Source organism: Gemmatimonadaceae bacterium (genome assembly GCA_036496605.1).
In the GTDB taxonomy this organism is placed as follows: domain Bacteria; phylum Gemmatimonadota; class Gemmatimonadetes; order Gemmatimonadales; family Gemmatimonadaceae; genus AG2.
In genome coordinates, this window is the sequence record DASXKV010000033.1 from 115,344 (window position 1) to 346,029 (window position 230,686).

General features: G+C 63.8%; 217 protein-coding genes and 2 tRNA genes (1 of these 219 running past the window's edge). 95 read left to right on the plus strand and 124 right to left on the minus strand.

All coding sequences use genetic code 11. From position 1 onward, the window contains the following. The first annotated feature begins 52 nt into the window (after positions 1-52). The 3 genes from VGH98_12540 (at position 53) to VGH98_12550 (ending at position 3,632) form a co-directional block, all read left to right on the plus strand. On the plus strand, positions 53-1,150 hold the full coding sequence (locus VGH98_12540) for a hypothetical protein (GenBank protein HEY2376797.1): 1,098 nt from the start codon (positions 53-55) through the stop codon (positions 1,148-1,150). Beyond that, positions 1,147-2,265: a glycosyltransferase family 4 protein gene (locus VGH98_12545; protein ID HEY2376798.1), complete on the plus strand. Its 1,119-nt coding sequence runs from the start codon at positions 1,147-1,149 to the stop codon at positions 2,263-2,265. The genes VGH98_12540 and VGH98_12545 overlap by 4 nt, the downstream gene beginning before the upstream one ends. Before the next feature lie 92 nt (positions 2,266-2,357). Further along, positions 2,358-3,632 (plus strand): hypothetical protein, encoded by a 1,275-nt coding sequence (locus VGH98_12550; GenBank protein ID HEY2376799.1) that lies wholly within the window; start codon positions 2,358-2,360, stop codon positions 3,630-3,632. A gap of 41 nt (positions 3,633-3,673) precedes the next feature. On the opposite strand, the gene VGH98_12555 is transcribed toward VGH98_12550, so the two are convergent. Both VGH98_12555 and VGH98_12560 read right to left on the minus strand, forming a co-directional pair. After that, positions 3,674-6,367 carry an ABC transporter permease gene (locus VGH98_12555; protein ID HEY2376800.1) on the minus strand — a complete coding sequence of 898 codons (2,694 nt, stop codon included), beginning with the start codon at positions 6,365-6,367 and terminating at the stop codon, positions 3,674-3,676. Positions 6,368-6,380: 13 nt separating this feature from the next. Further along, a complete protein-coding gene (locus VGH98_12560) occupies positions 6,381-6,722 on the minus strand; it encodes a PadR family transcriptional regulator (protein ID HEY2376801.1) in 342 nt (113 codons plus the stop codon). A gap of 129 nt (positions 6,723-6,851) precedes the next feature. On the opposite strand from VGH98_12560, the gene VGH98_12565 reads away from it, so the two are divergent. Both VGH98_12565 and VGH98_12570 read left to right on the plus strand, forming a co-directional pair. After that, the gene (locus VGH98_12565) at positions 6,852-9,545 is read left to right on the plus strand and encodes an ADOP family duplicated permease (protein ID HEY2376802.1); all 2,694 of its coding nucleotides are present in this window, start codon (positions 6,852-6,854) and stop codon (positions 9,543-9,545) included. A 108-nt stretch (positions 9,546-9,653) separates the two neighbouring features. Next, on the plus strand, positions 9,654-10,190 hold the full coding sequence (locus tag VGH98_12570) for a carbonic anhydrase (protein HEY2376803.1): 537 nt from the start codon (positions 9,654-9,656) through the stop codon (positions 10,188-10,190). Between the two features lie 9 nt (positions 10,191-10,199). Here VGH98_12570 and VGH98_12575 read toward each other — a convergent pair whose 3' ends face one another. The 3 genes from VGH98_12575 to VGH98_12585 all read right to left on the minus strand — a co-directional run bounded on the left by VGH98_12575 (position 10,200) and on the right by VGH98_12585 (position 13,935). Beyond that, positions 10,200-12,260: a hypothetical protein gene (locus VGH98_12575; protein HEY2376804.1), complete on the minus strand. Its 2,061-nt coding sequence runs from the start codon at positions 12,258-12,260 to the stop codon at positions 10,200-10,202. Between the two features lie 266 nt (positions 12,261-12,526). Then, the gene (locus tag VGH98_12580; protein ID HEY2376805.1) at positions 12,527-12,823 is read right to left on the minus strand and encodes a MoaD/ThiS family protein; all 297 of its coding nucleotides are present in this window, start codon (positions 12,821-12,823) and stop codon (positions 12,527-12,529) included. Next, positions 12,820-13,935, minus strand: coding sequence for an exo-alpha-sialidase (locus tag VGH98_12585; protein ID HEY2376806.1), 1,116 nt, complete (start codon positions 13,933-13,935; stop codon positions 12,820-12,822). Before VGH98_12585 ends, VGH98_12580 begins: the two co-directional genes overlap by 4 nt. A 187-nt stretch (positions 13,936-14,122) precedes the next feature. Between VGH98_12585 and VGH98_12590 the strand changes: the two genes are divergently transcribed. Genes VGH98_12590 through VGH98_12605 form a run of 4 tightly spaced genes read left to right on the plus strand, consistent with a single transcriptional unit; the run spans position 14,123 to position 18,443 of the window. Next, positions 14,123-14,833 carry a creatininase family protein gene (locus VGH98_12590; protein HEY2376807.1) on the plus strand — a complete coding sequence of 237 codons (711 nt, stop codon included), beginning with the start codon at positions 14,123-14,125 and terminating at the stop codon, positions 14,831-14,833. Continuing rightward, a complete protein-coding gene (locus tag VGH98_12595; GenBank protein HEY2376808.1) occupies positions 14,834-15,601 on the plus strand; it encodes an SDR family NAD(P)-dependent oxidoreductase in 768 nt (255 codons plus the stop codon). Next, positions 15,598-16,983, plus strand: a complete 1,386-nt coding sequence (locus VGH98_12600) for a dipeptidase (GenBank protein HEY2376809.1) — start codon at positions 15,598-15,600, stop codon at positions 16,981-16,983. Before VGH98_12595 ends, VGH98_12600 begins: the two co-directional genes overlap by 4 nt. Beyond that, positions 16,941-18,443, plus strand: coding sequence for an APC family permease (locus tag VGH98_12605; protein HEY2376810.1), 1,503 nt, complete (start codon positions 16,941-16,943; stop codon positions 18,441-18,443). Before VGH98_12600 ends, VGH98_12605 begins: the two co-directional genes overlap by 43 nt. Here the strand turns inward: VGH98_12605 and VGH98_12610 are convergent. From VGH98_12610 to VGH98_12650, 9 genes are all read right to left on the minus strand, one after another. Next, positions 18,433-19,791 carry an amidohydrolase family protein gene (locus VGH98_12610; protein HEY2376811.1) on the minus strand — a complete coding sequence of 453 codons (1,359 nt, stop codon included), beginning with the start codon at positions 19,789-19,791 and terminating at the stop codon, positions 18,433-18,435. The two genes, VGH98_12605 and VGH98_12610, sit on opposite strands and share 11 nt — an antisense overlap. A gap of 18 nt (positions 19,792-19,809) precedes the next feature. Next, the gene (locus VGH98_12615) at positions 19,810-22,287 is read right to left on the minus strand and encodes an alpha-L-rhamnosidase C-terminal domain-containing protein (GenBank protein ID HEY2376812.1); all 2,478 of its coding nucleotides are present in this window, start codon (positions 22,285-22,287) and stop codon (positions 19,810-19,812) included. Beyond that, entirely contained in the window at positions 22,274-24,625 is a 2,352-nt protein-coding gene (locus VGH98_12620) for a DPP IV N-terminal domain-containing protein (GenBank protein HEY2376813.1), read from the minus strand. Before VGH98_12620 ends, VGH98_12615 begins: the two co-directional genes overlap by 14 nt. 101 nt (positions 24,626-24,726) lie before the next feature. Then, the gene (locus VGH98_12625; GenBank protein ID HEY2376814.1) at positions 24,727-25,713 is read right to left on the minus strand and encodes a transketolase C-terminal domain-containing protein; all 987 of its coding nucleotides are present in this window, start codon (positions 25,711-25,713) and stop codon (positions 24,727-24,729) included. After that, positions 25,714-26,574 (minus strand): transketolase, encoded by an 861-nt coding sequence (locus VGH98_12630; GenBank protein HEY2376815.1) that lies wholly within the window; start codon positions 26,572-26,574, stop codon positions 25,714-25,716. 1,520 nt (positions 26,575-28,094) lie between these two features. Then, the gene (locus VGH98_12635; GenBank protein ID HEY2376816.1) at positions 28,095-29,393 is read right to left on the minus strand and encodes an MFS transporter; all 1,299 of its coding nucleotides are present in this window, start codon (positions 29,391-29,393) and stop codon (positions 28,095-28,097) included. Between the two features lie 84 nt (positions 29,394-29,477). After that, on the minus strand, positions 29,478-30,713 hold the full coding sequence (locus VGH98_12640) for a YARHG domain-containing protein (GenBank protein HEY2376817.1): 1,236 nt from the start codon (positions 30,711-30,713) through the stop codon (positions 29,478-29,480). A 46-nt stretch (positions 30,714-30,759) separates the two neighbouring features. Next, the gene (locus VGH98_12645; GenBank protein HEY2376818.1) at positions 30,760-31,464 is read right to left on the minus strand and encodes an N-acetylmuramoyl-L-alanine amidase; all 705 of its coding nucleotides are present in this window, start codon (positions 31,462-31,464) and stop codon (positions 30,760-30,762) included. 120 nt (positions 31,465-31,584) lie between these two features. Further along, positions 31,585-32,607, minus strand: coding sequence for a hypothetical protein (locus VGH98_12650; GenBank protein HEY2376819.1), 1,023 nt, complete (start codon positions 32,605-32,607; stop codon positions 31,585-31,587). A gap of 192 nt (positions 32,608-32,799) precedes the next feature. Between VGH98_12650 and VGH98_12655 the strand changes: the two genes are divergently transcribed. Continuing rightward, positions 32,800-34,707: an FAD/NAD(P)-binding protein gene (locus VGH98_12655; GenBank protein HEY2376820.1), complete on the plus strand. Its 1,908-nt coding sequence runs from the start codon at positions 32,800-32,802 to the stop codon at positions 34,705-34,707. Positions 34,708-35,110: 403 nt separating this feature from the next. Here VGH98_12655 and VGH98_12660 read toward each other — a convergent pair whose 3' ends face one another. The 3 genes from VGH98_12660 to VGH98_12670 form a co-directional block, all read right to left on the minus strand. After that, positions 35,111-36,301, minus strand: a complete 1,191-nt coding sequence (locus tag VGH98_12660; GenBank protein HEY2376821.1) for a type II secretion system F family protein — start codon at positions 36,299-36,301, stop codon at positions 35,111-35,113. A 118-nt stretch (positions 36,302-36,419) separates the two neighbouring features. Then, positions 36,420-37,583 (minus strand): type IV pilus twitching motility protein PilT, encoded by a 1,164-nt coding sequence (locus VGH98_12665; GenBank protein HEY2376822.1) that lies wholly within the window; start codon positions 37,581-37,583, stop codon positions 36,420-36,422. A gap of 83 nt (positions 37,584-37,666) precedes the next feature. Next, positions 37,667-39,478 (minus strand): ATPase, T2SS/T4P/T4SS family, encoded by a 1,812-nt coding sequence (locus VGH98_12670; GenBank protein ID HEY2376823.1) that lies wholly within the window; start codon positions 39,476-39,478, stop codon positions 37,667-37,669. Between the two features lie 281 nt (positions 39,479-39,759). Here VGH98_12670 and VGH98_12675 point away from each other — a divergent pair, with 281 nt between their 5' ends. Continuing rightward, positions 39,760-40,089 (plus strand): hypothetical protein, encoded by a 330-nt coding sequence (locus tag VGH98_12675; protein ID HEY2376824.1) that lies wholly within the window; start codon positions 39,760-39,762, stop codon positions 40,087-40,089. Positions 40,090-40,260: 171 nt separating this feature from the next. On the opposite strand, the gene VGH98_12680 is transcribed toward VGH98_12675, so the two are convergent. After that, a complete protein-coding gene (locus VGH98_12680; protein HEY2376825.1) occupies positions 40,261-41,238 on the minus strand; it encodes a M28 family peptidase in 978 nt (325 codons plus the stop codon). 235 nt (positions 41,239-41,473) lie between these two features. Here VGH98_12680 and VGH98_12685 point away from each other — a divergent pair, with 235 nt between their 5' ends. The 4 genes from VGH98_12685 (at position 41,474) to VGH98_12700 (ending at position 45,977) form a co-directional block, all read left to right on the plus strand. Further along, a complete protein-coding gene (locus VGH98_12685; protein ID HEY2376826.1) occupies positions 41,474-43,054 on the plus strand; it encodes an LptF/LptG family permease in 1,581 nt (526 codons plus the stop codon). Beyond that, on the plus strand, positions 43,051-44,139 hold the full coding sequence (locus tag VGH98_12690; GenBank protein HEY2376827.1) for an LptF/LptG family permease: 1,089 nt from the start codon (positions 43,051-43,053) through the stop codon (positions 44,137-44,139). Before VGH98_12685 ends, VGH98_12690 begins: the two co-directional genes overlap by 4 nt. A 99-nt stretch (positions 44,140-44,238) precedes the next feature. Then, a complete protein-coding gene (locus VGH98_12695; GenBank protein HEY2376828.1) occupies positions 44,239-45,096 on the plus strand; it encodes an ABC transporter permease in 858 nt (285 codons plus the stop codon). Further along, the gene (locus VGH98_12700; GenBank protein HEY2376829.1) at positions 45,093-45,977 is read left to right on the plus strand and encodes an MlaD family protein; all 885 of its coding nucleotides are present in this window, start codon (positions 45,093-45,095) and stop codon (positions 45,975-45,977) included. The genes VGH98_12695 and VGH98_12700 overlap by 4 nt, the downstream gene beginning before the upstream one ends. A 16-nt stretch (positions 45,978-45,993) precedes the next feature. Here VGH98_12700 and VGH98_12705 read toward each other — a convergent pair whose 3' ends face one another. Further along, entirely contained in the window at positions 45,994-47,310 is a 1,317-nt protein-coding gene (locus VGH98_12705) for an amidohydrolase family protein (GenBank protein HEY2376830.1), read from the minus strand. A gap of 31 nt (positions 47,311-47,341) precedes the next feature. Beyond that, positions 47,342-48,733 carry an amino acid permease gene (locus tag VGH98_12710; protein ID HEY2376831.1) on the minus strand — a complete coding sequence of 464 codons (1,392 nt, stop codon included), beginning with the start codon at positions 48,731-48,733 and terminating at the stop codon, positions 47,342-47,344. Between the two features lie 120 nt (positions 48,734-48,853). Between VGH98_12710 and VGH98_12715 the strand changes: the two genes are divergently transcribed. Genes VGH98_12715 through VGH98_12730 form a run of 4 tightly spaced genes read left to right on the plus strand, consistent with a single transcriptional unit; the run spans position 48,854 to position 51,186 of the window. Further along, complete coding sequence (locus tag VGH98_12715) at positions 48,854-49,048, plus strand: hypothetical protein (GenBank protein ID HEY2376832.1); 195 nt, start codon at positions 48,854-48,856, stop codon at positions 49,046-49,048. Between the two features lie 4 nt (positions 49,049-49,052). Beyond that, on the plus strand, positions 49,053-50,051 hold the full coding sequence (locus tag VGH98_12720) for a COX15/CtaA family protein (protein ID HEY2376833.1): 999 nt from the start codon (positions 49,053-49,055) through the stop codon (positions 50,049-50,051). Continuing rightward, positions 50,048-50,935, plus strand: coding sequence for a heme o synthase (locus VGH98_12725; GenBank protein ID HEY2376834.1), 888 nt, complete (start codon positions 50,048-50,050; stop codon positions 50,933-50,935). Before VGH98_12720 ends, VGH98_12725 begins: the two co-directional genes overlap by 4 nt. Then, complete coding sequence (locus VGH98_12730; protein HEY2376835.1) at positions 50,932-51,186, plus strand: hypothetical protein; 255 nt, start codon at positions 50,932-50,934, stop codon at positions 51,184-51,186. The genes VGH98_12725 and VGH98_12730 overlap by 4 nt, the downstream gene beginning before the upstream one ends. Before the next feature lie 15 nt (positions 51,187-51,201). Here VGH98_12730 and VGH98_12735 read toward each other — a convergent pair whose 3' ends face one another. Further along, a complete protein-coding gene (locus VGH98_12735; GenBank protein HEY2376836.1) occupies positions 51,202-51,975 on the minus strand; it encodes a carboxypeptidase regulatory-like domain-containing protein in 774 nt (257 codons plus the stop codon). A gap of 158 nt (positions 51,976-52,133) precedes the next feature. On the opposite strand from VGH98_12735, the gene VGH98_12740 reads away from it, so the two are divergent. Both VGH98_12740 and VGH98_12745 read left to right on the plus strand, forming a co-directional pair. Next, positions 52,134-52,541, plus strand: coding sequence for an AgmX/PglI C-terminal domain-containing protein (locus VGH98_12740; protein HEY2376837.1), 408 nt, complete (start codon positions 52,134-52,136; stop codon positions 52,539-52,541). Between the two features lie 69 nt (positions 52,542-52,610). Next, on the plus strand, positions 52,611-53,606 hold the full coding sequence (locus VGH98_12745; protein HEY2376838.1) for a hypothetical protein: 996 nt from the start codon (positions 52,611-52,613) through the stop codon (positions 53,604-53,606). A gap of 104 nt (positions 53,607-53,710) precedes the next feature. On the opposite strand, the gene VGH98_12750 is transcribed toward VGH98_12745, so the two are convergent. After that, entirely contained in the window at positions 53,711-54,889 is a 1,179-nt protein-coding gene (locus VGH98_12750) for a Xaa-Pro peptidase family protein (GenBank protein ID HEY2376839.1), read from the minus strand. Positions 54,890-54,915: 26 nt separating this feature from the next. Beyond that, positions 54,916-55,572, minus strand: coding sequence for a hypothetical protein (locus VGH98_12755; protein HEY2376840.1), 657 nt, complete (start codon positions 55,570-55,572; stop codon positions 54,916-54,918). A gap of 86 nt (positions 55,573-55,658) precedes the next feature. On the opposite strand from VGH98_12755, the gene VGH98_12760 reads away from it, so the two are divergent. The 8 genes from VGH98_12760 to VGH98_12795 all read left to right on the plus strand — a co-directional run bounded on the left by VGH98_12760 (position 55,659) and on the right by VGH98_12795 (position 62,229). Then, on the plus strand, positions 55,659-56,453 hold the full coding sequence (locus tag VGH98_12760) for a DUF92 domain-containing protein (protein ID HEY2376841.1): 795 nt from the start codon (positions 55,659-55,661) through the stop codon (positions 56,451-56,453). Between the two features lie 9 nt (positions 56,454-56,462). Next, positions 56,463-57,746: a geranylgeranyl reductase family protein gene (locus VGH98_12765; protein HEY2376842.1), complete on the plus strand. Its 1,284-nt coding sequence runs from the start codon at positions 56,463-56,465 to the stop codon at positions 57,744-57,746. Next, positions 57,743-58,216: a flavin reductase family protein gene (locus tag VGH98_12770; GenBank protein HEY2376843.1), complete on the plus strand. Its 474-nt coding sequence runs from the start codon at positions 57,743-57,745 to the stop codon at positions 58,214-58,216. The genes VGH98_12765 and VGH98_12770 overlap by 4 nt, the downstream gene beginning before the upstream one ends. Further along, positions 58,213-58,926, plus strand: a complete 714-nt coding sequence (locus VGH98_12775; GenBank protein HEY2376844.1) for a methyltransferase domain-containing protein — start codon at positions 58,213-58,215, stop codon at positions 58,924-58,926. Before VGH98_12770 ends, VGH98_12775 begins: the two co-directional genes overlap by 4 nt. A 5-nt stretch (positions 58,927-58,931) precedes the next feature. After that, positions 58,932-59,480, plus strand: coding sequence for an SRPBCC family protein (locus VGH98_12780; GenBank protein HEY2376845.1), 549 nt, complete (start codon positions 58,932-58,934; stop codon positions 59,478-59,480). A 34-nt stretch (positions 59,481-59,514) separates the two neighbouring features. Further along, the gene (gene fabF, locus VGH98_12785) at positions 59,515-60,765 is read left to right on the plus strand and encodes a beta-ketoacyl-ACP synthase II (GenBank protein ID HEY2376846.1); all 1,251 of its coding nucleotides are present in this window, start codon (positions 59,515-59,517) and stop codon (positions 60,763-60,765) included. A 99-nt stretch (positions 60,766-60,864) separates the two neighbouring features. Then, complete coding sequence (locus VGH98_12790) at positions 60,865-61,575, plus strand: aquaporin (protein ID HEY2376847.1); 711 nt, start codon at positions 60,865-60,867, stop codon at positions 61,573-61,575. Positions 61,576-61,593: 18 nt separating this feature from the next. After that, positions 61,594-62,229, plus strand: coding sequence for a DUF1707 domain-containing protein (locus tag VGH98_12795; protein ID HEY2376848.1), 636 nt, complete (start codon positions 61,594-61,596; stop codon positions 62,227-62,229). Positions 62,230-62,265: 36 nt separating this feature from the next. On the opposite strand, the gene VGH98_12800 is transcribed toward VGH98_12795, so the two are convergent. The 10 genes from VGH98_12800 to VGH98_12845 all read right to left on the minus strand — a co-directional run bounded on the left by VGH98_12800 (position 62,266) and on the right by VGH98_12845 (position 70,046). Continuing rightward, positions 62,266-62,808 (minus strand): inorganic diphosphatase, encoded by a 543-nt coding sequence (locus VGH98_12800; protein ID HEY2376849.1) that lies wholly within the window; start codon positions 62,806-62,808, stop codon positions 62,266-62,268. 6 nt (positions 62,809-62,814) lie between these two features. Then, positions 62,815-63,867, minus strand: a complete 1,053-nt coding sequence (locus VGH98_12805; protein HEY2376850.1) for an aldo/keto reductase — start codon at positions 63,865-63,867, stop codon at positions 62,815-62,817. Between the two features lie 11 nt (positions 63,868-63,878). After that, complete coding sequence (gene hemB, locus VGH98_12810; protein ID HEY2376851.1) at positions 63,879-64,874, minus strand: porphobilinogen synthase; 996 nt, start codon at positions 64,872-64,874, stop codon at positions 63,879-63,881. A 64-nt stretch (positions 64,875-64,938) separates the two neighbouring features. After that, positions 64,939-65,901 carry a hydroxymethylbilane synthase gene (gene hemC / locus VGH98_12815; protein ID HEY2376852.1) on the minus strand — a complete coding sequence of 321 codons (963 nt, stop codon included), beginning with the start codon at positions 65,899-65,901 and terminating at the stop codon, positions 64,939-64,941. Next, positions 65,898-66,206: a GNAT family N-acetyltransferase gene (locus VGH98_12820; protein ID HEY2376853.1), complete on the minus strand. Its 309-nt coding sequence runs from the start codon at positions 66,204-66,206 to the stop codon at positions 65,898-65,900. Before VGH98_12820 ends, hemC begins: the two co-directional genes overlap by 4 nt. Beyond that, entirely contained in the window at positions 66,203-67,750 is a 1,548-nt protein-coding gene (gene cobA, locus VGH98_12825) for a uroporphyrinogen-III C-methyltransferase (GenBank protein HEY2376854.1), read from the minus strand. Before cobA ends, VGH98_12820 begins: the two co-directional genes overlap by 4 nt. Continuing rightward, entirely contained in the window at positions 67,740-67,916 is a 177-nt protein-coding gene (locus VGH98_12830; protein ID HEY2376855.1) for a hypothetical protein, read from the minus strand. The genes cobA and VGH98_12830 overlap by 11 nt, the downstream gene beginning before the upstream one ends. Then, positions 67,916-68,602 (minus strand): cytochrome c biogenesis protein CcsA, encoded by a 687-nt coding sequence (gene ccsA / locus VGH98_12835; GenBank protein ID HEY2376856.1) that lies wholly within the window; start codon positions 68,600-68,602, stop codon positions 67,916-67,918. The genes VGH98_12830 and ccsA overlap by 1 nt, the downstream gene beginning before the upstream one ends. A gap of 50 nt (positions 68,603-68,652) precedes the next feature. Next, entirely contained in the window at positions 68,653-69,336 is a 684-nt protein-coding gene (locus VGH98_12840; GenBank protein ID HEY2376857.1) for a heme exporter protein CcmB, read from the minus strand. Further along, positions 69,333-70,046: an ABC transporter ATP-binding protein gene (locus VGH98_12845; GenBank protein ID HEY2376858.1), complete on the minus strand. Its 714-nt coding sequence runs from the start codon at positions 70,044-70,046 to the stop codon at positions 69,333-69,335. The genes VGH98_12840 and VGH98_12845 overlap by 4 nt, the downstream gene beginning before the upstream one ends. A 155-nt stretch (positions 70,047-70,201) precedes the next feature. Here VGH98_12845 and acs point away from each other — a divergent pair, with 155 nt between their 5' ends. After that, positions 70,202-72,163, plus strand: a complete 1,962-nt coding sequence (acs, locus tag VGH98_12850) for an acetate--CoA ligase (protein ID HEY2376859.1) — start codon at positions 70,202-70,204, stop codon at positions 72,161-72,163. Between the two features lie 55 nt (positions 72,164-72,218). Here the strand turns inward: acs and VGH98_12855 are convergent, their stop codons facing one another. Beyond that, positions 72,219-74,108, minus strand: coding sequence for a protein kinase (locus VGH98_12855; GenBank protein HEY2376860.1), 1,890 nt, complete (start codon positions 74,106-74,108; stop codon positions 72,219-72,221). Between the two features lie 72 nt (positions 74,109-74,180). On the opposite strand from VGH98_12855, the gene VGH98_12860 reads away from it, so the two are divergent. Further along, positions 74,181-74,558, plus strand: coding sequence for a hypothetical protein (locus VGH98_12860; GenBank protein HEY2376861.1), 378 nt, complete (start codon positions 74,181-74,183; stop codon positions 74,556-74,558). Here VGH98_12860 and VGH98_12865 read toward each other — a convergent pair. From VGH98_12865 to VGH98_12875, 3 genes are read right to left on the minus strand one after another with little or no spacing between them, the layout of a single operon-like run. After that, complete coding sequence (locus VGH98_12865) at positions 74,545-74,955, minus strand: vitamin K epoxide reductase family protein (GenBank protein ID HEY2376862.1); 411 nt, start codon at positions 74,953-74,955, stop codon at positions 74,545-74,547. The two genes, VGH98_12860 and VGH98_12865, sit on opposite strands and share 14 nt — an antisense overlap. Positions 74,956-74,972: 17 nt before the next feature. Then, positions 74,973-75,755 (minus strand): DsbA family protein, encoded by a 783-nt coding sequence (locus VGH98_12870; protein HEY2376863.1) that lies wholly within the window; start codon positions 75,753-75,755, stop codon positions 74,973-74,975. After that, positions 75,749-76,072: a hypothetical protein gene (locus tag VGH98_12875; GenBank protein HEY2376864.1), complete on the minus strand. Its 324-nt coding sequence runs from the start codon at positions 76,070-76,072 to the stop codon at positions 75,749-75,751. Before VGH98_12875 ends, VGH98_12870 begins: the two co-directional genes overlap by 7 nt. Before the next feature lie 319 nt (positions 76,073-76,391). Between VGH98_12875 and VGH98_12880 the strand changes: the two genes are divergently transcribed. Both VGH98_12880 and VGH98_12885 read left to right on the plus strand, forming a co-directional pair. Continuing rightward, complete coding sequence (locus VGH98_12880) at positions 76,392-77,204, plus strand: alpha/beta hydrolase (protein HEY2376865.1); 813 nt, start codon at positions 76,392-76,394, stop codon at positions 77,202-77,204. 169 nt (positions 77,205-77,373) lie between these two features. Further along, a complete protein-coding gene (locus VGH98_12885; GenBank protein ID HEY2376866.1) occupies positions 77,374-77,646 on the plus strand; it encodes a hypothetical protein in 273 nt (90 codons plus the stop codon). Between the two features lie 69 nt (positions 77,647-77,715). On the opposite strand, the gene VGH98_12890 is transcribed toward VGH98_12885, so the two are convergent. After that, complete coding sequence (locus tag VGH98_12890; protein ID HEY2376867.1) at positions 77,716-78,231, minus strand: hypothetical protein; 516 nt, start codon at positions 78,229-78,231, stop codon at positions 77,716-77,718. A 134-nt stretch (positions 78,232-78,365) separates the two neighbouring features. Here VGH98_12890 and VGH98_12895 point away from each other — a divergent pair, with 134 nt between their 5' ends. Both VGH98_12895 and VGH98_12900 read left to right on the plus strand, forming a co-directional pair. Continuing rightward, positions 78,366-78,707 carry an S-adenosylmethionine decarboxylase gene (locus VGH98_12895; protein ID HEY2376868.1) on the plus strand — a complete coding sequence of 114 codons (342 nt, stop codon included), beginning with the start codon at positions 78,366-78,368 and terminating at the stop codon, positions 78,705-78,707. A gap of 27 nt (positions 78,708-78,734) precedes the next feature. Then, entirely contained in the window at positions 78,735-80,264 is a 1,530-nt protein-coding gene (locus VGH98_12900; protein HEY2376869.1) for a hypothetical protein, read from the plus strand. 21 nt (positions 80,265-80,285) lie between these two features. On the opposite strand, the gene VGH98_12905 is transcribed toward VGH98_12900, so the two are convergent. The 11 genes from VGH98_12905 to VGH98_12955 form a co-directional block, all read right to left on the minus strand. Then, a complete protein-coding gene (locus VGH98_12905; protein ID HEY2376870.1) occupies positions 80,286-82,928 on the minus strand; it encodes a pitrilysin family protein in 2,643 nt (880 codons plus the stop codon). A 30-nt stretch (positions 82,929-82,958) separates the two neighbouring features. Beyond that, positions 82,959-83,720, minus strand: coding sequence for a hypothetical protein (locus VGH98_12910; protein ID HEY2376871.1), 762 nt, complete (start codon positions 83,718-83,720; stop codon positions 82,959-82,961). After that, positions 83,717-84,667, minus strand: coding sequence for an ABC transporter ATP-binding protein (locus VGH98_12915; GenBank protein HEY2376872.1), 951 nt, complete (start codon positions 84,665-84,667; stop codon positions 83,717-83,719). The genes VGH98_12910 and VGH98_12915 overlap by 4 nt, the downstream gene beginning before the upstream one ends. Continuing rightward, entirely contained in the window at positions 84,651-85,694 is a 1,044-nt protein-coding gene (locus VGH98_12920; protein ID HEY2376873.1) for a tetratricopeptide repeat protein, read from the minus strand. The genes VGH98_12915 and VGH98_12920 overlap by 17 nt, the downstream gene beginning before the upstream one ends. Then, positions 85,691-86,836, minus strand: a complete 1,146-nt coding sequence (locus VGH98_12925) for a tetratricopeptide repeat protein (GenBank protein ID HEY2376874.1) — start codon at positions 86,834-86,836, stop codon at positions 85,691-85,693. The genes VGH98_12920 and VGH98_12925 overlap by 4 nt, the downstream gene beginning before the upstream one ends. Positions 86,837-87,012: 176 nt before the next feature. Further along, positions 87,013-87,948 (minus strand): pseudouridine-5'-phosphate glycosidase, encoded by a 936-nt coding sequence (locus VGH98_12930; protein ID HEY2376875.1) that lies wholly within the window; start codon positions 87,946-87,948, stop codon positions 87,013-87,015. A gap of 28 nt (positions 87,949-87,976) precedes the next feature. Next, positions 87,977-88,618 carry a class D sortase gene (locus VGH98_12935; GenBank protein ID HEY2376876.1) on the minus strand — a complete coding sequence of 214 codons (642 nt, stop codon included), beginning with the start codon at positions 88,616-88,618 and terminating at the stop codon, positions 87,977-87,979. A gap of 7 nt (positions 88,619-88,625) precedes the next feature. After that, positions 88,626-89,075 carry a hypothetical protein gene (locus tag VGH98_12940; protein HEY2376877.1) on the minus strand — a complete coding sequence of 150 codons (450 nt, stop codon included), beginning with the start codon at positions 89,073-89,075 and terminating at the stop codon, positions 88,626-88,628. 56 nt (positions 89,076-89,131) lie between these two features. Continuing rightward, the gene (locus tag VGH98_12945) at positions 89,132-90,052 is read right to left on the minus strand and encodes a serine hydrolase (GenBank protein ID HEY2376878.1); all 921 of its coding nucleotides are present in this window, start codon (positions 90,050-90,052) and stop codon (positions 89,132-89,134) included. Positions 90,053-90,059: 7 nt separating this feature from the next. Further along, positions 90,060-91,244, minus strand: a complete 1,185-nt coding sequence (locus VGH98_12950) for an aminotransferase class V-fold PLP-dependent enzyme (GenBank protein HEY2376879.1) — start codon at positions 91,242-91,244, stop codon at positions 90,060-90,062. After that, positions 91,244-92,602 carry an APC family permease gene (locus tag VGH98_12955; GenBank protein ID HEY2376880.1) on the minus strand — a complete coding sequence of 453 codons (1,359 nt, stop codon included), beginning with the start codon at positions 92,600-92,602 and terminating at the stop codon, positions 91,244-91,246. The genes VGH98_12950 and VGH98_12955 overlap by 1 nt, the downstream gene beginning before the upstream one ends. A gap of 159 nt (positions 92,603-92,761) precedes the next feature. Here VGH98_12955 and VGH98_12960 point away from each other — a divergent pair, with 159 nt between their 5' ends. Together VGH98_12960 and VGH98_12965 are read left to right on the plus strand one after the other, a co-directional pair. Next, positions 92,762-93,130 (plus strand): hypothetical protein, encoded by a 369-nt coding sequence (locus tag VGH98_12960; protein ID HEY2376881.1) that lies wholly within the window; start codon positions 92,762-92,764, stop codon positions 93,128-93,130. A gap of 40 nt (positions 93,131-93,170) precedes the next feature. Then, complete coding sequence (locus tag VGH98_12965) at positions 93,171-94,295, plus strand: patatin-like phospholipase family protein (GenBank protein HEY2376882.1); 1,125 nt, start codon at positions 93,171-93,173, stop codon at positions 94,293-94,295. 207 nt (positions 94,296-94,502) lie between these two features. Here the strand turns inward: VGH98_12965 and VGH98_12970 are convergent, their stop codons facing one another. Then, the gene (locus VGH98_12970) at positions 94,503-95,546 is read right to left on the minus strand and encodes a M20/M25/M40 family metallo-hydrolase (protein HEY2376883.1); all 1,044 of its coding nucleotides are present in this window, start codon (positions 95,544-95,546) and stop codon (positions 94,503-94,505) included. A gap of 189 nt (positions 95,547-95,735) precedes the next feature. Here VGH98_12970 and acnA point away from each other — a divergent pair, with 189 nt between their 5' ends. Both acnA and VGH98_12980 read left to right on the plus strand, forming a co-directional pair. Continuing rightward, on the plus strand, positions 95,736-98,510 hold the full coding sequence (gene acnA, locus VGH98_12975; GenBank protein HEY2376884.1) for an aconitate hydratase AcnA: 2,775 nt from the start codon (positions 95,736-95,738) through the stop codon (positions 98,508-98,510). 56 nt (positions 98,511-98,566) lie between these two features. Continuing rightward, on the plus strand, positions 98,567-99,508 hold the full coding sequence (locus VGH98_12980; protein ID HEY2376885.1) for a hypothetical protein: 942 nt from the start codon (positions 98,567-98,569) through the stop codon (positions 99,506-99,508). A gap of 63 nt (positions 99,509-99,571) precedes the next feature. Here the strand turns inward: VGH98_12980 and VGH98_12985 are convergent, their stop codons facing one another. Together VGH98_12985 and VGH98_12990 are read right to left on the minus strand one after the other, a co-directional pair. Then, positions 99,572-99,991 carry a hypothetical protein gene (locus VGH98_12985; GenBank protein HEY2376886.1) on the minus strand — a complete coding sequence of 140 codons (420 nt, stop codon included), beginning with the start codon at positions 99,989-99,991 and terminating at the stop codon, positions 99,572-99,574. 163 nt (positions 99,992-100,154) lie between these two features. Next, positions 100,155-100,631, minus strand: a complete 477-nt coding sequence (locus VGH98_12990; protein ID HEY2376887.1) for a YMGG-like glycine zipper-containing protein — start codon at positions 100,629-100,631, stop codon at positions 100,155-100,157. 242 nt (positions 100,632-100,873) lie between these two features. Between VGH98_12990 and VGH98_12995 the strand changes: the two genes are divergently transcribed. The 8 genes from VGH98_12995 to VGH98_13030 all read left to right on the plus strand — a co-directional run bounded on the left by VGH98_12995 (position 100,874) and on the right by VGH98_13030 (position 108,864). Then, complete coding sequence (locus VGH98_12995) at positions 100,874-101,131, plus strand: hypothetical protein (protein ID HEY2376888.1); 258 nt, start codon at positions 100,874-100,876, stop codon at positions 101,129-101,131. 9 nt (positions 101,132-101,140) lie between these two features. Next, positions 101,141-101,479: a redoxin domain-containing protein gene (locus VGH98_13000; protein HEY2376889.1), complete on the plus strand. Its 339-nt coding sequence runs from the start codon at positions 101,141-101,143 to the stop codon at positions 101,477-101,479. Between the two features lie 81 nt (positions 101,480-101,560). Further along, a complete protein-coding gene (locus tag VGH98_13005; protein HEY2376890.1) occupies positions 101,561-102,928 on the plus strand; it encodes a DUF4147 domain-containing protein in 1,368 nt (455 codons plus the stop codon). Positions 102,929-102,975: 47 nt separating this feature from the next. Further along, entirely contained in the window at positions 102,976-103,914 is a 939-nt protein-coding gene (locus VGH98_13010; GenBank protein ID HEY2376891.1) for a carbon-nitrogen hydrolase, read from the plus strand. Positions 103,915-104,091: 177 nt separating this feature from the next. Beyond that, positions 104,092-105,120: an agmatine deiminase family protein gene (locus tag VGH98_13015; protein ID HEY2376892.1), complete on the plus strand. Its 1,029-nt coding sequence runs from the start codon at positions 104,092-104,094 to the stop codon at positions 105,118-105,120. A 32-nt stretch (positions 105,121-105,152) separates the two neighbouring features. Further along, entirely contained in the window at positions 105,153-105,893 is a 741-nt protein-coding gene (locus VGH98_13020) for a dienelactone hydrolase family protein (protein HEY2376893.1), read from the plus strand. Positions 105,894-106,027: 134 nt separating this feature from the next. Then, entirely contained in the window at positions 106,028-107,116 is a 1,089-nt protein-coding gene (locus VGH98_13025) for an ABC transporter substrate-binding protein (protein HEY2376894.1), read from the plus strand. Continuing rightward, positions 107,113-108,864 carry a methyl-accepting chemotaxis protein gene (locus VGH98_13030; GenBank protein HEY2376895.1) on the plus strand — a complete coding sequence of 584 codons (1,752 nt, stop codon included), beginning with the start codon at positions 107,113-107,115 and terminating at the stop codon, positions 108,862-108,864. The genes VGH98_13025 and VGH98_13030 overlap by 4 nt, the downstream gene beginning before the upstream one ends. A gap of 56 nt (positions 108,865-108,920) precedes the next feature. Here VGH98_13030 and VGH98_13035 read toward each other — a convergent pair whose 3' ends face one another. Continuing rightward, the gene (locus VGH98_13035; GenBank protein ID HEY2376896.1) at positions 108,921-110,618 is read right to left on the minus strand and encodes a M28 family peptidase; all 1,698 of its coding nucleotides are present in this window, start codon (positions 110,616-110,618) and stop codon (positions 108,921-108,923) included. A gap of 230 nt (positions 110,619-110,848) precedes the next feature. Between VGH98_13035 and VGH98_13040 the strand changes: the two genes are divergently transcribed. From VGH98_13040 to VGH98_13055, 4 genes are all read left to right on the plus strand, one after another. Further along, positions 110,849-111,970, plus strand: coding sequence for a PLP-dependent transferase (locus VGH98_13040; protein HEY2376897.1), 1,122 nt, complete (start codon positions 110,849-110,851; stop codon positions 111,968-111,970). Continuing rightward, positions 111,967-112,677, plus strand: coding sequence for a 7-cyano-7-deazaguanine synthase QueC (queC, locus tag VGH98_13045; protein ID HEY2376898.1), 711 nt, complete (start codon positions 111,967-111,969; stop codon positions 112,675-112,677). The genes VGH98_13040 and queC overlap by 4 nt, the downstream gene beginning before the upstream one ends. Further along, a complete protein-coding gene (gene queE / locus VGH98_13050) occupies positions 112,670-113,308 on the plus strand; it encodes a 7-carboxy-7-deazaguanine synthase (protein ID HEY2376899.1) in 639 nt (212 codons plus the stop codon). The genes queC and queE overlap by 8 nt, the downstream gene beginning before the upstream one ends. Positions 113,309-113,422: 114 nt before the next feature. Continuing rightward, positions 113,423-114,010, plus strand: a complete 588-nt coding sequence (locus VGH98_13055; protein ID HEY2376900.1) for a C40 family peptidase — start codon at positions 113,423-113,425, stop codon at positions 114,008-114,010. Here VGH98_13055 and VGH98_13060 read toward each other — a convergent pair. Together VGH98_13060 and VGH98_13065 are read right to left on the minus strand one after the other, a co-directional pair. Next, on the minus strand, positions 113,925-115,139 hold the full coding sequence (locus VGH98_13060) for a CapA family protein (GenBank protein HEY2376901.1): 1,215 nt from the start codon (positions 115,137-115,139) through the stop codon (positions 113,925-113,927). The genes VGH98_13055 and VGH98_13060 overlap by 86 nt on opposite strands. Positions 115,140-115,240: 101 nt before the next feature. Then, positions 115,241-115,792, minus strand: a complete 552-nt coding sequence (locus tag VGH98_13065) for a hypothetical protein (protein ID HEY2376902.1) — start codon at positions 115,790-115,792, stop codon at positions 115,241-115,243. A gap of 403 nt (positions 115,793-116,195) precedes the next feature. Between VGH98_13065 and VGH98_13070 the strand changes: the two genes are divergently transcribed. The 9 genes from VGH98_13070 to VGH98_13110 all read left to right on the plus strand — a co-directional run bounded on the left by VGH98_13070 (position 116,196) and on the right by VGH98_13110 (position 128,016). After that, positions 116,196-117,452, plus strand: coding sequence for an HlyD family efflux transporter periplasmic adaptor subunit (locus VGH98_13070; GenBank protein ID HEY2376903.1), 1,257 nt, complete (start codon positions 116,196-116,198; stop codon positions 117,450-117,452). 49 nt (positions 117,453-117,501) lie between these two features. After that, the gene (locus VGH98_13075) at positions 117,502-118,266 is read left to right on the plus strand and encodes an ABC transporter ATP-binding protein (GenBank protein HEY2376904.1); all 765 of its coding nucleotides are present in this window, start codon (positions 117,502-117,504) and stop codon (positions 118,264-118,266) included. 213 nt (positions 118,267-118,479) lie between these two features. Continuing rightward, positions 118,480-119,232, plus strand: a complete 753-nt coding sequence (locus VGH98_13080; protein ID HEY2376905.1) for an ABC transporter ATP-binding protein — start codon at positions 118,480-118,482, stop codon at positions 119,230-119,232. An 80-nt stretch (positions 119,233-119,312) separates the two neighbouring features. After that, complete coding sequence (locus VGH98_13085; protein HEY2376906.1) at positions 119,313-120,686, plus strand: sigma-54 dependent transcriptional regulator; 1,374 nt, start codon at positions 119,313-119,315, stop codon at positions 120,684-120,686. 205 nt (positions 120,687-120,891) lie between these two features. Next, positions 120,892-122,202 (plus strand): ATP-binding protein, encoded by a 1,311-nt coding sequence (locus tag VGH98_13090; GenBank protein ID HEY2376907.1) that lies wholly within the window; start codon positions 120,892-120,894, stop codon positions 122,200-122,202. 392 nt (positions 122,203-122,594) lie between these two features. Further along, positions 122,595-123,518 (plus strand): outer membrane beta-barrel protein, encoded by a 924-nt coding sequence (locus VGH98_13095; protein HEY2376908.1) that lies wholly within the window; start codon positions 122,595-122,597, stop codon positions 123,516-123,518. A 352-nt stretch (positions 123,519-123,870) separates the two neighbouring features. Further along, complete coding sequence (locus tag VGH98_13100) at positions 123,871-124,872, plus strand: outer membrane beta-barrel protein (GenBank protein HEY2376909.1); 1,002 nt, start codon at positions 123,871-123,873, stop codon at positions 124,870-124,872. A 72-nt stretch (positions 124,873-124,944) separates the two neighbouring features. Continuing rightward, the gene (locus VGH98_13105) at positions 124,945-125,811 is read left to right on the plus strand and encodes a L,D-transpeptidase (GenBank protein ID HEY2376910.1); all 867 of its coding nucleotides are present in this window, start codon (positions 124,945-124,947) and stop codon (positions 125,809-125,811) included. Between the two features lie 129 nt (positions 125,812-125,940). Continuing rightward, positions 125,941-128,016: a S9 family peptidase gene (locus VGH98_13110; GenBank protein HEY2376911.1), complete on the plus strand. Its 2,076-nt coding sequence runs from the start codon at positions 125,941-125,943 to the stop codon at positions 128,014-128,016. A gap of 82 nt (positions 128,017-128,098) precedes the next feature. Here VGH98_13110 and VGH98_13115 read toward each other — a convergent pair whose 3' ends face one another. Next, positions 128,099-128,626, minus strand: a complete 528-nt coding sequence (locus VGH98_13115; GenBank protein HEY2376912.1) for a CHRD domain-containing protein — start codon at positions 128,624-128,626, stop codon at positions 128,099-128,101. A 143-nt stretch (positions 128,627-128,769) separates the two neighbouring features. On the opposite strand from VGH98_13115, the gene VGH98_13120 reads away from it, so the two are divergent. Then, positions 128,770-130,509 (plus strand): carboxypeptidase regulatory-like domain-containing protein, encoded by a 1,740-nt coding sequence (locus tag VGH98_13120; GenBank protein ID HEY2376913.1) that lies wholly within the window; start codon positions 128,770-128,772, stop codon positions 130,507-130,509. Positions 130,510-130,527: 18 nt separating this feature from the next. Further along, positions 130,528-130,806 carry a hypothetical protein gene (locus VGH98_13125; protein ID HEY2376914.1) on the plus strand — a complete coding sequence of 93 codons (279 nt, stop codon included), beginning with the start codon at positions 130,528-130,530 and terminating at the stop codon, positions 130,804-130,806. 7 nt (positions 130,807-130,813) lie between these two features. On the opposite strand, the gene VGH98_13130 is transcribed toward VGH98_13125, so the two are convergent. The 3 genes from VGH98_13130 to VGH98_13140 are packed head-to-tail and all read right to left on the minus strand — an operon-like array spanning position 130,814 to position 134,542. Next, the gene (locus tag VGH98_13130) at positions 130,814-131,755 is read right to left on the minus strand and encodes a DUF4440 domain-containing protein (protein ID HEY2376915.1); all 942 of its coding nucleotides are present in this window, start codon (positions 131,753-131,755) and stop codon (positions 130,814-130,816) included. Between the two features lie 16 nt (positions 131,756-131,771). Next, positions 131,772-133,328 carry an amidase family protein gene (locus VGH98_13135; protein ID HEY2376916.1) on the minus strand — a complete coding sequence of 519 codons (1,557 nt, stop codon included), beginning with the start codon at positions 133,326-133,328 and terminating at the stop codon, positions 131,772-131,774. 11 nt (positions 133,329-133,339) lie between these two features. After that, positions 133,340-134,542, minus strand: a complete 1,203-nt coding sequence (locus VGH98_13140) for a serine hydrolase domain-containing protein (GenBank protein ID HEY2376917.1) — start codon at positions 134,540-134,542, stop codon at positions 133,340-133,342. 716 nt (positions 134,543-135,258) lie between these two features. Between VGH98_13140 and VGH98_13145 the strand changes: the two genes are divergently transcribed. The 6 genes from VGH98_13145 (at position 135,259) to VGH98_13170 (ending at position 141,748) form a co-directional block, all read left to right on the plus strand. Next, the gene (locus tag VGH98_13145; protein ID HEY2376918.1) at positions 135,259-135,840 is read left to right on the plus strand and encodes a sigma-70 family RNA polymerase sigma factor; all 582 of its coding nucleotides are present in this window, start codon (positions 135,259-135,261) and stop codon (positions 135,838-135,840) included. Next, on the plus strand, positions 135,837-136,736 hold the full coding sequence (locus tag VGH98_13150; protein HEY2376919.1) for an anti-sigma factor: 900 nt from the start codon (positions 135,837-135,839) through the stop codon (positions 136,734-136,736). Before VGH98_13145 ends, VGH98_13150 begins: the two co-directional genes overlap by 4 nt. Before the next feature lie 68 nt (positions 136,737-136,804). Further along, on the plus strand, positions 136,805-138,190 hold the full coding sequence (locus tag VGH98_13155; GenBank protein ID HEY2376920.1) for a hypothetical protein: 1,386 nt from the start codon (positions 136,805-136,807) through the stop codon (positions 138,188-138,190). Between the two features lie 3 nt (positions 138,191-138,193). Beyond that, positions 138,194-138,892: a hypothetical protein gene (locus VGH98_13160; GenBank protein ID HEY2376921.1), complete on the plus strand. Its 699-nt coding sequence runs from the start codon at positions 138,194-138,196 to the stop codon at positions 138,890-138,892. After that, positions 138,879-141,086 (plus strand): protein kinase, encoded by a 2,208-nt coding sequence (locus VGH98_13165; GenBank protein HEY2376922.1) that lies wholly within the window; start codon positions 138,879-138,881, stop codon positions 141,084-141,086. The genes VGH98_13160 and VGH98_13165 overlap by 14 nt, the downstream gene beginning before the upstream one ends. 89 nt (positions 141,087-141,175) lie before the next feature. Further along, complete coding sequence (locus VGH98_13170) at positions 141,176-141,748, plus strand: sigma-70 family RNA polymerase sigma factor (GenBank protein HEY2376923.1); 573 nt, start codon at positions 141,176-141,178, stop codon at positions 141,746-141,748. A 399-nt stretch (positions 141,749-142,147) separates the two neighbouring features. On the opposite strand, the gene VGH98_13175 is transcribed toward VGH98_13170, so the two are convergent. After that, positions 142,148-145,009, minus strand: a complete 2,862-nt coding sequence (locus VGH98_13175) for a glycosyl hydrolase (GenBank protein ID HEY2376924.1) — start codon at positions 145,007-145,009, stop codon at positions 142,148-142,150. Between the two features lie 323 nt (positions 145,010-145,332). Between VGH98_13175 and VGH98_13180 the strand changes: the two genes are divergently transcribed. Further along, a complete protein-coding gene (locus VGH98_13180) occupies positions 145,333-145,695 on the plus strand; it encodes a hypothetical protein (protein HEY2376925.1) in 363 nt (120 codons plus the stop codon). A 49-nt stretch (positions 145,696-145,744) separates the two neighbouring features. On the opposite strand, the gene VGH98_13185 is transcribed toward VGH98_13180, so the two are convergent. After that, positions 145,745-146,500, minus strand: coding sequence for a hypothetical protein (locus VGH98_13185; protein HEY2376926.1), 756 nt, complete (start codon positions 146,498-146,500; stop codon positions 145,745-145,747). Positions 146,501-146,692: 192 nt separating this feature from the next. Between VGH98_13185 and VGH98_13190 the strand changes: the two genes are divergently transcribed. Then, on the plus strand, positions 146,693-147,427 hold the full coding sequence (locus VGH98_13190; protein ID HEY2376927.1) for a family 16 glycoside hydrolase: 735 nt from the start codon (positions 146,693-146,695) through the stop codon (positions 147,425-147,427). Between the two features lie 5 nt (positions 147,428-147,432). On the opposite strand, the gene VGH98_13195 is transcribed toward VGH98_13190, so the two are convergent. The 6 genes from VGH98_13195 to VGH98_13220 form a co-directional block, all read right to left on the minus strand. After that, positions 147,433-148,125, minus strand: a complete 693-nt coding sequence (locus VGH98_13195; GenBank protein HEY2376928.1) for a hypothetical protein — start codon at positions 148,123-148,125, stop codon at positions 147,433-147,435. 85 nt (positions 148,126-148,210) lie between these two features. Further along, positions 148,211-148,615 carry a prepilin-type N-terminal cleavage/methylation domain-containing protein gene (locus tag VGH98_13200; GenBank protein HEY2376929.1) on the minus strand — a complete coding sequence of 135 codons (405 nt, stop codon included), beginning with the start codon at positions 148,613-148,615 and terminating at the stop codon, positions 148,211-148,213. Between the two features lie 276 nt (positions 148,616-148,891). Next, on the minus strand, positions 148,892-149,980 hold the full coding sequence (locus VGH98_13205) for a glycoside hydrolase family 130 protein (protein ID HEY2376930.1): 1,089 nt from the start codon (positions 149,978-149,980) through the stop codon (positions 148,892-148,894). A gap of 46 nt (positions 149,981-150,026) precedes the next feature. After that, positions 150,027-151,700 (minus strand): FtsX-like permease family protein, encoded by a 1,674-nt coding sequence (locus VGH98_13210; protein HEY2376931.1) that lies wholly within the window; start codon positions 151,698-151,700, stop codon positions 150,027-150,029. 12 nt (positions 151,701-151,712) lie between these two features. Continuing rightward, positions 151,713-152,741 carry an ABC transporter permease gene (locus tag VGH98_13215; protein ID HEY2376932.1) on the minus strand — a complete coding sequence of 343 codons (1,029 nt, stop codon included), beginning with the start codon at positions 152,739-152,741 and terminating at the stop codon, positions 151,713-151,715. Positions 152,742-152,752: 11 nt separating this feature from the next. After that, a complete protein-coding gene (locus VGH98_13220) occupies positions 152,753-153,085 on the minus strand; it encodes a PadR family transcriptional regulator (GenBank protein HEY2376933.1) in 333 nt (110 codons plus the stop codon). Positions 153,086-153,285: 200 nt separating this feature from the next. Here VGH98_13220 and VGH98_13225 point away from each other — a divergent pair, with 200 nt between their 5' ends. Beyond that, positions 153,286-153,879, plus strand: a complete 594-nt coding sequence (locus VGH98_13225) for an alpha/beta hydrolase (GenBank protein ID HEY2376934.1) — start codon at positions 153,286-153,288, stop codon at positions 153,877-153,879. A 409-nt stretch (positions 153,880-154,288) separates the two neighbouring features. On the opposite strand, the gene VGH98_13230 is transcribed toward VGH98_13225, so the two are convergent. Together VGH98_13230 and VGH98_13235 are read right to left on the minus strand one after the other, a co-directional pair. Beyond that, entirely contained in the window at positions 154,289-154,531 is a 243-nt protein-coding gene (locus VGH98_13230; protein HEY2376935.1) for a hypothetical protein, read from the minus strand. Between the two features lie 511 nt (positions 154,532-155,042). Continuing rightward, positions 155,043-155,342 carry a hypothetical protein gene (locus tag VGH98_13235; GenBank protein HEY2376936.1) on the minus strand — a complete coding sequence of 100 codons (300 nt, stop codon included), beginning with the start codon at positions 155,340-155,342 and terminating at the stop codon, positions 155,043-155,045. A gap of 35 nt (positions 155,343-155,377) precedes the next feature. On the opposite strand from VGH98_13235, the gene VGH98_13240 reads away from it, so the two are divergent. Next, complete coding sequence (locus VGH98_13240; protein ID HEY2376937.1) at positions 155,378-155,530, plus strand: hypothetical protein; 153 nt, start codon at positions 155,378-155,380, stop codon at positions 155,528-155,530. 316 nt (positions 155,531-155,846) lie between these two features. Here VGH98_13240 and VGH98_13245 read toward each other — a convergent pair whose 3' ends face one another. Both VGH98_13245 and VGH98_13250 read right to left on the minus strand, forming a co-directional pair. Continuing rightward, complete coding sequence (locus VGH98_13245; GenBank protein HEY2376938.1) at positions 155,847-156,353, minus strand: hypothetical protein; 507 nt, start codon at positions 156,351-156,353, stop codon at positions 155,847-155,849. A gap of 116 nt (positions 156,354-156,469) precedes the next feature. Then, positions 156,470-156,745 carry a hypothetical protein gene (locus VGH98_13250; protein HEY2376939.1) on the minus strand — a complete coding sequence of 92 codons (276 nt, stop codon included), beginning with the start codon at positions 156,743-156,745 and terminating at the stop codon, positions 156,470-156,472. 469 nt (positions 156,746-157,214) lie between these two features. On the opposite strand from VGH98_13250, the gene VGH98_13255 reads away from it, so the two are divergent. After that, positions 157,215-158,144: a tyrosine-type recombinase/integrase gene (locus VGH98_13255; protein HEY2376940.1), complete on the plus strand. Its 930-nt coding sequence runs from the start codon at positions 157,215-157,217 to the stop codon at positions 158,142-158,144. A 326-nt stretch (positions 158,145-158,470) separates the two neighbouring features. Here the strand turns inward: VGH98_13255 and VGH98_13260 are convergent, their stop codons facing one another. From VGH98_13260 to VGH98_13270, 3 genes are all read right to left on the minus strand, one after another. Next, entirely contained in the window at positions 158,471-159,148 is a 678-nt protein-coding gene (locus tag VGH98_13260; protein HEY2376941.1) for a carbonic anhydrase, read from the minus strand. 85 nt (positions 159,149-159,233) lie between these two features. Next, positions 159,234-161,609 (minus strand): arylsulfatase, encoded by a 2,376-nt coding sequence (locus VGH98_13265; GenBank protein ID HEY2376942.1) that lies wholly within the window; start codon positions 161,607-161,609, stop codon positions 159,234-159,236. Between the two features lie 310 nt (positions 161,610-161,919). Continuing rightward, positions 161,920-161,992: transfer RNA gene (locus VGH98_13270), tRNA-Gln, on the minus strand. Positions 161,993-162,369: 377 nt separating this feature from the next. Between VGH98_13270 and VGH98_13275 the strand changes: the two genes are divergently transcribed. After that, positions 162,370-163,737 carry a hypothetical protein gene (locus VGH98_13275; protein HEY2376943.1) on the plus strand — a complete coding sequence of 456 codons (1,368 nt, stop codon included), beginning with the start codon at positions 162,370-162,372 and terminating at the stop codon, positions 163,735-163,737. Positions 163,738-163,903: 166 nt separating this feature from the next. Here the strand turns inward: VGH98_13275 and VGH98_13280 are convergent. Next, positions 163,904-163,976, minus strand: a tRNA-Ala gene (locus tag VGH98_13280). 207 nt (positions 163,977-164,183) lie between these two features. Here VGH98_13280 and VGH98_13285 point away from each other — a divergent pair. Further along, the gene (locus tag VGH98_13285; GenBank protein HEY2376944.1) at positions 164,184-165,218 is read left to right on the plus strand and encodes a pyridoxal-phosphate dependent enzyme; all 1,035 of its coding nucleotides are present in this window, start codon (positions 164,184-164,186) and stop codon (positions 165,216-165,218) included. A gap of 83 nt (positions 165,219-165,301) precedes the next feature. Here the strand turns inward: VGH98_13285 and VGH98_13290 are convergent, their stop codons facing one another. Continuing rightward, a complete protein-coding gene (locus VGH98_13290; protein ID HEY2376945.1) occupies positions 165,302-165,862 on the minus strand; it encodes a KGG domain-containing protein in 561 nt (186 codons plus the stop codon). Between the two features lie 176 nt (positions 165,863-166,038). Then, positions 166,039-166,974: an SDR family oxidoreductase gene (locus VGH98_13295; protein HEY2376946.1), complete on the minus strand. Its 936-nt coding sequence runs from the start codon at positions 166,972-166,974 to the stop codon at positions 166,039-166,041. Between the two features lie 79 nt (positions 166,975-167,053). Between VGH98_13295 and rnz the strand changes: the two genes are divergently transcribed. Next, a complete protein-coding gene (gene rnz / locus VGH98_13300) occupies positions 167,054-168,013 on the plus strand; it encodes a ribonuclease Z (GenBank protein HEY2376947.1) in 960 nt (319 codons plus the stop codon). A 110-nt stretch (positions 168,014-168,123) separates the two neighbouring features. Here the strand turns inward: rnz and VGH98_13305 are convergent, their stop codons facing one another. The 4 genes from VGH98_13305 to VGH98_13320 form a co-directional block, all read right to left on the minus strand. Then, the gene (locus VGH98_13305; GenBank protein ID HEY2376948.1) at positions 168,124-168,414 is read right to left on the minus strand and encodes a hypothetical protein; all 291 of its coding nucleotides are present in this window, start codon (positions 168,412-168,414) and stop codon (positions 168,124-168,126) included. A 103-nt stretch (positions 168,415-168,517) separates the two neighbouring features. Then, positions 168,518-168,919, minus strand: a complete 402-nt coding sequence (locus tag VGH98_13310; protein ID HEY2376949.1) for a DUF2203 domain-containing protein — start codon at positions 168,917-168,919, stop codon at positions 168,518-168,520. Positions 168,920-168,976: 57 nt separating this feature from the next. Beyond that, positions 168,977-169,492 (minus strand): acyl-CoA thioesterase, encoded by a 516-nt coding sequence (locus tag VGH98_13315; protein ID HEY2376950.1) that lies wholly within the window; start codon positions 169,490-169,492, stop codon positions 168,977-168,979. Beyond that, positions 169,489-170,718: a hypothetical protein gene (locus VGH98_13320; GenBank protein ID HEY2376951.1), complete on the minus strand. Its 1,230-nt coding sequence runs from the start codon at positions 170,716-170,718 to the stop codon at positions 169,489-169,491. Before VGH98_13320 ends, VGH98_13315 begins: the two co-directional genes overlap by 4 nt. Positions 170,719-170,841: 123 nt before the next feature. Between VGH98_13320 and VGH98_13325 the strand changes: the two genes are divergently transcribed. Next, on the plus strand, positions 170,842-172,131 hold the full coding sequence (locus tag VGH98_13325; GenBank protein ID HEY2376952.1) for a putative glycoside hydrolase: 1,290 nt from the start codon (positions 170,842-170,844) through the stop codon (positions 172,129-172,131). Between the two features lie 14 nt (positions 172,132-172,145). Here VGH98_13325 and VGH98_13330 read toward each other — a convergent pair whose 3' ends face one another. Both VGH98_13330 and VGH98_13335 read right to left on the minus strand, forming a co-directional pair. Then, entirely contained in the window at positions 172,146-173,402 is a 1,257-nt protein-coding gene (locus tag VGH98_13330) for a cysteine desulfurase-like protein (protein HEY2376953.1), read from the minus strand. Beyond that, the gene (locus VGH98_13335) at positions 173,399-174,286 is read right to left on the minus strand and encodes an NAD(P)-dependent oxidoreductase (GenBank protein ID HEY2376954.1); all 888 of its coding nucleotides are present in this window, start codon (positions 174,284-174,286) and stop codon (positions 173,399-173,401) included. The genes VGH98_13330 and VGH98_13335 overlap by 4 nt, the downstream gene beginning before the upstream one ends. Positions 174,287-174,410: 124 nt before the next feature. On the opposite strand from VGH98_13335, the gene mgtE reads away from it, so the two are divergent. Further along, a complete protein-coding gene (gene mgtE / locus VGH98_13340; GenBank protein ID HEY2376955.1) occupies positions 174,411-175,889 on the plus strand; it encodes a magnesium transporter in 1,479 nt (492 codons plus the stop codon). A gap of 2 nt (positions 175,890-175,891) precedes the next feature. Here mgtE and galK read toward each other — a convergent pair whose 3' ends face one another. Then, positions 175,892-177,052, minus strand: a complete 1,161-nt coding sequence (gene galK / locus VGH98_13345) for a galactokinase (protein HEY2376956.1) — start codon at positions 177,050-177,052, stop codon at positions 175,892-175,894. 91 nt (positions 177,053-177,143) lie between these two features. On the opposite strand from galK, the gene VGH98_13350 reads away from it, so the two are divergent. Further along, entirely contained in the window at positions 177,144-177,353 is a 210-nt protein-coding gene (locus tag VGH98_13350) for a cation transporter (GenBank protein HEY2376957.1), read from the plus strand. Positions 177,354-177,366: 13 nt separating this feature from the next. Here VGH98_13350 and VGH98_13355 read toward each other — a convergent pair whose 3' ends face one another. The 5 genes from VGH98_13355 to VGH98_13375 form a co-directional block, all read right to left on the minus strand. Next, positions 177,367-179,280 carry an acyl-CoA dehydrogenase family protein gene (locus VGH98_13355; protein HEY2376958.1) on the minus strand — a complete coding sequence of 638 codons (1,914 nt, stop codon included), beginning with the start codon at positions 179,278-179,280 and terminating at the stop codon, positions 177,367-177,369. 200 nt (positions 179,281-179,480) lie between these two features. Beyond that, positions 179,481-180,188 carry an SURF1 family protein gene (locus tag VGH98_13360; protein HEY2376959.1) on the minus strand — a complete coding sequence of 236 codons (708 nt, stop codon included), beginning with the start codon at positions 180,186-180,188 and terminating at the stop codon, positions 179,481-179,483. A gap of 25 nt (positions 180,189-180,213) precedes the next feature. After that, on the minus strand, positions 180,214-181,743 hold the full coding sequence (locus tag VGH98_13365; protein ID HEY2376960.1) for a hypothetical protein: 1,530 nt from the start codon (positions 181,741-181,743) through the stop codon (positions 180,214-180,216). Next, on the minus strand, positions 181,710-182,894 hold the full coding sequence (locus VGH98_13370) for a hypothetical protein (protein ID HEY2376961.1): 1,185 nt from the start codon (positions 182,892-182,894) through the stop codon (positions 181,710-181,712). Before VGH98_13370 ends, VGH98_13365 begins: the two co-directional genes overlap by 34 nt. A 6-nt stretch (positions 182,895-182,900) precedes the next feature. Further along, positions 182,901-183,749 carry a DUF72 domain-containing protein gene (locus tag VGH98_13375; GenBank protein ID HEY2376962.1) on the minus strand — a complete coding sequence of 283 codons (849 nt, stop codon included), beginning with the start codon at positions 183,747-183,749 and terminating at the stop codon, positions 182,901-182,903. A gap of 88 nt (positions 183,750-183,837) precedes the next feature. On the opposite strand from VGH98_13375, the gene VGH98_13380 reads away from it, so the two are divergent. Beyond that, positions 183,838-184,458, plus strand: a complete 621-nt coding sequence (locus VGH98_13380) for a hypothetical protein (GenBank protein HEY2376963.1) — start codon at positions 183,838-183,840, stop codon at positions 184,456-184,458. 4 nt (positions 184,459-184,462) lie between these two features. On the opposite strand, the gene VGH98_13385 is transcribed toward VGH98_13380, so the two are convergent. The 8 genes from VGH98_13385 to VGH98_13420 form a co-directional block, all read right to left on the minus strand. Then, positions 184,463-185,965 (minus strand): hypothetical protein, encoded by a 1,503-nt coding sequence (locus VGH98_13385; protein ID HEY2376964.1) that lies wholly within the window; start codon positions 185,963-185,965, stop codon positions 184,463-184,465. Next, the gene (locus VGH98_13390) at positions 185,962-186,654 is read right to left on the minus strand and encodes an ABC transporter ATP-binding protein (protein HEY2376965.1); all 693 of its coding nucleotides are present in this window, start codon (positions 186,652-186,654) and stop codon (positions 185,962-185,964) included. Before VGH98_13390 ends, VGH98_13385 begins: the two co-directional genes overlap by 4 nt. Further along, entirely contained in the window at positions 186,651-187,838 is a 1,188-nt protein-coding gene (locus VGH98_13395; protein ID HEY2376966.1) for an FtsX-like permease family protein, read from the minus strand. Before VGH98_13395 ends, VGH98_13390 begins: the two co-directional genes overlap by 4 nt. A gap of 7 nt (positions 187,839-187,845) precedes the next feature. Next, positions 187,846-188,673, minus strand: coding sequence for an FtsX-like permease family protein (locus VGH98_13400; protein HEY2376967.1), 828 nt, complete (start codon positions 188,671-188,673; stop codon positions 187,846-187,848). A gap of 93 nt (positions 188,674-188,766) precedes the next feature. Next, a complete protein-coding gene (locus VGH98_13405) occupies positions 188,767-189,195 on the minus strand; it encodes a phage holin family protein (GenBank protein ID HEY2376968.1) in 429 nt (142 codons plus the stop codon). Between the two features lie 81 nt (positions 189,196-189,276). After that, positions 189,277-190,041, minus strand: a complete 765-nt coding sequence (locus VGH98_13410) for a metal-dependent transcriptional regulator (GenBank protein ID HEY2376969.1) — start codon at positions 190,039-190,041, stop codon at positions 189,277-189,279. Next, positions 190,038-190,541 carry a universal stress protein gene (locus VGH98_13415; GenBank protein ID HEY2376970.1) on the minus strand — a complete coding sequence of 168 codons (504 nt, stop codon included), beginning with the start codon at positions 190,539-190,541 and terminating at the stop codon, positions 190,038-190,040. The genes VGH98_13410 and VGH98_13415 overlap by 4 nt, the downstream gene beginning before the upstream one ends. 25 nt (positions 190,542-190,566) lie before the next feature. Then, a complete protein-coding gene (locus VGH98_13420; GenBank protein ID HEY2376971.1) occupies positions 190,567-191,937 on the minus strand; it encodes an Nramp family divalent metal transporter in 1,371 nt (456 codons plus the stop codon). 130 nt (positions 191,938-192,067) lie between these two features. Here VGH98_13420 and VGH98_13425 point away from each other — a divergent pair, with 130 nt between their 5' ends. After that, on the plus strand, positions 192,068-192,493 hold the full coding sequence (locus VGH98_13425; GenBank protein ID HEY2376972.1) for a VOC family protein: 426 nt from the start codon (positions 192,068-192,070) through the stop codon (positions 192,491-192,493). A gap of 80 nt (positions 192,494-192,573) precedes the next feature. Here VGH98_13425 and VGH98_13430 read toward each other — a convergent pair whose 3' ends face one another. From VGH98_13430 to VGH98_13440, 3 genes are read right to left on the minus strand one after another with little or no spacing between them, the layout of a single operon-like run. Then, positions 192,574-193,200: a CoA pyrophosphatase gene (locus tag VGH98_13430; protein HEY2376973.1), complete on the minus strand. Its 627-nt coding sequence runs from the start codon at positions 193,198-193,200 to the stop codon at positions 192,574-192,576. Between the two features lie 25 nt (positions 193,201-193,225). Continuing rightward, positions 193,226-193,591 (minus strand): rhodanese-like domain-containing protein, encoded by a 366-nt coding sequence (locus VGH98_13435; protein ID HEY2376974.1) that lies wholly within the window; start codon positions 193,589-193,591, stop codon positions 193,226-193,228. Between the two features lie 20 nt (positions 193,592-193,611). Beyond that, positions 193,612-194,604: an LD-carboxypeptidase gene (locus VGH98_13440; GenBank protein ID HEY2376975.1), complete on the minus strand. Its 993-nt coding sequence runs from the start codon at positions 194,602-194,604 to the stop codon at positions 193,612-193,614. A gap of 125 nt (positions 194,605-194,729) precedes the next feature. On the opposite strand from VGH98_13440, the gene VGH98_13445 reads away from it, so the two are divergent. The 5 genes from VGH98_13445 (at position 194,730) to VGH98_13465 (ending at position 203,279) form a co-directional block, all read left to right on the plus strand. After that, entirely contained in the window at positions 194,730-195,287 is a 558-nt protein-coding gene (locus tag VGH98_13445) for a hypothetical protein (protein ID HEY2376976.1), read from the plus strand. 99 nt (positions 195,288-195,386) lie between these two features. Beyond that, a complete protein-coding gene (locus tag VGH98_13450; protein ID HEY2376977.1) occupies positions 195,387-196,628 on the plus strand; it encodes a dicarboxylate/amino acid:cation symporter in 1,242 nt (413 codons plus the stop codon). Beyond that, the gene (locus tag VGH98_13455; GenBank protein ID HEY2376978.1) at positions 196,625-197,785 is read left to right on the plus strand and encodes a glycosyltransferase family 2 protein; all 1,161 of its coding nucleotides are present in this window, start codon (positions 196,625-196,627) and stop codon (positions 197,783-197,785) included. Before VGH98_13450 ends, VGH98_13455 begins: the two co-directional genes overlap by 4 nt. A 74-nt stretch (positions 197,786-197,859) precedes the next feature. Further along, on the plus strand, positions 197,860-201,060 hold the full coding sequence (locus VGH98_13460) for an N-6 DNA methylase (GenBank protein HEY2376979.1): 3,201 nt from the start codon (positions 197,860-197,862) through the stop codon (positions 201,058-201,060). Then, the gene (locus VGH98_13465) at positions 201,057-203,279 is read left to right on the plus strand and encodes a DEAD/DEAH box helicase (protein HEY2376980.1); all 2,223 of its coding nucleotides are present in this window, start codon (positions 201,057-201,059) and stop codon (positions 203,277-203,279) included. The genes VGH98_13460 and VGH98_13465 overlap by 4 nt, the downstream gene beginning before the upstream one ends. Positions 203,280-203,298: 19 nt before the next feature. On the opposite strand, the gene VGH98_13470 is transcribed toward VGH98_13465, so the two are convergent. The 3 genes from VGH98_13470 to VGH98_13480 all read right to left on the minus strand — a co-directional run bounded on the left by VGH98_13470 (position 203,299) and on the right by VGH98_13480 (position 208,321). Further along, complete coding sequence (locus VGH98_13470; GenBank protein ID HEY2376981.1) at positions 203,299-204,165, minus strand: hypothetical protein; 867 nt, start codon at positions 204,163-204,165, stop codon at positions 203,299-203,301. Further along, positions 204,162-206,165, minus strand: coding sequence for a protein kinase (locus VGH98_13475; GenBank protein HEY2376982.1), 2,004 nt, complete (start codon positions 206,163-206,165; stop codon positions 204,162-204,164). Before VGH98_13475 ends, VGH98_13470 begins: the two co-directional genes overlap by 4 nt. Before the next feature lie 221 nt (positions 206,166-206,386). Next, positions 206,387-208,321, minus strand: a complete 1,935-nt coding sequence (locus VGH98_13480; GenBank protein HEY2376983.1) for a HAMP domain-containing sensor histidine kinase — start codon at positions 208,319-208,321, stop codon at positions 206,387-206,389. 200 nt (positions 208,322-208,521) lie between these two features. Between VGH98_13480 and VGH98_13485 the strand changes: the two genes are divergently transcribed. After that, positions 208,522-208,968, plus strand: coding sequence for an MscL family protein (locus VGH98_13485; protein HEY2376984.1), 447 nt, complete (start codon positions 208,522-208,524; stop codon positions 208,966-208,968). Between the two features lie 31 nt (positions 208,969-208,999). Here the strand turns inward: VGH98_13485 and VGH98_13490 are convergent, their stop codons facing one another. Genes VGH98_13490 through VGH98_13505 form a run of 4 tightly spaced genes read right to left on the minus strand, consistent with a single transcriptional unit; the run spans position 209,000 to position 213,054 of the window. Continuing rightward, on the minus strand, positions 209,000-209,500 hold the full coding sequence (locus VGH98_13490; protein ID HEY2376985.1) for a hypothetical protein: 501 nt from the start codon (positions 209,498-209,500) through the stop codon (positions 209,000-209,002). Between the two features lie 36 nt (positions 209,501-209,536). Next, entirely contained in the window at positions 209,537-210,406 is an 870-nt protein-coding gene (locus VGH98_13495) for a succinate dehydrogenase/fumarate reductase iron-sulfur subunit (GenBank protein HEY2376986.1), read from the minus strand. Beyond that, positions 210,403-212,217, minus strand: coding sequence for a fumarate reductase/succinate dehydrogenase flavoprotein subunit (locus tag VGH98_13500; GenBank protein HEY2376987.1), 1,815 nt, complete (start codon positions 212,215-212,217; stop codon positions 210,403-210,405). The genes VGH98_13495 and VGH98_13500 overlap by 4 nt, the downstream gene beginning before the upstream one ends. A gap of 36 nt (positions 212,218-212,253) precedes the next feature. Continuing rightward, positions 212,254-213,054, minus strand: coding sequence for a hypothetical protein (locus tag VGH98_13505; protein HEY2376988.1), 801 nt, complete (start codon positions 213,052-213,054; stop codon positions 212,254-212,256). 198 nt (positions 213,055-213,252) lie between these two features. On the opposite strand from VGH98_13505, the gene VGH98_13510 reads away from it, so the two are divergent. After that, a complete protein-coding gene (locus VGH98_13510) occupies positions 213,253-213,633 on the plus strand; it encodes a hypothetical protein (GenBank protein ID HEY2376989.1) in 381 nt (126 codons plus the stop codon). 30 nt (positions 213,634-213,663) lie between these two features. On the opposite strand, the gene VGH98_13515 is transcribed toward VGH98_13510, so the two are convergent. The 6 genes from VGH98_13515 to VGH98_13540 form a co-directional block, all read right to left on the minus strand. Continuing rightward, the gene (locus VGH98_13515; GenBank protein ID HEY2376990.1) at positions 213,664-214,560 is read right to left on the minus strand and encodes an energy transducer TonB; all 897 of its coding nucleotides are present in this window, start codon (positions 214,558-214,560) and stop codon (positions 213,664-213,666) included. Beyond that, the gene (locus tag VGH98_13520) at positions 214,557-216,047 is read right to left on the minus strand and encodes an APC family permease (GenBank protein HEY2376991.1); all 1,491 of its coding nucleotides are present in this window, start codon (positions 216,045-216,047) and stop codon (positions 214,557-214,559) included. The genes VGH98_13515 and VGH98_13520 overlap by 4 nt, the downstream gene beginning before the upstream one ends. Beyond that, entirely contained in the window at positions 216,044-216,718 is a 675-nt protein-coding gene (locus tag VGH98_13525; protein ID HEY2376992.1) for a peptidylprolyl isomerase, read from the minus strand. Before VGH98_13525 ends, VGH98_13520 begins: the two co-directional genes overlap by 4 nt. Further along, the gene (locus VGH98_13530) at positions 216,715-217,299 is read right to left on the minus strand and encodes a hypothetical protein (protein ID HEY2376993.1); all 585 of its coding nucleotides are present in this window, start codon (positions 217,297-217,299) and stop codon (positions 216,715-216,717) included. Before VGH98_13530 ends, VGH98_13525 begins: the two co-directional genes overlap by 4 nt. Positions 217,300-218,062: 763 nt before the next feature. After that, entirely contained in the window at positions 218,063-218,443 is a 381-nt protein-coding gene (locus VGH98_13535; GenBank protein ID HEY2376994.1) for a hypothetical protein, read from the minus strand. Between the two features lie 96 nt (positions 218,444-218,539). Beyond that, positions 218,540-219,013: an NUDIX domain-containing protein gene (locus VGH98_13540; GenBank protein ID HEY2376995.1), complete on the minus strand. Its 474-nt coding sequence runs from the start codon at positions 219,011-219,013 to the stop codon at positions 218,540-218,542. Positions 219,014-219,136: 123 nt separating this feature from the next. On the opposite strand from VGH98_13540, the gene VGH98_13545 reads away from it, so the two are divergent. Continuing rightward, positions 219,137-220,483: an NAD(P)/FAD-dependent oxidoreductase gene (locus tag VGH98_13545; GenBank protein HEY2376996.1), complete on the plus strand. Its 1,347-nt coding sequence runs from the start codon at positions 219,137-219,139 to the stop codon at positions 220,481-220,483. A 21-nt stretch (positions 220,484-220,504) separates the two neighbouring features. Here the strand turns inward: VGH98_13545 and VGH98_13550 are convergent, their stop codons facing one another. Then, positions 220,505-220,906 (minus strand): hypothetical protein, encoded by a 402-nt coding sequence (locus VGH98_13550; protein HEY2376997.1) that lies wholly within the window; start codon positions 220,904-220,906, stop codon positions 220,505-220,507. Positions 220,907-221,086: 180 nt separating this feature from the next. Here VGH98_13550 and VGH98_13555 point away from each other — a divergent pair, with 180 nt between their 5' ends. After that, the gene (locus VGH98_13555) at positions 221,087-221,443 is read left to right on the plus strand and encodes a hypothetical protein (GenBank protein HEY2376998.1); all 357 of its coding nucleotides are present in this window, start codon (positions 221,087-221,089) and stop codon (positions 221,441-221,443) included. Between the two features lie 25 nt (positions 221,444-221,468). Here the strand turns inward: VGH98_13555 and VGH98_13560 are convergent, their stop codons facing one another. The 10 genes from VGH98_13560 to VGH98_13605 form a co-directional block, all read right to left on the minus strand. Further along, positions 221,469-221,672 carry a hypothetical protein gene (locus VGH98_13560; GenBank protein ID HEY2376999.1) on the minus strand — a complete coding sequence of 68 codons (204 nt, stop codon included), beginning with the start codon at positions 221,670-221,672 and terminating at the stop codon, positions 221,469-221,471. Positions 221,673-221,709: 37 nt separating this feature from the next. Further along, the gene (locus VGH98_13565; GenBank protein ID HEY2377000.1) at positions 221,710-222,312 is read right to left on the minus strand and encodes a barstar family protein; all 603 of its coding nucleotides are present in this window, start codon (positions 222,310-222,312) and stop codon (positions 221,710-221,712) included. Positions 222,313-222,365: 53 nt separating this feature from the next. Next, positions 222,366-223,160, minus strand: coding sequence for an FRG domain-containing protein (locus VGH98_13570; protein HEY2377001.1), 795 nt, complete (start codon positions 223,158-223,160; stop codon positions 222,366-222,368). After that, positions 223,145-223,351 (minus strand): DUF3565 domain-containing protein, encoded by a 207-nt coding sequence (locus VGH98_13575; protein ID HEY2377002.1) that lies wholly within the window; start codon positions 223,349-223,351, stop codon positions 223,145-223,147. Before VGH98_13575 ends, VGH98_13570 begins: the two co-directional genes overlap by 16 nt. Then, a complete protein-coding gene (locus VGH98_13580) occupies positions 223,348-223,806 on the minus strand; it encodes a GNAT family N-acetyltransferase (protein ID HEY2377003.1) in 459 nt (152 codons plus the stop codon). The genes VGH98_13575 and VGH98_13580 overlap by 4 nt, the downstream gene beginning before the upstream one ends. A 4-nt stretch (positions 223,807-223,810) precedes the next feature. Next, complete coding sequence (locus tag VGH98_13585; protein ID HEY2377004.1) at positions 223,811-224,110, minus strand: hypothetical protein; 300 nt, start codon at positions 224,108-224,110, stop codon at positions 223,811-223,813. Positions 224,111-224,136: 26 nt separating this feature from the next. Further along, positions 224,137-224,334: a hypothetical protein gene (locus VGH98_13590; GenBank protein HEY2377005.1), complete on the minus strand. Its 198-nt coding sequence runs from the start codon at positions 224,332-224,334 to the stop codon at positions 224,137-224,139. A 78-nt stretch (positions 224,335-224,412) separates the two neighbouring features. Beyond that, positions 224,413-224,766 (minus strand): hypothetical protein, encoded by a 354-nt coding sequence (locus VGH98_13595; protein HEY2377006.1) that lies wholly within the window; start codon positions 224,764-224,766, stop codon positions 224,413-224,415. A 252-nt stretch (positions 224,767-225,018) separates the two neighbouring features. Further along, positions 225,019-225,429: a hypothetical protein gene (locus tag VGH98_13600; protein ID HEY2377007.1), complete on the minus strand. Its 411-nt coding sequence runs from the start codon at positions 225,427-225,429 to the stop codon at positions 225,019-225,021. An 809-nt stretch (positions 225,430-226,238) separates the two neighbouring features. Beyond that, a complete protein-coding gene (locus tag VGH98_13605; GenBank protein ID HEY2377008.1) occupies positions 226,239-226,766 on the minus strand; it encodes a L,D-transpeptidase family protein in 528 nt (175 codons plus the stop codon). Between the two features lie 251 nt (positions 226,767-227,017). Between VGH98_13605 and VGH98_13610 the strand changes: the two genes are divergently transcribed. The 5 genes from VGH98_13610 to VGH98_13630 all read left to right on the plus strand — a co-directional run. After that, positions 227,018-227,656, plus strand: a complete 639-nt coding sequence (locus VGH98_13610) for an HAD-IA family hydrolase (protein ID HEY2377009.1) — start codon at positions 227,018-227,020, stop codon at positions 227,654-227,656. 91 nt (positions 227,657-227,747) lie between these two features. Further along, complete coding sequence (locus tag VGH98_13615; protein ID HEY2377010.1) at positions 227,748-228,341, plus strand: RNA polymerase sigma factor; 594 nt, start codon at positions 227,748-227,750, stop codon at positions 228,339-228,341. Continuing rightward, positions 228,338-229,159, plus strand: a complete 822-nt coding sequence (locus tag VGH98_13620; GenBank protein HEY2377011.1) for a hypothetical protein — start codon at positions 228,338-228,340, stop codon at positions 229,157-229,159. Before VGH98_13615 ends, VGH98_13620 begins: the two co-directional genes overlap by 4 nt. Before the next feature lie 9 nt (positions 229,160-229,168). Then, a complete protein-coding gene (locus VGH98_13625; protein ID HEY2377012.1) occupies positions 229,169-230,125 on the plus strand; it encodes a DUF4097 family beta strand repeat-containing protein in 957 nt (318 codons plus the stop codon). A 49-nt stretch (positions 230,126-230,174) separates the two neighbouring features. Continuing rightward, a protein-coding gene (locus VGH98_13630) for a DUF4097 family beta strand repeat-containing protein (protein HEY2377013.1) crosses the window boundary here: on the plus strand, positions 230,175-230,686 show its 5' portion. It continues 289 nt past the right edge of the window; the window shows 512 of its 801 coding nt (coding positions 1-512); its start codon is at positions 230,175-230,177; its stop codon lies off the right edge, out of view.

Genomic DNA, 230,686 nt, shown 5'->3' on the forward strand with positions numbered 1-230,686 from the left:
GCTCGTTTCATTGGGCGCCATTTGGGCTACGAGCTGCTCGGCCGATCGGGTCGTGCAGCCGTCCAGCGACGGCGACGTTTTCCTCGAGAGCGACAGCATGTTCATGTCCGCGCTCGGAAAGCCGCTACCGATCGAGTTCGAGACGTACGAAAGCTCGCAACAGGTCGTTCACCCGAGCGTCGTTGCTTTCCCGTCATCGTGGAATGGCCAGCATTTCTGGCTCGCGCTCACACCATATCCGAATAGCGACTCTCGCGTCGAGAATCCTTCGCTCTTCAGTAGCGAGAGTGGAGACTCCTGGACAGTACCGGCCGGCGTGACGAATCCGCTGGCGCGGACAGGTCGCGGCTACTTGTCGGACCCCGACCTGGCCTACGACCCCGCGACCAACGAGCTACGGCTCTACTACCGCGAGGTGGTGGAGGCACATCACGGAAGCAGGAGGCCACGACATAAAGCGGACGTTGTTTATGTCACGCGGAGCAGCGACGGCTCGCAATGGACCCCGCCGAAAGCGGTCATTTCCGACATCGGTCATTACGTGGTCTCTCCGGCGGTTGCGCGACGCGCCGACGGTGACTGGAAGATGTGGGCAGTAGATGCCGGGCGAACCGGGTGTAATTCACGGGAAACGCGAATTCTCCTCCGTCGCTCGACGGATGGAATCGGCTGGTCGCCGGCGAGCGCGGTTTCATTCGTGCAGCCGGGCTTCATCCCCTGGCACCTCGATGTGCAGTTCGTACCGCAGCTGAATGCCTACTGGGCACTGATCGCTGCATATCGCCGCGGTTCGGCGTGCACGGCAAGCAGTTTATTCCTGGCCACGAGCACTGACGGCATTCAGTGGACGACGTATCCGTCGGCGGTGCTCGAGCGCGGCGCGTTGCCCCAGTTTTCGGCGAACGTGTATCGGTCGACTTTCGCGTTCGAGCCCGATGGGAATAGCTTGACTCTATGGTTGACGGGAGCAACGACCGTGCAGCACGGTGATCGCCGGAACGCTCCGGTATTGCGGTGGAGTGCTGCCGTGTGGCACACACAACGCCTCGCGCTACTCGAGCACGTTCGCCTCGAGCGTCAAGCGCCTCTGGTGGCTGACTCCGAGCCTTCCTTCCTGCGCCGATTGGCGGTCGAGAACGCGCTGCCGTGAGTCGCGGCGCGCGCGATTCGCGCGTGCGGCGACTGCTGTTCGTTGGTACGAACCGCGGTCCCGGCGGGACGGAAAGCCATTTTGTTTCGCTCGCGACGGGCATGGCCAAGGCCGGCTATGAAGTCGCCGCGGCTGTTCGCCCTGATGACGTCATCGCGCGTGCGCTCGCTGCCGATGGCGCGGTCGCGCTGCACGAGGCGGCGTTCGACCACGCGGTCAGCAGGCGTGCGATACGACAGCTTGCCCGCATCTGCCGCATGGTGCGACCGGACTGGATCATCGGGAGCTTCGCAAACGAGTTCTGGTCCCTCTCGATCGTTGCTCGCTCGCAAGGGATACCGCTCGCGTTGTTTCTGCACATTCAGAAGATTTCTCGTCTCAGCGCGCCGCTCTTTCCGTGGCTCGCGAGCCGTTTCATCCTGCCCTCCGAGTACCTGCGCGATTGGGTCGTCGCTCGGCGCGGCATGCCGCGGTGGCGCACGCGCGTGCTCTACAATCCGATCGACGTCGAGCACTTTCGCCCAGATGCCGCACGACGCGACGCCGCGCGTCGTCGGCTCGGCTTCTCGCCTAACGAAGTGGTTGTCGGCTTCGCGGGACGCTTCGAGCGACAGAAAGGTGTATTCGTCCTCGCCGAAGCACTCGAACGCGTCATGGATCGGCTGCCGAACGTGCGGGCGCTCTGGGTTGGAGGAGGCGAGCTCGCTGCCGACGTCGAGTCGACGATCGCCGCATCACCACATGCGCACCGTCACGTGCGTGCGGACTGGAGCAATGATATCGTCGGCTGCTTCGCGGCGATGGACATTCTTGCCTTTCCGCCAATTCGACGCGAGTCGTTCGGCCGCGTGTCCGCAGAGGCACAGGCGTGTGGATTGCCGGTGGTTGCTAGCCGCGTCGGTGGGATACCCGAGACGCTCTGCGAAGGCCGGAGCGGCGTTCTCGTGCCGCCTGGGGACGTTCACGCGTGGAGCGAAGCGCTCTCCACATTGGCGAGCGACCCGGAACTCCGCACGCGCATGGGCGTAGCCGGACGAGAGCAAGCGTGCCAACGCTTTGCATCGGCACGAATTGCGACGGAGTTCGGTTGCATGCTGGAAGGGGTTGGGGCTTAGGCCCCTACTAGATGTGACGCACTCGCGACCGCGCTGGTCTTGTTCACCCGATGCGGAATCACTCATCTTGATTACCGTGCCGAATCGAGCTCATGACCGCGCTCGCCGCTAAGCGGCCGGTCTCCTCGGAGTACATCGACGGTGCCGTCGCGGCGCCGTTGCCTGGCCATCTCGGTAAACCACCGCGTCCGCGGCACCTGCTTCGGGCAGCAGCCGGCACCCTCTGGTTCGGGTTCACGGCGCTCTACCTCTGGTGCCCAGTTCATCGCTTCCCGCCAGCGCAGCCGTTTCACGGATCGCGCTGGTACAACCCGTACGCCACGGTTACGGCCGCAACGGCCTGGCGGAAGGTTAATCTGCACGCACACGCGCGTGCCTGGTCCGGCCTCACGAACGGACGCGGATCAGCCGATGGCGTTCTTCGTCGCTACCGCGAGATGGGTTACGACGCAGCGCCAGTCTCCGACTATCAGACGATTACTCGAGCGCGTGGCGCCGACCCGTCCTCGCTCACCGCGTACGAGCACGGCTTCAACGTCCGTAAGGTCCACCTGCTTGCTGTGGGCGCGCAACGTGTGGACTGGCTGGACTATCCATTGCTGCAGGGTCGCGATGAGATGCAACATCGAATCGACCGTCTGCGGTCGAGTGCCCAGCTCGTGATCATCGCACACCCGCGGCTCCGCCAGGCCGTGACCGACGCTGACCTGCGAGCTCTCACGGGCTACACTGCGATCGAGATCGGGAGCAGCTTTGGCCGCAGCGAAAGCGCCTGGAACGTGGCGCTCGACGCGGGTCGGCCTGTGTGGGCCGTGGCGAACGACGATACCCACGATGCGGAGGAGCCTAACGAGGCCGGTCGGTACTGGACGATGATCGCCGCACCATCGACTGACGCGCACACGCTCGTGGCGGCGCTGTCGTCGGGCCAGGCGTATGCGGTGTTCGGCCACGACGGCAGCGCCGATGCCAGGCTCACGTCACTTTCGATCGTCGGGGACACACTCACGGTGGCCTTTGCCGGCGAGGCCGCAAACGTCCAGCTCGTCGGCGCTGGCGGACATGTGCTCGCGGAGGTCACCCAGACTCACGGTGCGCGCTGGACGCTCCCATGTGATGCGGGCTGGGTGCGAGTCGTCGCACGTACCGCGACGACCAGGCTCTTCCTCGAGCCCGTGCTTCGAAGCGAGAGTGGCGCCATGCCACAGCCACGGGCAACCGTCGCGCCGACTGCCACACTCGTCCGGCGCGCGATGGCGTGGGTCGTTCTGCTGCTCGCCGTCGTGCCATGGATCGGGCGCGACATCCTTCGCTTTTCGCGCGCCGATACAATGCGGCCGCGACTGGCCCTGCGGACCGCCGCCTAACGGCCCAGCCGTTCGACGGCCGCGCGATTTGGGTTTAGCCTTTACTCTTCGCGCAGCGCCACGACCGGTTGCACGCGCGACGCCCGCAACGCAGGAAGGAATGCCGCGAGCGCAGCGCAACCGAGTAGCACACTCATCGCACTGACCAGCGAGACGACATCCGTCGGAGCAACGTTGTCGAGCAACGCGCGAAGGGACCTCGCGGCGAGCCACGACAACGGTAGGCCGAGCACGAGGCCCACGATGACAAGGCGTAATCCGTCGGTGAGCACCAGTCGGAGCACGTCCACGCGACTGGCGCCGAGGGCGGTACGAATGCCGATCTCGCTCGTGCGCCGGCTCACCGCGTAGTGCATCACGCCATAGAGTCCGACGCCGGCGAGCAACAGCGCGATCAGTCCAAAGGTGAGCGCGACGCGTGCGAGCAATTGCTCCTCTCGAATGGAGTCGCGCATCAACGCCGATAGTGGTGTCACGCGCCAGATGGGCAGATCGCGATCGATACTCGCAACGACTGCGCGGACGCTCGTTGTGAGCAACGATGGATCTCCACCCGTGCGTACAACAAAAACCAGAGACGGTTCCTCGCTGTCGCCGATTTCCTGAACGTACGGTACGTAGGCCCTGCGTCCGACGTCGCCGGCCAGCTCGCGATCGCGAATGCCGGCGACGACGCCAACGATCGTCGTCGGCACGCCGGCATCGAAGTAGATCACCTTGCCAACGGCGCTTTGGCGTCCGAAATAGAATCGCTCCGCGACGTCATTTACGACGGCGACGCTCGGTTGGTGCACTGCGTCGCTTTCCGCGATGTCGCGACCGCGCAACAGATGCCCACCGATCGCTCGCACGTACCCCGAGCCAACGAGATCGTAAGGCAGGATGCTATCCTCGGGCGAACGACTATCAAATCCGGGAACGGCGACCAACGCGGTCGCCCGGTGCCCGCTGAACAAACCGTTCTGGGAGTACGAGACGTCGCGCGCGCCGGGAAGACTTGCGAGACGCTCCCGCATCTGCCTGACGAGAGCAAGGAGCCGATCGCCGCGATAGCCGCGCTTCGCGACATCGATGTCGACGACGAGCAAATGATCGCGATCGACCCCGGGGTCCTTGGTCTGCAGCTCACGGAGGCTGCGGGTGAGCAACGCGGCGCCCACGAGCAGCACGAGCGAGAGCGTAACCTGCAGCGGGATCAGCGCTCGTCCGATCGGCACGCCGCTGCGACTCGTGGAGCGTGCCACGCGGACCGCCGAGCGACCGCGCATCCGCAACGCCGAAGCGATGTCGATCGATGATACCCGCAGCGCCGGCACCAATCCGAAGAGCAGCACGGCGACGATCGTTACGAGGAACGCAAAGATGAGCACGTTCACATCAATGCGCGGCGTCGCGATCGGTACGTCGTTCGTCGCCGCCATCGTCACCACGACGCGACTTCCTGCCCACGCGAGCGCGACACCCAGTCCGCAGCCGACGAGCGCCAGCACGCCGCTCTCGACGAGCAGCTGCCTAACGAGCAGCCAGCGTCCCGCGCCGAGCGCGAGGCGCAGCGTCATCTCTCGGCCGCGCGCAATGCCACGCGCCAGTGAAAGGTTCGCGACATTGGTGCAAACGATGAGGAGCAGGATGGCGACGCCGATGCTGAGGATCCGCAAGGGTGCAGCGTATGCCGAGCGGATGGCCGAGAAGCCCTTTCCTCCCGCGGTCACGATGACCGGCACTCGATCGTAGCGAGCCGGATCACCGGGCGGGTTGGCGTTCGCAGCGAGATTCCGCCGGATGAGCGTCGTGAACGCGGCGCGCGCCTGCGCCAGCGAGACACCCGGGGCGAGCCGGCCGATCAGAAGGAGCCACGATCGGCCCCGGTCGTCAATCGAAACGCTGTGCGGGTCAACCAACGGAGCCATCGTGATCGGCAGCCAGATCTCGGTGGGCCGCTCGAGAACGTCACCGCCGAAACCTCGCGCCGCGACGCCGATGATCGTTAGGCGGGCCGCACCGACGCGAATCACACGCCCGACAACGTTCGGATCGGCCCCGAACCGGTCGCGCCAATACGCATCACTCAGCACGGCGACTGGCGAGTCGCCAATCTGCCGGTCGTCACTCGCGGTGAGGACCCGCCCTCGCTCCGCGGACACGCCGAGCACGTCGAAATAATTTCCGGATACATAGCGTCCGGCGGGATGCTCGAAATCATCGATGGCGCCGATGCGCACGTCGAGACGGCGAGCAGTGCCCGTGGCGGCCAGGCCAGTGACGAGATGCTTGTCATCGCGCAGGTCGCGGTAGAGCGGAAACGAAAGCACGTCACCGCGGGGCGCGCCAATGGTGTACGCCTCGACCGCGGTCGACTTGCCGATCGCGATCAGCTCGTTCGGGGCGCGTACCGGGAGCGCGCGAAACAGCACGGCATCGGCGACGGTGAAGATTGCCGTGTTCGCCGCGATGCCGATCGACAGCGTCAGAACGGCGATGATGGTCACCGCTGGATCGCGGCGCAGCGTGCGGAGAGCATAGCGTAGGTCACGCGTGACGCCCATGAGCCACGCCCCGCGGCGCGTATCGCGAACTGCTTCGGCCACCTGTGCCATGCCTCCCATCTCGAGCAGCGCGTTACGCCGCGCCTCGTCCGGCGTCATCCCAGCGCGAATTCGTTCGTCGATGAGCAAGCCCACATGCGCCCGCAATTCCTCGGCGAGCTCCCCATCGGCGTTCCGTCGGCGTCTCATCGGCACAGCATCGTTAGGTCGATCCGAGCGCCATGTTGATCGCCATCGCAACGCGGGACCATTCGTCCGTCTCATCCTTGAACTGACGTCGTCCGGCCGCAGTCAAGCGATAGTATTTGGCGCGACGCTTCGCCGCGGACTCTCCCCACGACGAGGCCAGCCACCCGGCCTCCTCCATCCGATGGAGTGCCGGAAACAGCGAGCCAGGTTTGACACGAAAGGTGCCCTTGGTGAGCTGCTCGATGCGGCGCGAGACGCCGAGCCCGTGCAGCTCGCCGAGGACGAGCGATTTGAGGATGAGCAGGTCGAGCGTTCCCTGCAGGAGCTTCGTCTGCTCGGTCTTCGCTATCGACATTCTATACGAGAGAATGACATCCCTCATATCGAATGTCAATAGGTCTCCGACCAGTCTCCATTCCCGCTCTTGCGCCTCGGTCGGCGCAACCGTATCGTCTCTTGTAGAAGCGCAAAGGGAGAGACCGTCATGCTGAATGAGCTCTGGAGCGACCTTCGCTACCGCGTCCGCGCGATCCTGCGTCGCGGGGCCCTCGAGCACGACATGGATGACGAGTTGCGCTTTCACCTCGAGCGCGAAACCGAGAAGTACGTGCGCATGGGCCTCTCCCGCGACGATGCCGCGCGGCGCGCCCGCCTTGCATTTGGCGGCGTCGAACGCGCGAAGGAGGAGAGCCGCGACATACGTGGGACGATCCTGCTGGAGCACACGCTGCAGGATCTGCGGTACGCGATGCGCGGGCTCCGTGCGCGGCCAGCGTTCACACTCGGTATCGTTCTGACGCTCGGACTCGGCATCGGCGCGAACGCAACGATGTTCGGCATCATCGACCGGCTGCTGTTCCGTACGCCGCCGTATCTGCGTGACGCGCAGCAGACGCATCGTGTGTACTTGACGTGGAGATCCGATGGCAGCGATCGAACCGAGCGGCAGATGCAGTTCGCGCGCTATTTCGACTTCACGCGATGGACGCACACCTTCTCGTCTATCGCCGCCTTTGCGACATGGCGGCCACCCGTCGGTGATGGCGACGCAGCGCGCCAGCGGCCGGTCACGGCGGCGAGCGCGAGCTACTTCGATCTTTTCGATGCGAAGCCCGTGCTCGGCCGCTTCTTCACGGCGTTCGATGATAGCGTGCCGCGCGGCTCGCCGGTTGTCGTCCTCGGATATTCATTCTGGCAGTCGGAATTCGGCGGCCGCGCCGCTGTGCTCGGGACTCGCCTCCGCATTGGCCACACGTTGTGTACGATCATCGGCGTGGCGCCGGAGCGCTTCACCGGCGTATCCGACCAAGGTGTCCCGGCGGTGTACGTCCCGATCACGACTTTTGCCTGGGACCTGCGCGGCTCGGATTACTCGGGCCTGTACACCTGGAGCTGGCTCGAGATTGTCGTTAGGCGCAGGCCCGAGATGAGCGTGGCCGCGGCAAACGCCGATCTGACGTCGGCCCTTCGTCGCAGCTGGGTTGCTCAGGCGTCGGCGACGGGCGCACCCGCCGCGCTCGAGTCGTATCGTCCGCGGGCGGCGCTCGGACCGATTCAGCTGCAACGCGGGCCGCAGGCGGGCGCCGAGGGCAAGGTCATGGCCTGGGTGAGTGGCGTCGCGGTCATTGTCCTGCTCATCGCGTGCGCGAACGTCGCCAACCTGCTGCTGTCCCGGGCGCTTGCGCGCCGGCGCGAGATCGCGCTCCGGCTCGCGCTCGGCGTGAGTCGCGGACGATTGATTCGACAGCTGCTCACTGAGTCGCTTTTGCTCGCACTGTTCGGAGGGCTACTGGGACTGGCTGTCGCGCAGTGGGGTGGTGGCGTGCTGCGCGCGTCCTTTCTCTCCGGTGATTCGCCGGGTGGCGCGCTGACTGACCCGCGAACGCTCATCGTCGCGCTCGTCGGCAGCGCCGTGACGGCGCTGCTCACTGGCATTGCTCCGTCGTTGTATGCGCTACGTTCGGACGTTGCGCACGCGCTCGGCGCCGGGGGACGCGACGCCGGTGCGCACCGGTCGCGCGCGCGCACGATGCTCCTCGTGCTACAGGCGACACTGTCGGTCGTGCTGCTCGTCGGTGCGGGGCTGTTCGTTCGTAGCCTGCAGAAGGTGCGCGCGATGCGGCTTGGCTATGACGTCTCGCCAGTACTCGTCGTCGCGGTCAACAGACGTGGCGTAGTGCTGAGCGACACACAGCACATGAGGCTGGAAGATCGCTTAGTGGCCGAGGCGCGGGCAACGCCGGGCGTGCTCAGCGCGAGCCAGGTCGCGTCGGTCCCCTTCTGGGCGAACGAGGGGCGTCCTCTCTTCGTGCCCGGTGTCGACAGCGTCGGCGCGCGCGGAAGCTTCTATCTCCAGGCCGGCAATTCCGAGTACTTCAAGACGATCGGCACGCGACTTCTCCGCGGACGCAATTTCGATACGCGAGACGATGCCCGCTCGCCACGCGTTGCCATCGTCAGCGACGGCATGGCGCGCGCCCTCTGGCCAGGTGCCGACCCGTTAGGCGAGTGCATTCGTATTTCCGCCGACACCGCACCGTGTACGACGGTGGTCGGCGTCGTCGAGGAAATGCGCCTTCGCTCGCTCACGGCGGAGCGAGAACACACCTACTATCTGCCGATCGCGCAGTATGGCGAGGCGACGGGCATGCTCCTCGTCCGCGTCGCGGGCGACGCCGACGACTATGGCGATCGCGTGAGGCGCCGGCTGCAGCGACTGATGCCCGGCGCGGCGTATGTGTCGGTCATGCCGTTCCGAGACGCGGTGGACCCAACGATGCAGAGTTGGCGTTTCGGCGCGACGATGTTCGTCGCGTTCGGCGCGCTCGCGCTCACGCTCGCCGGCGTCGGGCTGTATGGCGTCATTGCATACGGCGTCGCCCAACGACGGCAGGAGATCGGCGTGCGGCTGGCGTTAGGCGCTTCGACGATCCATGTCGTGCGTCTCGTCGTCGGCGACGGCCTGCGCCTGGTGGTCGTCGGCGTCCTTTTCGGCAGCGCGGTTGCGCTCTTCGCGAGTCGCTGGGTGGCGGCGCTTCTCTTTCAGGAGTCGCCGTCGGATCCTGTGGTGTACACGATCGTTGCAACGGTGCTGCTCGTTGTCGCAGTGCTCGCGACGGCTGGGCCGGCGGCGGGTGCGGCACGAGTGGATCCGAACGTAGCATTGCGCGCGGACTGAGCTTTCGGCGCGGCGAGGCGATCTCGCTTGCCAATGAAATGATGGGACCGCCGCGATGTCAGCCGGACGCCGAGAGTGGCCGGACTCGTCGGGATTATGTTTGTCTCCATGCCCGAAATTCTGTCCGTCGAGAAGCCGGTCGACATTCTGCCGATTTATCGCGGGACTCCGGTTGGCCATCTGCTCGAGTACCACAACCTGGGGCGGCCCCTCAACGGGGGTACGCGACCCGAGCTGCTCATCGGCATGTGCATGGACAGCCGCAAAACGCTGCGCATACCTAACGATTTCGCGTTCGTCCTGCGCACTGCCGGGGCCAATATGCGCGACAACGAGTTTCGCATCTCGTACGCGATTGCCGTGGGCGGGGTACGCACGATCGCACTCATCGCGCACACGGACTGCGGCATGGCGCGCCTCCAGCAGCGCCGTGAGCAGTTTATCCAAGGCATGGTGGCCAGCGCCGGCTGGGACCGCGCTCGCGCGGAGCGGCACTTCGCCGAGAGTGCGCCGAAGTTCGGGATCCGCGACGAGGTGGAGTTCGTGCTGCAGGAAGCCGCGCGACTCTGCGCGATCTACCCCAAGATCCAGGTCGCACCGCTGCTGTACAAGGTCGATGACGATCTATTGTACCAAGTGCTATGACGGGTCACCTCAGCCGACGTCGAGATTCCGCACGTAGTCATCCAAGTCCTTACGCTGAACGTCTCGGCGGGCTCCGAGTTCCTCGCGATCGCGCTGGAGTTTCTCGATTTCAGACTCCTGATCGTTGAGCTTCGCCAAGAGACGCGCGTAATAGGGAGTATTCGGGGAGACGGTTTTCATGTCCTCCCGAATGCGCGCCTGTTCTTGGGTGATGACTGCGAGTCGCTGCGTGCGGTCCGCGATCTGGCGTTCGGTTTCCGTTAGTTCCTGGCGAAACTGCGCCGCTCTCGCGAGGGCGTCGCGTACGTCGCTCGGCAGCTCGCCGCTGCGCCAGGCCAGGAGCAGCGGGCCGAAATCGGCGCCAAGGAGAGACACGGTCGACGAGGCGATGAATTCCTCTTTGACCGTGAATGTTGCGACCTTGCCGGCGGGCGCGATGCCTTCGAATCGATAGAGACCGGGAAGCGTCTCGATCGGCTTCTGGGTCTCGACGAGGGTGAAGCCGGGCCGATGAGGGTGCTCGACGATGAGCGTTTTATCATGATCACTCGTGTTGCGCGCGCGATAGCTGCGCGTATGAAGCTGCTTGGTGTCGCTCTCGAGAACGCCCTTCACGATCTTGCGGGTGACGACGCGGTCGGTGTGATCGTCGCTGACGTCGACCGTGAGCTGAAGATCCACTCCGTAGCTCAGCAGGCGCTGTTGGCCGCTCGGCACATCGTCGATCCGCGCATCGCCTGAATAGGTATTGTGATCGAGCACCGTGATCGGACCCTGGAGGAGCAGCTTGCCAGTGCTGTTCGTCAGGCGTGCGCCCGTCAAGGCGTTCCTCGCCAGCACCGACTGTTTGAAGATCGATACGCGCTGGACGCAGACGCTATCGACGATGATTGGCAGCATCGCCGACTTTTGCCGGGCGAGCGTGACGTTGCCGACGGAGTACTCGAACAGTTCACCGAGGTCGGCCGACTGCGCGATCGCTTGCACGGATTCGTTGTCGGCATAGTCACTCGGAGGCATGCCCGTGACCACCACCTCGTCCAGCCGGAGCGTCGATGCGCCGCGAATCGTGATCGCCGGATTTGCCGCACGGGATCCAGGCGTCAACGCTTGAGCCGGCCGCAGCGCCACCGAGTCGACAAGCGTCGAGGCTCCATTCTCGTACAGCTGTGGATGCAGCCCTGCGAAGAGCTTTGGGACAACCGTTGGCCGCGTCGCATACAGCGGCTGGTATAGATCCATGATGAACGAGATCGGGCGTCCGCTCACGAGCGAGAGCGAGATGTCGTTCCAATCGCTCTCGGTCTGATTCTCGACGATCGCCCAGCCCTGCAGTTGCGAGTGGTTGTCGCCTAACAACAAACGATAGCTCGTCTTCCACTCCGGTGCTTCGACAACGTAGCCGATGCGTACCCGACGGTCGCCCGTGCCGCTGAAATCGACGGTCACCGGCTTCTTGTCCTGGTCACGCGCCTGCGCGAGCGCGGCGAGCGCCTTCGCCAGCTCTTCTTGCAGCTGGGGATCGTCGAGCGCCAGACCGGAAATCGTCGGCAGCTCGACGGCGCGGATCGTCCCATTGGCGACGAGGTCGAGCGTCGGCACGACGATTCGTTCGGTACCGACGGCTTTGTTGCGACTCTCGACGCCGAGCACGGTGCCGGAGATGTGTTCGGTTCCCTGCTGCACCGTCACGCGCGCGCCACGCAGCTGATTGAGCAGGTCCGCGAGGCTCGGATTACTCGTGATATCGACCTGAAAGCTCTTGAGCGTTCTCGAAATCGGGGCCTGCGACGGATAGGTCACCGCACCGACGTGTCCGCCGTCCCGATCCTGCAGCACGAGCGACTTGAGCACATCGTTGATCTGATCCGTTTTGAAGCGCAACTCGGTCATTGCGTCTCCGTGGACGGTTCCGTCGTGCTCGTAGTAGCCGACGCCCGAGGAGAACAACACCACGCCCTTGACCGGCACGCTCACGCGCGACGCGCCCGAGGCGGTCTGCGATCGCGCCGGAGCGATCGGGACGAGCAGTGTGACGGCAGCAGCGACGGCGGTTGAGAGTCTTGGCATGACATCCTCCAGCGTCAGAGGTGATGATCGGGCACGAGCGCGGCCGCACGTCAAACGTAGCCTAACGTGAAAAGGCACCCCGGGTTGTGGTTGCAGGTCGACTCCTCGCCGCGCTCTACTCGTTAGGTGAGCGTGACGACTCTTCTTTGCCAACTTCGACGACGGGGTCGCGCGTCATGTCAGACCACCAATTCCTCCGGGGCACGCGCCTCGGCACCTCGAATCGGAAGGTCGACCGGTGTTGCGCGTTTGCTCACAGCCAGCCGCTAGCCGCCCGCGATCGCGCCGATGATGAGCAGCGGCTCCTCCCCGCGTGCGACCTCGGCGGGAAGGAGCGCGTCGGGCGCTTCGTTCGAGAGATCGTCTTCGCAGGCGAAGAAGCGCACCAGCGGCCGACGACGCAGCGTCTCGTGATCGCGCAAGGTTCCGCGCAACATCGGATACCGGCGCTCGACGGCGTCCAGTACCGAGCGCTGAGTAACCGGCGCCTCGACGTCGACTGAAATCTCCGGACCGGTGTGCGCGAGGATCCGAAGCGGGGGTGGAAGAACAACGCGAATCACGAGAGCGTCTGCACCTCGACGGACAACACCGCGGGCAGGTCTCTCACGATTGCGTCCCAGCTGTCGCCGCCGTCGGCGGAGGCGTACACCTGCCCACCCGATGTTCCGAAATACACACCGCAAGGATCGAGCGAATCGACACTCATCGCATCGCGAAGCACGTTGACGTAGCAATCCTTCTGCGGCAGCCCCTTCGTGAGCGGCTCCCACTCGTTGCCGCCGGTGCGGCTCCGGAAGACGCGCAGCTTACCGTCGTGCACGTAATGCTCCGAATCGCTCTTGATCGGCACGACGTAGACCGTCTCCGGCTCGTTCGCGTTCACGTCGATCGCGAAGCCGAAATCGGTGGGTAGGTTGCCGCTGATCTCGGTCCACTGATCGCCGGCATTGTCGGTACGCATCACGTCCCAGTGCTTCTGCATGAAGATTGTATTCGGCCGTGACCGGTGCATGGCAAGGCGATGGACGCAGTGACCCACCTCGGCCGTCGGATCCGGCATGAACTGCGACTGTAGGCCACGGTTGATCGGCTTCCAGCTCGCGCCACCGTCTTCGGTGCGGAAGGCGCCGGCAGCGGAGATGGCGATGAACATGCGCCTCGGATTCGAGGGATCGATCAGAATCGTGTGCAGGCACAGGCCGCCCGCGCCCGGCTGCCATTTCGGCCCGGTGTCGTGCTTGCGGAGCCCCGACAGCTCTTCCCAATTCTGGCCGCCGTCGGTGCTGCGAAACATCGCGGCATCCTCGACGCCGGCGTAGACGGTGTCCGGATCACCTAACGATGGCTCCAGATGCCAGACCCGCTTGAATTCCCATGGGTGCGGGCTGCCGTCGTACCACGCGTGCGTGCCGGCGATGCCGTCATACGTGAATTTGTTGCCGACCGTCTGCCAGGTCTTGCCGCCGTCATCGGAGCGCGGCATCACCTGTCCGAACCAGCCATTGCTCTGCGACACGTAGATACGATTCGGATCCGCAGGCGAGCCTTTCATGTGATAGATCTCCCAGCCCGCGAAGTGCGGGCCCGAGACATCCCAGGTCTTCCGCTTCGCGTCCGCGGTGAGGATGAACGCTCCCTTCTTCGTGCCGGTCAGGACTCGTACGCCGCTCATCCGCATACCCCTTTGAAGTCGCCAGGGAAAGTGTATTCGATTGACGCCGCCTTGTCGATTCGCGGCGCGCTGCCGTGACGAAAAAAAACATGACTTCTTCCCGAGGGCATGAAGCCGAATCCGCGTCCGGTCGCACATCGGAGAGTCGCCGCGTAACTTCTCGGCCGACTCGTTCTGAGGAACCAGAGTGCGCATCGGCGACATGAACTGGATGCAGGTCGAGCAATACCTGAAGCGCGACGACCGCGCGATTCTGCCGCTCGGAAGTACCGAGCAGCATGGCTATCTGCGCCTCACAGTCGACTGCATTCTTCCAGAGCGGCTCGCCGGCGAGGTCGCGGAGCCCCTTGGCGTCCCGGTATTCCCCGTCGTCGCGTATGGCGTCACGCCGTATTTCCGGGAGTTTCCGGGAAGCGTCTCCGTGCGTGTGGAAACGCACCTCAGCCTGATACGGGACATCCTCGACAGCATGGCCCATAGCGGCTTCCGTCGCATCCTGATCGTGAATGGTCACGGCGGCAATAGCGCGGTGCAGCAATACGCGCAGGAGTGGTCGGCAGATCATGTCGGTTGCCGCGTCATTTTTCACAACTGGTGGAACGCGCCGCGAACCTGGGCGAAGGTGCAGGAGATCGATCCCGTGGCTTCGCACGCGTCGTGGATGGAGAACTTTCCATGGACGCGGCTGCCTGCCGTCGACCTCCCGAGCACGCAGAAGCGCATGGTCGATCTCGCTCGAGTGCGAACACTGGATCCGGTCGCGATGCGCAAGTACATCGGCGATGGCAACTATGGCGGTGTGTATCAGCGCTCCGACGAGGACATGATGTCGCTGTGGACAGTCGCGGTGGAGGAGACGCGTGCACTGCTGGTTTCCGGTTGGGATGCTGGCGCCTGAATGAAGATCGATTTCGCGAACAAGACTGTCATCGTCACCGGCGCGGCGCACGGCTTCGGGCGGGCCATCAGCTTGGCGTTTGCTCAACGAGGGGCGCGCGTCTGGGCGTGCGACGTGCTCGATAGCGAGCTCGCGGAAACGCATTCGCTGTGCGCGAAAACGGGCGGCACATGCACCGTGCGAACGGTCGACGTCACGAACAGGGAAACGGTCAACACGTTCGTGAGCGACGCCAGTGAGGCGAGCGGACGCGTCGACATCCTCGTGAACAACGCCGGAGGTGTGTTGGGTCAGGTTGGCCAGCCGCTCGAGGAGGTAACCCCCGAGCAATGGCAACGCATTTTCGACGTCAATGTCAGCGGCGCATTCTACTGCTCACAAGCGGTCGCGTCGGGAATGAAGGCGGCGCGCTCCGGGCGCATCGTCAACATCTCGAGCGGCGCCGGGCTTGGCGTAAGCCTAACGGGCATCCAGGCGTACGCATCGGCCAAGGCGGCGCAGATCGGTCTGACGCGACAGCTCGCCCACGAGCTTGGGCCGTGGGCGATCACGGTCAACAGCATCGCGCCGGGATTCGTGCGCTCGAATCCGGCGACGGAACGGCAATGGAAGGCCTATGGTGCCAAAGGACAGAGGGCGCTCGTGGAACGAATCGCACTGAAGCGACTGGGAACGACAGACGACATCGCCTTTGGCGTCCTTTTCTTCGCCTCCGAGTATGCGAGCTGGATCACGGGCCAGGTGCTGTCGATCGACGGTGGGAAATGACGGTTGTTGAGCAAGTTCTCTCCCGTCTCGCGGCGCGCAAGGACGAGATCCTCGCCGAGCTCATCGAATTCGCGACGATTCCGAGCGTGAGTACCGATCCGGCGCACGCGAGCGACGTCGCGGCGGCAGCGCGGTGGGTCGCGAAGGCGCTCGACGCCGCGGGACCGCTCTCCGTGCGGACAATGCCGACGGCGCGAAATCCAGTCATTTATGGCGAGTGGCTTGGCGCCCCAGGAAGGCTCACGGCGCTTGTCTACGGGCACTACGACGTGCAGCCCGCCGATCCCGTCGAGAAGTGGAAGAGCCCTCCCTTCACACCGACCGTGCGCGATGGACGTTTGTACTCACGCGGCGTCTCCGACGACAAGGGGCCGATGCTCATCCCGATCGAGGTCGCGAAAGCATTCTTCGCGGAGGCGGGCGCACTGCCGATCAATATCAAGTGCATGTTCGAAGGTGAGGAGGAGATCGGAAGTCCGAGCCTCGACAGCTTCATCGCCGAACATAAGAAGCTGCTTGCGGCGGACGTGGTCATCTCTGCCGACGGCGCAATGTGGCGCATCGACGAGCCGTCGTTGACCGTCTCCAGCCGAGGCCTCGCGGGACTGGAGATCACGCTCACGGCCGCAGCCAAGGACCTTCACTCGGGGCGCCATGGCGGCGGCGTCGCCAATCCGTTGCACGCAATGGCGCAGTTGATTGCGTCATTGCACGAGCCTAACGGCGCAGTGGCCGTCAGGGGATTCTACGATCGCGTCCGCGACCTGAGTGCTGGCGAGCGCGCAGCAATCGCCGCGCTGCCGTTCGACGATAAGGCTTACCTCGCGCGGGTCGGCGCACCGGCAGCATTTGGAGAATCTGGGTACTCGACGCTCGAGCGCCAGTGGACGCGCCCGACGCTCGAGGTGAACGGGATGTGGGGCGGTTATCAGGGTCCCGGCGAGAAGACAGTTATTCCGAGCGAGGCCCACGCCAAGATCACGTGCCGTCTCGTCGAGGACCAGGATCCCGAGGAGATCGTTGACCTCGTTAGGCATCATCTGGAGACGCACGTGCCGCCGGGAACACGTCTGTCGATCGCGGCCGGTGACCATGGGGCCCGGCCAGCGCAGATCGCCGCGGATCACTTCGCGCTGAAGGCCGCAGAAGTCGCGCTTCGCGACGTGTACGGTGTACGCCCGCTCGTCGTTCGCTCGGGCGGCACGGTGCCGATCTCCGAGCTCTTTCAGCGCCACATGGGGCTGGGGACAGTGTTCTTCTCGTTCTCCACCGCCGACGAAGACTACCACGCTCCCAACGAGTTCTTTCGCATTCACCGCCTGCACGAGGGTCTCGAGGCATGGGCACGCTACTGGACGATTCTCGGCGAAATCAGCCGCTGACTCCGGGCACGGCATCCACGGTGCTCCCGAACGAGCTCGCGGAGGCCGAGGCGCGCGTCGAGGCGCACAGCGCGTCATTGCGGAAGGAGCTTGGCGTCACCGACCTCGTGCTCACGCAGATCCTCTTCATCGTCGGTTTGTCATGGATCGGGGTCGCGGGAAAGCTCGGGCCATCTCATGTGATTTTCTGGCTGCTCGCTATCGTGCTGTTTTATCTGCCATCGGCGGCGGTCGTGATGTACCTCGCTCGGCTCATGCCGCTCGAGGGCGGGTTGTATCAGTGGGCGAAACTCGGCTTCAGTGAGACCGTTGGCTTCATGCTCGCGTGGAATCTGTGGCTCTACGTCATCATGCATACGTCGGAGATCGGACTCGAGTGTGCGACGTATCTCGCGTACGCGCTTGGCCCGAGTGCCGCGTGGATGACGACGAGCACCTGGTTCGTCGCGCTCGCGACGGCTGTGTTACTCTCGCTCATGGTGCTCGCCTCGACGATCGGTCTCGCGGTGGGCAAATGGGTGCATAACGCCGGCGGAATCGTGATGCTCGTGGTCTTCGGAGCGCTGCTCGTGCTTCCTTTTCTGAGCCTGCTCACAGGGCACCTCCACGAGTATCACCCGCTGCGCACGACGGTGCCCTCGGTTTCGCTCTACAATCTCAACATCCTCGGCAAGCTCGGCTTCGGCGCGTTAGGCGGTTTCGAGTACGTCGCCATTCTCGCCGGGGAGACGCGATCGCCGGCGCGCGCCGTCAGGCGATCGGTGGTCATCGCGGCGCCGATCGTGGCGCTCATGTTCATACTCGGCACGAGCACCGTCGTTGCCTTTATCCCCGGCGATCAAATCGACCTTGTGGGCCCTCTTCCCCAGGTCCTGCGCGTCGGCTTCGGACCGTTCGGGATCGCAAGTCAGCTCGTGACGATCGCGATCATCATGACGCTGGCGATGCGCGTGTCGCAGACCAATGTGAGCTTCACGGCGGTCGCGCGTCTTCCGATGGTCGCGGGGTGGGACCGACTGCTTCCGGCGTGGTTCAGCAGGCTGCACCCGAGATATCGCACACCAGTGAACTCGATCGTGCTCGTCGGCGCCTGCGCGCTCGGGATTGCGCTAGTGAGTCTGATCGGCGTCGGGCAAGCGGAATCGTTTCAGCTTCTGTTCAACGCGGCCGGAATGTTCTACGCGCTGACGTACGTGGTGATGTTTGCAATTCCGCTCTTCGGCCTCCGCGGCGTGACGCCACGTCCGCCTGTCTGGTTGAAGGTCGTCTCGGCGTCCGGGCTGGCGATGACGATCCTCTACGTCGCGCTGTCGATCTTCCCGATCATCAACGTGGTAAGCGTCGCGAGCTTCGCGCTCAAGATCTCGTCGGTGATCCTGGTCGCGAATCTCCTCGGCATCGGCATCCTGCTGTCAGCTCGACGCGGGGCGGCTCGCCGGGCGGTGGGATTCACGGAGTAACCGTAGCGTTCAGTCGATACAGGCGCACGGCATTGTCGCGCAGCACGTCCCGCGCGAACGTGATCGCCTGCGCTCGCGTGATCTCGCCGTCTCGCATCATGCCAGTTAGCGCGATGCCTAACGCGCGACGTGCGGTGTCGTTCGTCTGCCAGCCGATCTCCTCCCAGTCGAGCTCGGGGACGCCATTGGGCCAGAGGTCGGTGCCGAAGAGCAACTTCTCCGGATACCACTCCAGCCAATACCGGAGCGAGATCGCGAGATGCTGCGGCGTCTCCATCCACGTCTGCTGGGAGATGTCGGCATAGACGTTCGGCTTCATCACGAGGTATGCGATCGCCGGCGTGTACGCGACAGCGCCCGCGTGCAGGAGCACGAAGGTGGTCTTGCGCAGGGCGGCATCGTTGAGCGCCGACTCGAGAAGCACCGGATTCGCGCCCGAGAGATAGAAGTAGCTGCCGCAGCCCGCACCCGTGTGGATGTGCACCGGGAGCCCGAGCCGCCCAGCTTCGCTCGCGACGTAGCGAAAGAGATAGTCCTGCAAGTGACGATACTGCGCCGTGTCGGGTGCGCCGGTCCGTACATAACGAGCGTAGATCGCGGACGCGTCATCCTGCGTTGCCGCGCCAAAGTCGAGTGATCGGAGATACGCAGCTTCGAACTTGATGGCGATCGCGCCCTGACGCTTCTGCGCCTCGAGCGTCGGCGTCACGACGCGCGAGAGGTACTCGCTGAGCGTCGCCGGGAGGTCAGTGACGCCGAGCGCATTCATGTACCGGCCGCGCAGCATGTCCTCACGCGAGAAGAAGAACTTTCGATCGGGCGTCTGCGCGGCGAGAAGACCGTTTTCGAGCGGGAAGATGAGGGCGTCGTCGAACGGTACCCAGCGATGATGTGCGTCGTTCAATCCGCGCCCCATCGCGACGCGATTCGAGAGCTCGACGTCGATGCCAATGCGCCCGAGCACCCACGCCGGGTAGTCATCGCCATACGCAGCGCGAGCACGCGTCTTCGCGGCGATGACCGACTGTACATGCGCCGGTGCGCGGTCACCGTACGCGTATCCCCACAGGGCCTTCCAGGCGGCGAGGTACTGTGGGTTCTCGGGTCTCGTCGTTAGGCCGGCGGCGGTTGGCTCGAGGGGATCGCATGGCAGTGCGTCGAACTCGTCGTCCTTCTCGCCTGCCCCGACGAGTTTGGGCGGATGCGAGTGGTTGTCGATCGCGCGGATCTGCCGAATTGCGGCCATGAGCGACGGATCCGCCGCGGGCAACTGTGCGCGCAATGGCGTCGCCAGGGCAAGACAGCCGAGTGCAGAATATAGAGATAGTACTGCCGGGTGTTTGGTCATCGCTCGCCGATTATTCGATTAAGAGTCGATTAACGAGTGCGCCGGCTTCGGCAGCGTGAGCTCCTGCCGGCCCGCATGCAGCGGCACGCTGTGGCCAGGCCAGACGAACTCGCCGCGCAGTCCGGGCGGCAGCGTCACGACCGCGCGCACTCGGCCGCCCTCGATCCGCGTGAGGCGCACCTCGATGTCCCCTGCAGGATGAGGAATGCGCCCTTCTGCCCACTGCAGCGGCCCCAGCGAAGGCTCGATCCGCACCGTGCGAAAGCCCGCGCTCCCCGGCCGCACACCGAGGACCGTCGCGAGGAGCTCGTAGTTCGGATGCGCAGCCCAGGCGTGCGAGTCCGAGCGCGTGGGCTCCGGATTCTCCGGCGTCGAGGTGAGCCCGAGTTGTAACATGGCCTGCCAGGGCGCGAGCTGGCCGATCAAGCGGTCGCCGAGCCCTGCCTGCCGAAGCGCCTCGAAGAGATAGAACTTGAAGTAGTACGTCGCCTGCGTGAGCGTGGTATCGACGAGTACCTTCTCCATTGTAGAATGCTCACGCTCCCGCGTCATGGCACCGGCGAGTACCGCGAGGATGTTCGTCTGCTGGCTGTAGTCGGTGCGGCCCGGGGCATCGCGAAAGAGACCGCGAGACGCGTCCCAGGCACGCGCGCGTGTCGCGGCGACGGCCATATCGGCGCGCGTACGGTAGACGCTCGCCACTGCCGCCACGCCCAGATCTTGCTCGAGCTGCGCCGCACATCGCAACGCATAGGCGTAGAGGAGCGTGATCGTCGCCGAATGGCCGTCATAGGCACCCGGCGGCGCACCATCTCGCCATTCGCGCGCCCAGTCTACGTAGTTCCAGTACGGCATCGGACCGAGCATTCCAGTGCTGTCGATATGCGCGCCGTACCAGTCGAGGATACCGCGAATGCCGGCGAGGCGCTGCCTAACGAACTGAGGATCGTCGCGCAGCATGTGGTAATCGTTCACCAGCGCGACGTCGATCAGCGAGAAGGGCGGGATGATCTGCGGCAGCGCCGACGGATAGCGGCTCATCGTGAGTCCATCCGCGTTCCGCGACTCATCGAACGCTTCGATCGCCTGCCTGACGAGTCTGTCATCGCCGCTCATGTAGAGCGAGATCAGCGACTGCACCCGCGTGTCGCCAACGTACTGCAGCTGCTCGTAGTACGGCGTGTCCATATATGTCTCGAACGCACCGATGCGCGCGCCGTTCCAATCCATACGCCACACATCGCTCAGCCACGTCTGATCGCTGGCAAACTGGGCGCGCTCCCGGAGCGGGTAGCCGGTGAAGATCCCGTGGAAGTCGTGAATGGTGAGCGGCGCGTCCGTGGTCTCGACGTCGAGCTGGACGTAGCGGAACGAGCGCCAATAGAGGGGTTGAAAAACGCGCCGGTCACCGCCGTCAGGACGAAACACGTCGTGCACGCCCAGAATCGTTCGTCCTTCGACATCGTTGCGATTGCCTTTGGCGCCGTGCGCGTCGACAAGCGCCTCGGCGTACGTAACGGTCACCGTGGCGCCGCCGCCGCCACTGGTCTCGAGCACCGGATACGCGTTGGTCGTGTGCGACTGGTCGAGGAGGAGTGAAGCACGCGTGTGCGCCGGGACGACCACATCCGCGGTCCCGCGGAGAACCCCCGCATCGGCCGTTACACCAGTCGCGCGCCGGATCGTCGTTAGGCGTTGGAGCGTTTCCTCCATCGGCGGGATCGAGCGGGCCTCGAGCTGCCAACCGAATGTCTCGCCGGTGGTCGGGCCGATCGCTCCGCGCAGATGCGTCCGCCCGACAATCGCCGACGCCGCGGGAACGTCAAACGCCGCGAGCGGCGCCGCAGCGACGTGCGCCGGCAACGGAGCGACCGTGAGCCAGCGCGAATCGTCGAAATCGGGCTCTTCCCAGTGCCACGGATAGCGGTTGCCGTCAATCGATTCCCCCGGGCCGGCCGCGTAATAGCCATGCACGGTTGCGTTCGTGATCACGATCGGCGTGTAGGCAGAATCGACGAGCAGCGTCCAACCCGGACCGGTGTTGATGAGAGTCGCCTCGCGCTCGCCGTCACCTTGAACGAGAAACCCTGTCCGATAACTGTGCTGCGCGATTGGACGCGTCGCGCCCCAATTCCAGACGACCGCTGCGAGCACATTCCGGCCGGCGCGCAAGCGGGGCCCGACGTCTACCGTCTCGAAGCGCCAGTGCGCGACGTCGGAGCGCTGCGGCCCTGACGAGACGAGTGCGCCATTCAGATAAAGACGGTAGCGATTGTCAGCTGAGACATGGATGACGAAGCGTGTCGGAATCGAGGACATCGCGAAAGTCCGACGCGCGTGAAACACGGCAAACGAATCGCCTCGCACGTTCGGCGGTGCGATCCAGCTGGCAACGGGCGCGCCGTTGAAGAGGACGGGCGCTGATTGAGCGCGCGCCGCGCCGCCAGCAACGCCTGTGAGCAGCGCGACGACGGCACGTGCCTTACATACCGCCATTCGACGCCGCCGCGACGCGACTCACGTTGCGATCCGGCGGCTCGATGCCCAACAAGTGATGAACGAAGAAGTCGTTGCGCTTCTTGTCACCATACGGCCCACCGTTCGTGTGCCCTGCCCCCGGGATCACCAGCAGGTCGAACATCTTGTTGGCCTTGATGAGTGCGTTCACAACCTGAAAGGTGGACGAGGGATCCACGTTCATGTCCATCTCACCCACGACGAGCAGCAAGCTCCCCTGCAGTCGATAGGCATTGTCGACGTTGGATGACGCCGCGTAGTGCGGCCCGAGCTCGCCCATCCACTGCTCGTTCCACCAGATCTTGTCCATGCGGTTGTCGTGACAGCCTGCCGCCGATACCGCGACCTTGTAAAACTCGGGATGAAACAACAACGCTCCCATCGAGTTCTGACCACCAGCCGACGTGCCGTAAATGCCAACGCGCGTGATGTCGTAAAACGCGTGCCTCGCGGCGAACGCTCTATGCCACAGAATGCGATCGGGAAATCCCGCGTCGCCAAGATTCTTCCACGCAACGTCGTGAAACGCCTTCGAGCGATTCGACGTTCCCATGCCGTCGATCTGCACGACGATGAAGCCGAGCTCCGCCAGCGATTGCATGCCGAGCTGCGTGCTGAACGTTTTCGGCACGAACGAGCCTTGCGGACCCGCGTAGATGTTCTCGACGACTGGATACTTCTTCGTCGAGTCGAAATTGGTCGGGCGAATCACGACGCCCCAGATATCCGTCGTTCCGTCGCGTCCCTTGGCGACGAATACTTCCGGCGGCTTCCAGCCCGTCGCGAGCAGTGCGCTCGCATCGGCGCGCTCGAGATCGCTCAGCACCTTGCCATCTGTCGCCCGCCGCAGCTGGAGGACTGGTGGCAGATCGACGCGCGACGAGAGATCCGCGAAGTAGCGATGGTCCGACGAATAGGCGATGCTGTGGTTCGCGTCGCCGTCGGTGAGAGTCGTTAGGCCCGTGCCGTCGAAATTGATGCGATAGGCGTGCACGAAGTACGGGTCCTTACCCGGATACATCCCGCTCGCCGTGAACCAGATCTGGCGCGCCGTGGTATCCACCCAGTCGACGCCGCGCACGACCCACGGCCCCTTCGTGATCTGATTCTTCACCTTCCCCGTCTTGCCGTCGTACAGATAAAGGTGGTTCCACCCATCGCGCTCCGACATCCAGATGATCTCTCGGCCATCGGCGATGTCGTACCGATATTTCTTCGCCGAATACTCGAAGAACGTTGGCGTGTGCTCGTCGATGATCGCACGCGTCGCGCCAGTCGCCGCATCGATCTCGATGACGCGATAGACCTGATGACCGCGCTGATTGTACTCGAAGGTCACCGACCGGCTGTCGCCGCGCCACTCGAGCGCCGTCACGTTGTACGCGTTGGGGAACAGGGTCCGATCGACGACGATCTCGCGGCGAGCCTCCAGGTCGAAGATTGCCGGCGTGCCGACGTCGAGCACGTCGCCGGGCTTGTTGTACAGGAGGCTCGCCTGCTTCGGCTGCAGTTGATCCTCCGGCGACGACTGGATGTAGTGGACCTCGCGCCGATATCCCGGCTTCACTCGATAGGCGGCAATGCGCTTCGAGTCTGGCGACCACGCGATCGACTGCGCGTCAAAGGCGTCGCCCTCGGTCCCATCGACGCCGAGCATGACACCATTCTCGCGCGAGCCGTTAGGCCGTACAAAGACGTTATAGTTCCGGACGATTGCCTCCCACTTTCCGTCCGGCGATACTTTCGGCCGCTCGGGCGGAAGCCGTCGTTCGCCGAACAACCCACCGCCCTCGCCCCGCTGGCCGCCGCGAAACACGGGCTCCTCCCTCGGCACGGCGCGACACGCGTATGTCGTTAGGCTGCAGCGCCAGTGCGTACTGTCGGCGACGGTCTCGCCGGCGCGGGAACCGGCGACGAACTCGATCGCTCGCGCGCTGTCGGCGAAGGTGAATCGACTGAACGGCAGCGTGACGCCCGTTATCGCACGCGCTGGCGCGGCCGGTCGCGGCGTCATGCTGTCGCGCGCCGCACTGAAGCCCGTCGCCAGACGGTCGTGATCGAAGGCCGGTCGCTTCTGGAGCGTCGCGGCATCCACGAGCATGAATGCGTAGCCTCCGCTCACCGACTTGCGGTACACCAGTTGGTCCGTCATCGGAACCCAGGTCGGCGCGTCGGCGGCGTCGATCACCTTTCCCTCGACGCGTGCTCGAAATCCATCGGATCTGGCGTAGTCGGCGGGAGTGCCCTGCGCGTAGACGGCCGCGTGCGCTGTGCCAATCGCAACCGTCAAAACGCGGGTGAGTCTGACCCATGGCATGTGCGTAACCTCGACGAAAGGTCGAACGGCGTTACGCGATTATACAGCCTTAGGGAGCGACTGACGAGCCGGTCGAACGCGAGCAGCGCCCTGGCGCAACGTCAACGCCGCGAGACACTCCGGACGGCTCGGGCGATGGCATCCCGTCCCATGCCATAGTGCTCGATCAGCTCCTCCGGCGTTCCCGACTGACCGAACCGGTCATGCACGCCGACGAACTCGATCGGCACGGGATAATGTCCTGCGAGACATTCGGCTACGGCCGATCCCATGCCGCCGTAGATCTGGTGCTCTTCGATCGTCACGAGCTTGCCCGTTTTCCGTGCGAGAGTAACAACTGCGTCCACGTCGAGAGGTTTTATCGTCGAGAGATTGAGCACTTCCACATCGATCTTCTCATTCGCGAGGTCTCGAGCCGCCTGGAGCGCCTTGTGGAGGAGCGACCCGGTCGCGATGAGACCGACCTGCGGCGCGTCGGATCTCCAGATGGTGCGCGCCCTGCCGATCTCGAACGGTGTGTCGTCAGTCGTCATCACTGGCGTCTTGTCGCGCGCGAGACGCAGATAGACCGGTGTGCCGGTCGACACGGCCGCCACCGTCGCCTTCCGCGCCTCGATCGCATCGCACGGACAAATGACGATCATGCGCGGAAGCACCCGTGTGATCGCGATGTCTTCGATCGCCTGGTGCGTTCCGCCATCCGGACCGACGGACACTCCCGCATGCGAGCCGGCGATCTTCACCGGTCGGTTGTTGTAGCAGATTGTCGTCCGAACCTGCTCCCAATTCCGACCGGGGCTGAACATCGCGTAGGACGTGATGAAGGGGATCTTCCCCATTGCTGCCATGCCGCTCGCAACGGACGCCATGTTCTGCTCGGCCACACCAAGCTCGACGAAGCGATCGGGAAATTGCTTTTTGAAGGCGAGCGCTTGAGCGCTTTCCGTGAGATCGCCGCAGAGCACGACCACGCGCGGCTCACGCTCGCCCGCGCACACCAAGCCATCGCCGAATCCCTTGCGAATGGCCACCTGTTCGACGTCGGTGTCGAACAGCTTCTCGTTCAGATGCAGGTCTGGGTTGAGCATTTACTGATGCTCGCTGCGTATGCGGCCGCCGAGCGTGCGCAGCTCGGCGAGAGCCATTTTCGCCTCGTCGGCGTTAGGCGGCTTCCCATGCCAGTGAAAGTCGCGCTCGAACTCCTGCACGCCCTTGCCGGGGGTCGTGTGCGCGATGATCATCGTCGGCTTTTCGTAGATGCTCTTCGCTTCGTCGAAGGCCGACGCGATCTCGTCCATGTTGTGGCCGTCGATCTCCAACACGTGCCAGTTCCATGAGCGCCACTTGTCGCGCAGTGGCTCGAGCGGCATGACGTCCTCGGTGAAGCCGTCGATCTGAATGTTGTTGCGGTCGATGAGGGCGACGAGGTTGAACAGCTTGTGCTTGCCGGCAAGCATTGCCGCTTCCCACGTCTGCCCTTCCTCGAGCTCGCCATCCGACATCAGACAGACAATTCGTCGCGCACTCGACTGGCCGCCTAACGAATCTGCGATCGCCATGCCCACTGCCTGCGAGAGGCCTTCGCCGAGCGGGCCGGAGCTGGTCTCGAGGTACGGCAGAAATTCGCGATGCGGATGGCCCTGCAGGCGCGAGCCGAACTTACGCAGCGTCTTTAGCTCTTCCTTCGGGAAGTAGCCCGCATGGGCCATCGTCGTGTAGAGGACGGGACAGATGTGCCCATTCGACAGCACAAGTCGATCGCGATCCTCCCACGCGGGATTTATTGGATCGTGTCGGAGCGTGTGGAAGTACAGGACCGTGAAGACGTCCGCCATTCCGAGAGGCCCCGCGGTATGGCCGGAGCCGGCCGCGACGAGCATCTCGATAATCGACTTGCGGATCTCGTTCGCGGTCGTTTCGAGCTCGAGTTTCTTTTTCTCCGTAAGCATGCGCGCCGCCGAACCGCAGTCGCCGAAACGGCATCGCAATCCTCAGACCGGTGCGAGCGGTCGCAACGAATTCCGTGCGCTCTGCGTAGACGAGCGCGACCAATAGCTGGCACGACAGGAGTTTTAGAGTTCGGAGGTGCCAAGTTGCGACACGGCATGATGGGGGCGCGCGATGCACGTTTCTGCCAAGCGTTCATGGCGGGGCTCCGGAGCTCACCGTGGGGGCCGACCGCGCAGACGTGGCGGTGCGCGCGTGGAGTGTGCAACTTCTTAGTCTCGCCGTGGTGCGTGAAACGCAAGGCGTGGGTTCCAACCTGCAGCCCGAGCGCGCAAAGAGAAAGAACGTGCCTGCCCGCGCGCAGTGCGTGGGCGCGGAGATGCACTGCGTGGGAGGGCACGTGCGGCGCGTGGGGGTCCCACGCACGGCGTGTGGGCTCGTGCGCGCTGTGGATGTGGGGCTCGGCGACAGCGCGTGTGTCCCGGTGCGTCGTCTGTGTGCGTCGCCTGGCCGCACCGTGGTCGGCTTTAGTCATCGCGTGCGCGAGAGAGGGTTGATCGTCTGTCGCCACACGCGGGACGTGGCGATCGGGATGCGACTGGGTGTCGCTCCTAACGACAGGCGTGTGGCTTCTCCTGCAGCAGGTGCGTGAGCGGGCGCGAGGCGTGGTCGTGTGAGCGGGACGAGGTGACGCTGGGCTGGCTCTGCGTGCTGACTATAGAAGTCCGGCGTGGGGCAGCGCGCGCCTCGCGTGCGTGCTCGCGTCACCGGCGTGGCTGGCGAGCGAACAGCGCGTGGCGCCCGCTGCGCGGCCCGTGCACTTCTACGCGTGAGCGAAAGAACTCACCCTCGCGAGACCAAACTGCCAAACGCCAGAGCGGATGTCGCGCCCGCGATCGACTTACTCGGCGAAGAGAGTGGCGATGTGACGCGTCGATAGAAACATCAACTCGTCGCCGCGAGCGAAATCCCGCTCGGGTCGAGCGAAATGCCAATCCGCTCACCGAAAATACCACGAGCAACCGAATAAGTCCTGGTCGGAGATGAAGAAGTGCCGAATCCCTTATGACCACTCTCGCGCGGTGTGCTCAATGTCGCGAGCAGATCGCGAGAAGTTCGGATCAAGCGGCGAGAAGCCAGCGTTAGGTAGGATGGAAGAATAGTCCTGGACGAAAAATCTGCAGTGCGCCAAGGAGCAGTCGGGAGTGCGGGCGCAGCAATGTCCGATCGCCCCGAACTACCCCGTCCGACGGAAGAGTGATGGCGCGCGCGGGAAGACCATCCGCGTTTGCTGATTCGTGAAATTCTGCACCTGCGTACGAATTCGCGCTTCGACGTGGTCCGAGTATGTGGCGGCACCTTCGATCTATCCTCAGGCGTGCGCGAACTTGTCCTCACGCATGAGCGAGTGCCTGCGCGGCCGCGATATCAGTCGCGATATGGCGACGATCACGAGCGATCGGGTAGCGAAGCCTCAGGCACGCGTGTCGCGGCAAGAGAGCGGGTCAGCCATCCCGCGCAATCAGTCGTCACCCTCGACGGCAGTCGGCAATGCTACCGCGGTTGCTGACGGCGATATCCTGACATGTGCTTCACCGAAGCCGGGTGCGAGCTTCGCAAACAATGCGAACGCGCCGCCGAGGAAGATCGCCAGCAGCACAAACAGTGAACGCTTCGAGCCGGTCATGTCGAACACAACGCCGACGGTCGACGGCCCGACGATCCCTGCCGCGCTCTGCACGAGGAGGAAGGCGCCGGCGAGCGATCCCGCGCGCGCCACGGTACCCAGCTCCAGCGCCATCGGCGTGAGGTTGGCCACCGGGAACGACCAGGAGAGCCCGAAGAGGAAGAGCACGACGACGGCGAGCGTGAGCGTGGGCACGACGTGCAGGATCGCGCACGCGACCGCCATTCCCGCGATGCCGACGAGGGACATGCGACGTCTGCCGTAGCGCGCGCCGAGCCAACCGGCGGGGATCGAGCCGACGAGCGTCGACACCGCAACGGCGATGAAGCCAAGCGATACGTTGGCGACGCTCGTCTGAAAGCGCTCCGAGCCGTGCAACGTGAACCAGCTCGAGAAGGACTGAAACGCCATCTGAAAGAGCAAGCACGCGGCAAAGAATTGCGGTGCGCGTCCGCCGCCGGCCGTGAACGCGTCGCGCAGCGAGCGAAACGGCGCGACGACCGCTCGTGCAGCCTGTGGTCGCGCTTCCGCTTCATGCGATGGTTCGCGAAGAAACATGCTGCTCACGAGCCACACGATCGCCACGAGAACCCCGGCGAGCGCGAATGGCAGCTCCATGCTCCGCTCGGCCAGGTTCCGCGCCGAACCAAGCATCAGCATCGCGCCGATGCACATCGCGACGCCGAGAATGCCTTCCGTCTTCGATCGATGAATCGACGGCACGAGCTCCGCGAGTAAGGCCGAAAACGGGGCACGCCACACGGCGAGTGCGACGTCGAGAACGACCATCGCGAGAAGGAGCGCAGCCAAGCCGAATTGCTCCGCGAATGGAATCGCCGCCAGCGCAACGGCGGTGATTGGAAGCGCCGCGAGCACGAACGGAACGCGACGACCGAGTCGAGTGTGCGTCCCGTCCGAGAGCGCACCGATGAGCGGAACGAGGAACAGCGCGAGCACGTTGTCGATGCCCATCGCCGCGCCGATCGCCGTGCTACTCGTCAGGTGCCGCTGGAGGAGCGGCGGGACGTACGAGTCGTAGAGGGGCGACACGGCGCCGATGACGAGGCTTCCACCGGCGAGAAGTAGCGAGGAGACCCACGGCATGCGTGGCGTCTGAGCTGTCCGGACAGGCATCGCCTATCGTACCATGGGCATCTGCTCGCCGGAAGAACTTTTTTGAATCACCGAGTCCCGGCACGCGGGACCTGTTTGGCCTTATCAGCCCTCGGTGAACTTTCCGTGCTCGTATTGACTGATGAGCGTCGCGTTGGCCCGCTCGGTCTCGTTGAGCTGACTCTCGCGGAACGTATCGTTAGGCCTGTACCACGAGAAACTCGCGAAGTAGCGCTGCAGCTTCGGATCCTGAAAGCGCCGGCCGTGTCGGGCGTAGACCTCATTCCGCAGCCGGCGTGCGTCTTCGGGCAGAAGGCCGCGCACGTCCGAAACGTTCAGCAATCGCGTACCGAGTGACTGATGCAGTTCCTCCTCGCGCTTTGTGATCAGCGCGATGTTTGCGCGCTCAGTCGCCGAGAGCTCGGCGTCCGAGTAATCGCTTCGCGGCGCATACCATGGCTCCTGCTTGAAATACTGCGCGAGCCAGGCCGTCTGGAATGGTCGTCCGTGCCGCGCGTACACCTCGTTCCGCAACAGACGCAGATCCGCGACCGAGACGTTCGTTAGCATCGGCTCCGTGAGCGGTGTGGACCGGAACAGGTTCATCATTCCGGGCGATAGCGCGCGTTTGTTCTGCCGCGTCACCGCCAGCACAATCGTGTCGAGGTTCTGCCGCTCGATGGCCGAGAGCTGCTTGGCCCGGAAGTCTCGATTCGGATGATAGCAATAGCGGTCCTCGAAGTACTTCTGTAGGTCGTCTCCCTGGAGGGTGCGGCTGTCGTCGTCATCGCCCTCGAAGACGTAGCCGTGATTCGCAAGGACTTCCGCTTCGAGCACCTCCCAATCCTGCGGCGAATGATCGCCGAGCATGGTCGTCGTGATCACGCGGTCCTGGTAGAAGCGTATGTCTCCCGGCTCGATCTGCGTGTGCTTCGTTGCTTCCGCTTCGCGCACGATCTCGAGGTTCTCGCGCTCGCCAGCCGTTAGGCGCGCGTTGGTGAAGGTCGTATCCGCATGATACCACGAGCGCGTCGCCAACCAGGCCTCTAGCGTCGAGTCCTGAAAGACCCGTCCGTGCCGACCGAAGATGATTCCACGAATGCGCTGTGCCAAGACGAGCGGAAGCGACGCGAGCCCCGCCGGTGTGACACATGCGCCGAGTAGTCGAACTGCTCCCAGCCGTCGATCGACGTCGGTTGCGGCGCAGGCGTCATAATCGGTTGCGGAGTTACCTCCGGTTGCAGCGCAGGCGTCATCGCCGGTCGCGGCGCTGCTGCCGTCGTGGCGCCCGCTTGCGCCGATCGTGTCGTGTCGGTACCGGCCTTCCCGTCTTGGCTGCACCCGGCGACGATCGCGACGAACGCGATCAGGCCCGTTAGGCGCCGAATCATTGAACCCTCGGTGAATTTGCCGCCGGCACGTATCGCGCGATGCCGTTCGCGAGCGCCTGCGCCATGAGCGATTGACCTACCGCTTGCTTGATGAACGCTGCATCGTGCGCATTGCTCAACGTGACCATCTCGACGAGCACGACGGGAACGTCCGAGAACACCGAACCGGTCAGGGCTCCCTGCCTCCCGCCGATCAGCGTCCTGGAATCACCGCGCACGCCGCCGTCCTTGAGCCTGCCCGCCAGCACGCGTGCCATCGACACGTGCACCGACTCCGCCGCCGCCGCGCTCGCGCGGATCACGTCGGCACTCGGCCCAGTATGACCTTTCACGGTTGCCTGACGATCGGGATGATAAATCGCATAACCACTGTCTGGACTGTCATCGCAATGCAAACGAATGACGAGCGCCGCCTTGGCGGAGTTACCGACCTTCGCCCGCTCGACGTTGGTCACCATCGTCCGCTCGGCGGGCTTGGTCATGACGACGTTGTATCCCTGTGCCCTGAGCAGTGTCGCGAGGCGCTGCGCCACGAGCCAGGCAATGTGGACTTCGCTCGTCCCGTTCTGCATCGTCGCGCCGCTACTTACCTCGGACGGATGGCCCGGGTCAATGACGATGGTGGGACGAGCATCACCGCCAGCGAGAGTCGCGGCGGCGAGAGCGAGCGCGGTGATCGCGCGAATCGAGGCAGGAAGCATCTGCCGTACAACTTGCGCAATGAATCACAAACGCAAAAGTGGCGAGCGCTGAATTTCTCACCCCTCGCCACCCAACGCCTCATTCGAACTCACTCACTTCTGCTTGGACGATCCTCTTTCTTAGGGCCAGGCGAGACTGATCCAGAAGAAGTCTGCCACGACGACTCTGTCCAGCAATGCGTTCAGATCGGCGACCTCCTGCTGGCTCAGCGGCGTGCCGTCGGGCTTCAGGTACTGCGTCGCGTCATCGATTGTCCGCGGAAAGAGAACTCGCGCGTACAGACCGCCATCAAACTTGATCTCGGTCCCCGCGCCGGCGCTCTCGTCGGTGAACGTGTGCCCCTCGTATGAGAGCTCGAGCTTCCCGGTCTGCGACGCGGTTGCCTCGTCGTAGGTGAGCTGCTCGTATGCGCTCGTGTTCGGTGGGGAGGAAGCGAGCGTCGTGTTGTAGACGAGATGATGCAGTCCGATCCCGCCGCTCTCGAAGCCATCGAGATTGATCATGTCCTCGGTGAAGCCGTCAGTGGCGGATCCCTGGATTCCAAACGTGCTCACTCCGTTTGCTGCCGCGTGCGCGACGACGAAGTCTGCGATCGGCAGAAAGGGCGAGTCGCGAATGATGACGAGCTCCGTCGAGCCGATGGTGGCCTCGACGGGTGCGATGTCGACGTAGCCCAGGCGCGTGAGCGGCAGCGCCGGCCGGCCGTTCGGTCCATCCCATATGTAGAGCACGAAGCGGACTCCCGTTGCGGGAGCACCGGTCGCGGTCGCGTCGACCACGTACGAGCCGGCCGATAGATCGTAGACGAACGTCTTTCCCTTGCCAGCATCGGGGTTGTGCATCGCAGTGATCCGCGCGACCCCTGCGAGACTTCGCGTTAGGCGGAGATCGAATGCGCCTCGTTGTGGCGCTAGGGACACCGCTGTCGCTCCGCCCGATCGGAAGAACGACTCGTAGAAGGACAACGCTGCCTCGAAAGACGCGATGATCGGCTGGTCGATCACCGCGGCGATCGGATCGATCCTGGCGAGCGCGTGGCGCGCGTCGAAGGATGTAGTCGTCGATTGCGGAGCAGTACCGGCATCGTGGCAGCCAATGGCGATTGCGACGAGGGCAAAGGCGAGAGAGCGAGATGTGCGCATTGAGAGCGTTCCAGAAGGTTCGGTGATCGGCTTCTGCATCAGAGACAATCGATTACCGAACGCAGAATGCTGCCGAGAGAGGCCACGTCCCGAGCACACGGCACTCGAGATCGCGAAAAGAGCAATTGGCGGTCGCGAATTGCGCGAAGGCCTCGAATTCCTCACGTTGCTCCAATGAGGAAGAAGGCTTCGATGACAGACACTCCCGACGACGCGTCGAGCGGCGCCCAGGCCGACCGGCTCGGAATGAACGAGCCGATCTCGCGGCGTGACTTTCTCAATGGCACGCTGGTAGCGGGCGCAGGCCTGCTGCTGCACGGGCAAGCACCGCTCATAACCTCGCCACTCCCGTCCGATGACTGGACGGGCTACGGTGGCGTCGGCGACTACGCGCAGTCGAACGGCAACACTTACGACGTGATGACAACCGCGCACGCGATGCGCGACGGGCAGTTCGAGAATGCGCTCGCGCGCGCCATCGACACCGGCGAGACGTACGACCTCGTGTCGGTGGGCGGCGGGATGAGTGGACTCGCTGCGGCGGTGTTCTTCCAGAAGGAGAAGGGCGGCCGCTGTCTCGTGCTCGACAATCACCCCATCTTCGGCGGCGAGGCGAAGCGCAACGAGTTCATCGTCGACGGGCAGACCGTCGTCGCACACCAGGGGTCGGCGATCTTTCTCGTGCCGCAGAAGGGCGGCTACACCGATCGGTTCTACGAGTCGATCGGGATGGACCGGCGCGCGTTCGAGTACCAGAGCTGGCGCGGTCCGTCGCCGGAGTGGAAGGTGAGTCAGAGCCCGTACGAGGAGCCGAAAAACTATGGCTTCTACTTCGGGCCGCACTTCGCCCAGCGGCCCGGCGTCTGGATGATCGATCCGTGGGGACGCCGGCTCGAGGGCGCACCGTTAGGCGAGAACGAGAAGGCCGAGCTCCTGCGATGGCGCACCGCAGGCGGCAACAGTCCACGGCCAGAGAGCGAGGGCGGCGCTATTTCGCGGCAGCTCGATACGATCACGCTCGAAGATCACCTCATGGCGACGCACCAGATCAGCCGCGACACGGTGCGCAACTTTCTCTCGCCCGTGGAAGGCGGCGGCTATGGCCTCGGCCCCGATGTGCTGTCCGCCTATTGCAATTACGCCATCGAGACGCAGTTTCCCGGTGACGGGGACAACGCGTTAGGCGACCAGATGTTCCCCGACGGCAACAGCGGCTTCGCCCGGCTCATGGTGAAAACGCTCATCCCGGACGCCATCGGCGGGCCGCGCTCCGTCGAGGCCGTCTGGGCCAACCGCGTGAACTTCGCGGCCCTCGATCGCGCTGGACAAGCGACGCGCATTCGACTGAACGCCACGGTCATTCGCGTCGAGCACGAGGGTGATCCGGCGACTGCGCCGCACGCTCTCGTCACGTATGTGAAGGGTGGCCGCCTCTTCACCGTCAGGGCGCGCTCCGTCGTGATGGCCGGCGGGAGCTGGACCACGAAGCACGTCGTCCGAGACCTGCCCACGACGCATCGCGAGGCGTATGCCCAGTTCTATCGATCGCCGTGTCTGATGGCGAACATCGCCGTGCGGAATTGGCGCTTCCTCTACAACATGGGAATGTCCGGCTGCCGATGGTTCGAGGGCCTCGGCAACTATCTCTCGGTGCGCCGGATGGCGACGATCGGGCCGTACGACCAGAGCTTCGGCCCCGACTCGCCGACGGTGCTGACGATCAAAGTGCTTTTCGCGAAGCCAGGTCTGCCGGTCGCGGAGCAAGGGAGTCGCGGACGCACCGAACTACTAGCCACATCCTTCACGCAGTACGAGCGTGCCCTTCGCGAGCAGCTGGCCGACATGTTCGCGCAGGGCGGTTTCGATCCCCGCCGCGACGTCGCAGGGATCATCCTCAACCGCTGGGGACATGCCTATGTGAATCCGCAGCCTGGTTTCTTCTTTGGAACTGATGGAAATCCCGCGCCCCGCGACGTACTGCGGAATCAATTGCACGGTCGGATAGCGTTTGCGAATACTGATCTCGCGGGCGCAGCAGATCACCGCAACTCGATCCGCGAAGCAGATCGGGCGGTGAAGCAACTCCGCGTCATGGGCTGACGCATTCGAGGTTCTCCCCGTGGCGGGTGACGCCACGGAGCACTGGCGCAGTTTTCGCTCTCGCACGCGCTTTGATGCGGTACTCACTGCTCGCAAACCAGGATCTGGAACTTGCATGCAGTTCTCGCCCTTACATGAAGCACTTGGCGAACCCGTCGACTGGGTGCCCACGCTTGCGCGACGTCTCGGCGACGTCTCGCCAGGACCGCGGCCATGCCTGGCCAGGCACATTGGGCCGACCATCGGTCCCGGGAGTGTGCCACGGCCGCATCGGCCAAAGGCTCTCGACCTTCGATCGACTCCGACGGTGACGCTCATACATGCAACCCGCGTCTGAGCAGGAAAAGCGAGTGGCTAGTGGGATGTTCTCCACTAGCCACTCGACACTCGTCACGCAGCACTATTATCCGGCGGCGTTCACCATGTCGAAGATCGGCAGGTACATGCTGACGACCATGCCGCCGACGACGACGCCGAGGAAGACGATCATCATCGGTTCCATCATCGCCAACAATCCGCTCACCGCCGCGTCGACTTCCTCATCGTAGAAGTCCGCGATCTTGGTGAGCATTTCATCGAGTCCGCCCGTCTGCTCGCCGACGGCGATCATCGAGATCACCATCGGTGGGAAGACCGCGCTCTTCTTCAGCGGCGCCGAGATCGTTTCACCACCGGCGATCGACGCGCGCGATTCCATGATTGCGTCCTGAATCACCCGGTTGCCCGCCGTCTTCGCCGTGATCTCGAGGCCGTCGAGAATCGAGACACCCGAGGAGATCAACGTGCCTAACGTGCGAGTGAATCGCGACACTGCCGATTTTCTCAACACGTCGCCGAGCACCGGCGTCTTCAGCATCAGCCTGTCGATGACGAGCTTTCCACCAGACGTCGCGTAGTAATTCCTGAACATGTAGAAGAGACCGAAGCCCGCGGCGCCCACCGCCCACCAGTACCCTTTCAGGAAGCGCGACATGCCAATCACGATTCGCGTCGGCAACGGCAGCGCCATGTTCACGGATGCGAACATGTTCTCGAACACCGGAATCACGAACACGAGCAGCACGGTGATTGCGATGACGGCGACGCTCATGATCACGCCCGGGTAGATCATCGCGCCCTTCACCTTTCGAACGAGCGCGTCGTTCTTCTCCATGAAAACCGCGAGGCGCATCAGGATCGTATCGAGAATACCGCCCGCTTCACCGGCGGCGACCATGTTCACATACAGATCGCTGAACGCATTCGGATGCTTGCGCAGCGCGTCGGCGACCGTGTTGCCCGACTCGACGTCGAACACCACCGCCTTCGTTGTGTCCTTCAGCGCCTGGTTCTCGCTCTGATTCGCGAGAATATCGAGCGCCTGCACGAGCGGGAGACCGGCGTTGATCATCGTCGAGAACTGGCGGGTGAAGATCACGATCTCACGCATCGGGACCTTGCCGCCTTTCTTCTTCTTCGTCGCCTCGTCGATCTTGATGACGTTGAGCCGCTGCTTTCGCAGCTGCGCAACCGCCTCTTCGCGGCTCGGCGCGTCGATCGTCGCGTTTTTCAGCTCGCCGTTGATGGCGCGAGCGCTGTATGTGTAAACCGGCATTCTCGGATCTCCTCGTTATGGCGCTTGCGTGGTTGGTGGTTTGTGATTGGTGAGTTCGGACTTGCCGCGCGCGGCGCCGGCCTTCCTTCTTCACCAACCACTAATCACCAGCCATCAATCACCGCTTCAGTCCTAACGGCTTCCCACCACCCGCAGCGGCCTTCTTGGGCTGATCGTCGTCGAAGCCCTCGATTTGCATATTGCACATACGCGCCAGCTCGATCGGATCGTGCGACGCGCGGATCACTTCTTCCCACGCCACTTCGCGCGACATGTAGAGCTGATACAGCGCATCGTTCATCGTCTGCATGCCGTACTTCTTTCCCGACTGCATCATCGAGTAGATCTGGTGGATCTTGTCCTCACGGATCAGTGCGCGAATGGCGGGCGTGCAGACGAGGATCTCCGCCGCCATCGACCGCCCGCGACCTTTCGCCTTCGGCAAGAGCGTCTGCGTGATGATGCCCTCGAGACAGAACGCCAACTGCGCGCGCACCTGACCCTGCTGATAGGACGGGAAGACGTCGATGATACGGTTGATCGCTTCCGCCGCCGAGTTGGTGTGGAGCGTCGCGAACGCGAGGTGACCGGTTTCGGCGATCGTTAGGCCCGCCTGGATGGTCTCCAGGTCTCGCATTTCGCCGATGAGCACGACGTCGGGATCCTGACGCAGCGCGTACTTCAGGGAGGCCCCGAAGCTCTTCGTGTCGCTGCCGACTTCCCGTTGATTGACAATGCACTGCTGATGTCGATGGATGAACTCGATCGGGTCCTCGATCGTGATGATGTGCCCCTTCTCTTGCCGGTTGATGCGGTCGATCATCGCCGCGAGCGTGGTCGATTTTCCCGAGCCGGTGGGACCCGTAACGAGGATCAGTCCGCGCGGCTTGTCTGACATATCGGCCAGCACCTTCGACAGTCCAAGCTCCTCGAAGGTCCGGATCTGGAAAGGGATCTGTCGAATCACCATCGATACGCATCCACGTTGCTTGAAGACGTTGCCGCGGAAGCGCGCGAGGTTCTGAATGCCGAACGAGAAGTCGAGCTCGTCCTCCATCTCGAACTTCTTCTTCTGATTCTCCGTCAGCACCGAGTACGCGAGCTGCATGCAATCCTTCGGTTGCAGTACGATGTCGACGTTCGAATTCGTGATTTCGCCGTCGACGCGCACCTTCGGCCGCTCGCCTGCGGTGATGTGCAGGTCGGACGCGCCCCGCTCGATCATTTCTTCGAGCAGGACGCGGAGGTTGAGGCTGGAGGGTCCGGTGTTTGGAGCGGTCATTGATCTCTGTGGTTGGTGGTTGATGGTTGGTGGTTGGTGTTGCCGGTGTCGACCGATCACCAGTCACCAATTACCAGCCACCATCACGCGGCCGTTTCTCGGATCATCTGCTCTACGGTGGTAATTCCTTTAATCACCTTCATCCACGCGTCCATGCGGAGCGTGAGCATTCCCTCTTCGATCGCACCGTCGCGAATCTCGGCGGCGCCGGCGTTCATGATGATCATCCGGCGAATCTTCTGACTCATCGGCATCACCTCGTACACGCCCTGGCGTCCCTTCAGGCCCGTGCCGGCACACGTGTCGCACCCCGTGCCCTTGAAGAAGCCAAGCTCACCGACTGTCGTATCGAGCGAAGCGTACGCGAGAATGCCCTGCGCTTCCTTCGTCGCCTTCGCCTTCGCGCTGGCGATCGCTTCGTTGGTGAAGCGCAGATCTCTGAGCGTCGTCTCGCGCGTCACTTTCGCGCCGGCAAGCTCTTCGTCGGTCGGCTCATACTGCGTGCGGCAATTGTTGCAGATGCGGCGCAGGAGTCGTTGTGCGAGCACGAGGTTGAGCGCCGACGCGACGTTGAAGGGCTCGAGTCCCATGTCGAGCAAGCGCGTCACCGTCTCCGGCGCAGAGTTCGTGTGCAGCGTCGAGAGCACCAGGTGGCCCGTGAGCGCGGCCTTGATCGCGATGCCGCCTGTTTCGAGATCTCGAACCTCACCGACCATGATGATGTTCGGATCCTGACGCAAGAACGCTTTCAGCGCCGCGGCGAACGTCATGCCGACTTCGTTGCGCACCAGAACCTGATTGACGCCGAACATGTTGTACTCGACGGGGTCTTCCGCCGTCATGATGTTCACGTCGATCTGATTGATCTTCGCGAGCGCCGAGTAGAGCGTCGTCGTCTTACCGGAACCGGTTGGACCGGTGACGAGCACCATGCCGTACGGGTTCATGACCGCTTCCATGAGATCCTTCTCGGCGCGCGGCTCGATGCCGAACTTCTCGAGGTCGAGCGTCAGGTTGCCCTTGTCGAGAATTCGGAGCACGACCTTCTCGCCAAAGAGCGTCGGGAGCGTCGAGACGCGGTAGTCGATGACCTTCGTCCCGACCTTCAGCTTGATGCGTCCATCCTGCGGGACGCGCCGCTCGGCGATGTTCAGCTGCGCCATGATCTTGAAACGCGAGATCAGCGCCGCCTTGAGCTTCATCGGCGGCTTCATGACTTCACTCAATGCACCGTCGATGCGATACCTGACGCGGAGCTCGTGCTCGAAGCACTCGAAATGAATATCCGACGCGCCGCGTTTGACTGCGTCGGTGAGAATGGCGTTGATCAGTTTGACGACGGGTGCGTCGTCGATGTCCGCCGCCGTCGCCTCGTCGTCGTGCTCTTCGATGACCTCGATGTCGGCATCGTCCGCGATCTCGGCCATCAAGCTTTGCAGGCGCTGCTCGTCCTGCGAGCCGTAGATCTTCTCGATGACGTTGCGGAGCGTGAACTCGCCCGCGATCACGGGGAAGATGTCGTAGCGTGTGATGAACTTGAGATCCTCGAGCACGCCGAGGTTCGTCGGATCCGCCATCGCGATCGTGAGCGTGCGACCGTCGCGTTTGAGCGGAATGACGAGGTTCTTCACCGCGAGCTCGGTGGGAATCATCTTCGCGATCTTCGGATCGACTTCGAAGCGCGCGAGATCGATGGCGGGCATCTTGTACTGCCGCGCCAACATTTTGGTCAGCTCGTTTTCTTCGATGAAGCCGAGCTTGATGAGATTGTACCCGACCCGGGTGCCGTTTTGCCGCTGCTCTTCGAGCGCGCGCGCGAGTTGCTCACGCGTGATGAGCCCCTCGCGGACGAGGAGGTCGCCGATTCGCTCGATGGCGACGACTGGAGCGGCCATTGCGCGGGCGGGGGAAGAGGTCGAGAGAAAGCGGGACGTTGAAGAACTGAGGAATCGCGCCCGAACGCGGAAGCGTTAGGCACGCGAGCATCGCCGCGGGTCCTTCGGGACGCGCCGCCAGAACGTTGTGCGCGTCGGCGTTCGGTGTCCGAAGAGTCCGTCAGCGTAGCACTTGGAGGACGCGGAGTGCCCGAGAACGTCACCAGTGAATCGAGCCGCGCGGCGAGTGCTGGTCCGATCCCTTTGACGCGTCGGAAGTTCGCGAGCGAGCCAAAAAGACCGTGTTTTTCACGATCGACAATTATGCGACGGGCGAGCACCGGCCCGACGCCGGGGAGCGCATCGAGCTCCTCCGTCGACGCAAAGTCGACGTCGATCCTGCCCGTTCGCAACGCCACGCGGATTTTGCCGTTAGGCAGATGCCGTTCGACGCTGGTGTCGCTGCCGGGCAAAGTGTCCGGTGGGAGCCGATGGCGGCCGCGCGCCTTGGCGGAGTTTGTCTTGGCGTTGCCCTGCTTGACTCGCCGAGCCGAGTCGACGGCGACGAGCTGAGTCTCGAGGGCACGGGTGTCGTGCGGTGGCAGCTTCTCGATGCTCCCGACAGCGCGTAGCGCGCGCACCGACGCTCCGAGGAGCGCGACGCTGGCAAGGAAGAGAAGTACTTTCTTTTCGGCGGGCGTTGGCATGCCGCAACACTAGCCGCAGCGCCTTCGCTCGGCGTTATCGAAGTGTTTCGGGCGGTATCAATCGCGCGCGACGCACTGCGCGCCGGAGCCAGGAGCCTAACGAGTAACGAGCGCGACGGCGACATCACCGACGATCTGCAGGCTGCGCGCCGACACCTTGTCGAACGTATCTTGCATCGTGTGATGCAGATTGTTCGGACCGGGTTCGCAGTCGACGGTGCCGTCGGAGCAGTAATCGAAGTCTCCCACCTCGATCACGCGCAGCCCACGCTTGAGCAACGGTACGTGATCGTCGGTCACGCCGCCCCGATTGACGTCGAGAAAGTACTTCCCATATCCCAGATCAGCTGCCGTCGACCACACGCGCGTCACCACCTCGGGCGCGGCTTCGATGGAATTCGACTCCTGGTCGATCTGCAGACTCTTGTCGCCGATCATGTCGAACAGCAGTCCAAAGATTGGCCGATAATCGGCGGAGGGCAGGTGATTCGCGAAGTAGGTCGATCCGATGAGCACGTCGTAGTGTTGCGTGAGCGCGCTGTCCGGGTTGTAGCCAGTGAAGCTGCCATAGTCTTCGCCGTCGACGAACAGCAGGTCGACGCCGTAGATCGGTTTCGTCTTCTTGAGCGCGTCCGCGATTCCCATCAACAGCGCGACGCCTGAGGCGCCGTCATTTGCCCCCGGGATCGGCAACCCTCGGTTGCCGAGGGTCGGGTCTTCGTCCGCTGTCGGTCGAGTGTCCCAGTGCGTGATGTACAGGACGCGCTGCGTCGCCGAGGGATTGATGCGCGCGAGAATGTTGCGCAATGGCAGCGTATCACCCCTCGCGGTGACGTGCGACCAGCTCTGCACCACAACGGTGTCGGTGCGCTGCTTCATCTGGGAAATGATCCAGTCGCCGGCGCGGCGGTGTGCGGGACTCCCTGGAACGCGCGGCCCAAAGTCGAGCTGGGTCTTCACATACGCGAGCGACGCGTCGCCGCTGAACGCGGTCTGCGGCCGTTGAAAGCGGTCGCAGGCGCTCAGTGACAAGAACAAACAGGCGACGACAGGAAAGGGGAGCAATGATTGCACGGTGCGAGCGATTAGAGGACTGCTTGAATGCCAACGGGTTACCGATGGGCTTCAGACGCGGAGGCCGCGTGAGTGGCGGAACCCGCAGTATAGACGGTTCCCGCCACCACGCGGTCTCCGCCGTTCACATGGTCTCTTGCACAATGCTCGTGTGCCTGTGGAACTTAGAGGTACGTCCGGGCGTCCAACATTGTGGAAATACTGAAGTTCGCCGGGAACGCCTCCAGGAATCGTCGTGAAAATAATCAGTCGTTACGTACTCAAGGAGCACCTCGGCCCGTTTACCTTCGCGTTGACGGCGCTCACGTCGTTGATGTTGCTGCAATACATCGCGCGACAATTCGGGAACCTCGTCGGCAAGGGACTGCGCTGGCAGGTGATTGCCGAATTCTTCGTTCTTTCGATTCCCTTTACCGTTGCCATGACCCTCCCGATGGCCGTGCTCGTTGCCGTGCTGTACGCGTTCAGCCGGCTCGCCTCGGAGAACGAGATCACCGCGCTCAAGGCCGGCGGCGTCTCGATGCGGCAGCTGCTCATTCCATCGCTGTCCCTCGCCTTCGTGCTGGCGCTCGTCATGCTCGCCTTCAACGACCAGATCTTGCCAAGGGCGAATCATCGGCTCGCGGTCTTGCAGATGGACATACTCCGCACGAAGCCGACCTTCGCGCTTCGTGAGCAGGTACTAAACACGATCAAGGAAGGCCAGCTCTATCTTCGTGCGGGCCATCTCGACGAAGGTTCCTCGCGCATGCGCGACGTCACGATCTACGACGTCGCCAACCCTGTGAATCGGCGCACGATCACCGGCGACAGTGGCGTTATCGAGCTCGCGCCGAATCAGCGCGACCTCCACGTGACGCTCTACCACGGCCTCATGGAGACCGTTCCGACCGACAAGCCGGGTCAGCTCACTCGGCTCTACTACATGCGGCAGCTCATGCGCGTTGCCGGCGTCGCGTCGCAGTTCCAGGAGACCGGGGACGCCGACACCGTGTCGAAGGGCGACCGCGAGATGTCAGTCTGCGAGATGCAGGCAGCCCTCGCCAAGGCGGATACCGGACTCCAGCGCGCGCGCTTCGATTCCACCGAGGCGCAGTGGGAGCGAGACTCGATTCTCGCCGCGACGCCTCCCTCGAATATTACGAGCGCGAAGGCAGTGCCACGTCCGAAGCCGCCGGTAGGACCGCACCCGAAGGCCGTGAAGTATGGGACGCCCTTTGGCGTCGGCGGGGCGTACTGCGGTCTGCTCGCCGGCGTGGGGCGGCTGATCGGAGGTGGACCATCGCCGGCAGCCGCCGCGACTGCACGCCCCCTCCCTCCCTCGGCCGGAATTTCGCCCTCGGCTGGTGGCATGGGCGGGCTGCCGCCGGACCAGCGCCTCAATCTCTCGAAGATGAATGCGGATCAGTCGCGACTTCTGCGAAATCGTTATGACGTCGAGATTCAGAAGAAGTTCTCGCTCGCTGCCGCCTGTCTGATCTTCGTGCTCGTCGGCGCCCCCGTCGCGTTGCGCTTCCCGCGAGGCGGCGTCGGATTGGTGATCGGGGTCAGCCTGTTCATCTTTGCCGTGTACTACGTTGGCCTCATCGGCGGTGAGGCGCTGTCTGACCGAGGCATCATTTCGCCCTTCTGGGCCATGTGGGCAACGAATGTGATCATGACCGCTGTCGGACTCGTGATGACGCTGCGCATGGGCCGCGAGGCCACGACCGGCCGCGGCGGGGACTTCGGCGAAATGCTCGAAACGGCGCGCATGTGGTTCGCTCGCTTTGGTCGCCGCATCGGCCTGCCGCTCGAGCGGCGGAGGATCGCGTGAGACTCGTTAGGCCGCTGGATCGCTATGTCTTTCTCGAATTCTGGAAGATATTTGTGTCGACGGCACTCGGTTTTCCGCTGCTGGTGATCGTCATCGATCTCACCGACAATCTGAGCAAGTATCTCAGCCGGAACCTGCCGCGGCAGAACATCCTACTCAGCTACGTCTACTGGCTTCCCGACTCGATGTTCATGGTGATGCCGGCGGCCGTGCTCTTCGCGACCGTTTTCTCGATTGGTGGGTTCACGCGCCATTCGGAGATCACCGCGGCGAAGGCATCGGGGATCAGTTTCTACCGGCTCATCACGCCAATCTTGCTGGCCGCCGTCATCGCCTGTGGCCTGGATCTCGCCCTCGGCGAAGTGGTTCCGATCACCAATCAAAAGCGCGCCGACCTCCTCGAGGAGAAATCGGCCGCGGTGACGCAGACGAGCCGGTATAACTTCGCGTTCGCCGGCGAATACGGACGCGTTTACAAGATCGGATCGCTCAACACGAACAACGGCACCATGGATCAAGCGCAGATCGAGCGAAAGGGATCGGGCGCGGACTATCCGACCTACGTGCTCACGGCGCGCACCGCACGCTATGACGCGAAGCGTGGCTGGACGCTCGGCGTCGGCTACCTCGAGGTGGTCCCGGACACGACCCCCGCCAGCTTCGCTGTAAGCTTCGACAGCCTTCGTGATCGTCGCTTCACCGAGCACCCGGTCGAGATGATGGCGAAGCCACGCAGCCCGGAAGAGATGCGCTATGAGGAGCTCACTCGCTTCATTCGTGCACAGGAGCGTTCGGGGAGCGACGCCAATCTCATGCGTGTCGAGCGGGCGCTCAAGATCGCGATTCCCGCGACGTGCATCATCATTGCGCTCTTCGGCGCGCCCCTTGCCACGAGCACGCAGCGAGGTGGCACTGCGTACGGCATCGGCGTCAGCCTCGCCACGACCGTGATCTTCCTGATGATGATTCAGCTGACGAAGGCCATTGGCGGCAAAGGACTCATCCCGCCCGATCTTGCGGCGTGGGTTCCCGGAGTGCTGTTCGGGGTCATTGGGCTGGTGCTGATGGCACGCGTCCGAACGTAGGGCATGCTTTGGCGCGCTCACCCTCTACCGCGCTATGCTAGAATTCGGCGTGCTGACACGTCTCGCTAGGCAGAGCGAACCCACCGATATGCACCGCTAGTGGGTTCCACTTTTTATCCTCGGGGTACCGATCTACGGCCGACGGAAACGTTCCCGGTCGTGCAGCGCGCGGGAGTTCGCTTCTTCCGCCGCGTCACACGCAGCTTCGTCAACATTTTTCGACACGTCGGGCTTCGCGGCTTTTTCCTGCGCGACATCGTACGCGCGCTCGCGGAGCCGGGCACGTGGGTTGGCGAGTGGAGTCGCCAGATGCGCAATATCGGCGTCGATTCGGTACCGCTCGCATGCATCGTCGCGGCGTTCATCGGCGCCGTCATCGCCATTCAGATCCGGTATCAGCTCTTTCCCGGTGTTCAGCTGTCGCTCGTGGGGCTTGCCTCACGACTGATGATCATTCTCGAGTTGGGCCCTCTCCTCACGGGACTCGTGCTCACCGGCCGCGTCGGTGCGCGAATGACCGCCGAGATTGGCACGATGCGCGTCACCGAGCAGATCGACGCGCTGGAAACGCTGGCGTATGACCCGATCGCCTACCTCGTCGTCCCTCGTTTGTTGGCGGCGCTCGTTATGCTTCCAACGTTGGTCATTCTCGCCGATGCCGTGGGGCTGGGGAGTGCGTACGTCATCTCGATTTTCTTCACGAAAGTACCGCCCAGCGACTTCAAAGAAGGGCTTCGGCTGGGATATGGTGGCTTTCAGCTGTTTTATAGTTTGCTCAAGGCAATGCTGTTCGGCTGGGCAATCGCCTTCAACTGCTCGTACGAGGGCTACATCACGGAGACGGGCGCCGAGGGCGTCGGGCGGTCGACCGCGCGGGCCGTGGTCATCACGTCCGTCGTCATTCTGGTGCTCGACGCGATTACGGCAATTCTGCTCGGACCTTTCCTTCAAGCATGAGACGACGCGACGAAGTGGCCGTCGGTGTACTTATCACCATCGCCATCGCGATTCTCGCGGTCGGCGCCCTGTGGCTCGCGCGCGGCGGACTGTCGACCGGGTACCCCCTGTACACGCGATTTCAGTGGGGGCAGAGTTTGAAGCAGGGGCAGCCCGTGCTGCTCGCCGGCGTGAACGTGGGCTACGTGAGCGACGTGAAGCTCCGGCGCGACGGCTATCTCGACGTCACCTTCCGCGTCGACAACGATCAGATGGTGCCGAAGGGATCGGTGGCGACGGTGAAGCCGGTCGGCATCTTCGGCGACGTCGCCGTCGCCATCACGCCAACGTTTCCCGTGCCCCCGCAGAATTACGCGCCTGGTGACACCGTGCCGGCGGGCACACCCAGTCCCGATATCGCGCAGATCATGACGCGCATGGACTCGATCGGGATGAACGTCGAGCGGATGACGCGCGCGATGGATATAGAGCTCGTGCAGGCCGGCGGTGTGAAGGATCTGCGGCGCACGATCGCCGCCACGACGTCGCTCGCGTCGGAGCTTCAGTCGATCGCCGCCGAGCAGAATCGCAATCTCACGGCGACGCTCGCCGCGTATCGGCGGGCGGCGACGGCGATCGACTCGGCGCGCATCGACTCGACGCTACGCAGCTTCTCGTCAACGAGCCAGAACTTCGCGAAGCTCGCCAGCACGCTCGACAGTGCGTCGCGCCAGCTCAACTTCGCGCTCTCCAAGCTCAACACGGGCGAGGGATCGGCCGGGCGGCTCCTGACCGACACGTCGCTCTATCGCGACGTCCGCAACCTCGTCGGCAGCGTCGATTCCCTTATGAACGACTTCAAGAAGAATCCGCGGAAGTACATCAACTTGCGGATATTCTGACGCGCAGGATGACAGGCTAGTCTCGGATCGTCCCGATCCTGTTCAGATAGACTGTTCCCTGTTTCATCACGAACCGCACGCGCTCGAGCGCGTGAATGTCCGTCGCGGGATCGCCTTCCACCGCGATGATGTCGGCAAAAGCCTTGGGCTTCACGACACCGATTCGATTCTCGAGGCCGAGCAATCGTGAGGCATTCCATGTGGCTGCCTGCACGACGTTGAGATTCGGCATTCCGCCTTCCGCGTACGCAAAAAGATTGTGCTTCGCCGCTTCGCCCTGCGGCATTCCCATATCGAGATAATTGTCCGACCCGGCCGCGATCGTGACGCCGATCTTCATCGCGCGCCGCAGTCGGTCGCGCTGGCCCGCGAGGTAGGTCGGCACCTGCGCGGGTGTCACGGTGAACTTGCCTTGCGAGCGGCTCGCGTAACGAAGCATCGTCGCACTGTCGAGATCCGTCGGCACCATGAAGATTCCTTTCTGCTTCATGAGCGTGAGCGTCGAGTCCGCGACCTGATACGCGTGCTCGATGCCATCGACGCCCGCCGTCGCGGCGCGCCAGACCGCTTCGTCCGACGTTGCGTGCGCGGTGACCTTCACGTGCAGGCGATGCGCCTCGTCGACGATCGCGCGCATCTCGTCGACGGAGAGCGCGCCTCGGTTCGGCGTGTTGTTCGAGTAGATCTTGATCACGTCCGCGCCATACGTGACGTTCTCGCGAACGCCTAACGCGGCGTCCTGCGGACCGCGCACGACCCGGTATTCCTCCTCCGCGATCGTCCGGTAGCTGCTCTGGAGCCCTGGGAACTGCCCGCCTTCGGGACTCAACCCCGGACCGGCCGCAACCATTCGCGGCCCGTCGACGCTGCCATCGCGAATGGCATCGCGGAGCGCGATGTCACCGAAACGACCGGAGTTCCCGAGGTCGCGCACCGTGGTGATGCCGGCGGCGAGAAAGGTGCGTGCCCGCGCCGCGCCGTGGAGCGCGCGCAGCGGAGTGCCCTCCATGATGACGGCGCCTGCGCCTTGCATCGTGAGCTCACCTGCCGGACTCTCGAGATAGAGCAGATGCGTATGCGAATCGATGAGCCCTGGCAGCACCGAGTATCGTGACAGGTCGACGACCTTCGCTCCCGCCGGCGCTGCAATGTGCTCGGCCACCGAGTCGATCATGCCGCGCTTGACGAGAATGTCGCGCGCCGTCAGGAAGACCGCGTGCTCGCTGTCGTACACGCGGCCTGCGTGAATGAGCGTGACGCCGCTGTCGATTGGCGTTTGAGCCGTCGCGGACGACGCAATGAGGCCGAAAAGCAGAATCTGTATCGGACGCATACCCTTCGCTTCGTTCAGGATGACAGTATCGCTAATCAGCGGCTGATTCGGCGCGCGCTGCCGTAGCCGCCGGCCGTCGTCCAACGGTCAGATAGAAGACAGGAATGCCCAACAGCGTTACGCCCATCACTGCCAACGTCGCCCAGCGACTCGACGGATCGATGATGGCGTTCGCGAGCAGATAGATCGTCGCGAGCACGAACAGCGCCGGGACCACGGGATAACCCGGCGTGCGGAATGGCGGATCGTAATCCGCGCGCCGCCGCAGCACGTAGATCGAGGCGACGCCTAACGCGTAGAACGGAATGATCGCCGTCACGAATGTGTCGGCAAGTTGCTCGAACGTTCGCAGGAGCACGAAGCCGGCGCCCAACACCGCCGCGATCGCGATCGCGACGTAGGGCGTCTGAAAGCGCGGATGCACCGCGGCGACGCGCCGGAAAAACAGGCCATCGTCGGCCATCGCGAACCAGATTCGCGGCGACGTGAGGATCGACCCGTTGAGCGTGCCGAACGTCGACAACATCACCGTGCTCGACACGAAAACCACACCGGCCGCGCCAACCAATCGTTGCGCGACATCCGCCGCCACGAGCCGTGACGTGCGGATCTCGTCGACCGGCATGACTGCGAGATAGCCGATGTTGGCGAACAAATAAATCGCAATGATGGCGACTGCGCCGAGAATCAGCGCACGCGGCAAGTTGCGCCGCGGATCCTTGACCTCACCGCTGATGAAGCTCAGATCGGCCCAGCCGTCGTACGCCCACAGTACGGAGACGAGCGCCAAACCGAACGCTGAGATGGAGAAGCTTCCCGGCGGCGCGGCCGGCGTAAAGTGGCCCCCGGTTCGCGGGAAGCCTAACGCGAGCGCAACGAGCACGATCAACAGCAGGCCGGCGTACTTCGCGACCGTCGTGACGTTCTGTACCCACGAGCTGAAGCGCACGCCGAGGATGTTCACGACGGCCATCACGATGATCGCCAACGCCGCCGTGTAGTGAGCGTACGAATCGTACGGTGCCTTGGTCGGATCGTAGCCGAGGACGCGAATGAGGTACTCGGCGAACGTGATCGCGATCGCGCCGAGCGCCGCGGCGCGGATGATCACGAGCTCCGCCCAGCCGAAGAGGAAGGCAACGAGTCGTCCCCAGGCTTCGCGAATGAAGACGTATATCCCGCCGGTGTGTGGAAACGCGCCGGCGACCTCGGCGAGGGTGAGCGCCCCGCATAACGCGAGCGCGCCGCCGACGACCCAGACCGCCAGAAGAGGCGCCGGACCCGGAAGACGATTCGTGATGCTCGCCGGCGATCGAAAAATGCCGGAGCCGATCGTCGTGCCAATGACGACCGCGACGGCGCTCCAGAGGCCGAGACGCCGCGGCAGCACCGAAGGTGGGTCGACCGCGGAGGGTTCGCGCATGGGTCAGTATGCTAGGGCGCGCGCCGCCCTCGCGAAAGGACGCATTCCATAATTGACCAAAACCGGCACGTCCGTCAGCTTTCGATAGTTCTTTCCGCCGTTCTCTCTCATCAGTTGACCGTGCCCGTTCTTCTCGCACAGCTGCTCTTCTGGGCCGCTGTCTTCGTTTGCATCGTCGCCCACATCGCAATCGCGCGCTCCGTTCTTCGTACGTCGCCGCGACGATTCATCGAGCTCGCGTGGGCACTCATACCCGCCATCGGCCTTGCCGTCGTGTTGGTCGTGACGTGGCGCCGCATTCACCCCGGCGCATGATCCCATGAATACTCTTTCTGCTCTGCGAAAGTTTTCGTACGCGGCGCTCTTCGTTGCGTTCACGCATCTCGTATTCGGAGCCATCGTCCGCATTTCAGGTTCGGGAATGGGTTGCGGCGACCATTGGCCGCTCTGTTACGGCAGTCTGTTCCCGCCGATGAACCGTCCCGACCTCGTCGTCGAGTGGACCCACCGATTGCTCGCGTCCATTCTCGTCCTGACGGTTGTGTCGTTCGCGGTCGTTGCGTGGCGCGCGCGGCGCCAGCCATGCGTCGGCGGACCTGGTGGTGTTCTCCGCGCCGTGCTCCTCGCCGTCGTCGCGGTTTTCGCGGCAGCGATCCTCGGCGCGGTCACCGTCAAACTCGGGAATACACCATACGCGACGGTCGCGCACTGGCTGCTCGCGATGACGTTGTTCGCAACGCTCGGCGCGGCAGCGATTCGCGCCGGCGCACTGGGCGGCGCAACAGTCAGCCTCGAGAGAGTGTCCGGCCGCGTTTCGCGTGCTGCAAATGCCGCCGCCGTTCTCGCCTTTCTCACCGTCGCGCTCGGCGGCCTCACGGCGAAGTATCCCAGCGCGGCGATCGCCTGCCGGTCGTTCCCGTTATGCGGACGGGACGTCGATGCGCCCGCGAGCTCGGTCCATGTCCAGGTGACGCATCGCGTCCTCGCGCTATTGCTCCTGCTCCACCTCATCGGTGTCGTCGCCGGCCTCTCGAGACGAGGGGACGAGTCGAGAACGGTGGCTCGCGCGGCCAGCGTCGCTCTCGGTCTCGTGATCCTGCAGCTCGCGGTGGCAGCGTCGATGGTACTCATGACGTTGCCGCCCTTCCTTCGATCGCTCCATGAGGCCATCGGCGTGAGCGTCTGGCTCGCGACGTTCACATACGCTTATCTCGCGCACATCGCTCGCGACAGCACGGCCGTGCGCGCCGACGTCTTGGCGAGGAGGATCCCTTCGCGCGCCGCGGACTCGCAAGCCGCACGGAGCCTGATCTCATGACCCACGTGGCTGCGTCGACGTCGCGGGCCTTGGCCCGCGATCTCATCGCGCTCACCAAACCGCGGATCATCTCGCTGCTGTTAGTGACGACGATCGCACCGATGTTCGTCGCTGGGACGCCGAGCTGGACCCTCGTGCTGGTCGTATTCGTGGGCGGCTACCTGATGGCGGGCGGCGCGAACGCGGTCAACATGTATCTCGATCGCGACATCGACGAGCGTATGGCGCGCACGCGTCTTCGCCCGATCCCGAGCGGGCGTCTCGCCGCGCGCGAAGTGCTGTTCTTCGGCATTCTGCTGGCGACGACGGCCACCTACCTCCTCGCGCACCTCGCCAACGTGTTGACCGCGGCGCTCGCGCTCGCGGGATTCTATTTCTACGTTTTCGTGTACACGCGCTGGCTCAAACGCAGCACGCCGCAGAACATCGTCATCGGCGGTGCGGCTGGCGCATTCCCTCCGCTCGTCGGTTGGGCCGCGGTCACCGGACGGGTTGACCTGCTCGCTGTTTATCTTTTTCTCATCATCTTCTATTGGACGCCGCCGCACTTCTGGGCGCTTGCGCTCCTCAAGCAGCGCGACTACGATCGCGCTGGTGTGCCGATGGCACCGCTCGTGTGGGGTGAGCGCGAGACAATGCACCAGATGCTCGCATACACAGCCATCCTCATTCCTCTCACGTTCCTGCCGGCGGCCTTCGGCGCCCTCGGCCCGCTGTACCTGACCTCCGCCGTGCTCCTCGACGGCGCGCTGCTGCTCGGCGTCGTCCGTGTCGCGCGCGGCGGGCGGTGGATGCCGGCAGCCTGGTCATTATACAAGTTCTCATTGCTCTATCTCGCGCTGCTCTTTGGCGCGATGGTCGCCGATCGCGTGCTCTTGCGGTGAGCGATACGTTGGACCTGCTCGTCGGCGGTGGCGCCGGCGTACCGGAGAAGCTCTTTCTCATCGACCGCCCAACCGCCGACGGCCGGGTCCGACTCCAATCGTGGTCCAGCGACGACTGGAGTGCCGCGCCAACCTCATCAGAGTGCAACGCGACAGGACTTCTCGCCGAAATCGAAAGCGCCGTGCGCGAGGGACATTCTCTGAACCGCGAGATGAGCGTTGTTAGGCATTGGCTAGCCCCTGGCCCCTAGCCCCTCCCTGACGGCTCACTTCAGCTTCAGCTGCACATCCACTCTGCTCGTCCCGCCGGCAGACACCTCGACCTCGCGCTCGATCTGAGACTCGCCGCGCTCGTGCCACACGAGAAGCCGGTACTTGCCCGGCGGCACGGAGTCGATTCGGAACGTACCCGCGTCGTCGGTGACGGCGAAATAGGGACTCTCGAACACCGCGATGAATCCTCGGGTCCACGGGTGCTGCGCGCACACCGCGGTGATCAGACCAGCTTTCGCCGCCAGATGTTCGTTAGGCACGACTTGTCCGTCGTCCGTGAGCGGAACCACCGCGAGGGCATCGCCGCCGTTGCCGCCGCGCAGAAAGCGCGTCGTGTGCGCGAGCCGGTCTTCGTTGCGCACGTTTACCGTCGTTCCGGCGACCACTGCTTGTACACGCGGAATGAGGCGGCAGTCTTCGTTGACGATCTCCGTCCGTCGCTCGATCGGAAGTGACTTCCCTTCCGCGACGTCGGACAGCCAGACCACGACGTTTGCGACCGCCTTCCCGTGCAACACGATCGACGAGTCCGGATAAGCAGTCCCGCAAAGCTCCTGGTCTTTCGTCGGCGTAACGATGCTATCCGGTGGTGGATTCCCATCGATCTCGACTGTGCCTGCGATCGTACCGATGCTGCCGAGCGCAACCGCTTTGTACGCTACGCTTGGCAGATCGCTCGATGCCGCTGACGTCCGGCTTGCCGTGCGTGCCTGCGCCGTGTGGCTGGGATCGCCCGAGCAGGCGAGGGCCGCCACCAGCAGCAGCATGGGCACCCGAACGCCTTCGAGAGAACGTGCACGAGCTCGTCGGATCGTGCTGATGCGTTGTTGGTGCACGAGGAGTATCAATTGAGTGCAGGGCGTACTGCCGAGTTGGCAAGGCATGCGCCATGTGACCGTCGCGCGCGCCCATTCGTCACCTGTACATGCTGCAGACTCTGTTGCTGTCACTCGCTGTCGCGAGCCGAATGTCATTGGGCAATCCTCTGCGCACCGTCCCCGACAGCGTCCGTCCCGATGTAGACGTCCGACTGGTCGCACTCCGTCACGCCGGTGAGATCCAACGCTGTTACGAGACCGAAGGTCTGCGCGTGAACCCTGGCCTTGGCGGTTTGATCGAAGTCGAAGTTACTGTCGATCCCTCGGGACGCGTCGAAGAAGCGGCGGTTTCGTCGTCGAATCTGTCGGGCACCGGTCACCACGAAGTCGAGATGTGCATCACTACCTCGGTGCGAAATTGGCGCTTCGAGAAGGGACCCTTCGCAATCGAGACCATCGTCTACCCCTTCAATCTCGTTCGCGACCGTGGCGTGATCAGCAATACGCGCACATAACGCGACAACGGCACGTAGCTTTCGGGGTCGACGGGCAACTCTCGTCGACCCTTTGTGTATGTGCCATCCATGAGAACCAATCGCTGGCTGTTGATTGCCGCGGCGTTCGTCGCCGCGGTCGGCGCATGCGCCGCCCGATCGCTCGGTGCAGTCGCGCGTCTTCGTGTGTGGGCGTTCACCGTACCGTGGGATGCAAACAGTAGCGCAATCGCTCGGTCGCACGCGACGCAGCTCGGCGCGGTAATCTCTGGGTGGATCCAACTCGACAGTCTCACGGGACAACCGTTCGCCGAGTTCCGTGACACGCTTGCGCGAAATGCCCCCTCGGGCATGCGGCTGATGGCGATCGTGACGAACGCCGTCGGCGGCCGGTTTCATCCGGATGCCGTGCGGCGACTGGCGTCAGATCCGTCGGCGTTATCACAGGCCGCGAGCGACATCGCGCGTCGCGCGACGAACGCGCACTATCGCGGACTCGTGATCGATCTCGAGGGATTTCTGCCCGGCGATCGCGACGTTGCGTCGACCGTCGTGCGCGCCATCGCCGATTCGGCGCGGCGGCGCGGCGTGACGCCGATTGCCGTCGCCGTTCCGGCCGTCGATACGGCGGCGTTTCCAGGGCGGAGCTTCGTGCCGTCCGCCGACTATTTACTCGTTATGCTGTACGATCAGCACTGGACGACATCGGCGCCGGGTCCCCTTGCCGCGCCGGATTGGGTGCGCGGCGCGACCGCGCTGCGGGTGGCGGAAGTCGGTGCGCAGCATGTCGTCGCCGCGTTGCCGCTGTACGGCTACCGCTGGCCCGCGACCGGACACGCGGCCGCGGTCACGTTCGCCGACGCGCAGCGCGATGCCGCCACCGCCAATGTTCAGCTCCAGCGCGACGCCGCCACGGCAACGCTTCACGCGACGAGTCCAGGCGCGTGGGACATGTGGGTCAGCGACGCAGGCCTCATCACCGCGTTGATCCGCGAAGTGCAAGCGCAGGGAGTGGAGACGATCGCTCTCTGGCGACTGGGGCAGGAAGATCCCGCGGTGTGGAGTGTATTAGCGCCTGGTCCTTAGGCTCTGACATCGTGAAGGCCGGGTCCGCGGGAACTGCGAAGACCGCGTAGAGTGCGGAAACCGCCCCTTAGTCAGTTCACGCGGTCCGCCTCTCAGCGCACAGCTCAGACTTCGATTAACTCCGTCTGATACACCTTCGGCGTTACCACCGCCTCACCCGGCAGCAGAAAGACATTCACCTCACTGCGCATCCCGATCCTGCCCGGTACATAGACGCCGGGCTCGATCGAGAAGCCGACGCCCGGGATGAGTAAACGCTCTTCCCGTGTCTCGAGATTGTCGAGGTGCGGGCCGGAGCCATGCAGATCGCGGGCGTCGATCGAATGGCCCGTCCGGTGCGTGAAGTACGAGCCGTAGCCGCGCTCGGCGATCACGCTCCGAGCGGCGTCGTCGACGTCAGCGCCGCGCAACGTTGTCCCTCGGGTCGATGCGTCCCGCACGATGGCGATCGCCCGGTCGCGGGCATCGCGCACGGCCAACCATATGCGCTTCGCCTCCGCGCTCGGCTCACCGACCGACGCAATCCACGTCTGGTCGGCGTAGACACCACCCTCCTCGCGCGCCCAGAGGTCGATGAGCAAAATCTCACCGACGCGAATCGGCCGCGGATGTCCTGGCGACGGCTCGTAGTGCGGGTTCGCCGCGTTCTCGCCAACCGAGACATTCGGGCCATGATCGGTCGAGAGACCGTGCGCGCGAAATTGCTCGAGGATCCAGCGCATCAGCTCGTGCTCGGTGATCTCGTGCCCTGCATGCGCGCGTCGCCCCGCCAACGCGAGCGCCTCACGAGCGATGCCGGCAACCACCTCTGCCGCGCGTTGGTGTGACTCGACGTCGTGCTCGCTCCATACTGCGTAGAACCGTGAGACGAGCTCGCCCGATGACACGACGTCCGCGCCCGTCGAGCGGACCATCTCGAGCACGCCGGCTGGTATGCGGTCCAGATACGGCACGGCGTCGCCTGGCGAGTACTCCATCGCGACTCGCTTGTTGGCCACGTAGCGCGCGAGCAGTGCTTCGAGCGATTTCCAGGAGCTATAGGTCTCGCGTTGCCACTGAGACGGCCAGTGAGCCCATGGTCCCTGTTCGATCACGTGCATGAAGGCGATCGGTGTCCCCTTTACTGGGATCCACGCCAGCTGCCGTCGCGTCGCCATTCCTTGGATGCGCAGCAACTCCTTCGCGATTGGATTCACTCCACGAAAGTCGAAGAGCAACCAACCGTCGACGCCCTGCTCGGCGAGCGCCTTCTGAAAAGTCTCGAGTGAATCAGGTGTTAGCATTCGACACGCGATATCATCACTCGGGTTCAAAGTTGCTCGTCTTCCTCGGCGCCGGCCTGCGACCGATCGAACGCGCGCCAGTCAGCGCGCCACTCGCAGCCACCTTCGCCGCGTGCCTCGCATCGCACGTGTTCTACGACGCCGATGCTGCCGATGAGGAGACGGAGCAGCTCGCGGAGACTCGATTCGTAGAACGCGCAGCCGACACTTCCGGGAGCCGTTCCCAATGTGATCGATCGGGGAACGTCGAGAAGAAGCGAGCTGCCCACGCGCCGCAAGTTCCCGCTCAGATAGCGCGAAGAGATCCGCTTCGCCCGTCGAAGCGCGACCGGCCGAGCGACGAGGGTCGGCATCGCCCGCAAGAGCTGTCGCGAGAAGGTCGAAACCGTGAGATAGGCCTCCTTCGCGAGGATCCTTCCCGCGGCCCGGAACACCGCTTCCGCATCCGGACGACGCCCGATCAGCCGAGCTAGTGCGATAGCTTCATCCTGAGCCGTGCGCTGCCGGCGGCGAACCGCTTCGCTGTACCGGCGGATTTGCGAGTAGATCGTGTCGCTCAACCCGAGGCGCTTATTGCGAAGCTCGTCAACGTATTCGGCCTCCAGCCCGTCTGCAGGCGTATCGACGTTGCGGACGGCCTGGAGGAGACTGAGGGGGAGGAGCGCGTCAACAGTGGCGAGCATTGCGATGCTTCAAGAGCGCCTTGCGAAATTCGGAGGTGGGAGTGCCAAGCTAATGCGCCAACGGGGCCGCTGGTAGGGCGTCGGCCGTGAGCGTCCTCGCACGACTAGCTATCGCGACGCTGATCGCTCTCTCGATCGCGCTGCTCGCACGGCGCGCTCGGGCACTCAGCCCCGATGGTGCCGTCGCGGCAACAATCGTCGGCATGCTCGCATTGCTCGCCGGATGGAAATGGGCTGCGGTGCTCATTCTCTACTTCGGTACGTCGAGTGCGTTGTCTCGATTCGGCGCGGATCGAAAAAGCGTCCGAACCACGAGCGTCATCGAGAAAGGCGGGGAGCGCGACGCGATGCAGGTGCTCGCGAACGGCGCCGTGTTCGCGATTGCCGCCGCACTAGCCGTCCTCGTTCCCGAGCATGCGACGCATTGGGTCGCCGTCGGCATCGGCGCATTGGCAGCATCCGCGAGCGATACGTGGGCAACCGAGATCGGAACGCTCGTCGGTGGCTCTCCGCGCTCGATCCTGAGCTTTGCGCAAGTAGCAACTGGAATGTCTGGCGGCGTTACTGTCGCTGGCAGCATCGCCGCGCTCGCTGGTGCTGCGTTCGTCGCCCTCGCTGCGTCGGCGCTCGCATGGCCGACGCGTGTTGCCGTGGCTGCGTTCGTCGCCGGAGTTGTCGGTTCGACGCTCGATTCCCTGCTGGGCGCCACGCTTCAGCTGCGACGCCGATGTGATCGCTGCGACTGCGCGACCGAACGAGACATGCACGACTGTGGGACGACGACGCGATTTGTCGGCGGCGTTCGATGGCTCGACAATGACGTTGTGAATCTCGTCTGCAGCGCGGTGGGCGGGTTGATGGCGCTTGCAATCACCGGGTAGAGTTCGGACATGACCGCCGTGGGAGTGCGGAGGCAGGGGGGAATCCACCCTGACGTCGTGATCGTCGGAGGCGGACCCGCGGGCAGTTCGCTCGCCGTGTCCCTGGCTCGTCGCGGTGCGCACGTGCTCATACTGGACCGCGCGCGCTTTCCGCGGCCGAAGCCATGTGCGGAGTATCTGAGTCCACAGGCGTCGCGCGTATTGCATTCAATGAGCGTGCTCGAGGACGTCGAACAGTCCGGCGCCGCGCAACTGGCCGGCATGGTGGTTCGCGCGCCGAACGGAACGCGCGTCGTCGGGGAGTTCGCGGGGTGCACGGTCAAGGGATTTCGCGATCGCGGTCTCTCCGTGCGACGCGAAGTCCTCGACGCGATTTTACTGCGCGCCGCGCAACGTGCCGGCGCCGAAATACGCGAGTCGACTCATGTCGTGGATGTGATTCGCGGCGCCGATGCCCGTGTGAGAGGCGTGCGGACCGCCGACGGAACCGACGTCGTCGCCGATGTCGTCGTCGGTGCGGACGGGCTGCGATCGGTCGTCGCTCGCCGGCTCGGTCTCGCGCGCTCGGCACGCTGGCCGCGGCGCTACGCGCTCGTCACGCACTATAGCGGGGTTGGCGAGATCGGCGAATGCGGCGAAATGCACGTCGAACCGGGTGGCTTCGTCGGCATTGCCGACGTCGGTGGCGGCCTAACGACTGTCGCACTGGTCGTTCCGAGTCGCCGCGCCAAGGAATTTGCGGGGGGACGTGAGGCATTTCTCGAGCGCTGGCTTGCCGAGCGACCCCAACTCTCGGCGCGATTTTCGGGGGCGACGCGCGTGTCGCCCGTGGTTGCCACCGGTCCGTTTGCTTCCCGCGCCAGGCGCGCCTGGTCACCAGGTGTGGCGCTGGTCGGAGACGCTGCCGACTTCTTCGATCCATTCACAGGCGAGGGCATCTACGCGGCGCTGCGAGGCGGCGAGATGCTCGCGCCATTCGTGGTCGACGCGTTAGGTGTCAGCTCTGCTCGTCACGCGGACGCGCAGTTGGCAGCATACGATCGCCTGCGGCGCCGCGAGTTCGGGGGCAAATGGATCGTCGAATGGATCATTGGCGCCGTCGTCGCGTCGCCGCGTTTGATGAACCGCGCTGCCCGCGTGCTCGCGGCGCGAAAGGACATGGCCGACCTCCTCGTTGGAGTCACTGGTGATTTCGTCCCCGCGAGCGCGGTCTTGAACCTCCGGTATATACTCTCACTCTTCGTCTTGCCGCTCTCACGCTCCGCGCGCAACGCTCCACGCTCCACGCGATGATCGACTCTGACGGATTCCGCGCCGCACTCGGCCGCTTTTCCTGTGGAATAACGATCGTCACCGCGTGCGATTCGAAGGGTCGCGACCACGGCATGACGGTGAGCGCGTTCTGCTCGGTGAGTCTCGACCCATCACTCGTGCTCGTCTGCATCGGCCACGACGCGTCGATGCACGGCCTCATGATGCGCGTCGAGCACATCGCGATCAGCGTGCTCTCGTCCGCGCAGGAAGCGCTGTCGCGCCGCTTCGCGGATCCAGAGACGGACCGATTCGATGGCGTTGGATACACGCGCGGCGAGAACGGTGTTGCGCTCCTCGACGACGCGCTCGTGCATCTCGAGTGCAAGGTGATCGCGCGTCACGAAGCAGGCGATCACACGATCGTCGTTTGTTCGGTCGATCGCGCGGAAGCATTCGATGCACGCCCTCTGCTCTATTATCGCGGCGGGTACGCACAGCTCGAGCGATGAGACTCACGACGCTCGAGATACTCGATGATCCCGCGATCGACCCCGCGCTTCGCCAGCGGTCGCATCGGGACGTCGAACGCTCCAACGTGCTCCTTGGCGGGCGCCGCGCCGTTATGCTCGCGTTGCGTCCTTTGTTCGACGAGATGGCTCGGGCTCGTGGATCCACTCGTCAGACGCCAGGCGCGACCATGTTGGACATCGGAACCGGACTGGCCGACCTTCCATGGCGTGCGCGCGAGATCGCTCGGCGTCGTGGCGTCGCGCTCAGCACCATTGCCCTGGACGGAGCTTTCAGCCTGATTGCCGCCGCACGCCATCGCGTGAACGCGACCGTCTGTGGGGACGCGCTCACACTCCCGTTCGCCGATCGGAGCGTCGATATCGTGCTCTGCTCACAGCTCCTGCACCATTTCGATGAGTCGCGCGGCGTGCAGCTCATCGCCGAATTGGACCGCGTGGCGCGCCGTCGCGTGGTCGTCAGCGACCTTCGGCGAAGCTGGCTCGCTGCCGCGGGCTTTACTGTCGCCGCCATCGCGTTGGGCTTTCATCCAATCACGCGGCACGATGGACGGCTTTCAGTATTGCGCGGCTTTACGGAAGGAGAACTGGGCGGTATGGTCGTGGCCGCAACCGGGATTCAGCCGGCCATTCGCCGGCGGCTCGGCTACCGGCTTACGGCGAGTTGGACGCCGTTGGCCATTCCAGCCTGACGAGGATGACAGATTCAACCAGCACGAGGGGCGAGCCGTTTGTTCTCCGCTCGCCGGCAAAGAACGCCAGGATGCACACGGTCGACGAGCGATTCGTCCGTTCGCGACTCGCGACGATCTTCCAGCTGGCGCTCGAGGTCGAGCGGTGGCCGGATCTGCTGCCGCACTACCGCTATGTCCGCTTCCGCGAACGAACGCGCGACGACGGAGGAGTCGTGGAGATGGCGGCGAATCGACCCTTCGGTCCCTTGAACTGGCCCACAAGGTGGGTGTCACAGATGTCAGTGCACCGCCGAGGAACCAAGGGAAGCGAGGAGCCGCGCATTCGATTCCGGCATATCGACGGGATCACTGCCGGAATGGACGTCGAGTGGAGCTTTCATCCCGATAAGGGCGGTACGCGCGTGCGCATCGTGCATGCGTGGAACGGGCCTCCGTGGCCCGTGGTTGGTGGTATGGCGGCGGCGAACGTCATCGGACCCGTGTTCGTGCACGGGATTGCGAGTCGCACACTGGAAGGGTTGGCGAAGGTTGCGGAACAGGAGCCGATCTAGCGGCTCGTTAGCCTCTCTTACTTTCGAGGTATTTGTGTCTTCTGCAGCAACGCGTCGCGTCGCGGTCACGGGGATCGGTATCGTCAGCCCGATCGGCATCGCGCGTGAAGGACTGTGGCAGGGTCTCTTGCAAGGGCGGTCGGCGGTGCGAACGGTCACGCGGTTCGATCCCGCAATGTTCCGCAGCCGCAACGCCGCGGAGATCAACGATTTTCACCCGACGGATTTTCTGGACCAGAAGCGATCGAAGCGGCTCGAGCGCTTTGGCCATTTCGCGGTGGCGTCAGCCCGTCTCGCGCTCGACGACAGCGGCATCGATCTCGCCCGCGAAGATCGCGAACGCATCGGTTCGATGATGGGGAGTGCGCTTGGCGGCGTCACCTACGCCGAGTCGCAGATGCACGTCTTCATGGAGAAGGGGCTCAAGGCACTCGATCCTGCGCTCGCGCTGATGGTGTTTGGCGGCGCGGCAAGCTGCAACATCGCCATCGAGTTCGGTCTGCAGGGACCGAACAGCACGAATGCGATGAGCTGCGCGTCGGGTACGATCGCGATTGGCGACGGATTCCGTGAAATTCGCGACGGGTACGCGGACGTGATGCTGTGCGGCGCCTCGGAGGCGCCATTGGCGCCGCTGACCTTCGGCGCCTTCGCGATCATTCGCGCGATGTCGACGCGCAACGACGAGCCGCATCGCGCTTCACGGCCCTTCGATCGCGATCGCGACGGTTTCGTGATGGGTGAAGGCGGCGCCGTGCTCGTGCTCGAGGAGTACGAGCGCGCCCAGGCGCGTGGCGCGCACGTCTACGCCGAAGTCGTTGGTTATGGAAATTCTAATGACGCGCACCATATGACCGCGCCGCGTCCGGACGGGTCCCAGGCCGCGCGCTCGATGCGACGCGCGCTCGACGACGGTCATGTCGTCCCGACGGATGTGGCGTACGTGAACGCCCACGGCAGCTCGACGCCCCTGAACGATTCGACGGAGACACTCGCGCTGAAGCAGGTGTTCGGCGACCATGCGCGCCAGCTGCAGGTGAGCAGCACCAAGGGCTACTACGGTCACGCGCTCGGCGCCTCCGGCGCTTTCGAAGCAGCGATCTGCGCGCTCGCGCTCGAGCGGCGCTGGTTGCCGCCGACGGTCAACCTCGATTGCCCCGACCAGAATTGCGATCTCGACTACATACCCAAAGCCGGTCGGCACCAGGAAGTTGAGTACGCGCTCAGCAACTCCTTCGGCTTCGGCGGAATCAACGCAGCGCTGGTGTTTCGACGCGCGGACTAGTGTCATCCTGAGCCAGCCGAAGGATGACAAGAGCGCCTTTGTCGTCCAGATTAACTGCGTCTGCCGTTTTGAGCGGTTTACCCGGCCTTGGAGCCCCGCATGCGTGACTCGTACCGCCATTTCGTCGCGGAGTTTGTCGGCACATTCGCACTCGTATTCATCGGCGGCGGCGCGATCATGGCCGCGGACCTCACTCACAATCCCGCTGGCATTACCCAGATCGCACTCGCGCACGGCCTTATCCTCGCGCTGATGGTCACGGCGACGATGCGCGTCTCCGGACATCTCAACCCCGCAGTCACGCTCGGTTTCGTCGTCACCAAGCGGATCGAGCCGGTCATGGCCTTCGTCTACCTCATCGCGCAGATCCTCGCCGGCGTCCTTGCCGCGTACGCGCTCCGTGGACTGTTCCCCGCTGCGGTCGCCACGAGCACGCGCCTTGGCGGTCAATCGGTCGCAATCGACGTGTCGACGCTCCAGGCAATCGTGCTCGAGTTCATCGCCACGTTCTTCCTCGTCTTCGTCGTCTTCGGGACGGCTGTCGATCCGAAGGCGCCGAAAGTCGGCGGCTTCGCGATCGGGCTCACCGTGGCGGCGGACATTCTCGCCATCGGCCCACTCACCGGCGGGTCGATGAATCCGGCGCGCTCGTTCGGCCCCGCGGTCGCAAGCGGTATCTTCGAGGGGCAGGCCGTCTATTGGATAGGGCCCATTCTCGGCGGCATCGCCGCCGCGCTGGTGTACGAAGCGCTCTTCATTCCGCACGGTACCGAACCGGTCGATCATGGCCCGGTCCGGCCCGTTGCCTAACGCTTCACTGCGCTGGAGATGTCGCCGCCACCGCCGGAGCAGCACCCGATCGTCTCGCTCAGCGACGAGCGTGACCGTGTCATTCAACAGCTCTCGGAGCACTTCGCGAACGATCGACTCTCGCTCGACGAGATGGAGTCGCGCATGGAGCTCGCCTACAAGGCCGCGACGATTGCCGACCTGCAGCGCCTAACGGCCGACCTGCCGAACAACGCGTCCACGTCGGTTCCGGCGCCGCTCGCGGCGGAAGAGTCGACGGCGATCGCTCCCGATCGCGAGCGCGTGTTCTCGGTGATGAGCGAGACCCGTCGGGCCGGTCCCTGGATCGTCCCGCAGCGGCTCGATCTGTTGGCGATGATGTCGGATACCACCATCGATCTCACCCAGGCCACGCTGCCGACGGGGATCATCGACATCCACGTGCGCTCGATCATGGCCGCGGTGAAGATCGTGGTGCCACCCGGCATTCAGGTCGTAAGCCGGGTCGGCTCGCTGATGAGTAGCGTCCATGGTGGGGGAGAGCCTAGCGAGGGAAGCGAGGCGTGGAAAGCCGGAACGGTTGTCCGGCTCACTGGCTGGGCGCTGATGGCCGAAGTGCAGACGAAGGTCCGGCGTCGCGAGCGCCGCACCGGCGATACGACGACGGACGAATAGAGGCAGTCGCCCTACCCTTTGTCGCCCTCGGCCGCGTCAGGGGCCGAACGCCATGTACGACTCGTCGTAGCGCTTGATGCCGTCGATGATCGCATCCATCGCTTTCAGGCTCTTCTCCCATCCCACGATCTGCACGCGCTTCCCCTCGAGATCCTTGTAGCGCTGAAAGAAATGCTCCACCTCCTTCAGCACATGCTGCGGCGCGTCGGCGATATCGAACCACTCCTGATGATACGGGTCGTGGAGCGGCACGGCGAGGATCTTGTCGTCCGGTTCACCACGATCCAGCATCCGCAGCACGCCTAACGGGCGCACATCGATCAGGCAACCCGGAAACGTCTCCTCGGTGACGAGTACGACCACGTCACACGGATCCCCGTCTTCGGCCAACGTCCGCGGTATAAAGCCGTAGTCGCCTGGATAGTGCATCGAGGAATACAGCACCCGGTCCAACTTCATGAGACCGGTCTCTTTGTCGAGCTCGTACTTGTTGCGGCTGCCGGAGGGAATCTCGACGACAGCCGTGACCTCCTCGGGCGGACGACGCCCCGGAGAGAGGTCTTTCCAGAGATGAAGCATGAGGCGCTAGGCGGTATGCCCCGCGCTCACCGCACTGCGCTCCATCGTGCCCTTGTAGACCATCGGCTCTTCGACGACGCCGAAGTTGTCGGCCGCGAGCTGCGCCACGTGCTCCATCTCGTCGATCGTTAGGTCCGGTTGGTCGCTTGCCGAGGCAAACTCGTCGAGCTGCGCGTCGTCATAGATGTTCGGCAGCGTCGTGACGACGAGCGGCTCGGCGAGGAGCCACCTGAGCGCGGCCTGTCCAAGCGTCATCCGCGCCGTGAGGAAGTCGAGCGTCCGGACCTTCTTGATTCCATTGATCAGCCAGGAGCGCGGCCGGTGACGACGATGATCGTTAGGCGGGAAGACCGTGTCCTCGGTGTATTTTCCTTCCAGCATGCCCGATGCATGCGTCACTCGAATATTGAAGCAGCAGGTCGGTGCGTTCTCGCGCGCCGCGGCGAGCATTGCGCTTCCTGGATGTTGTTCCAACACATTCCAGATCATCTGAATCGTGTCGATGTCCCGCTCGCGCTCCATGAGCTCGACGGCTTCGTACAGCCAGCCGATCGCAGGACCGAACGCCGCGCCCCACGCACGAAGCTTCCCCTCCTTCTTGAGCGCGCGCAACGTGTCCCACAGCTCGGGCTGGCGCACCTGCTCCATCTTGACGTTATGAATTTGCAAAACGTCGATGTAGTCGGTGTCGAGCCGCTCGAGGCACTGATCGACGGCAAACCGGATGTACGTGGGATCCGTGCGCATTGGCAGCTCGCTCTGCCCGCGTCGCGCAAGCTGCGCCGCTTCGTCGTAGATGTCGTAACCGACCTTGGTGCCGATCACCACGTCGCCGCGCCGTCGCTTGAATGCCGTCGCGAGCTGTCGCTCGGCCCGGCCGTTGCCGTACGTATCCGCGGCGTCGAAGAAGGTCACGCCGTGCTCGTCGTGCGCCCGTCGCAACATCTCCACCGCCTCGTCGTCGGTGCGCTCGCCCCACCAGCCGGTGGACAGCGTCCACGTGCCGAAGCCGACTTCGGATACGATGACGCCGGCGCCTGGAAATTTTCTGTATCTCATCGCTCTCAAAGCTAGCCGACCGCGCCGCCCGATGTCGCCAGGGCTCGGGCCACCTCGGTGGCGAAGTAGCTGATGACGATATCTGCGCCCGCACGACGAATGCCGATGAGCGACTCCATCATGACGCGCTCGCCATCGATCCAGCCGCGCTCGGCCGCTGCCTTGATCATCGCAAACTCGCCGCTCACCTGATAAGCGACAACCGGATAACCCGTCTCCTGCTTCACGCGCTGAATGACGTCGAGGTATGGACCGGCGGGCTTGACCATGATCATGTCCGCTCCCTCCTCGACGTCCAACCACACTTCCCGCATCGCCTCGTCGATGTTCGCCGAGTCCATCTGGTAGCCGCGCCGATCGCCACTCTGCGGTGTCGATTCGGCGGCTTCGCGAAACGGGCCGTAGCAGCCGCTGGCGAACTTGGCCGCGTAGCTCAGGATCGGCGTGTTCGCGAAGCCGGCGCCGTCGAGTGCCTGACGAATCGCCCGCACTCGGCCATCCATCATATCACTCGGCGCAACGATGTCCGCTCCCGCGCGCGCGTGCGAGAGGGCCTCTTTCGATAGCAGCTCGAGTGTGGCGTCGTTGTCCACCTCGCCGTCCTTGAGCACGCCGCAGTGTCCGTGATCGGTGTATTCACACATGCAGACGTCGGTGATCACGACGAGCCGCGGCGTCTCACGCTTGAGCGCACGCACCGCCTCCTGCACCGGGCCGCGATCGTCCCAGGCCGAGGAGCCGATTGCATCTTTGACGTCCGGTAAGCCGAACAGCAGGACACCGCCTATGCCTAACCGCTCCGCCTCGCGCGCGTCACGCAACATTTCGTCGACGGATGTCTGACACACGCCAGGCATCGAACCAACAGCCTGCCTGATGCCCCGCCCTGATCGAACAAAGAGTGGAAGGACGAGCTGTGCCGGCGCGAGCTCCGTCTCGCGCACCATCCGGCGAAGCGCATCGGTCCGACGCAGTCGCCGCGGCCGATACGAGGGGAAACTGGGCATGCTGCCAAAGATACCGCGCGGCAGCGCGCACAGCGACGCAGCCTGTCGCTCACGAGCCAGTCGGCTATTCCGGCTGCGGTGACGGAACCTGCTCGGCGCGCCTCAAGCCCTCGAGAATCTCCGTCGCGCCACGGCCGCGGAGCTCGTTGGCGAGACGAATGCCACTCAGCTCCGGATTCTCAGCGTCGATCGCGTAATTGCCGCGCACGATTTGCCGTCCATGCACGTCGGCGATGAGCCCATACAGTGTCAGTATGCCGTCGTGCTCCTGCGCCAGCGCACCGATCGGGACCTGACATCCGCCTTCGAGCGCGTCGAGAAACGCCCGCTCGGCTCGGACCTGCAGCCACGTTTCCGCATCATGCACCTCGGCAAGTAGCGCCCGCATGGAGGCATCATCTTCGCGGATCTCGACGGCAATCGCACCCTGGCCGGCCGCGGGCAGCCAGTCCGGCGCGTCGAGATAAGAGGCTATGTGCTGCGAGACGCCGAGTCGGTGCACACCGGCCGCGGCGAGGATAGCCGCGTGGACCTGACCGTCGTCGACTTTGCGAATGCGCGTCGGCACGTTGCCGCGCAGCGTGACAACGTCGACATCAGAACGGAGCGCCATGAGCTGCGCGCGCCGGCGAAGGCTCGACGTTCCGACGCGGGATCCCCGCGGCAGCTCCGCAATCGACGTCGCGCCGGTGACACTGTTGACGATCAAGACGTCGCGCGGATCTTCCCGCGGCAGCACCGCGCCAATCGTTAGGCCATCGGGCAGTTCCGTCGGCAGGTCCTTCAGGGAATGCACGCAGCAATCGACGACGCCTTTCGCGAGGTCGACCTCGAGCTCTTTCGTGAACAACCCCTTCCCCCCGATCGCGCTCAACGGCTCTTCGAGCTTCTTGTCGCCTGTCGTCTTGTACGTTTTCAACTCCGCGGCGACGCCCGAGCGCGCGAGCGCGGATTGCACCTGCCGCGCCTGGCGCAGCGCGAGCTCGGACGATCTCGTAGCGATGAGAAGACTCTTTGTCTCGCTCACCGTCCTCCCGTGAGAAGTGGCTCGTACTCCGGATGGCGTTTGATGTAGCTCGCAATGAACGGACAGCGCGCGACCACGCGCCAGCCTTCGCCACGCGCCCGCTCGAGTACCGCGCGCGCGAGCACATTTGCCAGACCCCGGCCTTGCAGTTCCTTCGGCACCTCGGTGTGGACCAAGATGATGGTGTCGCCATGCTTGATGTAGGAGACGAACGCGACATAGCCATTGATATGGGCCTCGAATTGGCTCGCCTCCGGATTGTCGACGACCGCAATCTGCTCCTGGCTGCCCGTGGTTTCGCTCATGCGAACGTTTCGCTCCTTCGCGAAGCTCCGTGCGCGACAATGGCATCGACGAGAGATGGAATCGTCGACGGCGATGCTTCCAAGCATACCTCCAGTCCCGCTTCGCGTGCCGCCGCGGATGTCGCCGGGCCTATCGACGCCACCCCGAGTGGACCTCCATACGCACCAACGGCATCGATGTACGCCCGTACGGCAGACGCCGAGGTGAACGCCACCAACGAGCGTTCGTCGCCGGCCAACGCGAACTGTCGCATCGCTTCCTGACTCGCCAGATCGGGCACCGATCGGTAGATCGGGACGACGTCGACGCGGGCGCCGATATCCGTCAAGCCGTTAGGCAGCACGTCGCGCGCCCCCTCCGCCGCAACGTAGAGTATCCGCGCGTCGCGAACGTCGTCGCGCTTCGACATCACCTCGAGCACACCCTCCGCGACAAAACGCTCCGGGGCGACGTCCACCGAGATGCCATGCGTAAGCAATGCGTCACTCGTCGCGGGTCCAACGGCAGCGACTCGTAAGCCCCCGAGCACGCGCGTGTCGAGCTTGCAATCATACAGAATTCTCCAGAACAATTCGACGCCATTCTGACTCGTGAACACGATCCAGTCATATGCATCGAGATGTGAGAGCGCCGCGCGCAGGTGGCCCGGATCGAGCGGTTCGATCCGTGTCGCTGGTACTTCCACCACCTCCGCTCCCGCGCCGGCGAGCAGTTCGCCGAGTCTCGATGACGGCACTTGCGCGCGCGTGACGAGGATTCGCCACCCGAAGAGAGGTCGTCGCTCGAACCACGCAATCTCCTCCCGTAGCCGAACGACCTCGCCAATGACGAAGATCACGGGCGCCTCGAGCTCCGCTGCCGTCGCGCGGTCCGCGAGCGTCGCCAGCGTCCCGACGACCGTGCGCTGCTCGGGGTGTGTCCCCCATTGAATCGCCGCCGCGGGCGTGTCAGCGGCGAGTCCCGCGCCGCGCAGCGAAGCGACGATTCGCGGCAACGCTCCCACGCCCATGTAGAGCACGATCGTCCCTCCTGCTCGCGCGAGCGCATCCCAATCGACCGTTGGCGCGCCTTTCGTCGAATCCTCGTGACCGGTCACGAACGTGACCGATGTCGCCAGCCCGCGATGCGTGACAGGAATGCCGGCGCAGGCAGGCGCTGCAATGCCCGCCGTGACTCCAGGCACGACTTCGAAGGGTATCCCTGCGCGCGCGAGCGTCTGCGCTTCCTCACTGCCGCGGCCGAAGACGAACGAATCCCCACCCTTGAGACGAACCACCCTCTTCCCCTCGCGTGCGAGCCTAACGAGCAAGGCGTTGATCTCCTCCTGCCTCGCCGAATCGACGCTCCCTCCTCGCTTCCCGACATCGTAGCGCTCCGCCGCGATCCCGGCGAGCAGTGCCGGATTGGCGAGCGCGTCGTACACGACGGCATCGCAACTCGCGAGAAGCTCGCGTCCACGAACGGTGAAGAGTCCCGGATCTCCCGGTCCGGCGCCCACGAGATAGACGATCCCTCGATCGACGCCGGCTTCCTTAGATGCCACGAGTCGCTCGCGCCTCCCCGTCGCGGGCCGCGCGGAGCTGCGCCCGGACCCGTCTCGCCCGCCACCACAGCGCGAGCGCGTACGCACCGTAGGCAACGACCACCCACGTGTAGGCGATGCGATAATACGCCGCCGTATCGGGCGGCCCGCCAGATTGGAGGATCATCAGTCGCCTGCCTCGCTTTCGAGAGCCCGCAGTGCGTCCCGGTCGACGCCGTAACGATATCGCGCTCCGATCAGCGAGACGCACAGGAGCGTGCACGCACCCCACATCACGAGAAAGGTGATGAGCATCTCGGTCGGCATCGACGGCTTGTCGGGCTTCAGCAGAATCGGCTTCGGGTGCAGCGTATTGAAGAGGTAGACGCTGAGGTGAATGAACGGAATCAACAACGCGGCCAGTATGCCAAGCACCGCCGAATAACGCGCCCGCATCGCCACATCGTCCACGGCGCCACGCATGACGAGATACCCCGCCGTGAGGAACCAGAGAAAGAGCGTCAGCGTTAGGCGCGCGTCCCACGTCCACCACGTGCCCCAGATGGGCTTTGCCCACAGTGGGCCGGTCGTGAGAACGATCGTGAGGAAAACGAGGCCGACCTCACCCGCGCTTTCCGCCAATCGATCGGCGCGCTCGTCGTGCAGCCACAGATAAACGATCGACATCAGGGCAACGACGCTCAGGGCGAGATAGGCGCTGATCGCCGCCGACACGTGAACGTAGTAGATCTTCTGCGCCGCGCCCTGCAGCGCCTCGATCGGCGTGAAGAAGATGGCGCGGATGTATGCGGCCACCATGCATACGACCGCGGCGGCGAACGGCCAACCGAACAGCGGTCGCCGTGCAGTCATCGCGCTCGCGTGGGAGGAAGCACGAGTTTCGCTGGCCAATGGTATCGAGCTCATTCTTCGAGAGTGAACGGAAATGCGAGCGTGCAAGCGAATAGGAACACGAGATCGAACGCGATGAGAAGCTTCAAGAACGGCCACGCTTCCGCCATTGGCCGTCCCGCGAGCAACGTCGACGTCGCCTGCGCCGCTCCGTACACCACCGGCACGAAGAAAGGCAGACTGAGCATCGGGAGCAGGAGCTCGGCGAGCCGCGTGTTCGCCGCCATCGCGCTGAATAGCGTGCCCACCGCGACCAGTCCAACCGCGGCCAGCAGCGCGACCGCGAACAGCACCACCGGCGTTCGTCCAATTGGAAGATTGTACAACAGCACGACGGCCGGAATGGTTACGAGCAGAATCCCGGCGACGAATACCAGGTTCGCGAGTGCCTTGCCGAGGAAGATTGCCTCGCGGTCGATCGGCGAGAGAAGCAATCCGTCCATCGCGCGATCGGCCTGCTCCACACCGAACGATCGTTGAAGACTCAGCAAGCCGGAGAAGGTGAAGATCACCCACAGGACCCCCGGCGCGAGATCGATGGCAGCCACCGCCGTAGCATCCCAGGCGAAATAGAAAATCGCGACGCCGAGAATCGCGAACACCAGCACGGCGAGAAACGCCGTACGCGTGCGGAACTCGATCCTGAGATCCTTGCTCGCCACGAGCCACGCGGACGCGAGCAGCGCCGGCCTCACGCGGCACCCCCGACCAATTCGCGATACTCGTCGGCGTAGCTCGCGCTATCCAGCTCCTCGCTTCGCTCGAGGCGCAGGAGTCGTCCGCCGTGCATCACGGCGGCATGCGTCGCGAGCGCCAAGCCTTCGCCGATATTGTGCGTCACCAGCACCATCGTCGCGCCATCGCCATCCGTGCGGAGGCGCTCGAGCGTCTCGGTGAGCGCAGCCGCGCCCAACGCGTCCAACCCCGTGTACGGCTCGTCGAGAAGGAGGACACGCGGCCGGTGCACGAGCGCGCGCGCGATCGAGACGCGCTGCTGCAGCCCGCGACTCAGCGCCCGCACGCGCGTTTCGGCACGTTCCAGGACGCGCATCTCGCGCAGCGCGCGCTCCGTCGCGATACCTACGTCTGGCACGCCGTACAGCCGTGCAGCCAGCTCGATGTTCTCGCGCACCGTGAGCGCGCCGTAGAGCATGCTCTGATGCGAGATGAACCCGACCAAACCGCGCGCGCCGGCGTCGCCCCGCAAAAGCTCCCCGTTGATGCGCGCCACGCCCGTCGTTGGCTTGAGCAGCCCGGCGAGGAGACGCAGCAATGTCGTCTTCCCCGCCCCGTTCGGACCAAAAAGCGCGAGACACTCTGCCGAATGCAGCTCGAGCGTTACGTCGGCCACCGCCCGCCGCCCTCCAAAGGCACGAGACAGCCGATCGGCTTGGAGTACGCTCATGACGCTCGCCACCGTGGCAAAAGTGTCCCCAAAGTCATGAGCGAAAGATACCGATCGGTTGCCGGCACCGCCCTTGCGGCCTGCACTTGTGGCCCCGCAGGGATCATCGCAGTATGCGCTAGCCTCTATGCCCCAGCCCCTAGCCCCTCTGTGTTGTGACTGATATCGACGTCCTGCTCCAGGAGAACCGAAAGTTCGCGCCTAGCGAGGAATTCCGACGCGGCGCGCAGCTCTCCGACCCGTCCATTTACGAGAAGGCAGCGCACGACCCCGAAGCGTATTGGGCAAAAGCGGCAGAGTCGCTCACCTGGTTCCAGCGGTGGAACAAGGTCCTCGAGTGGAATCCGCCGCGTGCCAAGTGGTTCCTCGGCGGGAAGATCAACGTTTCGTACAATTGCATCGATCGCCACATCGATACGCCGCGTCGGAACAAGGCGGCGCTGGTGTGGGAGGGCGAACCCGGCGATCGGCGGACACTGACCTACTGGGACCTCTACGTAGAGGTCCAGAAGTTCGCGAACGTGCTCAAGAAGCTCGGCGTGCGCCGCGGCGATCGCGTGGCCATCTACATGCCGCTCGTGCCCGAGGCGGCAATTGCGATGCTCGCCTGCACGCGCATCGGCGCGATTCACTCCGTCGTCTTCGGCGGATTCTCGCCGGAGTCGCTGCGCGACCGGATCAATGACGCCAAAGCGAAAGTGTTGATCACCGCCGATGGCGGCTACCGTCGCGGACAGATCGTCCCGCTCAAGCGAAATGCCGACAAAGCGGTCGAGGAGTGCCTATCGATCGAGCACGTTGTCGTCGTTCAGCGTCGCCCGGGCGCTTTGGGCGACGAAGCGTTCGCGACGATGCGCGAGGGACGCGATCACTGGTGGCATCGCCTCATGGCCGACGCGGAGGCCAGGTGCGAGCCGGCAAAAATGGACGCGGAGGACGTGTTATACATCCTCTATACTTCCGGCACGACGGGAAAGCCGAAGGGCATCGTCCACACCACCGGCGGCTACCTCGTCGGCTGCGCGACCACGATGCGTATCGTCTTCGATCTCAAGGACGACGACGTCTTCTGGTGCACGGCCGATATCGGTTGGGTCACGGGACACTCCTACGTGGTGTACGGCCCGCTCGCGAACGGTGCGACCTGCGTGATGTACGAGGGCGCTCCGGACTGGCCGGAGAAGGATCGTTTCTGGGACATCTGCGAGCGCCACGGCGTGACCATTCTCTACACCGCGCCGACTGCTATCCGTGCGTTCATGAAGTGGGGCGATCAGTGGCCGGCCAAGCACGATCTCACGCGACTGCGCCTCCTCGGTTCGGTCGGTGAGCCGATCAATCCTGAGGCGTGGATGTGGTACCAGGAACACATCGGCGCCGGGCGGTGCCCGATTGTCGACACATGGTGGCAGACGGAAACCGGAGCGATCGCGATCTCTCCGCTCCCGGGAATCACCGAAACCAAGCCGGGCAGCGCCACGACTCCCTTGCCCGGATTCTCCGCCGAGCTGCTGGATTCGAACGCCAACGTGATTCCCGTTGGTGGAGGACTCCTTGCACTCACGCGACCCTGGCCATCGATGTTGCGCACGATTTGGGGAGACGACGAGCGTTACGTGCAGACGTACTTCTCCAAGTGGGCCGGTCGTCCGGATCTCTACTTCCCCGGCGACGGCGCCAAGCGCGACGACGATGGCTACTACTGGATCCTCGGCAGAGTTGACGATGTGCTAAACGTCGCCGGCCATCGCATCGGGACAATGGAAGTCGAGTCAGCGCTCGTCGAGCATCGCGCGGTCGCCGAAGCCGCCGTCGTGGGACGTTCGCACGAGCTCAAGGGCCAGGCGCTCGCCGCATTCGTGACACTCCGCGAGGGATTCAAGCAGAGCCACGAGCTGCGTGAAGAGCTGCGCAACTTCGTGGCCGAGAAGATCGGCGCGATCGCGCGGCCCGACGACATCCTCTTCAGCGCCGATCTGCCGAAGACGCGCTCGGGAAAAATTATGCGCCGGCTGCTACGCGATATCGCCGAAGGACGCACGTTAGGCGATACGACCACGTTGGCGGATCCGAACATCGTGGCGTCGCTGAAGGAACAGTACGAGGAACGCGAATAGGTAAACGCCGAGACAGTATGACCGGCTGGAGCAGGCGTTCACCTGTTGCCGCGGTTCAAAGCTTCTCTAACTCCGCCGACGCCTCCAGCACCGCGCTGATCTCGCGCGACAATGCGCGCGCCTCCTGCGTCGCCATCGAGACGTCCGAGAGCGCCGACTGCAGTCCCGATGAACGGAGCTTGATCAGGTCGAGACGAAGATTGCCGAGCGTGAGCGCCGCGTTGTCGAGCTGACGGGCCAGAGTCACGCGTCGCTGCACCAGCTCGTCCAGCGTGAGACGTTGCCGCCGCAGCAGCGCGAGTTGCCGATCGCCCTCCGGCGATCTCCGCTCCCGCTCGGCGACAGCGATCCGAGACTCGATCTCTTCCGTGAGATTCGGATCGATACTCTGATCGAGACGGTGCACCGTCTGTGCGAGTTGCGACACGCGCTCGACGAGTGCTTTTATCGTCGGCTCCAGCTCCTTGAGTTGCGCGCGTTCCTCCTTTGGCAACCTTGCGGCGATCTCGAGAATCGCGGCGCGATCCTCTACGGCGCGCCGAACGGCTGTGCCATATGGGCTGTCGAGGACCTCGCGTGGCGCGACCTTCTCCAACCGGTGCTGCTGCGCCGTACGCGGCTGGGTCGGGAACGCGTGTCGGGCTCGCGGCATCAGCAGAACGCGACGCAACCGGAGGCCACTCTGGCGCAGCGACTTGCCTCGTCTCCACAGCTTCACGCTCATGTAGATCGGCACGAGCGGTGCAAGAACGAGCGGCGGCACTTCACTGACGCCGGCGATGAACCCGGCGATGCCAAGTCCCGCCGCGCCGAGAGTGAGCAGCGCGTATCCCCGCATTGCCTTGATTCGGTCCATCAGATTGACGCGACCGTGCCAGAGTCGAAGGTCGGAACGTTGCTCCGGAGTGAAGGACGTCAGATGATCCGGCTCGAGCTTGATTCCGTTAGGCAGCTTGGCGCTCGGCGGATTCGGCCGCGGCTCGGCGATGTCGGTGCCGCGCCGTGGTACGTTCGATTGGACCGGTTCCACGCGCCCTCCATCGGGACGTGGCGACGTGTAGCGCACGTGCTCGCGATGCTCAGCACGCCACGACGGCCCACCGACTCGATCTGACAGCAGCGCGTCCCGCATCGCCGCGGCCGTCGGCCACCGGTCTTCCGGCGACTTCGCGAGCGCGCGCTCGATCGCCTCGCGAAGAGCGCGCGGGGCGTCGGGGCGGAGCTCCAGAACGGGAGGTGGCGGCGCGGACACATGCTTGAGTAACAGCGCCATCGAATTCGCGGCGCTGAACGGTAGGCGCCCCGTCAGCATTTGATAACCGAGAACGCCGAGCGAGTAGACGTCGCTCCGTCCATCGATCTCCCGGTCGCCCACCGCCTGCTCCGGTGACATGTAGCCGGGCGTTCCAACCGCGATTCCCGTTACCGTTAGGCGGGTGCTCGCCTCGATCGCGCGCGCGATGCCGAAGTCGGTGACCATCGCACGGCCGCTAGCCTCGTCGAGAAGGATGTTGTCGGGCTTGACGTCCCGATGAATGACGCCGCGCAGATGAGCATATGCCAATGCGTCGGCGATCTCGGCGACCAGTCGCCGCACCTCATCGAGCGGCTGGCGGGGCTCGCGTGTGAGCAACATCGCGAGGTTGCCGCCAGTCACGATCGCCATGACGATGTACGCCAACCCCTCCCGTTCGCCGACGTCGTAGATCGGCACGATGTGCGCGTGTGAGAGCTGGGCCGAGGTCTGCGCCTCCCGCGTGAAGCGCGTCCGAATGGCCGGGTCGTGCGCCAGCTCTGGCGGGAGGACTTTGATCGCAACTGGCCGATTGAGACGCCGGTCGAGCGCGCGATAGACGACCGACATCCCGCCGCGGCCGATCTCGCCGTCTATCTCATATTGCAGCCCGACGGCGACACCGACCTGCTCGTGGAGAGGTTGGCTCATGCGGTATGATAGCACCGGCGGCTCGGTGGCATAGACACTGCCTTACCTCATTGAGTAGCTTCCTCGTAACCTATGGCCGGCTTTCTCAGGCGACTCTTTCCGGAAACGATCTTCGCCCGCAAGCTCGAGCCCGCCGCCGAACGGCGGCTTCGGCTCGCCCAAGCGCGCGCCGAAGAGTCTATCATCCGCGCACACGTAGACAACGCGCTGATGTTCGTAGATACGCTCGCCGAAGATCTCTCGTTCGATAGGGCGATCGACACCTACATCCGCGAGATGTCGATACCCGAACCGCTCGCCAGCACGGTTGCGACGCGCACGCTCGTTGTGCTTGGCCAGGATCTGGTGCCGTATCGGCGTCGTGCCCAGGAGTCCGACGAGTCCGAGCGTCCCAAGCTCCGGCTTGGCGAAGCCTCGGAGGCCCGCGAGCGGACGATCAAGCGGGCGTAGATCGTTGGTCCCACACCGCGAGCGCGAACAGCACGATCGTCGTCGCCGCCGAGCCAAGACACCATCGGCATAACGCGTGGATGACGAACAGCTCCAAGTACGTCAGCCAGATCGAGAACAGTAGCCCAAGGCCTGTCACATATACCAAGGTCTTCGTTAGGCGCGCCGACTTGGCGAATCGCTCCTGCACGCCCGCAAAGGACAGCACGAGGACGACGAGGTAGTAGCCGACGCCCCAGGCGGCGACCGGAAGGCCGAGAAAGTCACCCCACTTGCTCAGCTGGACGTACTCGCACGATCCGCTGCCACAGGCAAGCGTGCCGATGTAGCCCAGTTTGTAGAGCGTGAGATACAGCGAGAGGAAGACGCCGATCAGGGCGATCAGCGCCATGGCCATGCGCCGGCTCATCGAACCTAACGCTTGGTTGGGGCTTTCTTCCCGCCTGGCTGCCTCGAACTGTCGGTCGGAACTGCCATTGGCGAGCCCGACTTCGCGAGCGCCGCGTCGACGAGCGACTTGAACTCGTCGTACGTGAGCGCGCCCTCCTGAATCTTGCCGCCGATGATGAAGCTGGGCGTCGCGTTGATGTGCTGCTGGATCGCCAACTCTTCGTGCGCCTGAACCTTCGCCTGCGTCGTCTTGGTGTCGACGCACTGATCGAATTGCTGCTGGTTCAAGCCGATCTGCTTCGCGAGGCCCTTGAAGACGTCGTTAGGGCTGCTCGTCGTTTCCCCGTTCCATTGATCCTGCGCCTGGAAGAGCGCGTCGTGCATCTCCCAGAACTTCCCCTGCTCGTCGGCGCACGCAGCCGCCCGCGAAGCCGGCCAGGTGTTCCGGTGCATCGAGAGCGGAAAGTCGATGAAGCGGAATCGGACGATTCCCTTGTCGACGAGACGGGTGCGCACGTCGGGCTCCGTGAGGCTCGCGAAGCGAGCGCACTGTGGACACTCGAAGTCGCCGAACTCGATCACCTCGATCGGAGCCGCCGTGGACCCTATGACGTAACCGTTCGACTGGACCTTCGGCAGCGTGCTGTCAAATGGACTCGCGTCACGAGCCTCGGGCCGCTTTGACATCCACGTCAGCGCGCCGATGCCGGCGACGGCCACTATAGCGAGCGCCAGATAGAAGACGCGCGTCGAGTTCTTTGTCTGTTGTGGCTGGCGCTTGCCCTTGCCAGGCGTCTGCTTCACCACTCCGGATCCTCTTCCTCGTCCGGCGTCCATTCGGTCCTGTCCCATTTCGCTTTTTCGGTGTCGTTGTCCTGGGCGTCGCGCACGATCCGCCGGCTTTCGGCGATGTCCGGAGTATCGTATGTCGCTCTGACTTCGTAATGAAAGAGCTCGCTCTTCACGTCACCAATCAGACGCATCAGCTCTCCCGCCTCACCGAGCAGCCGACCCTGCGCATCCAGTTCCAGAATCCTCGAGGCGAGGGCACGCAAAAGCGCCTCGAGATTGCGCGCCCGGCCTTCGTCGTAGGTCTGTTCCGGCTGGTTCGACTCGTCCGCCATGCAGCTGGCCGTCTCGTCAGTGAGGGAGGGAAGCTATGGTCTGACCAACTTCGGTCAAGCTTGTGATTGGTGATTAGTTGTGGGTTGCTCGTGACAACCAACGACTAACTACCGCCACCAACTACCAGCCGCAGCTTGCCTTGGCACGCTTCGAGAATAGCATTGCAGCGCGGCTGGCTGGACGCCCGTCTAATGGACGATTCACCGCCGCCAAAAAGAACGCATCTGCCGCGCCGACGCGTGCACGTAATACCCTCTTTCACCGAGGAGGCTCCCCATCGACGCCGATCTGCTGCGCATTCCTGTGGGACCCGGTTCCATGCATGTGGAGCGCTACGGACATGGCGGCGCCGCCGTTCTTCTCGTTCACGGATTCGGCACCTGCAGCTTTCTCTGGCGGAACGTTGCGCCTGAGTTTGCGCTCGCCAATCGTACTGCCTTCGCCGTCGATTTGTTTGGCTACGGCGAATCCGACCGACCATTCGATGCCGACTTCGGCATTGCGGCGCAGTCGGAGTATCTCGATCGCGCGCTCACGGCCTTGCGCGTCGCGCGTGCGACCGTCGTCGGCGTCGACCTCGGCGCCGCCGTTGCGCTTCGGCTCGCCGCCACGAGACCGGAGCGCGTCGAACGCATGGTACTCGTGAACCCGATCGCGTACGACAATGTTCCGGCCGAGGATGTCAAGGAACTCCAGAAAAACACCGGTCGTTATGTGTTTCGCATTTCGCGCGGCATTCTCGGCGCCGCGCCGCTGATGCGTGATCTGCTCACGCAGAGCGTGGCCGATCCCGCGCATATGCCCGACAAGCTCGTCGCTCGGTATCTCGCGCCGTATGTCGGAAGCGAGGGACTCAGTCATCTGCAGATTCTCGCGCGCTCGATCGATGCGGAGGATCTCGATGAGATCGAGCTCTCGCAGATCGATCAGCCAACGCTCATCGTGTGGGGAGAACAGGATCGCTTTCTTCCTCCGCACGGACGTGACATGCCGGCGCCCGAGCGACTCGCGGAGGAAATTCCCGGCTGCCGATTGGTACGGCTGCCAACGATCGGTCGATTAGTCCCCGAAGAGTCGCCCGAAACGCTCGTCAATCTCGTGCTGGAGTTCGATGGTGCGAGCGTCGCATGAGACGGCCTGTCGTGATGGCAAAGCGTCGCCTGAACTTTCGTTCGGAATGACTCCTGCACGCTCTCGATTGTGAAGACTCAGCCAACGATTTCAGGTGCGAGCGCGTCTGTAGAAGGAGAGGCTGCGCCTCGTTAGATTTGTCACGGCATTTCACCCTTTAGACGCGTACATGGCCAAACAGAAGAACCGAAGCAGGAGCCCAGCGGCGGCCCCGTCGCCTTTCGAGGAGGCACGGGACGAGCTGTTTCAACACATTATGCGGTGCGGCGTCGTCGAATCCGCTCCCGAGCATCAAGGCGACTGGTTCAGCGAAACGATGCAGTACATGACTGAGCGCTTCCCCGAGCTCAGCGCCGAACAGCTCGGCGAGCTGCGAAAACTTGGCGAACGCTTCGCACAACCGCCCAAAAAGCACGATGCCGCCGACGTCTCCGCGGCTTGAGTCGTAGATCGACGCCTCCATCGCACGGATGGGGGCGTCACTCGTTAGAGCATAGTAAAACTGCTTCGACTACCGTTGCCCTCGCCGATACGGCCGGAGCACGATGCCCACGCGCGCACCTCCGCCGAGGCCGAGCTGCAATGCGGGCGTGACGCCGCTGACATGCGGCGCTTCGAGGTCGATGACGACGACGAGGTATTCACGCGTCGTTGATCCCTGCGCGAACATCGCGCTCATGCCGCCACCAATGGATAAACCCCACGTCGCGTCGTTGAACGGATCCAGCAGAAAGCGCGCGAGCGCATCGACACGAGCGCTGTTGTGATTGACGCTATCGCTTCGCGTCACCCCGCCCGCTCCGTCGATCTCCAGCCTGACGTAGAAGCCGAGCGGGATGTTCGCGCCGACTCCGCCCTGTAGCGTGCCGGAATTCACCGAGCTGACATCGATAGCATCGACGCGCAGCTCGAACGGCGGAAATGAAGGACGCGAAGCCTGTTGCGCGCCAGCGCGCGAAGGCAGCGCGAGCGCGAGGAGCGAAATGAGAAGCCAGTGAAGCTCGACGCGCGAGCGCAGTCCGTGCATGACGCAGGAAAGCTAGATGTCGCCCGGTGCGCTTTCCAGCGCGCAGCTTGCCACCATTCAGCGCGCGGCCTAGCTTGGCTTTGAACGCATCCTGTCGACCGCACGGCGCAACCCGACGGCCGGTGCCCTGACGCTTGTCTCGCGACTACCAGCACATCGTCGCCGATTTTGTCGGCGTGCCGTCGAATCAATTGGCCGATCGCGCAATGATCGGCGGCCTGGTCGTCGCCGCTGCGAGCGCGGCCGGAATGAACGCCGCTGGCCTGCCGGCGATGCGCGAAAGGAAGGCCGGCGGGCTCACCGCGGCGCTCTTGCACGACGATTGCCACATCACGGTGCATGCGGTCCCTGAGCGGGAGTTGCTGTTGGTGGACGTCCTTGCGCCCCGCACGATCGATGCATCGCGAGCGATCGACGTGTTCGCGCGCCGACTGACCGCGCGCACCGTCCATCGCGATGCGCGTGATCGCGCTTAGCGACAGCGACATGTTGAGCGTTTGCTCATGAGCGTTTGGCTCCCGCCGGCGCACCTCGCGCTCTGTCTCGTCATTATCGTCTGGGACATCGTCCTGGCGGGCCGCATTGCGCGCGTGCCGCAGGCGCCGCGCGCATTTGCGGCGCTCACCGGTCTCGCCGGGCTGCTCGTTCTGCCGGCGCTCATCGTCGCGCTCGCGACCACGACGGCGGTCACGGGTCGAGCGATCTTCTACGTCGATTGGATCTGGCCGGCGTTGCTCGCGGTGTTCGCCGCGCAGGCCGTGTATGCGTTGGCGCGTCGCGTCGTGAACCCCGCGTGGGGTATTCCGATCGCGATCTACGACGTCATCATCGCCGCCGCCGGCATCGTTCGCTACCTGGCGTCGCGCGGCGTCGAACCGTCGTATCCGTTCCTGCTGCTGCTCGCCTCGCACACCGCGGCCCTCTCGCTCGCGACGACATCGGCGGCGATCTCCAATCCGCTATACCTCAATGTGCCGATGATCGCTCCGGCGTTCCCGGCGCTGCGACCGGTGACGGCGAGCTTCCGCGCGCTACTCTCCGCCGTCGCGTTGGGTTGGTCGATTGGCATCGCTTTCCAGTTGCCGGTCGCGATCAAAGCCGTGCGCAGCTACCGCGCGCACGCGACCGATCGTCTCACCGAGCGACCCGAAGGCGATTTCTCCATCGGTGTGAAGCTCTTTCCGGACATCGGCAGTCCGCCGCCCCCACCAGCGGTCGAGAGCGACCTGGCGCTCGCGGATACGCTGACGGCCGACGTCGTCGCCGTCACGGTCGTTCCCGACGTCACGAATCAGGTCCTCGACTCACTGGCGCACGCGCTCGATCAGCTGCAACGCGACAGCACGCTGCTCATCGTCACCCTTGGCTACCGCGGCAAGCTGCTCCCGGAGTTGCGGCACGTACCGCTCGATCCGCGCACGAGGATCGCCGCGATCCGCCGGATCGTTAGGCGGTTGCGGCCGGATATTCTGCTCCCCGCCGAGGACCCCTATGGCGTTGGCGAACGGCTCCTCGGCCGCCTGCAGCTTCCGGTGTGGGAGGATTACCTCACCACCGCCGCCGCGGCGGCGAAATCCGTCGATCGGCGTATTCGCATCGGACTCTCCGCGTCCGCGTTCGATTCGCGCGACAGCGCGCTGTACGCGTGGGCCGCAGGTCCCGCGTCCCCGATCGACATTCTCGGATTCTCGCTCTTTCCCGACCGGCGCGGTGCCGAAGCAATCGATGCGTACACACGCACCGCCGATCGATGGATGGCGGTCGTCCCTCCATCGAAACCACACTGGATATTTGCTGCCGGCGGCTATCCGCTCGCGCACGGCGAAGCGAGTCAGACGCAAGCCATCTGGGACGCGCTCGCGTGGGCGACCGCGCACCCGGCGATCAAGGGCCTGGTGGTCTACGAGGCGGGCGACTACGGTCAGGCGCGCGGTCTTCGCTCGCCAAGCGGCCGCTTGCGCGAGGCGACGTTGTACGTGATGGGAGCCATGCGAGCCTTACGAGAGGCGACGGTGACGACGCCGACGCCCTGAGCACGACGTCCAGAAAGGGATTCAAACGGCCCGAGCGATGCCCCGAATGATCCCTTCGACGCGCCGATCCGGATCGAAGTTCTCTTGCGCGAGCTGCTGCATTCGCCTCGCCGTCACCGCCCTGACGTTCTTTTCGTAACTTTCGAGATCACTCAACTCGCCGAACAGCCACGCATCGACGACGTCGCCGAGCACCGAGCTCCCACTCTGCTGCTGGATCGCGTGCACGCCGATCGCGTACGTTTGCGCACGTACGAGCTCCTCGGGTGAAACCGGCTCGTCACGCAACCGCTGGAACTGCGCGAGCAGGCCGTCGCGCGCAGCGATTTCTTTCTCCGGCGATGTCGCGATGTATGCCCCGAACGTCCCTGCCGCGCGACGCGACGAGTTGAATGCGGTGACGGTGTAGCATAACGACTGCTTGTCACGCAACTCGTCGAAGAAGCGGCCTCCCAACCCACTCGCGACGCTCGCGATCATCGCCGCGGCAAATCGGTCGGGATCGCTGCGCGACGGCCCAGGGAACAGTACACCCATCGCGGTTTGCGCCTTGTCGCGCCGTTCCGCCGACGTCGTCACGCCGCTCGGCCATTCAGGAGTAACGAGACGTGGGGTGTGTCCCCGCCCCAATTCGGAGAATTCGCGCGCCGCGAGCTCTGCGAGCGCTTCGGGATCACCGTCGCCGACGATGACGACGACTGGCGACGCGCTCGGCCCAAGCACGTGCTCGCGATGCCATACGAGCGTATGCGTCCGCTCGATGGCGCGCAGCGATTCTTCCGTCCCCGTTGCCGGCACGCCGTACGAGTGACCGTGAAACGCGGCCTGAGTCGCGAGACGCATTGGATAGCGGAACATGTCGTCGCGCGCGGCGATCACATCGGCGATCGCCACGGTGCGCTCGGTGTCCAGTACGTCGTTGTCGAACGTCGGATGTTGCGCCACGTCGGCGAGCAGTGAGATCGCCGCGGCCGCGTACGATGTCGGCACCGAGATCGTCCAGCCAAAGCTGTCGGACCCCACCGAGCCACTGACACTGCCACCCAGTACTTCCGCTTCCTCGGCGATCTGGAGCGCGGTGCGGCTCACCGTTCCTTTCTGCGCCGTGCGTACCATCAGTGTCGTTAGGCCACCGCTGGCGTCCGTCTCCTCGCTCGCCCCGCCAAGAGAGAACACGCCCGCGTGCACGAGCGGCGCGGCTGCCTTGACTCGAACGAGGATGGGCAGGCCGGACCGTGATTCGTACACGTGCACGCCGGCCTCGACGCGTTGCAAACGAACCCCGGCGACGTGAGGCGCCGGCTCGCCTGGCTGATACGGCGTGCTCGCCGGCAGCCCCTCCGGATGGCCGGTGTCGACCAGCGTGAGCATCGCGCCAGCATTCTCGGCGACGATGGCGCTCCCGTTAGGCCGGTACACGATCACGCCCGCTTGTTCGGGCGACAGATACCGCGCAGCGACGTCCGCGACCTGCTCGCTCGTCGTCGTCAACAGCCGCTCGACATACCAATCGCCGAGCCGCCAATCACCCAGCGCTTCCCACTCCGCGAGATAGTTCGCCTGACCCTCCATGTCCTCCAGTCGGCGAACCCAGCGCGACTCGTACAACCGCTTGGCACGGGTGAGCTCGTACTCCCCGACTGCTTCTTCGCGCGCGCGTCGCAGCTGGTCCCAGATTGCGCGCGCCGCTTCGACCGTCGTCGCTGGCGGCGTTTCGGCATGTATGACGAAAACGCCGAGATCTGTCGGCGTGTAGTCGTACGCACTCACGGCCGACGCGAGCTTGCGCTCGCGGACGGCGCGATACAGCCGCGACGCGCGACCGGCGCCGAGAACCATCGCGAGGAGGTCGAGCGCTGGCGTGTCGATATGTAACGTGCCGGGAGTACGCCAGCCCATCGCGATCTGCGTCTGGCCGATGTCTCCCGTCATCTCGCGGTAGCGAAAGCCGCCGATGCCTTCCTCGTTAGGCCCCGGCGTACGCTGCGGCGAGCCGCCCGGAAGGACACCGTAGAGCCGCTCCACCTCTCGCATCGCGTCGTCCGGATCGATCGCCCCGACGATCGACAACACCGTGTTGGCCGGGTGATAGAAGTTTCGATAGAACCGGAGCAACGCATCGCGTGTCAACGCGCGTAACCCTGGCTCACGGCCGATGCGCCACCGTCGAATGCGATGCTTGTCGTGGAGCAACTCGTATAACGTCTCCGTTGCCACGGCCGGCGGACTGTCAGCCTTTCGCTTCGCCTCCTGAATGATCACCTCGAGCTCGCGCGCCAACTCGTCCGTGTCGATGAGTGAATTGGCATATGCGTCCGCCTGGACTTCGAGTCCCTGCCGGAATCCCGTCGCCGGAAGAACCGTGTAGTAGCTCGTGTGATCGTAAATCGTCGCCGCGTTCAGGTACCCGCCAACGGCCTTCGTCTGCTTGGCAACCTCGCCGACACCTCGCGTTGGCGTGCCCTTGAAGTACATGTGCTCGAGCACGTGGGCGATGCCGACGACGTCATCCGTCTCGTCGAAATAACCCGCGCTCACGAATGTCACGATCGCGACGACGGGCGCGGAAAAATCGGGCTTGATCAAAACCTTCAGGCCATTCGGCAGCACCGTTCGGTGCACGCTCGCAGGCTCGATGGCAAACAGCGTCGCAGCGGTGGTCATGTGAACAAGCTAATCGCCCGAGCCATCACATCACTGCGTCGCCAGCGAACGCGTGCGGAGTATCCAGAGTCCGATGAGAAAGCATGTCGCTCCGTAGGCCGTCAGCCAGACTTGTGTCGTCCAGGGGAAGCTCGACGTCGTTCCCGCCACGTACGCATACAACTCCGAGGTTCGGTGCATCGGAGGAAGCAGATGGACCAGCCAGCCCCTGATGCCTGGATCCTCACCCCACATGCCCCAGCCGAGCGACGACACGATCCCGACAGTCACGAGCGACAACCAGTCGAAGCGCCAGATGGTCGACAGCATGAAGCCGATGCCGCCGAAAGCGACGTACATCGCCGCAATGACCGGAATGAAGCTGAGCGGTACTATCGGGCGCACGAGAAGCGCGAACGCGAACAGCAGGAGGAGGCTCACCGTCAGCAGCCCGCTCCCGTTCGCGATGAAAGCGTTCGTGTAGAAGCGCGGCGCGCTCACCGGCTTCGCGAAGTAGAACCGGAAGTAGCCGGTCTTCCGGTCGGTGGCGACGATACCGTTCGTCGCGAAGAGCGTCCCGAGCAGAATGAACGAAGCCATCGAGTCGCTGAAGAAACCCTGCACCACCGTCATTGGCAGCGTCGATACCGTGTACACGCGGCTATTCGTGAGGGAGCCGTTGAGAATCGGCATCAACGTAAGGTACGCATACATGATGAGCACGGCGGTCGTGGCTGGCGCCTGATGCAGCATGTAGTCGTGATACTGCCACCAGAAGTACCGTCCGAGTCGAGCATCGCGTGGCTTTGTCATGCGCCCTCGACCGCTTGCCGAAACTCGCGCTCGAGCGACGAGTACACTGGCGCGACAGACGCGATGAGTACTCCACGTTGGAGCAGAGCATGCAACGACTGATTGAGCGACGCGAGCGTCATCGGTGGAAGCTCCAACTCGTCCACGGCAACATCGCGCGCGTTCGGCAACAACTCCCGCGCCGTGGCCGTGCCCTGTGCGATGACGATGCGATACGGAATCGCTCCCGCATCAGCGCCGGTCGCACGCGTTTGCACCACGCGCTGCACACGCCCGTGATCGATGATCGCCACTCGATCCGCGATCCGCTGCAGCTCGTCGAGATTGTGCGACGCGATGAAGATCGCGCGCTCGGCGCTTCGCAAATCGGCGACGATCTCGCGAAAGCGTTGCGTCCACACCGGATCCAGACCGTGCGTCGGCTCGTCGAGTATCACCAGCTGCTCGTCGTGCAACAGCGCCTGCGCCAACCCGACTCGCTGAAGATTTCCCTTCGAGAGCTGGCGTATCTGCTTGCCCCAGTGTTCGGCCAGCCCAAGCCGATCCACCAGCTCCACGATGCGTCCCCGCACCTGCGCCGGCTCGATGCCGGCGAGCAGCGCATACCGCGAGAGAGCTTCCTCGAGCCGCCATCGTGGCGGAATCGTTACGATCTCGGACAGATAACCGACGCCATGTCGCTCGACGAACTCTCGCGGACGATGACCGCCGATCGCGATCACCCCGCTCGTGGGCTTCAAGTACCCGAGGAGGAGCGCGATGAGCGTACTCTTACCAGCTCCGTTGGGCCCGGCGAGTCCGAAGACCTCGCCGGCCTGAATCTCGAGGCTGACGTCGACAACGGCCTCGACACGTCGGCGAAATCCGCGGTAGGTCTTGCCGACGCGCTCGAAACGGACGAACGGAGAACCGGCCAGTGGGCTTCGCTCGTTAAGGGTGCGGCGCACCCGTCGGTGGTATCGTCATGCCCGGTGCCGGCTGCCCCGTCATCGGAGGAACCTGGGCCGTCGCGCATCGGCTCCAGTCTCCCTGGCCGGCTCGATTGAGCCAGACCTGCGCCTCGGTGGACCGGCCGAGCCGCATCATTGTGCAGCCGAGATAACCCATCGCCATGTGATCGCTGGTGTCGGCTGTTACCGCTCGCGTCAGAAAACGACGCGCGAGATCGTAGTTTCCAGCGCTCAGCAAATACAGACCGAGCTCACGCAGCGCCACCGCGTTCTGCGGACCTAACGAGACTGCCGTCTGGGCTTCTTGTCCGGCAATAGTCATGTTGCCGACTTCCCGGGCCATCCGCGACAGATAGACGTGGGGAAGCGGATCGTTCGGGTTGTCGCGTGCCGCCTTCGTGAACTCACCAACAGCCTGCTCGCGTTGACCACGCCGATAGGCATCGATACCAGACTGCAGTGCGTCGTTTTTCTTTCCGAACCAGCCTTGTGAGTACGCGCCAAAACCCAAACCGACGAGCAGCAATACGACGACGCCGGCGAGCACCGCCTTGATCCATGGCTCGAGGCCGTCGCGCGGCGGCGGAACGCGCTCGGGTGCGCCGAGCGGGGAGCTGCGCATTCCCTCGGTGTTGAGTGTGATCGGCGCCGGTGCCACCGCGCCCGCCTGATCCGCCATCAATCCCGATTCAAACTTGAGAAACGCATCGCGGGCGGCGTCGAGATCGGCGGGCGTCGGCTCGTAATCGGTCGCGTGCGCGCGCTCGCTCGCGGCGTGAAATTCCGCCAGCGCGTTCGCTTGCTCGAATGAGAGCAGCTGACGCTGTCGTGCCTCGCGAAGGAGCGGCTGGCCACTCAACGTGGTGCCCCCTACGAGCGAACGGAGCGCGGTTTCCACCGCGCTCCAGCTCTCCATCAAGTCCGCCGCAAGCTCTTCGAAGTGGCGCGACTGGTCCAACCGAGCGATCGCCGGTCGAGCGCGATCGAGGGCGGCCAGCGCGCTTCGTCGCGCGACGTCGGTCACCGGACGATTCGGAGGAGACCTGCGTCCGCGCTGCCCTTGATGAAGCTCTCCGCGTCGTGCGTCGGAATCTGGACGCCCGTCTCCCGGAAGCCGCGTCGCGCCGCGCGACGCATGAAGTCATCCATCGTGTGCGTTGGATCGCCTAACGTGTCACGCATACGCATCACGATCTCTTCCCACGATCCGGCGAACTTGCTGCCGTCTCGAGCAACGATCTGGTGCGCCGCATCGGCTTCCTCCTTCTGCTCCGCCAAGCCGCTGAGCAGCGTGCCGAAAAGCTCGAGCTGCCCGCGAGCGATCTGTGCCTCGCGTGAGCTCTCGTCGGCGCTATGCCGTGGATCGAGCTCCAGCAACAGCTCGTCGACGTCGTCGAGATCGGCCGCCAACTCCGACAGACGCTCGTCCCACGGCTTCAACTCCGGATCCTGTTCCGAGACCTTGTAAAGCGTTCGCTTCAACTCGATCAGCCGCCAGATCCCGAGTTCGTCCCAGTGATCATCCGGAGTGGTCTGCTCGAGATGATACAAGGCCGCCTCATACTCCCCGCGATCATACAGGATGTTCGCGAGATAGATGCGCGCTTCGGAATGCTCGTTGTCCAGCTGCAGCGAGCGACGCAGCGATGCGAGCGCACCGTCGTCGTCGCCCAGGCGATGCTGCGTGTAGCCGACGCACGACACAGCCTCTGCCGAATCGGGCGACTGCTGTACTGCCGTCTCGAAAAACTCCTTCGCTGACTCGAAAAAATCGGAACGCTCGCGGACGGAACCCTCGCGGAATAGCGCTCGACCGATTTGCAGCATCAGGTCGATGTCGTCGCCATAGCCCAGCTCCATCGTCCGATAGAAGCAGCGCAGGGCCGCTTCGTCCTGGCCCAGCTTCAGCAGCGATTCGCCAAGCCCGGCCAATCCATCCTCGTGCTCGGGCTCGAGCACCAGCGCGTCTTCGAAGCTACGACGCGCCCAGGCGAACTCTTCACGCGCCAGCTGGGCATACCCCACCCCGATGTGCAGCTCCACGGCGTTCGGATAGAGCGCGAGTCCCTCTCGGAGCACACGCAGCGCTTCCTCGTACTGACCTTCATTGTAAAGCTGATGGGCGCGCTCGTCGTACTCTTCCGAACTCAGGAACGGGGTGGGCATCGTGAGCAAGCCTCCAGCTCTGAGGATGTTCCTTGCCTATAGTACCCGGCGTTTCCGTCAAGTTCAATGGTGTTGCTTGGGCGCGAATTCACCGCAACAAAACGCACGCACGATGCTGCATTAGTGATCGCGCATCGCCCATCAACTGCACCGAATTCCGTCACTGTCACATCTTATTACGCCGCAAGCGAACGCGCGATATCCGCTGCAAGCGCCGCGTTGTTCTCCAACAGCGCAAGGTTGACGTCGAGCGACCTTCCATTAGTCAAACGACTGACTGCCTCCAGGAGAAACGGCGTGAGCGTAGGTCCTTCGATGCCCTTGCGTTCTGCATCCAGCAACGCTTGCGCAATCGCGCGCTCGACGTCCGAGCCTGGCATAGCCTGCTCCGCCGGGGGAGCCTGCACGACCAACACACTTTCGCCGTTGCCAAGCGACCAGTGGCTGCGCGCTATGGCCGCAATCTCATCGGCCGTGTCGCAGCGCACATTCAGCTGAATCCCGGTCTGCGCGGAAAAAAAGCCCGGGAGCTCGCTCGTCCGATATCCAATCACCGGGATGCCGAGCGTCTCGAGTCGCTCCCACGTTGCCGCGAGATCCAGAATCGACTTCGCCCCGGCACACACGACGACGAGACGCGACCGCGCAAGCTCGAGAAGATCGGCTGATTCATCTCGCACCTGCGCGTTGCGCTCGAGCTCTCCGCGAGTTCGTCGATGAACTCCACCGATGCCACCGGTTGCGAAGACGTGAATGTTCGCGAGCCGAGCGAGCACAAGCGTTCCCGCTACCGTCGTGGCGCCGTCGGCGCGCAGCGCCATCGCTGCACCAAGGTCGCGACTACTCACCTTTCGTACGCCGTCGCGACAGAGAAAGCGTTTCAGGTCTTCGCCCTCCAGACCGATCGTCGGACGACCGCGTGAGATCGCGGTGATCGCTGGGACGACGCCACGTTCCTCCACCGCTCCGAACATGCGCCGAGCTGCGTTGGCGTTTGCCGGTATGGGAAGACCTTGCGCGAAGACCGAGCTCTCCAGCGCTACAACAGGCTCCTGGTGATCGAGTGCGTGTCGAACCGGCGGCGAGAAATCGAGCGTAATGTCAGTGCGCACGCCGATAAGCTAAGACGTCGCCAAAGCGTCAACTCGATCCTGCCAGGCTCGAGCGTTGGGATGCGCCGGCAGGCCTCGCGCTGAGAATCAATCGGTCCGGCGCGTCGCCGAAGTAGCGGACGGGCCAACAGGTTGTGAGCGTGAGCAGCCGCTGCTTCGACCCGAACAGCGCCGGCGTGGCGCGGCCGACGATTCGTCGCTCGACAATGACCCAGGAATCGGTCGAGTGACCCGTTTCCGTGCGGATGGTGTCGCCAAGCTGTAGTTCGTCCAGCCGTCGGAAATGCCGGTCACGATGCGCCGAAATCACCGAATTGCCGGTCATTCCCGGAAGCGCGCTTCCGGGTAGATGACCTGGGCCGGCATTGAGCTCGTCGTCGCCGACTCCCTCGATGACTATCTCGTCGAGGTGAATGCGCGGAATGTGCAGGCGGGCGACGGGCGCTCCGATCGCCACATGATCGATGCCCAACATCCGATCGCCGGCTCGCGCTCGCGCCTGCGATACAAGTGCCTGCGCCTGCTGCTCGTTCCATTGCCGGCGCATCGAGTCTGCGCGAAGGGCACCGGAGGTGTACTTCGCGCCAGCGTACACAAGCATTGCGACGCCGAGGACGCACAACGTCGCACCGAGCGTCCGTCTCGTCAGCTCGAAGCGGGACTCCATCATGTGACCGCTACGTGCCCCGCGGGCGCAACCGAAGCACCAGGACCCCGACGGCGACGAGCCCTACTCCGACGACGAGCAGCGTCGGCAGCGACGTCGCCGTATTCGGCGCAATCGCGCCGCTCGAGAACGTCGTCGTCGAGCGCGCTCGTGCTGGCGCAGGTCGCGGCGGCAACGTTGTCGTGTCGACGCTCGCAAGCGCCGTGTCAGCAATGGACACCGCTGGCGTGCTCGTGCCGGCCGCCGAGTCCACCCACGTCTTCATCTCCGTTAGGCTCATTCGGCTCGCGCTGTCGGCGCGCGCTTTCGCCACGGTCGCTGGCGACTTCGGCCTGGCCGTGTCGGCAGCGGCCCTGCGCGGCGGAGCGACGTACGTCGTGAACTGCGCCGGAAGCAGTGCCGGCACCAGCAGTGCCGCGCCGGAGAGCGCGATTGCAGTCGTTGCTGAGCGTAGCCTCACGGGAATCCTCCGAATCATCGACTCCATTGGTGGCATAGGTCGTGCCCGGCTGTTGTTCAACGAGAATCGTCGGCGTGCTCCGGCTTGCGCGGCCACGTTCTCAGTATCGCCTCTCCGATCTTGCCGAGCGCGAGCTGTGCCTCGTTGTCCACGACCCATCGCGTATCCGCATTTTGTTTCGTGAGCGCGCACGCGACGACTCGGCTCTGCAGCCGAAAGAGTGCGCACTCGGTCCGCACCGAATCGGTTGCGCCCGTCTTATGAGGCACCGCCAATCCGGACACCGTTCGCTGCATGCTCTCCATATCCTCATTGTTCGCGAGAATATCGAGCATCGCCGAGTCTGCCTTTGGACTCACTGCCTTGCCGTTCGCCAGCATCTCGAACAAGCGCGCCATTTCGTTCGGTGTCGTGACGCCGAGTCCGTATTTCGCGGAGCTGTCCATGGCCACACTCGCTATCCGGAGGAACACTTTCGAGTGGACCTTCGTGTGTGGGAGTCCGAGAGCTTCCATTTTCTGCCACACGCGGCGAATGACGATCTTGTCGAGCAGGAGATTGGTCGCCGTGTTGTCGCTCAGAATGCTCATCAACACCGCTGCGTCGTGCACGCTCAGCGTCATTCCCGGATGCATGAACTGCAACACGCCCGATCCTGGCACCTGATCGATTTTGAGCAGTGTGAGCTGATCGTCGAGCGAGATCTGCCCCTTCTCCGACAGGTCGTACAGAGTGACGAGGATCGGGACCTTGATCAGACTCGCCGTCGAGAAGGTCTCGTCGCCCCGAAGCGTTAGGCGTTCGCCGGTATCCAGGTTGTCGATCGAGTAGCCGAGCACGCCGTGAAAGTGCCGGCTGAGCGAATCGAGCGTTCGGTGCAGCGCGATCGTATCCGCGCGCTGCGCTTCGACGGGTGAGGGAGCGAATACCGCTGATGCAGCGATGGCGACGGCGGTTAGGCGCGCGAGGAAAGACATTGGTGGATCAGGTTGAAGGTTGATGCTCACGCCAGTCGCCCGACTCGAGAATGTCGGCGATCATCGCCACCACGCGCTCGAGCTCCGCGTCGCTCGTGTAGAAGTGGGGCGCGACACGGATGCCGGCGTTCGGTCGATAATCGACCAACACATCGTTTGCGAGCAGAGTCTCCGACACTTCGTGTCCGTGCGGCACATCCAACGCCACCGTGCCGCCGCGCCGCTCCGGATCGCGCGGCGCGGTGACGCGAAAGCCATGCGCATCAGCGAGCTCGATCAGGCGCGCCGTCTGGCGCATGCTCTTCGCGCGAATCCGATCGATGCCAGCGCGACGGATGATGCGCGGCCCTTCGATCGCGGCAAAGAGCGCCGGAACCACCGGCGTACCGCCGAGCCACCGAAACGCGTCGTCGGCGTATTCCATCGTTTTCTCGAAAGCGAACGGCCGCGCGTGTGCCTGCCAGCCGGTGAGCGCCGGCGATAGGCGGTCCGAGACGTGTGGTGCGACGTAGAGAAAACAGCCGCCAGGGCCACCGCACAGCCATTTCAGCACGCCGCCGGTCAGGAAGTCGACTCCGAGTCGCCGCACGTCTACCGGCATGACCCCCACCGAATGGAAGGCATCCAGGGACACGAGCGCGCCGACCTCGTGCGCGCGCCGGCAGATCGCCTCCGCAGCCATGACGAACGCCGAGCGAAAGAGCACGTGTGAGATCGCGACGAGCCGCGTGCGCTCGTCGATCGCCCCGAGGAGCCGCTCCGTATCGATGGAAATGCCATCCTCGCTGGGCACAACGTTGATTCTCGCACCGAGGCGCTTGGCGAGCGACTCGTACACGTAACGGACCGAAGGAAAGTCGAGCTCGGTCATCACGATCGTATTGCGAGGCGCTGAATACTCGAGCGACGACAGTACCGTCGCCTGGCCCATCGTGACGTTAGGCACCATCACGACTTCGCCGGGGCCCGCGCCGATCAGTGGCGCGATCTCGTCGCCGACGTCGACCGGCTTCCGCCACCATCCGTGCTCCCCGGCCCACGCGCGCACGCCTAGCTCAGCCCACTCGTCCACGTATTCGGCGAGCCGGTCGGGAACAGCCCGCGGCATCGCGCCTAATGAGTTCGACACGAGATACGTGGTGCGCTCGAGGATTGGAAACTCCCCTCGAAACGAGAGCAGCGGATCGCCCATCAATCCCCGACCGACTCGGCGATCGCTGGGCCGCGGCGCGACCGCGCGACGCCGAACACGACAACCGCCGCGGCCACGACAACGAGCACCGCGAGCCATTCGCCCCGCTGGAGCGTCGCCAGTAGGGCCACGAGGATTGCCAGGGCCAGCCAAGGTACGAGTCCGGCCGCCGGGATGCTGAAGGGAACGCCACCTGCGCGCACGTCACGTCGACGCAACGCCACCGTCGCCAAACAACAGGTCGCGTACACGAGCAGCACCGCTCCATTCGCCACGATCGCGAGCTTCTCGAAGCTTCCGGAGGCCGCGAGCAGCGCGACCAGCACCGCTTGAATCGCGATCGCTCGGTACGGCGTACGGAAGCGAGGATGTACGGCAGCAACGCTGCGGGGCAGGAATCCGTCGCGCGCGAAAGCGAAGAGCATTCGCGGCACGGCGAGGGTCATCCCGCTGACATAACCGAACATGCTCACGGTCGATCCAACGAGGATCAGCGTGCGTCCCCATGGACCGAAAACGGCGCCCCCCGCGTCCGCGACTGGCGTCGTCGACGTCGCGAGGCTCGCGCCGAGAACACCCTGGGCCACGATCTGCACGGCCACGTATAGCACGGCGATCGATGCGATCGCGAGAAGCACTGCGCGCGGCACCGTGCGCGCGGGATCCTTCACCTCTCCGCTCGGGACCAGCGCCGTCTCGACGCCCAGGAAAGCAAAGATGAGCAGGACGGAGCTTCGACCGATCGCGCCAACCGAGGGCGCTTCACGCCAGATCAGGTGTGTGCGCTGCAGGGCGAATGCACCAACGACAACTAGAACGGCCAGCGGCAGCAGTTTGGCAATCGTCATCGCGGAGTTGAACCGGCTTGCGCCGCGAACGCCCCGAATGTTCAACGCCGTCAGCCCGCCGAGGATGATCAACATCACAATCACGCGAGCGACTGTCGAAGTGATTGGTGGTGCGAACGCCGCGAGGAGCGCTACGAGCGAATCGGCGAAGAAGCTCGTAACAGCAGCGAGTGCCGCCGTGACTCCAGCCCACAGCAACGCGCCACTCAGGAATCCGACGAATGGCCCGAACGCCACCTCGACGTACGCATACGGTCCACCGGTCAGGGCAACACGACTTCCCGCCTCGGCGAAACAGAGCACGATGAGGCCCATGGCGATCGCGCAAACGACGTATGCGATCGGTGCGGCGGCGCCAAGCGATGCCGCGACCCCTGATGGCAGACGAAAAATGCCGCCGCCAACCGTTACGTTGACGATGGCCGCGGTCAGTCCCCAAACGCCGACGGCGCGAATCAGTGCGCCATCTGGCGCAAGCTCGCGCTCGTCTCGTGTCTCATGGTCGCGCATCGCCCTCAACACTAGATCGCGCTACGAGCGTGCGCCACCGGCTCGATAATCGCGAATCGCCGTTGACGCCAGCGGCGGGATAGGCGTCATCTTTCTGGGCAGATTCGCGGAATGGCGCGGATCTTTCGCCGTTTCACGAGACCTCGAAAGGAGAAAGCGATGAACGTACGATCTCGTGCTGCCCTGCTATCACTATCCGTATTCGCCCTCGTCCTGCGTGCTCCCGCGAGCCAAGCGCAGTCGCTCACCGATACTTCATTCTTCAACCGGCCTGTCTCTTCCGCGCCGGTCGCGCAGAACGTCGGTCCCACGCGCGCAGCGCTGAGCGTCGCGGTCCAGCAGAGTATTCCGCCCTTGACCTCACCGTCGGCCGCGAGTGGTGCTGGTCTGACCCAATCGCAAGCACTCATGATTGTTGGCGGCGCGGCCATTCTCGTCGGCGCGATCGTCGGCGACACAGCTGGTGACGTCTTCATGGTCGGTGGTGCCGTCGTTGGGCTGTACGGCTTGTATAGGTATCTGCAATGACTGTCCGCCCAAAAGGAAAGATGGAGCCCAAGAACGCACGATGGTAAAACAGACCGGCGGCAATAGCGGCAAGCGCGTGGCGCTCGTGTTGGGTGGCGGCGGAATGAAGGGTTTTGCGCACATCGGTGTGCTCCGCGCTCTCCAGGAAAAAGGAATCAAACCGACCGTATACGCGGGCACGAGCATCGGCGCGCTCATCGCCGCTGCTGCCGTCGGACGCATGCCCGTCGAGGAGATGGCGCGCCGCGCGGAGAGCCTCCGCCGCCGCGATCTCTTCCGCATCAATCATTTTGGAATGCTCCTCGAGCGAATGCGGTCTCCATCGATCTATCTCGAGGAGCCCCTCCGTGATCTCTGTCGCAGCATCGTCCCCGCGCTGAAGTTCAGCGATCTCGGTGCGCAATTGCTCGTCAATACCGTCGACATCACGCGCGGCACACAGCTCGTGTGGGGCTTGCCCGGGTTGCGTGACGTATGGGTGCAGGATGCGGTGTATTCGTCGTGTGCGCTGCCTGGTTTCTTTCCGCCGGGCGAAGTGGGTGGCCGCCTCTGCGTCGATGGCGGCGTGATCGACAATCTGCCGGTCGGTGCGGCCTCGGTCGACGCGGACGCCGTGATCGCGGTCGACGTCGGGAGCTCCGATCTCTCACCGACGAATGACATCGTGACACAAGGGTTCGCGTCGATCTACATGCGTGCCGCGACGACGATGATGCACGCGCTGCAGCAGTATCCGCTGGTTCGCTGGGACAGGCCGCCCATGCTTCTCATTCGTCCGAAGCTCGGCCAGGATTGGCTCTCGTTCGGCAACGCGGCGGCGAGCATGGACGAAGGGTATCGTAAGGCATCGCTGGCCCTGCAGGACTTCGACGCGGTCCTCGAACAGCCGGGCGGCGTTTATCCCCGCCGACGCGTCGCGATCGAGGTCGACAAGGATAAGTGCATCGGGTGCGGCCTCTGCGTGGCTCTCGCGCCCGCGGTCATGGGAATGGACGGGAGCGGCAAGGCGTTCGCGCGATCGCGCACCGCGGATTGGTCGACGGCCGACGGCGATTTCGTTCATCACTGCCCGACATGCGCGATCGAAGTGCGAAAGATCGAGCGCCTAACGCCGTCGTCGTCGAACCCGGCGCAGCGTGGTCCGACAGAGGCCGACGCGGCATAAACTCGACCGTCATCCCGAGCGCAGCGAGGGATCTGCTTTATCGGCCCCTCGAAGACCAACGCTTTGCGACTTTTTTCAAAGCTCGTGGACGCTCTTCTGTTTTGTCCGGCGGTGTCCGTGCTGTTGTCCGGCCCTGTCCGTTTTCCCCCTGTAGATCCTTGTTAGGCACTTGATTTCAAGAGCGAGAAAAAAGCCGATCCTCGTCGCTCACGAGGACAACGCTGCGACGACGAGCCGCTCGTAGGCCGTCACCGCCGCTCGCAGTTCCTCGATTCGCACATGCTCATCGTCGCGATGTGCGACGTGAATCGATCCCGGCCCGAACAGATGCGGCCGTCCCCACTCGCCGAGCTCGGGAATGTCCGTCGCGAACGCGGCAACCGACGTCGCGAAACCGGGAACGACACCGAGCCTGACCGGTGGCACCGTCGGTCCGCGCTCGATTTCGGCGCGACCCGCGGCCCATCGCTCGATCGACTGCCACACCTCGTCAGGCGACGTGACGAGGCGAATCATCAACCGGGCCTCCGCCTCGGGCGCCATCACGTTGTCGGCAATGCCGCCAGCGAGATGACCGATGTTGACTGTCGTCTCGCCGAGTAACTCGTCGCGCGGAAATTCGACAGTATCGAGCGCTGCGAGCAGGTGGACCAGCTCGCGGGTCGCCGACCGGCCCAGATGCGGATACGCGGAGTGCGCGGCCTGCCCGGCAACGCGAATGAACACGCGCATCGCGCCTTTGGTCCCCACCGCGAGCGTGCTCTCGGTGGGCTCTCCGTTGATGAGTACTCGCGAATCGACCGGGGCCGCCCCACGACGGGCCCGAGCAAATTCGTTCGCGGCATGTGCGCCGTCGTGCGTCGTCTCCTCGCCGACGACGAAGAGGAGCCCCACAGGCACGCCGCGCTCGCGGAGTCGTTCCGCGGCGCAGACCATCGCGGCCGCGATGCCCTTCGCGTCGCACGACCCGCGACCATGTAACGTTTCGCCAACGAGGCGCGGCGGAATGAACGGCGGGACGGTGTCGAGGTGCGTGGAGAGCGTAACACGCGGAAAGTCATCTCCCGGGGCGGGTGCGGCGAATACATCGTCGCGCCCGGCTGACACCGGTATGCGCCGCACCGACCATTCACGCCCGGCCAAGAAGCCGTGCATCCAATCGATCACCGCACTCTCACGACCGCTGGTAGAGTCGATCTCCATGATGCGTGCGGCAAGATCGACCGGATCGATGACGTCGAGATCTGACACGGGTCTCGGGGAGCGAGATGGGAGAACGATCGCGCGCAAGCTAGCGATGTGGATCGGTGGCCAACAGCGCGCACCGCACTGCGTCCCGTCGCGCTAGATTGCGTTTCAGCCTGTCGTCGACCGTGCGCCGGCGACAGTGGCTCCGTCCGAAACCTCGAAGCGGTCCTCGCGGCCGTAGCGAGAGAGCAAATGCCTTCCAATTCCTTTGGCAGTCGCGCAACGCTCGACGTCGATGGTCAACGATTCACCATTTTTCGTCTGGACGTCCTACGCCAACTCCGCGGAAACACCGCTGACCGGCTCCCTTTCAGCCTCAAAATCCTTCTCGAGAACCTGCTACGAAACGAGGACGACGCGTTCGTAAAGCGAACCGATGTCGAAGCATTGGCGACGTGGAATGTTCAAGGCAGGGTCCAGAAAGAGATCGCGTTTCGTACGAGCCGCGTCCTGTTGCAAGACTTCACTGGCGTGCCCGCCGTCGTCGACCTCGCCGCGATGCGCGATGCGATCGTCAAGCTCGGCGGCGACGCACAACGCATCAATCCGCTCCAGCCGGTCGACCTCGTCATCGATCACTCGGTGCAAGTCGACGAATACGGTACGGACGCCGCGTATCTCATCAATACCGGCCTCGAGGTCGATCGCAATAAGGAGCGATACGTCTTCCTTCGATGGGGCCAGGAAGCATTCCGCAACTTCCGCGTCGTGCCTCCGGGCACCGGCATCTGTCATCAGGTGAATCTCGAGTATCTCGCGAAGACGGTGTTCACGTCGAAGGAAGACGGCGAGACGATCGCATATCCCGATTCGCTGGTCGGCACGGATTCGCACACGACCATGGTGAACGGTCTCGGCGTGCTCGGTTGGGGTGTTGGCGGCATCGAAGCCGAAGCCGCCATGCTCGGCCAGCCTGTGTCGATGCTCATTCCCGAAGTGGTCGGCTTCAAGTTGCACGGCCGACTGCCCGCGGGCGCGACGGCAACCGACCTCGTGCTCACGGCAACCCAGATGCTTCGGCAGAAGAAGGTCGTCGGCAAGTTTGTCGAGTTTTATGGAACGGGCCTGACGGGCCTGCCGCTCGCGGATCGCGCGACCATCGCCAACATGGCGCCCGAGTATGGCGCGACCATGGGCTTCTTCCCTGTCGATGAGGAAACGCTCAAGTACCTGCGCCTGACTGGTCGACCGGAGGCACACGTTCGGCTCGTCGAGGCCTATACGAAGGAGCAGGGCCTCTTCCGCACCGACGCGACGCCGGACCCCGTGTTCAGTGACACGCTGGAGCTCGATCTCGGTACGGTGGAACCGAGTCTCGCTGGCCCCAAGCGTCCGCAGGACCGAGTACCGCTGCGGGCCGCGAAGCAGATGTACCGCGACGCGTTGGAGACAGACCTCGCCAAGATTGGCTCGCCGGCCGGCGGCAGCGATGCGAGGCGCGCGTCACAGGAGGGCGGATCAGCTGCGGTGGCGGGCACCGCGGTCCTCGACGAGCCAGCCGCGGAACAGGCCGGCGTCAAGGTAGAGTATAAGGGAGAGACCTTCACGCTGCGCCACGGTGCTGTCGTCATCGCCGCGATCACCAGCTGCACGAACACGTCGAACCCCGCCGTCATGCTTGCCGCGGGCATGCTCGCGCGCAATGCGGTGAAGCGTGGCCTAACGGTGAAGCCGTGGGTCAAGACGTCGACGGCGCCAGGCTCACGTGTCGTATCCGAGTACTACAAGGCATCTGGCCTCCAGCAATACCTCGACAAGCTCGGCTTCCAGATCGTCGGCTATGGCTGCACGACGTGTATCGGTAACTCCGGCCCATTGCCGGACCCGATCGCGAAAGCGATCGAAGATAACAAGCTCGTCACCTGCGCCGTGCTGTCGGGCAATCGCAACTTCGAGGGCCGCGTGAATCCGTTGACGCGCTTCAACTATCTCGCGTCACCACCGCTCGTCGTTGCCTACGCGCTGGCCGGGCGCATGGACATCGATCTCACGAAGGAGCCGTTAGGCGTTGGTCGCGATGGACCCGTGTTCCTCCGCGACATCTGGCCAGCGCCTCCCGAGGTACAGGACGAGATCAATCGCAGCGTCAAGAGCGATTTTTTCAAAACGCAGTACGCCGACGTATTTCGCGGTGATGAGCTCTGGCAAAAGCTCGAGGTGCCGCACGGTGAGACGTTCGCGTGGGACGGCAATTCCACCTATGTGAAGAATCCGCCGTACTTCAGCGGCATGGGCATGGAAGCGCCGGGCGTTCGCTCGATCACCGGAGCACGCGCGCTCGCATTGTTAGGCGACTCGATCACCACCGATCACATCTCGCCCGCGGGCAACATTCCCGGCGCGAGTCCCGCAGGGAAGTGGCTCGTCGCACATGGCGTGCAGCGAAAGGATTTCAATTCCTATGGCGCCCGCCGCGGGAATCACGAGGTGATGATGCGTGGCACCTTCGCCAACATCCGCCTGCGGAACGAGATGGTGCCTGGTACGGAGGGTGGCTACACGGCGCTGACACCCGGCGGCGAGCCGACGTTCATCTACGACGCGGCGATGGAGTATCAGAAACATGGAACGCCGCTCGTCGTGGTGGCCGGCAAGGAATACGGCACCGGCTCGTCACGTGATTGGGCGGCGAAAGGCACGATCCTCCTCGGGGTCCGCGCCGTGATCGCCGAATCGTTCGAGCGAATCCACCGGTCCAACCTCGTTGGTATGGGTGTGCTTCCACTGGAGTTCACGAACGGCGAAACTCGCCAATCGCTGAACCTCTCCGGCTTCGAGACGTACGACATCGTCGGCCTCGACGCGTCGCTGCGGCCTCGCGCCGCGCTCGTCGTTCGCGCGAAGGATTCGAATGGTACGAAGGAATTCAAGGTTCTCGCGAGAATCGATACGCCGGAAGAAATGCAGTATTACCGCCACGGCGGCATTCTCCCATATGTCTTGCGCCAGCTCGTTGGGCGCCGATGATGCATTTTGTGCCGCACAATTCCCGTCGCACTTCGCAACCCGCCGCGCGGCGCCCCATGACGTACCGTGCGGGCGGGTACGCACTCCGGTTCGCGGCTGCCGCGCTCTGCCTAACGGCCACGCTCTCCGGGTGCTTCCTGCGCAAATACGTGTATCGCCCAACGCTCGTCGCGAACGCGATTGGCGACTCCACGACCACCTTCTCCGACACGCGCGTCCACGTCTACCGTGGCGATGAGTACGAGATCTATGGGCCAACGGCGCTCTCGGTGAGTGTGGCCGAGCAACAGATGAATCGCGCCTATCGAGAGTTCAGCAAGCACTTCGGTGTCGAGGGACCGCCGATGGTGCTCGTCGTTGCCGATAGTGCGTTCGCGATCTCTCCCGGCGATGCCGGACTGTTCGCCAAACGACGAATTCACACGTTCGTCTACGTCCGTCCGCATAGCCTGCGAGACATCGAGGGCGTCGCGCCTGACACGCCAGAAGACGAGATCTGGCCCGTGTCCTCGCGCGTCGCGCGTGAGTTGCTCACCGCCTATATCTCGGCGCGGCGACATCTTCCGCCCGCCATCGAGACCACCACGCACGCGGGCGACTATCACACGGATCCGCTACCCATCTGGTTCGTGGACGCCGTTGTCGCGCTGCTCAGCGACCCGGGCGCTCCCGATCGCATCATGGACTACCTGAAGGATCACCTCGGCGACGCGCCGCCGGTGGCCACGCTCCTCGACATGCGACCGCCTAACGCGGGTGTCGTCGATACCATCGCTGCGTCGCGCGAGCAACGCACGATCATCGGCGCCGAGGGCGTGGGCCTGACACTCTTTCTGGTCGAGCGTGAGGGACCGCGCGTCGTTGGCCGGCTCGCCGATGCGTTCCTCGCCGGCCGGACGACGCGAGACGTCATCAACGATGCGCGGCACGTGCCGCAGAACGACAAGGAATTCGAGCGCGTCTGGCGCAACTGGGTGCGCGACGAATACGGCCGATGAGAGGGCAGAGAGTGGACGGCAGAGGGTAGACCCTCTACTCTCTACCCTCTACCCTCCGCCCTCTCAGCCCGCGGCGCGCTTCAGCGACGTCCGCGCTTTCTCTCGCTCGCCCCAACTCGGGGCGAGCTCCTTTGCCGCCGGCACGCAACGAGACTGCGGGCTCGCCGCGTTTGGAACTCCCATCGGAAGCCAGCCCATGATGCAACGCGTGATTGCCGCGATTTCGTCAGGCGCGAGCAGAGCGGCATTGCCGCTGGACCCTCCGCCTAACGCGCCGAGCGTCGTGCCGGGTCGAGGCGTCATCGATCCGCCGAGCATCGACAGGAGCGATTCACGGGCAACCTTCCGGAACTGGTCGCTGCGGACCTGTCCCGTGTTCTGCTTGACGTCCCCGCGATAGAAGGCGTGAACCGCGCCCTCGATATTTTTCACGAGTTGGTCGAGAATCTCGTCCAGTTGCTGCGCGACCTGCGAGGGGATCATTTCGACTCGCTCTCCGGTGTAGCGGCACGAAGGCGTGACCGCTAACCAGTTGACGGGGCAAGCCGCACACACGTCACCCTACAGACAAGAGCCCCGCCGCGGACTGCGGCGAGGCTCAACCCGTCTAGCGCTTTATACCTAGCGCTCGGGACGCGCGAATTCGCTAAGGATTCTTGACGTCCACGGTGTGGCCGATGATGCCCCCGAGGATGCCCCCAGCCGCCGCCCCGATGATAGCGCCCTTGAGCTTGTCGCGGCTCGTGCCGGCACCGAGGACGGCACCTGCGGCCGCGCCAATCACGGCGTCACGCTTGGTGTTGCGAACCGGCTCCGCCGGCTGCCGCGAGTACGTGCCCGAGGATCCCGACGAGCGCGACACGCCGGTCGATGACCGCCGAGTCGCCGCCGGATATGGCGACCGGGCAACCGTCTGAACCTGCTGCGGATAGCCATATGGCGCATTCGCCGTCGGATACCCATTGGGATTCGCGGCGTACGGATTCATCCCCTGCTCCGTTGGCGACATGAACTGCTGCGGCTGATACGCCTGGACCTGGGACGCCAGATTGAGGTCGTTTTTCAGCGCATCGTCTGCCGCGCTCCCCTTGCTGCCCCCGCACGCGACAAGGCTGATAGCCATCGCCGATGCCGACAGGAGCAGCCACATCCTCGCGTGGTTGAACATTTCTCCCCCCCTTGGTTCGCCGTCCGAGATTCAGAGGGCAGGGCTTATTCCGGGAGTTAAGCAGCCGACGGATGGGTTAATCATTGGTGGTGTCCCGCTGGAGGACGCCCTCGTGTCCTCGATGCGGGATATGGCAGACTACATTGTCAGGCGGCGCGGCTCGCGCGATTTTCACCCCTTCTCGACCGGAGCGTTCAATGAACCAACGGGCAGTATCCCATGTGAGCGCCGTTGTTCTCGGCCTTACGCTGACCCTAACGGCAACCTCGCGGGCCGCTGCACAACAGCCGGCTGCACCGGCGACACCAACGCCGGAAGTCGGTACGATGGCGCCCGACTTTGCCATCACCGGCGCCACCCGCTTCGGTCTGCTGCGTGACTCCATTCGGCTCGCGGACTTTCGCGGACAGACCGTCGTGCTCGCGTTCTTCTTTAAGGCGCGGACCAAAGGCTGAACGATCCAGATGGAGGCGTACCGTGATCAGTACGCCACGCTCTTCAACAACGGCAAGAAAGTCGTCGTTCTGGGTGTGAGTGTCGATCCCGACACTACGCTCGCGAACTGGGCTCGCGAATCGAGCTTCCCCGTGCTGTTTGGCAGTGATCCGGGTCAGAAAGTTGGAAAGCTATATGGCTCGACCCGCGGCGACCTCGATACGCGGAATCTCTTCGTCATCGGACCTGACGGGCGCATCGTTTTCAAGCAAGTTCCCGTGAATGTTCTCTCGCAGCAGGAGTACGCGGATCTTGCCAAGGCAGTGGCTCGCTCGGTCGGCACGACGGTGACTGGAGCCACGAAGTAAGCCAGTTCATTAGCGGTTACGCGACGAACCGCCGGTGCGTCTGCCACCGGCGGTTTTGCATTGCCGCACACTCTCTGTCACGTGGCTATTCCTCGTAACCTGCTGATCCAACTCTACGACGCGGCCGTCGCGGGCGCGGCGACCGGCCCCGTGACGACGCGCGGCGTCGAGGCGCTCGGCATCGCACGCGAACGGCCGGTGTGGATCTTCTCGTTTGGCAAGGCGGCGCACGCGATGGCGGCCGCAGCCGTCGCATCGCTCCAGCGCGCACTCAACCAGATCGTCGGCGGCTTGATCGTGGCGCCTAACGAAGCGCCCGCTCCGTATGGCACGCTCGTTGTCATGCCTGGCGATCATCCTGCGCCTGGAGCTCGATCCTTTGCCGCCGCCCAGCGAATCGGCGAGGTCGCGTCGCGCATGAAAAGCGAGGACGTCGCACTCGTTCTCGTGAGTGGTGGCGCGTCGAGCCTCATCGCCGGACCCCTTCGCGGCATGACCGAAGGCGAGGTCACCGACCTCTTCGAGGTGCTGCTGGCTTCTGGCCTGGACATCGGCGCGGTCAACGCCGTCCGACGTCGCTTCACGCGATGGGGCGGCGGCCGCCTCGCGCTCGCTATCTCCCCCGCGGCCGCGCACTGCCTCGCCGTATCCGACGTCCCCGGTGACGATCTCGCGACCATCGGCTCGGGGCCGAGCGTGCCCGATCCCTCGACGGCCGATGACGTCATCGAGATTCTCGAGGACGCCAAGCTACTCGACCGCATTCCGAAGTCGTTCCGCCGTTATGTGAACGACGTCTCGCGCGGCGCGGAGCCGGAGACACCGAAGGCCGGTCACCCGGCCTTCGCGCATGGAACCGCACGTGTCATCGCGAACAATCGTGGCGCTCTGGATGCAGCCGCCGAGCGGGCGCGGTCGTTAGGCGCTGCCGCTGTCTACGTCGTCGACGCGCCGCTGGTCGGCGAAGCCGCGCCCGCCGGCGAGGCGATTGCGCGGTGGCTCCTCGAGCTTCGCGCCAAGGGCGCGCCGCCGGCAGGAACGCACGCTCCGCGAGTCGCAATCTGGGGTGGAGAGACGACCGTCACCTTACGCGCAGCATCTGCACGTCGTGGCGCGACCCCCACTTCTGTCCCGCCGGGCGGACGCTGTCAGGAGCTCGCACTCGCGGTCGCCCGCACTTTACATGAGGCCGGCGAGCGTGCGCGTGGAATCGCGCTGCTTGCTGCCGGCACCGACGGACGCGATGGGACGACGGATGCCGCCGGGGCATTCGTCGACGCGACGACGTGGACCGCGATTCAGAATGCCGGTCTCGATGCGACGACGGCGCTTGCGCAGCACGCGTCGAATGGTGTGCTCGCTGCGATCAACGCACTCTATTCTCCCGGTGCGACCGGCACGAACGTCATGGACGTGGTGATCGGCATAATCGACAGCCCCGATCAGTAGTTAGCCCCTACCCCTTGATTCCCGGCTCGGACAGCTTTCACAACGTTATGAGAATCGAGCCATTTACCGTCGGCATCATCCAGGATGCCGCTACGGACGATCGTCAGGCAACGATCGACGCCACGATCCCACGCATTCGTGAGGCAGCTGCGCGCGGCGCGCAGGTCGTTTGTCTCAAGGAGTTGTTCAACGCGCCGTACTTCTGCAAATCGCAGCGCTGCGAGCGCTTCGACATCGCCGAGCCGATTCCGGGTCCGACGACGGAGGTGATGCAGAAGGTTGCTCGCGAGCTGGCGATCGTTCTCGTCGTGCCACTCTTCGAGCGACAGGCGCGCGGCGTCTATCGCAACTCGGCCGCGATCATCGACGCCGACGGATCGCTCCTTGGTGTGTATCGCAAGATGCACATCCCGGACGATCCGCTCTTCAACGAGAAATACTATTTCACGCCCGGTGACGCGGCCGACGACGACCACATCGACCGCATCGCCGACGTCGCAAAGCAGGCGAGTGGCTTTCGCGTCTGGCGCACTCGTTATGCGGATATCGGCGTGCTGATCTGCTGGGATCAGTGGTATCCCGAGGCGGCTCGCATAACGAGTCTCCTCGGTGCCGAAGTGCTGCTGTACCCCACGGCGATTGGCTGGCATCCGGCGGAGAAGGCAGAGTTCGGGCAGGCGGAAGTCGAGGCCTGGCGAACCATCCAGCGCTCGCACGCGATCGCCAACGGCGTTTTCGTCGCGTCGCCGAATCGCGTGGGCTTCGAGGCGGAGCCCGGGACGAATGGCCTCGAATTCTTCGGCCATTCCTTCATCTGCGACCCGTTCGGCCGGGTCCTTGCCCAAGCGGATATCGAACCGGCCGTCCTCGTCGCCAAGTGCGATCCGCGCCTCATCGAGGACACGCGGCGCAACTGGCCTTTCCTCCGCGACCGGCGGATCGATGCGTACGCACCGATCCTGAGCCGATACCTCGGCTCGGCATAGAGCGTTGCGCGCGGAGCGTGGGGCGTGACGACTGAAGACTCAACCGGCGGGGGAGTGATCGGGCCAACAAGCGACGTAGAAGCGCGCACCACGAGCGCCCGTCGCATCGAGCCCGAGCCACGCGCTGCGTCCAGAGCGACACGCTCGGCCCGCAACGGTCTACGCTCCGCGCTACGAATGCCCGCCGAGTGGGAACCGCACGAGGCGACCTGGATCGCGTGGCCACATCACGAGCCGGACTGGCCGGGTAAACTTGCGCCCATTCCGTGGGTGTATGCCGAGATCGTTCGCGTTCTCCACACCTTCGAGCGCGTCGAGATCCTCTGCCACGACGAGGACGGACGCGCGACGGCGGAATCGCACCTCCGCGCGCACGGCGTAGAGGGAAACTATCGCTTGCACGTCGTGCCTAACGACCGAGTGTGGCTCCGCGACTCGGCGCCGACGGCTGTGCTCGATGACCGCGGTACGGTCACACTCGTGAACTGGCTCTTCAATGCCTGGGCCAAGTACGACAACTTCGCTCGCGACGCTCGCGTTGGTGAGGCGGTTGCGGCGATCAGCGGCCTGCCGCGCATCGAACCCGTGCGTGAGGACACGGGCGCCCGCATCGTGCTCGAGGGCGGCGCGATCGATGCAGACGGTGAGGGCACTTTGCTCGTGACCGAGGAGTGCCTGCTCTCGACGGTACAGCAGCGCAATCCCGGACTCACGCGCGAAGGGTACGAGGCCGCCTTCAGCGAGTATCTGGGCATTCGGCAAACGATCTGGCTTGGCGAGGGGTGCGTGGGTGACGACACGCACGGGCACGTCGATGACGTGGCGCGCTTTGTCGCGCCCGGCATCATCGTGCTCGCGTACGAGGAAGATCCGAGCGACGAGGAGAATCATCGTCGCTCGGTGGACAACATGGAGCGACTGGAGCTCGCGGGCGCCACCGACGGGGTTTTCAAAGTCGTGAAACTCCCGTTCCCGCGCGCGGTGACGATGCGGGACGAGCGATTACCGGCGAGTTACGCGAACTTCTATATCGCGAATGGCGCCGTGCTCGTCCCCACGTTCAACGATCCGAGTGATCGGGTTGCGCTCAACGCCCTCGCCACGCTTTTTCCCAACCGCCAGGTCGTTGGCATTCACGCTGTGGATCTCGTTTGGGGATTCGGCACGCTGCACTGCCTCACGCAGCAGCAGCCGCGCGGCCGCTGACCGTTTCTTTCCCCCAAATTCGGAGCAGCGCGATGCCAGGCACGATGATGGAATTCAAGGCCAATGGACGCACCGCGAGCGGCTATCTCGCTCGGCCAACTTCGGCGCGGGGCCACGGCGTACTGGTCATGCAGGAGTACTGGGGACTGGTCGACCACATCAAAGACGTCACTGACCGCTTCGCCGCCGAGGGCTTCTTCGCGCTTGCGCCCGATCTGTACCACGGTGAGAAGACGAAGAGCCCCGACGATGCGGGAAAGCTGATGATGGCACTGAACATCGCCGAGACGGCGAAGGACCTTCGCGGCGCCGCCGACGCGCTCATCGCGACCGAGGGCGTTTCGCCAAAGCAGCTCGGCGTGGTCGGCTTCTGCATGGGCGGGCAGCTCGCGTTGTACGCTGCCTGCGAATATCCCGAGCGCATCGCCGCCGCGGTCGACTTCTACGGCGTCCATCCAAAGGTCACGTTGAGGCTCGAGCGGCTCGATGCCCCCGTGCTCGCGCATTTCGCGCTGCACGACAGCCACACGCCGGAGGACAAAGCGCGCGAGCTCGTTAGGCAGATCGAGCAGGCGGGAAAGCACGTCGAGTCGTATTACTACGAGGCCCAGCACGCGTTCTTCAACGACACGCGGCCGACGGTCTACAGCCGCACCGACGCGACTCAAGCGTGGAAGCGCACGATCGAGTTCCTGAATCGAAGCCTCGGTTTCGACAAGGAACTGCCCGCAGGAGCGAAGGCCGGGAGCACAACGGAGCGCCGCAGCGGCTGACGAACAATGCCCTTTCGGTAGTCGCGTCTTTCGGCAGTCGCCCTTCCAGCAGTAACGCAGTCAAGCAGTTGCGCCGCTCGCATGAATTCGTCTTTCAACGCGGCGACGCAGCTGCTTCTCCCTCCTGCCGATTGATGCATAAGCGACTGCTCATCGCCGGCTCGGTCGCCGCGTTCGTCCTCGCCTGTCGAATCACCACCAACGCGCCGATCGTTCTCGGCGCGGCAGGTCCGTGGACCGAGGAATACGGCGCGATGAATCGACGCGGCATCGAGCTCGCCGTCGACGAGCTCAACGCCCGCTCCGCCGCGCCACATGTACAGGTCATCTTCCGCGACGACGGTGGCGACGGCATGCGTGGCGCCGCGATCGCGCAGGAGTTCGTCAATCGCCGCGACATCGTCGCGGTAATCGGTCACGTGAATTCGGGCGCGATGGTTGCCGCCGCTCGCGTCTACGACGGGCAACTGGCTGCCGTCGCGACAACGGCCTCGACACCCGCACTCACCGGCATCTCGCCCTGGACCTTTCGCGTCATCTCGAGTGATTCGATGAATGGTCTCGAGATCGCGCGATTCGTGCTGCGACGAGGTCGTCGTCGTGCCGCGATTCTCTACGAGAACAATGCGTACGGCCGCGGACTCACCGACGCGTTCGTGCGCGGCTTCAAGGGTGAGATCGTCAGCGCGGACCCGATCGCCGAAGGCAGTGCACAGGACTTCGAGCCCTTCGTTACATACTTCAAGCGACAAGTACCCGATGTCGTGTTCGTTGCCGGCACCGGAGCAAGCGGACTCGCTTTCCTTCGCGAAGCGCGTCGTCAGGCACTTCGCGCGGACCTGGTCGGGGGCGACGGATGGAGCGTGCTCGCGTCGGACACGACGCTCGCCGACGGCGTCTACGTTGGAGCGCCATTCACCGCCGAAGACAATCGAGTAGAGGCGCGCCGCTTTGTCGAGAGGTTTCGCCGGCGCTACGGAATCACGCCAGACGGCAACGCCGCTCTCGCTTACGACGCGACGATGCTTCTCACCGACGTCGCAGCACGAGCGGGATCGAATCGAAGTCGTGTCCGTGATTATCTTGCCGAGCTCGGTGCTCGCGGCGGATTTCGCGGCGTTACTGGAACGATCGCGTTCTCCGCAGACGGCGACCCGGTAGGAAAAACGATCGTGATGACTCGGATTCGGAACGGTTCGCTGACGGTCGAGGAAGGACAGTGAACTTTGCACCGTTTTCTCGCGCCGTTCGTTTCACCGTCATCGAACGCGCCGCGGCAAGCACGCAAACGATCCGCGGTCGTCTCTGGATCGGCTCATTCGTGGTCGTCGCATTACTGGTCGTTGCCGGCGCCGTCGGCTGGCGGACGTTGAGCACGATGTCGCGGGAGATCACGGCGACACTCCGCGATGTGCAAACGGACTCGCGCCTCGCCTCGCAGATCTCGAGCGACGCCGCGAAAACTCTCCAAGCCGGCACTCGGTATATCGACACGCGGGATCCGGATGCAGAGATGACGTTCCGCCAGCACGGTTGGAATGCGCACGACATTCAGCGCGCCATCAACGCGCGCCCCGATCGTACGGCCGACGAGGTCGCGATCGTCGCACTCATCGACGCGAAGTTGTCGGCGATGGAGATCCGTTATGCACGCGCTCATCGTCTCGTCGACATCGGACGCATCGAGGAAGCGCGGCGCGTCGCCAACGGCGCGCAGAACGACATCGACGAGCTCCTCGCCGACATCGACAAGTTGGGCCTCGTCAAGGCGCAGCGCGTCACGAATGCCGCGGTGCGGCTTTCCGATGATACTCGACAGCGGGCCGCAACCCTCCTCGGGCTCATCGTCGGCGCCGTGATCATCGCCGTTGGCGTCGTCGTCGTCACGGTGTCGTCGATCGGCCAACCGCTCGCGATGCTCGTCCACCAGGCGCAGCGCCTGAGCGAAGGAGACTTGACGATTCGCAGCCGCGGCGACCTGCCCGGTGAATTCGAGATCCTCGCGCACGCGATGAATCAGACTGGCGATTCACTCGCTCGCATCGTCACGGTCGCCGCGCAGACGGCGCAGAACGTTGCCACGTCCGCGCACGATCTCGCCTCCGTCTCCGAGCAGATTTCGCTGTCGGCGGGACAGATGGCGAGTGCGATGACCGACGTTTCCCATGGCGCCGAGACGCAAGTGCAGCAGCTCCGCGCGATCGACGAATCCCTCTCGGAGATTCGTGATTCCGCCGACGGCGTCCGATTCCGTTCGAGCGAGGTGAACGACCTCGCACGGGAAATCGAGAGCTCGGCTTCCGAGAAGCGGCAAGAGGTGCAGCGGTCGGTCGGCATGCTCCGCGACGTCAAGCAGAGTGTCGAGCACGCGGCCGCGGAGGTCGTGGCGCTGAACTCCACCGCCGCCGAGATCCATCGCTTCGTGTCGATGGTGGCGAAGATTGCCGATCAGACGAATCTGCTCGCCCTCAACGCCGCGATCGAAGCGGCGCGCGCCGGGCCGCACGGACGTGGTTTCGCTGTCGTCGCTGACGAAGTCCGCAAGCTCGCCGCGCAGGCGCAGCGCGCCACCGACGACATCCTCGAGGTTACGCAAATTGTCACCGAGCGCGTGAGCGCTGGCGCACGAGCGATGCAGGTCGGCGCCGCGCGTGTCGTCGAGATCGAGCATCTCTCCACCACGATCGAGGAAGCGCTGCGAAGCATAACGAGCGCCGCCGAGCGAACGCGCGTCGCTGCCGAGGGCGTCTCGGAGGCGGCCGACACCAACCTGCGTGCCGTGCACGAAGCCGCGCGCAGCATCGAGAGCGTCGCCCGCACGGCCGAGAGCCACGCCACCGCCGCCGAGCAGGTCAACGCGTCGACCCAGGAGCAGAGCGCCGCCTGCGAGCAAATGAGCTCAGCGAGCAACGTCCTGCTCGAGGGGTCGACGCAGTTGAAGAAGGTGGTGGGAGTGCTGAAGGTGGCCTAACGAGAGGGGCTATGGAAGAGGGGCTCGGGGCCCCTCTTCCATAGCCCTGGCCCCTTCTATTGCTGGCACCGTCCATTCGGGTCCGGCTTCGGCTTATCCACCAGCGGCCGATGATCGAGATCCCCAACCGTCACCGCAATGTCGTGCACGAGCTGTCCCACACGCGCCATGTGCGGATAGTCGATGTACTGCGGCTCGTCCGTCACCTGGTGATAGTCGCCGTGAAGGCCGGTCGTGAAGAAGACCACCGGGATGCCTAACCGTGCGTAGTTATAATGGTCGCTGCGGCAGTAGATGTTCTCCGTATCGCCGTTCGCATCGTACTGATAATCGAACGCGAAAGGCATCTTTTCCGTCTTGTTCACCTGCTCGACGATGTCTCCGAGCTCCGTCGAGAGCCGGCGCGATCCGACGAGCTGCAGATACTGCTCGCTGCCACCGGGAATGTCGCGCGCCGAGCCGCGTCCAACCATGTCCATGTTCAGCTGCGCGACGATCGAGTCCTTCGGCACCGGAAGGTGATCGGTGACCCAGCGCGAGCCGAGCAGACCCTTCTCTTCTCCAGTATGCCACACGAAGAGCAATGACCGCTTCGGCTTCTGCGGTGCCTTCGCGAAGGCCTCGGCGATCTCGAGTAACGTCACCGACCCCGAACCGTCGTCGTCGGCGCCATTCCGGATCGAGTCGAGCCTAACGGGATCGACTTTGCGCAAGCTGTCGAAGTTGACGTGGATCGCGTTTAACTCTCCCTGCTGCTCGACCGACGGCTGTTGTCCGCGCCGCACAAGACCGTTGATCGCGAACTGCGCCTGTCTGAAAACGTGCAGTGAATCGTGATCCACGGGACCGGTCGGTGACACGCCGATGTGATCGTTGTGCGCGCCGAGCGCGACATACTCGTTCTTGAGCTTCCCGTCGGATCCGGGAATGATCGCGACGACATTGCGAGCCGGAGCCGGCTCTTCATCGAATACGAGGTGAAGGGTCGCGCTCTTGCCCGCCTGACCCTTCGACGCCGACGTTGGGTCCACACCGAGTAACGTTTGCCCTGCGGCCGGAGTGAGCGTGAGCGTCACAAAACCCGGAGGGCTGTTGGAGGGTGGCGTCTTGAGTGTCACCTGTCCATCTCGCGGATGCTCGGCGAGATGGATGGTCTGCGGCGTGATCTCTTCGATGGTTCCAACGACGACAGCTCCGCCGCCACGTCCGCCCCGTCCGCCGAATCCACCGCGGCCGGCGCCGCGCTCAGCCGGGAATTGCAGGAGCAGCTTTCCACGAACCTCTTCCGGCGACAGTGGAGCACTGCCATCGCCGGGCCGCCCGCCGAAAACGACATCTACGGCGCCGAACGATGGCAGAGCGCCGTTGGGCACACTGGCAATAAAGTCGGTTCCGCCGTGCAACGTCGTGCCGCCGACGGTGATCGTCGACTTCTCGTTGAACGCCCGACGAATCATCGGCACGTTCTGGAAGAAGGTGCCGTTGTCGCCTGCTGGCTTGAGACCGAGCCGCGCGAGCTCGTTCGCGATGTACGCAGTCGACATCAAATGTCCGCGCGTACCCGTCTCGCGACCCATCATCGAGTCGTCGGCAAAGATGTAGAGACGGGTCATGAGATCCTTTGCTGAGATCTCCGCCGAGGTGGGCTGGGGAGTGTGTTTCAGCGGCAGTGTTGCTTCTTGCGCCGCGAGCATCGAGGGCACGGCCGCGACGACTGCCACGGCGCGAATAAACGATGAAATCTGACGTATCATTGGGGGCACGACTGATGGGGGAACGGTCTAGCTTGCTGAGGGAATGGCCATCCGATCCTGCGTCGATGACAACAGGACCACGCTAGGTCAACGTTCGTCCCTTCCAAAGCGCTGACGACATGAGGGGCTGGGGTCGAGGGCATAGAGGGTAGGCTTTACGCCTTGAAGCTCTAGCCCCTAGTCTCTAGCCCCTAGCCCCTCTTTCACCTGAGCCTCTAAGCTGCCTCACCATGCGCATCGAAACGCTCGCCGTTCACGCTGGACATTCGCCCGATCCCGCGACCGCGGCCGTGACGCCGCCGATTCACCTGTCGACGACCTTCGAGCGTGAAGCCGACGGACAGTATCGCGGTGGACTGGTGTACTCGCGTTACGCAAACCCGAATCGTACAGCGCTCGAGGAATGTCTGGCGCGTCTCGAAGGCGGCGCGGGCGCGGCGTGCTTCGCGTCGGGCTCGGCGGCAACAGCCGCGATTCTACAATCGCTCGAGTCCGGCGCCCACGTCATCGCGCCCGATGACGCGTATTTCGGCACGACGAAGCTGATGCGCGACATCTTCGGGCCGTGGAAGCTCGAGATGAGCCTCGTCGACATGACCGACCCGCGCTGCGTGCAGGACGCGCTTCGTTCGACGACGCGGCTCATCTGGGTCGAGACGCCATCTAACCCTCTGCTGCGCGTCGTCGACATCGCTCGCATCGCCGAGATCGCACATTCTCAATCGGCGCTCTGTGTCGTCGACAACACGTGGGCCTCACCGGTCCTGCAACAGCCGCTCGCGCTGGGTGCCGACGTCGCGATGCATGCGACGACCAAGTACCTCGGCGGACACAGCGACGTACTCGGGGGAGCGCTCGTGTGGCGTGCAGACGGCGCGCCCGCGCAACGGTTGCGCGCAATCCAGACGACGGTCGGCGCGGTGCCCTCGCCGTTCGAGTGCTGGCTCACCATGCGCGGCATTCGCACGCTCCCCTGGCGCATGCGAGCGCATTCGTCGAATGCCGAGAAGCTCGCGCACTACCTAACGAGTCACGACCGCATCGAGACCGTGCACTATCCGGGGTTGCGGACGCATCCGGCGTACGACGTCGCGTCGCGGCAAATGCGTGGCGGCTTTGGCGGCATGCTGTCGCTCCAGGTGCGTGGTGGACGCGATGAGACAATGTCCGTTACCGGCCGCCTCAGGATCATCACTCGCGCGACGAGCCTTGGTGGAACGGAGAGCCTCATCGAGCATCGCGCCTCGGTGGAAGGCCCCGGAACGCGCGCGCCGGAGAATCTGCTCCGGCTCTCCGTTGGTCTCGAGAATGCGGACGATTTGATCGAGGATTTCGATCAGGCGCTTCGATGAGTGATGTCGCGGCTCGCGCATCGGGTGCGCCCGCCGTCGTACTACTGAGCGGAGGCCTCGATTCGACGACGCTCCTCGCGTTCGCGGTTGGGGAAGGATTCGTCGTACATGCGATGACGTTTCGCTATGGCCAGCGCCACGTCGTCGAGATCGACGCGGCGCGCCGCGTCGCGCGCGAATTCGGCGTGCGCCATCACATCTTCGTCGACATCGATTTGCGCACCTTTGGCGGTTCTGCCCTCACGAGCGACACTGCGGTGCCAAAAGACCGCCCGCTCGACGACGTACGCCATGGAATTCCCATCACGTACGTCCCGGCGCGGAATACGATCTTTTTGTCGTATGCGCTGGCGTGGTCGGAGGTTCTCGGCGCGTCTGACATATTCATTGGCGTGAACGCGGTGGACTATTCGGGCTATCCCGATTGTCGTCCGGAGTACGTTGCCGCGTATGAGCACATGGCGAATCTCGCAACGCGCGGCGCGGTCGAGGGAACGACGCCCGTTCGCATTCGCGCGCCCCTTATCGATCGCACGAAGCGGGAGATCATCGAGCTCGGCATGCGTCTCGGCGTAGACTATGGCATGACGACCAGCTGTTACGATCCATCGCCGACTGGCGAAGCATGCGGGCGCTGCGACGCATGTCAGCTGCGCCTCGCGGCATTTGCGGCCGTCGGCGCGAAGGACCCCGCGCGATATGCCTAACTACACCGTCAAGGAAATATTCTTCACGCTGCAGGGCGAGGGATTTCACACGGGTCGCGCCGCCGTGTTCTGTCGCTTCTCCGGTTGCAATCTGTGGACGGGTCGCGAGCAGGATCGCGCAACGGCGACGTGCTCCTTTTGCGATACTGACTTCGTCGGTGTGTCGATCGATGGCGGACGATTTGCCAGCGCAGACGACTTGGCCGATGCGATCGAGCGATGTTGGCCCGCGGAGTGCAACCGGGATCACCGCTTTGTCGTCTGCACAGGAGGAGAGCCTCTGCTGCAGCTCGATGAACCATTAGTTTGTGCGCTGCACGATCGCGGCTTTCGGGTAGCGATCGAGACGAACGGCACGAGGCTTCCACCAGCGGGTGTCGACTGGATCTGTGTCAGTCCGAAAGCCAGTGCGGAATTGATACTATGCAACGGAAATGAGCTGAAGCTTGTCTATCCACAAGTAGGCGCTGAACCGGAAAGATTCGCGACACTGGAATTCCAGCACTTTTTTCTACAGCCTATGGACGGCCCGGCACTGGCCGATAATACAAGTGCAGCCGTTCGGTACTGTCAGCAACACCCGCGTTGGCGGCTCAGCCTTCAAACGCACAAGTTGCTTGGCATTCGTTGAGGAGTGAGGAGAGTCACAGCCCGATCTGCGATACGAACGCAGGTTGGGCCGCACGTTCCGCTGTCGCTGATCGCTCGTCTTCAGCGCGGTGCCATCAATCGTCTGAGGTGACGCATGAAGCTACTCACAGTGCGCCGCGACTCGATTCTACGCCCCTGGCGAAGGATCGTCTTGGTCGTCGCCGTGATGTGCGCCGCTTCCGCTGTTCCGGCGTCCTCGCAGGCACCGATTCCGGTGCTCCAGGGCATGTCCGCGTCGGCGATGTCCCTCCGCGATTCTGTCGTCGCGCTCGCGCGCGCGCAGGTCGGCACGCGATACCGTCACGGCGGAGACACGCCGCAACGCGGCTTCGACTGCAGTGGTCTGATTCAATACGTGATGGCGCGATTCTCGATGATCCTGCCTCGCACCGCGAAAGCGCAGGCCACGGCAGGCATGCCCGTCGAGCGCGACACGTCGCTTCTGCGCCCTGGTGATCTTCTCACGTTTGCGAGCACCGACAAGGCGAGCATCACCCACATCGGGATCTACGTCGGCGGCGGACGCTTCGTCCACGCGAGCAGCGTCGCCGGTCACGTAATTGAGAGTCCGCTAAACAGGGCTCCTGCGCCACGAATCAAGATCTGGCGCGGTGTGGAGCGTATTCCGCTGCTCGCCGAGTCCCCGGCGTCGGCGGGAGGCCTCGCGGCGCCGGAACGCTGACCGGTCGCGGCGGCGTACTCACCGAGTCGGCCACTGGCCGGCGGCGCAGTACGCCATCGACCCCAACAAGCACACCTGTCGTCGGAAAGTCGAGCGCGCTGAGCGAGTCGACGAGCACCGTCGCTCGCGCCAGCGTGTCGACGCGGAGCACACCGGGCGCGAGCTGCATCGTCGGCCGCAGCCACGCGGCTCGCACGTGACGCGCGGAATCGATGTCGGCGCACGCAACCGCGCCGCGGTTCATCGGCTCGACGAGCCGGAATGGCCCGTACGTCAGCAGGTTGCCTAACGAATACAGGACCAGTCGATCGTCCCGCCACTCCGCCGCCCGCAGCACGTGCGGCCCGTGCCCGATCACCATCGTCGCGCCACTCTCGAGCGCGGCATTCGCGAACGCGACCGGATTGCCCCGATCGATCGTGCCCAGAAACAACTCCGTCGAATCACGCGTGCGCTGCGCCGTTTGCCCTTCGGCGCCCAGATGCATCGTGACGATCACGGTGCCCCAGCGATCGACGGCGCGTCGGACGTACCGTCGCACCGCGTCCACGTCTCGGGCATCGGGACCGTCGGAGGAAGTGTAGAAACCGAGCACCGCGATCGTGTCGCCGCGTCGCGTAATCACCGGCGTCGCGAGCGTGTCGGCGCCGGTCACGACGACACCGGCGCGCGCGAGATGCGCGAGCGATACGAGAAAGCCGTCATCGCCCGCGTCGCGGGAATGATTGTTCGCCACGTTCCCCACGATGACCGCAGAATCGGCGAGACTCCGCAGCGCGAGCGCCGTAGCGATCGGCTGGCGAAAGGCGAAGCAGTTCTGAGCGCGCTTCGGACATTTGCGCGGTGCGGTACCGGCGCCGATTGCTCCTTCGACGTTGATCAACACGACGTCGGCATCCGCAAACAACGGCTTGACCGGCGCCACGAGCGCCTCGGGATCGCTACTCAGGCCGAAGTCCGCGCGGAGTTTGAGCGCAGCGGTTTTCGCCCAGGTCGTGTCGAGGTTGGTACCTAACGTGACATCGCCGCCCGCGCAGAAGCGCAGTGGCGTGCGCGTCGTATCGGTGCGGTGTGGAATCGAATCCGCGCGTGCGACCGAATCCTTTGCCTGGGCCGCAGCGGAAGACACCGCGACACCGACGCCGACGCTGCCGACAACGATCGACGCGAGAAAAGCACGGATCGTCAGGTGCCTACCACGCGGTCGCCACTCATCGCCGTCGAGCGCGCTCAGCGTCGCGGATACACCGGGACGAGTGTCCTGGGCGGGGCCGCCCTTGCCGGCGCCGCGCGCGCTGCACGGGGCGTTGGGATCGGGTACGACCTCACCGATGTCCGTGATGGATCGAAACACCCGTAACATCTCGGCGAATAGCCGGCCTCTGGATACACGGGCGTCGTGTAGACGACAGGCGGATAGACAGGTACGACGTACGCGGGCGCCGTGTAATAGATCGTCGTGTACGACACAGTCGGATAACCGTAGCTCAAGCATCCGTAGCCATACGCGTAGACGCAGCCGCTGGCAACTTCCTGGAGTCCGTTTCCGAGGTCGATGAGGATCCGGCCATCGGGGAGAATGATCCGCTCGTCATTCGCGAAAACCGTCGGCCCGTAGTCGACAACGCGCACGGGAGGAGGCGGGGGAGGCGCGATGGTCGCGATGCGCGGTCGCCCTTGCGGTGCCACAATCACACGGCCGCGCGTCGATTGCGCCTGTAACCAGGCGGCACCCAGCCCAACGAGCACGACCGACCCTAAAACAGTCCGGAGGAATGCCATCGGCGGAACCCTCCTGAATGCGCGCTTGGCGCACTCGCCATTAGACCCATCAGAACGCGCGACCGCGCGTCCTGAAACCCAGGCAATCAATTGTCCGAATAGCAATTCGCCGTCAAACGGACGACGGCGTCTACCAACAACCTATTGTCGGATTCGGTTGTCAAACAGAGGTCTTGTGCGGAAACGCGTCGCGACGCTGCGGCTGATGCGGGAAGGCCACTGTTCGATTGTGGGACAGGAAATCCCACAGACGGCCAGGGAGGAGCGCGGAGAAGCCTGATTGATTCATCAAAGGCGATGCTGCGCACGCAGTTAGGCATATATTGAAGTAGGCATGCTCCTTCCCTTACGGCGTGCTGGCTTTATGCCCACACTACTCGCATCTCAGCTCTAGAGGACTCCGTTGGATATCAAGCGCGAGCCACCGAAAAAGACCAAGAAGTACATCGCCGGCGGCGTTGCCATCCTCGGCGTGCTTGCCATCTCGGCCTTTATCAGTCGCCTCAGGCCCGCGGCCCCTCCCGTGGAGCGCGCGACCCTCTGGATCGACACGGTGAAGCGCGGCGAGATGGTTCGTTCCGTGAATGCCCCCGGGACGCTGCTCCCCGAGCACATCCGAATCATCGTCGCCATCACCAGCGGACGCGTCGAGACGCTTCCCGTTCGGCCGGGCGTTTCGGTAACGCCCGACGAGACGATCCTGACGCTGAGCAATCCCGACCTCGATTTGCAGACGCTCCAGTATCAGCAGCAGCTCACGCAGGCGTACACCGCGCTCGCTCAGCTCAAGACCAGTCTTACGCAAGGTCTCATGACGGAGGAGGGCGCCGTCGCCCAGCTCGTCACATTGTACCAGGACGCGGTTCGTCAGGTGGCGGTCGAGGATTCACTCGACAAGAAGGGTCTTGCCGGCAAGAACGAGGTCGCCTCTGCGCGCGACAAGGTGAACGAGCTCAAGCGCCGGCTAGATCTCGAGCGGCAACGCTACAGCGATATGGAGACCTCGCAGAAGCAGCAACTCGATCTCCAAACGCAGCAGATCGACGGCCTCAAGCAGATTCTTCAGGAGCAACGCAATCGCGTCGCGTCAATGCGAGTGACGGCCGGCGAATCCGGTCAGCTGCTCACGCTCGGCAACCCAGAGCTAGAGCTCGGCCAGTGGGTCAACTCGGGAATCGAGCTGGCTCGCGTCGCTCAGCCTGGTCGGCTCAAAGCCGTTCTGCGCGTTCCCGAGACGCAAGCAAAGGATGTCGCCATTGGCCAGCACGCCATTATCGACCTGCACAACAACGGCACCATCGAGGGTCACGTCATCCGTAGCGATCCGTCTTCGCAGGCGGGAACCGTCACGGTCGAGGTCGGCCTCGACGGCCCGCTGCCGCAGGGCGCTCGTTCGGACCTGAGCGTCGACGGCACCATCGAGATAGATCGCTTGAAGAACACTCTGTATGTCGGTCGACCCGCGTATGGCCAGGCCGAAAGCACAGTCGGCTTATTCAAGGTCGAGAAGGGCTCCGGCTACGCCGACCGCGTGAACGTGAAGCTTGGTCGCGCTTCGGTGAACACGATCGAAGTCGTCAACGGCCTCGCCGTGGGCGATAGCGTCATCATCTCGGATATGTCGACGTGGGACAACACGTCGCGCGTTAGGCTCAAGTAGTTCGAAGTCCCGTACGCCCCTCACTCCCGGACCCTAGCCCCTGGCTCACATGCCTGAATCCGCAGCCAAGACATCTCCCTCGCCTCTGTCCACCGGCGCGATGACCGGCGACGGCAACCAGCCGCTCATTCGCCTTGCTGGATTGAAGAAGATCTTCTTTACGGACGAGGTGGAGACGCACGCCCTTCAGGACATTCACCTCGAGGTGCAGCCGGGCGAGTACGTCGCCATCGCCGGACCTTCGGGATGTGGCAAGACGACGCTCCTCTCGATCCTCGGACTGCTCGACACGCCGACGGAAGGTGAATACACGCTCGCGAACGAGTCGGTCGCGCAGCTCACGCCGTCGCAGCGCGCTCGCATCCGCAATCGGCAGATCGGCTTCATCTTCCAGGCATTCAACCTGATCGGCGATCTCACGGTCTATGAGAACGTCGAGCTGCCGCTCACCTATCGCGGCATGTCGGCGAGCGAGCGCAAACAGCGCGTCCAGGACGCTCTCGAACGTGTGGGCATGAGCCACCGCATGAAGCACTATCCCGCGCAGCTCTCCGGCGGTCAGCAGCAGCGCGTCGCCGTGGCGCGCGCCGTGGCCGGCGATCCGCTGATCCTGCTCGCGGACGAGCCGACGGGAAACCTCGACTCGACGAACGGCGAGGCGGTCATGGAGCTCCTGCGTGAACTGCACCGTGGTGGCGCCACGATCTGCATGGTCACGCACGATCCGCGATATGCCGCGCACGCCGATCGCTCGGTGCATCTGTTCGACGGCCGGGTGGTCGAAGAGTCCCGCCCGGGGCAGGCGCACGCCTGATCGATGGTTGCCCGCGGGGCGGGTGTTTAGCAATCGCTAAACGCCCGCCCCGTTTGTTGTCCGCTGCTTTCCCCGATACTAGGTTTCTGGTGGTTGGCCGTTGGTAGTTGGTGAATAACGACGGCCGGCGCAATGCGCCGGCCAACCATCAACAACCAACAACGAACAACCAACCGCCAAATAAGGATTGCCTTCCGTTTACAGGAGCCCGCTATGGGTTTGTTCTCCTCGTCGACGCAATCGCGCCTCGCGGCCGCCGAGCCGGCGCCGATCACCGGACCGCTCATCGCCATGCGCGGCCTCGAGAAGGTCTTCGAGACGCCCGCCGGCCGCATGTTTGTCCTGCGCCGTATCACGCTCGACGTGCAGCCCGGTGAATTCATCTCGGTGATGGGTCCCTCGGGCGCCGGCAAGTCGACGCTCCTGTCCATCCTTGGTATGCTCGACAGCGCGTGGACCGGCGAGTTCTACTTCGTCGGCCACCCCGTGCACGCGATGCCGCACAAGCAGCGCGTCGCGCTGAATAAGGAGCACATCGGCTTCGTCTTCCAGCAATATCATCTCATCGACGACCTCACCGTCGCCGAGAATCTCGACATCCCGCTCTCGTACAGGAACGTCAAGAAATCAGAGCGCGAGGCGATTGTCGCCGACACACTCGACCGGTTCGGAATGGTCGGGAAAAAAGATCTGTATCCGCGTCAGCTGTCCGGCGGCCAGCAGCAGCTCGTTGGCGTCGCGCGCGCCGTCATCGCCAAGCCGAAGCTCATTCTGGCCGACGAGCCGACGGGGAATCTGCATTCGAGTCAAGGACGGGAGATCATGGAGCTTTTCAAGCTCCTCAACTCCCATGGCACCACGATCATCCAGGTGACGCACTCGGAAGAGAATGCGCGCGTCGGGAATCGCATCGTCGAGCTGAAAGACGGCTGGATCACTGGAACTGAAGGCGCCGTCGCGCGCTGATCCGTCTTTCAACTCGTAACGAGAGGGCGGACGGCGAGCACTGGCACGCAGACCCCTCGATCGCTCCAGCTTTCCGCCCCATGTCTCCGACAGAAATTCGATCCCGCCCTCACGTCCTCGTCGCCGACGATCAGACCGACGTCCTCGAGGCGTTGCGACTTCTGCTGAAAACCCACGGCTACGACATCGACACGGTGAGCTCTCCCGCGGCGGTGTTGTCTGCCCTCGAGAAGCGCGACTACGACGCGTTGCTGCTCGACATGAACTACACCCGCGACACGACGTCGGGTAAAGAAGGCCTGGACGTGCTGCACCAGCTGGTCGGCCTCGAGCCGGATCTGCCGATCATCGTGATGACAGCGTGGGGCAGCGTCGAGGGCGCCGTGGAAGCGATGCGGCATGGCGCGCGCGATTATATCGAGAAGCCGTGGGACAATGCGCGTCTCATGACGCTACTCGGCACCCAAGTGGAGTTGGGAAGGGCATTGCGCCGCGCGCGCCGCCTGGAGAACGAGAACCGGTTGCTGCGCCGCGACAACCTTCCTCGCCTCATCGCCGACTCGCCGAAGATGAAGCCAATCCTCCAGCTCATGGAGCGCGTCGGTCCATCCGATGCGAATGTGCTCATCACTGGCGAGCACGGCACGGGCAAGGAGCTCGTGGCGCAGTGGCTGCATGCGGCCTCGGCGCGAGCTCAGAAGACATTCATTCCGGTCAACCTGGGCGGCCTCTCCGAAGGCTTGTTCGAGAGCGAGCTTTTCGGGCACGTGAAAGGATCCTTCACCGACGCAAAAACGGATCGCGTCGGGCGATTCGAGCTCGCAGATGGCGGTACGATCTTTCTCGACGAGATCGGGAACGTGCCGCTTGCAATGCAAGCAAAGCTTCTCCGCGTTCTGCAGACTGGGGACGTCGAACGCGTCGGCTCGTCCAAGGCGCGTCACGTCGACGTTCGCGTCCTCTCGGCGACGAACGCGCGACTCAACGAAGAAGTTGCCGCCGGACGTTTTCGCGAGGATTTGCTCTTCCGGATCAACACCATCGAGCTGCACCTGCCGGCTTTGCGCGAGCGCCGTGAAGACATTCCGCCGCTTGCGATGCATTTCCTTCGCCGGCACGCGGCGCGCTATCGAAAGCAGCTCTCTGGCTTCGATCCGGGCGCGATGCAGATGATCCTCGAGCACGCGTGGCCCGGCAACATCCGGGAGCTCGACCATGCGGTCGAGCGCGCAGTATTGCTCGCGCAAACCGACCAGGTGCGCACGCATGATCTGGCGCTTCGTGGCGCGAGCGCGGCCGCACCGCGCCTCGAGGATCTCACGCTCGAGGAAGTAGAGCGTTTGCTAATCCAGAAAGCGCTCAGTCGCTACGACGGCAACGTCAGTCGGGCGGCGCAGGCACTGGGCTTGTCGCGCAGCGCGCTCTATCGGCGAATCGCAGCGTACGAGCTCTAAGGCAGAGGGTTGAGGGTTGAGAGTTGCGTGCTGTGGGCAGAGGGCAGAGAGTTGAGGGTAGAGAGCGAAACCCTCTGCCCTCAACTCTCTACTCTCGACCCTCTGCCTACAGCCCTCTACCTACGACCCACAACCCACAACCCTCTACCCTCTACCCTTAATGGTCGGACGGCGTGAGAAACCGTTAGCACCTCACGAGCGGCGCGTGCTTCAGTTGGCACTTCTCGCCGGGCTGCCAGGCATCGTCGTGTCCATCATCCTGCTCTGGCGAGACAACTATAGCGCCAAAGTGCAGTGGACACTCGGGCTGGTCGTCCTCGGCTCATGGCTCATCACCGCGTTCGTGCTGCGCGAGCGCGTCGTGCGACCCCTGCAAACGCTCTCCAACATGCTCGCCGCGTTGCGGGAGGGCGATTACTCTATTCGTGCTCGGGGCGCGGAGCGCGACGACGCCCTCGGCCTTGCGTACCTGGAAGCGAATCTGCTCGGCGAAACGCTGCGCACGCAGCGCCTCGGCGCGATGGAGGCAACCGCACTTCTCCGCACCGTCATGGCGGACATCGACGTCGCGGTCTTCGCGTTCGACGACGACGAGCGTCTCCGACTCGTGAACAACGCCGGCGAGCGTCTGCTCGGGCACGTCGCCGAGCGTTTGATCGGCAGGATCGCAGACCAATTGGGGCTTGCCGACTGTCTCGTCGGCGAATCGCCGCGCACGATGGACGTCACCTTTCCCGGCGGTGCCGGACGCTGGGAGGTGCGACGCGGGTCGTTTCGCCAAAATGGACGTCCGCACACGCTGCTCGTCCTTGCGGACGTCACCAAGGCGTTACGCGAGGAAGAACTGCAGGCGTGGCGTCGTCTCGTGCGTGTCTTGAGTCACGAGATCAACAACTCCTTGGCGCCGATCAAGTCCATCGCCGGCAGTCTGCAGACGCTGCTCGATCGACCGACGCGAAACGGCGAAGTCGATGACGACATTCGCCGCGGGCTGTCCGTCATCGGTGGGCGCTCGGAGGCGTTGATCCGCTTCATGTCCGCATATGCGCGGCTGGCTCGTCTTCCTGCTCCGCAGCGTGTACCGCTCGACATCGGCACCTGGGTGACGCGAGTTGCGGCGCTCGAGACGAGGCTTTCTGTGCGAATCGAGGGTGGGCCGCCGACAGTGATTCGCGCCGACGGCGATCAGCTCGATCAGCTTCTTATCAACCTTTTGCGCAATGCGGTTGACGCGTCGCTCGAAACGGGAGGCGATGTCTGTATCCGATGGACACGCCAAAACGGCACAATTTCGATCATGATTGAGGACGAGGGCCCCGGGCTGCCGAGCAGCGCGAACCTCTTCGTTCCGTTCTTCACGACGAAGCCGCAAGGATCAGGCATTGGACTCGTTTTGTCGCGACAAATTGCCGAAGCACATGGAGGCGCACTCCTGCTCGAGAATCGAAAGAGCGCGCCCGGGTGCATCGCGACCTTCCGGTTGTCGCTCGATGAGCCCTCGAGGAGCGTCGGCTGAAGACCGGCCCGGCCAAGGTGCGGAGTTCCTCAATTGGACCTAAGTCCAACGGGCAGCGGCACGTAGGATGCCCGTTCCCAACGTGCCGCGACGATGGTCGTCGCTCGGAGCCTGACCGGTATCAGACGGTCTACTCGCTTCGACTTGGGGGCGATCGCAGTACGCAGTAGGTCGCAGGGAGCTCCACGCGATGCCGCTGGACGCCGGAAGGTTGGTTCGCCTTCTCCCAGGTTACAGGAGCGACGTGCGCCTGCTGATTTCCTGTGCTCCGCCCGCCAGGTCGCCTGCGGGGGCTTGACGCGAAGGCGGCACAGTGGGAGGGGGAGACAATGCGAATTGGGTTTTCGAGTAGCTGTGCGATCGGCCTCGCGATCGCCCTGACCTTGGGAGGCGTGTCGACTGTGAAAGCGCAGCAGACGGACTCGACTCGCCAAACCACCAAGAAGACGAAGACGAAGAAGAAGACCACGTCGTCGCAGCGCATTCCGATCACGAAGGAATCGCCGGGAGAAGTGTCACCGACCCCGACGGTGAATCAGGATTCGATCGCGGCGGCGGAGCGTGCGCGGCAGGATTCGATAGCCGCGGCGGCCGAGCGTGCACGACAAGAGGAGATCGCTCGCGCCGAGCAGATGCGACGTGATTCGATCGCAGCGGCAGAGCGTCGGAAGCAGGATTCCATCGCCGCAGTAGAGAGAGCGCGTCAGGACTCGATCGCGCGCGCGGATTCGATTGCCGCTGCGGAGCGAGCTCGGATTTCGTGGATGCGAAAGCACGGAGGCTGGTACTTCGGCATCGCTGCCGGCGCGAGCATTCCGACCGGTAGCATGACGAATAGCGGCTTCAATAGCGGAGGCTACAGCACGGGTTGGGACATCATGGTTCCAATCGGATATGACTTCGACAAGTCGATACTTGGTTTCCGGCTCGATGGAACGTTCGATCAGCTGAACGGCAAGGACTTCAACACGAACTTCAGCGCGCCAAATATGGACGTGTGGTCGGCCAATCTCGATCTGCGGTTACGAGTGCCGCTCGGCCGAACGTTCAGCCGGTTCTATATGTTAGGCGGCGCAACGTACAGTGGAATGAATGGTTGGTTTACCGACTTCTCGGACCCGAACAATCCGACGAACAAGCAGAGCACGCAGGGTGATTGGGGCTGGAACGCCGGTGCGGGTTTCAACTTCAACTGGGGATACATGATCGGCTTGTTCCTCGAGTCTCGCTACGTGTGGGTGAATCAGAACAGTGTTAGCGGATTCCCGTACACGCACGCGGCCTGGGTGCCGATTGTGCTAGGCGTCACGTTCTAAGCGAGCGCGACATCACATTTCTGAGACAGCCCCACCCCGTGCTCACACGGGGCGGGGCTGCCAGTGCTTCATATGCGCGGCGGCACGCAGGATGCCACAGTCCGGCGGTGCCGCGACGATGGTCGTCGCTCGGAGCGCGACCGGCAATCGGCGGTCTACTCGCTTCGACTTGGGGCGGCCGCAGTATGCAGTAGGTCGCAAGGAGCTTCACCGCGACGATGCGGTGTGCCAGGAGGTGAGCCCCACCTCCTCTGAGTCGGATGAGGGTACCACCGATCGGTTCCGATGCTCTGCCCGCAAGGTCGCCCGCGGGGGCTTGAACTCGGAGGGCGGCATAGTGGGAGGAGAAAAAATGCGAATTGGGTTTTCGAGTAGCTGTGCGATCGGCCTCGCGATCGCCCTGACCTTGGGAGGCGTGTCGACTGTGAAGGCGCAGCAGACGGACTCGACTCGCCGAACCACCCGAACGTCGCGCCGACATACCACCTCAGCGCAACGCATTCCGATCAGTAAAGAGCGGAATACATCGCCGGGTGAAGTGGCGCAGCCCGCACCACCGCCGGTGAATCAGGATTCGATCGCGGCCGCTGAGCGAGCGCGACAGGATTCGATCGCCGCAGCCGAGCGAGCACGGCAGGATTCGGTTGCTCGCGTTGAGCAGATGCGTCGTGATTCAATCGCCGCTGTGGAGAAGCAGCGTCAGGATTCGATCGCGGCCGTCGAGAAAGCGCGTCAGGATTCGATCGCTCGCGCAGATTCGATCGCGCGTGCGGAAGCAGAACGAATCCGGTTGCGTCGTGGGGCAGGCGGCTTCTACCTCGGCGTCGCTGCCGGTGCGAGCGTTCCGAACGGCGACATAACGAGCGCGAGCACGAACACCGGTGGGTATTCGACCGGCTGGAACGTCACGGTTCCGATCGGTTATGACTTTACCGGAACACCGTTTGGTCTTCGCGTCGATGGATCAATGGATCGACTCGGCGGTAAGAATTACAACAGTGCGTTCAACGCGCCGGACCTAACGGCGTATTCCATCAACATGGATGGCCGGCTGCGTATTCCGCTCGGACGCACGTTTAGTCGCTTCTATGTGCTTGGCGGCGCGACGACGTCGAAGCTGACCGGCTACAACCAGGATTTCACAAATCCGAACGCGCCAACGAACCAGAAGACGTTCAGCAACGCGAGCTGGAAGTGGGGTTGGAACGCAGGCGCTGGCTTCAACTTCAACTTTGGCCACATGACCGGGCTGTTCCTCGAGTCGCGTTACTTGAGCGTCAGCCCAGACGCACAGAACGGTTTCCCGTATAGCTCAGCTCACTGGATTCCGGTCGTGCTGGGCATTCAGTTCTAAGGCTAAGGGGCAGGGTGTATGCATCGTGTCGCCCCGCGACGAAGCGGGGCGACACGATTATCTTTCACGGTCATGGCGACCACGAAACCGCAGCATGAATCAATGAAACGGCTGGCGTTGCTCGTCCTTGCTTTTCTGCCGTCCTGTGCGTCGGCCCAGCACTCTGGTCCGCTTCGCGGCGACGACGAAGCGCCGCGACGAACCGTAACCTTGGCCGCGCAGGATACGTCGCCGTCACGAGATTCGGAGCCGAGCGCGGCACCGGCGTCGGAGCGGCGATTCCGGAACCGCGCGGATAGTCTTTCGTGGGTCTCGGCGAGGAACATTGCCGATAAATCGTCGGGCTTCCGCCTTGTGGTCTCGCTGGAAGACAAGCGACTCTGGGCGATCGTCGGCGAGGACACCGTGCTCGACGCTCCGGTTGCGACGGCCAAGGGGACGACGCTGAAATATGGCAAGCGCGAGTGGACCTTCCGCACTCCTCGCGGCGTGCGCAGCGTCCTGAGCAAGGAAGCGGATCCGATCTGGATTCCACCTGACTGGCTCTACGCCGAAGTTGCGACCGAGTACAATCTCAAACTTCGAAAGATCGAGCGAGGCCAGCCGATCAAACTATCGGATGGTCGCTCGCTGGTCGTTCGCGACACACTCGTCGGCCTGATCGGCAAGGACGCGCACTTCTACGAGCTGCCAGTCGACGAGCACATCGTGTTCGACAGTACGCTTTTCGTTCCACCGACGGGAACCAAGAACCGTCGCGTCGAGGGCGAGCTCGGGAAGTACCGCCTCAATCTCGGCGAAGGGTATTTGCTGCACGGCACGCCTGACAAGGAATCGATCGGCTTCGCCGCAACGCATGGCTGCGTTCGCCTTCGCGACGAGGACATCGAGTGGCTGTACACGTACGTGCCGGTCGGGACGAAGGTGTACATCTTCTGAGGGACTAGGGTCTAGGAGCAGGGACTAGGGCGGCCGGTCAGCGGCCGCCTTTGTTTTGCCGCACATTCCCGCCTTGCGTCCGATGCGCCGGCGTTGTCAACTCAAGTGCCTCGCAACAGGAGTCAGACAATGCGCATCAGAGCCTTCTCGCCTCTGGTGTTCTCGGCACTGATCGTTCCTGCTTTCGTAAGTGCTCAAGCAGCAACGAAAGCCGCACAACAACAGGGAGGCGAGCGCGCGGCGCGCTCCCCCGCTCTTCTCCAGCTCGACCAGTATCTCGACTGGGAGGACGTACAAGATCCACAGCTCTCACCGGACGGAAAGCAGGTCGTCTACGGGCGCCGGTGGGTGGACAAGATCAACGACCAGTGGAAAACGTCCCTCTGGATGATGAATGCAGACGGGACGAGAAATCGCTTCCTCGTCGATGGATCCGATGCCAAGTGGTCGCCCGATGGAACGCGCATCGCGTACATCGCGCACGGCGAGCCTAACGGCTCACAGGTGTTCGTGCGATGGATGGACACCGAGGGTGCGGTCACGCAGCTGACTCATTTGACGGAGAATCCGTCGGGGCTCGAGTGGTCGCCGGATGGAAAGTGGCTCGCGTTCACCATGCTCGTTCCCGCGCGTGAAGACTGGCGCATCGCGATGCCGACTCCGCCCAAGGGTGCAAAGTGGGTCGAGGCGCCGCGCATTGTGCAGAAGCTCAACTATCGTCGCGATCGCCAAGGCTACGTCGAAGATGGCAGCACGCACATCTTCGTCCTGTCCGCGGATGGCGGCGGCACACCGCGTCAGGTCACGTCGGGCAACTTCAACGATGGACCCTTCCGCTGGATGCCTGACGGCAAGCGAATCGTGTTCAGCGGGCTGCGGACGCGAGACGCGGAGTACGCATGGCGGGAGAGCGAAGTCTACTCCGTCGATGTCGCCAATGGCGACGTGGCGCCGCTGACCCATCGCAAGGGGCCCGATAACCAGCCGACGCCGTCGCCCGATGGAAAGCTGATCGCGTACACGGGATTCGATTCGACGAGCGACACCTGGGTCGACTCGAAGCTCTACGTGATGAACGCCGACGGCAGCAATTCACGTGTGATTTCCGGGACGTTCGATCGCTCACCGCAGGGACTCATCTGGGCCAGGGACGGCAGCGGCCTGTATTTCAACGCGGAGAACGAGGGATCGCGCAACCTGTACTTCGCATCGCTCAAGGGCGATGTCCGGCCGGTCACGAAAGGCGAACAGGTGCTGACGGTCAGCGACATCGACGCGCGCGGATTCGTGGTTGGTGTCGCGTCGACGGCGTCGAAGCCTAACGACGTCATCGCCTTCGACGTCAAACAGCCGGCGTCGACGAGGCAGCTCACGGGCGTGAACGAGGACGTGCTCTTCGGCAAGAAGATCGGCGCGCAGGACGAGATCTGGGTCTCGACGCGCGATGGACTCAAGGTGCAGGGATGGGTGGTCAAGCCGCCAGACTTCGATCCGTCGAAGAAGTATCCGTTGATTCTCGAGATTCACGGCGGCCCGCACTCGATGTACAACGTCGCCTTCAATTTTGCGCGACAGCAGCAAGCGGCCGACGGCTACGTCGTGCTCTACACCAATCCGCGCGGCTCGACTGGTTACGGCAGCGCATTCGGCAACGCGATCAAGAACGCGTATCCGGGGAAGGACTTCGACGACTTGATGGCCGCCGTGGACACGGTCATCGGCCGTGGCTATGTCGATGCGAGCAACATGTTCGTCTATGGCTGCTCAGGTGGCGGCGTTCTGACCGCCTGGACGGTGGGCCACACGAATCGTTTCGCGGCAGCGGCGTCGATGTGTCCGGTAATCGACTGGGTCAGCTTTGTCGGCATCACCGACGGCGCCTCATGGTATTACAACTTCGCGAAACTTCCATGGGAGGATCCGTCGGAGCATCTTCGGAGAAGCCCGCTCATGTACGTCGGCAACGTGACGACGCCGACACTGCTCATGACCGGCGTGAACGATCTGCGCACGCCGATTTCGCAGACCGAGGAGTTCTACCGGGCGCTCAAACTGCGCAAGGTGCCGACGGCGATGATTCGCTTCAACGAAGAGTGGCACGGCACGAGCTCACGCCCGTCGAACTATCTCCGGACGCAACTGTACCTCGAGAGCTGGTTCGAGCGCTACTCGCGCAAGAATGGGGCGCGTGTGGCAGATCAGTAGGGAGGGCTTGGTGGTTGGTAGTTGGTGGTTGGTAGTTGCTGAAACGTACCAACCACCGACCACCAACCACCAACCACCAAAATTACTGCTTGACGATCTGTCCGCGAATTTCGCCGGCGCCGTACTGCGACGTGTGGACATTCACGTATGCTTGCCCAGCGTTGATCGCTTTGAGCAGGGAGTCGCCCGAGATTGTCAGCGAGGGCGGGGTGGCTGCCTGCGTGGCGAGGTTGATGCTTCCCGACGCGGTACCGGATGTCCCGCCAAGAGTGATCGTGCTTCCGGCGAAGGTTGCGAAGTTGAGGACGACGCTGGCAGTCGTCGTCGTCGGCGCCTGGGCATGAATGTGGCTCAGGGTCGAGTTCGTCGTTAGGCCGGAGAACGTCATGGTCCAGGTGAGCACGTTCGTCGTCGGATTCAGCACGCCGGTCCATGTTCCCGTCCCTGTCGAGACGACGCCGGCCGAGCTGCCATTCGCGAGGACTTCATTCGACGCGGCGAGGTTGGCGACGTAAGTGATGTTCGCGGGGCCCGTCGACTTGTCACTACCACACGCAACCGTCATTCCGACACAAAGTGCCGTCGCTAGTGTCCACGCGCGCTTCTGCATTGGGGCTCTCCCGTCTCTAGTGGGCATGGAGGAACAGTTAATGTCGAGCGGCAACAGCCCGTGTCGCTGCTCAGGTACCGCACGTATCCGGACTTCCGTCGAGCGGTTCCTGCGCTCATCATTGCTGGTCGAGGATCGAGACGATGAGAACGTCCTTCGCGCACGGCATCCGGACCGCTCTTGCGTTGGCGAGTGTGCTACTGCACGCGGTGCGAGTCGCAGAAGGCCAGACCGTCGGTGGTCGAGTCGTAGCCAAGACCGACGGCGCTCCCGTGCCGGGCGCCATCGTCGCGCTGCTGGATTCCGCCGGTCACGGCGTGATCACGAGACTGGCCGAGGACGCCGGCACGTTTTCGTTCGTCGTGCCAGCGCCGGGACGCTACGCGGTGCGTGTCGAACGCGTGGGGTTCCGCTCGACGACGTCGCCATGGTTCCTCGTCAGGCAAGGTGAGACCATCACCATCCCGATGGCGATCGCCAGTGAGAGCTTGACGTTGCGAGCAATCGTCGTGAATGCGGATCGGCGTTGCCTCGTGCGGCCTCGAGAAGGCGCGGCCACCGCCGAGCTCTGGAACGAGGCACGAAAAGCGCTCAGCGCAACGCAACTCACGCAGATCGCGCAAGCCGCGGCCAAAGCGCGTCGGGACCCGCATCGGTTCGTCGTGCGTTGGCGCAGCACCACGCGCGATCTCGATCCGACTTCGCTCGCCGTGCTGCATAACGAGCAATTCGAGAACGAAGGCGAGACGGTCAAGCCGTTCGCGAGCGCCGATCCGGAACAGCTCGCACGCGACGGGTACATGACGGGCGATATCGACACCGGGAGCACCTACTTCGCGCCGGACGCGGACATTCTGCTCTCCGACCAGTTTCTGGACTCGCACTGCTTTCGTCTTCAGTGGCCAGACAGCGGGCGACGAGACGACCTCATCGGCCTCGCGTTCGAGCCAGCGAACCTAACGACTCAACGCCGGCCCGGGCGGGTGGACGTCCGCGGCGTCCTCTGGCTCGATCGAGCGAGCGCCGAGCTCCGGTACATGCAGTATCAATATGTGAATCTTGCGGTCGAGGAGATGAGTCGTTACGCAGGCGGCCTTCTCGAATTTCGTCCTCTGCCCGACGGACGGTGGATCGTGTGGCGGTGGTACATTCGCATGCCCGCTCTCGTGCGTCGGCGCGGCATGCTGAACTCTCAGCTCACCGACTGGCACACGGAGGTCGCGAAGATCCGCGAGGACGGCGCGGAGGTGCTCTCGGTGATGCCCGCTGGCACTCGCCGCCCGGCGCGGGCGACGCTCCGCGGCACGGTTATCGATAGTCTCAGTGGTGCGGCGATGGCCGGTGTACGCGTCTTCCTCTCCGGAACGAGCTTCGCCGCCGTGACGCAGATGGACGGCAGCTACGTGATCGATTCGGTTCCGGCCGGCCGCTACACGGCAAGCATTGTCGCGTCACGGCTGGACACGCTGCTCCTCGAGCCGCCGGTGCGGGCGCTGACGGTAAGCGCCGGCGAGAACAAGCGAGTCGACCTCGCGCTGCCAAGCCTGCGGACACTGTCCTCCCGCGTCTGCAGGCAACCGATGCCGGATAGCCTTTCGATGATCCTGGGAGTCGTTCGCGATAGCACGACGGCGGCGTCGGACGTGCAGGTGCGAGCGGAATGGACGGAGTACTCCAAGGCTTCAACGGACCGGCTGCGCGCCCAACAGACCTGGAACGAGACGACCACCACCAAGGGCGGACGTTACTCGTTATGCGGATTGCCGGCGGGCAGGACGATCACCGTGCGCGCGGTCCGCGGCCGTGCTTCCGTGGCAAGCCCGCAGCGCCCGGTCGCGCCGGGCGAAGTTCGGCGCGTGGATCTGATGTTGCGCAACCCCTGACCACCAGCCGGCCTAACGATGCCCATCCCGAAGCGGTATTACGAGGAGTTGCAGTCGAAGCGGCAGGCGGAGCATCGCATCGCCAAACGCGACACGAGGCGCGACCTGCTGCGCAGTGGGATCATGTGCGTGGTCTGGTGCTTCTCGGGCCTCCTCGCCTTCGGGTTCGCTCTGCATACGACCGACCCGCTGATGGGTCAGGTCTTCAAGTGGACCGCGTACGTCGTCACGTACGGCGGAATTACCGTGACGCTCGCACGCGCGTACCTGCGCGGCGAACGACGCGGCGACTGGTAGCGGGCGGTCACCGATTCGGCGTGGGACTCTGATTCCCCCCATCAACGACGAATCGCCACTCGCCGCCCGGTTGCTTCTTCCAGATCGTTAGGTATTTCCCGAACCGCTGTACGACCGAGCCGTTCGCGCCGCGTCCCGTGAATACGTACTCGCCGACCGTCCAACCGAGGTCGCCCGACTCGACCGCGTCCGCGTAGACGGGACGCCAGTTGAGCGTTCCGCCCGCCCGCTGTTGTTCGTCGTACAGCGCCCGCACGGCGTCCGTGCCGATGACGATCTCGGAGCCCGAGAAGACGACGCCTTGCGGCGCAACGAACGACGCGAACGCGATGCCTGTCCCTTGCAAGTCGGCGGCGAGAGCGAACGCACTGTCGGCCTCGCGCACCTGACTAACCGCGTCGGCGCGTCGGCCGCGCGGCAGCGCGAGCAGCGGCGGAAACTCGGCTGGAGGAACCTGCACCGACGGGCCTGGTGTCGGTCCGCCGACGTCGGCGTAGGCGACAATGCGCCAAACCTGATCCGGTCCGCGGTGCCACACGGCGAGGTAACGATCCAAACGAACCGATGGTGCCCCTTCCGCGTTAGGCACCGCCGTCGTCGCAACGCCGAAGGTGTAGCCACCCTGCCCGTCGCGCGAACTGCCACCACCCAGTGGCCGCCACTGATACGTCGTCCGCTCCGGGGCTGCCTCGCTCAAGATCTGGATGGCCGCGGCACGTCCATAGAGGATCGGCGCTCCGCCGCGCAGGTAAACGACGTTGCTGTCGAGCCACGCTGACGCCGCAGTCGCGAGTCCGTCGTGCGTCGCCGCTTCACCGCGGGCCGCGTCGGCAGCAAGCAGCGAGTCTCGCGTTGCCGACCGCAATGGCGCCTGCGGCTCCTCCGCATGATGGAGCAGACAGGCGGTGAGCAACGGCAGCAGCAGGACGATGATTCGTCTCGTACGCATGAGCAGGACGAAAGTACTATCGAAGTGGTGGCGTGCTTGCTGGAGGCCGGCGGTGATGCGTCGCCTGCTCGTACGCATACGCGAGACGAATGAGTACCGGCTCGCTCCAGGCTCGCCCGAACAGCGTCATCCCTGCGGGAAGCGTACCGCGCGTGTAACCCATCGGGACGGTGATCGCTGGCCAACCGGTACTCGGCGAAAAAACCTGGCTGTTGTCGCCGGGTGGCGTGTTGAGATCCCCGATGAGCCGCGGCGGATTACTCCAGGTCGGATAGACCAGTGCGTCGAGCTTGAGCGCATCCATCGCGCGCATCACGAGAGTCCGCAGTCCCTCGCGAAATTCGTCACGATCTCTGCAACCGGGGTTCTTCTCGGGTGCGATGTCCACCGCCTGTGCGAGCTCGAGGCGCTTCTGAATCGAAGGATGGAACCGGTTCGATTTAATGATCTCGGCCAGCGACTTTAGCGGAGTGCGGTTCCCAGTGCTGGCGATCCAATGCTCGAGATCAAACTTGAATGGATTGCACTGGCCGCGATGCGCGGCGAAGAGTGAGTCGAGAGCGGGGAGTGGTACGGAGTCGACGACCGTCGCACCGGCGAGCCGCAAATCGGCGATCGCGCGCGCAAAGACATCGCGGACTTCGACGTCGAGCGTTGGCCGCTCGTACGCCTGGCGCAGCACACCGATCCGCGCGCCGCGAAGGCCATCGCGCACGAGCGATGCCGAATAGTTAGGCACGGGTCTCCCGCGGGAGGCCGCGGTGATCGAATCCGCGGGGTCATAGCCGGCGACGACCTGAAAAACCGCGACCGCATCGGACACCGTCCGTGCCATTGGACCTGCAATGTCCGCGGAGAGGTTCAGCGGCACGACGCCGGCGCGACTCGTTAGGCCCATCGTCGACCGGATGCCGACGAGCGCTTGATGGGCGGATGGCCCGCGAATCGAGTTCCCAGTGTCCGTGCCCAATCCGACTTCCCCGAGATTGGCGGCGACGGCGGCCGCGGTCCCGCCGCTCGAGCCAGCCGTCACGCGATCGAGCGCATACGGATTCTTCGTGTAGCCAGGAAGAATCGAGTTCACGGTCTCGTACGGGCTGAAGGCGAACTCCGCCATGTTCGATTTGGCGAGCACGATCGCGCCCGCCTCGCGCAGGCGCCGCACTTCGAAGGCGTCTTTATTCGATACGAACCCTTGCAGCGAGAGTGAGCCCGCGGTCGTCGGCAAGTCGACGGTCTCGAAGTTGTCTTTGACGATGACCGGAATGCAGTGCAACGGACCCGTTAGACCTTCGCGACGAAAGCGGGCATCGAGCGAATCGGCGACCTGAAGCGCCGCGGGATTGACGACCACGATCGCGTTGATCGCCGGGCCATTCTTATCATACGCATCGATTCGCCGAAGGTATTGTTCTACCAACGACTTACAGGTGAGGGTGCCGGCACGGAAGGCGGCGTGGACGTCGGCGATCGTCGTTTCTTCGACGCGAAACGGGCTCGCCGGCGCCGTCGCTTGTGCGATGAGCGGACGCGAAATCGCCAGCAGCAAGATCAACCGGACGATCGTAGGCATTGCGAGGTTGGTTAACGCAGAAGTGCGAGCGCCGCTTCGTACATCCGCGTGTACGCCGCGCGAGCCGGCGCGGCGTCATTCGTGGTATTGAACGCGGCGATCACGACGGCGTTGTTGGACGGATTGAAGAAGAGGAAGGAGCGAAAGCCCGCCTGACTACCCGTGTGCCCGATGATGGTCGACGAACCGCGATGGATGACGAAGAACGAGAGCGCCATCGAATCAGGCGCGGTCGGCGTCTCGCTCATCGGATGCAGCGGGTGCCACATGCCTGTCAACGTCGTATGCGGTATCACGACGTCGTATCGCTGCCGCGTCGAGTCGTCGTGCGCCGTGCCCGTGAGAAACGCCGCATAGATCGCGAGATCGGAGAGCGGCGCATTCCAACCACCATTCGGAATCGTGATGCCTGGGTCGAAATCGCGACCATTCGCCAGCTCGACGACCGTCCCGCTCGAATCTCGGCTGATGGTGTAGTTGTTCGATCGATCGGAGGCGAGGTAATACGGCGTCGCGCCGAAATAGCTGTGTGTGAGACCGAGCGGCGCAAAGATGTTCTTCTGTACGTAGCCCTCCCACGGATCGCCGCTCAACTGCTCGATGACGCGCGCGAGGTAGATGAACCCGGGATTCGAGTACGAGTAGCGAGTGCCAGGCCGGAAGTGGAGCTCCTGATACGGCATCATCGCGACAAGTTGATTCCAGGTCGTCGGCTCGAATGGCTCCCACGGCTTGCCGGTCGTGTATGGCCAGGTCGGATTCTGGAAACCCGCGGAGTGCGAGAGCAACATGCGCAGCGTGATACTGTCGATCATGCCGTATGGATCATGCACCTGGCGGAGCTCCGGGACATAACGAGTGATGGTCGCGTCGAGCGAGAGGCCTCGGCGCTCGTGCAACTGCATGATCGAAATGGCCGTCAGCGTCTTCGTGATCGAGCCCCAGTGAAAGATCGTGCGACCATCGACACGCTGGCGCGCGGCGCGATCTGCCCAGCCGTAATCGTGGCGGTCCAGCACGCGACCGTCACGCATGACCAGAACGCTCGCGCCGACGACACGATCGCTGTCGGCATAGGCATCGAACAGACGAAGGAAACCGCTCCAGTCGTCCGGAGCCGTGGAGGCTGGTGCACGCGACGTGGCGGCGGGCTGCGCGGCGACAATCGCCGGCAGTGCCGCGATGCTCAGGAGATGGAAGATTCTGGATTGCATGCGGGGATTGTCGGACTTCGGGGCCGTCCCGGCAAGAGGGTGGTGGCTGGTGGTTGGTGGTTGGTGGTTGGTGGTTGGTGGTTGGTGGTTGGTGGTTGGTACGTTTCACCAACTACCAACTACCAACTACCGACTACCAACTACCAGCAACCAACTACCAGCAACCAGCATCCACACAATTCTTCGTTAGGCATGTACGCCGTTAGGCAGTCGTCGCTCCACGCCCGTGCCAAACGTGATCCAGCTCACAACATCGGCAATTCGCCTCCGAGGGCCCCGTTGGAACCAGGTTTGCTCTCGTGTCCGGCATGGCTTACCGGGAGTTTGTTGATTCGAATGGGGTCTCATGGCGCGTCTGGAGCACGGTACCCTCGGCGGGATCGAGGCTCCATGGCGGATTCGATCAGGGGTGGCTGACCTTCGAGCGCACGAGCTCCGAGCCTGCCGGCTCCGGCAATCTCAAGCGACTTTGCCCCATTCCATCCGACTGGGACCACGCTTCGGACGAGCGCCTCGACCGCATGTGCCGGTCCGCCGAGGAGGTCACAAGGCCCGCGAGCAGTCGGGAACGGACAACCCGAGAGGAATCGCCCGATCGACCGTGACGGGAATACTTTCCCCCGTGAAGTGCTCTACCTACAATAGGTCCGCTTCCACTGGCTCGGTTCCAAATTCTCGCTTCGATCTCTGACCGGCACGAGCGCTTCGAAGCGCTCGTGCTTCCACATCTCGACCGCCTTCTCGCGTTCGCGGCACGACGAACGACCGTCCGCGCCGATGCCGAGGACGCGGTACAGGACGCGTGCGGCCGCGCTTGGCTGGGCCTCGATGATCTGCGCGATGCTACGAAGGTGCGGGCCTGGCTCTACCGGATTCTGCGCAGCGTTCTGAGTGAGAACGAGGAGCGGAACGCGCGGCGTCGCCAGCTCGTGTCGATCACGCGACTCGAGGAGGCACACGACGAGCTGGTCTCCACCGAGAGCGACGTGGTTTTCGAGGAGGTCGCAGCGCGATTGACGGGCGAGGAAGTCCGCGCCGCACTCGCTCAGCTCCCCGATGACTTTGCGACGGTCGTCGAGCTCCACGACATCGACGGTTTCAAGTACCACGAAATAGCCGAAATCGTCGGTGTTCCAATTGGAACGGTCATGAGCCGGATATCACGGGGACGCCGGCTGCTCGCGGGTGCAGTGCTGGCAGGCCGAACCACGGCGAGGGATTCCGGATTGTCATTGTCACAGGAGCGTCGTGGTAGTCGACGAGGCGGATCGGGAACGAATGGTGGAGGCATACGATGACTGACTGGACTCCGCTCGCGCCGGGTTCATCGGAGGACCCAGCTGAGCGCGCGGCACGCGAAAATCAACACCAGGTCTTGATCGACCTGCTCGGCGCGTACGCGGATGGCGAGCTGCCTCCCGAGACGACTTCGCAGATCGACGCGCATCTCGTCGGCTGTGTGCGTTGTCGCCGGGAGCTCGCCGTACATCGGGCAATGCGGCGGCGTTTGGGATTCGAGCCGCCCGTCGCCGCGCCCCCGGCGTTGCGCGAGCGCATTGTCGCCGCGATCGCGGCGACGCCGGTGCCGGCGCCGATCGAGCAGCCAGCTTCTCGACCACTCTCGCTTCTCCGGCCGATGGTGTTTTGGCCGATCATGGCCGTCGCTGTCGCCGCGGCCGTCGGCGCCGGCTATGTCGTTAGGCATGCGGCCGCACCGGTCTCGCTCGCGCCGATCACGACGTCGGTGAGCGCGATCCCGCTGCTGCAGGATGCGTTGACGGACTATCGGCGCGTCGTCGCCGGCGACCTGCCGGGGCGCGCTCGCGATCTCGATGCGGTGCGGAGCGCCGTTCCCTTCCCCATCCAGCCGTTGCATGCGCCAACCGTTAGGCTGCTCGCCGCGTGGACGACGGAGCTTGGACAGGATCCCGCGGTGGTGCTTGCATACCGATGGGACGATCGAATCGTGCTTCAATATGTGGTCTCCGAGCAACGTTTCTTCCAGCATCCGGCGCTGCGACAAGCAGTCGCTGGCGGTGGCTTGCTGTCGGCTCACGACGGCGCGCAGGGAATTGTTGCGTGGCCGACCTCGTCGGCGGGCACGTTGTTGATCGCAGACGTGCCACCGGAGCAGCTGCGTCCTCTCGGAACAGCGGCGCTACTGGCCGGAAAGGTGGCGCGCGGTGCACCTTAGAGACGGGATAGCGCGTCGCGCGATCCCGCTCTCTGAGCGCCTCCGCCCCCGCGCCGCGTCCCCATCTCGTGAGATCACGCACACCGCTACTCGTCGCGCTTTTCCTTGCTGTCGTCGCTCTTCCAGCCGCTGCGCAGACGCCTCCGACGGATTCCGCACGCCGCGCGCGCGACACGCTCTCATTGGATTCGCTGCTCGCGCGGCTCGAGCGCGCCGAAGCCGCCATCGCCATCTTGCGTCAACAGATTGCGGACGAATCTGAGAGCGCCGTACAAACTCGCTCACGATTCCACCTGGAATTGTCCGCTCAGATTCTGATGAATTCGTTCCTTACCGTGGGACGCGTCAACAACACCGACGATCCTCAGACGGTACTGGTGCCGCCGAGTGCGGGGCTGACGCCGCCGAGGAATTCCGCGCTCGGCGTCACGCTCCGTCAAACGCGACTCGGCGCGGCGACGTCGATCGACAACGTTGCCGGAGCAACTTTTGCTGGCGACATCGACATCGACTTTTTCGGCGGAGTCCAGAACGGATCGGGCGATCGGCGACTCTTTCCAGAACTGCGCATGCGCACGGCACGCGCGCATCTGTTCTGGCCGCGCACGGAGCTGATGTTCGGCTCGGACACGCCTCTCATCTCCGACCTCAACCCGCTGAGTCTCGCCGCGGTGGGAATTCCCGATTTCTCGGGTGCGGGCAACCTTTGGAACTGGCTCGGCCAGATGCGGATCACGCAGGACATCGGCTCGCTAGGCGGCGGACCGAATCCTCTTCGATTGGCGATCCAGGGCGCGGTGATGACGCCGTACGCGGCGCAACTCGCGCCAGGCGAGCCGGACATCGTCGACGCGGGTGAGCGCTCGAGCCGGCCGGCGTTCGAGGGGCGGCTTCGCATGCGGTGGGGTGCAAACGGCAGCTCGTTCGCGCCGACGATCTCGGGCGCCATGATCGGCTCGTACGGCGGAGAGGTCGGCCTCGGTATGCATCACTCGTGGATCGCGACGAGCCCCGGCGTCTTGAAGGAGAGCCATGCCATCTCGCTCGATGGCCACATGGTGCTGCTGCCACACGTGGAGATCCGCGGGGAAGCGTACGCGGGGCGGTTGCTCCGCGGGCTCGGCGGTGGTGGCATCGCTCAGAACTTCGGAAATCCGCCGATCGGCGCGCTGCCGAATTCACTCGGGCCGCCGATTCGCGACGTTGCGGGTTGGGCACAGCTCAACGTTCAGCCGCGCGAGCCGGTGATCACCGGGGTTGGCTGCGGCATCGACGCCGCGGATCCGCATGACAATCCAACCCGGCTTCAAAACACCGTGTGCGCTGGTCACGTCGAGTGGCGTCCCGTGCAACCGCTCGTATTCGGGTTCGAGTATCGGCAACTGTGGACGCGCTTCTCGGACGACATCTACGTGGCGCGACACTTCAATCTCATCTTTGGTTTCGAGCTTTAGCAGATGCATATCGGAGGGAAGGGTATTTTGTTCGGCGCGGCGCTGCTGTTTCTGCCGCGGTTGGGCGCTCACGCGCAGTCAACGGTGTCGGGCGTCGTAACTCTCGAGGAACGGAGCGGAGCGGAGCGCGCCGACGTTCGGAGCGCCGTGATCTATCTCGAACCCCGCGAGCGCGCGATTCCAGTGAACGACGTGCCCGCCATGCGGTCGCGAGTCGTTGCCATGCACGGGCGCGAGTTCATACCACACGTGTCGATCGTGCTCGCCGGCGGCAGCGTCGCGTTTCCCAATGAAGATCCGTTCTCCCACAACGTCTTCTCGAACGTCGACCTCGGGCCTTTCGATCTTGGCCTGTATCGTCGCGGCGCCACACGCAGCGCGACGTTCGCGCGCCCAGGCGTGTACCCGATCTATTGCAACATCCACTCGATGATGGTGAGCTTTGTCGTCGCCGTCCCGTCGCCGTGGGCAACGCAGCCGGATGAATCCGGACACTTCGTCTTGCGCGGCGTACCCGCGGGCCACTATGTCCTCCATGCATGGCACGAGCACGGGGCGCGCGAGATAACGCGAGAGATCGTCGTTCCCGCCTCGGGGATGGACGACCTGTCGCTCATGATCGACGCGCGCACTTATGTCGACGCGCCACACCTGAACAAATTTGGCCGACCGTACGCGCTCATCCGGGATGATCGGTACTGACTCGACGGATCGAATTTCCGCGCGTGATCTGTCCCCGACGCGCGGCATAGCGGGCCGCGTGTTCCTGAACACCGCGGCAATTATCTGTGCCGTTCTGATCGCCACGCTCATCGTCGCGTCGTACTCGGCGCGGCGCGCCACGCGCGAGGCGGAGCGTCGAAGTCTCGAACAGGCGGCAGACCTCACCGCACAACTGCTCTCGGGTCGCGGTCGCAGTCTGGCCGGCGGCGCACGGGTCTTCGTGCAGAGCCCACAATTTCGCTCGCTGGTCGCCGAGCGACAGCACGACGACATTCTCGATCAAGCATTCGAGGCCGCGGGACAACTTGGCGCGGATTGGGTGTTCATCACCGACGAGCAAGGCAATTTGCTCGCGAAGAGCGACGAGCCCGGCGTGCGCGGGGTATCGATGAGCGGAATTCCGCTCGTCGAGGGGGCGCTCGAGGGTAGAACGACGTTCGGATTCGGGATCTCTCGCGACACACTGCTCTTTCAAATCGTCGCCGTCCCGATCGTCGTGCCGCAAGCCGCGCCGGTGGGCGTGCTCGTCGCGACGAAGCTCGTCGATCGACAGATGGCGCTGGACGTCCGTGCGGCGACGGGTGCCGACATCGTGTTCTACGCGCTCGACACGCACGGCAAGCCACATGTCGCCGCAACGTCGCTCGACAGCAGTCGCTACGCGGTCGCGGCACTTCCCGAAGCGTTGCCTAACGAAAGAGGGACCGCCGCGGCGAGTGATGATTCGACGAGTCCGGGTCCGCGCGCGGCGCGCACGGCGATCATCGGTCGTGCACCGTACGCGTTGCAGGGCGCGGCGCTCACCACGGCGGGTGGCGAGGTTATCGGCGGCTTCATCGTCGGGCACCCGGAGAGTGCAACGTCGGCCCAACTCGCCGGAATTCGCCGTTCGCTCGTGATCGCCGGGCTGCTCGGCCTGGTGCTGGCGCTGGCCGCGGCGTGGAGCTCGGCTCGTCGTGTCACGCATCCGACGCGCGCGCTCGCCACTGCCGCCGCGTACGCGCTCGAGGGTGAGTACGACGAAGCAGCACGTCTCGCGGCCGAAACGAGTGCCGGTGCTTCATCGGCGGAAATTGCGGCGCTCGGCGCTGCACTCACCGCCTTTCTCCAGGAATTGAGAGAAAAGCGAGCGCTCGGCGCCCTGCTGGAGCGGACGGCGCCGGGCGAGGCAGTACCTAACGATGCGACGACCGACCTGATCGACGAGCGCGTCGGCCGTGTCCGCACGAGCGCCGGACGCACGCGAACGCCGCTCGCGACGCAGCTGAGCGCGAGATTGGGGACACTGACGCTGCCCTCCGGAGCTCTCGCGCCGGGGTTCGTCGTCGCGGAGCGCTATGAGATTCAGGATGTCGTTGGCGTGGGCGGGACAGGAATCGTCTATCGCGCAAAGGACCGCACGCTCGACGAAGTCCTCGCGCTCAAGATGTTGCGTCCGGAGCTCCTGGTCGACGATCCGCGCGCGCGCGAAGAGCTGAAGCGGGAGCTCCGCCTAACGCGGCGCGTGTCGCACCGGAACATCGTTCGCACGCATGACTTCGGCGTCAGCCGCGGCGTTCCATATCTGACGATGGAATTCGTCCAAGGAACGTCGCTCGCGGCGGTACTTGCACGCCGCGGGACTCTCCCGACGCCAATCGTTCTGGCTCTCGCGAAGCAGCTCATGCGTGCGCTTGACGCGGCGCACGAGCAGGGCGTGATGCACGGCGACGTCAAACCGGCCAACCTGCTGCTCGCAAATGATGGTTTGCTCAAGGTAACGGACTTCGGCGTCGCGTCGCTGATCCGTCGGCCGGCCTCCGCAGCGGTGGCCAAAGCGTCCGCTGACGACGTGGGACCACCGCGGCTCGCCGGGGCCGTCGTTGGGACGCCGGAATACATGGCGCCGGAACTCCTGCTTGGTGGCCAACCCGACGTGCGAACGGATGTCTACTCCGCCGGGATGGTACTGCACGAATGCCTTACTGGTGCGACGCCATTTCAAGGCGACACACCGCGAGGCTTTCTCGCACAGAAGCTCGACACTCCGCGCGAGACGCTCATTCCGATACGGGGCCCTGGCAAAGAGCCCCGGACTCTCGCTGCGGTGGTTGCGAGGATGACGGCCCCGGAAGCCGACGATCGACCGGCGTCGGCCGCCGCGGTGTCGGCGCTGCTAGCGCGCCTCGGCTGAGAATCGAAGAAAGCCACCGAGTGATGGAATAGTTCCGGCGCTCGTCCCGTCAGCGTTGGTCAGGGGAAGCTTCTCATACCGAGGCCACCGTGACCGACCTGAAGAATCCGGAAAAGATTGAACGCGATCGGGAGTTCGAGCGCGAAGCGTTGCCGTGGGTCGATGATGTGTACCGGTTCGCCCTTTCGTTGACACGCGACGCTGTCGACGCCGAGGACGTCGTCCAGGACACTTTCCTGCGCGCCTACAAGTCATGGCACACCTACGTGCCGGCCAGTGACTGTCGGCGCTGGCTTTTCACCATTTGCCGGAACGTGTTCCTGCGCTCCCTGGAGCGCCGGTCGCCGACGATCGATTTTGGGGAAAGTGAGGGCGAGGCGCTGGCGAATGGCGCGATGTTTCGGGAAGCAACGCGCGTCAACAACGACGATCTTTTCGCGCGGCTCGATCTCGGGCCGGCCATCGAGCGCGCGCTTGCGAAGCTCCCTGAGCCATTCCAATCGACGGTCATGCTCGTCGATGTCGAGGATCAGCCCTATGAGACGGCAGCGACGATCCTCGGTATTCCCGTTGGCACCGTCCGCTCACGGCTGTTCCGTGGTCGGAGGCTAATGCAGGAAATGCTCATGACGCACGCGCGCGACGCGGGGTACGCTACGTAACGCGATGCGTTGATGTCATCCTGAGCGAAGAGTGCCACATCGTAAAGGCCGGATCTCATTACTCACGCGTCGCTTCTGGAGCTCGGCTCGACCCAACGAGCCGTAGGAGGCCGCTGAAACCGCTGACAAGGCGCTGTGACCACTGACTCGCTCCTCAGCTGCAACGACTCCATGCGCCAAGTAGCAGATGATTTTGTTGTTTAATGCCACAGGAAGCTTCCAACGGTCAGCGATACCTCCCGACGCATTCACAAATTCAAAACATCACTGGGCGCGGAGCTGTCCCTGCACACGGAGCCCGTCAGCGGTTTCAGAGCCGTGTCAGCGGTTTCAGCGACCCTGCTGACCTCAACCGTTCCCGGAATTCTGTGATGAACGCTTATTTGGAGTCATTTGGGTTTAGACACGTGGATCGGGCTTCACCGCGAAGCTCTGGGTGTACGACTTTCCATTCACGTTGAGCCGCGCGGTGAACGTTCCCGTCAGCGGCGTTCCCTGATTGCCGCGCCCGCCACCGCGGCCGCTCGCGTTAGGCGGAGGCGGTGCGAGTGGATTCCAGACGACGCGGTGCATTCCCGCTCCGCTATTGAACGGTTCGGGCGTCGTACGCCACAGCGCCGAGACATTCGGAATGCCACCGCCACGGCCTCCTCGTCCGAACCCGCCGGCGCGGCCGCCCGGGGCCGGTCCCTCGGCAGACGTTGCGGCGGAGAAGGTGTACAGCACCTCACCGCTCGCGCCAAGAATGTCGAGCGTCACCGGCCCCGAAGGTGCCGTCTTGAGATAGTAATCGATGACAGCGCCGTTAGGCGGATTCGTCGCCTGCGGCTCATCTTTCTGGAGCGGCGTGCCGTTGTCGCCGCCCTGCTGGACATTGATCGCGTCCCCGGGCTTGAACAGATATGCATCCGTGGCGAGAATGGCCGGTGTCACCTGTCTCAATGAGCTGATATCATCGATGACCCAGAAGCCGCGCCCGTGCGTGGCGACGATCAGGTCATTGCCGTAGATCTCGAAGTCACGCACCGACGTCACGGGAAGATCGAGCTGTAGTGGCTCCCAGTTCTCGCCATCATCGAGCGACATGTAGGCGCCGCGCTCAGTACCCGCGAACAGCAACCCGCGACGTGCAGGATCCTCCTTCACAACGTGCACGTATACACCGGCCGGCAACCCACGCGTGATTCGCTGCCAGCTCTTGCCCGCATCGCGTGTGCGATAGATGTACGGCTCGAAATCCTGCAGCTGATGGCGGTCGACGCTCGCGTAGGCCGCGTTCACGTCGACGTGCGACGCCTCGATCGTCGTCACGCGGCTCCAGGGCGTCAGCACCGATGGCGTGACATTCTGCCAGCTTCCACCATCGTTTCTCGTTAGGTGAATGAAGCCGTCGTCGGTGCCGACCCACAATGTCGGCGCCTGAATCGGCGATGGCGCGATCGTGTAGATCACTCCACGCTTGCCGTTGCGATCGACCTGCGCCGCCGCGGCGGCGTCCAGATTCGTCGGCACACCGGGATCGGGACGCGTGAGATCGGGACTGATGCGCGCCCAGCTCTTTCCAGCATCGGTCGTCTTGAACAAATACTGATTGGCGTAGTAGAGCGCCTTCGGATCGGCGCGCGAGAATACGAGTGGCTGGGTCCAATCGGCGCGAGCCGTTTCGCCCTGAGGAACCATCGGCTCGGCGGTGCCGCGGACGGCGATGTTGTTCTCGAGATCCCAATGCTGGCCGGTGCCACCGAAGATGATTCCCGGGTGCAGCTGGTCGCCCGCGGTGTAGCCGCTTTCGCCGCCCGCGCCGATCGGCTCCCAGTCCCGCATCGAGAGCTCGGCGAACTTGCCACGCGAACGAACGGCGACCGCTCCCGAGTCTTGCTGCGCGCCGGTCACCCAGTACGGAAAGCGGTAATCGACGGACACGTGATAGATCTGCGCGGTCGGCTGGTTGAGCCACGAGCTCCACGTCACCTCGCGTGCATCATCGGTTCGTGCGTTATGCGTGACGATCGCGCCCTGATCGCTCGCGACGATCATGGTGTTTGGATCGTCCGGCGAGACCCACGGCTGATGGTAATCGTCGCCGCCCGGCGATCCGCGGAGCGCAACCCACGTGTGCCCTCCGTCCTTCGAGCGATTGACGGCAACGTTAGGCACATAGACGATGTCCGCGTTTTGCGGATCGACCGTGACCTTCTCGAAGTACCAACCACGGCCCCAGAGCGCTTGATCCGAGGAGAGTCGCGTCCACGTCTCACCGGCGTCGTCAGAGCGGAAGAAGCCGCCCTGCATCGGCGGTGGTGTGGCGCCACCACGGCCACCCGTTGGCGCCGGCGTGTTCGGCGCACCTGCCACCTGAGAGCCGATCTCCGGCACGAGACAATCCACGACAGCGTAGACGCGGCGCGGGTTGCTCGGCGCCACCGCGACCCCCGTGCGTCCGACGCCTTGAGCAGGGAGCCCCTTTGTCAGTTGCGTCCAGGTATTGCCGCCATCGGTCGACTTGAAGATGCCACCGCCTGGGCCATTCGTGGGCGCGTACGTGTACCACGGCGGCCGGCGCGTATTCCAGAGACTCGCATAGACGACGTTCGAATTCGCCGGATCGATGGCAACGTCGATCGCGCCGACATCTGCATTCTTGAACAACACCTTTTGCCACGTGCGTCCGCCGTCGCGCGAACGAAAGACGCCGCGCTCCGCGCTCGGCGCATAGAGATGTCCGATCGCCGCCACAAAGACGATCGCCGGATTACGTGGATCGACGGCGATCTTGCCGATGTGCTGCGTATCATCGAGCCCAATGTGCGCCCACGTCGCTCCGGCGTCGGTCGACTTGTACATCCCGTTCCCGAAACCGACCGAGTCGCGCAGCGTCGATTCGCCGCTCCCGACGTAGACGACGTCGGGCGAGGACGGCGCGGCGACGATCGCGCCGATTGAAGCAACCGACTGCGCATCGAAAACCGGCGTCCAGACGCGGCCGGCGTCAATCGTCTTCCAGACGCCGCCATTGACGGCACCGAAATAGAACTCGTTAGGTCTTCCGGGAACTCCGGTCACCGCGGCAACGCGTCCGCCTCTGAATGGCCCGAGCATGCGCCAGTGAAGTCCCGGATATAACGCTGCTACCTGCTGATTCTCGGCGATGAATCGCTCGAGCTCGTGGCGCGTGGCAGGTCCGAACAAGGCGAGCGCCGAGCCGAGTTGCCCTGCCCGCACGAGAAAGTCGCGACGGGAAACGCCGTCCGAAGGAAACATCGCGGCGGAAGCACGATCGTCGGTCAATTGACACTCCGGAGGGAGAAACGATCAATCGGATTGTCGGAGCAATAACCAGGGCCGATCGCGCATGTCAAGCGATCACCCGGCGGACCGTCTATCGCCTTTCGGCGGCGCGTCGTAGATTTTCGGGGAAGGCAGTGATGCCAGGCGCCCGATTCCCTCGCCACACGCTTGCCGGTTGCGCGCACGTTTCGAGGCATTCAATGGCGACCTTCGACGAGCTCTCCAAATCCATGGCAGCTGAGAGGAGTGAGATAGTCTCGCCGGACGAGCCCGTTTCTCATCAGCCGAGCTCGGACGTGCCCCCAAAAGGGGCAATTCTCTCCGCGCGCGACCGTGAGGAGCTTCGGCAACGCGTCGGGGAAGCGCGCGCGCGCACGAAGGAGCTCGTCGATCGGTATCTCGCCTCGTCGGCCCGGCTCACTGTCGCACTCGCGCGGTATCGAGAAAGCGCCTCCGTCCGCGAGGAAACGCGGGCGGCTCTCCGTGACACCGTCGCGCAGTACGCCCACTTACTGCGGGCGCTGGGTGAGCCGCCGGAGCGCACGCTCGTCCTGATCAAGACGGCCTTCGGGGAGGCAGCGCTGCACCAGAGTGACGAGAGCCGGGCCGCGCTCGACGAGGTCGTGAAGTGGATCGTCGACGCGTACTTCGCCGCGTGATCAAGAGCGTGGTGCCGTTGGCCTAACGGCACCACGCTCGAGCAACGGGTTACCGGCGCGGCCGATCGTAAACGACGTCGAAATCGTAGTGGCCGTAGCCGTCCTGCGGATCGCTGATCCGGATCACCGCAGTGTAGTCGTTGCCCGATGACGGCTGCTGCTCGACGACGATGTTGCCGCGTCCTTCCCGCTGAACGATGCGCAAAGTCACATCGCGCCCGGGCAGTCCGACGCCGGCGACGTCCGCGCGGACATTGCGAGCGGTCGCTCCGTCCACCGTTTGCAGCATCGCGCGATCACCGCGCCATCGCACCACGACGCTCTTGTCGACGTCACCGCTCCAGTGCAACAGCCCGACGTCGCGGACGTTGGGATCTCGCCGCCGATCATAGACCTCCCCACCCAGCTCGCCCGTCGTCGACGCGCCCGGCGTCCACAACGCGGTAAGACGATAGTGATCCGCACCACCGCTGTGATCGCGAATGCGCAGAATGGCGGTGTAGTCGTTATCCGCTCTCGGCTGCTGAACGACGTCGACATCACCGCGTCCCGCCGCCACCTGCACCGTCACGGTGCCATCGCGATGCGGGAGCTCGTTACGAACATGTAGATCTCCCGCGCCGTTGTCTTCCGATCCGACAAGACTCACGTGTGCGCCGCCGCCCTGGATACTGATGCGCGCGACGCTATCGACTCGACCCGACCAGTCGAGCAAGACGCGCTGTTGCGCGCGCGCCGGCATCGCGATCAACACGATGCAGGCTGCGGCCGACGCCGCATTTCGAATCGACTGTTTCACCGACATACTCACTCCTCCGACAAGTTGAAGGGCGCGGCGCGAATGCCGCGCGGGGTGCCCTCCTTCAAGCACTCGCCGTGCCGGAGAGGCCGATTCAGCCGTTATTCCGGTGACGGATTGCAGCGCTCGCTACCTGGTTCGCGTACACAATCCTCACAACGGCTTTGCACGACGCGCGGTAACGTTGCGCATTTCGGAGTGCCGGATCCTTCACCGGAGATTCCAACGATGCTCGTGCGCTTCGTCGCGGCGACTCTTCTTTTCTCGGCGATCGTTGGTCTCTCCACACCGAATCGACTCGCCCCCTCAACCACGATTCCGCTCGACTCGACGACGAAGTTGCTGTTGAAGAATGCGCGCGTCCTCTGGGTCGATTATCGCGGACGTCACTCGCTCAAGCTCGCGCCGCTCGTGGGGCACGAGCGCGACGTCGATCAGGAGATGGCTGCGGTACTCACGGAGACCGACTTCACGGATGGCGTGATCGAGGTCGACGTAGCCGGATCGCGACGCCAAGGATACTCCAAGGCCGAGGATGTAAGCGGCTTCAAAGGAATCGTCGGCATCTCGTTCCGCATCCACGGCGACAGCGCGGAACGGCTTTACATCAGGCCGGAGAACTCGCGTGTCGAGAATCAGCTATTTCGTAATCGCTCAACGCAGTACGAGTCCGATCCCGACTATTCCTGGCAGCGATTGCGAGAGGAGATGCCCGGCGTCTACGAGTCGTACGTGGATGTGGAATCCGGCGCCTGGACGACGATGCGCATCGAGGTGAGTGGCCACACTGCGCAACTGTACGTGAATGGTGCGAAGCAGCCGTGCCTCGTCGTGAATGATCTCAAGCTCGGTGAGAGTCGCGGCAAAATCGCTCTCTGGGCGCGCATCAGCACGGAGGCATACTTCTCGAATTTTCGGGTGAACGCAAAGTGACGGGCTTACTTTGGCGCGATACTCACCACGCCAAAATACGCGTCCGTCTCGACCTGCGCCCAGAGCGCCACCTGACCTCCGGCGTCGCCATGCTTCAAGTCGTTGACGACGAGACATGGCTGTTCGGCGCCATTCACGTAGAGTCTCGCCGTCGTACCTGACACGACGACTCGCATCGCCGTCCAGACTCCCGGCTCGAGATCCGCGTACGATTCGTAGACGCCGGGGCTCTCCTGCCGAAGACGATTCCAGGGGTAATCAGGGTGCGACACGTACTGTACGGAGTGATTTCGTCGCAGCTGATCGTTCGCTCGCCCGTTCGTCGGCCGCAGGTAGAAGACCTCTGACCACTCCCCGTGTGCGCCCGTGCGAAAAGCGATGCCGATGAAACCACGTGCATCTGCGGACGCGCCGGAGCGCGGTGCGCCAGCGACATCGACGCGAATCTCGCCATCCTTGAACTGCGTCCCGGAGATGATCGCGAGCATGTCCTCGTTCATCGTCTGCGCTGACGGCGTGAGCTTGATCGCGCGCCGGCGGCGATACTCGACGACGTTGGCGCGTCCGTTCAGAACTTGCGAAAAGTGTACGGAGTCCGGCCGCAATGTGACGCGGCCTTGCTGGGCGACTTGCGCCGGTGCTGCCCGCCATGCGACGGCAACGATGAGCAGTGCGAGGGATTGGCTGACGTATCGCATCGATTCAGTATACGCAGACCGCGAATGCAAACAAGAAGCCCCACGGCCGGAGAGTCCGTGAGGCTCTTGTCTCCAGGCTGCTCGCTTACGGCACGTAGCAGCTTGGTTCCCCGTCGCCAGCCGTGGTGATGATCGGGCTCGTGGTGTTGACGCCGATACCGCAGGTCGCAGCAGCGAGCTGGCTGTGCGTAACCGTCGCCGACCAGTAGCCCGGCCCGGGGGTCACGGCAGGGACGCCGACCCCAGACGAGTTCTTGAAGCCCTTACGAGTAACGAGCGTCGTCGCGGTCGTGTAGTAGGTCGAGTCGGAGAAGAACGCTTCCTCAGCCGTCACGAGGTTGCGCAGGTCCGACTTCATCGCCGTGACGTACGCCTTGTTCTTGGTGTTCGCGAACTTCGGAATCGCGATCGCGGCCAAGATGCCGATGATCACGACCACGATCAGAAGCTCGATCAGCGTGAAGCCCTTTCGGGCGCGCATGGTGGACATGGTGACAGTCCTGAAAAGGGGGAAAGGCCTGCGGCGACCGGCTTACGCACGCCCTCATTGGAACGACTCGCTGGCCGCGTTAGGGCAACGCAAAGCTTGTTACGGTCCCCATAAGCAATTCAGGTTTTGTATATAAAATGCGAAACTCTATGCGCGCGCATTGATTCTCGTGAGGCACACAGCCAGCCATTGTGTCCGCAGCTTTAGGGCTTCCTCAGCGGACGGTGATACTCCCGAGCATCCCGCCGTGAATCTCACGCCGAGGGGCACGAACGACTAACGAGCCTTGGCCTCCGCGACCGCCACCCGCGAATCCGCCGTCCCGTAGTACGCCAGCCAGCGGCCCCTGAACCGCACCAATCCCTCGACGAACGTGGTGCCCTCCTTGTACTGGCCCGACCGCTCGTAGGGCTCACTGGGCGACAGGAACGGCGCATCCGCCCGTGCAACGAGCCTAACGGGATTGCGCGAGTCGAATAGTGCCTGTCCCGCTGTGTATGTTCGCGCCGCTACAGTTGGATCCCCGTAGCGAGCGCTGTTGCCGGCGTTGTAGAAGACCACGATCCCGTGCTCGGTGAGTACTGCCGGCGCACCCGCCTCGACCAACCACGAGTCGAAGTACCCAGGCCGCGGCGAGAGAACCTTCAAGGGGCGCCCGTCATCGTCCTCGATCGGCGACCAGACGAGACAATCATCCGATGTCGCGATGAGTACCTCGGGAACGTTGAAGTACATCCAATACTTTCCGTTCACCTTTGTCGCGACACATCGTTCCCCGATGAACCGGCACAGTATTGCGCCGGATTTGGTCTGAGTCTCGTTGTACTTGCCGCCACTTGCCACGGCGAACGCGGGTCCCTGCTTTTGCCACCTAAGGAGATCGCGCGACGTGGCGACGGCGAGGCGGGGGACTTTACGGTTCCACTGCGTGTACGTGAGCACGTACAGTCCGTCATCGCGCTCGACGATGCGCGGGTCCTCCACTCCACCCGGCCATTCGTTCTCCCGCTGCGCGTCGCGATCAGGATAGAGAACCGGCGTCGCGCGTCGCGTGAAACGAAGGCCATCGGCACTCTCTGCCAGTCCGATGCGCGACGTGTGATGACCGATCGCCGAGTCACCCGTCGCATCCTCGGCGCGGTACAGCAGGTACACCTTCCCGTTGCGGACGATCGCTGCTGGATTGAACGTCGCGTACTGCTCCCACCTGACGAGGCTATCGTTCATCGGCGACCGGATCGTCGCCTCGGCGCTCGGAACAATGATCGGGTTGACGCCACTCGGTTTGATGAACGGGCCGAGCGCCCACGCCGGGTTCTGAGATAGCGCGTGCGGTGCGCGGCCGAGGCACGCTACGGCGATCATGAGCGTCAATCGAGAGCGCGGCCATAAACATCTGTCGCGCAGCGTGTTAGCCATCGCGTAAGGCGTTGACGGGATCGACCCGCGCCGCGCGCACGGCGGGCGCCAGACACGCGATGGCCGCAACAGCGAGTAGTGTCACCGTCACACCGAGGTATACCCACGGATCCCGCGCCGATTCGTTAAAGAGCAGAGGCGCGATCCATCGGCTGGCGATCAGAGCCAGAACCAGGCCGATGGCGGCGCCGACCACGGCGACGCGCATACCATCAGTCACTATGAGTCCAACGATTCGGCGTGCTCCCGCACCGATGGCCAACCGCACGCCGATTTCATGTGTGCGTTGTGCCGTGACGTACGAGACAACGCTGTACAGCCCAATGGCTGCGACCACCAGCGCGATCGCGCCGAATAAACCGAACATCGTGGCGCCGAGCCGCCAAGGACGTATTTGTGGATCGACGCGGTCCTGCATGACGCCGACGTCAATGACACTCGCGTCGGGGACGAGCTGGGCGATCGTCCGTCGCAGCGCGGACACGTACGATTGCACGTCACCACTCGGCCGCACCAGCAAGACGGTTCCTCCAAAGCCAGCTTCCTGGCCAAACGGAATGTAGTACTGCATCGCCGGATCTTCACGAATACCGTAACGCCTCGCGTCGCGCACGACACCGACAACGGTCGAGCACCGCGTCTCATCGTCCCCGACAATGATGCACTTCCCAAGCGGATCCTCCTCTGGCCAGAGCAGCTTCGCCATCATCTCGTTCACGATGGCCACGCGCTCTGTCGTCGCGCCTTCGTTGGGACCGAACACGCGGCCGCGTACAACCGGCGTGCCGACCGTTGCGAAATACTCGGACGTGACCGCGTTCACATATGGCCCGCCGCCGGGCGCGGAGGGAAGCGTATCGCGACCCGGCACCTTGAGTGTGACGCCGAACCCATACCCAAAGGGCGAGCCGATGGCCAGCGCCGCATGTTCGACACCCCGCGCCCTCGTTAGGTAATCGCGCAGGCTCATCCAGAGGACGGTCTCGCGTCTGCGCTCTGCCGCGGCGACCGGCGGCGACACATTCCGCAATCGCGGCCAGTCCACTTCACCCACGAGGACGCGATCGGGTTGCAGGCCAAGATCGAGCCGGCGCACGTTGGACAGGGACCGCATGAACAGGCCGGCGCCCGTGAGGAGGAGCACGGAGAACGCGGCTTGAGTGACCAACAGCGCGAAGCGAGTGCGTGACTGACGAGCCCCGCCGCTGCCACCCGTCCCGCGCAAAGCAACCACGATGTCCGCTCGGCGCGTTTGTAAAAGCGGGGCGAAACTCACCATGAAGCCCGTCGTCACCGTCAATAGCATCGCGACGAGGAGTACTCTCGTATCGACCGGCGCGGTATCCCACACGACGTTCGACAGAAATACCCGGCGCATTATTTCTGCGCCGCCATAGGCGAATCCGATTCCCGCCGCGCCGCCGACGATGGCGTATACCATTCCCTCGAGTATCAGCAGCCGTCCGAGCCGAGAGCGGCTGATGCCGAGTGCAAGACGCACTGCGATCTCACGCCGCCGGCGGAGCAGCCGCACGATGAGCAGATTGGCAACATTCGCATTGGCGATGATGAGAACGATGAGCGCCACGGCGGCAAGCCAGCGCGCGATCGGCGCCTCGGGTCGCTCTGTGCCGCTCGCGTTGTACGCGATCGGTCGCGCGCTCATGTCCGCCAGCTTTCACTCGTCATCTGTCCCGGCGTACGCAGCGCGGAATGTCGCGGTGAGATCGTCATTCACCCGGCCAGCGGCGAGTCCCGGCTTCACGCGCACAATGATGCTCAGCCATTGTGCACGCCATGTGGTCCACCAGTCGGGTGTGGGATGGTGCCCGCTGCTGATCGGAATCCACATGTGGACGGGCCGCAGCTCTACCCCAGTGAAGTCACGCGGCGCGACACCGATAATCGTGAATGGCTGCTCGTTGAGCACGAGAGTCCGACCGATGACGGAATCGGCGCCGGCGTATTGGCGATGCCAGTAGCCATAGTCCAACACCACGACGTGTGCGCCTTCGGGATATTGATCATCCGCCTCGGCGAAGAAGCGCCCACGTAGTGCATGCACTCCAAGCACGACGAAGAAATTGCCCGTTGCCGCGCCCAGCCTCACTGCCGCGGACTCCAAGCCCCGCCCGGTGCGCGCATCGGTGACGTTGTACGCCGCAACCTGCGAAACGGACCGACTGTACTTGCGCACCGCGGCGTACGCACTGTAGCCCAGTGTGCTCGTTGTGAATTCGCCCGACGATTTCGTGCGCACGTGCGCGTAGACGCGCCGAAGCGACGCCGGATTGGCAACGTCGTCGGGCGCGCGCAGCAGCAATCGATCGACAATGCCGAACATCGTCGACGTCGCGCCGATCGCGAGCGCCAGCGTCAGTACGACGACCGCCGCAAAGGCCGGCTGCGTCCGTACACCACGGCCCGCGTACAGAAGATCCTGGGCGACCGAGGTCCACCACTCGAGCCACCCTGCGCGCGCTGCCGTGACCTGATCGATTCGGCGGAGGCGCTCGCGAGTTCTCTGCGCATCGCCGAAGCGACGCGTAGCTTCACGTTCGGCGTCGGGGCGGGTCCATCCTTCGTTCATGAGTTCTCGCACACTCATTTCGAAGTGAAAGGCCAGTTCCTCTTCGATTGCGCGGTCCACGCCCGCGGCGCCGCGATCGATGTGGAGAAGCCTGCGGAAGTGTTTCTCGTTGGACATGACTCACGCGATTAGGAAGCCTGCAACACCTTGAAGACGGCACCCGCGTAGGCTGACCAGGTCGTGGTCTTGTCTCGGAGCTGCCGACGGCCCAGTGCGCTGAGACTGTAGAACTTTGCTTTCCGATTGGTCTCGCTCAGGCCCCATTCGGCACTGAGCCAACGGCGTTGCTCCATGCGGTGGAGCGCAGTGTATAGCGCGCCCTCTTCGATATTGAGCGTGCGGTCACTGCTCTCGCGGAGCCACTGCCCGATGGCATAACCGTGCCGCGGGCCGAAGGTGAGCGCCTTGAGGACAAGCAGATCGAGCGTCCCCTGCAAAAGGTCGAGATCGGCGGCACGCACGAGCCTTACCTGAAATGTTCAGGTATAGGATCGTCTTGATTGGCGCCTCTGTCAAGACAAGTGCGACGCGATGCTCGTACAGAGGTGAGCCGCCTCAATGCCTTCGAGCGCGTTCAGTAGAGCGGTTGGTCGCAATTCCCTGGCGTATGTCGTCGCGGCGACCGACCCTTTCACCTGGTCACCTCCATGAGATACTACAAATGCTCAACAGCATGCCGCGGCTGCTGCTTGTACTGACCCTCACCGCCGGCGCCGCCTCGGCGCAGACCACGACCACGCCGCCTGTGCCGAGCGCGGGTCGTCGAGTCGACATCGGCGGTGGGCAGCACCTCTACCTGAATTGCACCGGCAAGGGCTCACCGACGGTAATCCTCGAGGCAGGCGCCGGCGACTTCGCGGAGGTATGGTCGCTCGTCCAGCCCAGAGTCGCCGAGTTCACGCGCGTGTGCAGCTACGACCGCGGGGGCTACATGTGGAGCGACCCGGGCGCGCGCCCGCGCACGTACGCGCAACTCGCCCTCGAGCTCCGCACCACGCTCGATCGCGCCGGCGAGACGCCACCCTTCATTCTCGTTGGCCAGTCGTATGGTGGACTCGTCGTCCGCGGCTTCGCCAAGCGCTACGCGCGCGACGTCAAAGGGATGGTGCTCGTCGACGCCGTGCACGAGGACCAGCAGATCGTCTGGGGCGGCGAGGCCATCGTCTGCGCGACGCCGCGCGCGGCCGGCCCTCGCCCGCGCCGCGGATTGCGTTGGACACGCAGTGGGTTCGCCTGGCGCGCGACAGTAGCCTGATGAGTTTAGGAGATACTCTACCAGCACCCCTCGACCGTCTTTCGGCAGACGCACAGCGGCTGTGGCTGTGGGGCGCGAGTCAGCCAATTTATCGCATGGCGTGGGCGGCGGAGATGGACTGGTCGCCCGAGGAGCTGGCGCGTATGTACACGGAGCGCAAGGCACATCGTGCGTCGTTAGGCGACATGCCGCTCGTGGTCCTGCCGCGGACGGTGAGCGTTCCTGCCGACAGCCTCGAACGGGAGCGTCAGGCGCTGATGGCCGACCTCGCGGCGTTGTCGACGCGTGGGCGGCTCGAGTACGCGAGGGCGTCCGGGCACAACATACATATAGAAGAGCCGGAGCTCGTCGTGCGCGCGATCAAAGCCGTCGTGTCATCCGCTCAGGGCCGAACCGCGCCGTCTCGGCGTTACTCCTTCTTTTTCAACTCGCTCTCGTGCTCGGCGATGAAGGCGCGGATCTGGTCCGCCATGTCGAGCAGCTTGGTCCACTGCTCCTGATAGAGCGTGATCGGGAATCGCCCCAGGCCGTATACCGAGACGCCACCCTTTTCGCTCACTTTGAGCGATACGCCACGCTTCGCGCCCTGCTTGAGGGCTTCGTTTTCACGACGGAGTCGTTCCAGCTCGGCCTTCATATCTTCGTCAGACATTTTCCCCGGAATCGCATTAGATGTCCGAATTCTAGCGACACCGCTCGCGAAGCTGCTACCATTCTACTGCGAGTGTAGCACCGCCGCGCACAACAGCTTCTCCCGCCGCGACCGTTCATGCCGTGAAGAAGAAACGGAAGCCTGTGCCGCGCGAACTGAGACGCGTACAGCCGCCTCGAACGTTCGTTTCCCTCGATCATCAGGTCCGCCAATCGTATAGCGAAAGTGCCACGATCGAAGCGATCGCGTACCGCGAGAATTGAATCTTGTATAGAAGAGACTCTGCTTCGTCCCGAAGGAACTCAGCTTCGTCCCGACGGAACGAACGCTCGTACCGGACAAATTGATGGCTGTCCAGATGAAATGAAGCGCAGTGCCGGTCGAATTGATCGGTGTACAGGCGAGAATGCAGCTCGTCCCGCTCGAACGGATCGGTGTACCGAGAGAATCGTTCGTCGTGCCGGAGGAATGAACGGCCGTCCACCAGGAGCTGACCATCGTCCAGCACGGATCAACAGCCGTCCGGAAGAGATGATTCTCGGTCCCGACTGAAGTGACTGCGTCGCCGCAAGGATGCGAAGCTGTCCAGCACAAATGCGAAGCTGTCCAGCAGAGATGCGAGGCTGTCCAGCAGGGATGCGAGGCTGTACAGCACGAATGCGCGGCTGCACAGCAGGAATGCGCGGCTGTACAGCAGGAATGCGCGGCTGTACAGCAGGAATGCACACGCGTCTGGGTGCAATAGCGCGACGTCCCGCTCGAATCCACCGCCGTTCGGAGTCCTCTGCTCGCCGTACAGTGGACTTCGCACCCTGCACACGCGGGACTCATGCGATCACCGATGAGATGAACCGATGTCCAGCTCGATGTGATCGCATCACCGGCGACACTGCTCACTTCGCCGACGAGATCGACAACGCGCCGCCCTCCATGTCGATCATCACAGATCAGATTCTCACCCTCGCCGACCGAATAGCAACGATCACAGAAGCCATGTGACTCGCTGCCGTTCACATCTCACCCCTCAGCGAAGACTGCTCTTGCCTTACCGACCATTTTGATCACTCTGCCGCTCAGTGTCCGACTGCCTCCGGTGAGATGAACCAAGCCGCCGGCGACATCCTTACGTCGCCACATCGGATTTCCATCACCCTCGGCCACCGCGACGGACGCGCACGGTGGCCGGTGCATTGCCCGCGTCCATCAACCAGACCAGAGGACAGAATGAAGAACAAACAGAACGCAGTACTCGACGCGCTGCTAAGCCGTTGAGATTCACGACGCCAAAGACGCAGTGACTACTTTAAAGTTCTCATTATTCGCCTGACAGACAATCGCTGTATGTCATTCGCATGCTGCCGGACGTTCTCCTACCGGAGTCCTCAGGCATCGGATTCACTTCATCCTCGTGAGCGCTTGCGTACTTGTTGCGCACCCGTTGCGCGCACAGGCCACCGCCGACTCGACTGCTCCCGCCTTCCGCAATGGACAATGGGACGTCGAGTTCATCCCGAGCAGAAGCCTGGCCGAAGGTGGAGTGCTCCGCTTCAGTACACCGACGCGCGCGTGAGTGCTGGCTTCCGCTTTGCGCACGGGGGCATATCGCCAACTGCATGCCCGGTCCTTGCCGAGCCACCTTCCCTGCAATGACGGCACCCGCGCCGGCGTCGGCGTGCGCGCGCCAGGCGACGAGCGCGTCGGCGACAAAGCTGCTGCGAAACTGACGCTCGCCGACGCCCCAGCCATATCCGCCGCCCACGGCGACGTCGACGGTCAGCGGTGGCCGCTCGTCCTGTGCGAGGAGAGAGCTCGCGAGTAGCATATGGCGATGGTGGCGGCGGCACTGCAAACCAGTTGCTTCTTCATCTTGCAACCTCCGCTGAGCTCTATGGAGCAAACTCTGTCGAGGCTTCAGGGGTCTCGGGACGGCATCACACGTCAGCGGCCAGCGCCGCGGACGGCTGCTTCGAGCCGTCGCGCCCATTCGGTCCGCTTGGCGTGGCTCGAAGGCGGAATGCAGATTTGCTCCTCGAGCACCGCGAGGTACTCGACGAGTGTTTCGGGCGGCGGGTCGTGGATGATCATGTCGGCGATGCCTGCTCCCCACTCGGCGTACGCTTCCGGAGACGCACCGGCTTTGGTACCGTCCGCGTCCCAGTCCTGCGCCAGCACGGTCGCAGCAGCAGCGATCTGTCGTTTGGTCGGTCGTGACATCGGTGGTCGTTAGCGAGCGGTGAGAGCACGGCTGCGTCTCGCGCGCCGCCAGTCGAGCCTACAGAGTATAGCGTGAGCAAGACATCGAAAATCGCCGCGCTCTTGCTTTGCTGTTCAGCCCTCGGCGGCCCAAGCGCCGCGATGAGTGGCGCCGAACAAGGAAAGGAACGTGGCGGATCTCGCTCGGTCGTCGTGGCCAGCGACTCACGCTGTTTCAAATTACGAAGGACGGTTGTTTCTATCGGGAAGTGCATTATCCGGGTGGCCGGAAGGACCGGAAGTCCATTGGAACGACGGATCGGACGGAAGCGCACAGGATCGCGATGCAGTTGCTCGCGGCATTGATTACGGGAAATGCACCGGAACCGCGTCCGGTTGTCCGACTTGGCGATGTGATCGAAGCGTTCGTCAAGGAGTCACCGATGTTCTTGACAACCACGAGCACACGAAAGCGGATGCGGAAACCCGCATGGCCATTTTGCGGGCGGTGATTGGTGACCATCGCGAGGTGCGTACGCTGACGGAGAACGACGTGCGGCAGTACGAGGCACGGCGGACTGCAGGAGGGATCACGTACGGCGACGGCCAACGTACCGAATCGGTGCGCCAACGCTCCGTGCAGGCAGACATCAAGCTGCTGAAGCAAATGCTTTCACGGGCCTGCACGCGAACAACGGCACAGGGGACGCGGTGGCTCGAGCAGAACCCGCTGCAATACGTTCGCATTCGGGGCGAGCATGATGTCAAACGCCCCGTTGCTTCGTACGAGCGCTACGAGGCCACGCGACAGCAGATGGTGCTGTTCCAACGGAAGTACGAGTTGGAAATGCAGACCGCCAAAGGAGCGAAGGAGCGTCGGCGAGCAGAATCGCGTCACCTCTCGTGGGTGCGCGCGGAACTCGGCCTCTCTCTGTTGGCAGCGACGGGAAGACGCCGTGGGGCGATTATGGGGCTGCGATGGTCGGACTTTGATGCAGCGTCGGGATGCGTGACGTGGCGCGCCGAGCACGACAAGAAGGGAAAAACATGGGTTGTTCCCTATCCGACGACCTTCTTTGCGACGATTCGAGACTTCCAAAAGCGACTAGGCGCAGTAGGTGGCTTCGTCTTTCCGAGGCAGGGTGAGCCGAATGAGTCCGCACCACCGGAGCTTCTCTCGCAGTGGATTCGCAAGGCCGAGGTGGACGCCGAATTGACGAAGCTGCAAGGCGGCACCTGTCACCCGTATCGCCGGAAGTGGCGCTCGGAACGGCCTCACCACGCGCTCAAGGCGGTGATGCAAGCGGGTGGTTGGTCCGATGTGAATACGATGCTCCGGTGCTACGACCACCCGGAAGCGTCGGACGTGCTAGCAGTCACGGCGGAGCCACGAAAGCGAAAGGAAAGCACGTCGGGGTGAGAAACTGACATAGAAACTGACCAACGCGACGCATAACGAAAGAGCCCGGCAACGCCTAACGCGTTACCGGGCTCTCAGTTGCCCCTCCTGGGCTCGAACCAGGACTCTTCTGATCCAGAGTCGAGCCCAGCATAAACGCTAAACTTTGAAAAGTGCCGAGTTCTCAAGGAGATACGAGCGTCAACACCGTATTTCTAGACGGCGAGTACGGCATCTTTCCGCACCGAAAAGGCCGACTCGAGACCAACTTGATTGACCATGGCGGTGAGCCGTCGAAGAAACGCGGCCAGACTGGGGCCTGCCTAATGTCCACGCGCTTCGGCAGATCACGACACAGTTACAACGCCGCTGCCTAGGTCGTACACCCCGGCTGCTACTTTGAGCGTGCCTTTCCGCACCGCCTCCATGATGACGGTCGAGGAGCTCCGTAATAACTCGGCCTGCACCTGCGTGTTCGCTCGGATTGCCTGATCAATCTGTCCGCCGCTACGCTCCACAGCCTGGCGAAGATGCGGATACAAGGCGCTGATCTGCCCGGGCACAGTCTCGGTCTTCAGTGCCGCCTTCACGGCGCCGCAGTTGGTGTGGCCGAGCACCAGGACTGCGCGAATGCCGAGCACCGCGACGGCGTACTCGAGGCTGGCAATGATCTCTGGTGTCGCAATGTTCCCCGCCACTCGCGTCACGAAGAGGTGGCCGATCGACTGATCGAAGATCAGCTCTACCGGAACGCGCGAGTCCGCGCACGCCAACACGGCCGCAAAGGGTTCTTGCTTGTCGACGGTATGTTCCTTGAGGATCGTTAGGTCCTGCTCGATCGAGTTCAGCCGGTTCCCGGCAAACCGGCGATTTCCCGCGAGCATCTCCTCGATCGCGCCATCGGGTGTCCTGTAGGCGCGTGATGGTTCCTCATTAGATACGATCACCCAATGTGGCAATGGCCGGACCATGCCCACGATCGCACCGGCGACTGCTCGTTGCACAAATCGCCGTCGAGATGCCACGGCCTCTGATCGTCGATCATCGTTCATAGTCCAGCCCCCTGGTCTGCCGCCGAGCGGACTAGCGGCGCTCCTCGTCCGACGAACCTCATTGCCGAGCCATGGCGATCCGCAGACGATCGTTAGGCGATACGACGTGCTCGCCGTCGCCGATCTCGGCGTCGAGCTGGACCCAGGAAATCCCTCCATTGAACTTGCTGTCACCGTTCGAGTAGTCTTCGCTCACGGGCGAGGCGAGATCGATGCCGACGTCCGTCGTCTCATCCGCCGAGAAGATGTTCGGAACCGTGTTGTCGACTCGGGCGGCCCCATCGGGATGGCCGTCGACGAACAGTTGCACGTTGCCGCCCCTCCCCAATCCCCCGCCATCGTACGTGAACTCCATGCGCACTTTGTGCGTGCCGGGCGAGACCACCGACTCACTCTCGGCGTAGAAGTGCTTCAGCCCGAAGAGATTGTAGCAGTACTTCAGGTGCCCGTCCTTGAAGTAGAGACTCCATCCTCCGAACTCACCGCCCTGCGCCACCACGACGCCCGAAGCGCCGCCATTGTTCGGAACGTTCACCTCGGCGCTCACCGAATGCGACTTGTTCTTCATGTTCAGAACAGAGCTCTCCGAGAGGCGCCGCATCCCCGAAAAGAGAATCTGTGTCGTGCCCTTCACCAGCACGGGCCGACCGGCGAGATCGGAATTGGCTCGCTCCGCGCGGCGATCGTCCAGCGGTAACACGTTGTACTTGTCGGCCTCGAGCAAGAACAGCCGCTGCAGATCGCGGAGCTTCTCCGGGAACTTGTCGGCGACGTTCTCGGCCTGCGACCAGTCGGTGTTCGTGTCGTACAGCTCCCAGACGTCATCGTCGAGAGGCGGTAGTGCGGCCCCCATCTCCCACGGCGTCGAATGCCGGGTCACTGCGGTCCAGCCGTTGTGGTAGATACCGCGATTGCAGAACATCTCGAAGTATTGCGTCTTGTGCCGCTCTGTCGCGTTCGCGTCGTCGAACGAGTAGCACATGCTCACACCTTCGATCGGGTGTTGCTGTGCTCCATTGACGAATGCCGGCGCGGGCAGTCGCGCCGCTTCCAGCACGGTCGGCGCGACGTCGATCACATGGTGGAACTGGTTGCGGATCTCGCCACGTGCCTCGATCCCGTTGGTCCACTGCACGACGGTGCCATTGCGCGTACCGCCCCAGTGCGACGCCACCTGCTTCGTCCACTGATATGGTGTGTCCATCGCGTGGGCCCAGCCAACCGCGTAATGGTTGTACGCTTTGGGCGTGCCGAAATCATCGATGCGCGAAACCATGAACTCGGTGCTCTCCAGGGCATTCGCGCCGTTCAACACGACCAGCTCGTTGAAGCAGCCGTGTAAATCCCCTTCGGCGCTCGCGCCGTTGTCGCCCAGGATGTAGTAGACGAGCGTGTCGTCGAGGGCACCGAGCGCGGCGATTGCGTCGATCAGCCGGCCGACATGATGGTCGGTGTGCTCGAGAAATCCCGCGTAGATCTCCATCTGGCGAGCGAGCACCGGCTTGAGATCGTTAGGCATGTCGTCCCACGCCGGTATTTCCTTCGGTCGCGCCGTCAGCTCGGCGTTCGCGGGAATTACACCGAGTGTTTTTTGGCGCGCGAACATCTCCTTTCGCAGCGTGTCCCAACCCCGGTCGAAATTTCCCTTGTACTTGTCCGACCACTCCTTCGGGACGTGATGCGGCGCGTGCGTACCACCCGGTGCGAAATAGATGAAGAAAGGCTTATCTGGCATCAGCGCCTTTTGCTCGCGCACCCAGTCGATCGCCTTATCGGTCATGTCATCGGTGAGGTGGTAGCCTTCCTCTGGCGTTCGCGTCGGCACCACTGGGGTCGTGCCCTCGTAGAGCGACGGCAGGTACTGGTTCGTCTCCCCGCCGATGAAGCCATAGAAGTACTCGAAGCCCCCGCCACCGGTCGGCCATTGGTTGAACGGTCCCATCGGGCTCGTCTCCCACACGGGGATCTCATGACACTTCCCGAACTGCGCCGTCGAGTAGCCGTTCAAGCGCAGCGTCTCCGGCAACGGCGCGCAACTGCTTGGTCTCAATGAGTTGTAGCCCGGTGCCGACGTCGCGACCTCCGTTATCCCACCCATGCCGACCGTGTGGTGATTGCGTCCGGTGAGGAGCGCCGCGCGCGTCGGCGAGCACAGAGCGGTCGTGTGAAAACGACTGTATTTGAGTCCGCCTTGTGCCAGTCGTTCCGCCGTCGGCGTGTCGCATGGGCCTCCGAATGCACTCGAGGCTCCAAATCCGACGTCGTCGAGTAGAATGACGAGGACGTTAGGCGCTCCGGTTGGCGGCCGGAGGGGAGTGATCAGCGGGAACTTCGCGTCAGGATCTTTGGCGTCGTACGTTGTCGTTGTCGGTGCAGCGGTGTCGGGAATGGGCAGAACTTCTCGCTGCCGTGCGTCGTTGATCGAGCTGGACATGCGCGGTCCCCCAGCGGTGACGGCCGGTCTCACGTGCGGATCGAGTCTGCAGGATGCGCCTGCGAAGTCGACGGGCACTATTAGACCAAAGTCAGGACCGCGGGTCCGCGCGCGCGTCGCGTCGCGCGCTCTCTGTCGTGTCTAGAGATCGAGGGCCCAGCGATTGGTCACTCGATGCGAACAAGCCTGACGCGTTCCTGATTCGGCAACGGCCCTGAGTTGTCTACCACGAGCCGCAAACCAAACTCGAGACCAACTGCTGTAAATGAGAAAGAGCCCAACCTCACCTAACGTGAAGTCGGGCTCCGAGTTGCCCCTCCTGGGCTCGAACCAGGACTCTTCTGATCCAGAGTCAGACGTGTTGCCAGTTACACCAAGGGGCAAAGCTTTCGCAGAACTATTTGTAAAATAATGCGGTTAACTCCGTCGTGGCAATGCGATTTTGGCCGATCATGCGCTGCGCGAACGCCCTCTCCGGCAAGCCGCGGGCAAGGCAAGGCGGTTCCATCCGTCTACTCCTCGCTCGAGGATCGCCGTGCGCGTTAGGCTTTGTCGTCACCGCCGGCAATCGCCTCGAGTCGACAGACGCTAGACGAAGGGGAAACGCGGAATGGCCGACGCCTGGCGATTGCGCGGCCGAGGGCTTGCGCAACTCATGCAAAACAGCGCGATTTGAGCAGCCGTTCGACCTGCGCGCCTACCGCTCCCACGCCCACGATCAAGAGTGCATGATCTCCGCAAACGCTGGTACGGTCTGATCTTGCACACTCGCGTCCGCTGCCTCTTACATCCCGCGCTCGCTCGCTCGACCGCAGTCGCGTCCGTCGCTGCGCTCCTCGGCGCTGCAGGCTGCAAGCAAGCACTCCGCGGACTCGGACCCAGCGGTGCCGCACTCGAGAAAAACGCCGACCAGCTCTTCGGGGCAATGGCGATCCGCTACTCGCAGGTCTCGCGAGACGCCAGATACGAGTTCGCGCGTAATCGACTCAATCGAAATGCACTCGTTCCGTCGCGCGTGTTCGATGACAGCGCGATCTGGACGAGCGAACCGAGTCCGGTCCTCCGCGCATTGCTCGTACAAGGGATACCAGACAACGGGCGTTACGAATTCACGAGCAGTACGGCCGTCGCGCGTCCGTCCCGGCTCGGTGAATCGCGCCACGTCATCACGCTCGCGCGGCTCTCACCTAACGAGTTCGTCTGGGACACCAACGTCGATTTCGCGATTGGCAGCGTGAGCGCCGCCGAGATCGGCGCGCTCACCACTGCGTTGCTGGGCTCCGGTGAGCGCGGCTCCGACACGGAGCTGCGCGCCGACTATCGCGCGGCGACGCCCCGTGCCACGGCGGTGCTCGGCTCGCTCTTCTCGATCGACTCGATCCGCGCGACGCCGTTCAGCGACGGCACGAGCGACGTACGCCTGACGATCGGCATCCATACCGACGGTCTCAAAGCCCGCTATCCGGCGTTCGCCGACTACATCGCCAAGTATGTGAATCCCGCCAAGTACCGCTTCGCGGTCAACGATCGCGGCGGTGTGATCTGGTTCGAAGTCACCGGCGCCGATCGGCAGTTTAGCATCCACTATCGTGCGGCGGAGGGCCGGCTGGCGCCGCTGTACGGGCCGCCGCGCACCCGTCCCGATACGCTCGAGTTGCACATCGACTTCACGACGAAGCTCAAGTTGTTCACCGTCGGTCTCCGCGATCTCTCGACCGAATTCATCGTCACCGACACGCCGCACGAGCGCGCGTGGACATTCATCGCGCGGCGTGAGCCGCAATGGAAGCTTCCATTCATCACCGTGCACCTCATTCGAACGCCGCTCGAGCGGCCGTTCGAGGGCACCGGTGTCATCTTCCACCTCGGGGTGCGCGACAGCGCCAACGCGCAAACGCTGTTCGAGCGGCGCGCTCACGCAACCGTGCAGGAAAGCTCGATTTTGCGTTTCCTCAACTCGCTCGGCTCCGGCGCCATGAGCGATCTCGCCGATCGGACGGAGCGCGAGGAAGAACAGTTTCTGCGCGAGCTGTTCATGGCACTGCAGTCGGACGCGCGCGCACTCGCACCCTCGCTCGGCCCTGGAACGTCGCTCGCGCCGGAGACCGAAAAAGACGAACGCCGCTGACCCCGGGGGGTGGCGGCGTTCGATCGCGCTCGGCGCGAGTCACCTGACGTGGGGACTTGCCGCGCGCGCTGTCATTGGAACTCTCCGTCCTACCGAGCAGCGGCGGGCAACGATCCATCTCTGGCCATTTCTATGCCAGAATGTGTGCCAAAGTATTCGGTGCCGATGGAGCTGAGGGGAGTCGAACCCCTGACCTCTGCAGTGCGATTGCAGCGCTCTCCCAGCTGAGCTACAGCCCCGCTTCCGACCGGCGAAGAGACGTCTGTCTTTCCACCGCACACGGAAACGGCCCCGCGAGCGGGGCCGCCGTGATTGCGTGGCAATCTACGGATCGTTCCCCACTCTCGTCAAGCTGGACGCACCAGTACGACCAGCGTAACGGTGATTGGTGATTTGTGGTGGTGTCACCGCCACCAACCACCAGGAACCTGTACCTTCATACCCCGATGACCACGCCAAGCTCCGTCCGCGATCCCGCGACCGCCTTCTTTTCCTTTGCGGATCTCCGGCCAACTGAAGTGTTGGCCGCGAGCAGACGCATCCATGATCTCGTGAGACGAACGTCGCTCGTGCGAAGCGTCGCGCTCAGCGAGCTCGCGCAGGGAGACGTCTTTCTCAAACTCGAGAACGAGCAGATCACGGGTTCATTCAAGCTGCGCGGCGCGATGAACTCCATTGCGTCGCTGCCTGCTGACGTGCGGGCGCGGGGCATTGTCGCTTCCTCCGCCGGCAATCACGGGTTAGGAATCGCATACGCCGCGCGGTACTTCAACACGCCAGCGACGATCTTCGTGCCGCGTACAGCCGCGCAAGTAAAGCGCGACGGGATCGCGGCACTCGGGGCGACGCTCGATAGTTCACAGCCGCATTACGATGCCGCGATGGCGGCGGCGCTCGCATTTGCCGAGGAACGTGGTGCGACGTTCATCAATCCGTGCTTCGGCAACGCACTCATCGCCGGACAAGGCACGGTCGCGCTCGAGATTCTGAGCGACCTGCCGAACATGGCGTCGCTCGTCGTGAATGTCGGCGGTGGCGGGTTGCTCGGCGGATGTGCGAGTCTTCTTCGCGCCGTGGCGCCGGACGCGCGCATCGTTGGCGCGCAGAGCGAGAAAACCGCCGCGATGGCACGATCGATGGCGGCCGGACGCGTCGTGGAGATCGATGACGAGCCGACGATTGCGGAAGGACTCGCGGGTCAGATCGACGAAGCGGGACTCGAGATCGGGCAGAAGTCGCTCGACGAAATCGTCGTCGTGAGCGAGGCGCAGATCGGCCATACGATCGCGTGGCTCTGGCGCAACCATGCGGCGCGCGTCGAAGGCGCCGGCGCCGTTGCCACGGCCGCCGTGTTCCATCGCCTGGTGCACTCGCTGCCCACTCCCGCCGCGATCATCGTCAGCGGCGGGAACATCGATGCGGAGCGATTCGAGAAACTGGTAGAGGGTGGAGAGTGGCGGGCAGAGGGTGACAGCGTTTAGCAGTTTATAAACCCTCCGCTCTCTACCCTCTGCTCTCTACCCTCTGCTCTCTCCCCTCTGCTCTCGACTCTCTACCCAGTTCTCTAGTGATTGACGCTGCGATCCGCGGCGCCCGACGAGCCAATTCGCGACTCGCCACCAAGAGAACTGTTCGTGCCGCGCACGCCCTGGGTGTTCGCGCTCACGCCATTTGCCGGCCCAGCCCCAGCGCCGTGCAGTCCGACTTCACGATCGGTGAGCGTGCCGCGCGTATTCTGCGTCGAGCCGTCACCGCCGGTCGTCGAGCCCTGCGTGTTCGTCTGCGCAGACGGGTGCGCGCGCGAATGACCGCGGGCTTCACCGCCCCGACGCCCGATCATCGCCATGTGCTCGCGATTCTGACTCACCGCCTGTCCGCCCTTGCGTCCTGCATTGCGCGCTTCATCGGAATCGAATTCGTGTGCAGTTCCCTTTGCGTGCGCGGCTCTGCCGCCCTTGCTCGCGATCTCGCGCTGTTTCGATCGATCCATGGATGCGAAACCGCGATTGCTCCGTCGTCCGCCACCGATTTGCACGTCGTTGTCCGTGTCGCTCGACGCGTCGCGCAACCGATCGCGGTCGATCGCTTCGTCGTTACGATCGTCGTTGCCTATTCTGTTCGGCATCCCTGCTCCTCCCAAGAGTCTCTAACACGGTTTGCAACCTCTAGCGATTCCCAGCACAACGCGTGCTCGGAACATCGCCACTGGACTTGAGGCCCCCCCGGGCCACGGCTCATGCGTGAAATGCAAACAACGGACCCCCAGATGCGCAACGTGCCGCGCGTCACGATCATGATCCATCACGCTGCCGTCGTCTCGCCGCCGAGGAGCGTCAATATCTCTCCGGTGATGTAACTGGAGTCGGCATTCGAGGCGAAGAACACGTACGCCGGCGCAACCTCCTCGGGCTGACCCGGACGTTCCATCGGTGTTTCCTTGCCATGCTTTGCTGCTTCCGACGGCTTCTTGTCGGCCACGTTCAATGGCGTCCAAATCGGACCGGGTGAAATACAGTTCACGCGGATCTTCTTCTCGACGAGACTCTGCGCGAGCGACTTCGTGAAAGCGTGTATCGCTCCTTTAGTTGCCGAGTAGTCGAGTAATTCCTTACTACCCTGTAATCCAGTAATCGAACCCGTATTCACGATCGCACTGCCACGCTTCAGGTGAGGAAGCGCCGCGCGCGCCATGTAGAAATAGCCGAAGATGTTCGTGCGAAATGTGCGCTCGAACTGTTCATCGGTAATGTCTTCGATCGACTTCTGGTGCTGCTGGAACGCGGCATTGTTCACGAGGATGTCCAACTGGCCATACTCGTCGATGACACGCTTCACCGCGCGCTCACAGAATGCCGCCTCGCGAACGTCGCCCGGAATGAGCAGACATCGTGTTCCTTCACCGCTGACGGCGTCGCGTGTTTCCTCGGCATCACTCTGCTCTCGAGGAAGATAGACGATCGCGACGTCCGCGCCCTCTCGTGCATAGAGCACGGCGACGGCGCGGCCGATCCCCGAATCAGCTCCGGTAATCAGTGCGACGCGCCCGTCGAGCTTTCCGGAGCCGCTATAACCTGGCGCCTGGTATCGCGGTCGCGGCTTCAGCTCTGATTCGAGTCCTGGCTTTGGTTGATGTTGTGCCGGAAACGGAGGCTTCGGTTGGCGCGCCGCGCCTTCACGCCGAGATGTGGCACGCTTCGAACCGCGTCGTGCATCGCTTCTCGAATTCGTCTTCGCCATGCAACTCCTCTCCAAGGCTCGGCGCACTGCCGCAAGTCTGGGGCCGCGTGCTCCGACGTCATCCTTATATTCCGAGACCATGTCGCTCTCGCTTCGTTTTCTCGGGACAGCCGCGTCGCGCCCCACCGTGGAACGCAACGTCGCCGCGCTCGCGATCATGCGTGAGGGCGAGACGTTGTTGTTCGACTGCGGCGAGGGGACGCAGCGTCAGATGATGCGGTATCACGTGTCCTTCGCGGTCGCAGATGTCTTCTTTACTCACTTTCACGCCGATCATGTCATTGGGATCATCGGCCTATTGCGCACGATGTCCCTGCAAGGTCGGCTCGACACGCTGCGCCTGTGGGGACCGCGCGGCGGCGCACGCGTGTTGCGACGCGCGGAGCAATTCGGATTCGATCGACTCAGCTTTCCGGTGGAGATCCTCGAGGTCGAGCCGGAGCAGCCAATCCGCCGCACGGGCTACGACCTCATTCCGTTTTCCGTCGACCACGGCGGTTCGGCGTCGCTCGGCTATGCGCTAGTAGAGGAAATACGAAGGGGACGCTTCAACCCCGATCTCGCGCGCGAGCTTGGAATCCCCGAAGGTCCGCAGTGGGGACAGATTCATCGTGGACAAGCCGTGACGCTGCCCGACGGACGAATCATCGAGCCATCGGTGCTCGTCGGGCCGACGCGTCCGGGCAGACGAATCGTCGTAACGGGTGACACCCGTCCCTGCGCGGCGACGACGGAGATGTCACGCGACGCCGATCTGCTCGTGCACGAGGCGACATTCGGCGACGAAGAGGCCGCGCGCGCCATCGAGACCGGACACTCCACAGCGCGTGAGGCGGCAATGGTCGCTCGCGACGCTGACGTGCGGCGTCTCGTGCTCACGCACATTTCCGCGCGTTACTCGCACGACGCGTCGGACCTCGAGCGCGAAGCGCGACAGGTATTTCCAAATGTCCTCGTTGCGCGCGACGGGACGGAGATCGATGTGTCTTTCGCGGAAAGCGCAGAGGGCAGAGGGTTGAGGGTTGAGGGTAGAGGGTAGAGGGTTGAGGGTTGTGAGTAGATGCGCAACTCTCTGCCCTCTGCCCTCTGCCCTCTGCCCACAACCCTCTACTACCCTCTACCCAATACCCTCAACCCGCCAACGACCCGCTACCCGTCGGACGCCTGTCCTGGCAGCAACGAGTCCGGTCTCGAGATCGGCATCGATCGACGAAAGAGGCGCGCCAGATCGACATCGCTCAGCGACTCCATCACTTTCGTCGGGATCAGTCGTGCCGTCACGCTGCGCGCTTCCGGACCGTGGCTGATGAACCAGTTGTACCGATCGAGGCGCGCGCTCAGGCCGTTCGGGTGCCGGAAGATGACCATGGCGTTGCTCGACCCGGGTAGGTCGACGTCGACTTTCCAGATGATCCCGTCGGGCGATCTAAAGTTTCTCATTATTGCGTGGAGCGTTGTGCGTTGACCGTTGTGCGTCGAGCGCGGGCACGTTGAGCGTGTTCGAAAGTACGCTCAGCGCTCGACGCGGGCGCTCTCCACGCGATCATCCGACCAGGGACGGCGATAGCGGCTGACGTCCCGCGTAGCCGGCGTCGAGCTCGTGCCAGAACTGGACCTCTGGCTCCCCTAATCGCCAACACAGGAGAATCCGGCGACCGTTCATCTCACTGGGAAAATCGACGAGGCCGAGGCGGCGGTCCTTGAGCTGAATCCCGAGCTGCTCGAGCTCCTGTTGGAAGCCTTCGATCTCGCGCGCGAGAGTCTGCGCGTCACGCTCCAGCTCCTCAGCGCGCGAGCGCGACTCGCCAGCTCGCGCCGCGGATGCGACCAGATCCAGTTCCAGGATTCTCTCGCGCCACAGACGATGCTGTCGCACGACGTCCTCGACGATCTTGCGAACGAGAGGGAGGGTTCGATTCGCCGTTTCGACGGTGAAGAGCGACATGGCCGGAAGTTAGCGTCTGGGATGTGTACTCACGAGACTAACACCGGTGGATGCACGTCACGACGGGACGCGGCGCAATCGCTGCTGCTCTTCGCGCTCGCGTTCCTCGAGCCGTCGAGCGCGACGTTCCCTGGCGGCGTCGAAGCGCCGCTTCTCGTCCGGCGTCTCAGGGATGAGGCCGGGAACCGCGATCGGTCGCCCCGCGCGATCGACGGCGACGAACGTGAGATAGCAGGAATTGGTATGGCGACGCCGGCCGCTGAGCAGTTCCTCGGCCTCGACGCGGACGCCAATCTCCATCGACGTGCGACCGACGAAGTTGACGCTCGCCTTGAGGATGACGAGATCCCCGAGATGGATCGGTTCGCGGAAATCCACACGATCGATCGACGCCGTGACAACGCTGGCGCGAGAGTGGCGGAACGCTGAGATGGCCGCCGTCTTGTCCATCAGCGAGAGGATCACGCCGCCGAAGATGTGCCCCAGGTTGTTCGCGTCCTGTGGCATCATGAGCTCCGACGACTCGTGCTGACTTTCCTTTACCGTCTTCGCCGAACGGGGGTGCTCGTTCATGCGTGGCGTCGAGCGGGGTGTCTCGAAATGGGCCGGACTGAGGCGAAGCGAACGCGTGGGGACGATAGACGGTGCGTATCGAGCACGGTCCGGGTTGCCTCGTCGTATTGAGCCGCCTCCTCGAACGCCCGCGAGAGCGCCTTCCGAGTCGCGCTATCGAGTGCCGGCCGGTCGAGCCAGAAGACATGCAGCACTGGTGCGGCGACGGCCTTGACGGGCCACTCCCTCACATGATCGGTGAGCGAGATGCGCGCGGTCTCGGCAGTCGAATCGTAACGGGCGAGCACATCGTAGCCGGTGTCCCCGAAACGTGACCAGCGGTCGAGGTTGTCGCTGGCGGCGGCAAAATCATGGGAGACGTTTGGCCACCACTGTGGTTGGGGCGGGCGGAGCGCATCCAATGGAAATACCTCGTCCGGTGCACTCGGACCTCGCTGCGGTACGTCGAACTCGACCGCAAGCTGGCTGTCGGGAACCGTGAGAACGAAGCTTCGTTCGTCGAATGGAATGTGCGAGAGCGCGCGGACAGCACGTCGAGCCGGCTCACTGGCGTCGCCGCGAAGCGAATCGATCGCTGCGAGGAGCTCGTGCTTTCCGCTGTCTACGAGCGCGCTCGCGACCGCGGAAGAAAAGAGATTGGAGACGCGAGCCGACTGGCCGGATCGCAAATCGATGACGCCACGGCGCGTGGCGTGCCACGGTTCTCCTCCGCGACTCTGTACGTCAACGTGATACTCATATGAGAGATAGGGTCCATGCACGTCGATGACTTGGAGGTCGGCCATCGCCTGCGTGGGAGGATCCTCGTCGCCGTCTTCGTCGGGACCGAGCCGTCGCGCACCCGGATGCGCGCTCGCATACTCGCGCGCGATGCGCGGGACGATGGAATCCTGGAAGACGAGCGTTGAATCGCCCTTGAGCAGGTCTCGGCGATAGACACGGAATCCAACCAGGAGCGCGTCTGCGTACGAACGGTCGTCGTCGGCGAGATAGATCTCGAAAAATCGCCCGTCATATTGCGCCAGAGTGATTGGAACGCCGCGCGCGCGAACGCCGCTGCCTTTGGTCGCGATCCAGAACGTGGAGTCCTGGGTTGCAACCAGAAACTCGGCGTGCGGCGGTGGACCACCCGTAGTCGCCAGCGCGCCGGGCTCACGTCGGCCGCATGCGGCGAGGAGCACGACGAGCGCCCAGCCGAGTCGGCTACGAGGAGAGGAAAATGCCATGGATGCGGGAAATATAGACGGCCGTGGCGGTCGCCACGGAGCGGGGTACTAGAGTAACGACCGAGCAGCGAGATTCGTCATTCTTCGGGCGCTCTCTCTCGCGATCATTTTCCCCTGTGTGATATGCATCATCTTCGTCGACGTTCGTTCGCTGTGGCCACATTGTTCCTTGCCGCGTGTACCGCCGCTTCCGAGCACTCCGAGAAGCGCTCGGCCACGCCTACGCCATCGCTGCAAACGCCGTCCGTGGTGCCGGCCACTCGTGAGGCACGCCCGGCGAGCGCCGATACCATTGCCGTTTCGAACGGTGCCATCGCGACGACGCCGGCGCCGCAATCGATCGTCGCACTCCGCGATCCGAACGCCACGCCAGTCATTCGCGGCCTCTATGTCAATCGCTTCGCGGCGCAGAGCGCGCATCGCATGCACTGGCTCCTCAGCGTCGCCGACTCGACCGAGATCAACGGCCTCGTGATCGACATGAAGGACGAGTTCGGGCTGAACTTCCACTCGCAGAACCCCGAGTTTCGCAAGTACGAAGGCACGGGAAAGGGGATGGTGCGCGACGTTCGCGCGCTGCTCGACACCATTCATGCGCACAACGTGTTCGCGATCGCACGCATCGTGGTCTTCAAGGATCCAACGACGGCGCGGGCAAACTCTGCGTTGACGATCAGGCAGCCGAATGATTCGGTGTGGCGCGACAAGAAAGGATTTTCCTGGGTCGATCCGTACAATCACGCGTTGTGGGATTACAACATTGGTATCGCGGAAGAGCTGGTGCATCTCGGCTTCGACGAGATCCAGTTCGACTACATTCGCTTTCCGGAGCCGTACAAGAGTCTTCCGCAGCAAGTCTTTCCCGCGTCGAACGGGATGGCGAAGCCCGAGCTCCTCGCGGCGTTCCTGAAGGCGGCGCGCGAGCGCCTGAACAAGCTCGGCGTACGCTCGACGGCGGACGTCTTCGGCTTCGTCACGACCGTCCATGGACCGCTCGAAGTGGGACAGTGGTGGGAGAAGCTTGCCCCGGTCACGGATGTGCTACTGCCGATGTGTTATCCATCGCACTTCCCGCACGGGTCCTTCGGCATCGCGCGGCCTAACGCGGAGCCCTATCAGATACAGAAGATCTCCATCGAGGCGGCGCGACAGCGCGATCAGAAGTTGGGCATCGCCTCAGCCGAGCACGTTCGTCCGTGGATACAGGCATTCTCGCTCGGCAAACCGCCGTACGGCCCTGAAGAAGTCGAGGCACAGAAGAAAGCCATCTACGACGCTGGCTATGACGGATGGGTGCTCTGGCATCCGGGCTCGAAGTACGAGCCGTTCCTGCCCGCGCTGGAGAAGGGCGAGCTGGTGTCGCACAAGAAGGGCGGCACTCCGGCCGACACCACCACAACGAAGGGACGCTAACCTCGCGATCATCTTTAGAGTTCTCTCACGGCCTCCAGCAGCCGCTCGACCTCGTCCATCGACGTGTAGCACGAACATCCGACGCGGACAACGCCGTCGGCCGACTGGCCGAGTCGCTCGATGACCGTTGTGGCGTAGAAGTCGCCGTTCGAGACGAACAGGCCGCGGCGCGCCAGCGCGCGGGCGATGTCGTCGGTCGTGTGCCCGCGCATCGTGAAGGCGAGGGTCGGCGTGCGCGGTGTACCTGGCTTCGGACCATACAGCGTGACGCCATCGACTGCGGCGAGCCCGTTCCAGAGCCACTCGAGTAGTATTTCGCCGCGGCGATGAAGGGCATCGAACGTGACGCGCAGCGCGGAGCGAACGTCGCGCGATGACGGGCCGGCAAGCGACGCGAGGAAATCGACCGCTGCCGCCGCACCGACGATCCCTTCGTGGTTTTGCGTTCCCGTCTCGATGCGCTCGGGCGATGTGTTAGGCGCCGGATCGAGGCGCGGCACGTCCACTCGCTCGAGGAGATCGCGTTTGCCGTAGAGAATGCCGATGTGCGGCCCATAGAACTTGTAGGCCGAGCAGGCGAGGAAGTCGCAATCCATCTCGCGCACATCGATCAGCTCGTGCGGGGCAAGGTGTACCGCGTCGACATAGGCGAGCGCACCCGCCGCGTGTGCGACGTCGGCGGCAGCACGCACGTCGGTGATCGTGCCTAACGCATTGGATGCCGCGCCGATGGCGAGCAGCCGCGTTTTCCGTCCGATCTGACGCTCGAGATCGCGCCAGTCGAGCCGGCCGTCGCCGGCATTCATTCTCACCGTGCGGACCGTGACACCGCGCTCCTGTGCGAGAGCCTGCCACGGCGCCACGTTGCCGTGATGATCGAGCTCGGTGATGACAATCTCGTCATCGGCGCCCCACGCGCGCCCGAGGCCGCGCGCCAGGTGAAAGGTCAGCGTCGTCATGTTCAGCCCGAACGCGACCTCGTCCGCCGTGGCGTTGAAGAATTCCGCGAACCGTTCGCGCGCATTGAGCAACAGCGCGTCGGTCTCCTCGCTCGTCGGATACTGCCAGTGCGTGTTCGCGTTGTGGTGGTACAGGTAATCCGCCAACGCATCGACCACCGAGCGTGGCACCTGTGTGCCTCCCGGACCGTCCAAATAGGCCACCGGCTGGCCATTGTGAACGCGCGCGAGCGCCGGGAATCGAGAACGAATCTCGTCGACGGAGGCGACGGTTTCTTTCGCCCCGGAGCTGGCAACAACGGTCGATGTCATGCGATCTCCACTCCGGCCCATTGTTCGAGCATCTTCACCGCCTCGACGTGATCGGCGGCTTCGCCTAACGAATTATGCGCCGCCTCGAACAGCGCCGCGGTGAGCTGCAGCACCGGTGCCGGGACGCGCTGCGCCGCAGCGACGCCCGCGGCAATTCCGACATCCTTGTCGAGCAATGCGAGGCGGAATGTGCGCGGAAACGCGCGCGTGAGCACGCGCTCCGGAAACAGGTTCATCGACGCATTGGATCGCCCGCTCGAGGCGTTGATCACGTCCAGCGCGACGTTCGGCGACACACCCTCTTTCACGAGCATCGCGAGCCCCTCGGCCGTCGACCAGATGTGCACCGCGAGCAGTGCGTTGTTCACCGCTTTGAGCGCGTCGCCCGTTCCGACGGCGCCGCAATGGACAATCTTCTGACCGAAGGCCGCGAGCACCGGTCGAATGCGCTCCAACACCGTCTCGTCGCCGCCGACCATCACGGTGAGCGCGCCCTTCTCCGCACCGCTCACGCCACCGCTCACCGGCGCATCGACGAAATCGATCTCGCGCTCGCGCAATCGATCGGCGATCTGGCGGGACGTCGCCGGCTGCCCGGACGTGCAATCGACCAGTGTCGACCCGGCGCGCATTCCCGCGAGGAGACCCATGTCGCCATCGAGCAGCGCGGCGACGTCCGGAGAATTCGGAAGACAGGTGATGACGATGTCGGCACCTTTCGCGGCGTCTCTGGGCGACGTCGCGACACGCGATGGCGTCGCGGCAGCGAATTCGCGAGCGCGCGCCTCGGTGCGATTCCAGATCGTTAATGTGAACCCCGCTTCGGCAACTCGTCTCGCCATCGGCCGACCGATGGCACCGAGCCCGAGGAAAGCAACATTCATGACTGGGCAGAGGGTTGAGCGTAGAGGGCAGAGCGTAGAGCCCGAGCGACTGAGGAAGCTATATTGACGCGGCTCACGCGTCACGCTGTACGCTCGGCCGTCCGCGCTCTGCCCTCTGTGCGCTATGGCACCTACGCATCGCAACCCCGAGGACTTGCCCGTCGCGGCGCTCGTCGCGCCGGACATTCTTGCGCTGCTCGAGGACTCTCCGGCCGACATCGCCGCGGAGACGGAGGAGCTCCACCCCGCCGATCTCGCCGACGTCGTCGAGCTGTTGCCGGCGGAGCGCGTTCCACTGTTCCTCTCGGCGTTGCCACGTGAGCGCGCCGCGGACGTCCTCGAGTACCTGAACGAAGAGCTCCGCGCGGAGATTCTCGAGCAGATGAGCGCCCGGCAGGCCGCGGAGCTCGTCACCGAGATGACGCCGGACGATCGCGCCGACACGCTCGAGGAGTTGAGCGAGCTCTCGGAGGAGCACGCCGAAGAAGTCCTCTCGGAGATTCCGACCGAGGCGCGTAAAGAAACCGAGCAGCTACTCCGCTTCGATCCGGATACGGCCGGCGGCCTGATGACGACGGAGTTCGTCTCCGTGCCGGCGGCGACGACGGTGGAAGATGCGCTCGATCGTGTGCGCGCGCTCGCACGATCCGGTCGGCGCGAGGCGATGTACGCGATCTATGCGACAGATGCCGAGGGTCGCGTCGCAGGCGTGTTGTCGCTCCGCGAGCTCCTCGCGGCGCAGCCCGGCGCGAAGATCTCCGAAATTGCCTGGACCGAGGTGGTGGCCCTCGGTCCCAACTCCGATCGCGAGGAGGTGGCGCGCCTAACGTCGAACTACGACCTCGTCGCGATACCCGTGGTGAGCGAGTCGGGCCACCTCATGGGTGTGATTACAGTCGACGACGTCATCGACATCATTCAGGAGGAATCGACGGAGGACGTTCAGAAGCTCGGCGGTATGGAAGCGCTGGACGAGCCGTACATGCAGATCGGCTTCTGGCGGATGATTCGAAAGCGCGCGGGCTGGCTGTGCGCGCTGTTCATCGGGGAAATGTTCACCGCCACGGCGCTCGGCTATTTCCAGGGCACCATCGACCGGGCGACGGTGCTCGCTCTCTTTCTTCCGCTCATCATCAGCTCCGGCGGTAACTCAGGGTCGCAGGGCACTTCGCTGATGATTCGCTCGCTCGCGTTACAGGAGGTGGGGATCCGTGACTGGTGGCGCGTCGTCATTCGCGAGCTCCCTGCTGGTCTCACGCTCGGTGTGATTCTCGGCCTGATCGGCTACGTGCGCATCGAGCTCTGGCAGTATCTGCACGACCATTCGATGCACGTGTTCGGGCTGCCGCTCGGACAGAACTACAATCAGCATCCGGGCATCACGATCGAAGTGCATCTCGTTGCGCTCACCGTCGGGCTCGCGCTCGTCGGTGTCGTCACGTTCGGGACGATAGTGGGATCGATGCTGCCCTTTCTCTTTCGGCGTCTCGGGTTCGATCCGGCGAGCGCATCCGCACCCTTCGTGGCAACGGCGGTCGACGTCACCGGCCTCGTCATCTACTTCTCCGTCGCCCTCGTCGTTTTGCACGGCGTCATTCTGTAGCGTTAGGCGCTGAGATTCTCCACGGTCGCGCCGGCCGAAGCAGCGCAGACGTACACGGCAGGCCGGATACCGATTGCGGCCTCGTACTCCGTGGCCACGATCCGCGCGAACGAATCGGCTTCGGTGCGCTCGACGAGTGCGACGGCACAGCCCCCGAAACCGGCGCCGGTCATGCGCGCTCCGAGGCATCCTTTCTGGCGACGCCCGATCGCTACCATTGCGTCGAGCTCCGGGCGCGAGACCTCGAAGTCGTATCGCAGCGACACGTGGCTCTCGTCCATCAGCATTCCGAGCGCGCGCACGTCGCCCTGCTCGAGCAATGTCGCTGCCTGAAGAGTGCGGGCGTTCTCGGTGATGACGTGGCGCGCACGCTTCCGCGTTATCGGATCCAACTCGCTCTGGCGCTCCGTGAACTTCACGAAATCGACGTCTCGTAAGGCAGGGACGCCGAAGAGTCGCGCGGCTTGCTCGCACTGCGCGCGACGCTCGTTGTACGCCGAATCGGCCAGTCCGCGTCGAGTCGCCGTATCGAGCACGACAACGGCAACGTGAGGCGGCATGGTGACGAGCTGGGTTTCGAGCGTTCGGCAGTCGATGAGGAGGGCACGGCCCTCGGCGCCGGCGGCAGAAATCAGCTGATCCATGATCCCGCAGTTCACGCCGACCCATTCGTTCTCGGCGCGCTGCGCGAGACGCGCCATCGCGACCGGCTGCCACACAACGCCGCTCAGGGCCCCGAAAACGCGCGCGGTCGCCAGCTCGAGCGCCGCGCTGGAGGAGAGTCCGGCTCCGATCGGTACATCACCGCCGGCGACACCTTCCCATCCGCTCGTGGGACGTCCCGCGGAATCCAGTGCCCATCCGACGCCGCGGAGATACTCGACCCACGAGCGACCTTCGCGACGCGGATTTCCGTCGTCGAGTGAGAAGTCGGCCTCTTGATCGAAATCGAGCGAATGGACAATGACGCGCCGGTCGTCGCGCGACCGGACGGCGAGGCAGATCTCGCGATCGATCGCCATCGGCAGCACGAAACCATCGTTGTAATCCGTGTGGTCGCCGATGAGATTCACCCGCCCCGGTGCGCGCGCGACGAAGGACGGTCTGCCGCCGAAGCGTCGTTCGAACTCGGCGAGCACACGTGCGCGAAGCTCGTCGTTCACGGATCGAGACGGCGTCTCTTTGCCGGACTTGCCGCGCGTGCGATCTTCAAGTGGAAGGCTCGACACTCACTTTGACACCGACGATTCGCGAATGGAACCGCTCAAGTTGACCATTGAAGGAATGTCGTGCGAGCATTGTGTGCGCGCCGTGAAGGGTCGCCTAACGAAGACGCCTGGCGTGACGGTCGAAGAGGTAGCGATCGGCTCGGCGACGCTGCGCTACGATCCGTCCCGCACCAACGTCGACGAGATCGAAGAAGCAATCGCCGACGAAGGGTACACCGCCTTCGTCGCCGACTGAGAGGGACCGCCGGTCAGCGAGCGACCGCCGGCTCTCCCTTCTCCGCGTCATCGCCAACGGGTTCGCGCTCATCCTCGGCGTCGATCATTGCGATGATGCCCTGCTCGAGCCAGGCGTGTTCGCCACGGAGGACCTGTTGGGCGACACGGTAAATCGTCTGATCGTTGCTGCCGTAGAATCGGTCGAAGAGCGAGTCCACGCGGAGCCGCGCCTCGCGGCAGAAGAGATCAGCCAGGACGATCGCCTTGGTGTTCCCGTTCTTCGCCAGCATCTGAGCGCGAACGCAGGCCGCCGCAATGGCAAACAGCTCGGCGCCGATGTCGACGGCGCGGAAGAGCACCATCTGCTTCCGCTCGAGGCGCGGACCGAAGCGGACCATCGCGTGGAACAACGAGCGGCCCAACTTGCGGGTGCGGCGCTCGGCAAAACGCAGATGCTTCGCCAACGATCCGAACTCGCTGAAGCTCGTGGCGCGCGGCAACCAACGCGAAGGATACCACGTGGCGTAGAACGGCGCCGATTTCGCCGCCGCCTTGAATCGCTGGCCTAACGACGAATCGGGCGAGACGATCGGGAACGCCAACTTGAAGTGATGATCCACCGCCTCACGCGCGATGAACAGGCGCATGATCTCCGACGAGCCCTCGAAGATCAGATTGATGCGGAAATCACGCATCGCACGCTCGATGGGAATCGCCGGTTCGCCACGCGCACGCAGCGAGTCCGCCGTCTCGTAGCCACGGCCGCCGCGGATCTGGAGCGTGTCATCGACGATCCTCCAACCGTGCTCCGTGTTGTACATCTTCGCAATCGCCGCCTCGAGCCGAATGTCGTAACCACCGTGCTCGGCCAGGCCGACCGTCAGGCCCGAGATCGCCTCCATCGCGAAGGTGTTCGCCGCCATCATGCCGATTTTCTGCGCAACCGCCTCGTGCTTGCCGATCGGCGCGCCCCACTGCACGCGCTCGTTCGACCACCAGCGCGAAACGTTCAGCATCGCCTTCGAGCCACCAGCAGCGCTCGCGGGGAGCGTCAGGCGGCCAGTGTTCAGCGTTATCAGCGCCAGCTTGAGCCCTTTGCCTTCGCCCCAGAGGATGTTCTCGCGGGGTACTTTCACATTCGTGAATCGAATGAGGCCGTTCTCGAGGGCCTTGAGCCCCATGAATCGGCAGCGATGCACCACTTCGACACCGGGCCAGTTGGCCTCGACGATGAAGGCCGTGATCTGCTTGCGCGGTTTGCCGTCCTTCCCCGGCGCGTCCGGCGTTCGTGCCATGACGACGAAGAGATCGGCGCGCGTACCGTTCGTGCACCACAGCTTCTCGCCGTTGAGGATGAAGAACTTGCCGTCATCCGTCGGCTTCGCCGACGCGTGCATGTTCGCGGGATCACTGCCAGCATCGACTTCGGTGAGCGCGAAGGCCGAGATAGCGCCCTTCGCGAGCCGTGGAAAGAATCGACGTTTCTGTTCGTCGCTGCCGAAAAGCTTCAATGGCTGCGGCAGACCGATCGATTGGTGTGCCGACAGCAGCGCGGTGATCGATCCGTCTTTCGACGTGACCATCGCCATGGCTTTCACGTAACTCGTGTATGACAGGCCGAGACCGCCGTACTCGCGAGGAATCTTGATTCCGAATGCGCCCATCGCGCGTAGTTCTTCGATGTACTCCTCCGGGATCTCGCCGGTGCGATCGATCATGTCCGAATCGACACGATGTAGGAACGCGGAGAGTTTTTCGAAGAATGGGCGCGCGCGTGCTTCCTCTTCCGGGTCCTCCGCCGGATGCGGATGGATCAGATCGAGACGGAAGCGACCGAGGAAGAGCTCGCGAACGAAACTCGGACCAGACCACTCGCTTTCGCGCGCGGACTCAGCGACGTCGCGCGCTTCCTTTTCGGAGGCGAGTGCCGCGGACTTGTCAGCCATTGGGAGAGCTCACAGAAAAGTGACCGTAAAGCCAAGACCTTTCGCATTCTACACGTCATAAGACGCGCCGTTCAATCGGGCGTATCAGCCTGGTTGTTCGTGGTTCGTGGTTGGTTGCTGGTACCAAGACCCACCACCAAGCGGCAACAACCAACTACCAACCACCTGTCCGAAATGCATCCTCCAGGCCGTGCGTTTGCTCACAGCGTTCGTCCCCGAACGGCGACCGCCGCCCCGCCGATCAACGCGATCGCTGCGAACGCGAACCACTGCAGCGCGTAGCTGAGGTGCGGGCCTTCGTCCAGCGCCGGAGCCGGTAGCCGGGCGACGCGTTCGGCCACCGGCTTGGTCGTGTCCTGTGCGGTGGCGACCAGATAGAGCGGCGAGACGGGGTACGGAAGCAGGCTGTTCACAGTCACGAGATTCAGCTCGCGTGCCACGCGTGCGTCGCGCCGGAGCACTCCGTCCGGAGCGTTCGAGGCGCCGCGAGGAAGCAGCTCTGCGTAGCCGACATAGCGCGTCCCAGCTTCGCGCCAGCGAGTGAGGTCGACACTCGCGCCGTCGGGCGCATAGATCCAGCCGCGATTGACGAGAGTGACCGTATCGCTACCCGCCACGCGCAGCGGCGTGAAAAGGTAGACGCCGGGCGATCCCTCGTAGCTCCGAGCCGCCAGCACTATTTCGTGATCGAAGTCGGGCGTGCCGGAGACCATCGCGCGGCGAAGCACGCTCGCGCTGTCAGCGTGCAAGCTCGTGAGCGGGACCATCGGCTCGGCGAGGCGCGCACTCACTACGGAGTTCCGAGCCCTGCGTTGCGCCAGGCGGCTCAACTGCCAGAAGCCGAGCCGAATGCACGCCGCGCCCACCACGAGGGCGAGCAATAGAAAGAGCAACAATCGTCGAGGCATGCAGACGAAAGGTACTCGATCGACGTCAGACTACGACGTCGAACACGCCCGTGACAACGCGTCCATCGCGGCGCACCTGGACCCAGATGCGATAGGAGCCGCTGCGCGGGAAGATGTACGGGAACGAGAACTCGCCCGCCATCGGCATCGCGTTCTGCATCGTGTCGGCACCGAGCTTCAACCGCCCCCTCGTCGTCGTGTCGCCACGGTCACGTAGAGCGAAGACTCGTTGTGCCGTCAAAGAGACGGTGCCTGCTGGATGAAGGTGTACGAAAACGGATCCATCATCGCGCACGATGACCGCATGTGCGTTCATCCCGAGATAGGGCTCGAGTCTCGCCACCGTGCCACTCGGGTCGCGCACGCGGAAGCGCAGTGTCGTCTCGTCGCCCGCACGGATTTTGGCGGAGTCGGACCGCCATTCCATCGTCGACCCATCGGCCAGCGTGTCGACCGTCGCGATGCGATCGATTCGCTTGGCGCCGGACGCATTGATCCACGCGTCATCCGGATCGCCAGGTGTCGAGCTTGCGGCAAGCAACGAATCCTCGCGCGTGAGCTGAAGGTTGCCAGCGAGAGTGTTGGTCAACCCCGTCTCGAACGTTATGTCGCCGAAGAGCCGATACGTTCCCGGTGCAAGCGGCGGAAGTGGGCTGTAGAAGGCGCCAGTGTAGACCGGATGAAGGTGGGCGAAGCCGTTCAGTGTCGCGCTGTCGATCAGAAAGAGGTGCATCAGCTTTCCGTGATCCGGCACGAGCGGGTCGAGCTGTAGATCGCGACCATTACGATCGACGACCGCGAAACGCAGCACGGGCCGCCCCGCCTCGCGAGCGATGCTCGCGCGCGTCGCGAGCGGATGGTACATGCGCGTTTGATAGGTCGCGTCGACACTCTGCCACCATTTCGCGCCACCGAGGAGCGCCATCGCGAGCAGTGGCGCCGCCACGATCGTCATGAGACGTGCCCGACGTCGAGTCGGGGGATCGATCGTCGTGCCGGGCTCGACGACGCTCTCGCCGGCGCCGGCGTACACCAGCGTGATCAGCCCCGCGAGGAGCAGTCCGCCTAACGCGGCAAGCAGCAGACCGAGTCCGGTGCTCATCCCCAGCCGTCCGGTCGCGACGGAGACGACGGGCACCGCGACGGTGCCGCTACCTTCCGCTCCCTCGACAGTTACGTAAACGCTATACGCGCCGCGCGCCATGAGCCACAGCTGGCCGCTGTACAGCTTCGAGGCGCCGTGCACCGGCGTCGCCACGTCCGCGGAGGGTGCTCCCGCGACGCCGGCACGCCAGAAGACCGGGCGAATCAGGACGCGCCGCTCATCGCCGCGAAGCACCCGTACCGTGACGTCCGCGAGGCCCGGCACGACCGACGGCACGCGGACGATGACGCGCACGTCGTAGGTCCCTGCTTTTCCGTCGAAGACCACGTCTGGGCTGCCGACATGTGCGTCCGACAGTGAAGGAACAAGGGCGATGAACGTGAGTGCGAGCGTCAACGCGCGCAGGACGCGCGCGATCATCGCCGCACTTTCGTCATCCAGCTTCCCCACTTCAGGCCGACGTAGCTCGAGATCGTCGCCAGCAGGGCGGCGAACGCCAACTGTGGCGCAAGCGGTCGTGACCACGGCTCCCAATCCGCGAATGAGAAGGTCCGCGCAGCGAACTGGTTGGTCATGAAATACACGTAATTGGCGCCGTTGAAGAACCAGTTCCGTGAATGCGTGGTGATGAGAAAACTCGCAAATGGCCACTCGACCGCGAGGAAGAGCGCAACGAACGTCAGGGCGAGGAGCGGCGCGAGCCAAAGATCACGCACGCGGCCATGCAGTCGTTGCCGCACGACGTCCAATCCGAATGCCGGAACCACCATCAGCACCGGAAAATCCATCGTCACCATGTGCGTGATGCGCTGATAGATCGGTCCGAGCTTCGGCTCGGCGGGAAAGGCCTGCAGTGTCCACATCAGTGCGAGCGTCAATCCCATGTACACGGCGGACGCCTTCGTTGCCGGCCACCGCAGCGTGTTCGCGCGCGCCGTCGTCAGCAGCACGAGCGGGTAATACGTCGCCGCGACGCGATAGAACAACCCGGAGTGCATGAACTCCTTGTAACTGTACTCGGAGAGCATGACCCACACGTTCATGATCCAGAAGGCCGCGGCAATCGTGAACAACGTGGCGAATTGCTTCTGCTCCGTGCCGGTCGTTTGATTCTGGCGCGCCAGCGTCAGCAACAGCGCGCCCACGGTAATTGCGACGATACCAAGAGCGAGAATCATGTGTGGTGGGCTGATGATCTGTACGTCCAGCCCATACGCGTTATGCCACCAATTATCGAACGGTGCCGAGAGAACCATTGCCCCGCATCCCCAGACACACACCCACGCGCCTAACGGCGCGCGGAAGCCCCAGAAGCCGACGGACGCCTCGCGCTGCGCTCCCGTGCCGACGAAGGTATTTCGCAGCGCGACGTACCCCGACGACAGCCCGGCGATCAAGCCGCCCGCCTGAATCAGCAAGTGCGCCGGTGTCCAAAACGTGTCGCGGCCAATCGTCATGTGCCACGAAATGTCCCAGTACACGCCGATCATCACGCACGCGGCCGCGAATACGACGGCGCGCGCATGCCAGGCATCGGTCGCGACGATCGCGGATTCGCGAATCGACGCCGCTTCACGAATACTGTCGAGGGCGATCGTCACGGGTGCTTAGAACAGGGTCAACTGCTCACCGAGTCGCGCCGGATCGACCGGCGTTTGGCGCATGAGGAGCTGGAGCTGGCGCGCTGACTCCGGCGAGTGGCCGGCAAAGTGATTGTTCACGTATCCGAACACCGAACGTCCCTGCACCGCGAGAGGCCACAACACGCCCGACCACAGCTCGAGCTCGTGCGCACGATCTACCTGGATGCGAGAGTAATCGATGATCGCGCGATCGGGACCCATCCACCGTACGTAAACGAAATCCGCGGTCGGTTGCGCGGCAAGTTGCATCATCTGCTTACGCGGGATCCAGCGCGCATCGGTCAGCGCCAGCGCGACGCCGTGCTCGGCGAGCAGAGCCAAGACTCCGTCATGAATCCAGCCCCGCTGCCGGAACTCGATCGCGAAGCGCATGTCGCGAGGTAGCGTGGGAAGAAAATGCGCCAGCGCCGGAAGTTCCGTCGGCAAGAAGTCAGGACCGAGCTGGATCAGGATCGGACCGAGCTTGTCCTCGAGCTCACGGGCGCGCTCGTAAAACAGACTTGCGGAATCACCGACGTCTCTCAGCCGCCTTTCGTGAGTGATCTCCTGCGGCATTTTGAGCGCGAACACAAAACCAGGCGGCGTTCGGTCCGCCCAGCCACGTACGGTCTTTGCTGGCGGCACCGCATAAAACGTGGAATCGACTTCCACCGTGTCGAACGCGCGAGAATAGATCGCCAGGAAATCGGTGGGCCGCGTACCGACGGGATAAAAGGGACCAACCCAGGCGTCGTAATTCCATCCCTGCGTTCCGATGCGAACCCGGGCGGCGGCCTTTTCCGCGATCGCTCCCTTCCCTGTCCTATCGACCATGACGACACAATCGGCAGTCGCTTCCGAGGTGTGTCAAGCCGGTCCCGAATTTGCCCAAACGTCACTGAGCAGTATCGAGGAACACCGAATGAGCAACCACGAGGACACGGTGGCCGAGCGAGAGTCAACGGATGGGCGAATCGAGCGCGCGAAGGACGTCGCACTCGGTCCACACCACGGACAGGCGAGTCTCGGCGATGAGATCGGCGAGGCAACCGGAGGAATCGCGGGTGTATTGCTCGGCGCAGGTATTGGATCGTCGGCGGGTCCCGTTGGAACGTTGCTCGGCGGGATTGCCGGTGCGATCGGTGGTTGGTGGACGGGACGCGCCATCAGCGAAGCAGCGGAGAAGCTGAGCGCCGAAGATGACGAACAGTTCCGGGCGCATTACGAGTCGTCCGATTCGCGTCTCTCCGACCGCAGCTACGACGACGTGCGCGGTGCGTACTTTCTCGGACACATTGCGAGCAGCAATCCGAATTTTGTGGATCGCACCTTTTCAGAGGTCGAGCCGGAGCTGGCGCGTGGCTGGCGCGACTGCGCGGACCGGCCTTGCGAGTGGGAGCAAGTGCGGTCGTTTGTCGGTGAGGGGTACCGCCGCGGCGTCGAACGCCGTCAGCACACCGAGCGGCGCACGACGGAGCGCGCGGACGAGCTCGAGCGACGACTCGCCGAGCGCCGTGACGAAGATACGGGCGAGGTGCATTGAGCGCTCAACGGTACGTCTCGAAGAACCCGTATCCCTCGGCGCGTATGGGCCGGCCATCGATGCGGCCTTCGAGCCGGGCGACGCCCTTCATCTGCAGGAAGTACGGGCGCGCGATTCGTCGAGCATTCATATAATCGCCTCGTTCGATCAAGGGACGACGGGTGTCGGTGATCGTTGCGTCCTCGATTCTGAGCGTCACACGAAGCGTGTCGTCGCCACGGGCATCGAATAGCTCGGCGGTACGGGGCACTCGCACCGTTTCACGCGCGGTTGGAGATGAATCGTCGTAGGTGATCACGCGTGGCCGAAAGACGCGCAGAAAGCCGAGCGAGTCGACCACGTACACAAACAACGGCTCACTGGCGACGACGCTGTCCGGCGGCTCGACGCGGCCGTACAGGATCGCGAACGAACCTGCTCGCGCCGCGCCCCATTCCCAACTCACGCCGCGCCAGACACCCCAGTTGTGGTCGTGATACGCCTGCACGCCGCGCAACTGCTCGCAGCCTAACGGCGAGCCTCGCCTGGCGATGCAGATTGTCCCATCGGCGTCGGCGCGCAGCGCCGGGACGACGTATCCGGACACGACCTCTCCGCTCGAGAGCGCCGCACCGGGAAAATACGCGCCGGGGCTCGGCGTGACCGTTAGGCGTACGTCGACGCTGTCGGAGCCGTTCTCCTCGCGTGCGCGCGCGTGCACGACGTATCGTCCGTCTGGTAGCACATGCACCGATGACGTCCCCATCGTCAGGTCGGCGTGCATCGTCGAGAACCGCACGCCCGTCGCGGGGACCGCCGCGACGAACCGGCGCGACCGACCTCCCTGCTCGTGAAGCGTTACGAGTACCTGGCCGCCCCAGGGACCTTCGGGCACGCGGCCTCCAACAATGAGCGACACGTACGCCCATCGGCGATGATCGCTCGACAGCACGTTGAAATAGTGCCATTCGCCCCACGTCGAATCAGCGCGCGCGCTCGGCGGTGGCAGATGAAACCGATCGATGTCGTCGCGCAACTCCGGCAACGTTGGATCGCGCCAGCGTCGATCGAGGTCGTCGTCCGCCCAGGTGCCCTGGGCGACGTCCGGCCCGGCACCCACGGCCCGACTGAGCGAAGGAATCTCCCCATTGGCCTCGACTGCGATCTCCCGACCGTTAGGCAGACGCACATAGACGAGTTTGGAGTCGATCTCTGGCGCCGTGGCCGCGATCCACGGAGCAAGTCGCGGAGCGGCGAGCAATTGCCGATAGATGAATCGAGCGTGATCGATCGAGAAGAACATCCCGCCCAGGCCACCGGTCTTCAACACTTCGACGTCGATCCCTTCCGGCAATATCGTGATCTGTCCCCCGCCGACGAGCCGTTCCTGCCGCGCTTGCGAGAGCAAGGCTTCACCGATCGACAGGAGAACGATCATCACTCCGACGCCGAGGCTGTAGCCGAGCAAGAGAAAAACCGATCGCCAGGGGCGAAGTAAGAAGTTACGAAGCGCCAACAGCGTGATCATCGATGCCTCTCGTCGATGATCACGCCATCACGCATGTGAATGACGCGATGCGCCGCGTTTGCGAGATCCTCGTCGTGCGTCACGACGACAATCGTCGTTCCGTCGCGATTCAGCCGCTCGAAAAGTGCGATCACCTCGGCGCCAGTGTGCGCGTCGAGCTCTCCAGTCGGTTCGTCGGCGAGCACCAGCGCTGGCCGATTCGCCAAAGCCCGAGCAATGGCGACGCGTTGTTGCTCTCCTCCTGAGAGCTCCGTCGGACGATGGTCGACTCGCTCACCGAGACCGACGTACGCAAGCAGCTCGCGTGCGCGCGCGTGCCGCTCTGTCCTCCCGGCTCCGGCTTCAGCCATCGGAAACTCCACGTTTTCGATCGCGGTGAGAACTGGCATGAGGTAGAAGCGCTGGAACACGAATCCGATGTTGCGTAGCCGAAAGAGAGTCGCTTCGCGATCGGACAGACCGCTTACCAGCTGTCCACCAATGGACAACGTGCCTGACGATGGCTCGTCGATCGCGCCGAGCAGGTTGAGCAGCGTCGACTTGCCGCACCCGGACGGCCCAACGATTGCCACGTACTCTCCGGACCGAACATCCAGCGACACACCACGCACGGCGTGGACGACCCCGGCGGACATCGTGTAGTCGCGATGGAGCTCGCGCGCGGAAACGAGTACGCCGTCGTCGCTCACGCGACCGCCTCCTCTCGCAGCGTGCCTGCTATCGGCAGCGATGCGCCACGCCACGCTGGGTACACGCCCGCGAGAATGCCGCACCCAGCGAGCAATCCGAGCGCGATCCAGGCGTCGCGCGGCTGAAAGAGGAAAAAGTCGATCGCTTCGGGGAGGCCAGGAAAGGCGGAGAGGATCGAGTTGAGGTACCGGGCGGTGAGGAGACCAAGACCCAGTCCGACAACCGCCCCCACGATCATGATGACAGTGCCTTCGATGAGTATCTGCTCAACGATGCGAAAACGCCGCATGCCGATCGCTCGCATCACGGCAATCTCACCGAGCCGCTCGTTCACTGACACCGTGACGAGGGTCGTCACGAGCAGGAACCCCACCGCCAGACTTACCGTCCCGAGAATGAATGCCAGCTGCCTGAAATAGCTGAGGCGCTGCTCGACCTGCTCGATCGCCGTGGCCGTCGAGATCGCGCTCACGGTAGGGATCTCACGATCGATCGCTCGACGAGTCGCTTCGACGTCCGCGCCTTCTCGCAGTCGAACCATGATGAGGGAGGCACGGTCAGTGTTGGACGAACCCTCCATCGCTTGCAACGACGCGAGTGGCAATGCAATCGCCCGCTCACCCGCGGCGAGATAAATGAAATGGACGCGTCCGACGATCCGCAGCGCGCGCTGTCCGGTGAAGCTGCGGAGCTGCGGATCGAATCCCGCCGCAACGCGGATTGTGTCGCCAACGCGCGCACTGACTGCCGTGAGCAATGCATCGTTCGCGGCAACTTCGCTTTCCGCGACCGGTGCGCGCCCGCTCTGCACCTTGTAGTCACCCTGAACCGCCGCGAGGGTGCCCAATGCCGCCGCGCTCACCGATGTCGTGCCGCGCTCCACGTGCAGTTGCGCGCCGAGCACCGGACTCACAGCGACGACATCACGACGAGCGGAAAGCTGCGCGATAATCGACGCGGCACCGGGGATCGTCGCGTCCGTATCGAATGGCAACGTTCCGCGCGGCGCCAGACGAATCTGAAATCCCTGCGCGAGCAATAGTGAGCTGAAGGAAGCGCGCATCCCCGATGCGAGCATGACCATGTCGAGCAGCATGGCGGCGGAGATTGCGACACCGCTGACGGCGAGGAGTGTGCGCGCCCGATGCCGCAGGAGTGACGCACGCGCCAGTGCGAGGATCACTGCGATCTCAACGGCCGAAGAGGGAGAGAGGCGGCCGGCGAACGAGCCGTTGCGCTGCCAACCAACCGGCGCCGACGCCGAGCGCTAACGAGAGCGCCACGGCAATGGCGACAATCTCAGCGGTCACGAGCGAGAAGGTCAACGGCGTGCGGTAGACGCGGCGATAGTGCCAGTTCACATAGGCCGACACGATGCTGCCGATGCCGACACCAGCGATACTCCCGCATGTCGCAATGAGCGCGGATTCGAGCACGACGCTGCGTACGATCGTTCGCGCCGAGATGCCCATCAAGCGCAGAGCCGCGACGTCGCGTCGCCGCTCGTCCACTTTCAACAGCATGATGCAGAGAAGAAAGACGGCGCTCGCGACGATGGTGATCATGCCGATCGCGCGGTGAAACCGGCTCACGACCAGGAACGTGGTCGAGCTCTCGACGGCTATTTGCCGCGATGGATACGCGCGAAAGCCGAACGCCGCGGCGTCGATCGCTCGAAGAGCGCTGTCGACGCCCGCGCGCCCTCGTGTCGCGACCGCGAACCGCTCGACGCGCTCACCGTAGCCGACTAGCTGCTGCAGCTCGTCGAGATGCACCCGAATGCGATACGCACCGCGCGCCACTTCCGACGGATCGCTCGACCGCTTCATGAGCGCCGACACGATTACGGTGTCGCCCGCATGGCCCGGCGTGGCCGCGAGGACCAGTCTATCGCCGACGCGAATGCCCGCGTCGTGCGCGAGCCGTTCGTCGACGGCGACGGTCCGCGGTCTGTGCCGCGGCGGTAACGAGTCGATTGATTGTGTAGCGAGGAGCACGGAGAATAGTGGGATCAGCACGATCGACGGTCCGGTGGCCTAACGAGCAAAGTGAGGGGCGCTCGCGCGCCCCCCGGGTCGCCACTGAAAGATGATCGGCGGACAGCGTCGATTCTATCGCGCCGAGCCTGTCGCGTCGCGAGGACTGCGCGCCCAGGCCGCGCTGTCCTTGAGTGCGGCGCGCGTTTCCTCGAGCGAGTACGATGGCTGACGAATCACACCGAGACCCCGGCGAAGGAGCACAACGGAAGCCGCCAGCTCCAGAAGACCGGTGACGATTGCACCCACCCACATGTGACCCGCGGCGAGCCGCCCGATCAGTGTCACGAGAAAAATGGTGAGCGCCACGAGCATCACGATGCCGATCCCAAAGGCCACCGCTAGTTGCACCGCACCCCGGCCCGCGCGATGCACGCTCTCCGTCATCTCGAGCTTGGCAAGCCGAACCTCATCGGCGACGAGCCGCTTCGAGTCTTCACCCAGCTGACGCACCAGATGCGGAATCCCTGCGTCGGGGTCGATCGCAATTCGCTCGATAGCCACGCGCTGACTCCGTTAATGGATTCGGGGTGCAAGTCGGGCAAGCTTCGTTCCCTGAAGGCAGGAAGCGCCAACCCACTCGAGCTACGCCTCGCGCTTTCGACGAGTCTCGACGAAGATCTGCGCGGCCAGCGCCGGTCCGATCGCACGCTCTCGTTCCGCGCGCATCCCTCTCATCGCTGCGCGTGCTCGCTCGTTCCCCTTGCGGACGATGTGGAGCGTGATCGGACCCCCGAATGGCGCCCGTCCAACGACACGGACATCCGCACCCGGCGTGACGCCGAGCTCCGCGAGATAGCGCAGACGTTCCGGATCGCGATCTCCCACCTGACGCACTCTCACGACCTCGCCGACGGCGATATCCGCGAGCGCAACGAGGTCACGCGCCTCCAAGGTCCCCTCGCGCGTCGGAATCGGTGCACCGTGGGGGTCGGTCGTCGGCTCGCCAATCGCTGCAGCCATCCGATCGATGAGCTCGTCCGACGCGGCGTGCTCGAGCCGCTCCGCCTCGTCATGGACGCAATCCCACGGATAGCCGAGCGCCTTCGTGAGGTACGCTTCGATGACGCGATGCCGCCGAATGGTGCGGAGCGCGGCGCGCCGGCCAGCTTCCGTGAGTCGCACGCCGCGATATCGCTCGTAGCTGATCAGTCCTTGCTCGGCGAGCCGACGCAACATGCCAGTGACCGATGCCGGAGCAATCCCCAGCGCTTGCGCAATGTCGTTGGTGCCGGCGACGCCGCTGTGATCCAGAGATCCGGTCGAGTCGGCACCTTCGATCTCGAAGATCGCCTTTAGATAATCCTCAACAGGTGCCGTCAGCGCGTGAAGTGCCTTCACGGCGCTCATGAGCCAGCTCCGGGCGGCGTTGGGCGGCCGCCGCTTTCGTGCGTTGCCGACACCTCGGCCCTGGGTCCGGATAGCCGTCGCTCGCCGCGAACGAGCAAGACGGGTACGCGCGAGATATGTCGCACTTCGTTCGCGACACTTCCGTACAGCAAGTCCTGCAGGAAGCGATGGCCATGGGTCGACATGGCGATCAGATCGCACCCTTCGCGCAACGCCGCGTCGGCAATCTCGCCGCCCGGACTGCCGGCAGCGAGGACGCACTCTGCTTCGATACCCTCGGCCTCGAGCGACGCCGCCACCTCCTCGAGATACTCCCGGTCCTCGCGCATTTCTTCGGATTCGCGCAGGTGCAGCTGGCGCACGTTGCGAGCGGCCCACCCGTCGGCCACGTGAATGAGGACGAGCGACGCGCCGCAGTGGCGCGCGAGCCTGCGCACGTGAGTCAGAATCGACTCGTCGTACGGCGAGTGCTCCAGCGGAACGAGAATGCGCTTGTACATGGGATGCGCTCCTCCTCGTTAGGCGTTAGCCGCCGAACCCGCGGATCGTCAGCATGAGTAACCATGCATTCAGCGCGGCGATCACCACCGCGACCGTATACGCGAGGAACTTCAACCACCCTCGGTTCACGAACTCGCCCATCTTCGCTCGTTCCGATGTGAAGCGCACCAGCGGAAAGACCGCGAACGACAGTTGCAAGCTCAAAACAACCTGACTGAACACCAGCAGCTTCGCCGTCCCACTTTCGCCGTACAAGATAGCAGTCAGCACTGCCGGAACAATCGCGATCGCACGCGTAATGAGCCGCCGAACCCACGGCCGTAGTCGTATGTGCAGGAACCCTTCCATCACGATCTGACCAGCCAGCGTTCCCGTGAGCGTCGAATTGAGTCCCGAGGCAAGGAGTGCAAGCGCGAACACCGCGCTCGCGCCGGCGCCGAGGAGAGGGGTCAAGAGCTTGTAGGCGTCCTGAATCTCCGCCACGCCCGTATGTCCGCGTGTTTGAAATGCCGCCGCCGAGACGATGAGAATCGCCGCATTGATGAAGAGCGCGAACGACAACGCGATCGTCGAATCCACGAACGCGTAGCGTACCGCCTCACGACGGCCAGCGCTCGTCTCGGCGTAGCGGCGCGTCTGCACGATCGAAGAATGGAGGTAGAGATTGTGTGGCATCACCGTCGCGCCGAGAATGCCGATCGCGATGTAGAGCATGCTGCGATTGCGCACAATGTCGAGCCGCGGAATGAAGCCAGTGGCAACACCGGCCAGGTCTGGCTTCGCGCGAAGCATCTCGAACAGGAAGCAGAGACCGATCGTCGCAACCAACGCGACGACGAGTGCCTCGAGTAGACGGAATCCCTTGTTCTGCAGGAAGAGCACGAGCATCACGTCGAGCGCCGTAAGAACCACTCCCCAGGTCAACGGAAGCCCGAACAGGAGATTGAGCGCGATCGCCGCACCAATGACCTCGGCGAGATCGCAAGCTGCGATTGCGATCTCGCATAGCAACCAGAGCGCGATGTTGGTGCCACGGGAATAGTGATCTCGGCAGGCCTGCGCCAAGTCGCGTCCGGTGACGATTCCGAGCTTCGAGGCGAGCCCTTGTAGGAGGACCGCCATGAGGTTCGAGAGCAGAATCACGCTCAGCAGGGTGTATCCGAACGCGGAGCCGCCGGCGAGATCGGTCGCCCAATTGCCCGGATCCATATAACCGACCGCAACGAGGTAACCCGGGCCTGCGAATGCCAGAATCTTCCTCCACCATGCGCCGTCGCTTACCGGCACACTCCGGTAGACCTCGGCGAGACTCGGTGCAATACGAGCGCGGCGCCAGCCGTGCTCCGGCGTTGCCGCGCTCGGCTTGGTCTTGGGAAGTGGCTCGGGAAGTGACATGAGAAAAATTAGGCTTGCCTAATATTTTCTTGAGGCTCACACAATGCAAGGGCGGATCTTGCGCGATCGGCCTCAAGAGCGAAATAATTGATTAGCTCAGCTAAGTACTTTCACGCCGCTGGAGGGAGATATGCCCGCGATTTCGCCTGCGCCTGCGTCCGCCCCCGCTTCTGCCGAAACACCACTTTCGCTCTCGCGCATCGGTCAGATCGCGATCGTCGTGAAAGACGTGGAGCGCGCCACGGCGTTCTATCGGGACGCGCTCGGCATGCGATTCCTCTTCGCGTTCCCGGGATTGGCCTTCTTCGATTGCGACGGCGTGCGAATCATGCTCAGCCGACCGGAGAAGCCGGAGTTCGACCACCCGAGCTCGATTCTGTATTTCCGTGTCGCCGACATTCAGACGGCGTATCGAACGCTGCGCGACCGCAATGTCGCGTTCGAGGATGAGCCTCATGTCGTCGCGCGCATGCCCGATCACGACCTGTGGATGTGCTTCTTCCGCGATCAGGATCAGAACGTATTCGCGCTGATGGCGGAAGTCTCGAAAGCCTAACGGCAAGAGGGATAGGGCTAGAGAAGAGGGGCTGGCGTCGGAGGCCGACGCGCTAGCCCCTAGCCCCTAGCCCCTAGCCCCTAAGCTCCTCTATCCAGATACTCCAGAAACTGCCGCAGCACCCGCTCGGTGAGGCCCCAAACCGTATACGCTCCGTGGCGGAACACGGTCACCTCTCGCTCACTATGACCGCGGATGGCGATCATCGCGGTTCCCCACGCGGCACGTTCGCGGAGCGCGGCGAGGGGGACCCAGAACGACTCGGCAACCTCCGAGCTCTGTACAATCTCCAGCTCCGGCTTCACGACGGCGACGAAGGGCCTAACGATGATCGGCGGCAGCGTCGGCGAACGTGGACTGATGTCGTCGAGCGCGCCGAGCACGTGGCCATCGCGAGCAAGATCGACACCGGTCTCCTCCCACGTCTCTCGGACCGCCGTTTGCTCGAGATCATGATCTCCCGGCTCCATGCGGCCACCGGGACACGCCACGTGACCGCTCCAGGGGTCACCCTCCGCTTCGGCGCGCTTGATCATCAGAAGCTCGGGATCGGCGTCCGTTCCTTCACCCGGCCGGAGCACGAGCGCGATCGCCGCGAGTCGGCGTAAGCCGTCTTCCGCGTTGATCGGCACGCCGGGCCGTGCCGCGAGCGCCGCCCGCAGTCGGCGTACATCGGGCAGCTCCAGCACCGCGTCGATCGACGTCACGCCGTTACCGCTGATGAGAGACTACTCAACCCTCGACGTCGCCGCCGAGCGAGACCCAATCGCGGAAGCCGCCCGCCATTGACTCGACGTCGCGATACCCCATCTGCTGCAGCGTATCCGCGGCGAACGCCGAGCGATTGCCATTCGCGCAGTAAACAACCACTCGCTTCTCGCGCGGCACGAGCCCTTCGACTTTCGTCTCCATCGATCCGCGAGGTAGATGCACGGCGCCCGGTATCGTTCCGAGATTTACCTCGGGCTGTTCGCGGATGTCGAGAAACACCACGTCGGGATTCGCGGTGCGCAGTGCGATCGCGTCGCGCGCCGAAATCTCTGTGACGCGCGCGCGCGCCTCGTCGAGTAGTTGCTGGCCGCTCTTGTACGTTGGCATTCGTTCGGTGCGTGAAGAACTCACTGCAAGATACGCAGCGTCCGCTCGTTCGCGTCGAGCTCTGCCTCCGCACCAAGCGGAATGGTCCACTGATCCGCGACGTGTCCGACGGGAGCGCCCGAGATGCACGGCACCTTCAACTGCGTCGCGATCTCACCGAGCACATTGTCGAGGGTACGCGCACCGAGATTCTCTTCTGGCGAATCGGTCGGAATATCGGTGAACTGGCCGAATACCAGGCCACGACATCCAGCGAGATGTCCGCCAAGTCGCAGTTGCGTCAGCATTCTATCGATGCGATACACCGCCTCGTTCACGTCTTCGACGACGAGGATCGCATCGCGATAATCGGGAGCGTACGAGGTTCCCGACAGTGCGCAGAGAAGCGCGAGGTTGCCTCCGACCAGACGACCGCGCGTACGTCCCTCGTGCAACGTCGTCGCATTCGTCGCGACGCCGCACGAATCGTTGCCGGACAGCGCCTGCTCGAGCGAGGCGCGCGAGAATGTCGTGAGCGACGCACGCGCGGTTGGTCCGTGGAATGTGACGACCTCGCACCGCGTCGACATCGCCGAGTGGAGCGCGGTGACATCGGAGTAGCCAACGATCGGCTTCGGACGACGGCGCATCGCCGCATAATCGACGTGATCGAGAATGCGCATCGCGCCGTAGCCGCCGCGCACACACCACACGGCGTCGATCGCGTCGTCGGTGAGCGCCGTGTTGAGATCCGCGAGCCGATCCGCGTCCGCACCGGCGAGATAACCATCACGCGCCAGCACGTGCGCGCCGACAACCGGAACCCAGCCGAATGCGCGCGCATTATTCTGTGCGCGCTCGAGATCTGCTTCGCCACGCAATGGACCCGCGGGCGCGACGAGCGCGACACGCGCACCAGCGCAAGGTGCAGGTGGTCGGCGCATCAGTCGAGGCCGGTGCGCCGGCACGACGTCGGCGCGATCGATGTCAATGGTCGTGCTCGCGTCACGCGACGCAACGTAGGCCGTATCCACAACATGGTCAACTCGCGATCGACGAACTCAGATGGCATCGGTCCTGCGCAAGCACAGCCCCAGTCCGGCGCGCTCGATGTCGCTGTACCAGCGCCGGTCGTTCACACACTCGGAGGATGCACACGATGGCCGACCAAAAGGACAATCTCAACAAAGGTTCGAGTGGCTCGTCAGGCAGCTCGGGCAGCGACTCGCTGTCCGGCGGTGGCTCGTCCGGCAAGAGCGCAAGCTCGGGAAGCTCGGACTCGAGCTCCGGGAACTCCTGGCAGCAGTCGGGCAGCAGCTCGCAGAGCCGCACCGATCGTGGCAATCAGGGTGATGAGGGCATTGGCAGCTCGGCGACGCGTGGACGCCAATCGGACGGCGACATGACCGATCCGGATCTCGACGACGAGCAGTCGAGTAATCGCAGTGGAAGCGGCTCGTCAGGCAGCTCGGGCTCCTTCGGCGGTGGCTCGTCGAACTATGGATCGAGCGGCTCGTCCAAGTCGGGCGGCACGGGTGGTTCGAGTGGCTCGTCGGGCGGAATGAGCGGCTCCAGCGGGAGTTCGTCCGGCCAGAGCGGACGCTCGGGCGGCTCGAGTGGCTCGAGTGGTTCGAGTGGTTCGAGTGGTTCGAGTGGTTCGAGTGGATCGAGCGGATCGAGCGGATCGAGCGGATCGAGCGGTAGTTCCAATCGCTGATTCACGTCACCGTGCAGCAGCGAAGAGGGCATCCTGTCTGGGATGCCCTCTTCACGTTTTTCGGCTTGCTCAGCGGTGCGACCCACGTAGCTTTGGCGCGTGCCGCGTCCTTCGCTCAGCACGCGCGTTCTTATCGCGCTCATTGCCGGACTCGCGTCCGGCCTTCTCTTGAGTCGCGCCAATGCCGCGACGATCGAGCGCATCGTCGGCTACATCGAGCCATTCGGCACGTTGTTCGTCAACGCGATCCGAATGACGGTGATCCCACTCGTCGTCTCGCTCGTGGTCGTGGGGATCGCTGGTGCTGATGCAACGCGTGTCGCGCGGGTCGGTGGCCGCGCTCTCCTCGTCGCTCTCGCATTTCTTTGCTTGTCCGGATTGGTCGGCGCCCTCATCGCGCCCCCGGTGTTTGCACGCCTTGCGATCGATTCAAACTCGATCACGGCACTTCGGGCTCACGCCGCCCCGCTGGCGGCACCCATCGACACCTCGCGCCACGTACCAGACGCGCTGCAATGGCTCGTCGATCTCGTGCCCGCCAACCCCGTACGTGCCGCGGCGGACGGCGCCATGTTGCCGCTGGTTGTCTTCGCCGTCGCATTCGGCCTCGCGCTGCTCACGGTTGCGGCGGAGCACCGTGATCCGGTTGTTCGATTCTTCAGGGGCGTCGCCGATGCCATGCTGCGGCTCGTGCGCTGGATCCTTGCCCTGGCGCCGTTAGGCGTTTTTGCGCTCACGCTTCCACTCGTCGCGCGTCTCGGCCTTGCTGCAGTTGGTGCACTAGCCTCGTACGTACTGCTCATCGTCGCGGGCACGAGCCTCCTGGTGCTCCTGGTCGTATATCCCGCGGCCGTGATCCTTGGACGCGTGACCGTTCAGGGTTTCGCGCGCGCGGTGTTTCCCGCCCAGGCCGTTGCCTTTGCCTCGCGCACCTCGCTCGCCGCGCTGCCCGCGCTCATCGAGGGCGCCGAGCGTCGGCTTGGAATGACGGCCGAATCGAGCGGCTTCCTCTTCCCGCTCGCGTCGGCGCTCTTCCGCATCGGCGCTCCGATCGGGCTTACGGTCGGCACCGTTTTCGTCGCCCATCTGTATGGACGGGACCTAACGAGTGCGCAAGTCGCCACCGCGGCACTCACCGCGGTACTGACGAGCTTCAGCATTCCCGGCATTCCAGGCGGTTCCATTATCGCGATGGTGCCAATCCTGTCGAGCGTCGGACTTCCCGCGGACGGCATTGGCGTGCTGCTCGGGGTCGACACGATTCCCGACGCGTTCCGGACGACCGCGAACGTCACTGGGCAAATGGCCGCCGCCGTGATCGCCGAGCGCCCGCACGCGTGACGTCGCTCGTCGTGGCGCTCGTCGCGGCGGCGCCGTGGGTCGTTGTGCCGCCGCTCGCGATGCTGCGTGTCGCGCGATCGCGATCCCTCTCCGATGTCGACGACGTCCCGCCATCGAGCGCGGCACTCGTCTCGGTGATCGTCCCGGCGCGGAACGAGGCGCGGAACATCGAGCGCTGTGTGCGCTCCATTCTATCGACGCGCTATGGGCCAATGGAGCTCATCGTCGTCAACGATCATTCGACCGACGACACGGCCGACATCGCCATTCGCGCAGCCAGCGGCGACGGTCGCTTCCGGCTCCTCAGTAGCCCAGACCTGCCTAACGGTTGGTTTGGCAAGCAGTGGGCGTGTGCGACAGGAGCCAGCGCCGCATCGGGCAGGATGCTCCTCTTTACGGACGCCGATACGGCCCACGCGCCGGATTTGCTGCCGCGGGCGGTCAATCTGCTTCTTCACGATCAGGACGAACTGCTCTCCGTCGTGGGCCGCCAGGAGATGCACACGTTCTGGGAGCGGCTTCTGCAACCCCAGGTTTTCTGGATTCTGATTACTCGTTATGGCGGCACGGAGAGCGTGAGCAACGCGAGGCACGCGGAAGATGTCATTGCCAATGGTCAATTCCTTCTCGTCCGACGCGATGCGTACGATGCGGTGGGCGGACACGAAGCCGTGCGCGACAAGGTCGCCGAAGACCTCGCCCTGGCGCAGCGTTTCCATCGGCACGGCCGGCGCGTTCGGCTCGTGCGCGGCGACGATCAGCTGTCGACGCACATGTATGGCTCGCTTCCGGAGCTCATCGCCGGATGGGGCAAGAATGTTTTCGCCGGCGGGATCGATGCGATGCCCGGCGGCGCTGCGGGACGACTGCTTTTCCCGTTCGTACTCCCAATCGCTCCGTTGGTGGCGCTCGTTCCGGTAGTTGTCTTCGCCTTCGCACTTGCCGGAATGATCCCTTTCGCGTGGAGTGTGTGGGCCGCAATCTGCACCGCCGCCAATTTGCTCTGGTGGGCGCTCATCTATCGTGGCTTCCATCAGCGTCTCTGGTACGCGCTCCTCGCTCCCCTCGGCGCAACGATCGTGCTTTTCATTGTGGTTCGCGCGATCGCGCGGGGACGCCGCGTCGGATGGAAGGGACGCGAGTACGTGGCGCGGTGACCGCCGCGTGACTTTGGCGCGACCGGCAACGGCGCGGTAACGGCTCACGCCGCGCGCGACGGCATCGTGCCGCCGTGCGCACCCTTCGCGCCGCCGCGCAACTCCTCGCGGGGGCCTCCACTGTCGATACACTCATCCCGATTGCGTCCGCGGCTGGCTGTGCGGGCGCTCCGACAGCGCTTAACGAGTCACTGCTGCGAGATCTCGGCATCGAGGCGGCCCGCGCGGCCTCGATGGTGGACGGACCCGGCGCGCTCCGCGCCCTCCTCGCGGAGCTCGATGAACGCGTGTCCCTTCGCGATTCGTTGACGCATCTTGCGGCGCGACTTGCGACCCGCACACCTCATGTGCTGTGGCTCGTCGTCGCGACGCAGCCGGCGACGTCAGAGGTCGCGATCGCGGCGTGGAGCGCCAGGCGCCGGGCGCCGCGCGTTACGGCGCTCGTCGTAGATCGCGCTCGCGTCGTCGATAGCGATGCCGAAACGCTGGCGTCCCTGTGTGCCGCGATCGACCCGCGGCCCGACGCTGACGTCCTGACGCACGCACGTTGGGTCGAGGTGCTTGGCCGCGACGCACTCACACGCCGCTTCTATCGAACGCTGGAAGTTCGCGTCGCCGCGCTCGGCGCATCATTGGCTCGCGGCTCGGCAGACGACCGTCGCGAGCTGGCCATCCTCTACAGTTCGCGACTGCTCTTTCTCTGTTTTCTCGAGGCGAAGGGCTGGCTGGATTCGGATCGTGGGTTTCTGGTGCGCGCATTCGACAGCTGCATGGAGCGTGGCGGCCACTTCCATCGCCGCGTTCTGCTCCCGCTCTTCTTCGGGACGCTGAATACTCGTTATGCGCGCCGCGCCCCGGCGGCGCGACGGCTCGGCCGCATTCCGTTTCTCAATGGCGGACTCTTCGCGCGCTCGCCGAGCGAGCGCCGGCTTCGCGAAACGTACTTTCCCGACGACGAGATGGGACGACTGTTCAGCGACCTCTTTGATCGCTATCGATTTACGGCGCGGGAGGAGAGTACTGAGCTGGTCGAGCTGGCCGTTGATCCGGAGATGCTTGGCAAGGCATTCGAGTCGCTCATGTCGAGCAGGGATCGGAAAGGAAGCGGCTCGTTCTACACACCGCACGCGCTCGTCGCTCGCGTTGCGGACGCGGCACTCGCCCGAGCGCTCGCCGTCTCACCCGAGACGTGTCATGCCGCGAGCATTGCCGAGTGGTGCGAGGTCACACGCCGATCGGTGAGCCGGCGGCTGCGGGACCTCACGATTCTCGACCCGGCGTGCGGATCCGGAGCATTTCTGGTGTACGCGCTCGAGCGTCTCGCCGATTTGCGGCGAGCCGCCGGCGACGAGCGCGCGATCTCCGATATCCGTCGCGACGTGCTCATGCGCTCGATTTTCGGCGTCGACAAGAATCCGACCGCCGTATGGCTCTGCGAGCTGCGCCTGTGGTTGTCGGTTGTGATCGACTCGCAAGTGGACGATCCACTCGAGGTGCGGCCGCTGCCGAATCTGGATCGCAACATCCGTGTCGGCGATTCGCTCGTCGCCGGCGCCGACAGCGACGCGTCACCTTCGGCGTTCACTGGCGCGCGACTCCGCGCGCTGCGCGAGCGGTATGCGCGCGCGGTTGGCCAGCGAAAGGCGTCACTCGTTAGGCTGCTCGACCGTGAGGAGCGCCGCGTTGCTCTTGCCGGCATCGAGCACGAGCTCGTGTCGATCGCCGCCGTACGTCGAGACCTCATCGTGGCCATTCGCGGCCGCAACCTATTCGGGGAGCGAACTGTTCCCGACGCCGATGTGCGCGCGCAGGCAACCACATTACGCGCTCGCGCCGCGGCGCTCCGCGCCGAATCGCGACGTCTCATGACCGGTGGTGCGCTTCCGTTTTCGTTCCTGGTCCATTTCGCTGACGTCGCCGCGCGCGGGGGCTTCGACGTCGTACTCGGGAATCCGCCATGGGTCCGATTGCAGCGCGTGCCTCCACGCGAGCGCGAGTTGTTGCGAGCACAATATCGCGTGTTCCGCGCCGGAGGCTGGGAAAGCGGCGCAGCGCGTGCGTGCGTGGGTCGCGGCTTTGCAAGTCAGGTCGATCTCGCAGCACTCTTCATCGAGCGATCCATTCGATTGCTCCGGCCCGGAGCCGTGCTCGCACTGCTGGTTCCGATGAAGCTCTGGCGATCCCTAGCCGGTGGCGGCGTGCGCCGGCTGCTCGTCGAGGAAACGCGCGTCGTCGAGCTGGAGGATCTCAGTGAGGCTCCGTCCACCTTCGACGCAGCAGTCTATCCATCGGTGCTCGTTGCCGAGCGATGGAGCGGAGCAGATGACACAACCGGCGAGATTCTCGCCGCGACGCACCACCGTGGCTGTGGCGCGCTCCGCTGGCGACTGCCGCGGCGCACGCTGTCGTTCGATGATTCGCCCGGTAGCCCATGGCTCATCCTTCCGCCCGAGGTCCGGATTGCATTCGATCGGCTTCGCGCGTGCGGTGTCGCGCTCGCCGAGAGCACCATCGGGCGACCACATCTCGGTGTCAAGTCGGGATTCAATCTCGCCTTCGTCGTTAGGGTCGAGGGTGTCCCCGACGACGTCGCGTCGGTCGTCGCGGCGAACGGTCGTCGTGGTTTCGTCGAACATGCCCTGCTCCGTCCGGTGCTTCGTGGCGAGGACATCGAGCGCTGGCAAGTCAAATCACTCGACGAGCATCTCATGTGGACGCACAACGAGGCCGGTCGCGTCCTCGATCGGTTGCCGCCGCACGCCGCGCGCTGGCTCACGCCGTGGCGCCGCCAACTCGCCGGCCGAGCCGATGCGCGCAATGGCTGTTGGTGGTCGCTCTTTCGGGTGGAAGCAGCGAGGTCGGATCGACCGCGCGTGGTCTGGGCCGACCTCGGTCGCAGCCCGCGCGCCACCGTCCTCTACGCGCACAATCGCTTCGTTCCCCTCAACAGTTGTTACGTCGCGCTCTGCCGCGATGACGCCGACGCGCTGGCGCTCGCGGCAATTCTCAACTCGCCAATCGCGGAATCCTGGCTCGCCGCACTCGCCGAGCCCGCGCGCGGTGGATATCGCCGGTTCCTCGGCTGGACGATGTCTCTCTTTCCGCTTCCAGCAGATTGGGATCGCGCTCGCGTCGCCCTCGCACCCATCGCCGAGCGAGCGATGGCGGGCGAGGATCCGTACTCACTTCGGGAAGAGCTGCTCCACGAAACGCTCGCGACCTATCGCCTGCGACACGATGAGATAGCGCCCCTCCTCACCTGGTTCAGCGGGTGAACGCCTCTGTTGCCGATCACGTCGCCGGCGAAAAGGCACTCGCCGTGGCAAGAACGCTGCTCGCGCGCGAACTGCTGGAGTCGGAAACGTCGCCAGCGACAATCGGCGACGTCACGCTCCACGCGCATCAACGCGAGGCTGTGGTGCGGATCCGCGCGTTGCTGCGCACCGCGAGCGGGGCGCTTCTCGCCGATTCGACCGGGCTGGGCAAGACCTTCGTCGCGCTCGCACTGGCGCACGGATTTGAGCGAGTACTCATCATCGCGCCCGCCGCACTTCGCGAGTCGTGGCGCCAGGCGATCGCACGGACGCGGGTCACCGCGTCCTTTGTCTCGCTCGAGGCTCTGAGTCGCGGCGCACACTCGCCGCTCGAGACCGCCGATCTCATGATCGTCGACGAGGCGCATCATCTTCGGAATCCGCGAACGAAATGCTACGACGCCATCGCCGCCCTCTGCGCTCGGTCCCGCGTGCTGTTGATGAGCGCGACACCGCTCCAGAATCGTCGCGACGATCTCGTCGCGCAGCTCGCCGTCTTTCTCGGCGACGCCGCGGTGACGGCAACGGACGCCGAGCTGTCGCGGTTCATCGTACGTCGACGCGCCGAGGACCGAGCGCTCCGCCTTCCCTCCGTTCACGGACCGCGATGGATCGCGTTGCCAATCGCCGATGAGCTGCTCGATGATCTTCTCGCATTGCCTCCGCCGGTACCGGGCGCCGACGAAGGGACAGCCGGTGCGCTGGTGCGATACTCACTCGTGCGGCAGTGGTCATCGAGCCGCGCGGCACTGGTCGCTGCGCTGCGACGGCGTGTTGCGCGAGCGGTTGCACTGATGACGTCTCTCGAAGCGGGGCGGTGGCCCAGCCGACATCAATTGGCGGCATGGTCGTACGCGGAGCAAGCAGTGCAGCTGGCCTTTCCAGAAATGGTGACGGCGTTAGGCGCCGACCAGTCGGATTTATCGACGATGCTGGAGGCTGTGCGCCATCACGCGGATGCCTTGCGCGACCTCCTCATTCGGCTGCGAGACATTCCAGATCCGGATCCCGAGCGCGCGTCGGCGTTGATCGATATTTGCACGGCACATCGCGGGACACGCATCATCGCCTTCACCCAGTACGCGGAGACCGTGAGCGCCCTTTCGCGTTTACTCATGCCACGACTGCCCGGCGTTGCCGCGCTCACGGCGCGTGGAGGGCGGGTCGCCGGGGGCCGCATCCTGCGTCGCGACGTACTGACGCAATTCGCGCCACGCGCCGGTGGCTCGGACGTCGGTGCCGCGGAGCGAATCGATCTTCTGGTGACCACGGACGTAGTGAGCGAGGGCCTCGACCTCCAACGTGCCTCGGTCGTCGTACACCTCGATCTCCCATGGAACCCGGCTCGTCTCGAGCAACGGGTCGGTCGAGTTCGACGCCTTGGCTCGTTACATGACGCCGTCTTTGTTTACGCGCTTGCTCCACCAATCGACTCCGAGCGCATGCTTCGGGTCATTGAGAGACTCGAGAAGAAGCTCGGCCTCGCGGGCCGCACCGTCGGGCTGGACTCAGCGGTCATGCCCGGCGCGCTCCGGTTCGACGAGACCGCTCCACCCGAGCTGGCGAGCGAGACACACGCGCTGCTCCAGTCGTGGCGCGAGCCGGCGCTGGCGGCGGGTTCGCCGACGATCTCTCCGATCCACGCCGGCGTGACCGCAGATAACGACGGATTCCTCGCGCTGCTCGCGGCAGGCACCGAACGGCTGCTTGTCGCTGCCGTCGACGGCGGCGGGCCGTCACTCGACCCGGCCGTCGTCGGCCGCGCCCTCACTCTGTGCCTGGGCTCCGCGCGCGCGACCCATGCGGCCGAAATTGTGCTCGCGACGGAGGCCATCCACAGTTGGTGGAAGGATTGGTCCGCCCGAGGCCAGCTCGCCGTGTGCAGTCCCGCCGGTGCGCGCCTCCGCGCTCATGTCGCCGCCCGAATCCGGTCCGTTCTGGCCGAGGCGCCGCGTCATGAGCGGCCCGCTCTCACGCCGCTGGCGTCGCGCGCGCAGCAAGCGCTGAGTATATCGTTAGGCGCTGGCGCCGAACGGAAGCTCGTCGCGCTCGAGAGCGCTGCTCGTCGGGATGCCGAATGGCTAGGTGCGATCGCCGCACTCGGGGATGGCCGACCGGCGCGACGAACGCCCCAGGACCTGCGAATCCTGCTGATCGTGTTGTTGCGTCACTCGAGCTGAAGGGCGACGCCCGTAGCGCTCAGCGCAGCGGCGTGGCGCGAAGGCGAACGAGCACGACGCTGCTCTGTGGACCAACGCCGACCATCAACCGTCCGCCAACGAGCGCATCCGCCGTGTACTGTCCGATGCGCTTGCCGTTGACCAGGAGAGCGATGTCCTGGCCACGGACTTCGACTGAGACATGGTTGATTGCACCCGTGTCGGTCTGGACCGCCGCCACTTCGGATAGCTTCACAAGGGAATTGCACTGACGGTCGCTATTCCAGCATAGCTCCACGCTGCGATCGGCGGACACGCTGAGCGAGTAGTATTTGCCCGAGCGGTCCTGCCGGCCGAATCCGAGGATCACCGCGCCGTGCTTTGTCGACCCCAGTTGCGACACCTCGAGGTCGAGCTGAACGTCCGCCGGCAGATCGAGCGAAGGATAACGCACCAGGCACATTGCGTCCGTCGACGTGTTCTCCATCCGGACCCCCTGGTCCTCGAATCGCGCGCGGCACCTTGGGTTCGACCAGGTGAAACCCTGCGACGTGTTCGACTGCGCGAACTCGTCGTCGATGATCGGCGGGAGCGGCGGCTTCTCCGGCGGCTTGGCCGTCGTACAAACACTACTCAGACCACCGAGTAGCAGCGTGTCGCTGCCCGAAATGCTGAGCTGGCGACGGACGCTATCGTCCACGAAAAACGCGATGCAATACGTCTGCGCGCTGCGCAGAATCTGTCGCGACGAAACGCCGTGCTGGCGGAGATCCATCACTTCGGCAAGCGACAATGCCTTGCTGGAGCCCTGAGCGCGAAGCGGCGTGGCGGCGAGAAGGAGGGCCATCGCGCCAAACATCGCGCAACGCCGCGCCACACGTAGTGGTGACGCCAGGTATGCCGTCATTGGCATGCCCTCGCTTCCTCGCCGCGACGTTTGTGCATCTCATTCTCCGCCGTACATGCCTGCAGCGCGCGCCCGTCCGCTTGCTCGATGTCACGCCGCAAATTCTTTATCGCTTGTGAATCCGGATACCGGTTGACGATGCTGTCCACCTGCGCGATCGCCGTGCGGAACGTTCGGCGCGCGATCACGTAGTCGCCTTGATCTGCCTGATCCTGTCCATTCGTTAGGCGAGTCCTGGCATCGACGAGCACCTCCGGCGGAACGATCTTGAGCTCCTGGGCGCTCCCTGGCACTGCGATCTTCACGCTTGGCATTCGACCCGCAGGCACTATCACCGGCGTTGGGTCTGGCGATCGCGACGCGGCAGGCGCGGCGGTCCGCTCCGGTGCATTCGACCGCTTTGCGACTGACGCTGGCGAATCGACAGCTGGATCTGCGGCCGACGATGAATGCGAGACGCTCTGCAACACTGCTCCGCCTTCGACGACTTGGTGGGCCGGCGCCGACGCGCTGGCGGATGGTGTGCTAGCGCCAGCGGGCGTGCCCGAGGGCGCACGAACGCCGCTTGCTCGTCCGCTCCGCGCGAGCAGAATCAGTGAGCTGCCAATCCCAACTACGAGCAGAGCACCAGCGGCGAGGCTATACCGACGTCGGCGACTCGGCGCCGCCATGTCAGTGAACTCATCTTCGGGAGTCAGAGTCTCAGCGACGAGATCGAAACGCCGCGTCGCCGCTGCCGGCACGGGAAGCGCCGCTCCGAATGCGGTGACAATCGGCGTGCTCGTTGGCGTCGGCGCCAGCGGCCGCTCTTCGACAATCGTTGGTCGCGGCGGAGCTGGCATGGCCACGGATGCTGCCGCCGAGCGAGCAAACGCCTCGAACGGATCCGTTTCGAGAGGCAGATCGGGTGGCAGCGAGTTGCCACCGAATCGTGCTGCCGCACTCTTCAACTTACGGAAGAGCCTCGCGGAGCCACGCTCCTCGCCGGGAACGACGATTCCTCCGGCCGCGAGGCGCAACCCAGCGCCAGCGTCAACGTCTGGGTGTCCTTCATCGAACCGAGACGCGATCTCCGGTGACGAGGTTGTGTGCTGCGCACGAGCGGGAGCAGATCGTCCCTCGACGAGCGCGCTCTCGAGCTGGCGACGGAATTCGGACACCGCATGCGGCCGCTGTTGCGGAAGCAGCGCCATACCACGCATGACCAGTCCGGCGAGTCCAGGGGCGAGACCCGACACCGTCGTCAACGGCGACGCGACGGCTTCGCCTGCCGCTCGCTCGAGCGCCGACGGCGGAGTCGTTCCCGTGAGCAGAAAGTAAAGCAAGGCCGAGGTGGCATAGACGTCAGTCCACGGCCCGATGTCCTTCGTTCCGTACTGCTCGAATGCGGCGAATCCTGATGCAAGATCCGCCGTGTGCACAGGAAGATGCCTGCGAGCACTGAATTCGAGCAGGATTGCCGCTCCGGCGTCGGTCACGTGCACCGTTCGCGGCGAAAGATCGCGATGGATGATGCTTTCGGCGTGCAGCAACTCGAGCGCTGAAAGCAGCTGTTGGATAATTCGTTTGGCGTCGGCAGGCGGCACCCTGCCCTGCGATGACTGCAGGAAGTCGGCAAGTGACTGGGTTTCGTGACGGTCCATGACCTGATAGACCGTCTGGTTCGCGTCGACCACCGTACGCACGCGCACAACGTGCGGGTGCGCGATCTCGGCGAGGACCGCGCCCTCCAGAGCAAAGCGGTGCAAGGCCCGCAGGAAGTCACGCTCGCAATCCGGCGAATGCGGGCGGACGGAAACGCCATCCGCGCCGCGCGAGACGAGACTCCGTGGAAAGAATTCCTTGATGACGACGGCGTCGCCATTCAGGAGATCTTCGGCCTGATAGCTGAACGCGAAGGGGCTCGTTCCTCGAGAGGAACGAACGACGCGAAAGCGATCAGCGAGCAGCGCTCCGGCGCGGAGCGCGAGCGCGTGATTCGATTCCTGAGCGTCGGGCACACCAACTCCAATGGGGAGATGGCGGATCTGATTGCGCAACGCATGCCCGTCTTGCGAGTCCCGCGTGTCCACGTGCACTCGCAGGCCAATTCACGTTGTTACAATGACCTAACGCACTTCAATCGATGAGGACACGGGAACTGATGTTGTTGGCGCACGGGGCAATGAGTCGTCCGAGCATCAATATCGCACCACACGGTGTTGCATCGGCGCAACAGATGCTAAACATCGTGCGCAGCGCTCGGCGCGACTCGTCGGGCCGAAGCGAGAGCCGGTGACTCCCCGCTTTGCATGAGGCTGATTCTCTCGTCGACCGGGCCGCGCGGAAGGGTCAGGGCGAACGTCGCGCCTCGAGTCGGGGTGGTCTCGAGCACCAGATCACCTTTCATCCCACGTGCGAGATCGCGACTGATTGCGAGACCGAGCCCCAAACCCTCCTGCGGCTGCGTTAGTGATCGGTCGAGCTGTACGAACGGCTCGAACACTTGCTCCCGCCGGGAGTCCGGTATTCCTGGTCCGGTGTCTTGAACACACACGGCGACTCGCGAGTCGCGTGCAGCCGTGGCCGACAGCGTAATCTTGCCTCCGGCTGGCGTGAATCGAATCGCATTCGACAGGAGGTTCAGCACGACCTGACGAAGCTTTTCGCGATCCGCGATGACGGTGAGATCGGGTTCCGATGGGACGTATTCCAGCGTCAGCGACTTCGCCGCAGCTTGCGGTGACACGAGCGCGTCGAGATCGGCGAGAAAGGGATCGATGCGCACCGGGGCGAGCACGTAAGTCACCTGCCCCCGTTCGATCCGACTGAGATCGAGCACGCCGCTGATGAGTCCCAGCAGATGTTGTCCGCTCGCGCGAATTCGACCGAGGTCGCGCCGCTGTGCGTCCGTGAGCGGACCACGCAGTCCCATCTCGAGGAGCTCGGTGTATCCGGCAATCGCATTGAGCGGCGTTCGCAATTCGTGACTCATCGTCGCGAGAAAGTCCGACTTGGCCCGGTTCGCTGCGTGAGCATCCTTTGATTTCTGCTCAAGGGCGCGCTGAGCCACCGCCACCTCGTTCACCATGTGATTGAAGCTGTCAGCGAGTCGTGCAATCTCCGCATGGCCCGAACTCGGCACTCGCGTGTCGAACTGACCTCGCGCGATTGCCTCCGCGCCGTCGGCGATGGCGACGATCGGTTTGGCCACGCGCTGGCCAATGAGGAGCGCTGCTGCCATGCCGGCGATCAGGAGAACGAGGCCGACGAAGAGCAGTTGACGCAGCGTCGCGCGCGCCGGAGCGAGTACGTCGCGAATGCGCGATTCCATCGTCACCAGGAGCGGCGTGCCGGCGATGGGTGTCTCTGCGATGAGGAGTTGCTCCGCGGACCCACGCGTCGCGCGCGCCGAATCGTTGGGCTCACGACGGGACGGTGACGACGGCATGCCGGTCACGGTCGTCCAGACGCTGCCATCGGCGTTGCGGTAGAACGTGCTGATTCCGTCGCCAGCCAGCGCGCGAATGCTGCGATCCGCCTGTGGGTTGGCCGCAATCCGCCGCTGCTGCGCGACATAGCCGATCGGATTCGCCTCATCGAGCACTGGCTGCACCAGCCAGAAATACACGCGGCCGCCCGAGGCGTAGAGACGGCCAAACTGGAGCGAGTCCGTGGGCTTCACGTCGTTGATGCCGCCTCGCGGCACACGTGGCGGACCAAGGTTACGTCCATTGGTCGAAGACTCCAAAACTTCCGGCTCGTCGTTTCCGAGGTATGCAATCCGGCGTCCGTTCGCGCTCCACAGTTCGATCGGTAACCCCGAATCCGTCGGAGAAGAAAGCTCGGAGAGCGCCTTCCGCGCCGCTTCCACGTCAAGTGACGAAGAGCGCGTCAGCGGCGCGAAATCGGCGTTCGCGGCAGCCAAGGCGCGTCGAATAGCAGGATCTCGAGCCGCCGTCGCAAATCGAGTCCGCGTTTGCCGGATTCCCGTCTCGCCGAGACTTGCCAGCTGGCGCGTTGATCGAATCAGTGTCTGCGATGCACCGGAGAGCGCAGACCGCGTGAGCGCCTCATAGGCGACAGCGAGCACGATGAGGAGAGACGCCGTGATGACGGCGCCCGTGAGCAGCGACAGTTGTCTCGCTAAGGAGATCCGGAACGGCCCGGTTCCCATCACTCCGGCCCTACGTGTCCGACGTTGGGTGCCGTCATCGAACCCTTTCAGTGACGATGCAAACGGCAACGTCGCTTCGGATCTGCAGATACGCAAGCGTATACGAGCGCGACCGACGGCCGCGTGCTAGTATCAAGCCGCTACGGAGATTGCCGGGAGTTTCCCTCGAGTCACCGATCGCCGTGCCGGCGGAGCGAACCATGTGGAACGAGTTCAAGGCATTTCTCATCAAGCAAAACATGCTTGCCCTGGCGATTGCCGTGGTCATAGGCGCGGCGACGAACGATGTCGTGCAGGGTTTGGTGAATGACTTCATCATGCCGGTTGTCAATGCCGTGTCGCCGACGAAAGCCTGGATCGATCTTCGATTTCCGCAGAGCGGACCAGTGCAGTTCACGTACGGTCATTTCCTCAGCGTCTTGCTGAAATTCGTGATCGTGGGCTTCGTCTGCTGGCGCCTGACGATTGCCCTCATCAGGCCGCCCAAGGCCGAAGCGAAGCCGGCGACGCGCGAATGCCCATTCTGCCGTCAGACAATCGACGCGCGCGCGACGAGGTGTCCGCATTGCACGAGCCAGCTCACGGTGCTCGTTGCGCCGACGGGGGCGGCACCGGCAACGACGCGCGAGGCATCGTTAACTCGTTAGGCGTGCAAAATGTCGAGCCGCGCGCGTCTCGCTACTCTTCCAGCGCCGGCTCGTACTCGCGTGGACCGGACCGCCCAGTCGGCTCATGCCGGCCAAGGAGACGCACGCAGGTATTCCAGCGAAGGATCGCCTCATCGTTCCCGGCGGGCCGCAAGGCCTCGGCGCGCTCGTACCAGCTCATCGCCTCGTGGAACCACTCCGCGGCCACATCGGCAGCGCCTAACGCGGAACGATGCAGCTGCGCCTTCGCGCGCCGCTCACAGATGATTCCCGCGTAGTAGGCCCGCTTATAATCGTCCTTGAGCCGCGGCAACACCTCGCGGGCCCGGTGCACGCCATCCGATTGCTCCTCGCCGAATTGATCGGTGATCGAGAGGAGCAGCGTGATGAGCGCGCCCTGGTTTTCGGCGTCGACCTCGAGAATGTCGAGGCAAATGCTCTCGGCGGCCGAGGAATCGTTCAGCAGACGATAGCGTTCCGCCTTCTGCAGCGCTGCCGGAACGCCCTCTCGCGTGATTGGCTTCAGTTGCATCGCGCACCTCCCGCGCACGCTCCGTGATGCGAAGCGTTACGTCTTCCTTCGCCTGGAATAGATCTTCACCAGCTTTCCGATCGGGTCGAAGAACTCGTCGACCACTCGCTCCTTGAGTGGGATGATCGCGTTGTCCGTGATCGTGATGTGCTCCGGACACACCTTCGAACAACACTTGGTGATGTTGCAGTAGCCGATGCCATCCTCCTTCCGAAGCGCCGACACGCGGTCCGCCGTGTCGAGGGGATGCATCTCGAGCGCCGCCACGTGCACCAGAAATCGCGGCCCGATGAATTCCTCGTGCTTGTGATGATCGCGCAGGACGTGACAGACGTCCTGGCACAAAAAGCACTCGATGCATTTACGGAATTCCTGAACGCGATCGACGTCGCGCTGGTACATCCGCCACGTGCCATCCGGTGCGTCGGGCTTCCGTGGCGCGAACGGCGCGATCTTCTTCTTGACGCGAAAATTCCATGAGACGTCGGTGACCAGATCCCGCACGTGCGGGAATGCGCGCATAGGCTCGATGGTGATCGGCCCCTCTGCCGGCAATTGATCGAGCCGCGTCATGCACATCAGCTTTGGCGATCCATTGATCTCGGCGGAGCAGGAGCCGCACTTTCCCGCCTTGCAGTTCCATCGCACGGCGAGGTCGTTCACCTGCTTCGCCTGAATCTCATGGACCGCGTCGAGAACGACCATTCCCTCGACGACGTCCGTCGTGAATTCGACGAACTCGCCTTTCCCGTTGTCGCCGCGCCAGATCTTGAAGGTGCGCGTGCTGTGCGCCGCCGCGGCGTCTTGTGCAGCTTGCGCCGCCGTGTACGCATCCACCGCGTGTGATACGGGCGCCGTCGCCGCTGGCGCCGCACTCGCGCGCGAAACGGTTCTGCCATCCGTCATTTCATTTCCTCGATCACGGCTTTGAGCTCCTGCGGCATCGGCGGAATCGTCTCGCGCGAGAGACGCATCTCTCCGTTCCGCTCGCGGTGCACAACGAGGTTGAATGTCCCGAACGAGGGATCCTTGTCCGGGAAATCGTCTCGGAAGTGACCGCCCCGGCTTTCTTGCCGAGCCAGCGCCGAGCGCGCGATGGCTTCGGAAACGACGAGTAGGTTGTCGAGATCCAATGCGGTGTGCCAACCAGGGTTGTATTCGCGGTTGCCGCGCACGGCGACATCCGCCGCGCGGCGCTTCAGCGATTCGATGCACGCGAGCGCCTGCTCCATCTCCTGCTGGGTGCGGACGATGCCGACGAGGTCCTGCATGTTCTCCTGCAGCGTCTCCTGAACCTGGTACGGTCCGTCAGCCGAGCCTGTGCGGTCGAATGGTGCGAGCGCGGCGCGCACGGCTGCGTCCACCTCCGCGCCATTCACCTTGGCGGCACCGTGTTCGCCCGCGAATCGCGCTGCGTACTCGCCCGCGCGTTTGCCGAACACGAGTAGATCGGAGAGTGAGTTGCCGCCAAGCCGGTTTGCGCCGTGCAGCCCCGCGGCGCACTCACCGCAGGCGAACAATCCGGGCACCGTGGACATCTGCGTGTCACCCTCGACGCGCACGCCACCCATGATGTAGTGCGTCGTTGGACCAATCTCCATCGGTTCTTTCGTGATGTCGATGCCCGCGAGCTGCATGAACTGATGATACATGCTCGGCAGCTTCTTCTTGATGTGCTCCGCCGCGTTAGGCAATTTCTCCTTGATCCACGAGATGTCGAGGATCACGCCGCCGTGCAGTGAGCCGCGACCTTCCTTCACCTCGCGCACGATCATTCGCGCGACGTGGTCGCGTGTCAGCAATTCGGGCGGTCGGCGCGCGTTCTTGTCACCTTGCGTGTACCGCCAGCCCTCTTCCGGGTTGTCCGCTGTCTGTGACCGATAGTTTTCCGGTATGTTCTCGAACATGAAGCGCTTGCCATCGCGATTGCGTAGCACACCGCCTTCGCCACGCACGCCTTCCGTCACGAGAATGCCTCGGACGCTCGGCGGCCAGATCATGCCCGTCGGATGGAATTGCACGAACTCCATGTCCTGCAGCGCCGCACCGGCGCGATAGGCCAGCGCGTGACCGTCGCCCGTATACTCCCAGCTGTTCGACGTAATTTTGAAGGCGCGTCCCACGCCGCCGGTCGCCAGAACGACCGCCCGCGCGCGGAAGAGGCGGAAGCGTCCGCGCTCCCGGTCATAACCAAACGCACCCGAGACCCGATCACCGTCCCTGAGCAGCGTGATCACGGTGCATTCCATGTGCACGTCGATCCCGCGATGAATGCCGTGATCTTGTAGCGTGCGGATCATCTCGAGGCCGGTGCGGTCGCCGACATGCGCCAACCGCGGATATCGATGCCCGCCGAAGTTGCGCTGCAGAATGCGACCGTCGGGCGTGCGATCGAATAGCGCGCCCCACGCCTCGAGCTCGCGGATGCGATCCGGCGCTTCTTTCGCGTGCAGTTCCGCCATCCGCCAGTTGTTGACGTACTGACCGCCACGCATCGTGTCGGCGAAGTGCACGCGCCAGCTGTCACGATCGTCCACGTTGCCCAGCGCGGCAGCGGCGCCACCCTCCGCCATCACCGTGTGCGCCTTGCCGAGCAGCGACTTGCACACGAGGCCCACTCTGACGCCGTGCGCCGCCGCCTCGATCGCGGCGCGCAAGCCCGCACCGCCAGCGCCAATGACGAGAACGTCGTGATCTATAGTTTCGTATTCGCTCATCAATCCCTAGCCCCAAGTACCGTAGCCCCTAGGCCCTCACAAGATCCGCCAGTCGTGCCAGACGCCCATCGCGCACAGACGGATGTAGAAGTCGGCGAACGCAACCGCCACCAGACTCGTCCAGGCCCAGCGCATATGCCATCGGTTCAGGCAACTTGCGCAATCATAGGCGACTTGCTGGCCACGGTGCTTCGAGATTTCGTCGTGAAAGCCACCGACGATATGACGGAAGGAGTGGCAGCCGAGCGTATAGCAGCTCAAGAACACAACGTTCGCGGCGAGCACGAGTGTGCCGACGCCAATCCCAAACTGGCGTCCACCGCCCGCCATCGGAAACCAGAGGGCCTTCCATACATCCGACGCCAAAATCAACAGAAACAGCAGCGCGATATAGAGGACATACCGGTGGATATTCTGGATGATGAGCGGAAAGTAGCGCTCGCCGAGATACGACTTTCTCGGCTCACCCACCGCGCAGTTTGGCGGGTCGGCCCAGAATGCCTTGTAGTACGCGCCGCGATAGTAGTAGCAGGTGACTCGGAATAATCCCGGAAACGGCAGAATGATCAACGCGGGCGAGAACGTGAGCCACCCAGGCCACCACGCCGGCTTTGAACCAAACAGCGCGTGAGGAGAGTTGCCGAAAATCTCCGGGGAGTAAAAGGGCGAGAGGTACGGACCGTACCAGTAATTCGCGTTCTGGAAGGCTGCCCACGTCGCGTATACGATGAAACTGGTGAGCAGCGTGAACACCACGAGGGGCTGAATCCACCAGGCGTCCCGGCGCATCGTTTCGCCGAAGCCTCGTCGATACAGCGGCAGCGGTGCATGGGCCATCTCCGTCAGCCCTCCTGTCTTGGCTCAAGGTGCGCGTAAGTGATGCAGATGTCAGCACAGTGTCAATGCCGCCACAGGCGGTCGGCGTGATCGACCGAGCGCGGCCCGACACCTGCTCTTCTGCACCCGCAAACCGGCGACATGGGGAGCGCACGATGTGCGGAGGGCATCGTCCGGTCGAACTCGTGGAGAACGCACATGTACGCAAGGAGTGTTGCCATCGCATGGCTGCTCGTCTCGACCGTCAGCGCAGGTTGTCACCGCGGCGGCTTCACCAACGCTCCGGAAGGCACGAGAGGCGCGGTCGGACTCGTCGTCAAGAATCAGAACTTCTACGACATGGACCTGTATGTCGTGAGCGAAGGACTCGCGACGCGCGTAGGCGACGTCACCGGCAATTCGACGGCGCAGTTCACGCTCGACCCGTCCTTCTTTCCATCGAATGAGCTGCGCATCGTTGCGACGCCCGTCGGGGGAAATGGTCGCGCAACGAGTGGCGCGCTCACGGTGGCTCCCGGGCAGACGATCGAGTTCACGATCGCGGCCGTGCTCCGGCAGAGCTCGGCCATCATTCGCTGAGGCTGAGTCGTTAGGCGCCGGCGCTTCCGTTCAGGGCCGGAGTGAAAACCAGAAGGGTAATTCGATCACCTGAGGCACCGGGCACGACGCGACGCGTGCTGGCGCGAAATGGTATCGCGCAAGTGTCCGCGCCGCCGCCAGAGCGAAGGCGGGCGACGTCGCGTGCAGCACTTCCATAGTCGGTATCAACGCAGCGCCGGTCGCATCGACAACGACCCGGAGCAAAACCTCGCCGTCGCGCCCATCGTCCCGCTCATCTTCCGGGTATTCGGGAAGCGGCTTCACACCGGTCGCCGCCGCATCGGTGAGTCGTAGACGCGGGAAGTTAGCCTTGAAAATCGTCGCTGGCGCGACGCGAAATCGGATGTCTTCGGCACCAGTGGTGACCCTAAGCTCGAGCGCAACCGCATCGGCATCGAGTGCCCGCGTGACGATCGCTGGAGTGCTGTCAGCCACAGACGCGTTGATGGCCGCGACGATGCGATCGTCGAATCCGGGAGCGAGTGAGGGAATGGAGCTGATCACTCTCGTGACCGCGCCGCTCCGCAGAATAGAGAAATCGTAGACGCCGTAGAGCACCGGCTCCCGCATCGACACTGTGTCACCGGAAAGTTGCTCCGGTCGCAGCATGCGCATCGGCGCCGGACCAGGAGCGAAGACGGGGAGCTGCAGCGGCTGCGGCGCTGTGAAGTGCGCGAGAATCGATTCGAGGAGAAGTGTCCGCGCCCGCGGCGGCATCGTTTCGCCATCGCGGCGAATCAGGTACGCTCTCGCCGTGACGGCGACTGAATCGACGCGAGCCGCACGAAGCACCGAGTCACAGGGGTCGTTGGGTGCGCTCGGCTGTTGAGCTCCAACTCGGGCAGCGAGCAGAAGCACGATAGGTGTCGTCGCGGCATAGCGACCCAGTGATAAAAACTTCCTCACGCCAGCTCCCCTTCCTGGTTCCAGGAACGCACGCGCCGACGCCCGCCCGCCGCATAGATGAGAAGGCCCAGCACGTTCAGGCCGACGACGACGCTCGAGATCTTTGCCGCGAATGCATGCCAGCTTGGCACGTCGATGATTGGAAAGACCGAAAGTGCGACGTATAGCAGCGTCGTCAGAAAACCTGCGGCGGCAGCGGTCTTGAGGCCGAGGGACGCTCGCGGGAGCACACTCTCCGAGGACCGCAGCGCGAATAACGGAAGCGCAAAGAGCACCAGATAGGTAAGGCCATAGAGAATTCCCGCCGCATTGTCGAGGAGCTGAAAGGCCTCCTGTTCGCCGACACCGATAATGCCGACAATGCCGAACGCGAACGAAACCGCGCCCACGAATAGAATCGAGTTCACCGGCGTGCGAAATCGCGGATGCAGTCTCGTGAACCATGCTGGGAGAAGGCGGTCCCATCCGGCAACCATCGGCATGCGCGTGTTGCCGGTGAAAACGATGCTCGAATTCGCGACGAGACGCGAGGTGAGCATGAGGATCGCGAGCGGCGCCACGAGCGAGGCGATACCTAACGAGCCAAATCCCCGAGTGATCGTTTGCGGAATTGGAGCAATGAGATCGACCTGCGCGGGCGTACTGAACGCCAGCACCGCGCTCGTTCCAAGAATGAACATCACGGCGATGATCGGGGCGGCAATCAGCGTTGCCCGGCCAATCGTTCGCTCGGGATTGCGGCACTCTCCCGCCAGCACGGCGACGTACTCGAACCCACTCAGCGCTCCTACGGCGAGCTTTCCGAAGATGTTCAAGCTCAGAAGGCTGAGTGCCGGCATCGCCAGCGCAAACGGGTGATAGGCCGGCAATGCTCCGCGGGCAACCTGCACAAACGGCAACCCGATGAGCACAACGAATGCGACGAGAAGCATGACGCTTCCCGCGTTATGGAGCCATTTACTGACGCCCAGCCCGAGGACGCCCAGCACGACGAGCGCTGCCATCAACGTGCAGCTCACGGCGGTGATGAACACCTTACTCGTTGCCATCCAAGGCAACGCGAACGCATAGGAAAGATTGGTGGAGATCACGAGACCGATGCTTCCAATGAGCACCACCGCATACATCCAGAGGTTCCACGCGACCATGTACGCCGCGGCCTCGCCAAACCCAAGCTTGGTCCATTGATAGAGGCCACCCTCGAGCGGCAGCGCACGGCTGAGGTGTATGACGACGGCAGCTTGCGGCAGATAGAAGAGCAACATCGCCGCGAGCCAGAACACGATGTGCGATTGCCCGAGCTTTGCCGCGGCCCCCACCCACACGATGCCAACGACATAAACGATCTGCTGCAAAACCAGATCGACGAGTCCCAGCTCTTTCTTGAATTGCGCGCTGCGTTGCTCGACGCGAGCCGCCTCTACCGCTGGCGCGTTCGATGACGCGGGCGCGAGCTGGTGCCCGTCCGGTCGTACATCGAGCGTCATCGCCATTCCTGGGCGATCGTTGCGCGCTGAATCAGATCGAGACGAGGAAAGAAGTGCCGCAGATAATCGTTGCCCTGATTCATGATCAGTTCCTGACGTGGACCGAGTCCGGCCGGTGCACCCTCGCCATAACCGTCGTACAGTGATTCAGCCACGTTCAATCCATCGATCACTTCGGCGATCGGTGGAAAGCCCCCGCCGTAGCTATCGAGCTTGGGGTTGTCGCGCAGATTGATGAAGAGTTGTACCGTGCGAGTGTTCGGTCCCTCGCTCGCGAACGCGATCGTTCCGCGCGTATTCGGGTGTCGCACGGGATCGTCGGGAATCCGCCGCGCCTCCCAGCCGGTGTTCACCGTGGGCTGCCCGGAAATTCCGAACTGGGCAACGAAGTTCTCGACAACGCGGAAAAAGTACGTGCTGTCGTAGTAGTGGTGCTTCGTTAGGTAGTAGAAGCGATCGACGCCGTGCGGCGCCCACGCGCGACGCGCCATTACCGTCATCTTCCCGCGCGATGTCTCCATATCGACGCGAAAGCTGTCCGGCGCCGGTTGCGCCAGCTCGGCTTCATTCGGCGCAAGCAGCGGGCCTTCGTGTCGGGCGCAGCCAACGAGAATGGAGAGGACAACGGTGGCCGCGGCGCCCGCCCCGCGTTGGGATAAGAAACTACTCATCTCGGGACTTTCGTTTGAGGAAGAGAGGATGCCCCACCGTGCTGTGGTGGACCGGCAGAGAGGGCGTCGGAAACCCGCTCGCGCTGATGATCGCTCCGACTGCGCAGAACGGCTAAGAGGTTCACGTTGCGAATCAGCGTCGGCTCACCGCGCAGCGTCGGTTCATCAGTCGCTTCGATGAACTTTGTCCTGTCGAGACGAGCTTCATCGCGCTCCCGCGCTGCGGCGTCAGTATAGACAAACACGTCGATCTCGGAGTTGCCGAGCAGCAGTCGAGTGCCAGATTGCGTCAGAGGAGCCAACGCGATCGCTCCGGCGACCGAGTCCCGTCGAGGAGCCAACCCGGCCCGATCCAGTGCCTGAAACACAGTGCAGTCAGACCACTGCCCGGTGGCAGCGCAGGGGGTCTTTCCTTGCGCCGGCGGTAACGTCTGAGCGGTAGCGATGGAGGGCGCAGCAGTAGAATGCGTGTCAGCTGGCCTTTGGTTCTTCCCGCCACTACAAGCGAGGAGAATCAGGCCACTTGACGCGAAGACGACGTAGATCAGCGAGGTCGAGCGGCTTGCCGATGTGCTGTCCATGAGCGCAAACCAGGAATGCGGTCGGATCATACGTGACTGCGACGTCGCGTCGCCAGGGTCCTGGATACGACAGAGCCCCGAGCGACGGTCGCTCGGGGCTCGTCAGGCACGAGCTGAGATGCGGGGTTCTAGCGTTTCCTGCCCTTGGCCTTGCGCTCTCGCGCGGCAGCCTGTTTTCTCGGAGCCTTCGGCTTCTTGGCCGATCCTTTTCGAGCCGCAGGGGCCGCGGCACGCCGGGTGGCCTTGGGAGCCGCAGCAGTCTTAGGCGCGGCGCTCTTCTTCTCGGCACCACCCTTCGGCGCCGGGCGTGCTGCGGTCCGAGCGCTCGGAGCCTTTGCCGTTCGTTGCGGTTTGGCCGGTGCACTCGGAGCCGTGGTAACCTTTTCCACGCCCTTAGCCGGTAACGCCTTCGTTGACTTCAGAACCAACTTTCCGGGCGCTACCGCCGGTACTGCTGGAGCCGCAGGTGGAGCGGACGCAACGGCATTTGTGCTTCCCTTGGGCCGTCCGCCTTTTCTGGCTAACTGCGCGTCAGCAAGCATCTTACGAAATGCTTCTTGCGCCTCTGCCATCAATTGGACGTGCGAAACGCGGCGCTCACGAAGCGCCTTATCTTTCTCAGCCCGATATATCGCTAGCGCAGTCGTCGCATCCATTGTCAAGGTGTGGAGGGGTTCGACGATCTCGACCGGGAACGCCTAAATCTAGTCAAGAACGCGCTTTCGGACAGAGGCGAATTAGGGCGCCGGCTACGCCGTTGGCTTCAGTCAGCTCTTGGCGGAATCACCGCCTCGAACGGCGACAGCAATTGCCGGCTTGCCAGCTCCAGACCAGCTGCATTCTGGACCAGGATCGCTCTGGCCGCGCTTTTCACCAGGTCGCCAAGCTCCTGTTGTAAGCCCATTCCATCCACTCGCCGCTCGAGATCGACGAGAAATGCGCTGACGCGTCCCGGTCGGTCCTTGTTCTTCATGGATGTCACCTCATCCGCCACCATCATCATTGCCGACGTGTGCGCCGAGCTGCCAAAGTTGTCCTTGGAAATTCGCTCCCGATCGGCTGCCGAAAGCGCCGAAACGCGATCGAGGAATCGACCCGCGGCTTCGATATTCCGATCAACGGTCTGTGGGTGTGTCCCTGTCATCCGCGCCTCCGAGAGAGCGTTGAATTGGCCCGTCGAGAGACAGGTCGGCGATGCGCCGGATTATTATGGTGCGACCGTGGCCAAGGCGAAACCGTCTTAGCGAATTGAGGAGGGTGGCTCCTCGAGTAGCGTGCGCGCCCGAGCCATCGCATTTTGCTCGCTCGCGAAGGCCAGCATTCTCTCAGCCTCGCCGAGTTGCACCCATCGGGCCTCGTCGACTTCATCGTCGTGCTCGGTGACGTCGCCGCTCTCGTATTCCAGTAGGAAAAGATGCACGAATTTGTGAAAGCGAGCTCGCTGGCCGGCTTGATCGTTACCGACGTACCAGTACTCGATGACGTCGAGGGGCGCGATGAGACGGGCATCGACGCCGGCTTCCTCGCGAACCTCGCGAACCGCTGTGAGCTCCGGCGACTCACCGTCGTCGATGACGCCCTTCGGCAGCTGCCATCGGGCCTTCGGGCCAACCCGAATCAGCGCGACCTCCGTCAGACCACCGATGGCGGCGCGTCTGTAGACGACGCCGCCGGCGGATACCTGACGTACCACTCGCGGCCGATTGGCAGGCATGTCGTTAGGTAATGGATGTGGCTCGAGTGAGGAGGCAGTACGGCATGTGACGTGAAACACTGCGGACCTTCGAGCAGATTCCATTCCGCACGAGGTCGCACGAGACTCCGAATAACCAATCCCGTGGAGCACTCATCGGTAGATGTGGTCATCGTCGGCGCAGGCGTCTCCGGCCTCGCTGCGGCTCGCGTGCTGCACGAAGCGGGCATCGAATTCTCCGTTCTCGAGGCACGCGAGCGCATCGGCGGCCGGATCTTCACCCGGCACGATTCGTCCATGCCCGTTCCGATCGAGCTTGGCGCTGAGTTCGTGCACGGCGTTGCCCCCGAGCTGCGGGAGATCGCGCGCGACGCTGGACTCGCGATCATCGATATCGGAGGACAGCGATGGCAATCCAATGGCCGCGGCCTTCGGCAGCTCGACGACTTCTGGCCTCTCCTCGAAGAGGTGATGAGCCGTCTGGACGAGCATCGCCAACCCGACCGATCATTTGAACAATTTCTAAATACTCGACCGGGTGGTGCCCGGCTCGCGCGTGCTCGCGCGTTGGCGCTGCAATTTGTGGAAGGGTTCCACGCTGCGGACCCGACCCGAGTGAGCGAGCGCGCGCTCGCCGAGGGTGGCAGTCCCGGTGGCGTCCGCGAGCGGCGCATTGGCCGTATCCTCGGGGGCTACAACGCAATTCCCGTATGGCTCGGCCGCGACGTCGGAAGCCGCATCAGCTTCGGCGCGGTCGTGAGCAGTATCCGTTGGGAACCGGGCAGCGTCCGAGTCGACATGCGCCGGTCCGACAACGAGGCGCACGCCATCAATGGTCGTGCGGCCATCGTCACGGTGCCGCTTGGCGTGCTCCAGGCGACAACCGGCGAGCCGGGCGCAATCGCGTTCGAGCCATCGATCGAACGGGAGCGAACCAAAGCGGAGGCCGTTCGTGGAATGGAGATGGGAACCGTCACGCGCATCACGATGCAGCTCCGCGAGGCCTTCTGGACGAGCGAGCGCTTCATGCGACGTGCGAAGAGCCAAGACCTCGATCGTATGGCCTTCCTCCAGAGCGCCGATCCCGATTTCCCGACCTGGTGGACCTCGTATCCAGTGTCGGCGCCAACGTTGGTGGCGTGGACAGGCGGCCCACGTGCTCGAGAGCTCGCGTCACTGGGCGAAGACGAAGCGATCGATCACGCCATCGCGGCACTCGGTCGACAGTTCCACCTAACGCGACGCGAGGCCCGAGCGATGCTCGTCGCCGCATGGACGCACAATTGGGTGGATGACCCGTACGCTCGAGGCGTCTACAGCTACGTTCTCGTGGGCGGGAACGACGCGCCGGCGAAGCTCGCACGGCCTCTGCGAGGGACGCTGTTCTTCGCCGGGGAGGCGAGCAACGCGGAAGGGCGGACCGGCACGGTGCACGGCGCCATCGCAACCGGCCGCCGCGCTGCGAAGCAGGCGCTGCGCGCGCTCGCGTGAGCGGCGAGCGCTGTTAGGCACTCAGCGAGATGCGCGGCGAACCTGGTTTACGCGATTGATCAACAGCGCGAGCTCTTCCTGCTGCTCCGGATTCCGTTCGATCATATCATCGAGCAGCGTCTCGGCGATCGGATCCGTGATCGCGGTTGGCTCGGGAGCAAAGCGCCTGTTGCCGAGGTGACGCATTTGGTCGAGGAGCACAGGATTCTTGAGGATGATGTCATGACCCTCGAACTGGACGCGGACGGCATAAAATTTCTTCCCCGACTTTTCCATGTAGCCGATTTTCACTCCGTTGATGTCGTCCGGCCACTCTGGAATCTCGTGCTCGACGTCGTCCGTGCCTCGAAACGCGCTCGCTCCCGACGCCAGTCCCGAGTAGTTCTTCTCGAAGCTTCCCTGATACATCAGCCCGTGCTGCATGCGTGCTCTCCGGTTATGGTTCGCTTCGGGCGCCGCGCGCGCGTACGGCGCTTGCGCGAGGCATTGGAACAATTCCAGCGGTCGAGCGGAATGAATATGGTAGCAAAGAAGGGCGGCGTGCGGAACAGCTTGCGCTCCGGGAAGCGCCGTCCACCACGTGTGTTGCAAGGAGCTTCAGCTATGTCACGCCTCGTCTCCGCTCTCGCCATAGCGATCGGCACATCGCTCACTGCCGCATGCGCCCGCAGCAGTCACGTGCCCGAAGAGGCCCCCGAACGGACCGTATTGAAGGTCGAGAATCAGGGCTTTCCGGACATGAATATCTTCGTCGTCGCCGAGACGAGCAATCGCGTACGGCTCGGTATGGTGACCGGGACGAGCAACGCGTACTTCACGCTGCCGGACTATTTGATCCGCAGCATAAAGGAGCTCCGCTTCCAGGCACTTCCCATCGCGACGACGCGCGGACCTGTGTCGCAGTCGATTCTCGTGACGCCTGGCGACACGGTGGTTCTGGTGATCCCGCCGGGATCCTGAGGTACCAGGCAGCCGTTAGGCTGCCTCACGAGCCTCGTGGATGCCCCGGGGATAGTGGCGTCCAGGAGGGCGGGTCGCTCGCGGGGAAGCTCTCCTCGTCCGCCTCCTCGACGCGGTCCGGCGTCGATGTGTCGTCCTCTTGCGGCCTGCGTGGAGGCTCTTTCGGCTGATCGCCCTTGCGCGGCTCGTTCGCGCCTGGCTCCTCGCGATGCTCCTGATTCGGAATCATTCTGCTCCTCCTCCTACGACGGCGTCGCTCGTGTCCGTCATGAAGCGGGACGAAGCCCGCGATCGGCATCGAGCCACTCCCGTGGGTTCCAGTTGACCGGTACGGCTCCAATCCGCTCGAATCGAATGCGCGGATCGTCCGATTGAACGAGCGCGAGGAGCCGATGACCACCCAGCAAGAATCGCCGCGAGGCTGACTCGATGCTATCGAGCAGCGTATGCGCGAATTGCGGCTCGAGGCGCGCAAACGCATCGAAGTGCCGGAACTGAATGACGACGCCGCCATCGTCCGGGACATCAAGGTCGCCCAGACAATCGATCCACGACGCAAGGTTCGCCGAGTAATGCTCGGGGAATGCGAATACTCGTTTCGCGTCCGCGTGAAAATCGGCGACGGTCTTCCAGGCCGCCGTGTCGAGCGCGTACACCCGATATCCGAATTGCTGAAGACAGGCGACATCCTGCGTCAACAAACTGTGTTTGTGGTACAGCGTCACGGCGCTGCTCTGCAGCAGTTGGACGTCGAGGCGCTCGAGTGGGGGCCGTGTGGCGCGCGGAGGCGCAACGCGCTCCTTCTTGAACAATCCCATGGGGCGTGGATTCGGCGACCGGTGACGATCCTCACCGCGCGGCAGGAGCACCGACGCGTGATCGAAAATACCGAGTGCGACTGCTGTGGCGGGAGAGGTTCGATTTACTCGTAGTATCGCCGAATGGCCGCAGCAACTCCGTCGAGGTCGGGAAAGAGCCGACGCTCATCGACGCCAACGAGATCGAGTTGGTCACGCAGCCGGCCGACCTCGCCAGCCGGAATGATGTACTTGGTCAGCGCGCCGCCGAGGTCGTGCGCGTCGAGGAACGCATCGAACGATCGCGACTTGTCGGAGCAGAGCGTAAACACTGCCGCCTGCGCGACAATCCGTTGGTCGAGCGAGGGTGGCTCGAGCAGACACGCAAAATCTCGTTGGGCGCCGCGACGCATGAGCTTCCAGGGCGTGAAATGGCCGTCCTTTCCGAACAGCTCATCGAGGTCCTTGATCAACAGTGAGAAAGTGGGAAACTCGAATTTCTCGTGGAGGAGCTTCGAGTCGAGTCGCCACACAGCGCGATCTCGTTCGGGGCCATCGTCTTTAGCGCGCGTCGCGAAAAAGGCAGCGACGAGTGGCGAGTATGTCCAGTCGAGTAGCCGGGTCGGCACGCCGTGATGCTGGGCGGACACGAGCTGTTCCCAATCGTTGATCGGATCCGTTCCGACGTGTGGGCGCGAGTAGCGGATGTAGTTTCGGAGAATGTGCTCCTCGAGATCCGATTTCGAGTGCGGCTGGCGCATGCTCCCCAAGCGATCGAGGCTCGTGAAGAGCGCGCTTTCCGCATCCGAGCTGCCGCGGTAGACGCCGGCGTCGCGACGGCGGCCCGTGACAGAGTCAGGCTCTGACGGCGTAACTCGGTCGACGAACTCGCCGAGGCTGTGAATTACGATTGCGCGCACTGTTTGCAGGCGACGGTGGCGCCAACCATCCGAGCTCGGCCATCAGCCGTGAGCACCCACGGCCGGTTCTGCCACGGAGGATCGTGGCGCATGTGAATGGAGTGACCGCACTCGAGCTCAGCGACCCAGTGCTGCTCCTCGTCAGCATGGAAGCCGGCGATTCGCCTCGCCGGAACCTCTATCCCAGTCATCGTGTCGGCCCGGCGTAAACGTTAGGCGTCGACCGCTCGAGATACGTCGAGGTCCCACGCGCGGGTCCGAAGCCATAGCGCGCGTACAGACCTTGGGCATCGCGCGTAAAGAGTGCCAAGCGACGCAGGCCCTGGAGCTCGGGATGCGCAAGAACGCACTCCATGAGCCATTTCGAGAGACCCTGGCCGCGATGGGATTCGAGTACGAACACGTCCGAGAGATACGCGTATGTCGCGAGATCGGTGATCACCCGCGCGAAGCCCACTTGTCGATCGCGATGGTAGGTCCCGAAAGCGACCGAATTCTCAATTCCACGCTCGAGCACGGCCCGCGGCATACCAGCCGCCCAGTACGAGCTCGACAGATAATCGTGAACCACATCGATATCGAGCCGCTTGCGATCCGTCGAGATCACGAAATCGCCCCGCACCCACTTCCGAGGTACGTCGTTCATTACGTCAGGTGACCTTGGTGCCGCGGGCATCGCGGACGGCGTTCAGCTCATTGCCGGAGCCGATCCCGCGGTCGGCGAGAAGCTTCGTCGTGAAGCGTTGACCCTCCGAAATGCGCTCAACTTCGACGGCAACGGTATCGATCGACTGCTGCATCTCGGATAGCCGGTGATCGATGCGTTGCATGACATCGCTTGGCAGCGGAGCCGCCTTTCGACGACTGACGAACGCCGCGATAAGACTGATGATGAGAAGCGTTCCGCAAATCTGCCCCGAGAGGGCAACGATCATCGTGTATCTATCCATCGCTGCTAAGGTCGCCTCGCGTGAAGTTAGAAACAGCCGCGGATGCGGTCGCTCGCAGGATTCGGAAAGTCGCCCGGGTATGGCAAGCCGCGCTCGTCGCGTCGGCTGATGATCTCTTCCTTTGGGTTCTCACTCTTCTTCTGCTCCCGAGGTTTCTCGGTGGGAAGATGACCGATGACCCGTTCAAGCGCGGTGTCGAGGGAGCGTCGTGTACGCTTTGCCATGATTGTCTCCTGAAAAGTCGCGCGGTCACTACGGTCATCAGTAAGCGGAAGTTCTATTCCAGCCATCACGTCCAGCCATCACGTCGGCTGATTGAGCTCGATCCCAGCGGTCCCGACGAGAACGCAATCTTCAGCTTGACCGGAGCGGACCAGTCTCCAGAACTCTGTTTCCACATGCGGCGCTGGCGAGCTATTCGGAAAGAGCTCCACTTCGATACCACTCGTGCACACCAGACGGACTCCGCCATAGGAGTCGGCCAGAAACGTCGAAACGACAACTCCGCTCTCGAGCAGCTTCGCGATCTCGTCCATACGCACGTCCCACCAGCTCGCGCCGCGCACGTCCCAGTCGAAGGTCTCGAGGTCCGCGTCCGGCTGCGCCGGCGTAAACAAGTCCCCAGAGCCGACGAGGATCGTCGCTGAATTGGCCATTCGCCAAGCGCAAGCAACGATCAGTGTGTACGCTCCCAGCTTATGGCCCTCGACATCGCGTCCCTCACCGAACTGTAGCGAGAGTACATCGCTGTCACGAGCGACACCCCATACTCGAAGACCGACCAGGGGGGCAAGAATCCGTTCGACGATTTCCTTCAGCGATCCTCCGCGGGTTCGGGGCGGCGACGATTGCTAATCGTCGCCCGGTTCGCTGCCGGAATCAATTCCCGTTGTCGCGAGGAGTGGAGCTTAGGACGCCGCTGCCTGAGGACGAGCCTTCGCGTTGTCGCCCGCCATCGCCGACAAAGCAGCCTTCGCGTCGGCAACGGTTGCTTCAGATCCCGCTCGCGTCCACTCGACCATCTTCGACGGCGAGTCCAGTCGGAACGCGCTCAGAGCAAATGGATCGACGATGAGCTCGAGCGCCCAGCCCGCTTTCCGCCACACCAACGTCAGTCCGCCCTGCGGCGTGACGGTGATCTCGTCAGGGGTGAGATCGTTTCGCCAGGCTTGCACGAGAACCGCCCGCGCCCGCTCGAGGGCATCGAAATCGACGCCCGGCTGATCGGGAGCGATTTGAAGCGCACCGGCGATTGGAAAAGAATCCAACGTCGCGAGGCCGTGCGCGAGAGTCGGAAATGCGGAGGCGGCAGTGGGCATCAAGCCAATGACGACTATATGGGCACGAGGTTGCGTGAGTCATCCGAACCGGCTCACACGCATCGTTCAGCTCTAGAACGGGCATTCCCGCGCATCGGTAAACAGGGCTGGCTGTATTGAGAGCGGGTGCTGCGAGTGATCCCTGACACGGCGCTCGATCGTCTTTCGGTTGTTCCGTAAGCGTACGATCAGGCGCGCTGCCGCGTCCCTTCCCCTTCCCTCCGATCGTCGCCGCACCGATTCGCTGGCCCCGAACGGACTTCATCCGTTGCCGCGTATCGATCGCAGCACTCGAAAAACGGTGGGCGATCTATCTCAGCCCCGAAAGGCAGGAGGCACCGCTGAGCGAAATCAATTGGGCGGTCGAGCTGCGGAAGATCGAGCGAGAGTTCGATGGTCTCCCCCCTGAGCCGACCGCCAATGACCTGCGTCAGCAACGCGATGGCCAGAGGCGCGAACGCGAACGACAGGACGCTGCGGCTGCGTCGTTCGGAGTGTATTTCCGGCTGACACTTGTTCTGTGTCTTGCCATTTCACTGGCCTGCTGGCCATACGACATCACGTGCGGAGCCATGCTATCCGGCTACATGTCCGCGATCGCACTACTCGTCGTGACCGGGATCTGGACAATGACCGCCACGTTCACGCACCGGATGCCTCGGCGCCATGTTACAGCGGTGCTCATCGTTCTGTGGGGTCTTATGCTTGGCGCTGCGCAGGTCCTTCCGAGGATCGGCTACGCGAATGCAGCGCCGGGCCGATCGACGAGCTGGAGTTGTAGCGCCAGCTAAGTGCGTCGCGGGAATCGATCAGGGCTTGATCTGAATGGGAGTGCCGTCTCGAATGACTCGCCACAGCTCTTCGATTTCCTTGTTCGTCACGGCGATACACCCATTCGTCCAGTCGTAGTCGCGATGCGCTGGGCCAAAGGCCGCCTGCTCCTCTGGCAAGCCGTGGATCATGATGTCTCCGCCAGGCTCGACACGCAGCCTCGCCGCACGCGCCCGATGTACCGCGTCTGGATAGGAGATCCGCAGCGATAGGTGATACTTGCTGTTCGGATTTCGCCCCTCGATATAAAACAGGCCCTCAGGCGTTCGGTTATCGCCAATCCGCTCTTTATCGCCGACGGGGTTTCGGCCGAGAGCGACGTAGTAGACGTGCACCGGATAGCCGCGATAATACACGACCAGCTCGCGCCGGCTCTTGTTCAGCACGAGACTGTCGGCCGCTACGGGCGCGCCAGATCGCGTCGCCGCGTTCGGCGCGAGGCGAGTGCTGTCGGGGCCATGAGATAGGGCGAGCGCAGCAGCGCCCGCGAGAAGCAGGAGGGTCATAACGAGAGCAACGCTTGCGACATGCGCCGTCGGCTCCGGCTCAGCAGCGGGCGGGATGCTCCGGCCGTTGAAAGACGGTTGATCCGAGTACTGCGTTTCGCGTTCGCAGAATCTGTACTCCGCATCACGGCCAGTCCAGCCCTCCCGTCGACTTGTCTTCCCGCTCCAGCGCCAGGTCGCAACGCCCGCGCGTTGCCAAGGTACCTTCTGTAATGCATAGCGCACCACAAAAGGTCCCTCGTTCGCGCCCCATGGCTGTGTTGTTCGATCTCGACGGGACGCTCATCGATTCGATCGAGCTGATTCTCGCTTCGATGAGATACGCATTCGCAAAATGTCGCGCACCGCAACCGACCGACGCGGAATGGTTGACCGGTGTGGGCACACCGTTACGAACGATGTTCCAGCAGTACGCGTCGGACGACGCCGAGATCGACCGTTTCATCGCCGCATATCGAGAGCACCAATTCGCAAATCACGACGATCTCGTCAGGTGCTACGATGCAGTCCCGGCTACGGTCGCGGCCCTCGCGGCCGCGGGAAATCGCCTCGCCGTCGTGACGAGCAAGACGGAAGCGCTCGCGGGCCGCGGCCTCAAGCACGTCGGCCTCGCCGGCTACTTCGATACCGTCATTGGCTGCGACTCATGTTCGAGACACAAACCGCATCCCGAACCCGTACTGACCGCGCTGGAGCGCCTCGGCTATCAGCCCGATGAAGCCGCTTTTGTCGGCGATTCAGTGCATGACGTTGAAGCTGGCAATGCGGCGGGTGTGCTGACCGTCGCCGCTCTGTGGGGTCCATTTACGCGGGAGCAGCTGGCGGTCGCCTCACCCGACGCGTACCTCGAGCGGGTCACAGAGCTTCCGCAAGTGTTGGTAGGACGCTGAGTTGAGCGAAGCTCGGCGCTCCAGGCCGGATTCAAACCTTTCCCCGCATCGTGGTATCTCATCCAGTGCCTGGATGGAGACCCCACGATCCATGACGGCAGTGGCAATCATCGAAGCATCGACAGCGGCGAAGAACGACGGCGATTCTGACGTAGCTCTAGCCGCTTCGGGGAATCGGCAAGCTTTCGAGCGCCTCTATCGTCAGCACGTCAATCGCGTGTTCTCGCTCTGCGCGCGCATGGTAGCAGATCGGCTGCGCGCCGAAGAGCTGACACAGGATGTCTTCGTCCGGGCCTGGGAAAAGCTGCACCTATTCCGCGGGGAGAGCTCGTTTGGCACGTGGTTGCATCGAATGACAGTCAATGTCGTGCTCAACGCGCGGAAGAGTGAAGGACGGCGACAGTCGCGATTCGAGGACTCCGATGAAGAGAGTGGCGGTGTGGACTCGGTCGCGTCGAGCAGTACTTCGGGAACGGTCGGGATGCCGCTCCCACCCGGAGATCTGCTCGATCTCGAGGACGCCATCGGACGGCTACCCCCTGGCGCGCGACGGGTGTTCGTGCTGCACGATGTAGAAGGTTATAAACACGAGGAAATTGCCGAGATGTTGGGCGTGACGACCGGAGCGACGAAAGCACAACTCCACCGCGCTCGGCTTCTATTGCGGGAGGCGCTGAATCGATGACGAACAACGTACATTGCGGAGAGTTCGTCGAGCGTCTCGCTGATTTGTTGGAGCGAGACGTCGATGAGACGACGCGCGCGTCGTTGGAGTCGCATGCGCTCGCGTGCAGCGACTGTGGTCCGCTGCTGGCGGACCTGCGGAAGCTTCGTATCGATGCGTCGAGTCTTCCCGTGCTGAGTCCGACCCGCGATCTGTGGGAGGACATCTCGCAGCGAATCGACGCGCCCATCATTCCATTGCGCGGGGACGCCGCCGATCGCTCGCGCCGCCCGACACGTTGGCCGCGCTGGGCCTCGATGGCGGCAGCGGCGATCTTGTTGATCGCGCTGACTTCGACGGCGACTTATCTCGTGACCGTTCGCCAAGCATCGACTGCATCGACGGGAAGCCCAGCGCGTGTCGCGGGCCGAAATCTCGATTCGACGGAGTCGCCCGCGCGGGCGGAAGGTCAGCATCCTGTCGTTGCCGTCGCGACGAGGCCCGACAGTGGCCAGACGTCGGCGACACCGACCGAGCCTGCCACGGCCGGCGGCACGCCGGTGCGATTTGCGAAGAACAAGCCGAGCGCCGAGCAAGTGTACTCGAGCGAGATCGCGCGCCTGCGCACGATCGTCGCGAAACGTCGGTCACAGCTCGATCCGGTCACGATCAGCGTGATCGAGCGGAACCTCAAGGTCATCGATGACGCGATCGCTCAGTGCCGGCTGGCACTGGGCAAGGATCCAGCCAGTCGCTTCCTGATGGAATCACTCAATAACGCACTCGAGACCAAGGTCGAGCTGCTGCGAACGGCGACAATGTTACCGGCCCGCAGTTGACTTGAGACAATGATAAACTTCTGTCCCCGCTCGACGTTCGGGTCGAGCCTCCATTCGGCGCTGTTCGTTCTCGCGCTCTCGGCGACGGTCGCCGGTGCGCAGCGCCGGCGCGACTACGACCGAGACTACCGATCGAACGTCGACACCAGCTTCGACTTCGATCGTCGTGGGCTCGTCTCGCTCACGCTCGGCAGCGGCGACATCATCGTGACGGCGTGGTCTCGCGATCAAATTCGCATTCATGCGACGAGCGAGAGCGGCGGCGTCCGTCTCGATGCGAGCTCATCGCGCGTCAGCCTCGAGCTTTCGAATCGGTATGGCCAGGGAGGCGACTCGCGGTTCGAGGTTACCGTCCCCGTCGGCGTGCGCATCGTGGCGCGGGCGCAATCGGGCGATATCGCGATCTCGGGAACTCAGGGAGAAGTCGACGCGCGTTCGCAGAGCGGCGACATCAAGATCGGCGATGTCGCGAGCCGGCTAGATATCGGCACACTCTCCGGCGACATCGAAGCGCGCGGCGTGAACGGAGACATACAAATCAAATCGGTCAGCGGTGATATTCGTGTCACGGACTTCAAAGGTGACTTCGAGGGAGAGACCGTAAGCGGAAGCATCGAGCTGCACAACGGAACTGCGCATGATGTGCGATCGCACACGACCAGCGGAGATCTCGTCTACGACGGTACTATCGATCCCTCCGGCCGGTACGAGCTGAGCGCGCACTCCGGCGATATCCGACTGAACATTCCGTCGAACACGAGCGCACAGCTCTCGGTATCGACCTGGAGTGGAACGCTCGATAGCGACTTCCCCATCACGCTGCGACCGGGCGAGCACGGTATCGGTAGCGGTCAGGCAAAACGATTCACCTTCGACATCGGGAACGGCGCTGCTCGAATCTCGGCGGAGACGTTCTCTGGCGACATCACGATTGGCTCACGGGGATCGGCGCGCCGTGAGCAATGACATCTTGTCCCTCATTCCACGATTCTCGTCAACCCAACGCTTACGAATCATGCGCTACGCTCCCGCGCTCGTTCTGACGCTGCTCTGCGCTCCGCTCGTTGCGGGCGCGCAAGATCGTGACGGTGACTTGCATTGGGAGAGACGGCTCTCCTCAGGTCAGACGGTTCACGTTCGCAACATCAACGGCGATATCAGCGTCACTCCGTCGTCGTCAGGTCGAGTCGAGATCGTCGGGATTCGCCGCGGCAGCGGCCGTTCGGCGGACCGGCTGAACGCCCAGGTGACGGAGACGTCGGACGGGCTCATGGTTTGTGTCGTGCGGCTGAATTCCGATGACGAGTGTGATGGCCGCGGCTACCATCGTCACAACGACGACGATGACGATAACTGGGGGAACGCGAGCCTGAATCTCGAAGTCCGACTGCCCTCGAGCGTTCAGATCGACGCGAAATCGGTCAGTGGCAATGTCGACGTCGTCGGCGCGCAGGGTGATGTTCGCGCCGAGGCCGTGAGTGGTGATATCCGGCTCGAGCGGCTGCGCGCGACGTCCGTCGAGGCGCG

Bases quoted from the DNA above. Each gene is read 5' to 3' on its own strand.
- VGH98_12890 (HEY2376867.1), bottom strand. From the start codon at position 78,231: ATGCACGGACTGCGCTCGCGCGTCGAGCTTCACTGGCTTCTCATTTCG.
- VGH98_13525 (HEY2376992.1), bottom strand. From the start codon at position 216,718: ATGAGTAGTTTCTTATCCCAACGCGGGGCGGGCGCCGCGGCCACCGTT.
- VGH98_12660 (HEY2376821.1), bottom strand. From the start codon at position 36,301: ATGCCGGTTTACACATACAGCGCTCGCGCCATCAACGGCGAGCTGAAA.
- VGH98_13080 (HEY2376905.1), top strand. From the start codon at position 118,480: ATGGGTTTGTTCTCCTCGTCGACGCAATCGCGCCTCGCGGCCGCCGAG.
- VGH98_13330 (HEY2376953.1), bottom strand. From the start codon at position 173,402: ATGACATCGACCGTTGTTGCCAGCTCCGGGGCGAAAGAAACCGTCGCC.
- VGH98_13135 (HEY2376916.1), bottom strand. From the start codon at position 133,328: ATGCCTACGATCGTCCGGTTGATCTTGCTGCTGGCGATTTCGCGTCCG.
- VGH98_12845 (HEY2376858.1), bottom strand. From the start codon at position 70,046: ATGAGCGTACTCCAAGCCGATCGGCTGTCTCGTGCCTTTGGAGGGCGG.
- VGH98_13285 (HEY2376944.1), top strand. From the start codon at position 164,184: ATGACCACGCCAAGCTCCGTCCGCGATCCCGCGACCGCCTTCTTTTCC.
- VGH98_12960 (HEY2376881.1), top strand. From the start codon at position 92,762: ATGAACGTACGATCTCGTGCTGCCCTGCTATCACTATCCGTATTCGCC.
- VGH98_13290 (HEY2376945.1), bottom strand. From the start codon at position 165,862: ATGCCGAACAGAATAGGCAACGACGATCGTAACGACGAAGCGATCGAC.
- VGH98_12610 (HEY2376811.1), bottom strand. From the start codon at position 19,791: ATGACCAAACACCCGGCAGTACTATCTCTATATTCTGCACTCGGCTGT.
- queC (HEY2376898.1), top strand. From the start codon at position 111,967: ATGAGTGATGTCGCGGCTCGCGCATCGGGTGCGCCCGCCGTCGTACTA.
- VGH98_13225 (HEY2376934.1), top strand. From the start codon at position 153,286: ATGCTCAACAGCATGCCGCGGCTGCTGCTTGTACTGACCCTCACCGCC.
- VGH98_13350 (HEY2376957.1), top strand. From the start codon at position 177,144: ATGGAACCGCTCAAGTTGACCATTGAAGGAATGTCGTGCGAGCATTGT.
- VGH98_12830 (HEY2376855.1), bottom strand. From the start codon at position 67,916: ATGATCCTCCAATCTGGCGGGCCGCCCGATACGGCGGCGTATTATCGC.
- VGH98_12790 (HEY2376847.1), top strand. From the start codon at position 60,865: ATGCGTGACTCGTACCGCCATTTCGTCGCGGAGTTTGTCGGCACATTC.
- VGH98_13520 (HEY2376991.1), bottom strand. From the start codon at position 216,047: ATGACGCTCGATGTACGACCGGACGGGCACCAGCTCGCGCCCGCGTCA.
- VGH98_12880 (HEY2376865.1), top strand. From the start codon at position 76,392: ATGCATGTGGAGCGCTACGGACATGGCGGCGCCGCCGTTCTTCTCGTT.
- VGH98_13140 (HEY2376917.1), bottom strand. From the start codon at position 134,542: ATGCAATCCAGAATCTTCCATCTCCTGAGCATCGCGGCACTGCCGGCG.
- VGH98_13100 (HEY2376909.1), top strand. From the start codon at position 123,871: ATGCGAATTGGGTTTTCGAGTAGCTGTGCGATCGGCCTCGCGATCGCC.
- VGH98_12595 (HEY2376808.1), top strand. From the start codon at position 14,834: ATGAAGATCGATTTCGCGAACAAGACTGTCATCGTCACCGGCGCGGCG.
- VGH98_13265 (HEY2376942.1), bottom strand. From the start codon at position 161,609: ATGTCCAGCTCGATCAACGACGCACGGCAGCGAGAAGTTCTGCCCATT.
- VGH98_13335 (HEY2376954.1), bottom strand. From the start codon at position 174,286: ATGAATGTTGCTTTCCTCGGGCTCGGTGCCATCGGTCGGCCGATGGCG.
- VGH98_13010 (HEY2376891.1), top strand. From the start codon at position 102,976: ATGAGAATCGAGCCATTTACCGTCGGCATCATCCAGGATGCCGCTACG.
- VGH98_12755 (HEY2376840.1), bottom strand. From the start codon at position 55,572: ATGCTCGCCACTGTTGACGCGCTCCTCCCCCTCAGTCTCCTCCAGGCC.
- VGH98_13105 (HEY2376910.1), top strand. From the start codon at position 124,945: ATGGCGACCACGAAACCGCAGCATGAATCAATGAAACGGCTGGCGTTG.
- VGH98_13000 (HEY2376889.1), top strand. From the start codon at position 101,141: ATGGAGGCGTACCGTGATCAGTACGCCACGCTCTTCAACAACGGCAAG.
- ccsA (HEY2376856.1), bottom strand. From the start codon at position 68,602: ATGACTGCACGGCGACCGCTGTTCGGTTGGCCGTTCGCCGCCGCGGTC.
- VGH98_13295 (HEY2376946.1), bottom strand. From the start codon at position 166,974: ATGGCGAAGACGAATTCGAGAAGCGATGCACGACGCGGTTCGAAGCGT.
- VGH98_12740 (HEY2376837.1), top strand. From the start codon at position 52,134: ATGCTGCAGACTCTGTTGCTGTCACTCGCTGTCGCGAGCCGAATGTCA.
- VGH98_13595 (HEY2377006.1), bottom strand. From the start codon at position 224,766: ATGGCCAATTCAGCGACGATCCTCGTCGGCTCTGGGGACTTGTTTACG.
- VGH98_12885 (HEY2376866.1), top strand. From the start codon at position 77,374: ATGGCCAAACAGAAGAACCGAAGCAGGAGCCCAGCGGCGGCCCCGTCG.
- VGH98_12805 (HEY2376850.1), bottom strand. From the start codon at position 63,867: ATGAGATACAGAAAATTTCCAGGCGCCGGCGTCATCGTATCCGAAGTC.
- rnz (HEY2376947.1), top strand. From the start codon at position 167,054: ATGTCGCTCTCGCTTCGTTTTCTCGGGACAGCCGCGTCGCGCCCCACC.
- VGH98_13175 (HEY2376924.1), bottom strand. From the start codon at position 145,009: ATGTTTCCTTCGGACGGCGTTTCCCGTCGCGACTTTCTCGTGCGGGCA.
- VGH98_13535 (HEY2376994.1), bottom strand. From the start codon at position 218,443: ATGACAGGGACACACCCACAGACCGTTGATCGGAATATCGAAGCCGCG.
- hemB (HEY2376851.1), bottom strand. From the start codon at position 64,874: ATGCCCAGTTTCCCCTCGTATCGGCCGCGGCGACTGCGTCGGACCGAT.
- VGH98_13530 (HEY2376993.1), bottom strand. From the start codon at position 217,299: ATGGACAGCACATCGGCAAGCCGCTCGACCTCGCTGATCTACGTCGTC.
- VGH98_12955 (HEY2376880.1), bottom strand. From the start codon at position 92,602: ATGCGCGACCATGAGACACGAGACGAGCGCGAGCTTGCGCCAGATGGC.
- VGH98_12600 (HEY2376809.1), top strand. From the start codon at position 15,598: ATGACGGTTGTTGAGCAAGTTCTCTCCCGTCTCGCGGCGCGCAAGGAC.
- VGH98_13470 (HEY2376981.1), bottom strand. From the start codon at position 204,165: ATGACGGCATACCTGGCGTCACCACTACGTGTGGCGCGGCGTTGCGCG.
- VGH98_12860 (HEY2376861.1), top strand. From the start codon at position 74,181: ATGGCCGGCTTTCTCAGGCGACTCTTTCCGGAAACGATCTTCGCCCGC.
- VGH98_13240 (HEY2376937.1), top strand. From the start codon at position 155,378: ATGAACCGATGTCCAGCTCGATGTGATCGCATCACCGGCGACACTGCT.
- VGH98_13585 (HEY2377004.1), bottom strand. From the start codon at position 224,110: ATGGATAGATACACGATGATCGTTGCCCTCTCGGGGCAGATTTGCGGA.
- VGH98_12625 (HEY2376814.1), bottom strand. From the start codon at position 25,713: ATGCTCAACCCAGACCTGCATCTGAACGAGAAGCTGTTCGACACCGAC.
- VGH98_13415 (HEY2376970.1), bottom strand. From the start codon at position 190,541: ATGTACAAGCGCATTCTCGTTCCGCTGGAGCACTCGCCGTACGACGAG.
- VGH98_12745 (HEY2376838.1), top strand. From the start codon at position 52,611: ATGAGAACCAATCGCTGGCTGTTGATTGCCGCGGCGTTCGTCGCCGCG.
- VGH98_13185 (HEY2376926.1), bottom strand. From the start codon at position 146,500: ATGTCGGTGAAACAGTCGATTCGAAATGCGGCGTCGGCCGCAGCCTGC.
- mgtE (HEY2376955.1), top strand. From the start codon at position 174,411: ATGGCACCTACGCATCGCAACCCCGAGGACTTGCCCGTCGCGGCGCTC.
- VGH98_13200 (HEY2376929.1), bottom strand. From the start codon at position 148,615: ATGTCCACCATGCGCGCCCGAAAGGGCTTCACGCTGATCGAGCTTCTG.
- VGH98_12855 (HEY2376860.1), bottom strand. From the start codon at position 74,108: ATGAGCCAACCTCTCCACGAGCAGGTCGGTGTCGCCGTCGGGCTGCAA.
- VGH98_13485 (HEY2376984.1), top strand. From the start codon at position 208,522: ATGTGGAACGAGTTCAAGGCATTTCTCATCAAGCAAAACATGCTTGCC.
- VGH98_13410 (HEY2376969.1), bottom strand. From the start codon at position 190,041: ATGAGCGCCGTGAAGGCACTTCACGCGCTGACGGCACCTGTTGAGGAT.
- VGH98_13625 (HEY2377012.1), top strand. From the start codon at position 229,169: ATGATAAACTTCTGTCCCCGCTCGACGTTCGGGTCGAGCCTCCATTCG.
- VGH98_12565 (HEY2376802.1), top strand. From the start codon at position 6,852: ATGCTGAATGAGCTCTGGAGCGACCTTCGCTACCGCGTCCGCGCGATC.
- VGH98_12585 (HEY2376806.1), bottom strand. From the start codon at position 13,935: ATGAGCGGCGTACGAGTCCTGACCGGCACGAAGAAGGGAGCGTTCATC.
- VGH98_12550 (HEY2376799.1), top strand. From the start codon at position 2,358: ATGACCGCGCTCGCCGCTAAGCGGCCGGTCTCCTCGGAGTACATCGAC.
- VGH98_13500 (HEY2376987.1), bottom strand. From the start codon at position 212,217: ATGAGCGAATACGAAACTATAGATCACGACGTTCTCGTCATTGGCGCT.
- VGH98_13540 (HEY2376995.1), bottom strand. From the start codon at position 219,013: ATGCCTGCCAATCGGCCGCGAGTGGTACGTCAGGTATCCGCCGGCGGC.
- VGH98_12875 (HEY2376864.1), bottom strand. From the start codon at position 76,072: ATGGCGGACGAGTCGAACCAGCCGGAACAGACCTACGACGAAGGCCGG.
- VGH98_12630 (HEY2376815.1), bottom strand. From the start codon at position 26,574: ATGCTTACGGAGAAAAAGAAACTCGAGCTCGAAACGACCGCGAACGAG.
- VGH98_12620 (HEY2376813.1), bottom strand. From the start codon at position 24,625: ATGCCATGGGTCAGACTCACCCGCGTTTTGACGGTTGCGATTGGCACA.
- VGH98_13210 (HEY2376931.1), bottom strand. From the start codon at position 151,700: ATGAGCGCGCGACCGATCGCGTACAACGCGAGCGGCACAGAGCGACCC.
- VGH98_13425 (HEY2376972.1), top strand. From the start codon at position 192,068: ATGCCCGCGATTTCGCCTGCGCCTGCGTCCGCCCCCGCTTCTGCCGAA.
- VGH98_12650 (HEY2376819.1), bottom strand. From the start codon at position 32,607: ATGCGCACATCTCGCTCTCTCGCCTTTGCCCTCGTCGCAATCGCCATT.
- VGH98_13085 (HEY2376906.1), top strand. From the start codon at position 119,313: ATGTCTCCGACAGAAATTCGATCCCGCCCTCACGTCCTCGTCGCCGAC.
- VGH98_13065 (HEY2376902.1), bottom strand. From the start codon at position 115,792: ATGGCATTCCTCCGGACTGTTTTAGGGTCGGTCGTGCTCGTTGGGCTG.
- VGH98_12995 (HEY2376888.1), top strand. From the start codon at position 100,874: ATGAACCAACGGGCAGTATCCCATGTGAGCGCCGTTGTTCTCGGCCTT.
- VGH98_12555 (HEY2376800.1), bottom strand. From the start codon at position 6,367: ATGAGACGCCGACGGAACGCCGATGGGGAGCTCGCCGAGGAATTGCGG.
- VGH98_13120 (HEY2376913.1), top strand. From the start codon at position 128,770: ATGAGAACGTCCTTCGCGCACGGCATCCGGACCGCTCTTGCGTTGGCG.
- VGH98_12905 (HEY2376870.1), bottom strand. From the start codon at position 82,928: ATGACCACCGCTGCGACGCTGTTTGCCATCGAGCCTGCGAGCGTGCAC.
- VGH98_13195 (HEY2376928.1), bottom strand. From the start codon at position 148,125: ATGCGATACGTCAGCCAATCCCTCGCACTGCTCATCGTTGCCGTCGCA.
- VGH98_13385 (HEY2376964.1), bottom strand. From the start codon at position 185,965: ATGATCACGCTGTTGGCGCTTCGTAACTTCTTACTTCGCCCCTGGCGA.
- VGH98_12735 (HEY2376836.1), bottom strand. From the start codon at position 51,975: ATGCTGCTGCTGGTGGCGGCCCTCGCCTGCTCGGGCGATCCCAGCCAC.
- VGH98_13590 (HEY2377005.1), bottom strand. From the start codon at position 224,334: ATGGCAAAGCGTACACGACGCTCCCTCGACACCGCGCTTGAACGGGTC.
- VGH98_13245 (HEY2376938.1), bottom strand. From the start codon at position 156,353: ATGCTACTCGCGAGCTCTCTCCTCGCACAGGACGAGCGGCCACCGCTG.
- VGH98_13130 (HEY2376915.1), bottom strand. From the start codon at position 131,755: ATGCGTACGAGACGAATCATCGTCCTGCTGCTGCCGTTGCTCACCGCC.
- VGH98_13310 (HEY2376949.1), bottom strand. From the start codon at position 168,919: ATGTCGCTCTTCACCGTCGAAACGGCGAATCGAACCCTCCCTCTCGTT.
- VGH98_12950 (HEY2376879.1), bottom strand. From the start codon at position 91,244: ATGGGCGATCCGCTGCTCTCGTTTCGAGGGGAGTTTCCAATCCTCGAG.
- VGH98_13380 (HEY2376963.1), top strand. From the start codon at position 183,838: ATGAGCAACCACGAGGACACGGTGGCCGAGCGAGAGTCAACGGATGGG.
- VGH98_13025 (HEY2376894.1), top strand. From the start codon at position 106,028: ATGCATAAGCGACTGCTCATCGCCGGCTCGGTCGCCGCGTTCGTCCTC.
- VGH98_13205 (HEY2376930.1), bottom strand. From the start codon at position 149,980: ATGATCGCCGTAGCGTGCCTCGGCCGCGCACCGCACGCGCTATCTCAG.
- VGH98_12605 (HEY2376810.1), top strand. From the start codon at position 16,941: ATGGGCACGCTACTGGACGATTCTCGGCGAAATCAGCCGCTGACTCCG.
- VGH98_12570 (HEY2376803.1), top strand. From the start codon at position 9,654: ATGCCCGAAATTCTGTCCGTCGAGAAGCCGGTCGACATTCTGCCGATT.
- VGH98_13215 (HEY2376932.1), bottom strand. From the start codon at position 152,741: ATGTCCAACGAGAAACACTTCCGCAGGCTTCTCCACATCGATCGCGGC.
- VGH98_13015 (HEY2376892.1), top strand. From the start codon at position 104,092: ATGCCCGCCGAGTGGGAACCGCACGAGGCGACCTGGATCGCGTGGCCA.
- queE (HEY2376899.1), top strand. From the start codon at position 112,670: ATGCCTAACTACACCGTCAAGGAAATATTCTTCACGCTGCAGGGCGAG.
- VGH98_13580 (HEY2377003.1), bottom strand. From the start codon at position 223,806: ATGAACGACGTACCTCGGAAGTGGGTGCGGGGCGATTTCGTGATCTCG.
- VGH98_13575 (HEY2377002.1), bottom strand. From the start codon at position 223,351: ATGACTGGGATAGAGGTTCCGGCGAGGCGAATCGCCGGCTTCCATGCT.
- VGH98_12750 (HEY2376839.1), bottom strand. From the start codon at position 54,889: ATGCTAACACCTGATTCACTCGAGACTTTTCAGAAGGCGCTCGCCGAG.
- VGH98_13320 (HEY2376951.1), bottom strand. From the start codon at position 170,718: ATGGCATTTTCCTCTCCTCGTAGCCGACTCGGCTGGGCGCTCGTCGTG.
- VGH98_13615 (HEY2377010.1), top strand. From the start codon at position 227,748: ATGACGGCAGTGGCAATCATCGAAGCATCGACAGCGGCGAAGAACGAC.
- VGH98_13610 (HEY2377009.1), top strand. From the start codon at position 227,018: ATGGCTGTGTTGTTCGATCTCGACGGGACGCTCATCGATTCGATCGAG.
- VGH98_12705 (HEY2376830.1), bottom strand. From the start codon at position 47,310: ATGCGTCCGATACAGATTCTGCTTTTCGGCCTCATTGCGTCGTCCGCG.
- VGH98_13110 (HEY2376911.1), top strand. From the start codon at position 125,941: ATGCGCATCAGAGCCTTCTCGCCTCTGGTGTTCTCGGCACTGATCGTT.
- VGH98_13035 (HEY2376896.1), bottom strand. From the start codon at position 110,618: ATGATACGTCAGATTTCATCGTTTATTCGCGCCGTGGCAGTCGTCGCG.
- VGH98_13040 (HEY2376897.1), top strand. From the start codon at position 110,849: ATGCGCATCGAAACGCTCGCCGTTCACGCTGGACATTCGCCCGATCCC.
- VGH98_13020 (HEY2376893.1), top strand. From the start codon at position 105,153: ATGCCAGGCACGATGATGGAATTCAAGGCCAATGGACGCACCGCGAGC.
- VGH98_12900 (HEY2376869.1), top strand. From the start codon at position 78,735: ATGAGCGTTTGGCTCCCGCCGGCGCACCTCGCGCTCTGTCTCGTCATT.
- VGH98_13510 (HEY2376989.1), top strand. From the start codon at position 213,253: ATGTACGCAAGGAGTGTTGCCATCGCATGGCTGCTCGTCTCGACCGTC.
- VGH98_12725 (HEY2376834.1), top strand. From the start codon at position 50,048: ATGACCCACGTGGCTGCGTCGACGTCGCGGGCCTTGGCCCGCGATCTC.
- VGH98_13250 (HEY2376939.1), bottom strand. From the start codon at position 156,745: ATGTCACGACCGACCAAACGACAGATCGCTGCTGCTGCGACCGTGCTG.
- VGH98_12655 (HEY2376820.1), top strand. From the start codon at position 32,800: ATGACAGACACTCCCGACGACGCGTCGAGCGGCGCCCAGGCCGACCGG.
- VGH98_13055 (HEY2376900.1), top strand. From the start codon at position 113,423: ATGAAGCTACTCACAGTGCGCCGCGACTCGATTCTACGCCCCTGGCGA.
- VGH98_13495 (HEY2376986.1), bottom strand. From the start codon at position 210,406: ATGACGGATGGCAGAACCGTTTCGCGCGCGAGTGCGGCGCCAGCGGCG.
- VGH98_13115 (HEY2376912.1), bottom strand. From the start codon at position 128,626: ATGCAGAAGCGCGCGTGGACACTAGCGACGGCACTTTGTGTCGGAATG.
- VGH98_13165 (HEY2376922.1), top strand. From the start codon at position 138,879: ATGATCGGTACTGACTCGACGGATCGAATTTCCGCGCGTGATCTGTCC.
- VGH98_12665 (HEY2376822.1), bottom strand. From the start codon at position 37,583: ATGACCGCTCCAAACACCGGACCCTCCAGCCTCAACCTCCGCGTCCTG.
- VGH98_12800 (HEY2376849.1), bottom strand. From the start codon at position 62,808: ATGCTTCATCTCTGGAAAGACCTCTCTCCGGGGCGTCGTCCGCCCGAG.
- VGH98_13605 (HEY2377008.1), bottom strand. From the start codon at position 226,766: ATGACCCTCCTGCTTCTCGCGGGCGCTGCTGCGCTCGCCCTATCTCAT.
- acnA (HEY2376884.1), top strand. From the start codon at position 95,736: ATGCCTTCCAATTCCTTTGGCAGTCGCGCAACGCTCGACGTCGATGGT.
- VGH98_13480 (HEY2376983.1), bottom strand. From the start codon at position 208,321: ATGGGAACCGGGCCGTTCCGGATCTCCTTAGCGAGACAACTGTCGCTG.
- VGH98_13355 (HEY2376958.1), bottom strand. From the start codon at position 179,280: ATGGCTGACAAGTCCGCGGCACTCGCCTCCGAAAAGGAAGCGCGCGAC.
- VGH98_12945 (HEY2376878.1), bottom strand. From the start codon at position 90,052: ATGTCTTTCCTCGCGCGCCTAACCGCCGTCGCCATCGCTGCATCAGCG.
- VGH98_13600 (HEY2377007.1), bottom strand. From the start codon at position 225,429: ATGCCCACTGCCGCCTCCGCATTTCCGACTCTCGCGCACGGCCTCGCG.
- VGH98_12910 (HEY2376871.1), bottom strand. From the start codon at position 83,720: ATGACAAAGCCACGCGATGCTCGACTCGGACGGTACTTCTGGTGGCAG.
- VGH98_13075 (HEY2376904.1), top strand. From the start codon at position 117,502: ATGCCTGAATCCGCAGCCAAGACATCTCCCTCGCCTCTGTCCACCGGC.
- VGH98_12700 (HEY2376829.1), top strand. From the start codon at position 45,093: ATGAGACGACGCGACGAAGTGGCCGTCGGTGTACTTATCACCATCGCC.
- VGH98_12935 (HEY2376876.1), bottom strand. From the start codon at position 88,618: ATGATGGAGTCCCGCTTCGAGCTGACGAGACGGACGCTCGGTGCGACG.
- VGH98_12985 (HEY2376886.1), bottom strand. From the start codon at position 99,991: ATGATCCCCTCGCAGGTCGCGCAGCAACTGGACGAGATTCTCGACCAA.
- VGH98_12965 (HEY2376882.1), top strand. From the start codon at position 93,171: ATGGTAAAACAGACCGGCGGCAATAGCGGCAAGCGCGTGGCGCTCGTG.
- VGH98_13555 (HEY2376998.1), top strand. From the start codon at position 221,087: ATGTCACGCCTCGTCTCCGCTCTCGCCATAGCGATCGGCACATCGCTC.
- VGH98_13550 (HEY2376997.1), bottom strand. From the start codon at position 220,906: ATGCAGCACGGGCTGATGTATCAGGGAAGCTTCGAGAAGAACTACTCG.
- VGH98_13490 (HEY2376985.1), bottom strand. From the start codon at position 209,500: ATGCAACTGAAGCCAATCACGCGAGAGGGCGTTCCGGCAGCGCTGCAG.
- VGH98_12980 (HEY2376885.1), top strand. From the start codon at position 98,567: ATGACGTACCGTGCGGGCGGGTACGCACTCCGGTTCGCGGCTGCCGCG.
- VGH98_12670 (HEY2376823.1), bottom strand. From the start codon at position 39,478: ATGGCCGCTCCAGTCGTCGCCATCGAGCGAATCGGCGACCTCCTCGTC.
- VGH98_12720 (HEY2376833.1), top strand. From the start codon at position 49,053: ATGAATACTCTTTCTGCTCTGCGAAAGTTTTCGTACGCGGCGCTCTTC.
- VGH98_12710 (HEY2376831.1), bottom strand. From the start codon at position 48,733: ATGCGCGAACCCTCCGCGGTCGACCCACCTTCGGTGCTGCCGCGGCGT.
- VGH98_13445 (HEY2376976.1), top strand. From the start codon at position 194,730: ATGGCCGACCAAAAGGACAATCTCAACAAAGGTTCGAGTGGCTCGTCA.
- VGH98_12775 (HEY2376844.1), top strand. From the start codon at position 58,213: ATGAGACTCACGACGCTCGAGATACTCGATGATCCCGCGATCGACCCC.
- VGH98_12575 (HEY2376804.1), bottom strand. From the start codon at position 12,260: ATGCCAAGACTCTCAACCGCCGTCGCTGCTGCCGTCACACTGCTCGTC.
- VGH98_12795 (HEY2376848.1), top strand. From the start codon at position 61,594: ATGTCGCCGCCACCGCCGGAGCAGCACCCGATCGTCTCGCTCAGCGAC.
- VGH98_13560 (HEY2376999.1), bottom strand. From the start codon at position 221,672: ATGATTCCGAATCAGGAGCATCGCGAGGAGCCAGGCGCGAACGAGCCG.
- VGH98_13360 (HEY2376959.1), bottom strand. From the start codon at position 180,188: ATGCCTCGACGATTGTTGCTCTTTCTATTGCTCGCCCTCGTGGTGGGC.
- VGH98_13125 (HEY2376914.1), top strand. From the start codon at position 130,528: ATGCCCATCCCGAAGCGGTATTACGAGGAGTTGCAGTCGAAGCGGCAG.
- VGH98_12645 (HEY2376818.1), bottom strand. From the start codon at position 31,464: ATGCTTCCTGCCTCGATTCGCGCGATCACCGCGCTCGCTCTCGCCGCC.
- VGH98_13435 (HEY2376974.1), bottom strand. From the start codon at position 193,591: ATGCCAACGTACAAGAGCGGCCAGCAACTACTCGACGAGGCGCGCGCG.
- VGH98_12770 (HEY2376843.1), top strand. From the start codon at position 57,743: ATGATCGACTCTGACGGATTCCGCGCCGCACTCGGCCGCTTTTCCTGT.
- VGH98_13230 (HEY2376935.1), bottom strand. From the start codon at position 154,531: ATGTCTGACGAAGATATGAAGGCCGAGCTGGAACGACTCCGTCGTGAA.
- VGH98_13375 (HEY2376962.1), bottom strand. From the start codon at position 183,749: ATGGTCGATAGGACAGGGAAGGGAGCGATCGCGGAAAAGGCCGCCGCC.
- VGH98_13255 (HEY2376940.1), top strand. From the start codon at position 157,215: ATGGCCATTTTGCGGGCGGTGATTGGTGACCATCGCGAGGTGCGTACG.
- VGH98_13325 (HEY2376952.1), top strand. From the start codon at position 170,842: ATGCATCATCTTCGTCGACGTTCGTTCGCTGTGGCCACATTGTTCCTT.
- VGH98_12765 (HEY2376842.1), top strand. From the start codon at position 56,463: ATGACCGCCGTGGGAGTGCGGAGGCAGGGGGGAATCCACCCTGACGTC.
- VGH98_13305 (HEY2376948.1), bottom strand. From the start codon at position 168,414: ATGAGAAACTTTAGATCGCCCGACGGGATCATCTGGAAAGTCGACGTC.
- VGH98_12780 (HEY2376845.1), top strand. From the start codon at position 58,932: ATGACAGATTCAACCAGCACGAGGGGCGAGCCGTTTGTTCTCCGCTCG.
- VGH98_12820 (HEY2376853.1), bottom strand. From the start codon at position 66,206: ATGAGCGAAACCACGGGCAGCCAGGAGCAGATTGCGGTCGTCGACAAT.
- VGH98_13505 (HEY2376988.1), bottom strand. From the start codon at position 213,054: ATGGCCCATGCACCGCTGCCGCTGTATCGACGAGGCTTCGGCGAAACG.
- VGH98_13420 (HEY2376971.1), bottom strand. From the start codon at position 191,937: ATGTCACTTCCCGAGCCACTTCCCAAGACCAAGCCGAGCGCGGCAACG.
- VGH98_13620 (HEY2377011.1), top strand. From the start codon at position 228,338: ATGACGAACAACGTACATTGCGGAGAGTTCGTCGAGCGTCTCGCTGAT.
- VGH98_12560 (HEY2376801.1), bottom strand. From the start codon at position 6,722: ATGTCGATAGCGAAGACCGAGCAGACGAAGCTCCTGCAGGGAACGCTC.
- VGH98_13150 (HEY2376919.1), top strand. From the start codon at position 135,837: ATGACTGACTGGACTCCGCTCGCGCCGGGTTCATCGGAGGACCCAGCT.
- VGH98_13315 (HEY2376950.1), bottom strand. From the start codon at position 169,492: ATGAACGAGCACCCCCGTTCGGCGAAGACGGTAAAGGAAAGTCAGCAC.
- VGH98_12865 (HEY2376862.1), bottom strand. From the start codon at position 74,955: ATGGCCATGGCGCTGATCGCCCTGATCGGCGTCTTCCTCTCGCTGTAT.
- VGH98_12635 (HEY2376816.1), bottom strand. From the start codon at position 29,393: ATGCCTGTCCGGACAGCTCAGACGCCACGCATGCCGTGGGTCTCCTCG.
- VGH98_12615 (HEY2376812.1), bottom strand. From the start codon at position 22,287: ATGGCGGTATGTAAGGCACGTGCCGTCGTCGCGCTGCTCACAGGCGTT.
- VGH98_13160 (HEY2376921.1), top strand. From the start codon at position 138,194: ATGCATATCGGAGGGAAGGGTATTTTGTTCGGCGCGGCGCTGCTGTTT.
- VGH98_12925 (HEY2376874.1), bottom strand. From the start codon at position 86,836: ATGCCCACCCCGTTCCTGAGTTCGGAAGAGTACGACGAGCGCGCCCAT.
- VGH98_12990 (HEY2376887.1), bottom strand. From the start codon at position 100,631: ATGGCTATCAGCCTTGTCGCGTGCGGGGGCAGCAAGGGGAGCGCGGCA.